The organism is Vibrio sp. SCSIO 43153 (genome assembly GCF_023716625.1).
In the GTDB taxonomy this organism is placed as follows: Bacteria; Pseudomonadota; Gammaproteobacteria; order Enterobacterales; family Vibrionaceae; genus Vibrio; species Vibrio rotiferianus.
On the sequence record NZ_CP071856.1, the window covers coordinates 749,728 to 980,413 of the forward strand.

194 protein-coding genes (2 of these 194 running past the window's edge) are annotated in these 230,686 nt (G+C 45.0%); 105 read left to right on the plus strand and 89 right to left on the minus strand.

The features are described from left to right. Positions 1 to 229 carry the start of a S8 family serine peptidase gene (locus tag J4N37_RS19565; protein ID WP_252043156.1) on the minus strand. Its footprint begins 2,147 nt before the window's first position, so 229 of the gene's 2,376 nt are visible here — the first part of the coding sequence; the start codon lies at positions 227 to 229; the stop codon falls past the left edge of the window. 434 nt (positions 230 to 663) lie between these two features. On the opposite strand from J4N37_RS19565, the gene J4N37_RS19570 reads away from it, so the two are divergent. After that, a complete protein-coding gene (locus J4N37_RS19570; RefSeq protein WP_252043284.1) occupies positions 664 to 1,920 on the plus strand; it encodes an SGNH/GDSL hydrolase family protein in 1,257 nt (418 codons plus the stop codon). A 127-nt stretch (positions 1,921 to 2,047) separates the two neighbouring features. Next, positions 2,048 to 2,887 (plus strand): DUF3626 domain-containing protein, encoded by an 840-nt coding sequence (locus J4N37_RS19575; RefSeq protein WP_252043157.1) that lies wholly within the window; start codon positions 2,048 to 2,050, stop codon positions 2,885 to 2,887. 8 nt (positions 2,888 to 2,895) lie between these two features. Here J4N37_RS19575 and J4N37_RS19580 read toward each other — a convergent pair whose 3' ends face one another. Then, positions 2,896 to 3,399 (minus strand): hypothetical protein, encoded by a 504-nt coding sequence (locus tag J4N37_RS19580; RefSeq protein ID WP_252043158.1) that lies wholly within the window; start codon positions 3,397 to 3,399, stop codon positions 2,896 to 2,898. A gap of 183 nt (positions 3,400 to 3,582) precedes the next feature. Between J4N37_RS19580 and J4N37_RS19585 the strand changes: the two genes are divergently transcribed. Then, positions 3,583 to 3,921 (plus strand): hypothetical protein, encoded by a 339-nt coding sequence (locus tag J4N37_RS19585; protein ID WP_252043159.1) that lies wholly within the window; start codon positions 3,583 to 3,585, stop codon positions 3,919 to 3,921. Positions 3,922 to 3,988: 67 nt separating this feature from the next. Here the strand turns inward: J4N37_RS19585 and J4N37_RS19590 are convergent, their stop codons facing one another. Then, positions 3,989 to 4,528: an NUDIX domain-containing protein gene (locus J4N37_RS19590; protein ID WP_041054182.1), complete on the minus strand. Its 540-nt coding sequence runs from the start codon at positions 4,526 to 4,528 to the stop codon at positions 3,989 to 3,991. A 259-nt stretch (positions 4,529 to 4,787) separates the two neighbouring features. Between J4N37_RS19590 and J4N37_RS19595 the strand changes: the two genes are divergently transcribed. Continuing rightward, positions 4,788 to 5,279 (plus strand): hypothetical protein, encoded by a 492-nt coding sequence (locus J4N37_RS19595; protein ID WP_252043160.1) that lies wholly within the window; start codon positions 4,788 to 4,790, stop codon positions 5,277 to 5,279. An 87-nt stretch (positions 5,280 to 5,366) separates the two neighbouring features. On the opposite strand, the gene yjjG is transcribed toward J4N37_RS19595, so the two are convergent. Then, positions 5,367 to 6,041 (minus strand): pyrimidine 5'-nucleotidase, encoded by a 675-nt coding sequence (gene yjjG, locus J4N37_RS19600; protein ID WP_020196620.1) that lies wholly within the window; start codon positions 6,039 to 6,041, stop codon positions 5,367 to 5,369. 149 nt (positions 6,042 to 6,190) lie between these two features. Between yjjG and J4N37_RS19605 the strand changes: the two genes are divergently transcribed. Next, the gene (locus J4N37_RS19605; RefSeq protein WP_252043162.1) at positions 6,191 to 7,099 is read left to right on the plus strand and encodes a LysR family transcriptional regulator; all 909 of its coding nucleotides are present in this window, start codon (positions 6,191 to 6,193) and stop codon (positions 7,097 to 7,099) included. Between the two features lie 131 nt (positions 7,100 to 7,230). Continuing rightward, positions 7,231 to 7,413, plus strand: coding sequence for a hypothetical protein (locus J4N37_RS19610; RefSeq protein WP_010450732.1), 183 nt, complete (start codon positions 7,231 to 7,233; stop codon positions 7,411 to 7,413). 86 nt (positions 7,414 to 7,499) lie between these two features. Here the strand turns inward: J4N37_RS19610 and J4N37_RS19615 are convergent, their stop codons facing one another. The 7 genes from J4N37_RS19615 to J4N37_RS19645 form a co-directional block, all read right to left on the minus strand. After that, the gene (locus tag J4N37_RS19615) at positions 7,500 to 7,823 is read right to left on the minus strand and encodes a hypothetical protein (RefSeq protein ID WP_252043163.1); all 324 of its coding nucleotides are present in this window, start codon (positions 7,821 to 7,823) and stop codon (positions 7,500 to 7,502) included. A gap of 182 nt (positions 7,824 to 8,005) precedes the next feature. Next, the gene (locus tag J4N37_RS19620) at positions 8,006 to 12,124 is read right to left on the minus strand and encodes a M66 family metalloprotease (RefSeq protein WP_252043164.1); all 4,119 of its coding nucleotides are present in this window, start codon (positions 12,122 to 12,124) and stop codon (positions 8,006 to 8,008) included. Between the two features lie 31 nt (positions 12,125 to 12,155). Continuing rightward, positions 12,156 to 13,022: a hypothetical protein gene (locus tag J4N37_RS19625; RefSeq protein WP_010645370.1), complete on the minus strand. Its 867-nt coding sequence runs from the start codon at positions 13,020 to 13,022 to the stop codon at positions 12,156 to 12,158. 1,031 nt (positions 13,023 to 14,053) lie between these two features. Further along, a complete protein-coding gene (locus tag J4N37_RS19630; RefSeq protein WP_010450729.1) occupies positions 14,054 to 14,287 on the minus strand; it encodes a hypothetical protein in 234 nt (77 codons plus the stop codon). A gap of 30 nt (positions 14,288 to 14,317) precedes the next feature. Continuing rightward, positions 14,318 to 15,163 carry a hypothetical protein gene (locus J4N37_RS19635; protein WP_252043165.1) on the minus strand — a complete coding sequence of 282 codons (846 nt, stop codon included), beginning with the start codon at positions 15,161 to 15,163 and terminating at the stop codon, positions 14,318 to 14,320. Between the two features lie 121 nt (positions 15,164 to 15,284). Further along, positions 15,285 to 15,839, minus strand: coding sequence for a sugar O-acetyltransferase (locus J4N37_RS19640; RefSeq protein ID WP_252043166.1), 555 nt, complete (start codon positions 15,837 to 15,839; stop codon positions 15,285 to 15,287). Positions 15,840 to 15,950: 111 nt separating this feature from the next. Further along, positions 15,951 to 16,349 (minus strand): OsmC family protein, encoded by a 399-nt coding sequence (locus tag J4N37_RS19645; RefSeq protein ID WP_252043167.1) that lies wholly within the window; start codon positions 16,347 to 16,349, stop codon positions 15,951 to 15,953. Positions 16,350 to 16,533: 184 nt separating this feature from the next. On the opposite strand from J4N37_RS19645, the gene msrB reads away from it, so the two are divergent. Beyond that, positions 16,534 to 17,676 carry a peptide-methionine (R)-S-oxide reductase MsrB gene (gene msrB / locus J4N37_RS19650; protein ID WP_252043169.1) on the plus strand — a complete coding sequence of 381 codons (1,143 nt, stop codon included), beginning with the start codon at positions 16,534 to 16,536 and terminating at the stop codon, positions 17,674 to 17,676. A 44-nt stretch (positions 17,677 to 17,720) separates the two neighbouring features. Then, a complete protein-coding gene (locus tag J4N37_RS19655) occupies positions 17,721 to 17,867 on the plus strand; it encodes a DUF2256 domain-containing protein (protein WP_005374142.1) in 147 nt (48 codons plus the stop codon). A gap of 61 nt (positions 17,868 to 17,928) precedes the next feature. Here J4N37_RS19655 and J4N37_RS19660 read toward each other — a convergent pair whose 3' ends face one another. The 3 genes from J4N37_RS19660 to J4N37_RS19670 are packed head-to-tail and all read right to left on the minus strand — an operon-like array spanning position 17,929 to position 21,526. Next, the gene (locus J4N37_RS19660) at positions 17,929 to 18,636 is read right to left on the minus strand and encodes an SDR family oxidoreductase (protein WP_252043170.1); all 708 of its coding nucleotides are present in this window, start codon (positions 18,634 to 18,636) and stop codon (positions 17,929 to 17,931) included. Beyond that, positions 18,636 to 20,180 (minus strand): cryptochrome/photolyase family protein, encoded by a 1,545-nt coding sequence (locus J4N37_RS19665; protein WP_252043171.1) that lies wholly within the window; start codon positions 20,178 to 20,180, stop codon positions 18,636 to 18,638. Before J4N37_RS19665 ends, J4N37_RS19660 begins: the two co-directional genes overlap by 1 nt. Then, positions 20,180 to 21,526, minus strand: a complete 1,347-nt coding sequence (locus J4N37_RS19670) for a DASH family cryptochrome (RefSeq protein WP_252043172.1) — start codon at positions 21,524 to 21,526, stop codon at positions 20,180 to 20,182. Before J4N37_RS19670 ends, J4N37_RS19665 begins: the two co-directional genes overlap by 1 nt. Positions 21,527 to 21,795: 269 nt before the next feature. Between J4N37_RS19670 and gefA the strand changes: the two genes are divergently transcribed. Next, positions 21,796 to 22,809 (plus strand): diguanylate cyclase GefA, encoded by a 1,014-nt coding sequence (gefA, locus tag J4N37_RS19675; protein ID WP_045390799.1) that lies wholly within the window; start codon positions 21,796 to 21,798, stop codon positions 22,807 to 22,809. A gap of 111 nt (positions 22,810 to 22,920) precedes the next feature. Here the strand turns inward: gefA and J4N37_RS19680 are convergent, their stop codons facing one another. Then, positions 22,921 to 23,499 carry an aldolase/citrate lyase/malate synthase family protein gene (locus J4N37_RS19680; RefSeq protein WP_010450715.1) on the minus strand — a complete coding sequence of 193 codons (579 nt, stop codon included), beginning with the start codon at positions 23,497 to 23,499 and terminating at the stop codon, positions 22,921 to 22,923. A 174-nt stretch (positions 23,500 to 23,673) separates the two neighbouring features. On the opposite strand from J4N37_RS19680, the gene J4N37_RS19685 reads away from it, so the two are divergent. Together J4N37_RS19685 and J4N37_RS19690 are read left to right on the plus strand one after the other, a co-directional pair. Further along, positions 23,674 to 25,230: a DUF3612 domain-containing protein gene (locus J4N37_RS19685; protein WP_082038775.1), complete on the plus strand. Its 1,557-nt coding sequence runs from the start codon at positions 23,674 to 23,676 to the stop codon at positions 25,228 to 25,230. Between the two features lie 394 nt (positions 25,231 to 25,624). Beyond that, positions 25,625 to 27,625: a methyl-accepting chemotaxis protein gene (locus J4N37_RS19690; RefSeq protein ID WP_252043286.1), complete on the plus strand. Its 2,001-nt coding sequence runs from the start codon at positions 25,625 to 25,627 to the stop codon at positions 27,623 to 27,625. Between the two features lie 37 nt (positions 27,626 to 27,662). On the opposite strand, the gene J4N37_RS19695 is transcribed toward J4N37_RS19690, so the two are convergent. Beyond that, entirely contained in the window at positions 27,663 to 29,021 is a 1,359-nt protein-coding gene (locus J4N37_RS19695; RefSeq protein WP_045390792.1) for a diguanylate cyclase, read from the minus strand. A gap of 138 nt (positions 29,022 to 29,159) precedes the next feature. Between J4N37_RS19695 and J4N37_RS19700 the strand changes: the two genes are divergently transcribed. Next, positions 29,160 to 29,753, plus strand: a complete 594-nt coding sequence (locus J4N37_RS19700) for an alpha-ketoglutarate-dependent dioxygenase AlkB family protein (protein WP_045390789.1) — start codon at positions 29,160 to 29,162, stop codon at positions 29,751 to 29,753. 108 nt (positions 29,754 to 29,861) lie between these two features. After that, entirely contained in the window at positions 29,862 to 30,956 is a 1,095-nt protein-coding gene (locus J4N37_RS19705; RefSeq protein WP_045390785.1) for a DUF3541 domain-containing protein, read from the plus strand. Here the strand turns inward: J4N37_RS19705 and J4N37_RS19710 are convergent. From J4N37_RS19710 to J4N37_RS19730, 5 genes are all read right to left on the minus strand, one after another. Continuing rightward, complete coding sequence (locus tag J4N37_RS19710) at positions 30,937 to 31,731, minus strand: helix-turn-helix domain-containing protein (RefSeq protein ID WP_010450707.1); 795 nt, start codon at positions 31,729 to 31,731, stop codon at positions 30,937 to 30,939. The two genes, J4N37_RS19705 and J4N37_RS19710, sit on opposite strands and share 20 nt — an antisense overlap. Positions 31,732 to 31,753: 22 nt before the next feature. Next, positions 31,754 to 32,710: a GlgC family sugar phosphate nucleotidyltransferase gene (locus tag J4N37_RS19715; RefSeq protein ID WP_045390782.1), complete on the minus strand. Its 957-nt coding sequence runs from the start codon at positions 32,708 to 32,710 to the stop codon at positions 31,754 to 31,756. 63 nt (positions 32,711 to 32,773) lie between these two features. Further along, positions 32,774 to 32,992, minus strand: coding sequence for a sugar phosphate nucleotidyltransferase (locus J4N37_RS19720; protein ID WP_045390779.1), 219 nt, complete (start codon positions 32,990 to 32,992; stop codon positions 32,774 to 32,776). A gap of 143 nt (positions 32,993 to 33,135) precedes the next feature. Then, a complete protein-coding gene (locus tag J4N37_RS19725; protein WP_252043174.1) occupies positions 33,136 to 33,972 on the minus strand; it encodes a hypothetical protein in 837 nt (278 codons plus the stop codon). A 163-nt stretch (positions 33,973 to 34,135) separates the two neighbouring features. Continuing rightward, complete coding sequence (locus J4N37_RS19730; protein ID WP_252043175.1) at positions 34,136 to 34,900, minus strand: ferredoxin--NADP reductase; 765 nt, start codon at positions 34,898 to 34,900, stop codon at positions 34,136 to 34,138. Positions 34,901 to 35,109: 209 nt separating this feature from the next. Here J4N37_RS19730 and J4N37_RS19735 point away from each other — a divergent pair, with 209 nt between their 5' ends. Next, the gene (locus tag J4N37_RS19735; RefSeq protein ID WP_045390771.1) at positions 35,110 to 35,562 is read left to right on the plus strand and encodes an acyl-CoA thioesterase; all 453 of its coding nucleotides are present in this window, start codon (positions 35,110 to 35,112) and stop codon (positions 35,560 to 35,562) included. Positions 35,563 to 35,743: 181 nt separating this feature from the next. On the opposite strand, the gene J4N37_RS19740 is transcribed toward J4N37_RS19735, so the two are convergent. Further along, complete coding sequence (locus J4N37_RS19740) at positions 35,744 to 35,962, minus strand: VF530 family protein (protein ID WP_005436214.1); 219 nt, start codon at positions 35,960 to 35,962, stop codon at positions 35,744 to 35,746. Positions 35,963 to 36,094: 132 nt separating this feature from the next. On the opposite strand from J4N37_RS19740, the gene J4N37_RS19745 reads away from it, so the two are divergent. Further along, entirely contained in the window at positions 36,095 to 37,024 is a 930-nt protein-coding gene (locus J4N37_RS19745; RefSeq protein WP_039840526.1) for a LysR family transcriptional regulator, read from the plus strand. Here the strand turns inward: J4N37_RS19745 and J4N37_RS19750 are convergent. Continuing rightward, positions 37,021 to 37,311: a putative quinol monooxygenase gene (locus J4N37_RS19750; RefSeq protein WP_252043176.1), complete on the minus strand. Its 291-nt coding sequence runs from the start codon at positions 37,309 to 37,311 to the stop codon at positions 37,021 to 37,023. The two genes, J4N37_RS19745 and J4N37_RS19750, sit on opposite strands and share 4 nt — an antisense overlap. Positions 37,312 to 37,316: 5 nt before the next feature. Further along, positions 37,317 to 37,970: an oxygen-insensitive NAD(P)H nitroreductase gene (gene nfsB / locus J4N37_RS19755; protein WP_038898248.1), complete on the minus strand. Its 654-nt coding sequence runs from the start codon at positions 37,968 to 37,970 to the stop codon at positions 37,317 to 37,319. 195 nt (positions 37,971 to 38,165) lie between these two features. On the opposite strand from nfsB, the gene J4N37_RS19760 reads away from it, so the two are divergent. Both J4N37_RS19760 and J4N37_RS19765 read left to right on the plus strand, forming a co-directional pair. Then, the gene (locus J4N37_RS19760) at positions 38,166 to 39,602 is read left to right on the plus strand and encodes a helix-turn-helix domain-containing protein (RefSeq protein ID WP_252043287.1); all 1,437 of its coding nucleotides are present in this window, start codon (positions 38,166 to 38,168) and stop codon (positions 39,600 to 39,602) included. A gap of 129 nt (positions 39,603 to 39,731) precedes the next feature. Continuing rightward, positions 39,732 to 42,389, plus strand: coding sequence for an alpha-amylase family glycosyl hydrolase (locus J4N37_RS19765; RefSeq protein WP_252043177.1), 2,658 nt, complete (start codon positions 39,732 to 39,734; stop codon positions 42,387 to 42,389). Between the two features lie 81 nt (positions 42,390 to 42,470). On the opposite strand, the gene J4N37_RS19770 is transcribed toward J4N37_RS19765, so the two are convergent. Beyond that, positions 42,471 to 43,637 carry a D-alanyl-D-alanine carboxypeptidase family protein gene (locus J4N37_RS19770; RefSeq protein ID WP_252043178.1) on the minus strand — a complete coding sequence of 389 codons (1,167 nt, stop codon included), beginning with the start codon at positions 43,635 to 43,637 and terminating at the stop codon, positions 42,471 to 42,473. Between the two features lie 245 nt (positions 43,638 to 43,882). On the opposite strand from J4N37_RS19770, the gene J4N37_RS19775 reads away from it, so the two are divergent. From J4N37_RS19775 to J4N37_RS19790, 4 genes are all read left to right on the plus strand, one after another. Beyond that, on the plus strand, positions 43,883 to 45,178 hold the full coding sequence (locus tag J4N37_RS19775; RefSeq protein WP_252043179.1) for an alpha/beta fold hydrolase: 1,296 nt from the start codon (positions 43,883 to 43,885) through the stop codon (positions 45,176 to 45,178). A 198-nt stretch (positions 45,179 to 45,376) separates the two neighbouring features. Then, on the plus strand, positions 45,377 to 45,592 hold the full coding sequence (locus J4N37_RS19780; protein WP_005447484.1) for a DUF4177 domain-containing protein: 216 nt from the start codon (positions 45,377 to 45,379) through the stop codon (positions 45,590 to 45,592). A gap of 68 nt (positions 45,593 to 45,660) precedes the next feature. Beyond that, positions 45,661 to 45,819, plus strand: coding sequence for a membrane protein insertion efficiency factor YidD (gene yidD, locus J4N37_RS19785; RefSeq protein WP_252043288.1), 159 nt, complete (start codon positions 45,661 to 45,663; stop codon positions 45,817 to 45,819). Continuing rightward, on the plus strand, positions 45,819 to 46,208 hold the full coding sequence (locus J4N37_RS19790; RefSeq protein WP_252043180.1) for a hypothetical protein: 390 nt from the start codon (positions 45,819 to 45,821) through the stop codon (positions 46,206 to 46,208). The genes yidD and J4N37_RS19790 overlap by 1 nt, the downstream gene beginning before the upstream one ends. 82 nt (positions 46,209 to 46,290) lie before the next feature. Here the strand turns inward: J4N37_RS19790 and J4N37_RS19795 are convergent, their stop codons facing one another. The 4 genes from J4N37_RS19795 to J4N37_RS19810 all read right to left on the minus strand — a co-directional run bounded on the left by J4N37_RS19795 (position 46,291) and on the right by J4N37_RS19810 (position 50,519). After that, positions 46,291 to 46,779, minus strand: a complete 489-nt coding sequence (locus J4N37_RS19795; protein ID WP_252043181.1) for a GNAT family N-acetyltransferase — start codon at positions 46,777 to 46,779, stop codon at positions 46,291 to 46,293. A gap of 231 nt (positions 46,780 to 47,010) precedes the next feature. Further along, positions 47,011 to 47,253, minus strand: a complete 243-nt coding sequence (locus J4N37_RS19800; protein WP_171052027.1) for a glutaredoxin family protein — start codon at positions 47,251 to 47,253, stop codon at positions 47,011 to 47,013. A gap of 25 nt (positions 47,254 to 47,278) precedes the next feature. Beyond that, the gene (locus tag J4N37_RS19805; protein WP_252043182.1) at positions 47,279 to 48,211 is read right to left on the minus strand and encodes a ribonucleotide-diphosphate reductase subunit beta; all 933 of its coding nucleotides are present in this window, start codon (positions 48,209 to 48,211) and stop codon (positions 47,279 to 47,281) included. Positions 48,212 to 48,260: 49 nt separating this feature from the next. Beyond that, on the minus strand, positions 48,261 to 50,519 hold the full coding sequence (locus tag J4N37_RS19810) for a ribonucleoside-diphosphate reductase subunit alpha (RefSeq protein WP_045390746.1): 2,259 nt from the start codon (positions 50,517 to 50,519) through the stop codon (positions 48,261 to 48,263). A 465-nt stretch (positions 50,520 to 50,984) separates the two neighbouring features. On the opposite strand from J4N37_RS19810, the gene trhO reads away from it, so the two are divergent. Next, a complete protein-coding gene (gene trhO, locus J4N37_RS19815; RefSeq protein WP_252043183.1) occupies positions 50,985 to 51,965 on the plus strand; it encodes an oxygen-dependent tRNA uridine(34) hydroxylase TrhO in 981 nt (326 codons plus the stop codon). A gap of 57 nt (positions 51,966 to 52,022) precedes the next feature. Here trhO and J4N37_RS19820 read toward each other — a convergent pair whose 3' ends face one another. Further along, positions 52,023 to 52,328, minus strand: coding sequence for a DUF6482 family protein (locus tag J4N37_RS19820; protein WP_010450684.1), 306 nt, complete (start codon positions 52,326 to 52,328; stop codon positions 52,023 to 52,025). 109 nt (positions 52,329 to 52,437) lie between these two features. Here J4N37_RS19820 and J4N37_RS19825 point away from each other — a divergent pair, with 109 nt between their 5' ends. Both J4N37_RS19825 and J4N37_RS19830 read left to right on the plus strand, forming a co-directional pair. After that, the gene (locus tag J4N37_RS19825) at positions 52,438 to 53,919 is read left to right on the plus strand and encodes an FAD-binding domain-containing protein (protein WP_252043184.1); all 1,482 of its coding nucleotides are present in this window, start codon (positions 52,438 to 52,440) and stop codon (positions 53,917 to 53,919) included. Between the two features lie 76 nt (positions 53,920 to 53,995). Continuing rightward, positions 53,996 to 54,685 (plus strand): flavin reductase family protein, encoded by a 690-nt coding sequence (locus J4N37_RS19830; RefSeq protein WP_045391340.1) that lies wholly within the window; start codon positions 53,996 to 53,998, stop codon positions 54,683 to 54,685. Between the two features lie 19 nt (positions 54,686 to 54,704). Here J4N37_RS19830 and J4N37_RS19835 read toward each other — a convergent pair whose 3' ends face one another. After that, positions 54,705 to 55,577 (minus strand): patatin-like phospholipase family protein, encoded by an 873-nt coding sequence (locus tag J4N37_RS19835; RefSeq protein ID WP_045390735.1) that lies wholly within the window; start codon positions 55,575 to 55,577, stop codon positions 54,705 to 54,707. A gap of 1,339 nt (positions 55,578 to 56,916) precedes the next feature. Here J4N37_RS19835 and J4N37_RS19840 point away from each other — a divergent pair. Further along, positions 56,917 to 58,800: a methyl-accepting chemotaxis protein gene (locus J4N37_RS19840; protein WP_252043185.1), complete on the plus strand. Its 1,884-nt coding sequence runs from the start codon at positions 56,917 to 56,919 to the stop codon at positions 58,798 to 58,800. A gap of 115 nt (positions 58,801 to 58,915) precedes the next feature. On the opposite strand, the gene J4N37_RS19845 is transcribed toward J4N37_RS19840, so the two are convergent. Then, on the minus strand, positions 58,916 to 59,557 hold the full coding sequence (locus J4N37_RS19845) for a MarC family protein (protein ID WP_045390729.1): 642 nt from the start codon (positions 59,555 to 59,557) through the stop codon (positions 58,916 to 58,918). Between the two features lie 211 nt (positions 59,558 to 59,768). On the opposite strand from J4N37_RS19845, the gene nfsA reads away from it, so the two are divergent. Both nfsA and J4N37_RS19855 read left to right on the plus strand, forming a co-directional pair. After that, entirely contained in the window at positions 59,769 to 60,491 is a 723-nt protein-coding gene (gene nfsA / locus J4N37_RS19850) for an oxygen-insensitive NADPH nitroreductase (protein ID WP_010450670.1), read from the plus strand. Positions 60,492 to 60,644: 153 nt separating this feature from the next. Continuing rightward, a complete protein-coding gene (locus tag J4N37_RS19855) occupies positions 60,645 to 64,715 on the plus strand; it encodes a hypothetical protein (RefSeq protein ID WP_252043186.1) in 4,071 nt (1,356 codons plus the stop codon). A gap of 48 nt (positions 64,716 to 64,763) precedes the next feature. Here the strand turns inward: J4N37_RS19855 and J4N37_RS19860 are convergent, their stop codons facing one another. Both J4N37_RS19860 and J4N37_RS19865 read right to left on the minus strand, forming a co-directional pair. Beyond that, entirely contained in the window at positions 64,764 to 65,138 is a 375-nt protein-coding gene (locus J4N37_RS19860; protein WP_025611318.1) for a hypothetical protein, read from the minus strand. A 4-nt stretch (positions 65,139 to 65,142) separates the two neighbouring features. Then, a complete protein-coding gene (locus tag J4N37_RS19865; RefSeq protein ID WP_078610014.1) occupies positions 65,143 to 65,451 on the minus strand; it encodes a monooxygenase in 309 nt (102 codons plus the stop codon). A gap of 109 nt (positions 65,452 to 65,560) precedes the next feature. Here J4N37_RS19865 and J4N37_RS19870 point away from each other — a divergent pair, with 109 nt between their 5' ends. Beyond that, a complete protein-coding gene (locus tag J4N37_RS19870; protein WP_252043187.1) occupies positions 65,561 to 66,454 on the plus strand; it encodes a LysR family transcriptional regulator in 894 nt (297 codons plus the stop codon). A 328-nt stretch (positions 66,455 to 66,782) separates the two neighbouring features. Further along, positions 66,783 to 68,051: a DUF1835 domain-containing protein gene (locus J4N37_RS19875; protein ID WP_252043188.1), complete on the plus strand. Its 1,269-nt coding sequence runs from the start codon at positions 66,783 to 66,785 to the stop codon at positions 68,049 to 68,051. Between the two features lie 13 nt (positions 68,052 to 68,064). Here J4N37_RS19875 and J4N37_RS19880 read toward each other — a convergent pair whose 3' ends face one another. Continuing rightward, the gene (locus J4N37_RS19880) at positions 68,065 to 68,661 is read right to left on the minus strand and encodes a TetR/AcrR family transcriptional regulator (protein WP_010450658.1); all 597 of its coding nucleotides are present in this window, start codon (positions 68,659 to 68,661) and stop codon (positions 68,065 to 68,067) included. A 282-nt stretch (positions 68,662 to 68,943) separates the two neighbouring features. Here J4N37_RS19880 and J4N37_RS19885 point away from each other — a divergent pair, with 282 nt between their 5' ends. The 4 genes from J4N37_RS19885 (at position 68,944) to J4N37_RS19900 (ending at position 73,619) form a co-directional block, all read left to right on the plus strand. After that, positions 68,944 to 69,783 (plus strand): TonB-dependent receptor, encoded by an 840-nt coding sequence (locus tag J4N37_RS19885; protein WP_045627190.1) that lies wholly within the window; start codon positions 68,944 to 68,946, stop codon positions 69,781 to 69,783. A 12-nt stretch (positions 69,784 to 69,795) separates the two neighbouring features. Continuing rightward, complete coding sequence (locus J4N37_RS19890) at positions 69,796 to 70,920, plus strand: BamA/TamA family outer membrane protein (protein WP_252043189.1); 1,125 nt, start codon at positions 69,796 to 69,798, stop codon at positions 70,918 to 70,920. Between the two features lie 9 nt (positions 70,921 to 70,929). Continuing rightward, positions 70,930 to 71,994 carry a DUF4056 domain-containing protein gene (locus J4N37_RS19895; RefSeq protein WP_252043190.1) on the plus strand — a complete coding sequence of 355 codons (1,065 nt, stop codon included), beginning with the start codon at positions 70,930 to 70,932 and terminating at the stop codon, positions 71,992 to 71,994. A gap of 320 nt (positions 71,995 to 72,314) precedes the next feature. Then, on the plus strand, positions 72,315 to 73,619 hold the full coding sequence (locus J4N37_RS19900) for a dicarboxylate/amino acid:cation symporter (RefSeq protein ID WP_038883284.1): 1,305 nt from the start codon (positions 72,315 to 72,317) through the stop codon (positions 73,617 to 73,619). Positions 73,620 to 73,725: 106 nt separating this feature from the next. Here J4N37_RS19900 and J4N37_RS19905 read toward each other — a convergent pair whose 3' ends face one another. The 5 genes from J4N37_RS19905 to J4N37_RS19925 all read right to left on the minus strand — a co-directional run bounded on the left by J4N37_RS19905 (position 73,726) and on the right by J4N37_RS19925 (position 77,268). Then, on the minus strand, positions 73,726 to 74,169 hold the full coding sequence (locus J4N37_RS19905; RefSeq protein WP_252043191.1) for a DUF6795 domain-containing protein: 444 nt from the start codon (positions 74,167 to 74,169) through the stop codon (positions 73,726 to 73,728). 176 nt (positions 74,170 to 74,345) lie between these two features. Next, positions 74,346 to 74,720 (minus strand): YkvA family protein, encoded by a 375-nt coding sequence (locus J4N37_RS19910; protein WP_252043192.1) that lies wholly within the window; start codon positions 74,718 to 74,720, stop codon positions 74,346 to 74,348. A 206-nt stretch (positions 74,721 to 74,926) separates the two neighbouring features. Then, complete coding sequence (locus J4N37_RS19915) at positions 74,927 to 76,051, minus strand: M20 family metallopeptidase (protein WP_252043193.1); 1,125 nt, start codon at positions 76,049 to 76,051, stop codon at positions 74,927 to 74,929. A 9-nt stretch (positions 76,052 to 76,060) separates the two neighbouring features. Further along, complete coding sequence (locus J4N37_RS19920; protein WP_005374849.1) at positions 76,061 to 76,528, minus strand: YjiG family protein; 468 nt, start codon at positions 76,526 to 76,528, stop codon at positions 76,061 to 76,063. After that, positions 76,528 to 77,268, minus strand: a complete 741-nt coding sequence (locus tag J4N37_RS19925; protein ID WP_005437881.1) for a nucleoside recognition domain-containing protein — start codon at positions 77,266 to 77,268, stop codon at positions 76,528 to 76,530. Before J4N37_RS19925 ends, J4N37_RS19920 begins: the two co-directional genes overlap by 1 nt. Positions 77,269 to 77,690: 422 nt before the next feature. On the opposite strand from J4N37_RS19925, the gene J4N37_RS19930 reads away from it, so the two are divergent. Then, positions 77,691 to 78,014: a hypothetical protein gene (locus J4N37_RS19930; protein WP_071234072.1), complete on the plus strand. Its 324-nt coding sequence runs from the start codon at positions 77,691 to 77,693 to the stop codon at positions 78,012 to 78,014. A 91-nt stretch (positions 78,015 to 78,105) separates the two neighbouring features. Further along, positions 78,106 to 78,822, plus strand: coding sequence for a DsbA family protein (locus tag J4N37_RS19935; RefSeq protein WP_252043194.1), 717 nt, complete (start codon positions 78,106 to 78,108; stop codon positions 78,820 to 78,822). Between the two features lie 97 nt (positions 78,823 to 78,919). Here J4N37_RS19935 and J4N37_RS19940 read toward each other — a convergent pair whose 3' ends face one another. The 5 genes from J4N37_RS19940 to J4N37_RS19960 form a co-directional block, all read right to left on the minus strand. Next, positions 78,920 to 80,980 (minus strand): alpha-amylase, encoded by a 2,061-nt coding sequence (locus tag J4N37_RS19940; RefSeq protein ID WP_252043196.1) that lies wholly within the window; start codon positions 80,978 to 80,980, stop codon positions 78,920 to 78,922. A 194-nt stretch (positions 80,981 to 81,174) separates the two neighbouring features. Further along, positions 81,175 to 81,852, minus strand: coding sequence for a monofunctional biosynthetic peptidoglycan transglycosylase (gene mtgA / locus J4N37_RS19945; protein ID WP_252043197.1), 678 nt, complete (start codon positions 81,850 to 81,852; stop codon positions 81,175 to 81,177). A 183-nt stretch (positions 81,853 to 82,035) separates the two neighbouring features. Further along, positions 82,036 to 84,249, minus strand: a complete 2,214-nt coding sequence (gene glgB, locus J4N37_RS19950) for a 1,4-alpha-glucan branching protein GlgB (protein WP_252043289.1) — start codon at positions 84,247 to 84,249, stop codon at positions 82,036 to 82,038. A 223-nt stretch (positions 84,250 to 84,472) separates the two neighbouring features. Continuing rightward, positions 84,473 to 86,653 (minus strand): 4-alpha-glucanotransferase, encoded by a 2,181-nt coding sequence (gene malQ, locus J4N37_RS19955; RefSeq protein ID WP_010450621.1) that lies wholly within the window; start codon positions 86,651 to 86,653, stop codon positions 84,473 to 84,475. Between the two features lie 116 nt (positions 86,654 to 86,769). Next, on the minus strand, positions 86,770 to 89,223 hold the full coding sequence (locus tag J4N37_RS19960) for a glycogen/starch/alpha-glucan phosphorylase (protein ID WP_045390686.1): 2,454 nt from the start codon (positions 89,221 to 89,223) through the stop codon (positions 86,770 to 86,772). A 670-nt stretch (positions 89,224 to 89,893) separates the two neighbouring features. On the opposite strand from J4N37_RS19960, the gene malT reads away from it, so the two are divergent. The 8 genes from malT to sstT all read left to right on the plus strand — a co-directional run bounded on the left by malT (position 89,894) and on the right by sstT (position 99,071). Further along, complete coding sequence (gene malT, locus J4N37_RS19965) at positions 89,894 to 92,602, plus strand: HTH-type transcriptional regulator MalT (protein WP_252043198.1); 2,709 nt, start codon at positions 89,894 to 89,896, stop codon at positions 92,600 to 92,602. A gap of 550 nt (positions 92,603 to 93,152) precedes the next feature. Continuing rightward, positions 93,153 to 94,070 carry a polyprenyl-phosphate transporter gene (locus J4N37_RS19970; protein ID WP_038883245.1) on the plus strand — a complete coding sequence of 306 codons (918 nt, stop codon included), beginning with the start codon at positions 93,153 to 93,155 and terminating at the stop codon, positions 94,068 to 94,070. Positions 94,071 to 94,269: 199 nt separating this feature from the next. After that, positions 94,270 to 94,695, plus strand: a complete 426-nt coding sequence (locus tag J4N37_RS19975) for a hypothetical protein (RefSeq protein ID WP_010450614.1) — start codon at positions 94,270 to 94,272, stop codon at positions 94,693 to 94,695. Between the two features lie 9 nt (positions 94,696 to 94,704). Next, positions 94,705 to 95,316 carry an SCO family protein gene (locus J4N37_RS19980; RefSeq protein WP_010450612.1) on the plus strand — a complete coding sequence of 204 codons (612 nt, stop codon included), beginning with the start codon at positions 94,705 to 94,707 and terminating at the stop codon, positions 95,314 to 95,316. Beyond that, the gene (locus J4N37_RS19985) at positions 95,306 to 95,773 is read left to right on the plus strand and encodes a copper chaperone PCu(A)C (protein ID WP_010450610.1); all 468 of its coding nucleotides are present in this window, start codon (positions 95,306 to 95,308) and stop codon (positions 95,771 to 95,773) included. The genes J4N37_RS19980 and J4N37_RS19985 overlap by 11 nt, the downstream gene beginning before the upstream one ends. A gap of 189 nt (positions 95,774 to 95,962) precedes the next feature. Next, positions 95,963 to 96,265 carry a PTS sugar transporter subunit IIB gene (locus J4N37_RS19990; RefSeq protein ID WP_138942529.1) on the plus strand — a complete coding sequence of 101 codons (303 nt, stop codon included), beginning with the start codon at positions 95,963 to 95,965 and terminating at the stop codon, positions 96,263 to 96,265. A 253-nt stretch (positions 96,266 to 96,518) separates the two neighbouring features. Beyond that, on the plus strand, positions 96,519 to 97,595 hold the full coding sequence (rsgA, locus tag J4N37_RS19995; RefSeq protein ID WP_252043199.1) for a ribosome small subunit-dependent GTPase A: 1,077 nt from the start codon (positions 96,519 to 96,521) through the stop codon (positions 97,593 to 97,595). Positions 97,596 to 97,853: 258 nt separating this feature from the next. After that, the gene (gene sstT, locus J4N37_RS20000; protein WP_252043200.1) at positions 97,854 to 99,071 is read left to right on the plus strand and encodes a serine/threonine transporter SstT; all 1,218 of its coding nucleotides are present in this window, start codon (positions 97,854 to 97,856) and stop codon (positions 99,069 to 99,071) included. A 62-nt stretch (positions 99,072 to 99,133) separates the two neighbouring features. On the opposite strand, the gene pdxY is transcribed toward sstT, so the two are convergent. The 6 genes from pdxY to J4N37_RS20030 form a co-directional block, all read right to left on the minus strand. Continuing rightward, positions 99,134 to 100,000, minus strand: a complete 867-nt coding sequence (gene pdxY, locus J4N37_RS20005) for a pyridoxal kinase PdxY (RefSeq protein WP_252043202.1) — start codon at positions 99,998 to 100,000, stop codon at positions 99,134 to 99,136. Positions 100,001 to 100,100: 100 nt separating this feature from the next. Beyond that, entirely contained in the window at positions 100,101 to 100,289 is a 189-nt protein-coding gene (locus tag J4N37_RS20010) for an AbrB/MazE/SpoVT family DNA-binding domain-containing protein (RefSeq protein WP_010450600.1), read from the minus strand. A gap of 124 nt (positions 100,290 to 100,413) precedes the next feature. Then, entirely contained in the window at positions 100,414 to 101,724 is a 1,311-nt protein-coding gene (potE, locus tag J4N37_RS20015; RefSeq protein ID WP_010450598.1) for a putrescine-ornithine antiporter, read from the minus strand. Positions 101,725 to 101,788: 64 nt separating this feature from the next. Further along, entirely contained in the window at positions 101,789 to 103,936 is a 2,148-nt protein-coding gene (gene speF, locus J4N37_RS20020; RefSeq protein ID WP_407834075.1) for an ornithine decarboxylase SpeF, read from the minus strand. Positions 103,937 to 104,380: 444 nt separating this feature from the next. Next, positions 104,381 to 104,827, minus strand: a complete 447-nt coding sequence (locus tag J4N37_RS20025) for a helix-turn-helix domain-containing protein (RefSeq protein ID WP_010450595.1) — start codon at positions 104,825 to 104,827, stop codon at positions 104,381 to 104,383. A gap of 886 nt (positions 104,828 to 105,713) precedes the next feature. Further along, complete coding sequence (locus J4N37_RS20030; RefSeq protein WP_252043203.1) at positions 105,714 to 106,910, minus strand: tetratricopeptide repeat protein; 1,197 nt, start codon at positions 106,908 to 106,910, stop codon at positions 105,714 to 105,716. 469 nt (positions 106,911 to 107,379) lie between these two features. Between J4N37_RS20030 and pulA the strand changes: the two genes are divergently transcribed. Continuing rightward, positions 107,380 to 111,378, plus strand: coding sequence for a pullulanase-type alpha-1,6-glucosidase (pulA, locus tag J4N37_RS20035; RefSeq protein WP_252043204.1), 3,999 nt, complete (start codon positions 107,380 to 107,382; stop codon positions 111,376 to 111,378). A gap of 123 nt (positions 111,379 to 111,501) precedes the next feature. Here pulA and J4N37_RS20040 read toward each other — a convergent pair whose 3' ends face one another. The 5 genes from J4N37_RS20040 to J4N37_RS20060 all read right to left on the minus strand — a co-directional run bounded on the left by J4N37_RS20040 (position 111,502) and on the right by J4N37_RS20060 (position 118,107). Next, positions 111,502 to 113,121 (minus strand): endonuclease, encoded by a 1,620-nt coding sequence (locus J4N37_RS20040; RefSeq protein ID WP_252043205.1) that lies wholly within the window; start codon positions 113,119 to 113,121, stop codon positions 111,502 to 111,504. Positions 113,122 to 113,383: 262 nt separating this feature from the next. Continuing rightward, on the minus strand, positions 113,384 to 115,006 hold the full coding sequence (locus J4N37_RS20045; RefSeq protein ID WP_252043207.1) for an alpha-amylase family glycosyl hydrolase: 1,623 nt from the start codon (positions 115,004 to 115,006) through the stop codon (positions 113,384 to 113,386). 91 nt (positions 115,007 to 115,097) lie between these two features. Continuing rightward, positions 115,098 to 115,604, minus strand: coding sequence for a hypothetical protein (locus tag J4N37_RS20050; RefSeq protein WP_010450585.1), 507 nt, complete (start codon positions 115,602 to 115,604; stop codon positions 115,098 to 115,100). Positions 115,605 to 115,919: 315 nt separating this feature from the next. Further along, a complete protein-coding gene (locus J4N37_RS20055; protein ID WP_171357399.1) occupies positions 115,920 to 116,729 on the minus strand; it encodes a MalM family protein in 810 nt (269 codons plus the stop codon). Between the two features lie 100 nt (positions 116,730 to 116,829). Beyond that, entirely contained in the window at positions 116,830 to 118,107 is a 1,278-nt protein-coding gene (locus tag J4N37_RS20060; RefSeq protein ID WP_071234056.1) for a maltoporin, read from the minus strand. A gap of 442 nt (positions 118,108 to 118,549) precedes the next feature. Between J4N37_RS20060 and glgX the strand changes: the two genes are divergently transcribed. From glgX to J4N37_RS20075, 3 genes are all read left to right on the plus strand, one after another. Then, positions 118,550 to 120,505, plus strand: coding sequence for a glycogen debranching protein GlgX (gene glgX / locus J4N37_RS20065; protein ID WP_010450578.1), 1,956 nt, complete (start codon positions 118,550 to 118,552; stop codon positions 120,503 to 120,505). A 238-nt stretch (positions 120,506 to 120,743) separates the two neighbouring features. Further along, complete coding sequence (locus tag J4N37_RS20070; RefSeq protein ID WP_252043209.1) at positions 120,744 to 122,465, plus strand: sensor domain-containing diguanylate cyclase; 1,722 nt, start codon at positions 120,744 to 120,746, stop codon at positions 122,463 to 122,465. 134 nt (positions 122,466 to 122,599) lie between these two features. Further along, positions 122,600 to 122,920, plus strand: a complete 321-nt coding sequence (locus J4N37_RS20075; RefSeq protein WP_045390641.1) for a hypothetical protein — start codon at positions 122,600 to 122,602, stop codon at positions 122,918 to 122,920. A gap of 160 nt (positions 122,921 to 123,080) precedes the next feature. On the opposite strand, the gene J4N37_RS20080 is transcribed toward J4N37_RS20075, so the two are convergent. Together J4N37_RS20080 and J4N37_RS20085 are read right to left on the minus strand one after the other, a co-directional pair. Then, on the minus strand, positions 123,081 to 124,451 hold the full coding sequence (locus J4N37_RS20080; RefSeq protein ID WP_252043211.1) for an L-serine ammonia-lyase: 1,371 nt from the start codon (positions 124,449 to 124,451) through the stop codon (positions 123,081 to 123,083). Between the two features lie 11 nt (positions 124,452 to 124,462). Beyond that, the gene (locus tag J4N37_RS20085; protein WP_039840591.1) at positions 124,463 to 126,004 is read right to left on the minus strand and encodes a sodium:solute symporter family protein; all 1,542 of its coding nucleotides are present in this window, start codon (positions 126,002 to 126,004) and stop codon (positions 124,463 to 124,465) included. Positions 126,005 to 126,342: 338 nt separating this feature from the next. On the opposite strand from J4N37_RS20085, the gene J4N37_RS20090 reads away from it, so the two are divergent. The 7 genes from J4N37_RS20090 (at position 126,343) to J4N37_RS20120 (ending at position 134,484) form a co-directional block, all read left to right on the plus strand. Then, on the plus strand, positions 126,343 to 127,638 hold the full coding sequence (locus J4N37_RS20090) for an MFS transporter (RefSeq protein ID WP_045390635.1): 1,296 nt from the start codon (positions 126,343 to 126,345) through the stop codon (positions 127,636 to 127,638). Between the two features lie 101 nt (positions 127,639 to 127,739). Continuing rightward, entirely contained in the window at positions 127,740 to 128,756 is a 1,017-nt protein-coding gene (locus J4N37_RS20095; protein ID WP_005374772.1) for a nuclear transport factor 2 family protein, read from the plus strand. A gap of 177 nt (positions 128,757 to 128,933) precedes the next feature. After that, positions 128,934 to 130,019, plus strand: a complete 1,086-nt coding sequence (locus tag J4N37_RS20100; protein WP_017634480.1) for a porin — start codon at positions 128,934 to 128,936, stop codon at positions 130,017 to 130,019. Between the two features lie 257 nt (positions 130,020 to 130,276). Continuing rightward, a complete protein-coding gene (locus J4N37_RS20105) occupies positions 130,277 to 131,284 on the plus strand; it encodes a LacI family DNA-binding transcriptional regulator (RefSeq protein ID WP_009701770.1) in 1,008 nt (335 codons plus the stop codon). 192 nt (positions 131,285 to 131,476) lie between these two features. After that, positions 131,477 to 132,106, plus strand: coding sequence for a recombinase family protein (locus tag J4N37_RS20110; protein ID WP_252043212.1), 630 nt, complete (start codon positions 131,477 to 131,479; stop codon positions 132,104 to 132,106). Beyond that, entirely contained in the window at positions 132,103 to 133,287 is a 1,185-nt protein-coding gene (locus J4N37_RS20115; RefSeq protein ID WP_252043213.1) for a multidrug effflux MFS transporter, read from the plus strand. Before J4N37_RS20110 ends, J4N37_RS20115 begins: the two co-directional genes overlap by 4 nt. Before the next feature lie 42 nt (positions 133,288 to 133,329). Further along, on the plus strand, positions 133,330 to 134,484 hold the full coding sequence (locus J4N37_RS20120) for a winged helix-turn-helix domain-containing protein (RefSeq protein WP_252043214.1): 1,155 nt from the start codon (positions 133,330 to 133,332) through the stop codon (positions 134,482 to 134,484). Between the two features lie 147 nt (positions 134,485 to 134,631). Here J4N37_RS20120 and J4N37_RS20125 read toward each other — a convergent pair whose 3' ends face one another. From J4N37_RS20125 to J4N37_RS20135, 3 genes are all read right to left on the minus strand, one after another. After that, positions 134,632 to 135,066, minus strand: coding sequence for an EamA family transporter (locus J4N37_RS20125; protein WP_033004842.1), 435 nt, complete (start codon positions 135,064 to 135,066; stop codon positions 134,632 to 134,634). 117 nt (positions 135,067 to 135,183) lie between these two features. Then, a complete protein-coding gene (locus J4N37_RS20130; RefSeq protein WP_252043215.1) occupies positions 135,184 to 137,202 on the minus strand; it encodes a TonB-dependent receptor domain-containing protein in 2,019 nt (672 codons plus the stop codon). 135 nt (positions 137,203 to 137,337) lie between these two features. Then, the gene (locus J4N37_RS20135) at positions 137,338 to 138,279 is read right to left on the minus strand and encodes a LysR family transcriptional regulator (protein WP_005434330.1); all 942 of its coding nucleotides are present in this window, start codon (positions 138,277 to 138,279) and stop codon (positions 137,338 to 137,340) included. A 221-nt stretch (positions 138,280 to 138,500) separates the two neighbouring features. Here J4N37_RS20135 and J4N37_RS20140 point away from each other — a divergent pair, with 221 nt between their 5' ends. From J4N37_RS20140 to J4N37_RS20160, 5 genes are all read left to right on the plus strand, one after another. Then, a complete protein-coding gene (locus tag J4N37_RS20140) occupies positions 138,501 to 139,421 on the plus strand; it encodes a siderophore ABC transporter substrate-binding protein (protein WP_252043217.1) in 921 nt (306 codons plus the stop codon). A 357-nt stretch (positions 139,422 to 139,778) separates the two neighbouring features. After that, complete coding sequence (locus J4N37_RS20145; protein WP_005429179.1) at positions 139,779 to 140,735, plus strand: ABC transporter permease; 957 nt, start codon at positions 139,779 to 139,781, stop codon at positions 140,733 to 140,735. Beyond that, the gene (locus J4N37_RS20150; RefSeq protein WP_252043218.1) at positions 140,728 to 141,678 is read left to right on the plus strand and encodes an iron chelate uptake ABC transporter family permease subunit; all 951 of its coding nucleotides are present in this window, start codon (positions 140,728 to 140,730) and stop codon (positions 141,676 to 141,678) included. Before J4N37_RS20145 ends, J4N37_RS20150 begins: the two co-directional genes overlap by 8 nt. Positions 141,679 to 141,689: 11 nt before the next feature. After that, positions 141,690 to 142,451: an iron ABC transporter ATP-binding protein gene (locus J4N37_RS20155; protein ID WP_252043219.1), complete on the plus strand. Its 762-nt coding sequence runs from the start codon at positions 141,690 to 141,692 to the stop codon at positions 142,449 to 142,451. A 143-nt stretch (positions 142,452 to 142,594) separates the two neighbouring features. Next, entirely contained in the window at positions 142,595 to 143,197 is a 603-nt protein-coding gene (locus J4N37_RS20160) for a TetR/AcrR family transcriptional regulator (RefSeq protein WP_252043220.1), read from the plus strand. 103 nt (positions 143,198 to 143,300) lie between these two features. Here the strand turns inward: J4N37_RS20160 and J4N37_RS20165 are convergent, their stop codons facing one another. The 3 genes from J4N37_RS20165 to J4N37_RS20175 all read right to left on the minus strand — a co-directional run bounded on the left by J4N37_RS20165 (position 143,301) and on the right by J4N37_RS20175 (position 147,832). After that, positions 143,301 to 144,833: an MFS transporter gene (locus J4N37_RS20165; RefSeq protein WP_252043221.1), complete on the minus strand. Its 1,533-nt coding sequence runs from the start codon at positions 144,831 to 144,833 to the stop codon at positions 143,301 to 143,303. Between the two features lie 5 nt (positions 144,834 to 144,838). Then, positions 144,839 to 145,852: an HlyD family secretion protein gene (locus J4N37_RS20170; RefSeq protein WP_252043223.1), complete on the minus strand. Its 1,014-nt coding sequence runs from the start codon at positions 145,850 to 145,852 to the stop codon at positions 144,839 to 144,841. A gap of 246 nt (positions 145,853 to 146,098) precedes the next feature. After that, the gene (locus tag J4N37_RS20175) at positions 146,099 to 147,832 is read right to left on the minus strand and encodes a hypothetical protein (RefSeq protein ID WP_252043224.1); all 1,734 of its coding nucleotides are present in this window, start codon (positions 147,830 to 147,832) and stop codon (positions 146,099 to 146,101) included. A 353-nt stretch (positions 147,833 to 148,185) separates the two neighbouring features. Here J4N37_RS20175 and J4N37_RS20180 point away from each other — a divergent pair, with 353 nt between their 5' ends. The 3 genes from J4N37_RS20180 (at position 148,186) to J4N37_RS20190 (ending at position 150,023) form a co-directional block, all read left to right on the plus strand. Next, positions 148,186 to 149,157: a peptidoglycan DD-metalloendopeptidase family protein gene (locus J4N37_RS20180; RefSeq protein ID WP_045390606.1), complete on the plus strand. Its 972-nt coding sequence runs from the start codon at positions 148,186 to 148,188 to the stop codon at positions 149,155 to 149,157. Beyond that, a complete protein-coding gene (locus J4N37_RS20185; protein WP_156145237.1) occupies positions 149,043 to 149,498 on the plus strand; it encodes a bactofilin family protein in 456 nt (151 codons plus the stop codon). Before J4N37_RS20180 ends, J4N37_RS20185 begins: the two co-directional genes overlap by 115 nt. A gap of 138 nt (positions 149,499 to 149,636) precedes the next feature. Next, complete coding sequence (locus J4N37_RS20190; RefSeq protein WP_171357382.1) at positions 149,637 to 150,023, plus strand: DUF2541 family protein; 387 nt, start codon at positions 149,637 to 149,639, stop codon at positions 150,021 to 150,023. A 41-nt stretch (positions 150,024 to 150,064) separates the two neighbouring features. On the opposite strand, the gene J4N37_RS20195 is transcribed toward J4N37_RS20190, so the two are convergent. Then, positions 150,065 to 152,815, minus strand: coding sequence for a M16 family metallopeptidase (locus J4N37_RS20195; protein WP_252043225.1), 2,751 nt, complete (start codon positions 152,813 to 152,815; stop codon positions 150,065 to 150,067). Between the two features lie 306 nt (positions 152,816 to 153,121). Between J4N37_RS20195 and J4N37_RS20200 the strand changes: the two genes are divergently transcribed. After that, positions 153,122 to 155,008: a methyl-accepting chemotaxis protein gene (locus tag J4N37_RS20200; RefSeq protein WP_045390600.1), complete on the plus strand. Its 1,887-nt coding sequence runs from the start codon at positions 153,122 to 153,124 to the stop codon at positions 155,006 to 155,008. A gap of 138 nt (positions 155,009 to 155,146) precedes the next feature. Here J4N37_RS20200 and fecE read toward each other — a convergent pair whose 3' ends face one another. The 6 genes from fecE to J4N37_RS20230 all read right to left on the minus strand — a co-directional run bounded on the left by fecE (position 155,147) and on the right by J4N37_RS20230 (position 163,215). Further along, on the minus strand, positions 155,147 to 155,911 hold the full coding sequence (gene fecE, locus J4N37_RS20205; RefSeq protein ID WP_045390597.1) for a Fe(3+) dicitrate ABC transporter ATP-binding protein FecE: 765 nt from the start codon (positions 155,909 to 155,911) through the stop codon (positions 155,147 to 155,149). 2 nt (positions 155,912 to 155,913) lie between these two features. Further along, positions 155,914 to 156,885: a FecCD family ABC transporter permease gene (locus J4N37_RS20210; protein WP_045390594.1), complete on the minus strand. Its 972-nt coding sequence runs from the start codon at positions 156,883 to 156,885 to the stop codon at positions 155,914 to 155,916. After that, entirely contained in the window at positions 156,885 to 157,850 is a 966-nt protein-coding gene (locus J4N37_RS20215) for a FecCD family ABC transporter permease (protein WP_231572017.1), read from the minus strand. Before J4N37_RS20215 ends, J4N37_RS20210 begins: the two co-directional genes overlap by 1 nt. Positions 157,851 to 157,915: 65 nt before the next feature. Then, the gene (locus J4N37_RS20220) at positions 157,916 to 158,839 is read right to left on the minus strand and encodes a Fe(3+) dicitrate ABC transporter substrate-binding protein (protein WP_252043227.1); all 924 of its coding nucleotides are present in this window, start codon (positions 158,837 to 158,839) and stop codon (positions 157,916 to 157,918) included. 100 nt (positions 158,840 to 158,939) lie between these two features. Continuing rightward, positions 158,940 to 161,057 (minus strand): TonB-dependent receptor family protein, encoded by a 2,118-nt coding sequence (locus J4N37_RS20225; RefSeq protein ID WP_252043229.1) that lies wholly within the window; start codon positions 161,055 to 161,057, stop codon positions 158,940 to 158,942. Between the two features lie 121 nt (positions 161,058 to 161,178). Then, on the minus strand, positions 161,179 to 163,215 hold the full coding sequence (locus tag J4N37_RS20230; protein WP_252043230.1) for a TonB-dependent receptor: 2,037 nt from the start codon (positions 163,213 to 163,215) through the stop codon (positions 161,179 to 161,181). 241 nt (positions 163,216 to 163,456) lie between these two features. On the opposite strand from J4N37_RS20230, the gene J4N37_RS20235 reads away from it, so the two are divergent. From J4N37_RS20235 to J4N37_RS20270, 8 genes are all read left to right on the plus strand, one after another. After that, positions 163,457 to 164,668 carry an ATP-grasp domain-containing protein gene (locus J4N37_RS20235; protein WP_252043231.1) on the plus strand — a complete coding sequence of 404 codons (1,212 nt, stop codon included), beginning with the start codon at positions 163,457 to 163,459 and terminating at the stop codon, positions 164,666 to 164,668. Further along, on the plus strand, positions 164,665 to 166,476 hold the full coding sequence (locus tag J4N37_RS20240; RefSeq protein WP_252043232.1) for an IucA/IucC family protein: 1,812 nt from the start codon (positions 164,665 to 164,667) through the stop codon (positions 166,474 to 166,476). Before J4N37_RS20235 ends, J4N37_RS20240 begins: the two co-directional genes overlap by 4 nt. 6 nt (positions 166,477 to 166,482) lie before the next feature. Beyond that, a complete protein-coding gene (locus J4N37_RS20245) occupies positions 166,483 to 167,682 on the plus strand; it encodes an MFS transporter (protein WP_252043233.1) in 1,200 nt (399 codons plus the stop codon). Continuing rightward, positions 167,654 to 169,486 (plus strand): IucA/IucC family protein, encoded by a 1,833-nt coding sequence (locus tag J4N37_RS20250; RefSeq protein WP_252043235.1) that lies wholly within the window; start codon positions 167,654 to 167,656, stop codon positions 169,484 to 169,486. The genes J4N37_RS20245 and J4N37_RS20250 overlap by 29 nt, the downstream gene beginning before the upstream one ends. After that, the gene (locus tag J4N37_RS20255; RefSeq protein WP_252043236.1) at positions 169,479 to 170,681 is read left to right on the plus strand and encodes a type III PLP-dependent enzyme; all 1,203 of its coding nucleotides are present in this window, start codon (positions 169,479 to 169,481) and stop codon (positions 170,679 to 170,681) included. The genes J4N37_RS20250 and J4N37_RS20255 overlap by 8 nt, the downstream gene beginning before the upstream one ends. A gap of 170 nt (positions 170,682 to 170,851) precedes the next feature. After that, positions 170,852 to 172,843 carry a peptidase U32 family protein gene (locus tag J4N37_RS20260; RefSeq protein WP_252043237.1) on the plus strand — a complete coding sequence of 664 codons (1,992 nt, stop codon included), beginning with the start codon at positions 170,852 to 170,854 and terminating at the stop codon, positions 172,841 to 172,843. A 42-nt stretch (positions 172,844 to 172,885) separates the two neighbouring features. After that, positions 172,886 to 173,272, plus strand: coding sequence for a hypothetical protein (locus J4N37_RS20265; protein WP_088879572.1), 387 nt, complete (start codon positions 172,886 to 172,888; stop codon positions 173,270 to 173,272). Positions 173,273 to 173,391: 119 nt separating this feature from the next. Then, a complete protein-coding gene (locus tag J4N37_RS20270) occupies positions 173,392 to 173,637 on the plus strand; it encodes a DUF3297 family protein (protein WP_010453814.1) in 246 nt (81 codons plus the stop codon). A gap of 68 nt (positions 173,638 to 173,705) precedes the next feature. On the opposite strand, the gene amrA is transcribed toward J4N37_RS20270, so the two are convergent. Together amrA and amrB are read right to left on the minus strand one after the other, a co-directional pair. Next, the gene (gene amrA, locus J4N37_RS20275) at positions 173,706 to 174,311 is read right to left on the minus strand and encodes an AmmeMemoRadiSam system protein A (protein ID WP_088879573.1); all 606 of its coding nucleotides are present in this window, start codon (positions 174,309 to 174,311) and stop codon (positions 173,706 to 173,708) included. After that, complete coding sequence (amrB, locus tag J4N37_RS20280; RefSeq protein ID WP_252043238.1) at positions 174,280 to 175,074, minus strand: AmmeMemoRadiSam system protein B; 795 nt, start codon at positions 175,072 to 175,074, stop codon at positions 174,280 to 174,282. Before amrB ends, amrA begins: the two co-directional genes overlap by 32 nt. Positions 175,075 to 175,160: 86 nt before the next feature. Between amrB and amrS the strand changes: the two genes are divergently transcribed. The 7 genes from amrS to J4N37_RS20315 all read left to right on the plus strand — a co-directional run bounded on the left by amrS (position 175,161) and on the right by J4N37_RS20315 (position 183,015). Next, a complete protein-coding gene (gene amrS, locus J4N37_RS20285; protein ID WP_252043240.1) occupies positions 175,161 to 176,252 on the plus strand; it encodes an AmmeMemoRadiSam system radical SAM enzyme in 1,092 nt (363 codons plus the stop codon). A 102-nt stretch (positions 176,253 to 176,354) separates the two neighbouring features. Further along, positions 176,355 to 177,077 carry an ABC transporter ATP-binding protein gene (locus J4N37_RS20290; protein WP_038887846.1) on the plus strand — a complete coding sequence of 241 codons (723 nt, stop codon included), beginning with the start codon at positions 176,355 to 176,357 and terminating at the stop codon, positions 177,075 to 177,077. After that, positions 177,064 to 179,574, plus strand: coding sequence for an ABC transporter permease (locus J4N37_RS20295; RefSeq protein WP_252043241.1), 2,511 nt, complete (start codon positions 177,064 to 177,066; stop codon positions 179,572 to 179,574). Before J4N37_RS20290 ends, J4N37_RS20295 begins: the two co-directional genes overlap by 14 nt. Next, positions 179,574 to 180,698: a lipocalin-like domain-containing protein gene (locus tag J4N37_RS20300; RefSeq protein WP_252043243.1), complete on the plus strand. Its 1,125-nt coding sequence runs from the start codon at positions 179,574 to 179,576 to the stop codon at positions 180,696 to 180,698. Before J4N37_RS20295 ends, J4N37_RS20300 begins: the two co-directional genes overlap by 1 nt. 73 nt (positions 180,699 to 180,771) lie before the next feature. Next, complete coding sequence (locus J4N37_RS20305; RefSeq protein ID WP_045393064.1) at positions 180,772 to 181,587, plus strand: DUF4037 domain-containing protein; 816 nt, start codon at positions 180,772 to 180,774, stop codon at positions 181,585 to 181,587. Between the two features lie 74 nt (positions 181,588 to 181,661). Further along, positions 181,662 to 181,928, plus strand: a complete 267-nt coding sequence (locus J4N37_RS20310; RefSeq protein ID WP_004746427.1) for a DUF2999 family protein — start codon at positions 181,662 to 181,664, stop codon at positions 181,926 to 181,928. A 187-nt stretch (positions 181,929 to 182,115) separates the two neighbouring features. Next, entirely contained in the window at positions 182,116 to 183,015 is a 900-nt protein-coding gene (locus J4N37_RS20315; protein WP_010453802.1) for an AraC family transcriptional regulator, read from the plus strand. Positions 183,016 to 183,071: 56 nt separating this feature from the next. On the opposite strand, the gene ohr is transcribed toward J4N37_RS20315, so the two are convergent. Beyond that, positions 183,072 to 183,494 carry an organic hydroperoxide reductase Ohr gene (gene ohr, locus J4N37_RS20320; protein ID WP_005374640.1) on the minus strand — a complete coding sequence of 141 codons (423 nt, stop codon included), beginning with the start codon at positions 183,492 to 183,494 and terminating at the stop codon, positions 183,072 to 183,074. 137 nt (positions 183,495 to 183,631) lie between these two features. On the opposite strand from ohr, the gene ohrR reads away from it, so the two are divergent. From ohrR to drt2, 4 genes are all read left to right on the plus strand, one after another. Beyond that, the gene (ohrR, locus tag J4N37_RS20325; RefSeq protein WP_252043244.1) at positions 183,632 to 184,090 is read left to right on the plus strand and encodes a transcriptional regulator OhrR; all 459 of its coding nucleotides are present in this window, start codon (positions 183,632 to 183,634) and stop codon (positions 184,088 to 184,090) included. 305 nt (positions 184,091 to 184,395) lie between these two features. Continuing rightward, entirely contained in the window at positions 184,396 to 184,953 is a 558-nt protein-coding gene (gene ahpC / locus J4N37_RS20330; RefSeq protein ID WP_005374632.1) for an alkyl hydroperoxide reductase subunit C, read from the plus strand. Between the two features lie 335 nt (positions 184,954 to 185,288). Next, complete coding sequence (gene ahpF / locus J4N37_RS20335; RefSeq protein ID WP_252043245.1) at positions 185,289 to 186,857, plus strand: alkyl hydroperoxide reductase subunit F; 1,569 nt, start codon at positions 185,289 to 185,291, stop codon at positions 186,855 to 186,857. Positions 186,858 to 187,447: 590 nt separating this feature from the next. Then, entirely contained in the window at positions 187,448 to 188,734 is a 1,287-nt protein-coding gene (gene drt2, locus J4N37_RS20340) for an antiviral reverse transcriptase Drt2 (protein ID WP_252043246.1), read from the plus strand. A gap of 1,066 nt (positions 188,735 to 189,800) precedes the next feature. Here the strand turns inward: drt2 and J4N37_RS20345 are convergent. Beyond that, the gene (locus J4N37_RS20345; protein ID WP_252043247.1) at positions 189,801 to 190,340 is read right to left on the minus strand and encodes a CAP domain-containing protein; all 540 of its coding nucleotides are present in this window, start codon (positions 190,338 to 190,340) and stop codon (positions 189,801 to 189,803) included. A gap of 476 nt (positions 190,341 to 190,816) precedes the next feature. On the opposite strand from J4N37_RS20345, the gene J4N37_RS20350 reads away from it, so the two are divergent. Further along, on the plus strand, positions 190,817 to 191,512 hold the full coding sequence (locus J4N37_RS20350) for a VC0807 family protein (protein ID WP_010453787.1): 696 nt from the start codon (positions 190,817 to 190,819) through the stop codon (positions 191,510 to 191,512). A 97-nt stretch (positions 191,513 to 191,609) separates the two neighbouring features. Here the strand turns inward: J4N37_RS20350 and J4N37_RS20355 are convergent, their stop codons facing one another. Continuing rightward, complete coding sequence (locus J4N37_RS20355) at positions 191,610 to 193,643, minus strand: TonB-dependent receptor plug domain-containing protein (RefSeq protein WP_252043249.1); 2,034 nt, start codon at positions 193,641 to 193,643, stop codon at positions 191,610 to 191,612. A gap of 201 nt (positions 193,644 to 193,844) precedes the next feature. Here J4N37_RS20355 and J4N37_RS20360 point away from each other — a divergent pair, with 201 nt between their 5' ends. Continuing rightward, positions 193,845 to 194,012: a hypothetical protein gene (locus J4N37_RS20360; RefSeq protein ID WP_252043250.1), complete on the plus strand. Its 168-nt coding sequence runs from the start codon at positions 193,845 to 193,847 to the stop codon at positions 194,010 to 194,012. A 50-nt stretch (positions 194,013 to 194,062) separates the two neighbouring features. Here the strand turns inward: J4N37_RS20360 and J4N37_RS20365 are convergent, their stop codons facing one another. Both J4N37_RS20365 and J4N37_RS20370 read right to left on the minus strand, forming a co-directional pair. Beyond that, complete coding sequence (locus J4N37_RS20365) at positions 194,063 to 194,926, minus strand: AraC family transcriptional regulator (protein ID WP_252043251.1); 864 nt, start codon at positions 194,924 to 194,926, stop codon at positions 194,063 to 194,065. 138 nt (positions 194,927 to 195,064) lie between these two features. Continuing rightward, complete coding sequence (locus J4N37_RS20370; RefSeq protein ID WP_005429054.1) at positions 195,065 to 195,664, minus strand: LysE family translocator; 600 nt, start codon at positions 195,662 to 195,664, stop codon at positions 195,065 to 195,067. A gap of 120 nt (positions 195,665 to 195,784) precedes the next feature. On the opposite strand from J4N37_RS20370, the gene J4N37_RS20375 reads away from it, so the two are divergent. Beyond that, positions 195,785 to 196,267, plus strand: coding sequence for an Lrp/AsnC family transcriptional regulator (locus tag J4N37_RS20375; RefSeq protein WP_005450000.1), 483 nt, complete (start codon positions 195,785 to 195,787; stop codon positions 196,265 to 196,267). 41 nt (positions 196,268 to 196,308) lie between these two features. Here the strand turns inward: J4N37_RS20375 and J4N37_RS20380 are convergent, their stop codons facing one another. Next, a complete protein-coding gene (locus tag J4N37_RS20380; RefSeq protein WP_252043252.1) occupies positions 196,309 to 197,124 on the minus strand; it encodes an AraC family transcriptional regulator in 816 nt (271 codons plus the stop codon). Between the two features lie 84 nt (positions 197,125 to 197,208). Here J4N37_RS20380 and J4N37_RS20385 point away from each other — a divergent pair, with 84 nt between their 5' ends. The 4 genes from J4N37_RS20385 to ompV all read left to right on the plus strand — a co-directional run bounded on the left by J4N37_RS20385 (position 197,209) and on the right by ompV (position 199,549). Then, positions 197,209 to 197,451, plus strand: coding sequence for a hypothetical protein (locus tag J4N37_RS20385; RefSeq protein ID WP_010453774.1), 243 nt, complete (start codon positions 197,209 to 197,211; stop codon positions 197,449 to 197,451). Positions 197,452 to 197,506: 55 nt separating this feature from the next. Beyond that, positions 197,507 to 198,199, plus strand: a complete 693-nt coding sequence (locus J4N37_RS20390) for an MOSC domain-containing protein (protein ID WP_071236366.1) — start codon at positions 197,507 to 197,509, stop codon at positions 198,197 to 198,199. A gap of 157 nt (positions 198,200 to 198,356) precedes the next feature. Further along, positions 198,357 to 198,569: a hypothetical protein gene (locus J4N37_RS20395; RefSeq protein ID WP_252043253.1), complete on the plus strand. Its 213-nt coding sequence runs from the start codon at positions 198,357 to 198,359 to the stop codon at positions 198,567 to 198,569. A 203-nt stretch (positions 198,570 to 198,772) separates the two neighbouring features. Then, positions 198,773 to 199,549 carry an outer membrane protein OmpV gene (gene ompV / locus J4N37_RS20400; RefSeq protein WP_252043254.1) on the plus strand — a complete coding sequence of 259 codons (777 nt, stop codon included), beginning with the start codon at positions 198,773 to 198,775 and terminating at the stop codon, positions 199,547 to 199,549. 80 nt (positions 199,550 to 199,629) lie between these two features. Here the strand turns inward: ompV and J4N37_RS20405 are convergent, their stop codons facing one another. The 7 genes from J4N37_RS20405 to J4N37_RS20435 form a co-directional block, all read right to left on the minus strand. After that, complete coding sequence (locus J4N37_RS20405) at positions 199,630 to 200,868, minus strand: DEAD/DEAH box helicase (protein ID WP_252043256.1); 1,239 nt, start codon at positions 200,866 to 200,868, stop codon at positions 199,630 to 199,632. 489 nt (positions 200,869 to 201,357) lie between these two features. Next, entirely contained in the window at positions 201,358 to 201,918 is a 561-nt protein-coding gene (sigZ, locus tag J4N37_RS20410; RefSeq protein ID WP_252043257.1) for an RNA polymerase sigma factor SigZ, read from the minus strand. 76 nt (positions 201,919 to 201,994) lie between these two features. After that, positions 201,995 to 202,393, minus strand: a complete 399-nt coding sequence (locus J4N37_RS20415) for a rhodanese-like domain-containing protein (protein WP_252043258.1) — start codon at positions 202,391 to 202,393, stop codon at positions 201,995 to 201,997. A gap of 24 nt (positions 202,394 to 202,417) precedes the next feature. Continuing rightward, complete coding sequence (locus tag J4N37_RS20420; RefSeq protein ID WP_252043259.1) at positions 202,418 to 203,593, minus strand: MalY/PatB family protein; 1,176 nt, start codon at positions 203,591 to 203,593, stop codon at positions 202,418 to 202,420. A 191-nt stretch (positions 203,594 to 203,784) separates the two neighbouring features. Beyond that, a complete protein-coding gene (uxuA, locus tag J4N37_RS20425) occupies positions 203,785 to 204,972 on the minus strand; it encodes a mannonate dehydratase (protein ID WP_005434165.1) in 1,188 nt (395 codons plus the stop codon). 129 nt (positions 204,973 to 205,101) lie between these two features. Next, positions 205,102 to 205,893 (minus strand): FCD domain-containing protein, encoded by a 792-nt coding sequence (locus tag J4N37_RS20430; RefSeq protein WP_009706637.1) that lies wholly within the window; start codon positions 205,891 to 205,893, stop codon positions 205,102 to 205,104. Positions 205,894 to 206,000: 107 nt separating this feature from the next. Then, positions 206,001 to 206,984, minus strand: a complete 984-nt coding sequence (locus tag J4N37_RS20435) for a TRAP transporter substrate-binding protein (RefSeq protein WP_045385795.1) — start codon at positions 206,982 to 206,984, stop codon at positions 206,001 to 206,003. A gap of 322 nt (positions 206,985 to 207,306) precedes the next feature. Between J4N37_RS20435 and J4N37_RS20440 the strand changes: the two genes are divergently transcribed. The 7 genes from J4N37_RS20440 (at position 207,307) to J4N37_RS20470 (ending at position 214,573) form a co-directional block, all read left to right on the plus strand. Then, complete coding sequence (locus J4N37_RS20440; protein WP_252043260.1) at positions 207,307 to 207,819, plus strand: TRAP transporter small permease; 513 nt, start codon at positions 207,307 to 207,309, stop codon at positions 207,817 to 207,819. A 14-nt stretch (positions 207,820 to 207,833) separates the two neighbouring features. Next, positions 207,834 to 209,135, plus strand: a complete 1,302-nt coding sequence (locus tag J4N37_RS20445) for a TRAP transporter large permease (RefSeq protein WP_252043261.1) — start codon at positions 207,834 to 207,836, stop codon at positions 209,133 to 209,135. 81 nt (positions 209,136 to 209,216) lie between these two features. After that, positions 209,217 to 210,680: a mannitol dehydrogenase family protein gene (locus J4N37_RS20450; RefSeq protein ID WP_252043263.1), complete on the plus strand. Its 1,464-nt coding sequence runs from the start codon at positions 209,217 to 209,219 to the stop codon at positions 210,678 to 210,680. Between the two features lie 12 nt (positions 210,681 to 210,692). Beyond that, on the plus strand, positions 210,693 to 212,105 hold the full coding sequence (gene uxaC / locus J4N37_RS20455) for a glucuronate isomerase (protein ID WP_252043264.1): 1,413 nt from the start codon (positions 210,693 to 210,695) through the stop codon (positions 212,103 to 212,105). A 3-nt stretch (positions 212,106 to 212,108) separates the two neighbouring features. Then, positions 212,109 to 213,086 (plus strand): sugar kinase, encoded by a 978-nt coding sequence (locus J4N37_RS20460; protein ID WP_252043265.1) that lies wholly within the window; start codon positions 212,109 to 212,111, stop codon positions 213,084 to 213,086. A 9-nt stretch (positions 213,087 to 213,095) separates the two neighbouring features. Then, a complete protein-coding gene (locus tag J4N37_RS20465; protein ID WP_005429019.1) occupies positions 213,096 to 213,725 on the plus strand; it encodes a bifunctional 4-hydroxy-2-oxoglutarate aldolase/2-dehydro-3-deoxy-phosphogluconate aldolase in 630 nt (209 codons plus the stop codon). Between the two features lie 323 nt (positions 213,726 to 214,048). Then, positions 214,049 to 214,573: a YgjV family protein gene (locus J4N37_RS20470; RefSeq protein ID WP_252043266.1), complete on the plus strand. Its 525-nt coding sequence runs from the start codon at positions 214,049 to 214,051 to the stop codon at positions 214,571 to 214,573. A 107-nt stretch (positions 214,574 to 214,680) separates the two neighbouring features. Here the strand turns inward: J4N37_RS20470 and J4N37_RS20475 are convergent, their stop codons facing one another. Together J4N37_RS20475 and J4N37_RS20480 are read right to left on the minus strand one after the other, a co-directional pair. After that, the gene (locus tag J4N37_RS20475) at positions 214,681 to 215,310 is read right to left on the minus strand and encodes a putative adhesin (RefSeq protein WP_005449940.1); all 630 of its coding nucleotides are present in this window, start codon (positions 215,308 to 215,310) and stop codon (positions 214,681 to 214,683) included. Between the two features lie 634 nt (positions 215,311 to 215,944). Beyond that, a complete protein-coding gene (locus J4N37_RS20480; protein ID WP_252043267.1) occupies positions 215,945 to 216,946 on the minus strand; it encodes an arginine deiminase-related protein in 1,002 nt (333 codons plus the stop codon). Between the two features lie 406 nt (positions 216,947 to 217,352). On the opposite strand from J4N37_RS20480, the gene J4N37_RS20485 reads away from it, so the two are divergent. Continuing rightward, on the plus strand, positions 217,353 to 219,200 hold the full coding sequence (locus tag J4N37_RS20485) for an ABC transporter ATP-binding protein (protein ID WP_138940832.1): 1,848 nt from the start codon (positions 217,353 to 217,355) through the stop codon (positions 219,198 to 219,200). A 63-nt stretch (positions 219,201 to 219,263) separates the two neighbouring features. Here J4N37_RS20485 and pdxH read toward each other — a convergent pair whose 3' ends face one another. After that, positions 219,264 to 219,899, minus strand: a complete 636-nt coding sequence (gene pdxH / locus J4N37_RS20490; RefSeq protein WP_010453734.1) for a pyridoxamine 5'-phosphate oxidase — start codon at positions 219,897 to 219,899, stop codon at positions 219,264 to 219,266. A 180-nt stretch (positions 219,900 to 220,079) separates the two neighbouring features. Here pdxH and J4N37_RS20495 point away from each other — a divergent pair, with 180 nt between their 5' ends. The 8 genes from J4N37_RS20495 to J4N37_RS20530 form a co-directional block, all read left to right on the plus strand. Next, positions 220,080 to 221,957 carry a sensor histidine kinase gene (locus tag J4N37_RS20495; protein WP_045385784.1) on the plus strand — a complete coding sequence of 626 codons (1,878 nt, stop codon included), beginning with the start codon at positions 220,080 to 220,082 and terminating at the stop codon, positions 221,955 to 221,957. After that, the gene (locus J4N37_RS20500) at positions 221,950 to 223,173 is read left to right on the plus strand and encodes a sigma-54-dependent transcriptional regulator (protein ID WP_252043269.1); all 1,224 of its coding nucleotides are present in this window, start codon (positions 221,950 to 221,952) and stop codon (positions 223,171 to 223,173) included. The genes J4N37_RS20495 and J4N37_RS20500 overlap by 8 nt, the downstream gene beginning before the upstream one ends. A gap of 99 nt (positions 223,174 to 223,272) precedes the next feature. After that, positions 223,273 to 224,664: an HlyD family type I secretion periplasmic adaptor subunit gene (locus J4N37_RS20505; RefSeq protein ID WP_045385780.1), complete on the plus strand. Its 1,392-nt coding sequence runs from the start codon at positions 223,273 to 223,275 to the stop codon at positions 224,662 to 224,664. 93 nt (positions 224,665 to 224,757) lie between these two features. Beyond that, positions 224,758 to 225,441: a transglutaminase-like cysteine peptidase gene (locus tag J4N37_RS20510; protein ID WP_010453726.1), complete on the plus strand. Its 684-nt coding sequence runs from the start codon at positions 224,758 to 224,760 to the stop codon at positions 225,439 to 225,441. 5 nt (positions 225,442 to 225,446) lie between these two features. Beyond that, complete coding sequence (locus J4N37_RS20515) at positions 225,447 to 227,360, plus strand: bifunctional diguanylate cyclase/phosphodiesterase (RefSeq protein ID WP_252043270.1); 1,914 nt, start codon at positions 225,447 to 225,449, stop codon at positions 227,358 to 227,360. Positions 227,361 to 227,371: 11 nt separating this feature from the next. Then, the gene (locus J4N37_RS20520) at positions 227,372 to 229,486 is read left to right on the plus strand and encodes a type I secretion system permease/ATPase (protein ID WP_010453721.1); all 2,115 of its coding nucleotides are present in this window, start codon (positions 227,372 to 227,374) and stop codon (positions 229,484 to 229,486) included. A gap of 393 nt (positions 229,487 to 229,879) precedes the next feature. Then, a complete protein-coding gene (locus J4N37_RS20525) occupies positions 229,880 to 230,467 on the plus strand; it encodes a mechanosensitive ion channel family protein (protein ID WP_010453717.1) in 588 nt (195 codons plus the stop codon). Between the two features lie 151 nt (positions 230,468 to 230,618). After that, positions 230,619 to 230,686, plus strand: partial view of a flavodoxin family protein gene (locus J4N37_RS20530; protein WP_045385776.1) — the start only. Its footprint extends 499 nt past the window's final position; 68 of the gene's 567 nt are visible here — the first part of the coding sequence; it begins with the start codon at positions 230,619 to 230,621; its stop codon lies beyond the right edge, outside the window.

The window sequence follows — 230,686 nt, forward strand, 5'->3', positions numbered from 1 at the left end:
GCTGATCTAAGACCGACTCTTGCGCGATGCGTGGCCCCCAGAATGAGTTCCCACCTAATGCTGAAGGACTGGACGTATCTTCTTTAAATTTGACGATGTATTTGGTCGGCAAGTTAGATTCGTCGAACCCCGTCAGAGGAGCCGCATGCGCTGACATCGAAAATGTCAGTGCCACTGCAACGGCAGACAATGAAAACAAGCCATTTAATTTAGTTGTTGTGTGATGCATTTGCTCTATTCCTTTTTGAGCTGATTTTTATTCACTTTATGCTCATGAAAAATCATTCACCTATCATTAACATGAGCTACTCAGCTATAGAATATCGCTTAAAAATGCCAAACAATTTGTTTCATGAATACACAACAATGAACAAAAGATCATCTAAACAACAGATTTAGTTAACATCAAAAATATCCTTAAAACCTTATAAAGCAATTACTTATTAACGCCAAAAGTGCATGTTAAGGTAATGTTAGTGAGTAATTATTCTAGATTTTATAAATTGCTACTATTTACCAAATATATTGAAATTCGATTACGGTACCAAAATTAACAAAATGAATAATTAGATGTTTGACTAATTAGTTCTTTTACTCAAAATGGGGGAGTAGATGAGATATATTCTCACTTAAATCATGACGATAATCATTACAGAAGAGTCAATCATGAAAAAAACAATCACCTTATTAAGTGCATTACTTCCTTTCGCTACTGCCTATGCTGCAGAACCTTCTTTGTCCCCAGAAATGGTCACCGCTGCGCAAGTGGCTAGTGCTCAAGGCCACCAAACGTATACTTATGTTCGTTGTTGGTACCGAACAAGTTATTCACTTGACGAGCCCGCGACCGATTGGGAGTGGGCAGAAAATCCAGACGGCAGCTACTTCACGCTTGATGGCTACTGGTGGAGTTCGGTTTCTTTCAAGAACATGTTCTACACAGACACACCGCAAAGTGTTATCAAGCAACGTTGTGAGCAAACTCTTGACCTAGCAAATGAAAATGCTGACATCACCTTCTTTGCAGCCGATAACCGTTTCTCCTACAATCATACCATCTGGAGCAACGACCCCGTCATGCAGCCTGACCAAATCAACAAGGTCGTAGCGTTGGGTGACAGCTTGTCTGATACGGGCAACATCTTTAACGCATCACAATGGCGATTCCCGAATCCAAATAGCTGGTTCTTGGGACACTTCTCAAACGGTTTCGTGTGGACTGAGTACATTGCTCAGGCGAAAAACTTACCGCTATACAACTGGGCGGTTGGTGGCGCGGCAGGCGAAAACCAATACATAGCTCTGACTGGTGTGGGTGAGCAAGTTTCCTCTTACTTGGCATATGCGAAACTGGCGAAAAACTACAAGCCTGCTAATACCCTGTTTACCCTCGAGTTTGGTCTAAATGACTTCATGAACTACAACCGTAGCGTGCCAGAAGTGAAATCAGACTACGCGGAAGCCTTGATTAAACTGACCGACGCAGGTGCGAAGAACTTGTTGTTGATGACACTACCAGATGCAACACGTGCACCACAGTTTACCTACTCGACTCAAGAAGAAATCAACAAGATCCGCGCGAAGATCGTGGAAATGAATGAGTTCATCAAAACACAAGCGGCGTATTACACTGCACAAGGCTACAACGTTACCTTGTACGATACGCATGCACTGTTTGAAAGCTTAACAGCAAATCCAGAGCAACACGGTTTTGTAAACGCGAGCCAAGCTTGCCAAGACATCAACCGCTCTTCATCGGTAGATTACCTATACCATCACTCATTGCGTTCTGAGTGTGCGTCTTCTGGCTCTGATAAGTTTGTATTCTGGGACGTAACACACCCGACCACAGCAACACACCACTACGTGGCAGAAAAAATGCTAGAAAGTACGAATCAATTGTCAAACCATCCTTTCTAAGCTAACGAAACTCATAGAACCTCTCTGTAGTCGAGAGGTTCTAATTGCCTTATTCCCATTCATAAGCCAGAGATTGTATTCGTCGTTCGAACTCGATAAGTTGAAAGAAAACTCTGAGGTCAACGTCATGCTCGAACATCCTTTAACTCAACGCGCTCTTGAAATCATTCGCTCGAAATCTGTTGGAGCACCTCAATCACATCCATTTTCGGTCACAATTAACTTCCATCCCGATCGTTTGACCTCTCAAGGCATACCTCTTCTCAAAGCAATTGCGCAAGACGGAAAGCTCAAATCTCAGTTTGAAACCGGTACAAGCAATGGCGGATTAACAGCTTATAAAGGCGGAGAGCGTTGGCGTTGGGAGCAACGCGTGTTTGATGGTGTGTACGACAATAGCCAACCAAATCAACGCCCAAAGTATGGCGCGTTAAACTTCTCAGGTTCAGAAGTTGGCGCTTCACCAAGATTTGGGTCGAGCTACTTCTTATTGAAACCAGAGATCACTAAGCGAGCGACATTTTGTTATCCAGATAGCTTCTTCGAGCCAGAGCACTTCGCCACCATTGAACGTGTTCAACCCTTGTTGGATGAGTTAAACGCACAAGCGCCAGACAGATTGGATGCCTATATCGAAACTCAAATCCACGGCGATTTGCGCTTGGAGGAAGATATTCGAGCCTTGGTGCTCGATCCTTCATTTAAAGGCACAGAGGTAGAAGATTACGCTCGCGAGTTACCAGTTGAAATTCGTTGGCACAGTGGCTTTTGTGTCTCAATAGAAGACATCAATCTTTATCCAGACTACAGAGGACAAACCATTTTAGACATCGCAAATCTGGTTGCAGAAAATGGCATGCTAACACCACGCATTATTGGTGAAGCGGTAAAAGCAAAAGCGTTTGACGAGCAAGATTTGAAGAAAGTGTGGCACTACTTAGCGCGATTTGGGTTTGATTATCGATAAGCTAACGATTAAAAGCCACCAGCCCAGCTATCGAATTCATCAATCACATCTAGCTCTTTTTGAGTTCGAGGGCGAGGATAATAAGGTAGAGCAAGTAGCTTTTCTGACGGCATTAGCAGCCAATCTGGTGACATCTTCATACGCACCAATTCTTGCTCCCCTTCACGACGCACAAACATATAATAACCATCTGCGTGGGTATTGGCGTAGCTGGCGATTTGTACAATCTCGCCGCTTGGCAGTTTGACTTTGCGTCCCAAAGGATACAAACGATGCAGCGCAAAGCTCACATGCGCATCCTCTAGATAACCCTTTTTGAATCGAGAGATACCAATCGCAGTCGACGTTGTTCGATGAGACCATCCCGCTAGCTTCAAGCCCTTGAGAGAATCTTTAAATGGTTGTCCTTTTGGCTCACCTTCATTGGAGATGAATTGCACCGTTAGCGCGTCACCTTGCTCATCTAAAATCTGCAAGAACTGCTCACCCGTTTTATCTGCCAATAATTTCACGTTACTGCTCCGCCAAAAGGTTTGTGAATGGAATACTATAAAGCCACCCTCGCAAAGTTCAAGCTCATCGTTTCGATCCACTTTCTGATGACTTGTGCCCTCTTAACTAGAATGTAAATCGACAGATTTTATAAATTATGTCAATGTATTGGTCTACTTAGACAATGCTAGCAAGGATTCAGTTTGTTTAGACTTTTGCAAATTGTGGCGCTGATTAACATCATCGCTGTTGCAGTTGTTTTTGGGCTATCTCACTACATACCTCAATTTCAATCCACCCATTTAAGTGATTTTCTATTCTTCGTGCTTGTAGTTATTTGGGCACTAGCGAAGTTTACTTGGGAAGGAGGCATGTACTCCCGCCATTCAGAATTCGATGATGAGTTCACTGATAAAGTACATTCAATGGTCGATAAACAGCATTTAACGACAGACTTAAACAAAAACTATCAGCTTGGATTTATCTTTCTTATCGCAGGTTTACCGTCCCTTTTCATTAACCTTGCAATGATGATTTGGTAGCTTTATCAAAGTAGAACCTAAATCAGCAGCATTTAAGATAACGGTGTATTCAGCAGACGGCTCCTTCTTACACTAAACCTTTTAGTTTAGCTAACCCATATGCTGCGATGGTGACGCAGTCTTTGATTTCACCATCTATCATCATTTGCTCGAACGCTTCAACTGAGAACGAGCGTGTGATCAAGTCTTCTTCTTCGCTGTCTAGCTGATTGCCCACTTCGGCTAACTCACTCGCGAAATACACATGGCAAGTTTGGTTTAAGAACCCATAAGCGATGAACTGCGCACCAACGTACTCCATCTTATTGGCCTGCATGCCTGTCTCTTCTCGAAGCTCACCTTTTGCTAGCTCAAGATGATCCGCATCTGGATTTGATTCCCACGCCCCTTGCGGGATTTCCCAACAACGTTGCCCTACGGTGTAACGAAACTGCTGTACTAAGTGAATCACGCCGTTATCGATCGCCAGAATCGCTGCACAGTCTGGCTTGTCGACCACACCGTAGATGCCCTCTGCTCCACTAGGACGTTGGATCTTATCTTCACGTACCGTCATCCATTTGTTTTGATACACCACTTTGCTATCGAGCTGCTTGATGTCTGCCATGAGAGTCCTTACTGCTTGATTCTTCGAAATTAGTGATTGGGTTAAAAGCCATTCTAACGCTGTTTGCGTGTCAGTTTGTAGACGGTTTTCAAATTCAACGCGCTTATTGGTATTCAATATATCCCATCAAAACAATCATTCATCGCAATGATTGCGATGGCGCGAAATGGCAAGTTTTCAGCTCGAGGAACTCATATAGTTAACCCATCGACGCAAGGCATGGCTTTGCAAACTTGTTCATTATTGATTGAGGGTTCTTATGAGCGCATCGGATAAAGTCTACGGTTTCAACACTCCACAACGTCTGTTTGTTGGTTATACCTTGGCGGTATTGGTAGACCTTACGGTACTGAACTTCTATGACGAATATTGGGATTTCGTAACCATTGATTCATTTACGATTTCTTTCGCCGCGGCATTACTGCTTCAGTTGCTCTTGAAGTTGTCTATTAAAGCGGAACACAAAATCGCAGAGCACTTTAAATCGAAGCCGGGTACGGCACCTAAGATTTACCGTGGTATCTCGACTTACGTTATCTTGGTCGGTTCGAAGTTCGTGATGCTAGAAGCCATTAACATTCTGTTCGGTGACAAGGTTGACTTTAGTGGTCCTTGGAACGGTGTCGTTGCCTTCTTTGCGGTGGTGTTTACTATCCTGATTTCAGAAGTCATCGTCGGTAAGATTTACTTCAAACTTGGTGAGAAAGAACAACAAGCACAACGTGAATTGGCGGAAAACAACGCTAGCTAATAAGCGAGATCGATGAACACAAAACAGCATCGATAGAAACAAAAAAGCGCTGAGAAATCAGCGCTTTTTTTGTTTGTTCACTTAAGCTTAAGCGACAAGGATGTTCTTAAGCTCGTTCAACGATTCCACCGTGTAGCTTGGTGCAATACGCTCATCTACACTTGCACCTGTGGTGTTCAGCCAACACGTTTCAATGCCAAAGTTGTTACCGCCCAAGATATCGGAATGCAGGTTGTCACCCACCATCAATACGCGCGTCTTACATGGGTTGCCCATTTGCGTCATCGCGTATTCAAAGATACCCAGATCCGGCTTAGCAATACCAACTTGCTCAGAAATCACCACGTGCTCGAAGTAATCGCTCATACCTGTGCGCTCTAGGCGAATCGCTTGCAGCTCGGTAAAACCATTGGTGATGATGCCCATTTTCGCTTTACCTTGCAGCGCTTCCATCAACTCTTTCGCACCCGGCAACAAAGTACAGATATCCGCCATCGCTTCTAAGAATGCAGTGTTGAGATCCGCTGTTGTGGTGTTGAGCTTTTCTGCCCATTCGGTAAAGCGTTTGTGCTTAAGCTCATCTGCCGTCACTTTACCATCTTGGTAATCTACCCAAAGTGGCTTGTTGACCGTTTGGTAGTGGGCAAAATCTTGCTCGGTGAAGTCTACGCCTTTGCGAGAAAACATCAGCTGCAAACCTTTGAAGGCATCAAAGTGAAACAAGGTTTCGTCAGCATCAAACAAGATCCAATCGTATTTCATTTTCTTCTTTCCAATATCCAGGTCGTTTTCTGCCACATAGTCTAATTGTTTTCTTCTTGAAGACAATCTCTATAATTGGAAAATGATTGTATCGTTTTTCTCAACAATATGACTAATAATAGATAACCCCAATAACCTAGGAGCACACCGTGAATGCCATTGCGTCACTGCCAGTATTTGTCGCTGTCGTAGAATGCGGCAGCTTTTCCCTTGCAGCCAAGCAGTTGAACCTCACCAAATCGGCGATCAGCAAACGCATTAATCAACTCGAAGATGACCTCGGTATTCGCTTGCTTAATCGCACTACAAGAAAGCTCAGCTTAACCGAAGCTGGACGTCGATACTTCGAGTACGCTTCACAAGCAGTGAACCTTGCTCAACAAGGTGTCGATGCCGTTTCCGAGTTGCAAGGCTCACCGCAAGGTAGGCTCAAAATCACAGCCCCGATGTCTTTTGGTGTTTTGCACGTTGCGCCACTTATCAGCGAATTTCTTGCACGTTACCCGAAAATTGAGGTGGATTTACAGCTCGAAGACGCCATGGTGGATTTGGTCGAACAAGGATTTGATTTGGGGATTCGCATTGGTGAACTTGCGACTTCTAACCTTGTCGCTAAGCGCCTTGCTCCGTGTAAAAGCGTACTGTGCGCCTCTCCCGGATACCTAAAAGAATTTGGCGTGCCAACCAAACCAAGCGATTTGGTCACACACAACTGTTTGCGTTATTCGTATTTCCGAGGCGGTGTCGAGTGGATGTTCATCAACAGCGGTAACGAATACAAAGTTCTGCCGAAGGGTAACTTTGTGGTCAACAACAGTGAAGCGATTCGCCAATTGCTATTAAGAGGCTCAGGTATTGCGCAGTTACCGACCTTTATTGCAGCCAAAGACTTTGCAGCAGGCAACTTAAAACCACTTATGGAAGAGTTCTCTCTTCCTGAGCATGCCATCTATGCGGTGTTTCCAGAGCGTAAGCACATGCCATTGAAAGTACGTGTGTTCATCGACTTCATCAGCGAAAAGCTTGGCACTGATACACCGTACTGGGATCGCTACTAATAGGTGCTGGTACTTGATCTCGTTTAACGCAATCATATTTAGTTAATCTAATGTTTCATTTTTAACAGGTGCATAACCATCACTAGAGCGCTAACTTAAGTAGCACGTTAACCACACCGGAGTGTGAAGCTATGAAAGTACTGATTCAATATACCCAAGCGGGTAAATATCGTGACCAAGCGTGGGAATCACTGACGCTAAAAGCAAAAGGCGATATGCAAGCCGTGACGCCTTCTTATGCCGCTCAGCTTATAGAGCAAAACAAAGCGACGCTTGTAATGAACGAAGAGGAACAAGTGATCTTCCATTCTTGAATAAAAAGAGCCCTTTCTCTAGGGCTCGCTGATAGATTGACTTACTCTCGGGGAAATGGGGTGAACATCGTGAAGTGAAGTTAGCGTTATTTTTTGACGACTAAGTATAGACTCCAGGCTAGCATCGCAATAATGCCTGTTGGGTACGTAATGAAAAGTAGCCAAGGTAAAGCTTCTGAGCCTCCCCTTACAAACGGCAAAACCTTTTTTACAACACCATCAATAAACAGAGGAACTAGAATTGGTGCTTGCATCAAGAAGTAAATTTGTAGGTAAACCAGATAGCTCTTGAACCAGTTAGTCTGATTAAAATGCCCATAACCGGCCATCACCAACAAACTTATCCAGACCAAAATGTTAACCCTCGGGCTAAGAAGCATCTCGAACATAATATCTAGCGGTGTTTTCATTCCCTTCTTCCAACGCGGTTAGGTCATCTTTAACTTATGCATGCATTTGAGTAGTGAAATTCTGACATTTCTGCAAGATATTATCTGCGCTTGGCGTTCAAGTTTTAAGCCTAAAAGCACCACATGGCAAATAGAAAGGCCTGCTATGACGCAGGCCTTCGATTTAGCTACATTTTTTCAAATTACTCAAAATCACTCGCAGATGGCAAACGATCTAATTTTTCGTAGTACTCACCTGCCACCGAGCCGATGTCGCCATTTAGGTAAGCTTGAATAAGGGTTAGGTCTTTAATCCATAACTCTTTATCTGAATCTGATGCGCTAGCGTAGCCTGCGTAAACATTATCTACCGCAAACATCATGCTACTTGTGTAGTCGTTGAAGATAAGGATCATCGCATCCGAATACGCGGCATAAACTTTAGCTTCATCGTGCGCTTTACCACCTTTAAAGCTCATCGTCGATGCGGCTTCATCGTACACCAAATCACCTGATGCCATATTCGTCGCTACAAAGTTGGCGAATGATTCGTTAATTTGACCAACATTAGCAGCAATATCCTTGTCAATGGTCGCTTTCATGGCATTGACCATAGGGGCGTCTAGAAGCAATACCGCATCATGATAAGCAGACTTAATATCGGTTCGGAACGTTCCCCAAGCAGTATCAATGCTTGTAGCAATACTACTCAACTGACTCGCATCGTAGTTATCAAGGTAAGTTTTTAGATCGTAACCTTCTGATGTTACTAACTGGTTCGCATAATCGTAAGCCAGTTTGTTTGCTTTGGTCGCAACAAACTTCTTCCCGTCAATTACAAATTCAACTTTATCACCAGCAATGATCCCGTAGCGATCTTGCTGCTTGGTAAAGGTGTCAAATTGAGCTTTACCACGAGACTTCACTTTGTAGTCATTAGATTGCATTTGACGCACACCCATATTTAGGAGCACGTCTCCAATACGCTCACGACTACGGCTATCAATGCCTAAGAAGCCTGCAATACCTCTCGGCATTGGCGGTAACGATTCCATCTGCTCGGTAAGATGAAGATTGACTTTAACACCATTCAGTTGAGTGTATGCGTTACCATTTTTGTCCACCAATTCAATTGGAGTATTCAACGCATCACCAGCTACAATGTTGTTCATGATGTCTTCGTACTCAGCTTGTACTCCTGGGATATCAAGCAATGATGCAAAGCTAACCTCATCGGTGTAACGGTTAGAGAAGCGACGAGCAAGGAAGTAACTCGCAAGTGCTTTGTCAGGCCAATTACCCAATACAGAGACAGCGTTTGACCATGGGTAATCAGGGTCAAAACTACCAATTGAGTTTAGGAAGCGACCATTTTTCGTTTCAGCTACTGCTGCATAACCAGCTTCTGCGTCTGCAATAAATCTTGCAGATAACTCATCAAAACAAGACGCGCTTTGCAGATCATAATCAGCCGGAATTAGGTGCGAATTGTTATCTAACAATTGACCAAACGAAATAACTTTTTGACTACCAGCTTCGTTCTCAATCACGCACTGGTGTTCAGGAGTGCGTAATACATCCAAGAAGAATGCCGCTGATTTTTTCGCGCCGTATGTATAGTCACAGAACCATGAATTGTCTGCTTTGCCTTCGCTACAGTATTGTGGGTTTGATGCTATACGTAGTAAGAAATCACCTGGTTTATCCGTGTTAGCGGCATAACCTAGGTTGGTGTACAGATTGTCAATACGCTCAAGATCTTCCATCTTGTCACGAATTGAGCTCATCTCCATATAGCGACGAACTAGGTAGCTCGGATAATCTGCAGAATAAAGGCCATTTGTTCCGTACAACGCTAGATTGCGACGGTCATAGCTATCGATGTAGTTCTGCCATTCATAAGAAACAATTTCTTCTAGATTCGTACCTTCATCAAAACGGTTACAGTCACTGTTTAATGACACGTTACCATCAGTACAGAAGTCGTAAGATTTACGTTCGATTTCGTTAACCTTATCTAGATAGTACAGTACGCCATAACGAGTTTTCTCACTCTGTACTGCATTATCTGAAAGCGCAGCAGTATCAAAGCGACTAAAATCACAGTTATATAGCGACTTGCCAGCCTGATCTCCTGACAGTTGTTTCACTTCCGAACAAACCATCAAAGATTCATTTGATGCATTGCTGCCAAACTTGTACGCAAAGCTATCTTCGTATGCTTGCTTGTCTGCTAGGTAGCGATTGTAGGCAGCTTTCTCTTCATCTGTTGCGTTGTCTGCAGGCTTCACAACTGGTGCAGGAGCCGCACCTGAAGAATCTTGAATAGTCTCAACCTTTCGACCGTACGCAAACTTAAACGCCGCGATATCATATAGACCCCATGTTGGTGTTTCATCCAACATGCTTGGCGCGTAGTCCATGGTTGAGCTATACGCCGGAATATTGTTTAAGCCCAGTTGATGCGCCTGCTCTAGCGTGTAGTAATTCGCCTTGTCATTTGACCCTTTGAAGTTATGACGCAAACCCATGTTGTGCCCAAGTTCATGCACTAGCGTGTTACTGTAGGTCGCTACGGTAATTGCATTGGCAGCTTCGACTTGCAAATCTTTTGGCAGGTACTTCCATCGTTTCAGATCACGAGAAACTTCGTTACCTGCATCGTCGCGTTTGATATCAAAGTAGCGTTCATCATCCAGCTTCAGGTTATCCAACATAGCCTTGTTGGTAGAAGAGACCCAAGACGCTTCAATTGGATAAACATTGTTTTCAGCCCAGAAAGATAAGCGATTCTCCTCAGCCTTAACAACATCTTCAAAATCCATGTTGTCATCAAAGCTTTCCAGAAGTTGTGTTGGGTTCTTAGTTGTTGCAGATGCCGCTACCACTTCGTCTTTAGATACCAAAGGCACATTGATATTTTCATTGGCTTTCAGCTTAGCCATCGCTGCCATGGTCGAAAGCGCTTCAATTCTTTTTGTTACTTCAGTTGTTACGCCTTGATCTTCAGTTGGCAGTGGAGCTAAGCCATCCAGATTAAGTTGGTTGCGGTTATAGAAGCGCGCTAAGTTATCCCAGTAGAAAGGTACACCAGTTCGAGCAACACCAGCGTATTGGTTTACGTGCGCCTTAATGATTTCACCCGTCATCGGATTAGAAACTGAAGGACCATAACCTAACAAACCATTTGCTAAAGGCTCATCAATCAGATTGATAACGTTGTAGCGTAAGTCACCAGGATGAACTCCTTCAGGTTTTGTTTTATTAACAATCTCTATTTCTGGTTTTCCTGCGTCAGCACCAAACACATTCAGCGCTTTGTTCATCTTGTCTATTGATTGAAGTGTCGCATCCAAAAATAGTTTGTTTTTCTCTTCGAAAAAGTTATCGGTCAAATAGTACTTGATCGAGTCTTGATCTGGGTTGAATCGATTTAGGTAAACGACATCACGATCATACTTGTTGGTTACTGGGTTTAACTGCTTAGTCGACGTAGTGAAAAAGCCAATATCATTCTCATCACCTACAGGGTACAAGATAGGTTGGTAACCCTCTGTAGCAACCTCACTCTCATGAACTAGCGAGTAATAGAAGCGAGATTTAAACGCTCCGTCAACCAGTGCTTCCTCTAGGCTCGCTTTAGTAGCAAAGTTGATGTACTGGGAGATTTTATCCAGGTCAATACGGAACGTACGCTCCAACTCAAAGTTGAGCACACCGTTTTTAGGATCAAAATCCCATGAGATTAGTCTTGGTGTACCTTGTTCAGAGATGCCATCGGTAACGCCGTATAGATCTTCCATGTTGAACTCTGAAATCTCTAGATCTTCAGGCTTTGGCGTAAAGTGGGTTTTCTGCTTGTAGTTTAAGCTAGCATCATCATTCGTTTCTTCTTTGTTAGTACAATCACCGTAAGAATCTTCCTGACAACGATAAGCAGCAAAGTCACCTGGAATGGTTAACACCTGCGCAAAGTTAACATCATCATCATCTGCGACGAATTTCTCTTCACCACAATAGTTATTCTCATCTTTTGTTAGATGAGCATCTGGGTAGTTTTTGTCATAGCTGCGAACTTCCAAGCCTTCTTTTGTGAAACACAGCTCAACATAGCGCGGTGAACCTTGAAGAAAAGGGAACTGATTTAACGCAAACCGAGGCGCTGCACCTGTAGTAGGCACATAGAACCATCGACCGTCCTTCAAGTCTTTAACCGCAACCTCTTTTGCATCTCTTTCAACATAATCATAAGCCTGATCGTCTGCACCACAGCCTGCAAGTGCTGCCGTAATTGCTGACACCAGTGTCAACTTCTTAAACATTATTCTGATATCCTTAATTTTATTTATTTTCCTAGAAGGAGTAATTCACTGTCGCGATGTACGAAGCTCTTTCTTGGTCGAGCAAGTCGATATTGCCAAGCGTCCCTCGTTCTGCATCTTGGTAGAAGCCAGTAGAAGACGCTGCTAACAGTAGTGACCAGTTTTCATCGAATTGGTAGGTTCCGTATAGAGCACCTTCATAGTGCCAACTGCTTCGTCGAGTTCCTTGATAACTGATGGTGTTCCCGCCTAAAGCTGTAATGCCTAGCGCAAACGAGTCCCAAGACTTTTCAGCGACCGAAAACAGTGAGTAAGTCCACTCTGTCAGCGAACGCCCGCCCATCGTTTTGTATTTATGAAAGTTCTTTTTAACTCGTGGTGAGATAGAGAAGTCGACGCTCCACAGAGAAAAAGAGACCGGAATCGCTATACGGAATGCGGTTTGAAGTTCATCCTTCCGCGAAGATTCTGAAGTTGGAATCGTAAATTGACCAGAAGCACCAATACTTCCCGTCTCACCAAATTCATATAGGTTTGAATATCTCATCCCTAAAACGGTATCAGTGGCGTAAGTACCAACTTCATCTTCAAGTGCACGATAGCCACCAGCGGATAAGTAAGCTTTGGTATCGTCAGATAAGGCATAGACCAAACTACCACCCCATGAGAAATTGCGGACAGAACGGTGATCGTCCTTGTCATAGATGTTTGTATCGTAAGAGAGGTAAACGGACCCACTCAGATTACAAACAACGCAGGATGACTCTCCTTCATTTTGTGTAGATTCAATCCCACTGCTATCGTCTACGCTGGCTTCCTCTGCAAGTGACGGCATTGAAAATAGCGTACTTAACAACATAGCAAGTGGGGTCATCGTCCACTTAGTTGTGTGCTGCATGTTATAAAACTTCCATGAAAATTAAGTTCATTAGAATAAACTTAAAGACAAACAGATTATTGGCATAGCATTCCAAATAAGAATTAGACCAATAAACCTATCAACCATAAGAGTTTTCTTATGGTTAAATCCTTATTCTATTTTTGATAGATTTGATTTTAGCGATTCGCGTTATTTACAGTTATATCGAGTAAAAAATCACTGCTATTACAATAAAACCATTATTCTTTTTAAATTGTATAGCTCATATAAAGCAATCGATACCGTCACCAGAAAGAAAAACAAAGAACCATAACAATCAACAGCTTGAATAATATTGAGTTATAAAAAACAGAGATGGTAAAATACACGAAACTTTAGAAATCTCAGTTATGAGAACATCATTCTGTTATAACAATCCTTGTTATGTCATTTAGGTAGGTTAGCTATTAAGCCTTATAACTGGAAAATACAAATTAAAGACATCATCAAAACCATCCGTTGCTAATAATGAATTTCGCATTTAAAACAAAAGATGGAAATAAGATCAAATTCGAACCTTCTAATATATTGAATTGATGCCAGAGTGGTTTGAATAGAAAGTCACACATAAATGTCGATAAAATTTAATCAAACATTCATACAATGAATAATTAAGGGCGTGACAATTTAATAGCAGCACAGATGGGCTGCATATTTGTGAATTTCTATTCAAAAAATATTTTTTTATAAATTTCAATTTTATGTGATACCAATCACATTCAATCATAATGAGACGCACTGCAGACTGTTGGTTAAGCGTTATCTATCTCATGAAATCTTAGAATTTGAAGGGATTTAACGTTACTTATCTTCCCTACTCTTGCCGACAAACTTGACTTATTTATCAATAATAGCAGCAACTTAGCAGTTGACTCTTATCCCTTCCAAACTAAGTTACAGACGATTGAAGACCTTGAGAGCAAAAACACTAACCCGATAAAGGTCTGGTTTGAATAGTCAGCGAATCAAAACGCACAGTTATGCTCACCGTCTTGCATCATGGTCATGAGTTAATCTTGTATGGTTTTATGACCGCAGTTCTCGCAAATCAAGTGACGAGAAAAATCATCCATGGAAGCGAGAAAAGCACCAAAAACGGTACTTTTTAGAAAGCCTGTGATGAACTCCTTTTTACTGCGATTCTTATCTCCCTCAAACGCGCTTTTCTTTCTGACTAACACCACGACATGATGCGTTTCCACACCACATGAAGGACACATTAGAACTTCTGTCTTACTAGACATCTTAATCTCCTTAAGTTATTGACACCCTCTTCACCAAGGTCTTGCATCAACCTTGTCTCGTAATACTCGAGCATACTCCGTTAACAACCTTGCATTATCTGCGCTTTTTCGATTGCCACATACCTCCCCTTGGTAGGTAATATTTGGACTGGAGTAGATAGGTAATACTTTTTCCTCGTAGCTCATAACGCTCCCGGCATCACCACAAAGCGCGCCATAGGCATAACTCTTAAGTTTGGGAAGATCCCACATGGCAATGCTTTCCCTAACTGGGAAGAGTTCTTCTTTCTCTTGTCTATCAAATGTTTTGATATCGTGTTGTGCCCAAGCTAAGTGGCCTAACTCGTGTTCCAAAACGTTATCCGAGAATCGAAGATCCATGACGACAAACTGGGGCTTGATATCTACCCAGGCACTACCAAGCGTAACCATTCCTTCTTCACCCGACTCATTGGCCACGAGTGGAGGGGTTACCAAAATATAAAACTGATCAGGAGATTCTTCGTAGGAAGCCATAATGTACTCACCCAGTACTTGTTCTAGCGCATAGTTGGCCGTTGAAAAGTCAAAGATGGTGTAGCCAGACAAATCTACAAACTCAATAGACGCTTTCTTTCGCTCCATTGGGATACAAGAGTTTTGTAGTGTTTTGTTAGAAAATTGGATGCTGCGATCTACGTACGCTTCTATTTCTTCTACGTAAAGGTAGTCAAGTGTTCGTTCGTCAAAATAGAAGTTCAACCAAGTTGTAACGGTTTCCTCTTCTGAACATTTTGGGGTGATGAGTTTTCCATCAATAAGAGGTTGGAGATAAAAAACAGTAGCAACTGAAACAACAGCCATCAGCAGGCAAGCCATTACAACATTCAATTTCATACATTCTTCTTATGAATTTCATAGACAGCAAAAATAAATACATGAAATTTATAAATTAATTTGAATGATATGTAAATAAGCGCTTATTGATTATGAGAATAAGCGCCTTGGGTATGTGGGCTTACTCGTCCTCGTTTAGGCGACGAATCAATTTAGCTGGCGTACCGCCATATAAACAATCCGGTGGTACATCGCTGTTTACCACTGAGTTAGCAGCAATCACAGAGCGAGCACCAATAGTTACCCCTTGGTTGATGACCGAATTGCCACCGATCCAGACACTATCTTCAACTGTGATTGGCTTACAAAATGTTTCCCACTTGAGTCGGCTACGGTAATCCATAGAGTGCGAAGCAGTGTAGAACTGAACGCTAGGGCCGATAAGAACGTGGTTACCAATGGTGATTTTAGCGCCATCCAACATCACGACATTCATATTGATGAAGGTCTCTTCGCCAATTTCAATCGTCTTACCAAATTCACAATGCAGCGGAGCTTGGATGATGCTTCGCCCAACTTTACCAAATAGATTCTTTTGCAACGCGTCGCGTTGAGATTCATCGGTATTGTTATTAAATGCCATCAACGCATGGGTTGCGTGAGTGCGGATCGCATCGATTTCTTTATCTGCACCATCAAACACTTGGCCAGACATCATTTTTTCTAGTTCGGTCACTGGTTCATTCCTACAACTTTTGACCAAGCCAGATTAGCGTAAAAGGGGAATAAAAAAAGAGAAAAGCACGGGCTTTTCTCTTTCCTATTTTGTTGTTGTGTCACGTCGGGGTTATACGATTTCCCAGCTGTGAGTCATCTCAACGCCTTCGCCCAACATTAGACATACTGAGCAGTATTTTTCTAATGAGTCCGCAGCCACTTTAGCTACGATTTCTGGGTCTAGCGCTTCACCAGAGACTTCAAAGTGAATGTTCACCTGAGTAAAGATACGTGGCGCGGTTTCACGTCGTTCTGTGGTGAGTTTTGCGTTGACAGAAGCCACTTTCTGGCCCGCTGATTTTAGACCATCAACAACGTCCACAGAGCTACAACCACCAGCAGCCATCAACACCATTTCCATTGGGCTTGGTGCCGTTGCACCGCCATTGCCATCCATCACGATTGAGTGACCAGATTGAGACTGACCGAGGAATTTAAAGTCTTCGACCCATTTTACTTCTGCTTGCATGGTTTCCCTCATTATTGCTTTTGCCTCATCGGAAACCTTCTACCAATGAGCGCTTGTTTCGTGCCGTTACTGTAGCCCTGTTGTGAGAAAGGGCAAAGAATTTTTCGTAATCACTGTAATTTTTTCGCTCTTACTTCTGTCTTCTTACGTAACATTCATTGAGAAAATGACGTTTGAGGAAGTTATGAAGAAAGTATCTAAGTTGTTGGTGGGATTCTCATTCACACTGCCTGTACTGTTCATCTTGCTAAGTAAAACAGGTACTGCCGATACCATGGATAAGATGAATGCATCAGAAAAAGCTGACATCGCAACATTAGCAGGTGGTTGTTTCTGGTGTACCGAATCGGATTTAGAGCAATTACCGGGTGTGTTAGACGTGGTTTCTGGTTATTCGGGTGGTGATTTAGAAAACCCAACTTACCGACAAGTCTCTTCTGGCAAGTCTGGCCATATTGAAGTGATTGAGGTGAAGTACGATCCTGCTGTTGTGAGCTACGAGCAAGTATTGGATTACTTCTTCCGCCATATCGACCCAACTGACGACAAAGGCTCATTCGTCGACCGTGGTCCCCAATACCGCCCAGCGATCTTCTATCATAACGCCGAGCAAAAACAGATTGCTAAGCAGTTTATGATGGAAATCGACAAGGCGATGATCTATCCAAAACCGTTGAAAACAGAACTGATCGAGTTTGAAAAGTTCTACCCTGCGGAGTCGTACCATCAGGATTACTACAAGAAGAGTAGCCTGAAGTACAAATACTACCGCTACGCATCAGGTCGCGATAAGTACCTCGACGAAGTGTTTGGTGAAGATCGTAAAGACAACCCAAAAACACTCCGTGAACTTATCAACGAAAAAGAGTTGGTAACGAAAGTGAAGGTATACGAGAAACCTTCAGACAAAGAAATCAAAGCTAAATTGACTGAGCTTCAATACTACGTGACACAAGAAGAAGGTACAGAGCGTCCTTTTAACAACAAGTATTGGGACAACAAAGAAGCGGGTATTTACGTTGATATCGTCACTGGTGAGCCTTTGTTCTCATCAACGGATAAGTACAAATCTGGCACAGGTTGGCCAAGCTTTACCAGACCAATTAACCCAGGCTACATCGTAGAGAAAACCGACTTCAAACTGGTTTATCCGCGCACAGAAATCCGCAGTAAGTTTGGTGATTCGCATATTGGTCATGTATTTAAAGATGGCCCTAAGCCAACGGGATTACGCTACTGCATGAACTCAGCCGCAATGGAGTTTGTACCAGTGAACAAGATGGCAAGTTTAGGCTACGGCGATTACCTGTACCTATTTGATAAGTAACTAGGTCACTGTTTTAACCAAATTAGGAGTGAACATTCAGCGCGATGAAAGGTTTTAAATCCAACCTTCCCATGAAAGTCTGTCCGGTCTGTCAGCGCCCATTTTCTTGGAGAAAGAAGTGGGCGCGAAATTGGGAGGAAATCGTTTATTGTTCTGAGCGTTGCCGAAGAAATAAATCAACGAAAACGTAGGTCACTCCGACCCTCTCTGAAGAGCGCTATTTCCTTTGTATTAACGTTTGTACGCGTTCTCTTACCAAGGCAATAACGTCCCATCATAAGCCCAAAACGCCCCGCTATCTTGCGGGGTCGCTTTTTCTATCAAGCCTAATAGATCCTTAGCAACTCGCTCTGGCGTGAACAACTTTCCTTCTGGCACATTGGTTTGAAAAGGTGCCGACAAAGCGGTGTCCGTAGTACCTGGGTGAAGTGACAGCACCGTGCCATGTTTGACCATTCTTTGCCATTCGATCGACATGGTTTTAAGGAACATGTTTAATGCGGCTTTCGATGCACGATAGCTGTACCAACCACCTAACTGATTATCGCTAATGCTGCCAACTTTGGCCGAAATGGTCGCAAACTTAGGTGCAGTACTGCGCTTTAACTTGGGCGTGAAGTATTTCGCCAACAGTAAACTTGGCAAAGTATTAACCGTAATGGTTTGCTGAAAAAAGTCAGCGTCTAGCGAGCTAAGGTTCTTCTCAGGGCATTTCTCTTGGGTGTGCAACATACCAACGCAGTTCACCAACCAATCGACGTGTTCAATCTGCTCACTGAACGCTTTTACCTCCCCTTCTTGCGATACATCCACTTGATGCCAAACGACATTTGGGTGTTGCCAATCTGGTTGCTGCTTACGATAAGTGGCATGCACGCGAGCTTGAGGGAACCGAACTGCGGCTTCTTGTACCATCGCCAAACCAATTCCACCGTTACCACCGACGATGAGTATTTCCATCACAAGTTCTCCACGTTTTCTATGTAATGCTCTGCGGTATCGAGTATCGCTTGGCGTTGCTGTTCTTCCATGTTGTCCCAAGAGCGGAAAATCATCCCGATTCGTGGGTTGGTTGCGAGACGCTTGTCGTGCTTGTTCATAAAGCGCCAATAAAGACTGTTAAACGGACACGATCCTTCTCCACTGCGCGATTTATTATCGTAATGGCAGCCCTTGCAGTAGTCGCTCATCTTGTTGATGTAAGAGCCACTCGCTGCGTAAGGTTTGGTGCCAACAATGCCGCCATCCGCAAACAATGCCATGCCACGAGTGTTTGGCATTTCTACCCACTCAATTGCATCAACATAGATACCGAGATACCACTCATCCACTTGGTCTGGATCTATCTCGGTTAGCAAACAAAAGTTACCTGTGACCATCAAACGTTGAATGTGGTGTGCGTAGGCATAATCGAGAGACTGCTCAATAGCATTGCGCATACAGGCCATTTTAGTTTCGCCATTCCAGAAGAAATCTGGCAGCTTTCTGTCTGCGCCCAACTCGTTCTTTTTCGGGTAATGAGGCATGTTCGCCCAGTAGACACCTCGGATGTATTCTCGCCATCCCAAGATTTGGCGAATAAACCCTTCGACTTGAGAAATGTCGATGTCCGCGTTGGAATGAAATGCCTTGAGTGAAGCATCAATGACTTCTCTCGGGTGCAGCAATTTGCTGTTGAGCGAGAATGAAATACGGCTGTGATACAAGCTCCACTTAGCATCGTGCTGGCCTGTCATGGCGTCTTGAAAACGGCCGAACAACGGCAAGCAGACTTGGCAGAAATGCGCGAGTAAAGACAGGCTTTGCGCGCGATTAATTGGCCACAACAAATCCCCTTCGAGATTTCCGATGGTTTTGATGCCATGTTTTGCCAACCGCTCAACAATGCCATGCACGTCGGTACTGAACATCAAAGGTTGTGGCAGTTGTTCAATGTCTTTGGCTTTGAGCTTGTTACGGTTGTTGGCATCGTAATTCCATTTCCCGCCTACAGGCTTTCCGTCTTGCATCAAGATGTCGAAGCGCTTTCGCATCCGGCGGTAGAAGTGCTCCATCATGATGTGTTTGCCTTGAGGACACTGCGATTCTATTTCCTCAAACGGCAACAAAAAGTGTTCCGAATCGACACAACGCGTCACGACCCCATCAAGCTTTAGTTTGGCTAACTGCTCTAGTAAACGGTATTCATCCGGGCGTTGATATTCAAACTTACTTGCACCAACTTCACTCAAGTAGTGTTGCAAGACTTGCTCAAGATCGTCGAAGGATTGTGTGTCATCCAACGTGAGGTGCAGAACTTGATGCCCTTCACTCTGACGCTCTTTCGCAAACTGTTCCATTGCAAAAAAGAACGCACACACTTTCTGAATATGGTGCGTGACGCATGTATTCTCTTGCTTGAGCTCTGCAATCAGGTAAAGCACTTTCTCATCCGGTTGCTGAAACCAAGAGTGCTCACTGTTAAGTTGATCGCCCAAGATCAATCGTACGGTTTCAAATTGCATTACGGTTTCTCCGGTGACGAAGCTTTGTCACTGCTGCCCATCACAATCGGCCAATCGACCATGTCTACACTATCCAAATGCGCACCAGCACAACGACCTTGCCACCTATCGATGAACTCCATGTGCGGATCGTACATTTCGGTTTGCTTTTCGAGGTTGAATTGTCGTGAACCACGCGGATCAGCACCAACGCCTGCTAAGTATTGCCAGTTTCCCCAGTTTGATGCCACATCGTAATCAACCAGTTGCGACTCAAAGTACGCCGCACCATAACGCCAATCGAGGCCAAGCTCATGCACTAAACAACTGGCGACCAACTGCCTGCCACGATTTGACATATAGCCGGTTTCATTAAGTTGGTGCATACACGCGTTCACGATAGGAAATGGCGTTTCACCTTTCTTCCATTGTTGGAAACGGTGCGCATAAAAGCTGGTGAGTGGTGCTTGATTTTGGATACCACCAAATCGGAAGAGCTGCCGCTTGTATCGACGGGCATACCAATAAAAGTATTCACGCCAAAGCAGTTCGAAGTAAATCCAATAGGTTGAATCATTTGCGCCATTCGCGGCTTCATAACGTTTCAACATGGCATAAATGGTTTTCGGAGAAAGACACCCATGAGCTAACCAAGGAGAGAACTTGGTGGAGTAATCCATGCCATCTAAACCGTTGCGCGTTTGTTTGTATTCACTTGCTAGTGTTGAAGCAAAATACTGACGACAATGTTCAAGCCCTGCTCGCTCACCGCCGGTAAACAGGCTTGGCTGGATCTCACGGGTCAAACTCAACGTCGGCAGTGCGAGTCCGTCTGGCAGCGGAGGCAATGTCGTTACTGCTTCTACAGATTCAGTTAGAGCAAGTTTCTCAACCTTTTTTCGAAACTTGGTGAAGGTGTCAGGAAGCGCTCCAAGCTCAAACGGTAAATCTTCAACAGAGAACAAGCTACGTACTTCGCTTTGAATAATCGCCAAATGGGGCGCTTCTGCCTGAATCTTATCGACCACATCTTGCTCGTCTGATCCAGCAATTGCATCCACATAGAGGTGCGTCACGCCAAGTTTGTCAGCAGCGTGCTTGATCGCTTGGTATGGATGTAAGTCAACAACTTGCAAACGCTGATTAAGTGCATTCAAAGACAAATTCAGGCAATGCAGCGACTCATCTAAAAATTGTTGTTTGGCAAACCCGAACCCCGGCTCTTGTGCGTATTGCTTTAGATAGGAGGACACCTTTGGATAGCAGTATATGCAGATCAGCAAATCAACTTCTGCAGAAGCTCTTAGTAGGAGCGGATTGTCGTGCAATCTTAAATCGTTGGTAAACCAATATAAGCCAATATTCATGTTTTTCTCTGATTTACTTGAACGCCTTCAAAAAGTTACGAGCTAAATGGAAGTTCGATCACTCTGTTACTCGTTTGTTGGCAAGAGGTGGTCATAAATGTAGATACAAATAGCAATGACAAATAGAACCAACCTGACCATTCAAGAGATAATTTTATTTTCGCACATTATTTTTTTAATTTTTGAACCAAAAATGACAAAAATTAAAGCGATGTTAAGCAAAATTCGATAACCTATGCGCAATACAGTTTGCTAGTGCTTTCGCGACAATGAGTGACGAATTTAAAAAATCGACTGCAAACTTAAAAAAAGCAGTCCCATTGATGATAAAAAACCACGTAGCTGCCACTCCAGCTAACTATGCGCTTTGGTATACCTACGTGGACAAAACCATTCCTGAGTTAAACCAGGAGTTGGATATGGTGCTTGAAAACTACGAAGTTTGCCCACCAGCAACCAACAAACAGTTATACAACAGTTATGTAGCCAGTAAGTCTGAAACCAGTTTAGAAGAGCTAAAAACAAATGTTGAGGTTCTGCTTGGTGAGGTTGCAAGCTCTATGACGGATACGTTGACCGACACTTCTTCTTTCTCCGATATGGTGGATAAAAGCTTTGGCCGCCTGGAAAAAGTGGAAGATGACGGTTTGAGCATTGAAGAAGTCATGGGTGTAATTCGTCAATTAGTTTCAGAATCAAGAGAAATTCGTCATTCCACCCGTTTTTTGAACAACCAGCTTAGCAATGCAAGCGAAGAAATCTCACGCTTGAAGCAACAACTGTCAGAGGTGCAAAAAGACGCACTGTTTGATGGACTGAGTCAGTTGTACAATCGCCGTGCGTTTGATAACGATTTAAGTATGCTTACTAGTAGCAATCAAGCACTGAGCTTGATTATGCTGGACATCGATCACTTCAAAACTTTCAACGATAACTATGGCCATTTATTTGGTGACACCGTTATCAAAGCCATTTCCAAAAAGCTCCAGCAAAGTTGCCGAGAAGGCATTAGTGCTTATCGATTTGGCGGTGAAGAGTTCGCATTGATCGTACCGAACAAGTCTTTACGAATTGCACGCCAATATGCCGATACATTGCGACGCGTCATAGAAAAACTTCGAGTTAAAGATAAGCGTTCAGGGCAGCAGATCGAAAGTATCACTGCATCTTTTGGTGTGGCAGAGTATCATGTAGGTGATAGTGCGGAAGCGTTAGTCGAACGTGCGGACAAGCAACTTTACGAAGCCAAGCAGTTAGGCAGAAACCGAGTGATGCCGTTGTAAAACTGAGCTTAAATAAAAACGCTTTGTTCAACAGAACTAAAAACCCCAAGCGCGTGCTTGGGGTTTTACTTTTCTTGGGCTGCTTAGTTAGTCGGCTAAGCTATCGATGATTTAATCAATGCTGTAGCAGTAGCTTAGGAAATAATCATCGCCGTTTTTCGCGGTGTACTCTTTGTCTTCACTGCATGCCATTGGTTTACCTTTCTTGTCGCCTTTGATTAGGCTGATCCAATGACGCATTGCAGTTGGAGCATTACCAGTAAGTTCAGGGCTAAAAGTTGTTCTCGTTTCCAGTTGGATATCATCAATATCCATCAACTCCACACAGCCAGTACCCTTGTGACAACCAAACATCACTTCAGCGTGACTGCCAGATTCGTCTTTAAATAGAATTGATTTTGGATCTTCTTTTTCACCTGTATATGCCACGAAATGTTTTGGGCTTTTCAAACCACTGTGCGTTCCGTCTTTGAAGTAAGCCATAACATGGCGGTAGTCGATAACGTAGCTTGATACATCTTGATGTGAGCCGCTCTCTAATGGGAACATGCGGTCTAGTAGCTGCTTCGCCTTAACTTGTTTCTCGCTCTGCTGCTCAGCACATACCGCCTCGACGGCAAATACTGCTTCAGCGATAAATGGGCGTTCTTGTTGTTGGATGTCATTTTTATCGAAATTTAGCATATTCATCGTCGTTTCCTCGCATTTAAACACTCTTCCTAGAGTAAAAACTTAAAACCTTTGTTTAAGTTTCAGACAATTCTGTGAAGTAGATGGTTAATTTCCTTGCCTGCTCATTATGTAGACTAGCGAATTATTGACTACAATTTCACAACAAAAATTTTACAATGTGAATTTTACAAAATGTCTGTGTCAAAAAGTCTTATACGCCAATCTCACTTCTTAGGGACGAAAATTCGCAACCTAAGAAAAAACAACCATTTAACGATGGAGGATTTGTCCGCGCGCTGCGTACGAATTAATCCAGAGTATGCTCCTTCTGTATCTTACTTATCTATGATTGAGCGGGGAAAACGCGTTCCAAGTATTGATATGTTGGAAGTCATTGCTGAAGTTTTCCAAAAACAACCTGCTTGGTTTCTGGATGATGAGCCTGAACTCGAAGCCATTACACCAAACAAGGGGAATCGAGGAGGCATCAGTGGCATGGCTTTAGAGCCAAGCTTCTTATTCTCTAATGAAATCCTACAAATCGCGATACCTGAAATGCTCTCACAGACTGGTATCACCGGGCGTCAGTTCGCGCATCTCTTAATTCGGGCGCACCAAGAAAATCACCAAAACCACTTCCCCGACCTAGAACGAGCTGCCGAAGAAGTTGGTTTGAAGCGTTTAAACCTGTCGGTAGAGGATTTAATCGATATTGCTAAATCGATGGGGCTAGACATTCGTTGGATAGATCGATCTCCACAAGATGTGATCGACGAACTCGGTGTGAGTGCGAAGCAGTTGATTACTTCCTTTATGGAAGCACCTGGAACCATCTATTTAAACAAACGTATGCGCGACTACCCTACTCGTTTGAAGTACGATTTAGCCGTGTATATCGGCCATCGAGTCCTGCACAGCAGTGATGGCATGAGTAACGTGTTGTCTATTGGTCACCAGAACAACTGGGAGCAAAGTGGCGCACAGGTCTCTAATTCTGAGCTCAACTCACAAGATATTCTACAAGCGTGGCGTGACTTTGAGTCGAGTTTCTTTGCCGGTGCCTTATTGTGTCCGAAAGTTCCGTTTCGCCAATTGCTAGACCGCTCTGGCTATGAAATCGATGTGCACAAAAAAGCAGGGGTTTCACCTTCGGTAGCCATGCGCCGTATGACGGTAGTGTCTCCTTATCCGCACTGGCATTACTTTGATGCCTATGGCCCAGGTAAACTCAAAGCCGTATATCGAGGTAATGGTATCCCACTCCCATGGGGCAACATGCGTAAAGTGAACGATCCTTGTCAGCACTGGGCGGTATTCCGCCGCTTATCACAACCACTAGATACGAGCTCAGCTCAAATTTCCATCCTAAACGTAGGAGATGAACCAAGAATCTACTGCTGTGAGTCTGTCAACGTCTTCGATCCTGCAGGTAACAACCGTGTACTCTGTGCTGGTATTGATCTTAACCCTGCCATCTCAGCGCAAGGCGGTGATGCCATTGCCATTGCAGACGAGTTGAAATCGCTGTGTGTCTCTTCAGGGGGGAGTACTGTCATACCTCAGCACATCAAGAAAGATCTCACAACGATAGCCAAGATTCTCAACATCAATTGGATAGAAAGGGGAATTCAAACCCAAGCAAGATTGATTTGTTCACGAGGTGCAGTGTGTCCACGACAGCCAAGTTGTTACAGCAAATGTGGAGAATCAGGTGAATCTGGAGAAGAAGCACAACTTATTGACCTGTAGAAAGAAAAAACGCCAATCACAATGGTGTGATTGGCGGTATATACTTGTGAACAATGTGTATTCACTAACAACGTCAGTTGGCTAGGTGACCCTCGGCTTAATAAGGGTCACTCTGTATAAAGCATGATGCGTGCCAACTTTATATTAGCGTATTTTCCTTGTTCTTAGTGCATATTGATGAGTATTTGAACAAGCCTTTCGCAAAATGCATTTGCATATTGCAAATAAAATTAGATTCTGCCACTCGAATTGTTGATATTTATCACTTCATCAACAAAAAGAACGGATGTCATCGCGAATAGTCAACAGTTCCCATAATGGCTCTCCTATACTTTGATTAATAGAGAAAAAGTAACTTCATATCAACATGATCAAAGACAAGCTGGAGGCAAAAATGACAAGTTTACTTCGTCGATTTCCACTATATATCGTCGTATGCATAGCAGCCGGAGTTCCTCTGGTTATTGCAATCATATTGTCTACGCAAAATGTCTTGGAATTAGAACAACGAGCCCAAATCGCGATAAGGGATACACAACTCGTTAATCTGGCCACAAATTACGATAATTTGGCGCATAATTTGGCAGTAGAAAGAGGGCTAACCGCAGGTGTGCTGGGCAGCAAAGGAAACCCAGAGATTATCAACAAACTGCGTCAGCAAAGAGTAAAGGTAGACAGTGCCATCTTAGCTCTGTCGCAGTCTGAAACAGACACGCTAAATAGCAATCTCACCACATCGCTTGCACAAGATGTGAAGCAACAACTCTCAAAACTGAATAAAGTAAGGGAGGGGGTTGACAAACTGGCCCCTCATATTTCGCCTTTTAATTACTATTCCAAACTCAATCAGCTCATCATCGACAACATCAAGATAGTGATCGCAGAAACACAGAGTAACGAACTCACCCAAATAGGAGACTCTCTTGTTGCGGTAGTCACAATGAAGGAGCGCGCTGGACAAGTACGCGGAGCACTTAATGGTGTCTTTGCGAGCAAAACTGCCACCCCAGTTCTGTTCTCAAGGGTCAAAAGTTACATCCAATCAGGGAACTACGCCCTGCGAATGGCTCATATTGCGATGTTACCGATATACCAAGAACAACTAAGGCAGATACAACAGGATTCGGCGTGGAAAAACGTAGAAGAAACTCAACTGCGCTTTTTAGCACAAGAAAACAATCTCGGACAAATAGAAGGGCCTTCGGCTACCGAATGGTTTCCTGCTGCAACGCAGAGAATTGGATTATTGAATCAGCTCCGGAATGACATGCAATCAGACATGTTAGCTCATGCTGAAGCTTTACTAAAAGACTCGGTATTCAACCGCAATGTCCTTATTGGCGTCACCCTAATCACCTCAATATTGCTGCTGGGTCTAGTATCGACGCTAGTACGTAGTTTGAGATATCGAGTTGGCTCCATGAAACAGAAACTCGGCCATATGACTGAACAACATGATCTTACTGTTGAGCTCACCCACAATGGACGTGATGAAATATCTGCTATTGCGAACAGTATCAACCAGTTAACCAATAATATTAAAGACTTATTGTTCAATGTAACGGATACAAATACTCACAACACCGAGCGTTTGAATAGTATTGTCGACTCAACTCAGGAGCTAGACAATAGTAGCCGTTCAACCATTGCTAAATGTGACAATATCGCCGCTGCAATGACAGAACTTGCTCAGTCAAGTATTGAGATCGCTCAATCCACAGAGAGAGCGTTGAGTGACACTAGTGAAATGAATAATAAAGTCCAAGAGTGTCAACAGCAGAGTGAGCGTTCATTCGTCTCCGTAAAAAGCTTACTTGAGCAAATCCAAGCGACTGAACAGTGTATGGCTGAGCTGGAATCCGACACACAAAGCATTGGCCAAATTGTTGAAGCGATTAATGGTATTTCAGAGCAGACAAATTTGTTAGCGCTCAATGCAGCAATTGAAGCCGCGAGGGCAGGAGATCATGGTAGAGGTTTTGCCGTTGTCTCTTCTGAGGTTCGAGACTTAGCTCAACGTAGCCAAGAAGCAACAGAAAATATCAGCAAGTTATTAGATCAGATCACTGAAAAAACGCGATTTTCTGTGGAAAACATGGCCAAAAGTAAGAATGCCAGTGATATTACTTTTGAGGCAGTTAAGCGCGTTGACGATAGCGTGTCATTGTTAGAAACCAGCATTGAAAATGTCAATAATCACATCAACACTATCGCCCACTCGACAGTAGAGCAGTCTAAAGCTTGCGAAGCCGTCGACAAAGATGTCGACATATTAGCAGAGATAGCCAAAACAACAGGCCAACAAGCTGACACACTCAGCGAAGTGGTTTTGGGGTATCAAAAAGATACTCAGGAGCTGAATACGCAGCTCAGCAAGTTTAAGTTAGTTCATTAGCAACTCTAAAAGCAAAAAGCCTTGATTATCAAGGCTTTTATAATCCAAAGTGTTTCTGCTTATACATCCGCTCATCAGCAATTTTCATCATTTGTTCCGCTGACATCAAAGAGGGTTGGAAAATTGCGTATCCCATACTCACTCGAATATAGATCAACTCATCTTCATAAATCACAGGCGTAGAAGAAAGAATATACCTGAGTTTTTGTAGCAAATTTTGAATATTGTCTTCTGATTTAGGGTTATGCATCATCACCAAGAATTCATCCCCTCCCATTCTTGCAACAATATCAGAACGTCGAAGACTGTTTTTGATTCTATCAGCACATGCAACGAGTACTTTGTCACCCGCATCATGACCATAGGTATCATTGATGTGTTTAAATCGGTCTAAATCAATATTGATAAGCGCAAAGTCGTAATGCTTGTCGTAACGCTTCGCAATTTCAAATTGCTGACGATAGGACTTCATGAAGTAACGTCGATTCGGTAATTTCGTCAGCTCATCGTGGAAAGCCCGACTTTCAGCAATCAAATACAATCGATAAATAGTAATAAGGAAAAAGCCCAGAAAAAACAGCACCGGATAACCGATTAACCTTGCTACATTCAACTCATACCAAGGAAGCTTATGATATAAATCACGGCTCTCATATACTTCTAATGCCCAGCTACCATATGGAAAACGAACGGTCTCAGCAGCAATCACCTCTTTTGAGTTGGATTTGTCACCAAAGAAGATATCTCCCTGAGATCCCATGCTGTTGTAACCCCGAATGACAAGATCACTCAACATAGAGTAATCAAGAACTCCAGAAGTTCTTAGCAAGCTTTCCATGTTAATCACCGTGCTAATAGAGCCCCAATACTCATTGTTTTTTGGAGGGTCGACAAACACAGGAACACGAACAATAAGGCCTCGTCCACCTTGAACTAAATTTACTGGCCCAGAAATGAAGATCTCTTCAATATCTCTTGCTTTTTGGATCTGAGTCCATTGTTCAGGCACTTTTCTATAATCTAACCCGATAATGCGCTCATTACCTTCCGTCGGATAAACATGTTGGATTACATCATTTTGAGCGATCCCAATGATTTCTATATGATTGCTTTTTAATAGGATTCGATTAGAAGCATCCTCCAACTCTGAAGCATCTGGACTAGATGAAAGTGTTACTAATGTGGCCAATGTGCTAGTGGCATAAATATCTGCCATCATTTCTGCTTCTAGGTTAGAGCGAATGACGGACAACTTTTCCCTCGCTTTTACTTGAAGTCGCTCTTGTAAGAGCAGATGCTGATTGTGCTGAAAAAGCTCAATTCCACCAATGCAACAAGCAATAAAAGTGAGGAAAAACAACGCAAAACCATAGCGTTTCTTCGACGAATATCGCATCGGGTCCTCACTGTCTCGTGACAGTCACGAAATTATTATTGTTAAAATAGTTATTAAATTAAAGAATAACCAAGGCAAATAGTAAAAGTAATACCTAGTTGGTAGTTTTATCACTTTCACAAAAAAAATGAGAGACAGATGCGGGAAAATTTATTTAAAAGCTCACTTTATCAACAGATTCCAAATGGGAAGCTCTACTTTCAACAGGACTTTCTCTCCACAAGAGAAGCGGACCTTTATTTTAATACCCTACGAACCACCTTACCTTGGCAACAGCAGTCAATTAAGTTGTTCGGCAAGTCTGTCTTACAGCCTAGGTTGCAATCTTGGCATGGCGATCGCTCTTACACCTATTCTGGTTTAACTATGGCCCCTCACCCTTGGACGCCTGAACTACAGAAACTGCGTGAGCGTACCTCCTGCCTATGTGGCTCTCCGTTCAATTCTGTTCTCGCAAATTTATATAGAAATGGTCAGGACTCGATGGGATGGCATCAAGACAATGAATCCGAGCTCGGTCCGAATCCAATCATAGCCTCTGTTAATCTTGGTGAATCAAGACGTTTTTTACTTAAGCATATACACGATAATTCCATCATTGAACTTGAGCTAACTCACGGCTCGCTGCTTGTTATGGCAGGTGAAATACAACACTATTGGAAACACAGTGTACCCAAAACAAAGTTAAACAAGGGAGAGCGCATCAACCTTACCTATAGAATGATTAAGTAAGCGATAGAAACCGTGATATAAAACAAAACATTCGCCTGACCAATAGCTTACATTTCACTAGATTATCAGTGGTACAGTGAACCACTCTTCTTGTTATGGAATGTTGTTATGCGTTGCAAGCATCTTGGCATCGTTATTTTTCTCTCTGGCTCTCTGGTGGCCAACGCTCTCGCTGTCGAGGAGACGCCCCCTCTTACTTACTCTCAATCAGCTCAGGTCATTAAGACCACTTACGAAAGCCAACTTTTTTCTCTTAGCGCGTTCAAAGAAGGGCACTTTGGTCTTCGCATGTACCGTCAAACACTCGATGAAAAGTATATTCCGGCAATCTGGACTGATATGGCACAAGTGGCAAGTCGCTTAAATCGCATTGCTGCCCGAGTACACTCTCCTGAACAGATCATTCTATATTCTGAAAAGCGCTTAGCTGGATACCATAAGAAGCAAGATGAGCGAAGCCAAAGACGATATACAGTGACAAAACACCACCCTGAGTACATTTTCCTTGGCGTTGATCTCCTAGGGGCTTTAGCAAGAGCAGATGAATATGGATTAAGACATATAGAAGATCAAAAACTGAGAGAAATCATCAAGCGCTATGACTTTTCAATCTATGCAAACGACCCTGAAATGATTGAGGCTTGGGCTGCACAACTAGCCAATCAAGTATATTGGTTACGTCAGTTAGGAGAGCAAGACGTAGTCGATGAGTTTACACGTACATTTCGCGCAACTTACCCAGATGAGAATGACAAAAAGCTTTCTCCACAGCAGTACATGAACAAGCTCTATGGCATGACCCACATTATCTTTGCCGACTCTCGTTACTACCAAAACCAAGTAGATGAAGCGAAACACCAATGGATTTACGACTATTTCCGTGAGAATGTAGACACAATCTTGCTGAGAGCAAAGGAAGACGTGATTGCTGAAGTTGGTATCACCTTTCTACTTGCAGGACTTGAGGACGATCGTGTCGTGGCAAAAACAAGAGAAGCAATCCAGAGTTCCATTAACTTAGATCAAGGGATGATCCCATCCGTTGATGGCGAGTTTGATCTTCAATATGGAGAACACAGAAATGTTCTCGCAATCATGTTGTTAGATTGGCAAAAAGTAAATCAAGCTCCCTACTTCAATCGCCATTCAGCTGCATTTAAAGATATTCCTTACGGATTGAAGCCTAAGTCTGTTGCTTTGTAACTTGCTCAAACCTAACTAACCGAAAGTCATACAAGCCTTTAAAGAGGTTTATAATCATAGGGTTTTCAAAAAAGCTTTCACTTGCACCAACATAAAAATCGACATTGTGTTTAAAGCAACACTTTTCCAAGAAGCAATCTGATATGAATTGACTCAAGCTCTGGTCTCGTATCGGAAGATAAAGCTTCATACCTTTACTTTTTTCTTCAATAAACTCTAGCTGCTCTTGACGGATCTCTTTGTTGAGAAATACCACACTCACTACAAAATACTCATTCTTGCGCTGTTGATAAACAACGTGGCCAACGAGCACATCATTGCAATAAAAGCACGCCACTTTGGGCTCAACTAAACCTAAAAAACTTAAGGTATCTAGGAGATGAACGGTGTTTTGCCGATAATGCGCATCTTTGATCATCTCAAGCTCTTCTGATATGCATTTTTCTAATAGGGTATCTTTGATAGACGTTACCTGATGGGAATATATCGTCTTTAAGTTTTGAAAGTTAACCGGATGCTGCAGTGCTTTTTTAACCGTCTTTAACTCCCTTTCATCATAAAGGTATTGTAAACCAAAGAAGTGAGCGATCCCTATGCGGCGCAGTAAAGTTGGTACGATCTTTCCCCGCTCCCACTGGCTCAGTGTCGCTTGGTTCAAACTCTCAAAGGCTCGGTGAGTAGAGGAGAGCATTGCCGCAAGTCGATCTTGTGATAGTTTATGTTTGTTTCTCTGATACTTAAGCGCATCAGAAAAGTCGACCCGTTTAAAGTCCATGCTCCCCTCCCTCTAGCCATAATCAAATTGAGTGTAGTTCTAATGTTTTATCTGGATAGAAGCCTATTCTACTTCCTTTTGGAATAATTATTATACCATTTGGGGTAATATTATATTTCATTTGATCTTGCTCATTATTTTCCCCAATCACAGTATATGGTGCAATATGAGCTCCCTCCTCAATTATTGCATTACTAATTCTGCATCCTTTGCCAATAATATTGTCCCCCATCAATACAGATTTATAAATTATGGCGTTATTTTCTAATATTGAATTAATCCCAACAACTGAACTTAATACTCTTGAACCATAAATTTTACTTCCTGAAGAAATAATACTATTTTTTAGTCGTACAGAATCACGACCTATATCTTTGAATTCGATATTATTTTTTGCTCTGACACCAAAACACTTCAACTGGTTATCTCTATCGGAACCTTCCGAGGGTTCTGACAACCTATGAATCTGTGTAAACCAGTACTCCTCAATCGACTTAATTGGACTCCAGTGAATAGGTTGATTCTTTTCACCACCCAGATTAAACAGTGACACTTTTGTTTTGGCTAAAAAAGGAACAATAATATCCATAACCAAGTCCCGCCCTGTACGTTGCTCTTTTACAGCCGAGAATACGGCTTTTACAAGCCTCTCCTTGTTGAGCAACATACTCCATGTTAACACTAAGGCCTTATTTGGCTTAGAGGGCAAAGAGGGCGCCTCTTCCGGATGACAATGAATCGCAACCACTTCACCACTATCGGACAGCTCAACAACATGATACAGACTAGCGTTGTCAATATCGACTTCACTCACTACAAGCTTCATATCTGCCCGAGTCAGTCTATGATATTGATGTAACTGTCTGAAGTAGTCTCCATGAATTTGTTCGCCGCTAAGTAGAAGAACTTGCTTAATTGAGGGCTGGTTGAATTGATCTATGTTCTGCAGGAAAACATCTAGCCACTCTTGATGTATCATTTTTCCTTGAGAGCTTTTAACATTATAGATAGAGTCTAGATATGCAACATCATCTTTATAATTTTACCAAGCATCATTAATATGCTCTTTTAAAGATTTGCAAAATACCCGGCTCATTATAATATTATTCTTTACATTCGCTCTCAATAAGCTATCTATAGTGAAATCTATTATTTTATAACCACCAAGAAAAGGTAATGCGGCTTTACTGCAATCATGTGTAAGCTCACCTAATTCAACTCGTTCCTTATCCACCAAAACTAATGACATTACTTTTGCCATTGTGCTCGTCCTTTATTTTAGTTATAGAACTAAAATAAAGGTGATGTGTAGCAAACCACTATTCAATTTTGTTAAAAAAATCTGAATATCAAATAAATATCGAAATAACTTGTCATTTTATATTGATACTCAATTAACTTCACTTAAAACGTGTATGCAATCGTGAGCATTGGACCATAAAACCGATAAGTCACATCCAGCGCCGAGCTATCACTCTCATAATCCACTCCTACTTCATAGTAATTGAACGCGCCGGTTACGCGGAACTGCTCAGTAAAGAAGTATTTCGCACCAAAATCCACTTCTAACAAGTAACCCTCTATATCGTCTACGGCTAAATAAAATACCTGCGCATGGCTTTTTAAAATCCAATCTTCAGTCAGAGCGTATTCTGCTCGAAGGCCTAAATCTGGTAATGGCGCGGTGACATCATTCAAAACCGCCTCATCCACAAACATCACTGGGATTTCATCCACCCCACTCACTTTAGCTCCAAGCTTACCGTCCAGGCCTAAAGACAACCACATAACGTGTAATCCGGCCAATACATCCACCGCCCACTTGTCACTGGTGTAAAACTGGTAGCCATAACCTAGGCGCGCAATATCGATATTGAGCTCTGTAGTCAGCTTTGAGCCCGCTTGAACCGCGTAAGTCGTTCCATCCACCGTGACTTCAAAAGGCTTAGTCACTGCAGTGCGGGTCGCTTCTCGGTGTAGGCTTCGCCAATCCACATAGATGCTGTGTTTTTTATTGAAGTAATACTCGACCTCAACATAAGGCAGCACAGTAAACTCTTTCAAATCGAGATCCGATTCGAAATCAATAGTGCGTATTTGATCGAGGTAAGGGTCGTAAGCGTTCAGTTTGGTGTCAGTGCGAGAGAAAAATCCGCCCGCTTCAATCTCCCACTCACCAGCGATAGTGGCAAAGGGAGTAAGCGTGGCAAGGCACACTGTCCAACCAGCTTTGTTCATCATCCTTGAATCCTAAGCTATTGAATTTATTTCTTAAGACAATTTTAGTCATAGGAACAGAAATATGGAAAGACGATTCGATCGCAAGTTTAGATGAAACGATAGGTTCAATACCAAACCTGCGAATGACTTAATTATTTGATTGGTTTGTAGCCGTACTCAGCAGCTACCAATATCTTTCATATATAATATTGCCACCCGTTCGGGCTCGATACTTTTCCAAACCGATATCTTGCAGTACTGGAGAGGTGTCTTTGATCATCTCCGGATTACCACACATCATCACAAAACTGCTTTCCTTAGAAAACGGTAAGTCAGCGCGATTAACAAGCTCTCCCGACGCAATCAGATCTGGAATACGGCCTTGAAGCTTACCCGGAATACTCTCACGGCTGACAATCGGCACATAACGAAGACGACCTTCATACCTCTGTTGAAGTTGCTCTATCAAGTATTTGTAAACTAAATCTCTTTCGTAACGCACACCATGTACCAGCACAATATGATCGCTGTGTGGGAGTAAATTAATGTCGTCTAACAAGGAGAGAAATGGACCAATGCCTGTGCCGGTGGAAAGCAGCCATAGATCGTTTGCGTGTTTGGGAATGGTATCGTGGATAAGATCGCCATGAGCCGTTTTACCAACATAAATGCTATCGCCGGTTTGAAGCTGCTGCAGCCTTGGCGTCAATTGCCCTTCTGGGTTCGCGACGACTAAGAATTCGAGCCACTCGAACTGCTCACTGGGCGCATTCACCACCGAGTATGCGCGGCTAATGGGATTGCCCTGTTCGTCGAGCAAGGCGAGTTTGGTAAATTGTCCGGCTTTGAAGGAGAGAGGCGCACCGGAAACTCGTAAACTGAACAGCTCACCTGTCCAGTCGATTCGTTTTTCTACTTTGGCAAGATTGAAACCTTTCAGTTCTGTCATTGGACATCTCCTTTTGGTTACGCTTACTTAAACCTACGCCTCACAACTGACTATGTAAAGTTTTTAGTTTACAAAAATAAGCATCTAATTCATTTCACATTTTACATACAATTTCATTACATTTTAATCAGTTCCATCTAGAATAAATACTCAAAGTGATAAGTCGCTTTGCAAATTGCGGCAACGTCGATGAAAAAGGAACATGAGTAATGGATACGTTATTAAAAGAATTCCCAGTGATTACGGAAATCAAAGTCGCTTGGGGAGAGATGGATGCCCTGCAACACGTCAACAATGCGGTGTATTTTCGTTACTTCGAAACTGCGCGTTTGGACTACTTCAACAAGATTAATCTGTTGGTAGATTTGCAGACGTCTCACATCGGTCCGGTTCTAAGTGAAACCCAATGCCGCTATAAGCTACCCATTACGTTTCCAGATACGCTTTTAATTGGCTCACGCGTAATCGACATGCAAGAAGATCGCATCACGATGGAATACCAAGTGCTGAGTAAGAAGTGGGGCAAGATTGCGACCATTGCGACCGCTACTGGTGTGATGTTTGATTTTAAGAACAATGTGAAAGCCGCGATTCCAGACCACGTCCGCCAGTCGATTTTAGACTTGGAAGGTACCGTGGGCAGTACGCATCATTTGGAGTAATAAAGAGGCGAGATGCGAGATGCGAGATGCGAGATGCGAGATGCGAGATGCGAGATGCGAGATGCGAGATGCGAGAGATTAAGGTCTAAATAACCGACAACGCAACAAGAAATCAGCGTCATTCCGGACGAGCCTCAGCGAGCCATCCGGAATCTCTCATTTAAACGTGCACCAAATCCAATTAGCAGAACGTCTCGATGTACAGCGCTTCTACTTTATCTCTTGCCCACTGCGTTTTGCGCAGGAACTTCAGCGACGATTTGATAGAAGGATCTTTCTTAAAGCAGTTCACACGAACGCGCTCATGCATTCCGTTCCACCCAAAATGCTCTACTAAACGGGTAAGGATTTTCTCTAAACTCAACCCGTGAAGTGGGTTATTCGGCTGCTGTTGGCTCATGCTATTGATCCGGTAAAGTGAAGTTGCGCGCTAATCTAACTCAAACTCGCCGTGCAACCTAATGTTTTAACCTTGAATTGCCCTGCGATCCTCCCCTATAGTAGCCCAAACTTCTTAAAAGCCCTTTTCATTATGAAAGCCCTCAACGATCTGAATATCTTTGTCGAAACCGCACGCCAAGGCAGTTTTTCGAAAGCCGCCAACAGCATGGACATGACACCAGCAGCCATCAGTGCATCGATCAAACGTCTTGAGGGACAAATTGGCTTTCCTCTGTTTGTACGCTCCACTCGCAGCCTTCGCTTAACCTCGGAAGGTGAGCTGTTCCTAGACAAAACCACTCAAGCGCTCGCAACACTGCAAGAGGGGTTAGATCAGATCTCAAGCGCGCGTGGCGAGTTATCAGGTCAGCTGCACATCACTGCGCCATCTGATTTTGGTCGCAACATGCTGCTTGATTGGGTTGATGAGTTTATTGATGTTTACCCAAACGTCTCTATCAAGTTAGAGCTGTCTGACAGCTTAACCGATATGTACACCAAACCCGTCGACATCGCGATTCGTTACGGTGAACCTGCTGACTCTAACCTCGTGGTATTGGCGTTGTGTGGTGCAAATGAACGAATCCTGTGTGCAGCTCCAGAATACGTCGCAAACAATCCTGTGCTGACCAAACCGGAAGACCTCAATCAACACAACTGTTTGTGTTACATGGTGGCGGATTCGGTTTACAACAAATGGACGCTGACTCGCGGAGACGAAACAGAACAGGTTGTCGTGAGTGGCAAGCTACTTAGCAACGACAGTGACTTATCTCATCGCTTAGCAATCAAAGGCAAAGGCATCGCCAACAAATCGCTAATGGACATCAGCCAAGATTTGATTGAAGGAAGATTAGTAAGAGTATTACCTGAATGGGATTGTGGTCCGGTACCGTTATACATGGTGTGCGCCGATCGTCGTTTGCTGACGCCAACCATTCGTACTTTCCGTGAATTCATTCATGAAAAATGCTGCCAGCAACGTAAGAAAGTGCTGGCAACATTTTGCTCGGAAGGCTAGCCGACAAACGTCATTGGGCGAATCTGAGAATATTCAACCCAATCGTTATCTTCTAGCGTCGAGATAAACTGCGCGATATGTGGGCTTTGTAAGTGCTTATCTAACGCTTCTTGCGATGCCCAAATTTCTTGGAACATAAACAAGCCTTCGATCTTTTGATCCAAATACAGTTCGTATTGGCAACAACCCTCTTCTTCACGTGAAGGTTCTAGTAGACCAGAAAGTAAGTCGGTTACGTTGTCGATACTATCTGGGTAGGCTTTAATTTCTGCAACTAAATGAATCATCTTGATCAGATCTCGGTAAATACAGTTTCTGCTTCCCAGCGTGACTTAGGCGTCTTGGCATTGAAGTCATCTTCCGCGTGGTAGCCAAGCGGTACAATCACAACGCCAGTGTAGCCTTTTTCACGTAGACCAAATTCTTCATCCAGCACTTTCGGATCAAAACCTTCGATTGGCACCGCATCAATTTCTAGCGTTGAAGCGCCTAACAACAACGTACCCACGTTGAGGTAAACCTGTTTCTCCATCCAATGATTAGCGTCTTTCAGGTCAAAACGGTGCATGTTCACAAAGTAACTACGACCGCCACGTACCGCTGCTTTTGCTTCTTCGGTTGGGAATCGACCGTCTTTTTCTTCCTGCGCCAATAGTGCTTCAATGTAGTCGTTATCGATGCCCGTTTTGGCACAGAACACCAACACGTGTGACGCATTCAAGATCTTGGCAGCATTAAACGCGTAGTTTTCTTGTGCTGCTTTTGCTATACGTTGCTTGCCCTCTTCTGTGCTTGCCAGAATGAAGTGCCACGGCTGAGAGTTCACACTCGATGGACTAAAACGGATCAGCTCTTTGACTGCGTCGATCTTCTCTTGTGGCAGCTTACGAGTTGGGTCAAAGACTTTGGTTGAGTAGCGGGATTTAGCAGCTTGAACGATATCCATCGGGGTCTCCAGTCGAGTAGTTTATGCTGGTTATCACTTTAACCTTATGAGTTACAGGGAAAAACCGATTTCAGTTAAAAACATCTTCAAAATAAATTTGAAAATCGCCGATGTAACAAGCTTTGAGCACTCTCACTGAAGCAACACTTGGTTTAAGCAATAATGTCGCCTTTGCTTTGTTACCGAACCACTTTCATGCTGCCTCAAGACAACATCATCACGCCCTTTCTCTGCAAAAAACTTGGGCATAATCACCTAAGAATTGCTGGCGAATATTGGCATATTGAGAAGCTGGTTGCCTTGCAATGTATGATGTTGCAAGAGGCACCGACGCTGCGTGAAGGTCTGCTGTGGTGGAGCAAAAGTGTTTCGCTGTTCGACCGTCGCTTGTACATTGTTTTCGACCACAGTGATAACCAGGTTCAGATGCGGCTAGAGTGCAGAGCTACTGAAATTCCAAGCTGGGCAGAATCGGTTTATGACTTGCTGCTGATGCAATTGGAACAGCTAGGTTTGAGTGAATCGGTGCACATTCAGCTTCACAACCATGACCTTTATTCTGCTCATTTCGAACTAGAAGAAGACAGCAGCGCGAAGCAGAACTCGGTTGTGTTCGACTTGGTGAAACATGTTTATTTGCTGCTGTCTCACCAACCAATTGAACAGCCAGAATTGTTGAGCGTGCTTAATGCTCTGTTCGTCAAAAACAGCAATTACGCACTGAAACTAGAACAAGCTGCGCTACAACTGGGCGTATCCAAGCGCACCCTGCAACGTCGCCTGCAAGAAAAACAAATGAGCTATTCGCAATGCGTCGACTTCGCCAAGAAAAAGCACGCATTAGCCCTACTTGCAGACACTCAACTCACAACGCAGCAAATCGCTTATCAGTTGGGTTATGAAGAGCCTTCCAACTTCCACCGAACCTTTCGCCGTTGGTATCCGTTTTCGCCAATGCAATATCGCCAGCAATGCTTGGATAATCGCACTCACCTCAATAACCAACCCATCCGCTTATACTACGCCAAAGCGAATACTTTAGCCGATAACGACATTGACCAACCCGTCGGTAAAATCTGGATGGAAGTGGATAACATTGCGTTTGAAAAAGTGGTCTCCGTTGAATGTCGAGACCGTGATGGCACGTGGCGTCGCTACCCCGCCTTCTTCGAGCGTTTTTTGAATAATGGCACTGAACTATGGGCAACAACAGAGCTTCCTGTTGCTCATCCACTGACATTTAGACTGTGTTATGAAGTCGAAGGTGAACGCTACATTGATAACAACCACCAGCGTGATTACGTGGTTTCTAAGGGGCTTTTAATTGGCGCAACGGAGTACATTGTCCCGACAAGACAACTTATCCAACTCGGCACTCAGTACACCTTGTTTGTTGAACTCGCGTGTCGATTGAAAGACGTGGCGAAGATCGATTGCTACGTGGGTGACGCGCCAGCTCCGCACACAATGACCCAAACTCAGAATGCAGAAGATTACACATGCTGGGCGCTACAACTTCCCCTCCCCCAAACGGTTAAACAGTGCCGATTCCGACTCTATGATCATTCTGGTAATGAGTTAGCCAAAGACCATTACCCGATTCAATACCCAATTGTGCAACCACTCAGTTAAATATGTAGCACAGTTCAAATTCAGCACTTCGTGACATCATTTCACGTCTTTTTTGGCGTGAAATGACACTCTCAATTTCAAACCTTTGTTTTATCGTTTCCGCATTGCTGCATAACGGAGACAAAAACCGTGTTTGAAAACTTACCTAACCCTATGAATAAAATAAAAATACTCCCTCTAGCGATCGCCCTAGCTCTTTCTGGCTGTGGTAGCGATGAAACTACGCCAACAGATACAGGAAGCCACGTGGCATCTCCTGATTGGCAAGACCAGATCATTTACTTCTTGATGATCGACCGTTTTAACGACGGCGACAACACGCTTAACGATCAAGGTCAGAATGAGTACGATCCTACCTCAGACAAAAAATTCAGTGGTGGTGACCTTGTTGGTGTCAGTGACAAGCTAGGCTACATCGAAGACCTAGGCGCCACCTCTATCTGGATTACACCGCCAGTGGCAAACCAATGGTGGGATGCCGAGCAAAACTACGGCGGCTACCACGGCTACTGGGCGCGTGACTTCCAAAAAGTGGATGAGCACTTTGGTGACATGGAAAGCTACCAAGCGTTAGCACGAGAAGTGCACGCTCGTAACATGTTCTTGATTCAAGACATCGTGACCAACCACGTTGGTAACTTCTTCACTTACGATGACCCATACAATTACGATCCTAGCCTACCTTGCCAAGGTTTCCGTTTGATTGAAAATGCGCTGCCAGCAGGGCAAGAACTGCCTTATCCGCTCAACATGAATGAGTGTAAAGAAGACGGTACTGGCATTTACCACTGGACGCCAAGCATCACCGACCACAACGATCCCGTCCAAGAAAAAACCTGGCAACTGTCGGATCTGGATGACCTAAATACGTCCGATCCTGAAGTACGCGCTTATCTAAAAGAGAGCTACCGTAAATGGATTCGCGAAGTGGGCGTTGACGGTTTCCGTATCGATACCGTGAAGTTTGTTGAGCACGATTTCTGGAACGACTTCCTGCACGCCGACGATGGTGTGATGACTCAAGCGGTTGATACTGGTCGCGATAACTTCCTTACCTTTGGTGAAGTCTTCGAAACATCTACGCCTTACAACACCGAAGGCGAAGAGAAGATGCTAAGTTACATCGGCGAAAGCGGCTCACCAGAACAGTTAACCTCGGTGCTGAACTTTCCATTGCAAGCTACCATGACGCGCGTGTTTGCAGCAGGACAACCGACCGATTACTTACGCTTCCGCCTTGAGAAAATGATGGAGATGTTCCCGAATCCATACATCATGCCGAACTTCATTGATAACCACGATATGCCGCGTTTTCTATCGCAAGGCAGTGTCAACGATATGAAGCAAGCGCTGATTACCATGATGGCGGTACCGGGCATTCCTGTGATTTACCAAGGTACAGAACAGGCGATGTCAGCAGCGCGCGATGCGATGTTTGCTGGCGGTTACCGTGAAGACGGCGACTACGTAGATTCATTCGACCAAAACAGCGAGATGTACTTGTTCATCCAAGAGCTTGCTAAGTTACGTACCGAAAACAAAGTCATGACACGCGGCGAAATGAAAGTGATTGGCAGCGATAAAGCTGGCGCCGGTGTGTTCGCCTTTACCCGCACTTTGGGTAACGACGAAGTCTTAGTGGTAATGAACACATCTAACTCCCCAATGTTGATGAATCAACTCGATGTAGAGCAAGCGGGCGGCACCGTTTTCCAACAACAAATCATGTCGAATTGGGCGGACGCTCCAGAGCAGTTAGTCGCCGATGAAAACGGTCACGTCACCCTTGAACTACCAGCCAAATCAGCAGTAATTTACTCAAAAACTAACGACACCCAATCGGTAGATACCCCAGACCTTAACATCCAGCTGGCACAGGATTGGGAAGGACAAACCATCACTGATGACATCGTGATTACTGGTACTGCTAACGCAAACGAGAAATTAAACCTTGTCGTGGACGGTAATCTAGAAACCGCACAAGCCATTACCGTAAATGCTGACGGTCAATTTAGCGTGACTTTATCTACCCGTCACTTTGCGATTGGCGAACAGCAACACCGCTTCGCGATTTACTCCACTGAGAAAAAAGCAGGCATTGAAGATGTGAACTTTGTGTCGGACTTAAGCTGGTCGAATACGCCAGACGACACTATTGATGACGCAGGTGATGCGCAAGATGGCATGGGCGGTCCTAACGGTAACTACTCGCTACCAACGGATCCAACGTTCGACAAAGACAACAGCCAACTCGCAATCAACAAAACGGAGGTTTTTACCGTCGGCAGTAACGTACGCTTGACCTTCACCATGGACAAGATCACTGATACTTGGTTGCCGCCAAACGGTTTTGACCACGTTGGTTTCACCATTTTCATTGACTTACCAGAAGAAGCATCAACGAACTTATCCGAACTACCAAAAATCAACGCAAGCATGCCAAGTGGAACTTGGAGTCGCAATGCCGTTGTGTTTGGCTGGCAGAGCTCTATCTACAACACTAAAGGTGCAGACGCGACAACATGGGGTGAGGCAGTCACACCAGCACCGACGGTAACCGTAGATAAAGCCAACAACACCATTTCGATGGACTTTGCAAGTGACGCGCTTGGTCGCCCTGACTCGCTTGATGGTATCCGATTCTATGTGACGACCTGGGATTTGGATGGCCTGTCTGCCACTTACCGTCCGTTAGAACAGGACAAAGGCCCATGGAACTTCTCTGGTGGTGCGTCGGATGAAAGCAAGATTTGGGATGATTTACCAATCATAAGCTTATCTGAATAGTCACTAAGACCCACTACTAAAACCAAAAGCAGCTCACCGTCGAGCTGCTTTTCTTTGCCTCTGAAATAGCTACCCGAATATCTAATTAAGCAACGACTTCACCCAAAGCACTAAACTGTCCCATAACTTACCAATCCAAGAGCCCTCTTCTACTGATTGGTTACTTACCAATGGGTAGCTCGCCACTGTTTTATCGTCACTCTTCCACACGACTTTACCAACCACATCCCCTTTCGCGATAGGGGCAATCAGCGGCTCATTTACGACTACGCTTTTGTCCAACCCTGCAGTCAACGAGCGAGGTAGCGTGAGGTATGCATCTTGTGCAAAACCCAACTCGATCTCACTTACGTCACCCTTCCATACTTTAACTGTCGATAATACTTCCCCTTGTTTCGCGACTTGTTTGGTGTCATAAAATCGAAAACCATAGTTGAGCAAACTCTTCGATTGGCTGATTCGCGACTGTTTACTCGGCGTTCCCATCACCACCGAAATCAAACGCATTTTTCCTTCTTTGGCGGAGCTAACCAAACTGTAACCCGCGTTGCTGGTATACCCCGTTTTTCCTCCATCGACATCAATCGAGTTATCCCATAGCAGCTTATTCCGGTTGTATTGCGTGATCTTGTTCCACTTGAACACCTTTTCGCTGTAGAGCGCGTAGACAGCTGGTACATCATTAATGATAGATTGCATCAGCTTTGCCATATCTGTTGGTGAGGTTTGAATGCCCTCGCTATCTAGTCCATGCGAGTTAACGAAGTAGGTATCGTTCAAGCTGAGCTTATCTGCCCAACCGTTCATCAACGCAACAAACGCCCCTTCACTACCGGCTACATGTTCGGCGAGCGCCACACAAGCATCATTACCAGATTGAACGATCACACCACGCATTAGGTTGGCGACGGTGATTTCATCTTTGGGTTGGATAAACATTTTTGAGGAGTCTGGAAATTTAGCTGACCACGCGTTTTCACTCACCGTCACAGTGTCGTCCCAATTGAGTCGCCCTGCTTTAATTTCTTGCCCCACCACATAAGCCGTCATTAGCTTGGTCAAACTAGCAGGCGCTAACCCGGCTCGCGCGTTTTGCTCAGCAATAATAGCGCCGGATTGAAAATCCATTAGTACGTAACCTTTCGCCTGCAATTGAGGTGGATTCGGCGTCACCACCGCCAAAGCGGACGAGCTAATGAGCTGTAGTAATAAATAAGCGAGCGTGATTCGGGTTAGTGACGTGTTCATCAAGCATCCTCCATGGTTAATGACCGCCAAATGTCTCGTTTCATAAAAACGCTAAGACTGTGATTTCCACTATCAGATCATAGTTCACTCATTGCATACCAACACAGAAAGATCAAAGAGTTTCTATTTTCAGCACCGTTCGATGTCCTTCCGACTCCAAAAATCGAGTTCTTACAACAAATCAGTTGTTTCTAATAAAGAATTCGATATCGTAAAGCAACTTTAAACAAGGAAAGATAATAACAATGAACGCTCAATCATTTATCGACGCAGGACTGCATTACACCCCCCACTCATTCACCGTGCCACTTGATTACCAAGATCATGACAAAGGCACGATCGACGTCTTCGCTCGCTCCGTTTGCTTAGTAGGCGATGAAGACTCAGGCAAACCGTGGTTAGTGTATTTTCAGGGTGGTCCGGGCTTCCCCTCTCCTCGTCCAAACGGAAACGCCGGCTGGATCAAACGTGCGCTGAATGAGTATCGCGTGTTGCTACTCGACCAACGCGGTACAGGCAACAGCAACCTCATCAATCACCAGACGCTAGCGCACCTCACGCCGGAGCAACAAGCAGACCACTTAAGCCACTTTCGCGCAGACAACATTGTGCGCGATGCGGAATTTATCCGCGAACAATTTGGTGTTGAGAAGTGGGCGATTTTGGGTCAGAGCTTTGGTGGCTTCTGTTCATTAACTTACCTATCGCTGTTCCCAGACAGTTTGCTACAAAGCTACATTACAGGCGGCGTGCCTTCGATTTCTCGCCATGTCGATGATGTGTATCACGCGACCTTCAAACGTACGATGGAAAAGAACCAAGCCTTCTTCCAACAATTCCCACAAGCGCAGCAGCTATGCCAAAACATTGCTAATCACCTATTGGAGAATGAAGAATTTCTACCAAATGGGCAGCATTTTACTGTCGAGCAGTTCCAGCAAATCGGGATTAACTTTGGCGTCAGTGATACCTTCTTACCAACTTACTACTGGCTAGAAAGTGCATTGATTGAAGTGAACGGTAAGCCTCAGCTTCGTTATGAGTTCCTCAACGACATGTTGGCGCAACAAAACTTCCAGACCAATCCAATCTACGCGATTCTGCACGAATCAATTTACTGCCAAGGGTTTGCTTCTCAATGGAGCGCTCACCGAGTGCGCCAAGAGCATGATGCGTTCAATTACGAACAAGGTAAGCCGTTCTACTTCACCGGAGAAATGGTCTTCCCTTGGATGTTCGATCAATACGTGAACTTAAAGCCACTGAAAGAAGCGGCGGAATTACTGGCAGAGAAAGTCGATTGGACGCCGTTATACGATGCGCAGCAACTGGCAAACAATAAGGTACCTGTGAGTTGCGCCGTCTATGCAGATGATATGTTTGTAGAAATGGACATTAGCCGTGAAACGCTCGCTACAATGCCAAACTCAAAAGCTTGGATCACCAACGAATACGAACACAACGGTCTCCGTGCCGACGGCGAACGTATTCTCGACAAGTTAATTGCGATGGGCAAACAAACTGCGGTAACTTTGAAATAAACCATCAATATTAAAATATACAAAGCTATTCTGTAATTTGCATAAATAGAAACGCCTCTTTATCACCAGATAGAGAGGCGTTTTTGACTCAGTATCAAATATTAATAAATACAATTACATAAACCAAGTGAATGCATCTTGATGCATTTTATTTCTTATTGTAACATCCCGCTTTTATTAAATTAGTTGGTTATAAAAATGACAAAGTTTACAGAATATAAAGTGGTTCACATTGTTGAAGGTGGCTGCGGCACAATTCTACTAGGTGCAAGTGGCTTGCCTGTGCAAAAGATGGAAGCAGAACTGAACAAGTACGCACAAGATGGTTGGCAAGTTGTATTCCAAGTAGTGGAACAAAAACGCTTTATGCTATTTTGGAAACGTGAGGCTGTAATTATCACTCTCGGCCGATAAGTTTGCTTAAATATATCTCATTGAAATTGATCCATCGCTACCAGGCTAGCGGTGGTTCAAAGCAGTTATTGAATATTGAATGTAATTTTGAGCCCTCTTGCTCAGAGTACACCAAACAATGTATTGCTAAGTATGGGGCAATAAAAGGTTGGAAACTTGGTTTGGCAAGAATTAAGCGGTGTAACCAACCTGACCTCATTGAAAAAATATATGACGAGGTACCGTAATGCGCTTATTTGAGCCAATTGAAAAGCTAGAGAAACAGGAAGAATTACTGAGAAGTCAGGTAAACTCATTACCTGAACATCAAAAAAAAGAATTCTATGAACGCCAGTCTAAACGTCTCAAGGACCCCGATACCTATGCAACATTAAACTGGTTCTTTCTTGGCGGTTTTCACCATTGCTACCTAGGTAAATATGCTTTATTTGCTTTAGAGCTAATATTGTTAATCGTAAGTATCGTTGGCTTTGTTCTTGGTCATCCTAGTGCGTTCCTTATCCTCGCGTTACTCGTTATCTATGAATTACCACAATTGTTTTTTTCACAGAAAATAGCAAGACAGCACAATTATCAGTTGTCTTGTGAAATCTTCAATGATGTACGAAGAAGCTAGATGATTAAACGATATAGCACTCCCCAACGTTTGGTATTTTCAGTTTAAGGTTGGGGAGCGTGTCTCGCAACATAATGTGGCGCTAGTCTTTGACTCGCTTATTCATCATTTTGGTGATCACGCGGTAGCCCATCTTATGGTAAAAATCTTCACCCTCGTGATTAAATGACGCCACGGTTAAGCCGATCTCTTCAATATCTTGGCTGCACAAATCGCTCTCTATTTTATCCATCAACGACAAACCAATCCCTAAGTTTCGGTGGCTTTCAGACACCACCAATTCATTGATATAACCGACGCGTCTTTCCGGAGAGAGAATCGAGTTGACCTCTCGCACGGTGCCAGAGATAAAACCAACCACCTGTCGGTTAGAACACGCGATAAAAGCCGTGATGCTGCCATCAAAATATTTATCGAAGATGTTGCGATCTTCCCTTAACTGCGCCATTTCTTCCGGAGAACGGTAGAAATCTGGCTCAGCATTATAATGAGAGGTGTCGAGTTCGACCAAGAGCGTTTTCAACAGTGGGACGTCTTCTTCTCTTAGTCTTCTGATATGAAACTGTTGCATGTTGAATTCCTTTGCCAACCGACCTGTATCAAGCACAGATCTTTGCTTCAACTGATTATCGGATAAGAAGTTTTAGGAATGTGAAGCGAATCAACAGTACAAATTTTGACCATTTATGTCGAGTACGTTTTCAACAGTTTTACGAGTTTTTACTGATAATTTGAACATCCACAAAATTTAAGTGGAAATAAAAATCCCCTTTTCTCAATAAAAGGGGATTAGAGACCTAATTTAGAAAGCGGCACTTTGCTCAAAAGCTAGTGCCGATTTTAAGCGACTAAAATCACCAATCGGTTCGCCATCGAGCATAAACTGCGGATAGCTTCTTGCGGTTGGGAATAACTCGAACAAGGTTTCCCTATCAAACTCCACATCCAACTTGAGCGTTGCCACCTTAAAGCCCTGATTTTGCAACCACATTGCTGCGGTTTCACATTGGGAGCACTGCTCCTTGCTGTACATTTCTATTTTCATCACTCTTCTCTGCTAATCCTTGCCGTTAGAAATCTGCATCAAAACTCAACTGGCGATCTTGAGGTCGTTTGTATTCAGTAACGCGTTTTTCGAAGAAATTGGTCTTTCCTTCCATATCCAATAAGCGCATGTAATCAAATGGGTTTTCAGCACCAAAGATCGGGTTGAAACCAAACAAACCAGCGATAACATCGGCAGTGTGCTCAATGTATTGGCACATCAGCTCGGCATTCATACCAATCAAATCCACTGGTAGGGCTTCAGTAACAAACTCTTTCTCAATTGAAACCGCCTCACGGCAAATTTCTTCAAACTCTTGTTGTGTCACCTTGCCTTGACCTAAGGTTTTGAATAGCAGCGCAGAAAAGCTAAAGTGCAGCCCTTCGTCACGAGCAATCAAGTCATTGCTTGCTGCCAAACCAGCCAGCAAACCACGTTTGCGAAAGTAATAAATGGCACAGAAGCTACCAGCGAAGAACAAGCCTTCTACAAGACCAAAGGCGATCAAACGCATTGCCAATGGTTTATCGCAGGAGATCCACTTCATTACCCACTCCGCCTTACGCTTCACGGTCGGGACGTTTTCAATCGCATTGAACAAGCGCTCACGCTCTTCAACATCGGGAATGTAAGTTTCGAGTTGCAGTGCGTAAGTCTCTGCGTGAATGACCTCATTAAATGCCTGCAAAGCAAGGAAGCAGCGCGCTTCTGCGATTTCAATTTCGCCATAGAATCGAGTCAATAAGTTCTCGTTGATCATCCCTTCGCTCTGAGCAAAGAACGCCAACACATGTCGAATGAAGTGCTTTTCGCCTTCGGTCAGCTTGGCAAGATCAGCAAGATCTTGAGCAAAATCGAGTTCTTCTGTCGTCCAGAAAGCCGCTTCGTGCGTTTTGTACGCTTGCCAAATCTCTTCGTATTGAATGGGGAACAAGCTAAATTTGTTTTTAACAATCATACCGTTTCCTTACTTTCGGTTGATGTGAATCTTTTTTTGACGAGATAGGTTATGCGCCGCAGTTTAGGCAATCTTCATCTTCGCTTTGCTGACCAACGGTGACTTTCACCGCATTCGTTGATGGCTTGGAACGCAAGTAGTACATGCCGGTTTTCAGACCACGTTTCCACGCGTAGAAGTGCATCGCATTGATTTGGGCGAACGTTGGTGACGCAAGCCATAAGTTGAGGCTTTGCGATTGACAAACAAACGGGGCGCGAGCTGCCGACATATCAATGATCACTTTCTGAGAGATTTCCCACACTGTGCGATACACGGATTGAAGATCGTCTGGAATGGCATCGATACCTTGTACTGAACCGTTATTGAGAATAATGGCGTCACGGATTTTGCTCGTCCAAAGACCACGTTCTTCCAGATCGCTGACCAAATGTTTGTTGATGATGATGAACTCACCCGACAATGTTTGGCGTTTATAGATATTGCTGGTTTGCGCTTCAAACGCTTCGTTGTTACCTAAAATTTGCGCTGTCGACGCCGTTGGCATTTGAGCAATCAGTAATGAGTTGCGCACACCATGCTCTGCGATTTGACGCTTGAGCTGTGACCAATCCCAGCGGCTGCTTGGTTGTTCATCCCACAGATCAAATTGGAACTGACCATGACTGATTGGTGAGCCGTCATAACTGGAGTACGCGCCTTTTTGCGCCGCGATTTCACAAGACGCTTCAAGGGAGGCGTGATACATGGTTTCCGCGATGTCACGGTTAAGCTGCAATGCTTCTTCGCTATCGAATGGAAGGTGCATTTTGAAGAACACATCCGCCAAACCTTGAATACCCAAACCAACAGGACGATGCGCATGGTTTGATTTTTCAATCTTATCGGTTGGGTGATAGTTCACATCGATAACGCGGTCGAGGTTCTTAATCGCGACTTTGGTGACTTGGTGAAGTTTGTCGAAATCAAACCCCGTGTCTGTAACGAACTTAGGCAGTGCCATAGACGCCAAGTTACAAGCCGCCGTTTCATCTGGCGTCGAGACTTCCATGATCTCTGCGCACAAGTTACTCGACTTAATGGTGCCGAGGTTTTTCTGATTCGACTTTTCATTACACGCGTCTTTGTAGAGCATGTACGGTGTTCCCGTCTCAGCTTGCGACTCAATGATTTGCGTCATCAATTGGCGGGCTTTGATGGTCTTCACGCCCAAGCCCATACGCTCGTATTCTTGGTACTTCTGAGTAAATTCAGCGCCGTATAAATCAGACAAACCTTTGGTATTGTGTGGGCTAAACAGAGTCCATTCCGCGTCGTTTTCGACACGTTCCATGAACAAGTCTGGCACCCATAGAGCGAGGAACAAATCACGTGCGCGGAACTCTTCTTTACCGTGGTTTTTACGTAAATCGAGGAAGGATTCGATATCCGCATGCCAAGGCTCCAGATAAACCGCGAACGAGCCCTTGCGCTTGCCGCCACCTTGATCCACATAGCGAGCAGTTTCATTGAAGACTTTCAGCATTGGCACGATGCCATTCGACACACCGTTAGTACCAATAATTGGCGCCCCAGTCGCTCGAATATTGTGGATGTGTAGCCCAATGCCACCCGCCGATTTAGAAATCAGCGCACAATCTTTGAGGGTGTCGTAAATGCCGTTGATGGAATCTTCTTGCATCGCTAATAGGAAACACGAAGACAGTTGCTGCATCTTACAGCCAGCATTAAACAGCGTTGGCGTAGCGTGGGTGTAGTAGCCAAGACTGAGCAAATCGTATAGCTCTCTAATTTCTTCAAGATCGTCACCCGCGACAGCGACCGCTACACGCATGAACATATCTTGCGGTCGTTCAACGACCACACCTTTTACTTTCAATAAGTAGGAACGCTCGAGAGTTTTGTAGCCGAAATAATCAAACTGATAGTCGCGTTTGTAGTCAATCATGTCTTCGAGCGCAAACTGATTCTTGGCAACAAAGTCGACGTAAGTATCGGAAAGAATACCGATTTCAGAGAGCTCACGTGTTGCAGTTGCGTATCCGCTGGTTTCTTTTTGCAGAGAACTCACCATCACGCGAGCCGCAAGCTTGGCATAATCAGGGTGTTCCGTCGCAAGGCTTGCTGCCGTTTCAGCGAGGAACACATCGATTTCCGTCACCTTAATGCCGTCGTACAAACCGCTTACCACGCGCTGTGCAACCGCAATAGGTTCGACTTTTAGTCCATCAGCCAGCGCTTCAGCTCTTCGAGTCACCTTATCTAGACTGGCTTTTTCTTTCCGTCCATCTCGTTTTATAACGTCCATAATCTATATCTTGTGTGTAGTTTAAATATTGAGCACCATATGTACGCAATAGATCTAGATGATAATGGTTATCATTACAAGAAGGTTTTTTAAAAGTTAGAACTGACCATGGAGAGGGTAAGGAAACATATTGACACTGACACCAAGCTCGATAGGAACAGCAATCAGAGGCAAGCACCGCAAACGTGATAAAGTGATGAAGTTTTCCACAAAGCTTTAATTTTCATTAACTTAGTTCATTTCTAGAAAAGAATAACAAATGTGATCTGGTTCAAGTTTTCATGCCCTTTAATTTCCAATGTTACGCGCTGAAATTTGTTGAAAAAATCGCCTGGGCAACATGACTAAAAATATCCGCATAGTTTGTCCGTATTTCCGACTAAATTACTCAGGTATACTCCGAGCCGCTAAAATTGTTAGGTATCGAGTCGTCGAACCATCGACCTTTTAAAGTAAGGAATAATCATGAGTCAGTATGTTGTCTGCGCCCTGTATAAATTTGTGGAACTGGAAAACTACCAAGAGTTACGCGAGCCATTGCTTGCCCTAATGGAAGCCCACGGTGTACATGGAACGTTGCTACTGGCGAGTGAAGGTATTAACGGTACGGTTGCAGCGAAACGCGAAGGTATTGATACACTGCTTGCATGGCTAAATGCCGAGCCTCGCCTTACTGGTATTGTTTACAAAGAGTCGTTCTCAGATACTCAGCCGTTTAACCGCACCAAAGTAAAGCTAAAGAGAGAGATCGTGACATTGGGCGTTGAAGGCATCGATCCTCGCCATGTCGTTGGCACCTACGTGAAGCCGCGAGATTGGAACGATCTAATTGCTGATCCAGAAGTTTTTGTGGTTGATACTCGTAATGACTATGAAATCGAGATCGGAACATTTAAAGGTGCAGTTAACCCAAATACTGACACGTTCCGTGAATTTCCTGACTATGTAAAACAAAACATGGATCCTGAGAAACACAAAAAAGTCGCGATGTTCTGTACTGGTGGTATTCGCTGTGAAAAGTCGACCGCTTACATGAAAGAGCAGGGCTTTGATGAGGTGTACCACTTAGAAGGCGGCATTTTGAAATACCTAGAAGAAGTACCAGAAGAAGAAAGCTTGTGGGAAGGCGACTGCTACGTATTCGACGGTCGCGTTGCGGTTAACCACCAGCTAGAAAAAGCAGACTACGACTTGTGTAATGCTTGCCGACTGCCAATCACAGAAGAAGACAAACAATCAGAACAGTTTGAGCAAGGCGTAAGCTGCCCGAAATGTTTTGGTAAACACAGTGACGAGCAAGTAGCGCGCTTCCGCGAGCGTGAAAAGCAAGTATCGTTAGCAGCGGTTCGTGGCGAACAACACGTCGGTGGTGAGAGCGCCAAACAACGTGAGCAGCGACGCGCAGAAAAACTGGCAAAGAAAGACGCGCAACGTAAACAAGCGTAATCAATCTGATGCGAGCTAACAAACCTAGCTCGCACTCCCTCCCCTTTTTATCTAATTTCAATAAAGCTCGTTATCTTTCAGCAACACTTCTAGCTCATTAGTACCAATGCTGCTTGGCTGCCCAACCATTTCATCATAGGCACTTTGCTGGCGAAGCATCTGTTTGTTCGCTTTCAAGTTACGACATTGCTTTTGCAACTCTAGTATCGAATGCGCCCTTAAAAACTTCCCTTTATCGTCGGTAACAAAATGCTCCTCTCCGTCGACTAGAACCGAGACTTGATACAATGCGAGATCGAGAGAGTGGATGACAAGCTTGTCGATATAGAAGAATTTTTCCAGTTTACTGAGTGGCATAGACATAAAGCACCTCCTTGCTCCGCGCCTTTACGTCAACCGTAATAAAATCGATCACCGAGTGAGAAATTTGCCTCTCTCATGCGTAGAAATCGGAAAACCAGTGAGGGCTCCGATGCAAACAATCAACTTAGTGTGGCTAAAACGCGACTTACGTCTGACCGATCATGCACCTTTGCAACACGCTCTATCTTCTGAGAATCCAACAGTGCTGCTCTATATTTTTGAGCCCATGCTGTTGGATGACCCACATTACTCCGAACGTCATTGGCGCTTTGTTTGGCAATCACTCCAAGACATGGACGCCCAGCTTACTCAACATGATCAAAAGGTCTCAGTAATGTTTGGCAATGCTCGGGATTGTTTGAGTGCGATTCAAAAGCAATTCAACATCAATGCCGTTTTCTCCCATCAAGAAATTGGATTGAATTGTACGTTTGAGAGAGATAAACAAGTATCAGCATGGCTTCAAGCACAAGGCATTCCATGGCATGAGTTTGAACATGGCGCAGTTGTGCGAGGCGCAAAAGACCGATTCGGCTGGGACAAACATTGGGATACCGTTATGCGAGCTCCGATAGAAGAGGTTGAGCTTGAAAACGATTCTCTTATCACCCTCGATATCGACGCGCTCGGTTTCACCTTTACTCCTCCCTCTTCTTGGTTAGAAAAAGTAAAAGGCATGCAAACTGGCGGGAGCTCACTCGCTTGGCAAACATTGGAAGACTTTTTTCAACGCCGAGGACGAGATTATTACCGCAGTATTTCTAGCCCGACTGCATCTCGGACAGCCTGTACTCGCCTCTCTCCCTATCTTGCATGGGGTAATATTTCACTTCGAGAAGTGTATCAGTACCTCTTGCAACATTGGCAAGTGACGGGGTTTCGTCGCAGCCTAATTGCGTTGTCTTCAAGGCTTCATTGGCATTGTCATTTTATGCAGAAATTTGAATCTGAATGTGAGATGGAATTTCGCTGTGTGAACCAAGCCTATGAACCTTTGCTTCGCCAAGCGAGCAACAACGACCCAATCCGACTAGATGCTTGGAAGGCGGGAACCACTGGCATACCTCTCGTCGATGCTTGTATGCGCAGCCTTCATCACACGGGATACATCAACTTTCGAATGCGCGCGATGCTAGTAAGCTTTCTAACACATCATATGAACATGGACTGGCGCAATGGCGTAACTCATCTAGCGCAGCTCTTTCTCGACTTTGAGCCAGGTATCCATTATCCACAATTTCAAATGCAGGCTGGCGTGACGGGCACCAATACCATCCGTATCTACAATCCGACGAAACAAGCACAAGAACACGATGCCGATGGTGAATTCATTCATAAATGGGTTCCGGAGCTCGCCAAGGTACCTTCCCCACTGTTGTTTGAGCCTTGGAAAATGACCGCAATGGAAGTCGTGATGTACCAGTTAGAACCGGACTCAAAATACCTCGCCCCAATAGTCGACGTAGAAGCGAGTGCGAAAACAGCCAGAGAGCGATTGTGGGCTTGGCGAAAACGTACCGACGTAAAAATGGAAGGTACACGCATTTTAGCTCAGCACGTCCGCCCTTCTAATAAAAAGAAAGCCAGTTGATCGCCTAGAAAAGGGCATGCGTAAAAACTGTCACTACATACTCGATAGACACAACGACTGGCGTCAATATTTAGATATGAATAACGTAACTCTTTCAAAACATGACATTAAGGCAATGGAACAACGTAAGCGAACTCGCCTCGTCAATTCATTAGCAGGCTATAAAAGCGCAAATCTGGTCGGGACAAGAGACAGGCAAGGACAAGAGAACCTTGCTATCGTAAGCTCTGTGATCCATTTAGGTTCACATCCGCCACTGTTCGGCTTTATTGTCCGTCCACGCAAGAGTCGCCGCCATACGCTAGAAAACATCCTCGATACCAAGCACTTTACCATCAATGCCATCGGCGTCGATTTCGTCCAGAAAGCGCATCAGACCTCCGCCCGCTATCCAAAGCAAATATCCGAGTTCGAGGCAGTTGGACTCACACCGTATTACGACGATGCGTTTCCTGCGCCATTTGTTCTGGAGAGCAATCTAAAAATGGGGTTAGTGTTGAGAGAACACATCAAAATTGAAAGCAATCAAACAGAGATGTTGATTGGTGAGGTGTTGATGGTACACGCACCTGAAAGAGCCATCATGCCCGATGGCTACCTAGATCTAGAGCTACTCGACTTAGTGACCATTTCCGGGCTGGATAGCTACCACGTCACGCAACGCCTGCATAGGTTAAGTTATGCCAAACCAGACTCTCGCTTATTCCCTCTAACGAGAGAGGGAGAGCCTTCATCTTGGGGAGCGCTTGAAGTTGATATGGACTAAATTATTTAGGCCTCAAAAGCTAAATACAAAAATGGCAGTTTTCTCTGTCCAATCCGTGCTCACCAGCGCGGTTAGTCAAATGGTTGCGTCCAGCTTCAAGCCCCATTTCATAGCCTTCTAGCAATACCGATTGTCGCATTGATAAGCGTTGCACACTGAATTCATCCGGTGGCGCGATGACTCGAATACTGGTGCCTCTCGGCGGATTACGAATGAACTCTAAAGACTCATTATAGTTTTGCGAACGATGCATCATCGCTTCTGCCATTTGGGGATGTTCAGCAAACAGCTTTTTCATCAACCACGTTGTTTTGACTGGCTTCTTTTCATATGCCAATGGATGAGAAAGGATAACCGTGATATCCCGAGCACCACGACGATGGGCTTCACGCACAGGAATAGAATCCGCCACGCCACCATCTGTGTAACAACCACCGGAAAAACATGGCGTGTGTTTGTAAGCAATAGGCAGTGCAGTCGTCGCTTCCATCGCATTGTGGAAGTTATGACGATTAACACGATAATAGTCTGCCTTGCCTGTATTAACGTTAGTTGTCGTTGCTAGAAAAGGGATTCCGTCAAACAGCTTTGCTTCATCAACTGGGTACAAACGATTTGACTCTTCAAACAGCCATTTTACGTCAATCAAGTCCCCTCCTTTCAAAAAACGAGTGGGATCAAAAAAGCGTTTGCTGGTTGCTAACTTGGTGATCACATTGATACTACGGTGCGGATAGTCCGTGAGATATCCGATTAAGTTTGATGCCCCTGCAGAGACGCCAATCGCAAAATCAAATGGTTTGTAGTCCTGTTCTAAGAATGCGTCTAGTACACCACTAGCAAAAACTCCACGCATTGCTCCGCCTTCAACGACTATTGCTTTTGTTGCCATGTTTCCCCCAATAAATACCCGAAAAAGACTACTGAAATTCGTGCTACAACAACAATTGGTTATTCTTATTATTGAAATAGAGGAAGTCTATGTATATCTGATACTGATTATGAAAACTAAATGTGCAAAACCTTCTGGGAGCTTTGATTACGATGGGCAAAGTAACAGATAACTCCAGCTTCCTACGGGCGTAATGACGCGATCTATCTAAGCTGTTTGACGATGCTATTTCTTTACCAAAGGACACACCAGTGACAAGCCCTAAGCATCTCGAGGTAGCCTAGGTACAACTCAATGCCCTCAACTATAAAAATGGTCCAACTTCAAGCAAGCGAATTAAGGTTAATAACATAAGTCAACCTCGTTAAAATCCAGTTAATATTCAAGACCAAGACTCTTACATTCTCTAAATGTCCAATTCAGATCATAATTACGGGATAAAGTTCTAATATTTGACATTTCATTTTATACCGCAATAAACAGCCGTATGCCGATCACTCTTTCCCAATAATCCGTGTGTATCATTCCGAATCAATCACTATTAGTAATGCCGACAAGGTACATATAACGATTATCACTATCAGTCTTGGTACAAATAGAGCTGAAACCAGTGTAAAAGCATTAGAGTTAAATCTAATATAACTGAAAGTAATATATAAAGATAATTTAGCCAACAAAGCATTTATAAATATTATTGAATATATCTATTCACGAGAATACCACACCAGTAAATCTAATCGTGGATAATTCAATTCTAACACCATATGAATACTTTTCTGGCACTAGGAAAGCCTAACAAAGGCCGCTAATGAGTTACTTATTATGGAAACTAACTGCAAAAGTCATTACTTGGCGTCCAGACTAAAATCGGGAACACATATTGAGTTTAGCGTTTTTAATGTTTTACCTAACGTCCTCATGCTTCGGGGAGAAAACGTTTGTGTCCAATGGTCACTAAACCGCGTTGGAGTTGAGATTTCCGATTACGACAAGATGATCAAAATTGGCTTTCATTATATGCATGATGAACTTGGAGATTGTCAGTACTTCTTCTTTGACAAGGGAGAGAAGAGCGCACTGTTTAACTTTTTCAAAAGTCTGGGATTAGTCCGTATAGAGGAAAACCAAGTCGATTAGGTTCTTCGAATCTCTATCACCCAGATCTTACAACTCAACTTTTATTTATAACTATTCCCATCGCCAAAAATTACTGGGAATGGTCAATAGTTTGTTCTTGTCATTAAAAGGAACTTAAGGGCTGTTAGAAACTAAAAATAACTAAAAAAATTCATGTATTAAACATCAGAAAAATTAAACATTAATAATTACGAGACTTAAAATGAATCTATCACTCAGAGGGAAAATAGCACTTGCCTCTATTGCTATATCCGCGACACTATCGGCATCAATAATTGGATTAAGCACATCCAAAATGACATCTCTAACCGAGAAGGAAATCAAGACAAAAATAGTATCTGTAGCTGAAGTTACTGATAAGTTAGTGGCAAAGTGGGTCGATTCAAAAATCTCCGTACTTAATGGTGTCGATATTAAAGGTGACTTTAAACAAGCCGGAGATCAGGCAATAAAGTCCGCAGACTTAAAAGATGTTTTTTATGGTGAGAGTAACGGTCATTATCGTGGGGCCGCACTAAACGAAGATGAGATGCCAGAAGATGGGTTCGATCCGAGAACAAGGCCTTGGTATAAAGGGGCGATGACAAGTGGTAAAACCATCATAACGAGCCCTTATCTTGATGATGACACCAACAAAATGGCCATTGCTATCGCTAAACCGATTACTGGCCCAACAGGGCTTGATGCCGTAATAAGTGTCGAGCTATTCGTTGACGAGTTCTCTAAAGAAATTTCGGAAATAACGGTTGGTGATGAAGCAAACATTTACTTAGTAGATAAAAGCAACGCCACGTTTATCGCGCACTCTAAAGGTGAGTTCTTATACAAACCAACCACCGAATACACCAAAGAATTCACCACCAGCAAACTGACTGACTTCGAGTCTGATCGAAAAATCCATCATGTGAACGTTGGCGGGGAAACAAAATTGGTGTACTTCATGCCAATACAGTCGACAAACTGGATCATTGCTGTTGAATTAGATGAGGCCACCGAAATGGCGTCGCTTCACGCCATTATTTTACAAAATGTTCTGTTATCTATCGTGCTGATTTTCGTTTCAGCCCTATTTATCATTTGGTTATCGAAAGTCTTACTAAAAGATTTACATACTGTCTCAGATGCTCTTGGGGAAATTGCTGATGGTGATGGCGATCTGACGCAACGTATCGATATCAAAAATCACGACGAGATCGGTGCCCTAGCGGAAAACTTCAATAAGTTCGTAGGAAACATGCACGGCATAGTCACTCGATTGAGTTCGGTATCCACGAACCTGAACATCCAGGCTCATGACATGAATACTCAATCCGGTGAGAGAAGGATTCTAATTCAAAACCAACAGGGTGAAGTGAATATGGTCGCAACCGCGATTCATGAAATGGCTAGCGCAACACAGGAAATCGCGAAGAACGCCGAAGGCACAGCCAACGCATCCGATAATGCCGTTGCCAAGTGTAAAGATGGCGAGTCTCAAGTGGTACGAACCCAAGAATCCATCAACGAATTGGCGAACGAAGTTCAATCCGCAACAGAGATCATTCTCAAGCTAGAAGATCACGGAAATGCGATTAACGCCGTACTCGCAACCATTCAAGATATTGCTGAGCAAACCAATTTACTGGCGTTAAACGCAGCAATTGAGGCTGCTCGAGCGGGCGACGCTGGTCGAGGATTCGCTGTAGTGGCAGATGAAGTAAGAATATTGAGCCAGAATACGCACAAGTCGACCAAAGAAATTCAAGAAACCATCGAGACGCTAAGAACAACGACAGCGGATGCGGTTGGTATTATGGAGACAAGTAGAGAGCTTGCGTCGAAAAGCGTGAGTGAAGCAGAGTCTGCAGCTTACAACCTAAGTAAAATAAACCAAGTCGTTGTCGAGATTAGTGATATGGCATCTCAGATTGCTACAGCCGCTGAAGAGCAAGCATCTGTGACCGATGAAATTACCAAAAACACGGAGATGATCCGAGATGCGGCAGATGATTTATCGGAAAAAGCCGTGATTGCGGAAGAGCAGTCTGTCGCACTATCTGGGTTATCAGGTGACCTGAACAAAGAAATAGGAAGCTTTAAGCTATAAGCACTAACCCACCGCTCCCTTTTCAGTTTGATTTCAATCACTCAGATAAAACTGAACATCCCTCATAAAAATGCCCGGCTTAACTCACCAGCCGGGCATACTTGAAGAAAAGGCTCTATGCAAAAACCGTTTTATAAGCGGCTGCAGCGCCATCAATAAACATCTGAGTTCCGATGACCGCCAAAATCAACCCCATCATTTTAGTGATAACGTTAAGTGCACTTGGACCAACGGCTTTCACTAACTTGTCACCAAATAAGAACAGCACATAAGTGATCACACAAAGGACGGCAAACGAAGCAATGGTAATGATGGTTTCCGTCATGCCACCAGCGGTAGCAAAGTTCATAGCCGTAGCGAGCGTACCTGGGCCCGCTAAGATTGGCATCGCCAATGGGGAAACGGCAATACTCAGAGCCGCTTGTTCTTGCTCAGGTGAATAAGCTTTTTCTTTTGTCTTTTTGTGTGTCGATTCACCTTGCAGCATGTGAAAACCGATTAGAAATACTAAGATGCCGCCAGTAATGCGCAGGGCGTATAGCGTAATCCCAAACAAATCGAATATAACTTTGCCAGCAACAGCAAACACAGCGACGATAACAAAGGCGATAAAGACAGATCGAAACGCGATTGAACGAACCGTTTGTTTATCTTCATCTGCCGTTAGGCTCAGAAAGATAGGAATATTGGCGATCGGGTTCATGATGGCAAAGAAGCCCATAAACACTGTGACCGTATGAAGTATCAGCTCTTTCATGTTCTCCACACTTGGTAAGCTATTGATTATTAAAAATCAGTATATACCTTACTTTATAAATAACGTCACTTTATGTTCAGTTTGCTCGATAGAACTTTGTCAATTTTGCTCTTTGGCACAGTTTGTAGCACGTACAGGTTTACGCTCTCCACAAATACCATTATGGTGAAGTTTCAACCAACTAAAGGCAGCCCAAGGAAGTTAGCACATCATGAACAGCACGATTGAAACCATACTCGGTCATCGCTCCATTCGAAAGTTCACCTCAGATCCGATTACGAATGAACAACGACAAACCATTCTTCAAGCGGGCTTAGCCGCATCTTCTTCAAGTATGTTGCAGGTTGTATCCGTCATCCGAGTTACAGATATCGAAAAACGTAAACTGCTGGCCCAGTACGCCGGCAACCAACCTTATGTAGAAAGCGCCGCTGAGTTCTTGGTATTTTGTATTGACTACCAACGCCATATGACAATCAACCCAGAGGTTCAAGCGGACTTTGCCGAGCTCACTCTGATAGGTGCTGTAGATGCTGGCATCATGGCACAAAACTGCTTGTTGGCGGCAGAATCAATGGGGTTAGGTGGTGTGTATATTGGCGGCCTAAGAAACAGCGCAGCCCAAGTTGATGAATTGCTTGGTTTACCACAAAACACGGCCATTTTATTTGGTATGTGTTTAGGTCATCCAGATCAAAACCCAGAAGTAAAACCTCGCTTACCAGCTGATGTCATCGTACATGAAAACCAGTACCAGCCGCTAAATCTTGAAGATATCCAAACGTATGATCAAACCATGCAAGACTATTATACGAGCCGCTCAAGCAATCAAAAACAAAGCACCTGGTCACAAGAAGTCACTAGTAAGCTCGCGGGAGAATCTCGCCCTCATATTCTGCCTTACTTGAACCACAAAGGCTTAGCAAAGCGTTAAATTATTCCCTATTTCTGTACCAGGTGATTTTGACTCCAACTTAAGGTGTAGCTTAGCGTCACACCTTTATAAATAGCTCAATCTTTTCAGTGACATCGGCAACACACGTCTTTATCCTCAACTAAATATGTAATTAGTTGTAGTGCAAGTATTATGTCAGTTGCTTTAGATACCCAATCTCTGGTCGTGGAATACGACCCTCAATCTCTTGAATCTTTACGCCAAGCCCTAAAACATTATCGAGAAGCCCTCCTGCAAGAAAATGCCTTTGATAACTATCATTGTCATGTTCGCTTCCAAGTAAATAACGGGTGTGACGATCAAATTGGTTCATTGGTTGAAGATAAAATTGCTCAAGAAGTGTTTGCTTACGTTGGCTACTCGTACAAAAGCGATATTCAACCAACTCAGTTGTTAAACAGCACCTATTTAACCAGTGAAGGCGCGTTTTTTCTTCGAGCATGTCAACATCAAGCACTAGAGTCTGAATTAGAGGAAACGGCTAAATTGATTTGCCACCTCGCGAGACAATTTAATGACTCTAGTGAGATGTGGGTATCTGAAGAACAAGTATTTGGGCTGTTACCACTTTTGATTGTAGGGCTCACCTTCCCTCGCTTGGCTTTTTATCTTGGCGGTTACACCATCCCATATTGGGACAGTGAGCACGCTCCCCACGGTGAGTTTGCATTGGGGGTTCTGACAAACCATTTGGGTTATACCCACGATACACTGAAAGCATTTTGCTACTGTGATAACAGTGCTGCTCGAGGATACATGTTTGATGATTCTAAACATGAGAGTGCAAGCGACCTAACGACTCGTAGCCAGGTCACTGGATTACTTAAGATCTTCCGCGAAAAGCCACACGAGTTCGAAGTATTTCGATCTTTAATGAAGCAACGCTTTGCTGATCAAGACTACCTACAATATACAGATGACTCTCGCTACTATGTTGAACGCCCAGTAGACCGATTCATCTATTCCATCATGTCGCCCATTCATGGCATTGATATCGATGATCATGAAGTAGATTACCATGCGGTGATGATGAGCAACTTTATTGACTCATCAGCAGAACAAGCATCGGTGGCACTTACCAGTGAGATCGAAGCATATCTGGGTCGTCCAATTGTTCCACCCAAAGTCATCGAAAATGAAGACGACTACTACCGTGATCACTACTATTATCGAGGCACTGGTATTGCGCAATGGAAGTCATTCATTACCGAAGGTTTTAATGAAGGGAAAACCATTTGGCATTACATCGAGAGTGGGGAAGATGCACGAGTCCTAGATGTGATTGAACCGTGTAACATTCAAATCGCCGCGAGAAAAGGTAACTTCGATATCTCCGAGAAATTCGAATATTACCTCGGCCGCTATGACTCTTACCACGAAGAGATGATGACCATTGCCGGTGACATCCTACACGATTGGCACAATGAAGACTTGGATGATGCAGCAATAGCGGAAAACAATCAAAAGATCTTGCGCTTGTTTGACGTATTACATTGTTGGAACAACAAAGCGTCTTTTCATGCCAATGTGGCTCATGGGCTTGTTCATGACTTTGAGCTCATAAGTGATGAGGATTTCACCCAACGTTATAACGGTGATTGGAAAGCGCAATTTCTAAACTATGTCAAAGAATGTGGTGCATACCGAGACAATATTCGCCAGAAAGAGACCCAGCTTGCCCATGAGTTATTGAACAAACATCGTGAAGAGGCAACTGTTCTTCTCGAACAATTGGCTGACGCGTTTGATGAAGAGTTTAGTTTAGCCAGTCAACTGGCTTTCTGTGCTGGCATGCTTTACCACGATAAAAAGCACGGTATCAACGACAGGGCAACAGAAGCATTTGAGGATAAACTTGCCTCAAACCTAAAGTCAGAGCTTCTTCTCGCTTTGAGTGAAAACAGTCGATTCCATTGTATTGAGACTGCCGAGAAACGTTGGCGATACGTTCCTCTCACAGAGGAAGAGGAATCCCAAGCAAAACAAGATTGGAAAATCGTCGATGCATTTCTAAGCAATGAAAGCGATGATTTCGATGTCACGCTAAAATCTTTTAAAGACAATATCGAACAGCTCAGTGACAGCAGACAAATTAACAAAAATCAGCCTTACTATGAGTTTCTGCGTGACTTTGACGACAAAGCCCAAAAGCTATTAGTCGCTGCTCATGTTTGGGGCTCACTACAAAATACTCCTGAGCAAATCTATTGCCATCGCTTACTTTTACTCTGGTTGACATCAGCTCCGGCCAAAGTCACTCGCATGCTGTCTTATTTTTATTGCGATCGTTATGGAGAGTTAAGCGATCAATCACACTCATTTGTCGATGACTTAGAATACCATTCAGAGATCGATAAATTGACTGGGCGCTTGGAATTACTATTGTCTCAAATCGATCGCAGAGACGATGATGAAATCAGTTTGATGGACATGTATTTCGATCAGTTCGAAGCGCAGCAACAAACAGAACAAAACAAACAGTTCGTTCGATCAGCACTAAAAAAACTCCGCCCGGATACTGAGCTGCGCTTCTTCGAGCTGCTGGAGCAACGAAGACCAAATATCAAAACCAGTTACTACGATGAAGCGCTCTTAGACTCTATTCACTACACTGTAAGTGAACAAATGGGACGTCGTAACCCTAATGGTTACGCCATCACCAAAGAGCAATCCAAAACAGTAGAGTGGATCACTGCTCAGATCGCCCAAACGACATTGCTCAACTCAGAGCAATTACAAACGTTACTGGATACACTAACAACTAGCTTCATCAGTGATTTTGATACCAGTTACGGAATTCCTGGTATTGATGAACTGTATTGGAAAGCCTCACCACATATACAAGATAATCTGTTGAACCTACTTGCAATCAAACCAAGTCTTGGGTTGAAGCAGCTTGAGAATGAACGAGAGCTTTCTCTACCTGAATTATTTCAACAACTGTATGAACGTGATGCGCAACTGATCGTCTTACTCAAGTATGCAATTAAGCAGCATTGGGTCAGTGCGATGCCTTGGTTTATCAAGCAAACCGATCTAAAGCGCTATACAGACCAGTTGGAGATAAGCCAACTACTTAAGCTGATTGAGTTGGTCGCTAACCTCCCAGAGTTCACTACACTCATCAGTGAATATGCGCAGCACCCATCGTTGAAAGTCCAACAGCTTGTTGCCGATATACAAGCTGGAAAATATCGTCATGCTGCGCTTTCTCCTTTTGAGTTGCTCGATTGGGGCATTTACCATATTCCAGAAGATGATGACCCAAGCGAATTAATAAAACAAACCACCCTAGTTCGTGCGGAAGATCAACGTTGTTTTGGACTTCGTATCGGCTATTTCCCTGAAGATGACGACGACGAGGACGGTTATGAACCTGAAGTCGCCCTAACAGTTCGCATCGATCATCCATACAGAGCTTCAATTGGAGGTTACTCACATGAATATGAGTCTTCGATTCAGCTAAATCACTCCAACTGTTTGACTTGGAACCTAGGCGAAAAAAGTTCTAACTCAACCGGCGTCTATCGATATCGCATTTATCATCCAAATGGCGACTTGCTTGCGGACAAAGTGTTCCATGTCGTCGATGATAGCCCTAGGCAAATGGCGCTAGTGGAAGAAGCTCAACAAAAAGCACCATTTGAAAGCTCTCATATTGGTTCGATCTGCCTTAATCAGGGGCTTCTCGATTTTGTGGATGCGAAAACGAAGCCGTACGGAATGATCTTTGGTTGTAAGTTACCAGAAAAGCCCATGCCCGTTCACTGTCATACAAAAGACAACCAATTGGAAATCGCTGAAATACACGTCACTCCCGCCGAGCCGACACAGTGGTTCTATGCTTCAAACCCAACCTACGCTTTTATGGAACAGCGCGTGAAAAGCCGAGTGCTTCTCGTTGGCAGTACAAACACCATAACGGAGACTCAATCAAAAAAATCGCTATGGAAAAATGCGGTCAAACCGAGCTCCCCCGTAGCACTCATTCAACCAGATGAAACAAAAGCCAACAATGTTGCTGCAATTTATCTCGATAAGTGTGGAGCGAAGGTGTTTTATGGTTTTGATGAGAAAGACAACTTATGTCGTATCACGGTAACGAACGTTAAATATGGTTTGGCTCGGCGCTTCTTCATCCGTGTCATGAACCGTATTGCGAAAAAGATAATGAAAGATGGTGGCGAGTTTATGCCTCATTAAAAAAGCAAGCCCCGCGCGCATCGCGGGGCTTTCTTGATATGGTTTGTTCTACGATTGTTTCTTCCATTGAATAAAAGTGAGCGCACTCAGTAATAAGAAGAAAGCAGGGTCACTCCAACCAAAGCCAACAAACACACCTGTAATGCCAGCGTAAGCGGTGATCACCACGCCTAAGAGATTCGTGATCAACAGCGCTTTGAACAGTTGCTTGGCTGTAGTGCTAGGTTCCACATCACGTAGCATCAAACTGACCGCAGCAATTCCACCTAAAAAGATCGACGTATGCTGCGATAAAAACAGCGCGTATTGGTCGTTAATTTGTACGCCATACATCGGCCACATCATGGTTGGCACAAAAAATAGCGCAAAAGCGAATACCGTATATATGACACCATGAACGGTTAGAAAAGTGCGGTTAGTCATAATGTTACTCTCCGATTGGACCTTGGTTGATAGTGCTCAGTGGTGCGTTGATATCAAATATCTGCCCTCTTACTTCTTCTACACCCATCTGTTTCAACCGAGCAGTATGCATTTCAAGATAAGCTTGCGCCGTGGCTTCATCTTCAAAAAGATAGATGCCGCCACCAAGTTTGTCTTTCTCGCTTTCCGTCCAGATTTTCCAAATCATGCCTGGCTCCTGATTAATTGACTGAGCTAGGTCTACCAGTGCGTTCGACATCTCTTCACCAAATGGGCCATGAAATTCAAAATCAACTTGCAGTAATTTCGCCATCTTGAGTCTCCTCTTATTATTAACTCGCTTTCGATGGGAAGATTATTACCTTTATAAAACTGACAAAAAAGTTCATAATTTTGCCATTACCTGTCGAAAAAACTGACCAATGAGACTAAAAACAACCCTAGAGCAGTGGCAAACATTACAAGCGATTGAACAAGCTGGAAGTATTCAGTCAGCCGCAGTGAGGCTCAATAAAAGCCATACCACGCTGATCTATTCAGTGAAAAAGCTCGAGGATCAACTGGGCATCAAACTGATAGAAGTGAAAGGTCGAAAGGCTGGATTAACCGAGCACGGGAAGACCATGTTACGACGCGCGCAGTCTATGCTCGAACAAGCCCATGAACTGGAAATGATCAGTGAACAGCTAAGTAATGGCGTGGAATCGCAAATTACAGTGGCGATCGATCATTTGTGCGATCCAAGCTGGCTCTATGCACCACTCAGTGAATTTTTGGCACAAAACAGCACTACCTCCGTTCAAATCGTGGAAACTTCGCTAAGTAAAACCACCGATATGGTGGTCAATGAGTTAGCAGACATCGCCATTATCAATCTTCCGATCACCAACCACCCAGCCGAAGCATTTGGCACAACAACCATGGTGCCCGTTATTGCAGTGGAACACCCATTGGCAAAGAATGAGCACGTTTCATTGGCAGATTTTGCGACCACCAGCCAAATTGTGGTTCGAGATCTAGGTGAATCAGACAAAGCAAAACGAGACGTGGGCTGGTTGCGCGCACGTCAAAGAATCACGGTGGATAATTTCGACCACGCTTTTAGAGCGGTAGAGCAAGGCGTTGGCTTCTGCCGACTCCCTAAACATCTTGTAGAGTACCGCTGCAGTGCAGGCATTAAGGTATTAGACCTTGAACACTCCAACCAATATCAAGTCGCACTGCACCTCACGCTACCAAAAGGCGCGAAAAGCGGACCAGCCGCTCTTGCCCTCTATCAAACACTACTTGATAGTGCCAAAGTGCGAGTGGAATAGAGCAAAACAAAGCACACTCAACACCCGGCGAATCTTGAGTTTTCATCATCGATGCTCTCTCCGCTCCAACTTGCTCCTAGACTTAAGTTCTGGAACTGTTTTATGTGAAGTTAAGTGCAGTTTTGCTTCTTTATATTATTCAAAGTTGCGATACCTGTTTCGATTACATACCATGTAAAAAGCTCAAGCCTAAAGCACCCAACACTCGCGGAAAGAACTCGGTTCACGGCAACTCAACCTCCCTGCTCTTGTTAGCAGGAACAATCTGTTTTTACCTTCTTTTAAACTTCTAATAAGGCGAGTGTGGAAGAGATAAGAAAGGTGAAAAATGCAATCTCATAATAGCTTCTCTATTAACCTCAACCAGCAAAAGTCTCTGGCCAAAAAACGCTTAAAAGCGATCCGCCAAAATGATGAGCGTGCCTTACAGCAAGTTAAGCAGTTTCATACTCAGCCAGAAAAGCTTACGACAGAGTCCATTCAACTAGCGGATGTTCAACATGCCTTAGCAAGAGAACTCGGCTTATCTAGTTGGAGTAAGTTAAAGGCGCATATAGAAGAGTTGGAATTTCACAAGCTCGCCATCCATAACCGAGAACGGCCTCTAGATGCGGAACTAAAGACTCTGCACGTTCGATGTGGGCATGACATTCAGCAGCAATTGAAAACTTGTGGCTTTGAAGGTGAATTCTTGCCCATGATTGATCCTTTGTGCATCGGCCCCATTCCAAATGATGAAACGGCTTTTGTCGCAATCCGAGCACAATATGTCGTTGATACGTTGTTACCCGTAATGGGGCGTGAAGGCTCGGTGCAAGACATCGCCCTATCTGAGCAGAACAATATCAATACTCTGCTTGATGAGCAGTTTGAGCGAATTGTGTTTTGGGTAGAACATGATACCTATGATCAGTTCATGTTACTTCGAGGGTTAACACTTTTAGAAGAAACCGAAGGAAAAGTCATCGAGATCATCGAGTTCAATCAGTTTCCGGGAACCGAGCGTTTTATTGGCTTTGGGCAACTCCCTGCAGAGGCGGTTCGCTCATGCTGGCAGCATCGAAAGCCCGTCACATCAAAGCTTAGAAGCCAAACTAAGCGTTGTTGGCAGACTTTGACATCACCCGCTCCTCAATCCCTTATCGAACTGCTTTCGCAGCATGAGTTAGATTGTTTGCCAAATATTAAAGCCGCGATGAAACGACACCTTCAAGAGTTACCTCACTCGGAGTCAGGGTTGAGCTTCACCCAACAATTGGCGCTAGAAGCATTGGCCGAACACAGCACACCAATCACCGTTAAAGATTGGTTTCAGGAATACCAAGAAAAAGAGCCTCTTCCGACGTTGGGTGATGTGATGTTTTATGCATTACTCCTCCCGCTGACACGCAGCGACAAGCCGCTATTTAGCATCGACTCATTGCAAAAGAATTGGTGGGAGCAACAAGTCTGTATTACTGAGCACGCTCAAGCATGTCTGGAGGGAAGCCAACCCATAACTCAAAACTACTGGGTCGGAGGCATGCAAGTCCGAGAATCAAACCTATGGGTTTGGGATCACAATCAGCTATCCAGTTTGAGCCATAAAGAGTGGTAACAGAACGCTCTATTTAACAACGATACCCATCTAGGAACAGCGTAAGTATATCTTCAATCGATTTCTTGCGCTGTTCAAGGTTTGGCACCTTGTGGTTAGCAATCAACTGAGGCCATAAAAAGTTACCTTTCAATAGACACATCAACATATTACTCATCATAGCCGGATTTAGGTTTTTGATTTTCTGATCGTCAATTGCCTCAGAAAACCACTTCTCTAATTGTTCATCCTGGCTTTGAAGTTGATGCAGATAGTTTTCCACAAGTTCTGGTGTGCGCATAAACTCGCTAATAACCATCTTAGCTAACGGCAAACCAAAATCCTCATACATCGAATCGAGCTTAGCGAGTAAATAAGTGCGAAGTTGAGCCTCTATACTCTCTTCTGGTGAATACTGAAATTGTAGACGTGCCCTTTGAATTTCCATCACAGCTTGAATGGACTCAATAAACAACACATCTTTGCTTTCAAAATGGCGATATAGAGTTCGTTTGGAAGTGCCGGCTCGCTCGCAGACTCTGTCCATATTGGCACCTGAAAAGCCATGCTCGATAAATTCTTGTTGTGCGGCTTCAATCAGCGCAATCCGTTTTTTTTCTGAAAGCTTCATCGTTCTAAATTCACCAACCTCATGTAAGTGGCTGCAGAGTATAGCGCACAACAATATAAAGTACACTTTAAAGTTTACTTTTATAATTTTAGGAGTAAGATGCGCTCGCCGAAGTTAAGAAGCTGCTCTAAATCCCTTAAAAAACAGCGGTCCTTATCTCTCGCTAAAGTGCTTTTTCTCCATGATAAAGCTGTGATTTACCCGTGACGCTCATTAGATATTCATATCCCGTTCAAAACGGCTCTGGCTATATAATGATCGCCATGCTTAATGAAGTGACTTATGAAATTACCTTCTTTGCTTGTTGCTGCTTCTTGCCTCGTTACCGGAGTCGCGAATGCGGATTCAATTTCTCTGCCGATATGGAAAGAGAAAGCAGAAGCACTTGGCTACGAGTTACCAAAACCTTTTGGTTTAAACCTCAGCTATATGAGTATGGAACAAGGCATCAATGTCGACTCTATCGCACTAAAAGGTTTAGGCGGGATTGAAAAGTTAGTCGATATGCAAGCAGAACCAGGTAAGCAAGCCACTGACGTTATGACATTACGCGCCGATGTCTGGCTGTTCCCTTTCCTAAACGTTTATGGCTTGATCGGTACGCTTGATGGCTACTCAGAAACCGATGTAAACGTAAAGGTTAAGTTGCCGTTTGTGAAACCACAACGTATTGAAAATTTCCGCCTAGATCTCGATGGCTACACTAAAGGCCTTGGTTTTGTGCTTGCTGGCGGTTATGACCAATGGTTCGCATTGGTCGATGCAAGTTACACTCAAACCAATTTAACCGTTATTGATGGTTCAATTGATGCAGTTGTAGTTTCTCCTCGTATCGGTTACGACTTCCATCAAAATGGCGTACCGATTCGTTTTTGGGTTGGCGCTATGTATCAAGATGTTGAGCAAGAACTCTCTGGCTCACTCAAAGACCTTGGCTTACCGCCATCTTTAAGCGGATTAATGTCATCAGATGCCCGTTTTGAAGTAAAGCAGCGCTTAGAGTCTGAATGGAACACCATCGCTGGCATGCAATACCAAATCAATGAAGATTGGTACCTTTTGGGCGAAGCCGGTTTTGGTGATCGTCAAAGCATCTTCTTCTCTTTAGACCGTCGTTTCTAAGGTAGCGAGAAGATGAAAGCCTCTTATACCCTTGCGCTGACAGCGCTGCTTAGTTCGTCATACGCTTTTGCTATGGAAAAAGACGAAAGTAGCTTAATGGATGACATCCTGACCAAGCTTGGTTCAAGTGAAACCGTGGATGAATCTAAATTAATCGACTGGGGCGTATTACCTGGTCCTTTTGTTAACCCAGAACAAGGGTTTGGTATTGGCGTTGCCGCAGTAGGTTTGTACACGCCTTACGACTGGCAAAAAGGCGATCCTTACTCGACCGTCACCGTTACTTCTTATGGTTCAACCTCGGGTTCTTACGGCTTGGGGTTAAACAATCGCACCTATTTAAAAAATGACAAAGTCCGTCTTTTAGGTGAGGCATGGATAAGCCATACCCCCGGTTACTATTGGGGTATTGGCAGCCAAGCCGCTGAAAACGAGAACAACAAAGTGCAGTATGAAGGGCAACGTTTACAGTTGAGCCCAAAAATCGCCGTTGAAGTCGCGCCAAATACTTACGCCAAACTTGGCTGGCAATGGCAGTCATTCAGTAAGGTCGACGGTGTCGATGGCGATATTCTCCCTTCAGAAGTTGCCGATGCCACTAGCAGTGGCGTCTTAGTTGGAATGGAATACGACACTCGTGATTTCGAACCGAACCCAATGCGGGGGCAGTTTCTCGATGTTGAATGGATTGCTAACCGAGATTCACTCGGCAGTGATGAAGACTACGACAACCTCGTTGCTAACTATCGTGTTTACCAACAATGGTCTGACACGACGATTATTGCAATGGAGGTATATTCACAATCGATTTTCGGTGACGCACCTTGGTTTGATTACGCCCAGCTAGGTGATGACCAGCGTATGCGTGGCTACTACCAAGGGCAATATCGCGATAAGCACCAGCTTTCTACACAAGTAGAAATTCGCCATACCATTGCAGGTCGCCATGGTGTGGTTGGGTGGCTAGGTGCTGGTAATATCGCACCAACTTATCACGAGCTCTTTGAAAATAGCTGGCTACCGACTGTCGGGGTTGGTTATAGATTTGCCTTTAAGGCACGTATTAACGTGCGCGTCGATTTGGGTGTGGGCAAAGACAGCACCGGTTTTTATTTCCAGATTAATGAAGCATTCTAGGAGTATGGTTTGAAGAAAGCAGCACTATTACTACTAAGCCTTTGTAGTGGATTCGTTCACGCGCAACAACTAAAAGCACCGGTCGGCGTTAGACCGTGTTGTGCATTTGGTGTCGATCTCAAAGCGCAATTAGGAAGCGTGCCTGTTCCTTTCTTTTCTCTTGAGAATGTCTTATCCAGCAACGAAGTGGGTACTCACCACTATAACGACGGCAGCGAGTCAGTCTCTGGCAGCTTGCTAGGGCTGAATGAAGAAGCCAACGGCATTATCTTTACCGAACTAGGCGGCTTTATTGATACTGCCCACGTCCGTGATACCGCAGACTACACCTATTATTTGTTCACTCTCAACCAACATTATTTAGGTCGCGCTGCGCACCTAGATTTACCAGAAGAGCTACGTGTTCGTCGTATTCGTTGGTATGAACAAAAAGAGCAACTGAGTGAAGAAGAAAAGCTAGATCGCAGTGCTCAAGCAGCAGCGTTAACGGCATTTCGCCTAGCTCAATGGCATGAAATTGCTCAGTGGTTCGGTATGGTATCCGTCAGTGGCTTTAAAGAACTGGCATCAGCATTCTCATCGGAAGATCTCTATTCCAACATGCTTGGGGCAAAGTTAGCCAAGCAAGTACTCCTGAACAACCCCGAACTCGATCAAGCAGGCTTTTCGAAAGCAATGGACAGCGCTTTTAAACAAGCATTAAAGGACTTAAAAGCTCAGTCGAAAGCCGTCACTAAAGAGAAAATTCAACAACTCGATGGGGATTGGTGGGACAGCTCAAGACGCCTACCGGATAAGTGGGTGGTTCGCTTCCGTGATTACCATATGGCGCTGAAATTAACGCCGAACTATTCTGGCGCGAACCATGAGCTTTCACTATCGGCGGCCTTTGCGGATAAGCAGCCGATCGACAAATGGATGAGCGTTGAGTTTAGAGCAAGCGACGATGAAAAAGTGTTCTCCGCACTGCCTAAATCATTATCATCAAAACCCATTTGGACGCCCGCTGATTATCAACAGATTTCAGATTTTGCTCGCACTATCGATAACCAAACCCGCCCGCCATTGAACTGAGGTCGAAAACAACGAGTGAATAAAACATGCCTAGTTATTCACTAGGCAGTGTATTACCCCATTCTATGCAAGTCGTTTTCTACCACTCAAGAATGTAAGAAATCATTTCTATCGGTTGTATATTCGATAAAAATGTTAATTTACAAACTTTTCAACCATGAATTTCGTTACCATTCGGTTAAAAGTCTATTTTTTATAGTGATATAGTTCACATCTATTAACCATTCAGACGATTATTCTTTCGTGTTTCCACACTCCGCTGCTAATCTGCACGCCGCCTTGAAGTGAACTTAAGGTGCATAACTATAAGGAGTGTTCTCATGAATACCAAGAAGCCGATGTCGCTTACCAGCCGAGTAATCTTAGGTATGGTAGCGGGTATCTTGACAGGATTTGCAATTCGCACACTTTTTGCCGACAACGGATTTGTCGACGCATACATTGTTAATGGATTATTCGAAGTTGGTGGACAGATCTTCGTTGCCAGCTTAAAAATGCTTGTCGTACCGCTAGTGTTTGTTTCATTAGTTTGTGGTACTAGCTCTCTAAAAGACCTATCGACATTAGGTCGCATGGGTGGCAAAACCCTAGCTTTCTACGTAGCAACTACTGCTATCGCAATCACACTTGCTCTAACCATGGGTACCCTATTCCAGCCTGGCGCTGGTGCAGACCTAACCGCAGCAAGTTCATTCAAATCAGCAGAAGCGCCATCTTTGGGTCAGGTGATCATTGATATGTTCCCGACTAACCCAATCAGCGCAATGGCAGAAGGTAAAACTCTGCAAGTTATCGTATTTGCCGTCCTATTCGGTATCGCGATCAGTGCAGCAGGTAAGCCTGGCGAACGTATCGCAGCATTCTTCTCTGATCTGAATGAAGTGATCATGAAGCTAGTTGCGATTCTGATGAACCTAGCGCCTTATGGTGTCTTCTTCCTAATGGCGAAGCTGTTTACCGGTCTTGGTCTTGGTGCAATCTTGAACCTTGCTGAGTACTTCGTAGTACTAGCTGGTACGCTATTGCTGCACGGCCTTGTGACTTACAGCTTGATGCTAAAAGGCTTTACTGGCCTAAACCCAATTACGTTCCTACGTAAGATGGAAGACGCAATCATGTTTGCTTTCTCTACAGCATCATCGAACGCAACCATTCCAGTAACAATGGAAACGGCGAAGCACCGTATGGGTGTTGAGAACCGCGTATCATCGTTCACAGTACCGCTAGGTGCAACCGTGAACATGGACGGCACGGCGATCATGCAAGGTGTGGCGACAGCGTTCATCGCGCAGGCATTCAACATCGACCTAACTATGGGTGACTACCTAATGGTTATCATGACGGCAACATTGGCGTCTATCGGTACCGCAGGTGTTCCTGGTGTAGGTCTAGTTATGCTTGCAATGGTATTGAACCAAGTAGGCCTGCCGCTAGAAGGCATCGCACTTATCATGGGTGTTGACCGTCTACTTGATATGATTCGTACCGCAGTTAACATCACCGGTGACAGCGCAGTGACTATCATTGTTGCTAAATCGGAAGGCGCATTGGATGAAGCTCGTTTCAATGATCCAATGGCCGGCGTAGCCGAAGAAGAAGTGCATCTGAAACGTGCTGACGCCTAAATCGTTCTACGATTAAACTATCCTGTCTAAATGAAAGCCCCGATGGAAACATCGGGGCTTTTGTTTTATCTGTCGAAGCTCAACGAAATGATAAATAAGTTCATTTTTATTCTTCGTATATTCCAGAGTCTACATAACCAGTTAACTTGCACTGACTATATACATAAGTATCATCTTCACCATTTCCAGAATAAGAAAAAGCGAAGTAGTAAACTTCATTGGTTACTTCGCAATTCAAATCTCCCATATTTTCTCTAGCAAACTCATAAGTCTCATAACCATCAATTGAAGATTCCCATATCGTCACCTCTTCTCCATTTGCTAGATGAGTTTTCAGGAAAACGAGCACGTATTTCTGATTTAGGCTCAATGTGCCTTGAGGCTTACGCTCTTCAAATGCAGGGAAAGCAAACGCTCCGCTGGCATCAGTAAGAGTTTGAAACTCATGTATGGTTCCACGCACACCAACTCGAAGGACCACTAATTGAGATGACAACGGTTTTCCGTTCAAAGTTAACATACCCCGGATATCTGGCGCATACCTGTACATGGACGGCTTCTCTTAGCTAAAAACTTGAATCCGAAAGTACACTTTCCAATAGACCAAATCTACCACGGTAAACCGTATTACGACGAGCTCGTGTACTTCGAGTAAATGTTAAAAATAACAATTTCTTATTTGAACTAAACCAAACATTGAACATGTTTGATGGCCAGTTTCCTCACCTACTTCACCATCGAACTCAGCTTTTCTCTCGCTTGTTCTTCATGCTCGTCGGTGATGGCATTGCCGACCGAGTTCGCCGCTAGGGTAAGTGCTGCCATGTCATCGGTAAAGCCGACGCCTGCTAGTACGTCTGGCACCATATCAGTGGGGAGAACAAAGTAAGCTAACGCGCCACCAAGGAGCGCTTTGTGGCGAACAGAGGTATTGGAATCTGCCATCGCAAGCCATGATTTGATGCCCATAACCGCAATCTCTTCGCCTGCTTTCTTGACGGAGTTTTTCATTTTACGCCAGAAGGTTTTCTCATCTGGTGCTTGCATCGTTTGGTCTAAGACGTCATCGGACGCCGAATTTACAGACATGCTTGTGGTCATCGTGCCTCCTAAATTTATGACTGTGTCATAGATATTAAGACGATGAACCTGAACGTAGGATTAATAGCGAGTAATGATAATGAAGAAAGGAAGCCAATTGGCTAGATAAAAAAATCCCCAAACCGAAGTCCGGGGATTATTGCTTTGGAAACAAAAAGTTTTGGAAACCAAAAGGTTTTGAAACCAGGTTTTGGAAGCAGAATGCCTTATAGAGCAATCTTCTCCAGTACACGCATCAACATTTTGATACGTGGTTCGATAGACTCAAGCAACAAGTACTCTTGATCACTGTGGAAGCCTGCACCGATAGGTCCTAGACCGTCCAAAGTTGGAACGCCAAGAATTGCCGTGTTATTTGCATCAGACCCGCCACCCACTTCTTTCCAGTTGATGTCGATAGCCAGTTCACTTGCGGCTTCTTCAACTAATGCCATCAGGCTTTCCGTTTGCGCACTTGGCACCATAGAAGGTTTGTAAGCTTCACGAACCAATTCGATACTCACACCATCAACGAATGGTGTTTCCAGCATGCCGTTTAGCTTGCTGTCGACATCATCGTATTCTTCATTACTCCAGAAGCGCACATCCACGATCGCTTCAGCGTGCTCAGGGACGATGTTCGCACCGTTACCGCCAGAAACAATACCGACGTTCAACGTGGTACCAGATTCAAAGTTGGTCATTGCATTGACAGCCAGAATCCAGTTCGCCATCTCTGTGATTGCGCTGCGACCATTCTCTGGTTCGTTACCTGCGTGAGCAGCAACGCCGTTGAAGGTCATTTTGTAGCGAGCCATACCTTTCCGCGCTTTGACTAAACCACCATCTGCACGTGCGGCTTCTGCAACCAGTACATTCTTAGCGTTTTTCGCAACTGATTGAATCCAATCCACAGAGTCCAGAGAGCCCGTCTCTTCATCTGGGTTCATGCAGATAGCGATAGACAACTTATCCAACACCGCTTGGTCTAGACTGCGCATCGCGTATACGATGTTCAGCAAACCAGATTTCATGTCCGAGACGCCCGGACCGTAGGCTTTCTCTGCATCTTGAGACATTGGACGAAGCTCAGCGGTACCCACAGGGAACACGGTATCCATGTGACCAATCAGCATCACATCAATGTGAGCAGCTTCCGGCTTATTTCGAACTTCAAGACCAACACCCGCTCTGCCACAGTCGATGCGTTTTACGCTCCAACCTGACATCGCTTGGTATTTCTCTTCAAATTGAGAAGCGATAAACTCGATACCATCAGTGGTGTAAGTGCCACAATCCACATTGATTAGCGGACGTAGCTCTTCTAGATATTCATTTAGAGAGAATTGCATGACTCACTCCTAGACAAACAGATTCATCACCAGCATTGCGCCAAACGCGTTCAATACTGAGATTGCAATCATAACTGGGATGTAACGACCTTCAGTACCGATAGGCCCCATGATACGACCCATGTACTGAACTTGAGAGCCCATTAAGTAGATAGCAGGCGCAAGAATCGCAATATGCGTGCCGTTCAGGATGCCTTGGTCAAACAGCGTGATCACTACGCCAACCGCACCGCCCATCGACATCCACGCACCGATCAATACCGCTGCCGCTTCACCCGGAAGACCAAACACCGCCATAATTGGAGAGAACACCGTACCCATCAGATCCAGCGCGCCAGTGATTTGCAGTGCTTTGATGATAACGAACGCCATCAATACGTTAGGAACCGTAGAGGTAGTCGCAATCACCCAACCTTTCTTAGCACCTTCGACGAAGATATCCGTCACCATTGGTTTTTTCGCTTTAACGTCACCCATTATGCCGTCTCCTCTTTTAGGTTCTCTGATTTGTTTTGGTCTTGCTTGTCTTCTTTACCTTCCGTCATGTTTAGGTAGATACGGAATAGGTTCGCGCCAATGATCTTAAACGCGAACATCACCACAACCGCCAAACCAATAGAAGAAGTTACTGCTAGAGAGCCGTCAGCCATCGTCAACGTGAACAATACCGCACCCGATGAGAAGAAGTTCACGATGGTTGCACCCGCAGTGAACTGGAACATGGTAAATACGTCTGTTTCACGCTTAGTTAGGTGGCCTTCATCTTTTAGCTGACGCGTCATCGCTGCACCTGCATCGGTACTTTGTAGAGAAGCAATCAGAGCCAAACCTGAGTTACCAGGGATGCCCATTAGAGGACGTAGAAGTGGAGTAAGAAGCTTACGAGCTGCTTCAAGTGCACCGTAGTGTTCAAGTACGTTGATCATACCTAATGCGAACATAACGGTTGGGATCAAAGTAAGCGCAAAAATGAAACCGTCACGAGCACCGCTACCGCCAGTACCGCGGAAAGAAGTGGTCGCAGCTTGTACCGCGCCATCCGCACCTTCCGTTACGCCGTAGGCCACTTTACCAAAAGAGCCATTAAGCGTTGTAAAGTCGAATACACCGTACCATTCGTTGGATTGCATCAGACCAGAAAAGAACACAACCGCAAACGCGAGTGCAATGTAACACCCAATCGTCACCTTGCGTTCAGCATGAACAGGGCTTGTCATAAATTCACCTATGTATGTGGAACAGAACACATAGATAATCCCTTGAACGACGTGCTAGAGAGATGATCAAAATCAATCCATTTACCGAACAGCCATGCAGCTTAATTATGAAGTTTTATTTTATGATTTTAATCACATTTAAAAGATAATAAATATTTATGACCAAGATAAGGTATATTTATCTGAAAACTTACCCATCCAATCCATTAACAAAGCAAGCTAAAGTTTGGAACAAGTTTGTGATTAGCCACATTCTCGACGTGCTTCATGGTTTGTTGCTTATTTGAGATTTCTTGACCAAAAACTAACAAATTTTCTGTGCAATTTAATTTAGGGTGGTTCGGTCATAATTATGAGAATTATTCAGGGTTTGCCTTTTGCTTCGATCACAATCCAACATCGCTCGATGGACACTCGCCCTTGTGGCTTGGGTTATCGTGATCTGTCTAAGTAAAAATGCGGGCCTCTATCAATCTTGCCCTCTCATTAGCGATCAAGTCGCGCCTGAGCACGCCACTGCGCAGCAAGAAAAGAGCACAAAAGGACTAAATAAGCAGTGTGAACTGTCTGAAAAGCTGATTCAGGTGTCACAAAACCATCTCGACAGCTTTATTGTGCCCTTATTTCTATTTGCGTTTGTCTTGCTTTCCATCAGTGGCGGTGAACGTAACGCTTTCCGTCATCATACCGAGCCGATACCCGAAAAAGTTCGGGTGCACCTCAAACTGTGTGTGTTTAGAGAATAAAACTCGATGGCTAGGATCTATTGACCTTAAATCGTTTATTTTTAATCACTTCGCGGCAAAACCGCAAAGAAAAAGAGTTTTAGGAAAAATCATGAAATTCACTCGCACACTATTAACTGTGGCTATCGCACTCACTCCACTGTTTTCACACGCAGCAGAAAAGACATCGCAAGAGAAGCTCGACGAGATCAATCAACTGCTTAAAGAGAATCCACAGCTCCTAGATGCGCTGCATCAGAACTTGCAAGACTACGTCGCTTACCAAAAGACGTTTAGCACGACGCTGGATGAAGTGCGCACTTACTTAAACGATGGCAAGCACTCGTCATTCGGATCAGAGAATCCAGAACTGACCATCATCAACGTGACCGATTACAGCTGTCCTTTCTGTAAGCGTCTTGAAGGTGAGTTAGTTAAAGTCGAGAAAGAATACCCGCAGGTAAAAGTGCTGAACATGACGGTATCGTTCAAAGAACAGTACGAAAAGAACGGTTACAACTCGGCAAGTTACGCATTAAATGTTTGGCAGAACCAACATGACAAGTACAAAGAAGTACACGACTTGTTGGTGAAGAAGCCGGGGCCACATGATGCAAGTTCACTACAAAAAATCGCTAAGAAAACAGGCACCGAAGCACAGCTTGTTGACGACAAAGAGACCAAAGCGTTGTTGGATAAAAACTACGAGTACTTCACTCGCTTAGGTCTACGAGGCACACCAGCTATCATTATCAATGACCAAGTCATTCCGGGTTATGTGCCTTTCGAAGAGCTTGAGAAAGTTATCGACCAAGAGCTAATGAAATAACTATTGAAATAGATAAGTAACAATCAAAAACAACAAAGCCCTTCCTTGAGTGTTCAAGGAAGGGCTTTTTCTATCTAGGCTTAGAACGCAGTTCTAACTACTTATCGCGCCCTACAAACGCCACAACGACTTTGTCATTGCCAAGCGAACGAGAGAACACGTACGCGCCTTCTTGTTCAATCACGTGATGCTCACCCGCACCAATCGCTGGGTGCGCTTTACGGAACTGACCAAGTGTCTGCCAATGCTTGAGTAACGCTTGTTTCTCATCCGATAGTTTCCAAACCATGTCAGAACGAGTACCTTGGTGAAAATCATCCGCGTAAGGACCAATGTTGCGACCCACTTCGTCACCGTAGTAAACCTGAACAGCACCAGGGCTTAGAAGCAGTGCATTCGCGGCGTTACGCTGCATGCCGTAATCTTTGAAGCGAGAGAAGAACAGCTCGGTATCGTGAGAAGACATGTAGCTCACTGGGTTGAAGTCTTTCTCATTCGCGATGGTATCCGCGTAACTTTGGTAGGTGTCTGCCATTTGGCTGAAACACGCCGCGCCTTTATCTAATTTCTTCTGCATGTCGAAGTTAATCAACGCATCAAAGCCATCGTCAAAATATGGGCTGCGATATGCTGTATGTCCCCATACTTCGCCCATCATCCAGAATGGCTGACCTGATTTGCCGTTCTCTTTACGCCACTGCTCAAGGCTGCTCGAAGCTTCTTCTTTCAAGCGTTTCCACACATCACCTTCTACGTGCTTCACCGTATCGACACGGTAGCCATCAATGCCAAAGCGTTTCACCCAGTCAGTTTGCCACTCAATCAAATAATCCGAGACGGTGTAATTGTCACGCGCTTCTACACGTGTGCCCGGATTATCTAATAGCCATTGCGCTGGCTTCACGGCTTTGTCTGATTCAGTGATAAAGTCAGGTAAACCCGCCAATGACATGGTGATATCGCTGCTGCCCGGTGCAGGGTAGCCCGGTAAACCCGTTCTTACCCAGTCGCCGCCCCACCATTTCGCCCAGTTTGGACTCTGGTAATCAATATTCTGGTGGTAGCTATGCCAATTTTCACCCGCTTTTGGTTGCCAATCACCCCACTTCTTAGGTAGGTCAGCGTTTGGTTTTAACACCTCAATACCGTCAAATTGCAAATCGGCTAACGTTGAGTAGCCAGTGTGGTTGATTACTGCGTCCATCAAGACTTTGAGGCCACGTTTATGCGCCTCTTCCACCAGCACTTTAAGGTCATCTTCGTTACCAAAGTTCTCATCAATCTTGGTGAAATCACGCGTCCAGTAACCGTGATAAGCGTAGAATGGGAATGAACCGCTATCGCCACCACCAACAAAGCCATGCACTTGCTCGACGATTGGCGATAGCCAAATAGCATCGGTACCTAGACTCTTGATGTAATCCAGTTTCTCGATCACACCTTTTAGATCACCACCGTGGAAAGTGCCGATTTCCTCTTTGCCGTCTTTCTTGCGTCCATAGCTGTTGTCATTGCTCGTATCGGCGTTGTTAAAACGGTCGACCATCACGAAGTAAATGTTGGCATTACGGTAGTCGAACGGCACTGCTTCTTTGGTTTTCTTCACTGGCTCTAGTAGCACCAAACCGCCAGAACCTTTACTTGGCGTCAGCGATACTTGTTGATCTTTCACTTCCACCATCTGACCCGAATAGGCATCACGTAACTTCGTACCGTCAGGGAAGCTATTGCCCAGAGCGATCGTGACTTCCCCACCTTGGTACACTTCACATTGCACTTGTGGAATTGGACGTTTGAATTCAGTCTTTGCGGCTTTCTTGGGTTCACGCTTAAAACGCAGTGTTTTCGCTTCTGCATCAAAAGCGAAAGAGTAATCACCCGTAAAGCGGATTTTTAATGGCAGTTCCGTAGGCTTACCGCAGTTCAACGCGATAGGCTTGTTGAATTTGACCTTCTGACCGTCAGGCGCGACACAGTCGCCTTCAACACCCGTGATTTTGAGCGTGTAGCCGTCTTTGGTTAAGGGCACAACCAAAGGCTGCTCTGCACTTAAAGGAAAGTCACGGCTGTTGGTCGTGGTAGAAATGGTGATGTTTGGCTCGGCGATGGCACTTGCCGATGCAAGCAATAAGGTAGTCGTAATCAGATTCAGTTTCATCGTTCAGTCCATTGGTTGCGCATAGGCGCAGTATTCGTGTTGTAGTTTTATTCACACTAATAGTAAATGGATGAAAAACTGAGCACATCATTCTGAAAGGCTACGCCCTAAAGCTTGTGACGCTTCACATTTTGCTTTTATCGGGGCGTAGTTCTATTTATCCGAGTTTTGCCAAGACATTAAGCCCCAAATATCTACAGCTGCACATTGCCCAGATTGCGCATTTGGGTCAGGGCCCAATTGGTGCGGTGTTGGGTGTAGTTAGTATGCGGGTACACTTTAATCTTGTAAGGATTAGGCAGGACCACTGCCAATCTTGCGGCTTGCCATTGGGTTAGTTGGCTAGCCCGAATGCCGTAATAGTTTTGTGCTGCCGCTTCGATACCGTAAATACCGGGACCAAACTCCACCACATTTAAATACACTTCGAGAATGCGCTCTTTACTCCACATCGCTTCCATCAACAAAGCAAAGTAAAGCTCGTACGCCTTGCGCACATAAGAGTGAGAAGGGAATAGAAATACGTTCTTCGCTGTTTGTTGAGTAATTGTGCTAGCACCACGAGAAGGTCCATTCTCACCGGCTTGTGAAATAACTTTGAACAACGAATCAAAGTCCACCCCATAATGATGAGGAAACTTCTGATCTTCCGTTGCCATGACTGCCAGTTGGATGTTTTTTGAAATCTCAGACAGTGGCACCCACTCTTGTTGGCTACTTTCTGGGTACCCTTCTGGTGGCGAGATCATGCGGCTGACCTTCCATCCCCACACTGGTGGATTCACGTATTTGACGAAGCCCACCAGCAAAACGGGAGTCAGTAACAAAACCAATGAAATTTTGAATAGAAACAACTTCAGTCTTTTCAGCATGCTTTATTTGCCTAACCAGAGTAAGGGGTACGCCACTGATGAATCTCTATTTGTGGCTGTTTAATTAAATGGGAGCGAAGATTGCCTGATTCAAGGTAGAACAACAAGTTTGCAAGGTCAAAAATTGGTTAAAAAAAGCCCGATTTACAATGTAAACCGGGCTTACTGTTTGATTAATGATAGCTATTTAATCAGTTTGTAGAATATCGTCGATAGCGGTGGCAAACGTAACTCAAGAGACTGAGGTAGCGACTCGCTTTCTACTTCTTCTGTTTCTACTCGGCTTACCACTTCAAAACCGCTGCCGTTATATTTCGCATCGTCTGTGTTTAGAAGAAGCTCGTATGTACCTTCCATTGGCACACCCAAACGGAAACGCTCATGCGGCACTGGCGTGAAGTTGCTGATCACTAATACGCGTTCGCCATCTTGGCTGATACGCTCGTGCGCAAGAATGCTTGCTTCCGCCTCATCCTGTAGACGCCATTCAAAGCCAGCTGGCACACAATCTTGATCGTGCATCGCCGCTTCGTTGCGGTACAAGTGGTTCAAGTCTCGAATCAGTGCTTGCACGCCTTGGTGGCGACCAAACTCCAGCAAGAACCATTGTAGCTGGTCATCGTGGTTCCATTCTGCGGTTTGACCAAGCTCTGCACCCATGAAGTTTAGCTTCTTACCCGGTTGACCATACATGTAGCCGTAGTAAGCACGTAGGTTCGCGGTTTGTTGCCACTCATCACCTGGCATCTTGTTGTGGATCGAGCCCTTGCCGTACACAACCTCATCATGAGACAGCGACAGTACGTAGTTCTCGCTGTGTGCGTAAACAAGCGGGAACGTGATGGTATTGTGGTGGTATTTACGATGAATAGGATCTTCTTGGATGTAAGAAAGACTGTCGTGCATCCAACCCATGTTCCACTTAAAGCCGAAGCCTAAACCGCCCATAAAGGTCGGCGCGGATACACCTGGGAATGCGGTCGATTCTTCTGCAATGGTCATTGCGTTCGGGAAGTGTTTGTAGACCTCTTCGTTCATCCACTTCAGAGTTGCGATCGCATCATAGTTCTCATTGCCGCCATCCGCATTCGGGATCCATTGATCATGGCTGCGTGAGTAATCAAGGTAAAGCATCGAAGCCACTGCATCTACGCGAATGCCATCAATGTGGAATTGCTCGAACCAGTACAGCGCGTTAGACACAAGGAAACGACGCACATGTTCACGACCTAAATCGTAAATGTATGAGTTCCAATCTTGATGCCAACCACGACGCGGATCTGGATCGTGGAACAGTGGTGTGCCATCAAAGTTCGCTAAGCCATGATCATCCGATGGGAAGTGTGCAGGAACCCAATCCAGTACTACACCAAGACCCGCTTGGTGACACGCATCAACAAAGAATTTGAAATCATCAGGTGAGCCGTAACGACTCGTTGGCGCAAACAGACCTACTGGTTGGTAACCCCAAGAGCCAAAGAACGGGTGTTCAGAAACTGGCATTAGCTCAACGTGGGTGTAGCCCATGTCTACAAGGTAAGGTACTAATTCAGCGGCCAGTTCACGATAGTTTAAGAAATCACCATCTTCATTACGCTTCCAAGAACCTGCGTGCAGCTCGTAGAAAGACAGTGCTTCATCACGCTTTTGCGTCACTGCACGGTTCTGCCATTTCGCGTCTTGCCATTGGTAACGGTTGTGATCGTAAGTGATCGATGCGAAAGATGGGTATTGCTCTGAGTAGAAGCCCCAAGGATCTTGTTTGTGAGGCAGCCCTTCCCCATTCGGACCTTTGAGTTCAAATTTGTATTGTACGCCCTCTTCCAAACCAGGAATAAACAAGCCCCAGATACCGTAGTCTAGGCGTTGCATTGGATGACGACGGCCATCCCATTGGTTGAAGCTGCCCACTAAGCTAATTGCCGATGCGTGAGGTGCGTAAACCAAGAAGCGAACACCAGAGATGTTTTCACCACCACGCTCTAGGGTCACAAATTGCGAGCCCATATAGCGGTACATGTCTTTTGGTGTATGCAGGTGTTCATATTCTTGGTAAATGTTGTGGTACTGGTAAGGGTCGTCGATCAACTGTTCAACGCCATTCCAATCCACGGCAAGTTGGTAATGAGTCAGGTTTAAGTCGTGCTTTTCTTTTAAAATAAAACCACTTTCGCCTTCGCGCTCAAGTGCAACGCGGGGTTCACCAGTGACGACTAGCTCGACGTTATCCGCACCCGGCATCCACACACGTAATGACCCTTCGCCGTCATCAATGAATGGACCAAGCGACGCAAATGGATCTGAGTAAGCCGCCTGAGATAATAGTTCGTAAGCACGTTCGTGGTTTTTCTTTACCTTAGTTTTCAAATCTTTCTCCCTAGCCCCGATATTCTCCATATATTTTCGAACATCGGTTTCCACAGCCAAACGTTGTGAATTCACATAAGAGACTCTGTTATCGAATTTAACAGCGTCAAAAAGCAAAAATGCCCGCTATTTTTGCGGGCATAATAACGGTACTTCATCCTAACGGATTGTGCCGGTTCAATGAGTGACCTAGGCTTTACTTTCGTACCTCGGTACAATTAATTTAAGTAATTGCTACATCACTCATTTCACCTTATTTGCTCGCTTTCGCGCGCACTTCAGTTAGGCGCTTAGAAATACGATTTACGTCTTCACGGCTGAAGATTTCATCTAGGTTCATCGACAGTTTACGACGCCAGTTCGGGTACTCATTTACCGTACCAGGAATGTTGACCGGTTGATCCATTTCTAGCCAGTCTTCAAGTTGAACACTCAACAGTGCAGAATCACCCGCAGCCACGTGCAACTGCAACGCTTCACTTAGGTAAGTATCCATCGGCACATATTGTGCGTCATGACCAATACCTTCTGGTAGGTAACCATGCCAACGAACGCTGTCTAGGATACCTTGTTTGCACTTCAGACGGTCATCAAACAAGCCTTCTAGTTGCTCTTCGTCAGGGTATAGACCGATCTCACGACCCATCTTCAAGTCATCACAATGCCAGAAGCCACGTAGGGTTGGCATATCGTGCGTACACAGTGCTGACATAGACTGTTCAGCGTAATGCTTCGGAGAAATAAAGCCGCCGTCATCTTTTGATGTTTCGAAGAAGAACACTTTGTACGAGTGAACACCTGCGTCACGAAGGATATCCACGATTTCATCAGGCACTGTACCCAAATCTTCACCGATAACTGAACACTGATGACGATGTGACTCAAGTGCTAGGATTGCTAGCATGTCTTCAACTGGGTAGTACAGGTAAGCACCTTCAGTTGCCTTCTCACCTTTTGGAATCCACCACAGACGAAGTAGACCAAGTACGTGGTCAATACGAAGTGCACCACAGTGTTTCATGTTCGCACGTAGTAACTTGATGTACGCGTCGTAACCGGTCGCTTCCAACACTTGTGGGTTAAGCGGTGGTAGACCCCAGTTTTGACCAAGAGGGCCAAGGATATCGGGTGGAGCACCAATACTAGCGTCCAGAACTAGGTTGCCATCATCAGCCCAAGTTTCGCTGCCTGAATCCGCAACACCAACAGCCAGGTCACGGTACAGACCAACCGTCATGCCTTTTTCTTCAGCTAGCGCTTGTGCTTCTTTAATTTGATCGTCAGCGATCCACTGCAAGTACATGTACAGGTGAACACGTTCTGCGTTGTCTTTGATGTACTTCTGAGTGGCTGCAGAATCAAATGTGCGGAACTTCTCAGGGAATACCGGCCAGCCCCACACGCTTGAATCTTCAGCATGCAGTTCACCGTGTAGCGCATCGAATGCTGCTTGGTGAAGTAGGCTTTCGCCGCCAAGTTCTACAAACTCCAGGAATGCGCGCGCGCGATCAGTGTTCTTGTCTAGATGACGTGCTTTGAACTCGCTAAACAGCAGCGGTAAAACACTCATCTTGAGTTCAGACACTTCGGTGTAGTTCACCCAGTGTGAGTCACGAGCTTTTTGCAGACGTTGCTGGAACTCTGCGCTGCCAACGCGTTGCTGAGCTTCTGCACTTAACGCAAATTCAGGCACTGAACTTACGTCGATGTACATGATGTTCAACCAACGACGAGAAGACGGGCTATATGGGCTCGCACCTTCTGGGTTCGCTGGGAACAATGAATGAATTGGGTTCAAACCAATGAAGTCACCGCCACGCGATGCGATGTCGCTTACCAACTGCTTAAGGTCGCCAAAGTCACCGATACCCCAGTTGTGCTGAGTGCGCAGTGTGTAAAGCTGAATGCTTGGACCCCATAGCTTTTTGTGTTGGTTTAAATCTTCTTGTTTGAAACACGCTTTCGGTGTGATGATCAGCGACATTTCGTAAGGAGTCTTACGACGTTTACGACTGATGATCAGTTTGTGGTAACCCCATGCCAAGTTCTTTGGCAATGCAAACACTAGAGGGCCACCCTCAGCTCGTTCATCACGAACAATTTGCGACTGAAGATAGCCTTCAAGTACCTCTCCTTGTTCTGTTTCTAAACGCCAGCTAAATTCACTCTCACGAGCACTCGTGCCTAGGTTTAGTTCCACTTCGACAGGATCGCCGTCGCGTAAAACAAGAACAGGGGCTAGTACGTCTTTTTTATGTTTTCGTTCAGCAGAAGCCAATAGCTTCTCATCGCTGCTAGTATCGTAGCCAAGTGAAGTGAGCAAGCGGCGCAGAGTCTCTTCAGAAACTTTTGCTTCGTCTCCCCACGCGCTGACGTAGCTGTCAGCCAATCGCGCCATGTCTGCGACTTTCTTTAATGCTGTTTGTTCTTTCATCGCTTTCTCCGAAGGTAATACCAACACCTTCCATGTAGGGTTTTATTGTTATCAATAATTTATCTTTGAAATGACCAAAGGTAGCGCTCGGCTACCTTGGTCTTAACTGGGTTCTATTAACGTTTTACCGCTTCAAGTTTCCAGATGTTGTTCACATAGTCTCGAATCGAGCGGTCTGATGTGAACTTACCAACTAGGGCAGTGTTAAGAATTGCTTTCTTAGCCCAGCCTGCTTGGTCTTTGTATTGTTTGCCCATTTCTTCATGCGCTTTCACATAAGATGCGAAGTCAGCAAGACATAGGTATGGGTCACCGCCATCTAGTAGGCTATCGAATGTAGCGCGTAGCAGGCCTGGTTGACCTGGCGTGAACTCGTCACCTGTCAGTAGGTCTAGAGACGCTTTCAGTAGGTGGTCAGCATTGTAGTAGTCGTATGGATTGTAGCCAGCAGCTTTCGCTGCTTTTACGCCTTCAACGTCTAGACCGAAGATGTAGATGTTCTCGTCGCCCACTTCTTCACGGATTTCAACGTTCGCACCATCCATCGTACCGATAGTTAGCGCACCGTTTAGAGCCATCTTCATGTTACCAGTACCAGATGCTTCTTTACCCGCTAGCGAGATTTGTTGAGAAACGTCCGCTGCTGGGATTAGCATTTCAGCCATGCTTACACGGTAGTCAGGGATGAATACCACTTTCAGCTTGTTGCCAATGCGTGGGTCGTTGTTGATCTTATCTGCAATCTTGTTAATCGCGAAGATGATCTCTTTCGCTAGGTGGTAACCTGGCGCCGCTTTAGAGCCGAAGAAACATACGCGTGGAGTACACTCGAAGTTTGGATCGTTGATAATGCGGTGGTATAGAGACAAGATGTGTAGCAAATCAAGTTGCTGACGCTTGTACTCGTGCAGACGCTTGATCATCACATCAAAGATAGCGTTAGTATCTAGCTCGATACCCATGTTCTCTTTAACCCAATCCGCTAGGCGCTGTTTGTTTTCTTTCTTAACAGCCATGAATTCTTTTTGGAATTTCGCATCTGTTGCGTACTTGGCAATACCTTCTAGTTGCTCAAGTTTCGCTGGCCACTCAGAACCAATCTTACCAGTGATAAGGTTAGATAGACCTGGGTTACAGAACTTCAACCAACGACGAGGTGTAATACCGTTTGTCACGTTATGTAGACGAGTTGGGTACATCTCGTGGAACTCTGGGAATAGGTCTTTCTTAACTAGCTCAGAGTGAAGTGCTGCTACGCCGTTAACTGCGTAAGAACCGATTACACATAGGTTAGCCATGCGAACCATGCGGTGGAAACCTTCTTGGATGATAGAAAGCTTCGCTTGCTTCTCACCGTCACCAGGCCACATCTTACGAACTTCTTGTAGGAAGCGGTGGTTGATTTCAAAAATGATTTCCATGTGACGTGGAAGTAGACGCTGAATTAGCGACTCAGACCAAGTCTCTAAAGCTTCTGGAAGTAGTGTGTGGTTCGTGTAAGCGAACGTGTTTGCACTGATTTCCCATGCCGCTTCCCAAGTTAGACCTTTCTCGTCTACTAGGATGCGCATTAGCTCAGGGATAGCGATAGTTGGGTGCGTATCGTTAAGCTGGATAGTCTCTTGCTTAGGTAGATCCGCTAGCGAGTAACCTGCTGCTTCGTGGCGACGTAGAATATCGCGTACAGACGCTGCTGAGTGGAAGTACTGTTGCATTAGACGTAGTGTTTTACCTTTCTCGTGGTTATCGTTCGGGTAAAGCACTTTAGTGATGTTACCAGCGTCGATCAGCGCGTGCTGAGCTTCGAAGTAGTCACCATTGTTAAAGCTTTCTAGTGAGAATGGTGCGATAGCCTGACATTCCCAAAGACGTAGAGGGTAAACCGTGTCTGATTCGTAACCTACGATAGGCAGATCCCAAGGCATTGCTTTTACAGACATGCCAGGAACCCATTTACGAACTTCTTTACCGTTCTCGTTTACCACTTCAACGTGACCGTAGAAGCCGATTTCTTGCGCAAGTTCTGGACGAGCCACTTCCCATGGGTAGCCTTCTACACCACGCCATGCGTCTGGAGCTTCTTGTTGACGACCATCTTTGAACGACTGCTTAAACAGACCGTACTCGTAATGCAGGCCGTAGCCTACTGTTGGGAATTCTTGAGCGGCACATGAATCCATGAAACATGCTGCTAGACGACCAAGACCGCCGTTACCCAATGATGGGTCGCGTTCTTCTTCTAAAAGGTCCGTTAGGTTGTGACCTAGTTCAGCCATTGCTTCAGTGATCTCTTCGTAAAGACCCATGCTGATTAGGTTGTTACCAGTCAAACGACCGATAAGGAATTCTAGTGAAAGGTAGTTAACGCTTTTCGCTTTTTGGATGCGAGGGTCAGCTTCAGTAGCAAGCAAATCACAAGTAGTGAATTCAGCCAATGCACGACCCATTGCTAGGTACCATGCGCGGCTGTCTGCGTTTTCAATAGTGTGTGCGTAAGTCACTGATAGGTGTTTCTTTACGCTTTCTTGGAACGACTTCTTGTCAAATTTTTTCTGTTGAGTAGGTTTCATTAAGAAATTCTCACGTCTTGTATTAATTCATCTGCCATACATCCTGCATTTCCCCCTGTGAATAAACATCCTCCTATTTCTCCTCCTTAACGGGAGTAGGAAGTAGGGCGTAGAGAGGGGACCATTGCGAAGTTAGTGATCCAACTCTCAACACAAGGCTCATTTAACGAGTTCTTAGTGATTAGGATCACATCACATCGTTATTTAGATTACTTTTTCAAAGTGACGATATTTATTACGCCATTTTTGCTTGTTGTAAAAACTGTCTATTCGATCACACAAAAACAGCGAATAAAACCAAACTTCCTTTAATATGTGCGCAACTGTGCCTATACACGTTCACTACATTCGATTTTAAAGTGAGCCAAATCACAAATTAAGGGCGTAGTTGGTGGCAATTGCATCAACTCTTGAGAATTAGGAAGTGGATCAAAGTAAGAGACATTTCGGATGTCGTAACATCCACAACACATAGGAAAGTAGTATAAATATTAACCAACGCTGCCCGTTTACGTTCGTTTAAGAATTATTTTTCGCTAGCTCATGTACCTAAGTGATCTCTAGCCACATTTTTAGTCGTGCTGCATCCACGAGATGAATAGGCACCTTGTGGCAATAAAAAGTAAAAACGGATTGATTGCTAGATACGCATAAACAAAGGACATATAAAATGTGGATCCCTTCTAAACTTACTCGCCCAGGACGATTGCATAATGCCATTGTTCGCCCAAGAGTATTGGACCTACTACAACAAGCGCCCTTTTATAAGCTGGTTTTATTTCGTTCACCAGCAGGTTACGGAAAAACCACTATGGCTGCTCAGTGGCTATCAGATAAGCCAAATGTTGGCTGGTACAGCATAGATGACAGTGATAATGATGGTTTTCGTTTCGTCAATTACCTTTTGCAAGCGCTGAACAAAGCAACTAATCACAACTGCTCGAACTCTCAGAAACTGGCGGAGAAGCGCCAGTTTTCGTCATTGCGCTCTTTATACAGTGAAGTTTTCGCCGAAATGGCCGATTTCCAACAAGAATGCTACATCGTTTTGGATGACTATCACCTAATCACTAATGATGAAGTCCACGAGTCCATGCGATTCTTCCTCAAGCACATGCCAGATAACCTTACTGTCGTCGTAACCAGCCGCGCAAACCCTCCTTTGGGTACCGCAAACTTACGTGTTCGCGACCTGATGATCGAAATTGGCAATGAAATGCTGGCGTTCGATATCGAAGAGACCACTCGCTTCTTCAATCAACGAATCGAGGACGGGATTGATGAGGACACCGCAAATAACCTACGTACCTATGTAGAGGGGTGGCCTTCAGCACTTCAATTGATTGCCCTCCAAGCCCAGCACCAAAATCGCACGCTGGCGCAAACAGTCGAATCAGTGTCTCAGTTTAACCATGCCCACTTATGGGATTACCTCGTTGAAGAAGTATTCGACTTGCTAGATTCAGAAACGCGTCATTTCTTAATGCAAGTATCTGTCCTTGATCACTTCAACGACGGACTAGTGTTTGCCCTAACACAACGTGAAGATGCGCTGGGGATGATCGAGTCATTAAACCGTTACGGCTTATTTATCTACCCACTCGAAGGCGAGCATAATTGGTTCCGTTTCCATAACTTGTTTGCAGAATTCTTATCTCACGAACGTTTAGCTCGCATTCCTCAACAAGAAAAAGATCTTCACCGCAATGCTGCCGTCGCGTGGCTGCAACAGAAAGCGCCTCATCAAGCGATTCATCATGCTCAAAAATCGAACGACAAAGATCTCGTTGTCGAAATTCTTAACGAGTTTGGCTGGAAGATGTTTAACCAAGGTGAGCTAAGCACGCTAGAGTCAGCCATTAATCAACTAGATTGCGACCTGCTATTCAGTCACCCTAAACTCACCATGCTAAGAGCGTGGTTGGCACAAAGTCAGCACCGTTACAATCAAGTCGGTCAGCTACTAGCGGAAGCAGAAGAAGAGCACAGTAAACGCGACATTGAACTGGATATTCATTATCAAGGACAAGCCAACGCGCTACTTGCTCAAGTTGCCATTAACAGCAACCAACCAGAACATGCGCTTGAACTCGCAGAATTGGCATTAAGTCAGTTAGACCACACAGTCTATCGTAGCCGCATTGTTGCAACTTCAGTCGTGGGTGAAGTAAACCACGTGCTCGGTAAACTCGACCGTGCTTTACCTATGATGCAGCAAACAGAAAAGCTGGCGCGTCAATATCAAGTTTACCATCAAGCACTTTGGGCTATTCTGCAACAAAGCGAAATCTTAATTGCTCAAGGCTATGTTCAAGCTGCATTTGAATTGCAAGACTCAGGTTTCCGCTTGATTGAAGATCAACAACTGCAACATGTTCCTTTGCATGAGTTCTTACTTCGTATCCGAGCACAAGTGCTGTGGTGCTGGAACCGCCTAGATGAAGCCGAAGAGTGCGCTTACAAAGGCCTACAAATTCTAGAAAGCCATTCACCGAGTAAGCACTTACACAGTTACTCAATGCTGGCACGAATCGCTATTGGCCGTGGTGAACTGGATAAGGCAGGCAAGTTCATCGAGCACATGCAGCATTTGATGAAACAATCGACTTATCACGTAGATTGGATGGCAAACGCCTCGTTATCTCTGATTTTGTTCTGGCAAGCACGTGGGAACACTGAAGCAATTCAAGAATGGTTAAACTCGGCAGTGAAACCAGAGTCCGCATGCAACCATTTCTCTCAACTCCAGTGGCGAAACATCGTTCGTGCCCATATCAATTTAGGCCAGTATGATGACGCTCGACAAGCGCTTGATTTCCTACAAAGCGAAGCATCTCGAGCAAACTTGATCACAGACACTAATCGCAACTTAGTGGTTGACGCAGTTTTGGCGGCTAAGCAAAAAGATGAAGAGAAAGCAAAAACGCTACTTAAAGAAGCGTTAGTCATGACCAATCAAACAGGCATGGTGGGTAATTTCCTCATTGATGGCGCAACCATTGGTGGTCTACTTGAAAAGCTCAGCCTACGTCATGAACTAGGCGATCTAGAACGCCATCGCGCTCAGCAATTGATGAAAGACATTTCTTCAAACCAGCGCAGTCGCTCGATTCACTTTGATGAAGACTTTATTGAGAAACTGGTGAACCACCCGAACGTACCAGAGTTGGTCCGTACGAGCCCACTGACTCAACGTGAATGGCAGGTACTTGGCCTGATTTACTCAGGGTTTAGTAATGAGCAAATCGCACAAGAACTTGATGTCGCTGGCACGACTATCAAGACTCACATTCGCAACTTGTACCAAAAGCTAAATATTGCCAACCGTAAGGAAGCAATCGTGACAGCTGAGAACTTGTTGCAACTAATGGGTTACTGATTTAGCGGATTAAATAAAGCGTAAACATAAGGGTTGGCGTAATGCGTCAGCCCTTTTTTATTACTCAATAATCTTTGAAAAGTGCAAATTGCAAAGCACGTAAGAAACGTTGTACATATATACCCAAGTAACCTCAAGATAACTAGGGATACAACAGGCAAAAAAATAGCCAACCGCAATTAGTGCGATTGGCTTATATATATTGTGAACAAATTTTATTCACTAACAACGTCAGTTGGCTAGGTGACCCTCGGCTTAAGAAGGGTCGAAAAGCATTATGCATTAAGCGTGCCAACTTTTGAAGTGCTATTTTTGGGTATAAGGTCGCATATCAAATCATTTCCCCTCTCCAACAATTGCATTATGCAAAAAAAAGTTGCGAAATGAAATTGCAACATGCAACAACGCTAAAGTGATGATAATTAACTCATCAGAATTAGGCCATCTTATCTAGTTACACATCCCTACAAGAAATTGAATATGAATTCATACTTTTTTGACATCAATGTTTGTATACTCACTGCCACTTACATGACTTAGTATTTGAGAAATGAACTATTTAACTACCTTCTTTAAAGGGATAGCCATGGGTGCTGCTGATGTGGTACCAGGCGTATCAGGCGGCACCATCGCATTTATAACTGGTATTTATGACACCTTGCTCGAGAGTATCCGTCGCATTAACCCTTCTCTTTTTTCAATTTGGAGAAAAGAAGGCTTCAAAGCCGCATTTAATCACATTAATGGCTTCTTCCTAATCTCATTGTTTGCGGGCATCCTTACCAGTATTGCAACGTTGGCAAAGCTGATCACGTGGCTGCTGGAAACACACCCAATCCCAATTTGGTCATTCTTCTTCGGCCTAATCTTGGTCTCTGTATATCACATCATCCGCCAAGTAGAACAACGTGATGCGATTCGCTTTGTTGCGCTGTTGGTTGGAATTGGCTTCGCTTACTGTATCACTGTACTTAAACCACTCCACATGGAACCAACGGCGATCAACACCATTCTTGCTGGCGCTATCGCGATCTGTGCAATGATTCTACCGGGTATCTCTGGAAGCTTTATTCTGCTGTTGATCGGCATGTACACTCCCGTTTTAGGTGCGGTTAAAGGTTTCCAAATTGATATCCTTGCGCTGTTCCTTGCAGGCTGTGTTGTTGGTCTTCTGTCCTTCTCTCACCTGCTATCTTGGTTACTACGCAAGTTCCGCGATTTAACCTTGATGTTCCTAACGGGCTTGATGATCGGCACGCTACCAAAGATCTGGCCTTGGAAAGAGACGCTAACTTGGCGCACCAACTCGAAAGGCGAGCAAGTACCACTACTGCAAAATAACCTGTCACCATTTGAGTTTGAGCACATCACTTCTCAACCTTCACAACTTGTGTTGGCTGTCGTGATGATGCTGGCAGCAATCGCGCTGGTACTTGGTTTAGAGAAGTTTGCAGACTCAGACAAATAACCATAATTGCACGTCAGTAATTTTAGAAGCGGAGCCAATGGCTCCGCTTTTTTATTGGTGTGGGTTCAAGTACATATCCCCGATTCAATTCAAAACTAGGTTACTGGGTATAGTGCACAGTTTGTCGAAGTTACGAGTTTTCATATATGCCATCTGTGCTAGGATGCACTCAATGTTAAGTGATAAGTACTGAATCTTAATGAAAGTGTTACAAATCGCAGGGATAGCCGTGGCGCTGGTCGCCGGCTTTTACGCGCCTACCCTCATCAAAAATTTTTCCTCAGCACCCGAGCCTAAATCGCTCGATGAATACTGTTTCCTTTCTACCGACCCTTGCATCCAAAATGATGTTGCGATGACGCTCAGCGTCGATACTGCTCAACCTTTGATCCCAGCGAAGCTCGAAGTCGAATGGCAAGACAGCGACGCCGATCAGCTTGTATTAAGCTTGGTTGGGCGAGAAATGGAAATGGGCGAGCCAAAATTCATGCTGAAGAAAGTGGCGCCAGGTAAATTCGTGGGTGATGTGATATTGCCCGTTTGTACACACGATGCAATGACGTGGGTTGGTGAGCTTTCAGATGGCAAAGACACCATCTATCCAGCCCTAAAAATGCAAAGATAAGGAATTGATATGAGCCGTAATTGGTCTCTCTTTCTCGTGGTGGCTTTTGTCCTCGGCTTTGGCGCTAAAACTTACCTAGACGGACAAAAAGACGTCGAGAAAAAACAGCAAGTCTCGACGGAGCAAAGCGTGTTGTTTGGTGAAGGCGAGAAACCCGTCGATATCTTCGATACCAGCGATGATCGTATTCGCATCGTTTATTTTGGCTTTACACGCTGCCCGGACGTTTGCCCAACATCTTTAGCTATGCTGGCAGGCGCACTCAATCAAATTGACGATACACAAAAATCCCAGCTACGTCCGATGTTCATCTCGCTTGATCCAGAACGCGACGAAGCAGATGCGTCAGCGAAATATGCTCACTACTTCCACCCTATGATTGAAGGTTTGTCAGCGCCACTCGAGGTGACAACTCCGCTTGCCCACAAGTACGGTGTTATTTTCCGTAAAACGGAACTCGAAGGCTCAGAGCTGAAATACACGCTCGACCATAGTTCTTACTTCTATTTCTTAAAGCCTGACGGCACACTCATCACCAAAGTGCCGCATACCTTAACGCCTGCACCAATTGTCGAGGCGATAACCAAACTGACTGCAGAAGGAAAAACCAATGAAAGCTAAGCATGCAATCAAAACGTTGGCACTCTCCGCCCTACTTCTAAGCCCTTTGGCACAAGCGAATCTCAACGTGATGCCACATGAGCCGTATGCGCGAGCAATGGCGCCAGGCGCTGTCACTAGTGCGGTCTTTGTCACTTTTGCTAACCGTAGCCAAGAAGACATCAATATCGTCGCGGCAGAAACACCAGCAGCGGGTAAAGTCGAACTGCACGATGTGATTAAAGAAGGTGACGTAATGAAGATGCGTCAGGTAGACCACATCACATTAACGGCAAAAGAAACCACAGAGCTAAAACCGGGCAGCCTGCATATCATGCTATTTGACCTTAAAAAGCCACTTAACGAAGGCGACGAAATCGAAGTCACAGTGACTTACGGCAACGGTCAAAAGCAAAGCTTTACCGCTCCAGTGAAGAAAGTCATGGCAGGAATGAAAAAGCACGAACATCACCACTGATTCTTGCTCGGAACATCAAGCCAAAGCTCCTCTGCATGAGGAGCTTTTTTATTCCCCCAACATTTTCTCCTATCAATAAACATAAGCTGCCCTCCCATTTCCCAATGCTAACTTTTGTGTTCTAAATCAGAGTCAATAGACCGCAGCTGAGATATAAACAAGGCTTTGCTGCCAAACGAGTTTCTCACCATGTTAAAAGCCCTTTCTCGCGTATTTAAAATGCTGACGCAAGTGAATCCAAATCTGGAACAGGACGTTGATACCATCATTGACGCTATTGGTGGCATGGATAATTTGGTGGAAACTGGTGCTTGCGCGACAAGGTTACGCCTAACTCTAAAAGACACTGCTATCGTGAATCAAAAAGCATTGAAAGCACACGGGGCACATGGTGTGGTGATCATTGATGAGCGACATATCCAAATTATCTATGGCGTAAAAGCCAATACTTATTCGCAAGAGATGGAAGAACGTCGAATAAAACACATATAAAACGCAATGGAGTTGTAAGAATCGAATCACAGCCGCTATACTCCGGCCGTTAACTCACCAACCAAGAGGAAATATGATGATTGTAATGACAAACACTAACTGGGCAGCGAAAGGGTAAACGTCCACTTTTTCTCGTGGCTAAGCCACAACACCTCCCTTCTTTGCCCGGTCTTCACCGGGGTCAGCTCTATGCGAATTAGACCCTAATGCGATTTGTATTAAGGCGCTTTGTTGCGCCCGGGATAATTCAACAATGAATAAAACACATTCTTTTTGTGAATCACTACTTACTCAACCTAACCCACTAAAGCTATTAGGTTGGAAACCATTTTTTCAACAACAACTGACGTTAGACGATTACGAATACACACTCTTTGCACGAGTGATTGCTCACCATCGTAGTGGCTATGTCGTGGTTAGCGAACAAGGTGAAACCCACTTACCAATCCAAGCCTCGCTACCCAGCATGACCGTCGGCGACTGGGTAATATTAAACCACCAGCAACAGTTTTCTCGTTTGCTTGAACGCCGTAGTTTATTTAGTCGCAAAGCCGCGGGCAGTAAAGTAGCCGAGCAGCTTATCGCCGCCAACGTGGATACGGTATTTATCGTGTGTTCACTCAACCACGATTTTAACCTTAGCCGAATTGAGCGTTACTTAGCACTCATCAATGAATCCGACGTCGAGCCCGTCATTGTGCTGACAAAAGCCGACTTATGTGACGATGCTGATGAGCTTAAAGCTCAGGTACAAAAGCTTGATCCTCTGCTTATGGTAGAAAGCGTTAATGGTCTGGATGAATCGAGCGTCACCAAATTGATGAGTTGGTGTGGCGAAGGCCAGACCGTTGCGTTCATCGGCTCTTCTGGGGTAGGAAAGTCCACCTTAGTGAACACCCTACTTGGCAAGCAAGAACAAGCAACTGGTGGTATTCGCGAAGATGACAGCAAAGGTCGACACACTACAACCTCTCGTTCAATCCATTTACTGCCCTCAGGTGCAATCCTAATGGACACACCAGGAATGCGTGAGATCCAGTTGGCAGACAGTGAAGCAGGGGTCAGCGAAACTTTTGCTGATATTGAAGCGCTAGCAGAAAGCTGCCGATTCAATGATTGCCAACATCAAACCGAACCTGGATGTGCAGTTCAAGCCGCAATTGAAGGTGGTTCATTGGAGTTACGCCGCTTTACCAACTACCAGAAGTTATTGCGAGAACAAGCCCATAATGGAGCGACTCTCGCTAAGCAGCGAGCGCAGAACAAACAGTTCGGAAAAATGGTGCGCAATGTTGTGGGTGAAAAGCGTAAACGACAACAAGGTTACTAGATTGTTACATCCAGAAAAACTATAGAACATAGGAGGCTAACGCCTCCTTTTTTTATAACTTTATAAAATCACACCTTTCATAACAGACAATACTTTACAACATTTAACATCAATTAAATCAACATTGAGCAAACATTTAAACTAAAAACAAACTAAAACTAGACACAAAATATTACCAAGCTAAGATATGTGATATTCAGCAAGAAAATGGCTGGATTTATAAAAACAGGATAAGTAATCAAATTGCAGGAATGATGTATGCAACACAACAGTCTCGTTGCCCGATACGCTCGCGGTAACCTCGTTCTCCAAATCCTCGTCGGTATTGTTCTCGGTACGTTGCTCGCAACGATTGCCCCTGAGCACGCTGAAAGCGCAGGATTACTCGGTAGCCTATTCGTAGGCGCTTTAAAAGCAATCGCTCCAGTTTTGGTGTTTATTTTGGTTGCCGCTTCAATTGCGAACCAAAAGAAAAACCAGCACACTTACATGCGCCCAATTGTGGTTCTATACCTGATGGGGACGTTCTTCGCAGCACTGACCGCCGTGGTTCTGAGCTTCCTTTTCCCTACCAATCTAACTCTGGTAACCGGTGCTGAAGGTGCAATGCCACCTCAAGGCATTGCTGAAGTATTGCGAACGTTACTCTTCAAACTGGTTGATAACCCAGTAAATGCACTAGTAGAAGCAAACTACATTGGTATCCTTGCATGGGGTGCCGGTCTTGGTCTTGCACTACACCACGCGTCTGCGACAACTAAAGCAGTATTCGAAGATCTAAGCCACAGCGTTTCTCACATTGTTCGCTTCATTATTCGTCTTGCTCCATTTGGTATCTTTGGCCTAGTGGCTTCTACCTTTGCTACGACAGGCTTTGGTGCACTTGCAGGTTATGCTCACCTTCTTGCTGTATTACTCGGCGCAATGATGGTCATCGCTCTAGTTGTTAACCCAGCGATTGTTTTTGTAAAGACAAAGCAGAATCCTTACCCGCTAGTGTTCCAATGTCTACGTGAAAGTGGTGTAACCGCATTCTTTACTCGCTCAAGTGCTGCAAACATCCCAGTTAACATGGCGCTTTGTGAGAAGCTGAAACTAGACGAAGACACATACTCTGTCTCAATTCCTCTTGGCGCAACCATCAATATGGCTGGTGCTGCAATTACCATCACTACTTTAACCCTAGCTGCCGTTCACACTATGGGCATTGAAGTAGACCTAATGACTGCAGTACTACTAAGCATCGTGGCTGCTGTATCAGCTTGTGGTGCATCTGGTGTTGCCGGTGGTTCTCTACTTCTTATTCCTCTTGCGTGTGGTCTGTTTGGTATCTCAAACGACGTAGCAATGCAGGTTGTAGCAGTTGGCTTCATCATCGGTGTGATTCAAGACTCGGCTGAGACTGCACTAAACAGCTCAACGGACGTTATTTTCACAGCAGCAGTTTGCAAAGCAGAACAGCAAAAAGCGCAATAGTACTCGCATACAAAATGTAAAAAGGGAGCCAATTGGCTCCCTTTTTTTATTTAAACTCAAAGCTACTTACTTGATGCAACTTCTTCTAATGGGAAATGCTCGCTAGGCTCAACAAACTCTTGTTGTGCCGCGATGGTTTGCAGCTCCCACTCACCGGCTTGGTGAGTCGCATTCAATACGCCATAGCAAGCATCATGACAATGCTGGAACGCTTGTTTTGGTGTCCAGCCTTTTAACAAGCCTGCGGTAAAGATCGCTGAAATCAAATCACCAACACCTACTGGTGCTTTTTCAAATTCAAATTGAGGACGCTTAGCAAGGAAAGCACCTTCCTGCGTAGCCAATAACATATTGAAGCTCGTATCGGACAGACAGTACAGGTGTTTCACCAATACCACTTTGGGACCTTTTGCTAATGCGCGCTGACAAGCTTCAATCGCATCATCCAAGGTATGGATTTCCATCTCTGCAAATTGAGACAGTTCAAACTGGTTAGGGACTATCACATCAGCCATTGGCATTAGACGAGTCAATAAATGATCTGCGATACCCGGAGCAACAATACAGCCTTTGTCAGGAGCACCCATTACCGGATCACACACATACAGAGCTTCTGGGTTAGCTTGTTTCACTTTTGCGACCGTTTCAGCAACGGCAAGACACTGCTCTGCGCTGCCTTGATAGCCCGTAAGCACTGCCTGGCATTTGTCCAGGGCGCCTATATTGCTAAGGCCACGAACCAACTCGTTGATGTCATCAGCAGAAAACGCACGACCCGTCCAACCTTCTTGATATTGAGTGTGGTTAGAAAATTGAACAGTGTGAATAGGCCACACTTCGAAACCCATGCGTTGCATTGGGAAAACAGCACTGCTGTTACCAGCATGGCCAAAAGAAACATGCGATTGTATAGAGAGGATACCTTGCATAGTACCAGACCTCTTCTTGTAATTATCAATAGTTCAAAGACAGCGGCAAGCGCCAATTTACGAAACCAGTAGTGTATCCGACAAACCTCAATTCTCTCACTCAATTCTCACCGTCTTGGTTTGAATCGGTTGGAGAGTTGGTTTTCAGTACCATTTTCTTAATTTCCATTTTGTCTTTATTGAGCGCAATTTCGAGGGTGTCCCCTTCCCTTATCCCGAGTTCACTCAGGATCACGCTTGGAATGACTACGACGGTATCGTCACCGATTTTAACAGGTTGGCTAATCATCTTTCGTCCTCCAAATGTCAAAAATGAGTTTTCACGTTATGAATGGCGAGTAATCAGGTGGTCTCCCTAAAAATAAAACAAAAGAGCCTTCCACACCGCGTATGGGAAGGCTCGATTGAAAAGCTTAGTTAGCTAGAGGTTCGTGTTTCGATGCAATCAAACCGTAAGCGCTCCAACCTAGGAAGGTTACAATAGAGCCCCACATCATTGCGTCATAGCCAGAACCGTACAGTGCGTAGAAGCTGTATACTGAACCGATCAAAGCGATAATGTTTGTCGTCTTCATTTCACGCTCAGGCACATGAGCCACTTGCTGCATAATGAAGATTGCGCCCATACATAGGATGTAAGGAACAACATTAGTTACCACCGCTAGGTTAACCAGCGCTTCAAATTGCTCGTTCAATGTTGGTGAGATGGTCATCAAAGACAATGCAGATTGAATCACAGTGATCGCTACCATACCTTTGATAGGCGTACCGCGTTTATCAACTTCTGAGAACAGTTTAGGGAAGAAGCCTGCATCTGAAGAAGATTTGAATACTGAAGCGATAGTGAACTGCCAACCTAGTAGTGAACCAGCACAAGCAAGTACTGCCATGCCCGCAACCACTTTACCAGCAGTAGAACCTAGCATCACTGTCCATACCGTTGAGAATGGCGCTGTTGATGCTGCTAGTTCAGAGTTCGCTACAATACCAGAACAGATGTTAGTCGAAACAATGTAAACCACAGCCGCAATTAATGTACCGCCCAATACTGCAATCGGTACGTTCTTTTCTGGGTTATCTACTGCTTCTGAGTTAGCACACGCTGATTCTAGACCTAGGAACGCCCAAAGAGTCATCGCGATAGATGCACTTACCGCTTCACCAAATGGTAGGTGATGTGGGTTCCATGCTTCAACGTACATTGTTGGGCTAAAGTAGAACCAACCAACAATACCCAAAGAACAAACCGGAAGGATAACGCCCCACACAGTGAACGAACCAATTTGACCCGTGATCTTTGCACCACCAAAGTTAGCAAAGGTACAAATCCAAAGGATAGCGATGGTATACAAACACGTTTCAACTGGTGATAACGTCACTTCAAAGAAAGCAGAGCCATAACCGACACAGGTAATCGCGATCGCAATATTGGCAATCAGTAGTGACAAACCATAGGTCCAGCCGGTCATAAATGCACCCGATTTACCAAACGCGTAAGAGGCATAACCGTTCATACCACCTTCACGCTTACTAAAGCGACCACATTTTGCAAATACATACGCCAAAGCTAGTGAGCCTGCCGCAGTGATCAGCCAAGATAGAATCGAGATCGTGCCCACTTGCGCCAACTTACTTGGCAACATGATGATGCCCGAACCCGCCATGTTAATGAATGTCAAAATGGTTAACTGCACCACCGACATTTTTTTAGTTTCAGTACTCATAAATTATTCTCCACGAATAAACGGTTCGCACCAGAGCCTGATGGCTCGGTGCGAACGGGGTAGATTAATCTTTTAGGACGTAACAATGTGCAGTAGTGCGACCATTGACATCTTCTAGGTAAACACCTTGAATTTCAGGAGCGAAGCCTGGGAAGCGGTTGATGCCCTCTTCAAGTGATAGGAAGTAATCCACAACTTGTTGAGTCCAAACCTCACCTGGGATAACACATAGGATGCCTGGAGGGTAAGGAAGCGCACCTTCTGATGCGACGCGACCGCTTGCTTCTTTCAGTGATACATAGTCACACTCACCACGGAAGTATTTACGGGTTGCAACATCTGGTTTGTGAACCATTGTTGGGAAGTATTCGCTACGGAACATCGCTTTTTGTAGCTCTTTAACGTTCAGCTCTTTGTACATGTCGTGCATTTCTTGACATAGCTGACGGATGGTGTAGCCGCGGTAACGTTCTTTGTTCGCTTCGAACACGCGTGGCAGTACAATGCTTAATGGCGCGTCATCACGGATGAATTTTTCGAAGCGGTTGATCTGTGCCACTAGGTGACGGATCTTACCCATATCCTCTGCTGGAGTTAGAAGGAACAAGATAGAGTTCAAGTCACACTTCTCAGGGATGATGCCGTTTTCACGTAGGAAGTTAGCCAACAACGTTGCAGGAATACCGAAGTCTGCATAACCACCATCTTCAGCAATACCTTCTGTCGTTAACAGCAGTTTACATGGGTCAACGAAGTACTGACCTTCACCGTAGCCTTCAAATTTGTGCCATTTTGCGTTTGGTTCAAACATGAAGAACTCTTTGTTAGATGCGATTTCTTCAGTGTCGTAGCTGCCCCATGGCTTACCATTAATTTCAGCTGGTACGAATGGGCGGATCAGTTCACAACTCTTAAGGATTTCTTTACGCGCTTCGATACCTGTCTTCACAGCATCACGCCATAAACGTAAACCTGCTTCACCGTCGTGGATCTTCGCGTTCACATCCAGTGCAGAGAACAGTGCATAGAATGGTGATGTTGATGCATGCATCATAAACGCGTTGTTGAAGCGTTTGTGGTTACAGTAACGAGCCTGTCCTTTGATGTGCGCATCTTTTTTATGGATTTGCGAAGTTTGAGAGAAGCCAGCTTGTTGTTTGTGAACAGACTGAGTTACAAGTACACCTGCGTCTTCTGGTTTCAGATCCAGTAACAGTGGTGAACAGTCTTTCATCATTGGAATAAATTGCTCGTAACCAACCCAAGCAGAGTCAAACAAGATGTAGTCACAAAGATGACCGATCTTATCCATCACGTAGCGTGCGTTGTAGATAGTACCGTCGTAAGTACCAAGCTGGATGATAGCTAGACGGAATGGACGTTCATCACGAGCACGCTCTGGTGATACTTTCGCGATTTGAGCTCGGATGTATTCTTCATCAAAACAATGCTCGTCCATACCACCGATAAAGCCCCAAGGGTTACGCGCTGTTTCTAGGTAAACTGGCGTACCACCTGCTTGGATTAACGCACCATGGTGGTTTGATTTATGGTTGTTACGGTCAAACATCACCAAGTCGCCCTCGGTCACCAACGCGTTACATACCACTTTGTTTGACGCTGAAGTACCGTTTAGTACGAAGTAGGTTTTATCTGAGTTGAAGACTTTCGCTGCGTGTGCTTGAGCTTGGTGCGCAGAGCCTTCGTGGATAAGCAAGTCACCTAAATCAACGTCGGCGTTACATAAGTCACTACGGAACAGGTTTTCACCGAAGAAATCATAGAACTGTTTACCAGCTGGGTGTTTCTTGAAGAACTGGCCGCCTTGGTGTCCAGGACAGTCAAACGCAGAGTTACCCATATCTACGTAGTGAGTCAATTGTTTGAAGAATGGAGGAAGCAAACGACTTTCATATTTAGTCACCGCTTCATTGATTTGACGGCAGTAGTACTCGATTGATTGTCTTTCTAAATCAATCACACCTGTCAACCAAACATAATCTTCTGCTGAAACTGGAGTTTCATCAATAACTAGGAATACAGGAATGCCATAGCCAGTTTCAGAAATTGCTTTATGTAGACCAGCTTTAATATCTGTAGAGGTAATAATAGCTGCGCCAACATCTGTTAATTCAACATGATCTAATGGTTGTAGGGATCTATTGTAGGTTTCATCCAGAGATTCAGACAATAAACTAAAATCTTCTGGCATGTAATTACTAACACCAATTACTAAACGATTCATTTGGAATATCTCTTATTTGTTCTTTAAAAACGACAGGTACAGATATTACAAAGGAAATTAATATTTAAAATTCAAAAAACAAATTTCGTGACTATATGTTCATTATTAAAAGACTTATTTTATCGAAATTAAATTTCGAGACTTTAATCACTTTTAAACCACGAGGCTGATGATATTAGATTTGGTTATTATTGAAACTAATCATTAAAATTGTGTGATTTAGACTGCTATTATTGAAAAACAAATATTAGGAAAATAAAATTTTGCGATTTCAATCACTATATATGGCTTGGCGTTGTAATATTAGTGATTATCAACAGATGTAATTTAACTAAATTTAAACACATAACAAAAAAGCCATCAACACAAATGCTAATGGCTTTTTACTTTGAATGGTAGGTTAATACAAAATCAATTAAATAAATGGCTATCGAGTTTTACTCCACCATTTGACCATTGCTGGTAGCGCTTAACGGCAATGCCCGATGAATACATCGTATGTTTACAGTCCATACACTCAACAAAGTAAAGCCCACTCATACCTGCCATCACATGTAGCCTTCGACTATCGCAACGCTTACAGGACAAACGTTGCACCTTAGAGTTCACATCAACTCTACGTGCAAAGTTAAGCGTTTCATGCGTGCACAGTGCCTCTACGGCGCTGTCTTTGAAGGGGTGTTCACTCAGCAAATGGTTAATCGCATAATCGTAAACAGGGGGAATCGAAGATTTGCCACTCTCTATATTGGTTATCTTAGCAACGGAAACACCCAACAAAGACGCAAACTCCACTTTGCTGTATTCCAAGATAAACCTTGATGAGATGAACTTATCTGCACTAATGATTCTCAACATACACAAATCTCTACTAAAGTATATCTAGGAGGCTAAAGCAACCTCCGACTCTATACTAAAAATGTTAAATAAAATCACTTCCTAAATCTTTTAGAACTGTGTTCTATATTATAATTCGCTAGAGACCATACTAAAGGCATGAGCTTTCAATATAAGTCAGAATATAAAGTTTGCTTTTACTAATACAAAAATTAATAGCTACTATTAGTTAAACTAATTTGTATCCATTAAAGTTATTAATTTGTCATTTATTGAGCAAACTTACTTTTTATTTTTAGCGAACCTGATTTGAGCTATATTAGGTTAAAGAAACAAGGGGGGAATTCCCTCTATACAAGAAAAACATTTACAAAGCAGATCATGTTTCCATTTTATGTTGAAATAAGAACAGAAAGTGTACGCTATTAAATATCCACTCATTAACAAAAAATAATATTTCTACATTTTTAGGATAAAAATTTTAAAGACAAAAGTAGCTATAAATTAACACTAGTGTAAGAAATACTTTAATATGCAACTACTCTAACCGTGTATCACTATCGTGACTTCAAGATGCAGAGTTCAGCGTGTTTTCATTGATTCGAATTTAAGGACAACAACACAGTGTAGTAGCGGGCACTCTCCAAGCTGTTTAACACTGCGATTCTTTAAAAAAGAACGCGGGTCTATAACCCGCTCCCGAAGGACGAGCTGTCTTGGCTCGTATACTCGGATTCTTTACATAGACTCACTAGACCTTCAATCACCGCTCGTCTACAAACCAAATCATTCTCACTGAACCTAGCATTTCGACGTAACTTGGGTATAGCAACAGATATAAAAAAGCCCAAGCAACGGCTGTTACTTGGGCTATCACTAAGAAACTCAAAAATTAAGGGTTATTGACCTAGTGCGGCTTCTGAGGAGACAAGAAGTTCTGAGTGAAATCTAATGCCTCTTTTGACAGTGTCGTTTCAGGAGAACTGCCACTCACATTCGTACCATCAAGTTGCTCTACGCTCTGTGGTTCAAAAGTAGCATCACTCTGGATGACACCTTCCATTTCTTCATCATTTCCGGGCACTAACAAGTCTTCTTCATTTGGAAAATATGGTTCACGGCTATATACCTTATTCAGCGCACGTATAATCGAGTGCTTCTTAACAGCTCCAGAACTAAGCTTCCGTTGCAGCGGCTTTGCGATGGCTTGCAGTCCAACAACAACATCAACACCAATGTTAGCCGCAACCTTGTCTCGCAGAACTTTAGCAGGCTCATAACCAAAGCTAGCCGATAAGAATAGCCAAACATAGGCTATCGCATTCCCCGTTTTTCCGTTGTCTTTCCAAGCCTCACCTGCATGATACATAGCTTCTGCACTACCGCTTTCTGCAGCCCTTTCTAACCAGTAGCACGCTTTTTGATGATTTTGCTCTACTCCCGTGCCATATAAATAGCACAATCCAACTTGCACTTTACCTTCAGGACTTTCTTCTTCTGCTGCTCGCATGTACCAATAGAGAGCATCAGCTTCATTTCGAGCAAGGTTATCAGGAGACTTTTGCCAATCCCCCATATAAAGTATCGCCGGAATGCACTTCTCCTCGGCGGCTTCTTGTATTAGCTGCAATCCTTTAGGAATGTTTTTTTCCGTACCACGCCCAAAGATCAACGCTTTCCCTGTCGCAAACTTAGCGTCAACATCACCCTCAACACCAGCAATTGCGACGCGCCAAAAGTTAGCTTGCTCTTTAAGAATGACATCTTCACGCATTCGTTCACTTAAGCGAACTACGCCGTACATCCCAGTAACATTGTCTAGCTTTGCCGCTTTGTCATACCAGTAATAAGCCTTCCTGACGTTTCCTCTCTCTGCCTCTTTCGCCAAATACAGGATTGTCGGAATATGACCCGTTTCTGCTTTAAATTCCCGTTCTTTGATTTCTTGTTCGCGTGCCTTTTGCATCGCTCGGCGATAAGCAGCTTCGCGAGCTTTCTTTTCAAGCTCTATGCGCTTTTTCCGCATCGACAGCGATACCATCCAGACAAAAATCAGAATAAGAGAAAGGCCAGTTGCACCAATAGCAATCCCCATGCTACTCATAGTTAGCCTCTTTTATATATCGGCTTAAACATACCCCAACAGGGCGCTTAAAATATCTCTTTATTATATAACGACCGTTTGATCAAAATCTGAAGTTTGAGACAGTAAGGGGACTGCTATCACTACGTAATTTGTAAATCTTTTTTCTAATTACAAATTAACCACTAAGAATTTATTGATCTCAATCACACTAATGGGGCTGAGTGATTCTCCTCCCTTATCATCCCCCTGCTCTACTCCTCACTTAATTTATGTATAGGCTTTGAGTCGCATCTCTCATTATGTGTTGAGTTTAGTACTTAATTTGTGACCCAAAGTCATACTGCGACTAAATTTTAACTTGCAAATAACTTAGCTGCCTGCATTCACATTTTGCTGATGCATCAGTGTATTAGCATTTACGTGCACATTTCCTCTAGAGCATCTCGCTCTGCCTACTTTCAGATTTTATAACAATGGATATGTAAACGTGGACAACAAAACATTCAAACTATCTACCGTTGCCAAAACCGTTCTACCGCTTCTGTCAATTGCGGTACTTAGCGGCTGTGGTAGCGACAGTTCTAGCGAAGAAAACAACAATTCCGGCCTGTACCCAGCTGGAGAAAATGAAGTCGTAATTTACTATAAACGCGACACTGCAGCAGCGGCTAGTGCAAGTGACTACGAAGGCTGGGGATTACACCTATGGAATGGCGAAGGCTGTACCAGTACCGATCTCGATGCGATGGGCATTGGCTCAGGCGGTACAGATTGGAGCGCTCCTCGCCCGTTTGATGGTATCAGCGATACCTATGGTGCTTACTATGTACTAAAAGTAAACCCAGATGCATCTGATCCCCATGAGTGTATGAACTTTATTCTTCACAAAGATAATGACAAAGCATTCGGTAGTGCCAACTCTAAAGTGGAGTTAACGAAAATTGGCGAGTCAAAAGGACTATTTGGCTTCCATGGTAGTAGCGAGCTTTATTACGAACCAATTGAAGAGCGTCCTGTCGATATCGATGGCCAAAAAGCACATTGGTTAGACGCTGAAACCATCGCTTGGGAAGCAGCCAAAGATGCTGATTCAATCAAGCTGTTCTACAGCTTGAGCAACGATATAAAGATGGGTGAAGACAAAACGATTACTGGCGGCACTGCAGTTGAACTCACTAAGGTTGGTGAATTATCGGATGAGCTTAAATCGCGTTTCCGTCACCTTGCTGATTTAAAAGCCGCGGGTATCAGTGTGGATGCAGATATCCTCCACAAAATCCTAAAATCACAAATCGTGATGGTTGCTTACAATGCAAATGGCGATGTCACTGCGGCAACCGAAGTACAAAAACCAGGGGTTCTGGATGCGGTATTTGCAGACGCTGAAGCCGGTAACGCAATCGGGCAAGAGCTAGGGGCAATTGTTGAAGGAACGGCTGTGACATTCAAACTTTGGGCACCAACAGCTCAAGAAGTAGAACTGGTCCTTTATGATGAAAACCTAAACGAACAAGCGACAGTCGCTATGACAGAAGACCCTGCAACGGGTATCTGGGCTTCTGAGGCACAAAGCAATGTAGTAAATCAGTACTACCGCTACCAAGTGAAGGTCTACCACCCAACAACAGGTAAAATTGAAACTCGCCTAGTAACAGACCCTTACTCTTTGAGCTTATCTGAAAACTCTTTGTACTCTCAAGTTGTTGATCTCGATGACTCTAGCTTAAAACCTGCAGGTTGGGATAACTATGATCGCCCAACTGTGAAGAAAGACGAAGACCACGTACTGTACGAATCACACCTGCGCGATTTCAGCTTCAATGATAGTAAAGGTACAGCAAGCCTGAACGGCAAATACCTAGCCTTAACAGAAGCAGATCGTGAATCAGTATCTCACCTTCAAGCACTAAAAGACGCAGGTCTAACTACGCTGCATATCCTTCCTGCTTTTGACATCGCAACCGTAGATGAAAATGCAGAAAACCGTGTTGATATTACAGATACGGTAGGAAAACTCTGTGGTGTGAAACCGGAAGCGGCTGTTTGTGGTACAGAAGACAACGGCAAAGTGATCGAAGATCTGCTTAACAGCTATGATCCTTCGACAGGCGCAGCACAAGCTCTGATGAACGATCTACGCATGTTAGATAGCTTCAACTGGGGCTACGACCCATTCCACTACACTGTGCCTGAAGGCAGTTACGCAACCGATCCAAACGGTTCTAAGCGTATTCTTGAGTTCCGTGAAATGGTTCAAGCTACACACAAAATGGATCTAAAACTTATCATGGACGTGGTTTACAACCACACTAATGCATCTGGCGTAAATGATAAGTCTGTACTCGATAAGATCGTCCCTGGATACTACCACCGCCTAAACGTAAACACTGGTGGTGTTGAAAACTCTACTTGTTGTGACAACACAGCAACTGAGAACTTGATGATGGGTAAACTGATGGTTGACTCATTATTGATTTGGGCAGACGACTACAAAGTTGACGGTTTCCGATTCGACTTAATGGGCCACCAGCCAAAAGATGTGATGGTTTATGCACTGAAGAAAGTTCGTGAAATTGATCCTAACACCCTATTCTACGGTGAAGGTTGGGACTTTGGTGAAGTAGCAAACAACGCACGCTTCGACCAAGCAACCCAAATCAACATGGCAGGCACTGAGATTGGTACATTCTCTGACCGTCTACGTGACGCGGTTCGCGGTGGCAGCCCATTCGATGGTGGTGTAGATTCGGAAGGCAAACATCCTCTTCGTTTCAACCAAGGCTTTGGTAACGCAGCTTATCCAAACGAAGAAACTAAGACTGATGCAGATGCTGTTAATGGACGTCTACATAACCAAGATCTCGTTCGTCTCGGCATGGCTGGTAACCTAGCAGAATACGTACTTCTAGATTACAAAGGCGAAACAAAACTTGGTAAAAACGTAGACTACAATGGTGCTCCTGCGGGCTACACTAAGATGCCTTCTGAGAATATCTCATACGTTTCTAAGCATGATAACCAAACCCTATGGGACAACAACGCTTATAAAATCGCGACAGGTACAAGCTCTGCTGAGCGAGCTCGTATGCAGTCTGTATCGCTATCTACAGTGATGTTAGGACAAGGTATTCCATTCATCCACATGGGTTCTGAGTTACTTCGTTCTAAATCAATGCAGCGTGACTCTTACGACTCTGGTGATTGGTTCAACCGTGTTTTCTTCGACGGAAGCGATAACAACTGGAACGTTGGTCTACCTCGTGAAGACAAAGACGGTGCGAACTGGGAACTGATCAAGAAGATCATCGACGATGCAAGTGCAATGCCTGATAAAGATGATATCGAGCTAACTAAGCAACAATTCCTAGAACTACTGAAAATCCGTAGTACAAGCGAACTGTTCCGCTTAGATACCGCTCAAGACGTGATGAACCGTGTAGACTTCCGCAATGTTGGTGACAACCAAGTTGAAGGTCTAATCGTTATGTCGATTGATGACGGCACATCTGCTGGTGCAGATTTAGATCCTAACTACGATGCAATCGTAGCGGTAGTTAACTCGACATCTACAGCTCAATCCTTCACTGTGAAAGGCGCTGCGGGCTTCGAACTGCATGAAGTTCAGAAAAACTCGACAGATGACATCGTGAAAAGCGCGAGCTTCTCTGGTGAGACATTCACAGTACCAGCACTAACTACAGCGGTATTTGTTCAACCACAAGCTGGTGCGCAAGGTGCTGGCCTACCTGTAAATACTGACAACAAAGATGTATCAAGCATTCCTCCTTATGGAGAAACCAAAGTTTATGTTCGTGGTGATATGAACGGCTGGCAACCAGTAGCAGATTGGGAAATGTCATTTATCGGTAACGGTATTTACTCGTTAACTGGTGTACTTGAAGCTGGGGACTACGGTTTTAAATTCGCAGATGATAATTGGGGTACACCTAACTTTGGCTGCCACAACTCGGACCAATCATCTAGTTCTGTAGATCTAGGCAAAGAGGAAAACTGTAAACTGAAGGTCACTGAAACAGGTAAATACACGTTTATTTTAAACGCTGTACACGAGCAAAATAACTCTGCAGACAAGCCAGTTGTGTCAGTGACTAAAGCTGCTGACGCACCAACATTTGGTGAAACTGCGCTTTATCTACGTGGCACTATTACGACTTGGGATACTCCAGCAACGGACTCTCCGGCGAAATTTAGCTATGAGGCAGCCGATGTCTACTCATTAGATATGGACTTCAAAGCAGGTAGCTACCAAATGAAAATCGCTTCTGCAGACTGGAATGCAAACGAAGGAAACACTAACTTTGGTGGCACTTCAGGTAGTTCGATTGAGCTCGGTTCAGGCTTTAAAATGGCCGCAGGTGGTGGAAGCTCAGATATTGCTATCACGCTACCTGAAGATGGAAGCTACAACTTCCACTTCAATGCAGCAGACAAAGCAGCTCCAATCGTAACTGTAACGAAGAACTAATACAGTAGGCGCAATCATGTGCTAGTTTGGGGAGGTTAATACCTCCCCTTTTTTGTTCTCTAAAAAAGCCGCCAAGCTAATCTGTTTAACTTAAGCGGCTTTCGTGTTCTTAATGGTTGAGGGTTAATTGCCCCAAATCATCTCAACAAACTCAGGGTGATCGATAAACGGATTGCGGTTTCCTTGAAACTCAAATACTTGTTGGTTACGACTCACTTCTTTTGCGCTAACAGGATCATTCTTATGCCAACGCTTAAGCATGCTTAGCATCCACGGTTCAAATACTGTCGTGCTGTTACCATTGAGAACCGCATCAGAGCTACTGGAGTTCGCCTCCCAGTTACCAATAACGTTTTCATAGCGTGTTGCCATGTAGAAATACGCACGCGCAAAGTCTCCTTTAAATTCGTCTATCGGCTCAAATACTGTACCTGAGTAGCCCAAAGACGCGCTCGCCGAACCTAATTTTGAGCCATTACTAGAAATGTAAGTGCTGCTACCAACCTCACCAAATGGCCAATTACTACGCTTCGCATTAACATAGCCATCCGTTGCAAACAGGTGGTGGCCATCAGAGTTCATCGGCTCTACCTTGCCACCAAACCAGCTTTTCGGGAATGAGTGTTCTCGGTTGTAGCAATCTCCCTCTTTACTGTATTGACCACATTGGTCTGTGACTTTAGTGAAACTAACCGTATCATTGCCTAGCGGCTTTTCCGAATACATATCAAGAATCGAACCATCTTTTTCATAATAGTTATCCAGATCCGCATCTTTCACCAAGGTCCAAATCGCCGAGTAACCTCGCCCCGTGTGGTTATTGATGATATTGAACAGTGCTGTTTTCAATGCAAAGCCAGTTTTGCCCTCTGCCGCTTTGTAATATTCCCCAACCACGGGTGGCGTGGTTGTCTCACCAAGGGTGAAATTGGTGGTTTGCGATTGAGTAAACTCACCACCTGATGCTAGCGTTTCTTGACCTAACATCAAGACGTATGAGCCGTTACCGCTACTACAGCAAATACCATCACCATAGCTATCATTGATGGTAAATTGATAATCGCCATCCGCTAGGCACATGGTTTTTTCATAGGTTTTAGAGGAATCGAAACCTTGACCAAAGAACAGTACTTTTGATTGGTTGTCCTTCAGTTCCCAGCTAGTCTCTGAGCCATAGCTGTCAGTCGTTAAAGTCAATAGGATTTCATTGTCGTTGCAACTTTCAACTGGAGGCTGAGTACCACCACTATCTTGGTTCGGTAGAAAGTTATCAATGAACACCACTTCTGAGCCATCAAAGCCCGATTCATCATAGAACCTTAGACCGACATTAATGGTTTTATTTGATGATGCGGTATAACTGTGTGTTAACTGCTGCCATTGATTAGTTTGGTTGGGGTTCGTGTAACCATGGTATCCATCGACGATCAGACGCGCTTTAACATTACCTTCAGTGTGATAAACAGAAACTGAAAATGGGTAAGTTTTTCCTTGCTCCACATTAATGGTTTGCAAAAAATCGGTGTTACTTTGTGTCCCCGTATTCACGACCACTTGTGCGGCTAAACCACCAGACTGAACTTGATTACTGGTAGGAGATACTGCAATACCAGAATCAATCACCGTCCACTGGGTTGGCGTATTGCCACTCCACTGTTCGAAGTCACCGTTAATGACATCACTGTAGGCAAATGGAGAGCAAAGCAAAGGTAGAATAAAGAGGGGTTTCGCTATGGATTTCATTATAATTTTCCATTAGTTATATAAATCCACGAAAAGATAAACATAATGGTTACGTATAAATAAGCGTCAAATCACAATTTTACGTTGCATGAATGTGAATATTCTCATTCTCGTGCAGAACATCTCACAAACTGCGTACTGTTTATGACGAAAGATAACAACAATTGTTCGATATAAAACAGAAGGATAACGGAGTAAAAAAGCCAAGTGAGTGCCTATGGGGGTCAGCAGCTGCACTTGGCTTTAGATCGAGAAGTTGATTTTATTTAGCGCTTGGCGTCACCTTAAAGAAGCGTCCCTGTAAAGAAGACATTGGGATCAGGTATTGCCCATTGCTTGGTGTGATTTGTTGGTTTGTCATTAAATCTATCAGCGCTTGATTGCTGCCGACTTGTGATTCTGTTAGCACAATATTGCGCGCGCTCTCAAGCGTATTGAGTGCAAACAATACTTGGTCATCACCAGACTTTTTCAAATCCACATAACTGCCATTGCTCGCGACCAAGTTAGTACGAGAGCCTCGGTATAAAGCAGGGTGAGCAGCACGCTTATTCATCAATGACTTCACGTAGTTTTTCAAATCAACTTGATTAGCGTCTAAGGTTGCCGTTATTCCTTCAATCTTTGCGCTGCTGCGAGCAACATGGTCATCACACACACCTCTAATAGCACAGGTGTTGTTGTCTTCTTTTGCGGCAAAGCCATCAACTTGGTCACCAATTTCATCACCGTAGTAAAGAGTGATTGGCCCGGTATAAGCGGCTTGGAAAGCAAAAGCTGCTTTATGGCGTAGCCAGTATTCCGCATCATTCACATCAGCCAAGCCGCCTCGTTGCAACAAATCACCAAAGCGAACTAAATCGTGATTACCAATCATCAAGTTTGGCTGAGCATGAGCTGGGTACTGATTGTGGGTTTGATAGCCATTGTCTAGCCAATCAACACCTCGCCCACCAACACCACTCTCGTTCACTGCAAGTGTTTCCAAGATACGATAGCGCATTGGGAAGTCAAACGCTGAGCATAATGCGGGGTCATCGGCAGAACCGTACGCCTCACTCGCAATATCAGACTCGCCCTTCCAGACTTCTGCCACCATGTAGCCTAATGGGTTCACTTGTTTGCCATCAGCATTGGTATAAGTGACATTTTGTGAGGCTTCATCCACTGCTTTACGAATTTTCGTCCAAGCATCTGTTGGTACTTGATACGCTTGATCCAAACGCCAACCATCAATTTTCAGCTCTTTCACCCAATAGGTAGCAACTTCTTTATAAAAATCTAAGCTTGCAGGGTAATCGACTGGGTTGCTCGCACCTGAAGGTAGTAAACCCGATGGCGATGGTTTGATTAACCCATTTTTATGGTGACCAAACACACCATCAAAGAAGACATACAAGCCACGCTTGTGAGCTTCATTAACTAACGTTCGCGCGGTTTCCAAATCGCCAAAACGGGGATCAATTTTGAAATAGTCTGTCGCGAAATATCCTGTAGCATCCAAACGATCCGCCCAATGATCTTGGCCATCAATGGCTTCAGACTCAAAAATTGGTGTTAGCCAAATCGCGTTTATGCCTAAGTCTTGTATATAGTCGAGTGAATCAATAATACCTTGTAAGTCGCCATTGTGATGGCTGGTCCCATAACCCGTGCCGTGGCCAATACTCGAGTCTCCATCAACAAAGCTTTCAACCATGATCTGATACATGCGAAGTTGATTACTTTGTTCCTTGATGGTCGTTTGACAGGCATAGCTCGTATCAGGCAATGGAGTATTATTGTTATCATCTCCACCGGAAGAATTACAAGCTGATAGCGCTCCAACCACACTTAATGCCAACAACGTTTTATATAACGATACCTTATAGCGGATATTATTCATAAAACTCTCCCAAAACAAAAATAAACCCCTGCACGTATTCCATGCAGGGGTTAATAAATAAAGAATAACTTTTAAATAACTAAATGGAATATTATTGGCACTTATTTACCATCACATGAAGAGGCTTGCCTTTACCTTCAAACTGAAGGCTCCATACATATTTACCATCTTCTTTTATTTCAACAACAGTATCTGTTCCGTAGCCACCAAATGTTAGTGGCGTTAACTCGCCTACATTCATGCGATTGCCTTTTGCAGTAAACTGAGGGAACCACAACTCTGTCGCATACTGCATTTTGTAAGAACCTACTTTTTCTTCGGTTACTACCTGATAAAAGTTGTTTCCTTTATAAGAGTACTGGCGCTGAGGTACATGTTTCCAATCTGAATCAGCAAATGTGCCTACTACAAATAATGGTTTTGAGATCGGTCCTTTTACTGCACTATCAGGGTTATCACAAGCCGCCATGAAAGCCACAACTTCGTCTTGTGACATATTTACAATAGACTCAGCAGCAGCTTCTGGTTCAGAGGTTGATTGGCAACCCACAAGGGCAACAAGTAAAGCAGCAGCAAGCGAAGACTTCATCATGTTCATTTTCACGTTAATTCCTTTTTAATAATAGAAAGTAAATAACCGCCAAATAAGATTGTGATACATATTGAATATCCCACTTAAATATAAATATCGATATTCTGCAAGTTACTTAGGCAATTTACTTCGATGGATTTAATTATTTCCTAATCAACGTAAGTTAAGGTTAGGAATATCATTTAATTATTGATCTATAAAATATAAAACACAAAGTAAAACAAATCATTTTGTGAATAAGTTAACTATATGTAGGGGTGCATTTTCATTGAATAAAATACTATAAAAAAGGCCAGCACAATGCTGACCTTTTTTATTCAATTATTTGGTATTCACCGCTTTAACAAACACTTCTTGTGCACCTTCAATACCTAGCTCTTTTGCTTCATCAAGTAGTGTGAGAGCTTTCGGAATATCGTTTGCTGCTACTGCCGCTTTGATTGACTTATGGTAGTAACTTGTTAAATCCGTACCTTGAGGAATATTGTTGTTTTTCGCAACAATCTTAGTATTTACGATGTCATTCGCAGATACTGAAAAGCGGAATTGGCCAAGTGGGCTGTGTTTCGCTTGCGGATCAGCAATGTCAGGCGGCTGAGTATGTCGCGCCATAGCGAAAGCTTTTGCAGGATGCAGAACTTGAGTACTGCCTTTCAGGTCAGATGAGGTAGTGTAGATCAATACATGCAGCTCATCACCTGTCATGTCTGGAATTACATTAAGATCAAGTACAAACTTATCATCATCGAGTAGTTTTGCTGGTTCATACTTAAACTGTGAGAAATCTGCTTGGTAGATAGTTTCGCCACGGGAGTTTATTACTGCAACGTTTGGCGCGTAAAACTGCAATTCTTTGCTTACGAACGTCTCAAGTTTAATATCAAGACTACCGCGGTTACCAGGAAGTGCAAATGCTGCGATTGCGCCAGCACTTTCTCCATTTAGAAGCATCTGGCTTTTATCAGTCAAAGCAAACTCAGTAACTAAAGGTACTTCAACGGGAATCCATTGAATATCACTCGATTGAGTAATCACCTGTTGTTGACCGCTTGGGCTCATTTCTACTTGCTCGATAGTAGAACAGCCTGTAGCCAACATTCCCAGTATTACGGGAGCAAGCCATTTTTTCATTACCGTTAACCTCAACTCTTCTTGTTTTTAAAATAAATACAGCCAGAGAAATTCTGGCTGTATTATTCTAGGACAATTTAGGACTTAAATGGTCAGATGATTACCACCAAGCTTCAGCTTGTACACCGAATTGGAAAGTATCGTCTGCGTTACCGTTGTCAAACTTCTTAGTGTTGTTATCATCATCTGCAGTGATGTAAGAAGCGTACAGACGGATTTCAGGACGAGCCCAGAAGCTAGAGCCAGCAGACCAAGCTTGCGCTACAGTGAATTTGCCGTAAGTGCTTTCGAAACCATCGTTATCATCCATAGCGTAACCCGCTTCGAAGATAGTTTTGTGGTTGTCGTCCCACTTGTACATTGGGCGAACTACAGCAGAAGCAGTCTTCCACTTGTCTTGGCCAGTCCACATTTCTTCACCAACACCGTATACTAGTTGGTGGCCCATTTCCCAGCTTTCGCCCATGCTGATCACACCCCAGTTAATGAAGCGGTAACCAGATGCACCATCTTTTGCTTCAGCACCGTACCAGTTGCCGTCGCCGTAGAACGCCATTGTCTTAGAGTAGCCTTCTGTACCGTATTGGAATACAGTTTTGTTAAAGCCAGAATCTAGACCTTGAGTCAACTCAGCAGTGAACATTACACCGTCTTTAGCATCTTTAGTGCTGTTTGGAGCAGCATCAGTCTCGTTAACTAGAGCGTAGTTTAGACCTAGTTCTAGAGAAGCGTTATCCCATACTTGTAGACCAGCGTAACGTGCATCAAGAGTGTTCACGTTTGCCGCTTTACCGTCGTTGCCTGGGTCTACGATATCGCCACGGTCGTTACGAACCCATGCTAGAGATAGTTTACCTGGGCCTGCTTCGATGTTCTCGATACCAGCACCTGCACCAGAGATGTTCCAGTAGTAGAAGTCAGAGATATGGATGTCATGACGTTGGTAGTAACGCTTACCAGCCCAAAGTGTTGCTTCTGGAGCGAAGTTTAGAACGCCTTTTGCTTGAACGTTAAACTGACGAAGAGCAAATTGTGCGTCATCTGTACAGCTTACAGCATCGCCTGCGTCGTTTAGACCACAGTTAGAAGATGTGCTTTCCCAGTCGTTCGAACCGTTCGAAGTCATTGCGAACATAGAGTCTACGTAGAACGTTTTACCGTTGTTGTTGTAAACTTCTTTACCTAGTTGAACTTCACCGTAAACATCGCCTTCGTTACCTAGACGACCAATTTTACTTTTTTCAAATGTAACCTGTTGGCCACCGTCAGCACTTACACCAACGCCAGCACGCATGTAACCATGGAAATCCACCGCGAAAGCAGAACCAGCAGCTAAAGTTGCAGCTACAGCAGCAGCAATTGCACTTACTTTTTTCATTCTTAACTCCATTAAGGGTATTTATAATTCTGTCTTCCCTGCTCTCTCTCTTGGTGCTATAGGCAGTAAAAACCACCAAAAGAAAAAGAGGTAAGATGGGAACAAGTCCCCGTTTGTTTCAACAGTCTTAAGGTTACCCAAGGCGTACAAGGATGACTTCCTCCACCCCAAACTAATTTAGGGGGGATGAGAAGGGATGAGAGAAATTACCGAATGGTGTTTTTTCGAGTCAGATCACCAATATAGGGAGGAATTAGTAAGTTTATTCTGTTTTAGGTCACTACAAAGTGATATCCATTTCATATTTTTGCAAAATATGGGTAGTAGAAAGTAATTAAATTACATTTATATTTTTGTCGTTGAGGTGGTTGACCTTAGTAAGACAAAGTTTTTTACTTATAGTTTCTTAAAGGTAGCAATAAAATTAAAAAAAGATTCCCTAATGACAAAATTTCACTCTCGCCCGTACCCACTTGGCGCAACTTTGAATACTGCAGGTTGTAACTTTTCAATTCACGCGCCAAACAGCAAAGACATCAAGCTCGCTTTGTTTTCTAGTGAGAGCGAATACACTTTGCACGATCTACCCAATGAATACGCTGGTATTCGCCATACCTTTATCCCAGGCATCAAGCTCGGGCAAAAATATGGGTACGTCGTAACGCATAAAGACCAACCTTTGTTAATTTCCGACCCTTACGCAAAATCCATTGATAAAGCTCTCCACTATCAACCTCCCTTCTCTCCAGCCAAAAGCTTTGATATGCCTAAGTGTGTGGTTATTGAAGATGAGTTTGACTGGCAAGACACGGAACACCCACGCATTCCCAGAGAAGAGATGACGCTATTCGAAACACACGTAAAGGGATTAACGAAGCAACATCCTGAAGTAAAAAGCGAAGATCGAGGTCGTTATTTAGGCTTAGTGTCTCCAGAAATGCTAGCCTTCTACAAGCAGCAGAATATCAACACTCTGCAATTGTTGCCGATTGCGGCCTGTATGCATGAGCCACATCTGTTAAAGATGGATAAGGTGAACTACTGGGGTTATAACCCATACTTGTTTATGGTGCCGGATCCACGCTATGCAGAAAAAGATGCCGTAACGGAACTGAAAACCACCATACGAGAACTGCATAGGCACGGCATTGAAGTAATTTTAGACGTGGTTTACAACCACACCGCTGAAGGAGGCGAGGGCTCCACTGTCTTCAACCTAAAAGCGCTCGATCCTCGCTTTTATATTAAACATGGCCAGCACTTCGCAAACTATACAGGCTGTGGCAACACGGTAGATCTAACATACCAGCCGGCACTAAATCTTGTCATGGATACTCTGCGCTACTGGGTGAGCGAGTTTAAAGTCGACGGTTTCCGCTTTGACTTGGCAGCAACACTTGGTCGCCAAGGTGATGACTACAACCCTGAAGCCGCTTTCTTTAAATCCGTAGCGCAGGATCCAATATTGCGTGAAACCAAGCTGATTGCAGAGCCTTGGGATATCGGCCCTAACGGATACCAAGTCGGTAATTTTCCATTTGGTTGGAACGAATGTAACGACAAACTGCGCGACATCTCACGCAGCTTTTGGCGAGGAGATCAGGGCTACCTGAAGGAATTCGCAACGCGCTTAATGGGCTCTCGTGACATCTACAGTGCAGCAAACTGGCCTTATAAACTCACAGTCAACTACATCACGTATCATGACGGCTTCACCTTGCAAGATCTTGTGTCTTACAAACAGAAGCACAACGAAGCCAATGGCGAAGAGAACCGAGACGGTCACGGTGACAACCGCTCAGAGAATTACGGTGTCGAAGGCGAAACTGACAGCCTAATGGTCATTGCTACGCGTGAAAAACAAAAGCGCAATTTAATGGCAAGTTTACTCTTTGCATTTGGAATTCCGCATATCCTGACTGCAGACGTACTCTCACATACACAAGGTGGTAATAACAACGCCTATTGCCAAGATAATGAAACCAGTTGGCTAGATTGGACGTCATCGGAACGTAAACAACACTTCAAGACGTGGATGTCACAAATGGTCGCCAACCGAAACCAATATATGGTGCCTTTCATTCGTGCGTTCAGTGGTGAGAATCGCAATAACAACCGCATCTTTTGGCGCCGCATTGATGGCACCTTGATGGAGCATGACGATTGGAACCGATTGAGTTCAGTTGCTTTACATTTGGGAATTGGCAAAGATGGAGAAGAGCTTGTTTACCTAATCAACCAAACCAATGTCCCTGCTCGCTTTAAACTTCCAAATGACCGAGATCAGGAATGGGTAACGATTTGTGATACTAACGTTCGTAACCTAAATCCTGGACATGCTGAAGGTGAAGTACTCTTGTCTCCAACCTCTATGGCTATTCTTCATTTTCAGCCATAATACTCAACATCATGATACTACTTACGCGCCCAGACTCAGATCTGGGCGCTTTTCTAACGCATTCTCAGATATAGAGTTTTCTTTCTGTTATTAAACACACCATACGCATTGTTATGAGCATGAAATAAGTCTACTATTGGCAGCCAAATCACATTATAAAACAACGTTATTTGGCATGGCTTTTCCTAAACTATTAATACGCATACTACGGCCCTACTTGGTCATTCTCGCGGGCTTAATGATCTATTTAGCTCATTCGCAGTTTGTTGACTCTGAAACAATGGTTTATCGTCAGTCTCAGACAAACCTGATTACTGCTGATAGGCTTATCCGCTCGCAAATTGAAGCTACCTTCAGTAAATTCTATCTATTAGAAAGAGCATTGCGGGCTAACAATAACAACTTACAGAGCGACGATTTTCTAGCATTAAGCGATGGCATCCTCGATTACTCTCCTCAATACTCAAACATCTTATTCATTAAAAGTGACGGAGAGGTAGCTTACGACTTATCCAACCAAGTAGCCCTAGCAGATACCTCTCATATCAATTGGCACAAACTCGATACCATCAGTGACAATTTCTATATTTCTTCTTTATATCCCAATCTAAAACAGGAATGGGTATTTGCAGTTAAACATGTTCTGCCAAATTCTAACGCCCAGTTATGGATAGAATTCAATCTCCTGCACTCTACCCAACAGTTAAGAGGTTTGAAGACATTAAGCAAGGGCTATGTCTTTGTGGTAGATAGAGACACAGGGCGCCTTGTATTTCACCCAAACCCTAGCCGTATTGGCGATAAATCCATTAGCTTTCACGGCGGTATACATGAGAAAGTTGCTAGCGGGCTTCTATTTGGCAAGCATGAGTATTACTACCAAGATCACTTCAAGGTTTCAGTTTTTGATGCTGACAATTCGTTAAACTGGGTGTTTGTTGCTGGCACAGATCGAGCCGATATCTTAAGCAGTAGTTACCAGTTTACTCTCACTGCCGCCGTGATAGCGTCCCTCTTAGCACTTGCTATCATTATTAATTACCTCACATACCAACTGCATTTATCACTAGCTAAACTAAACAGTGCTAAGAATATTGGTGAGTTCAAGACCCGACTTAAAAGCGTTCTTCACCGCTTCTGTTTTGATCGAGGCATACAGTTCTGCGTTTACGATAGTATTAATCACGGCTTTTATACCCTTGATTACCATGGCAATAAGAAACTCACCCTATCTGATGCCAAACTAGCGGCAAGCTTTTCTCAGTCATCAATATCCTATCGAAGTAAAAAGTACTCGGATGTACTGGCTCAGAAACTCAAAGTTCATGGAAACCACTATTGCATTCCATTGTTTGATGGTCAGGAGTTACTGGCTGTCACTTATGTCTGCTGTCGCTTTCCGACTTACAAATGTATTCTCAACTTAATCCAAAACTATGCACAAATCGCGTTAGCAAACCTAAAGTTACATGACCGTTTACGTCATCAAGATCCAATGACACAGCTAGAGAACAAAGCGTGTCTGGCAAAAAAAGTTGCTCGAGAACTTGGCAATGAGAACCGCTTCATTGCGATGATTGATATTGATAACTTCAAGTACATCAATGATAAGTATGGTCATCCCGTTGGTGACTTAGTGATTCAAAAAACAGCCGAAGTAATGCGGGACAATTTCCCTAAGCCAAAGGGAATTTGCTTAGCGCGCTATGGCGGTGAAGAGTTTGCAGTTGTATTCCAAGCCAATGATGAGTTTGATGCTAAGCACCAGCTTGATGGTTTCCTGACGACATTGCAACGGAGCCATTTATCCCTTGGCTGCGGTGATGTCCGATTTACGGCAAGTGTCGGATTTACACCATTAGAAACTAGCTACCATCATGTGGTGGAGCAAGCTGACAAAGCACTTTATCAAGCAAAAAGATTGGGCAAGAATCGCGTCTGCCACCTAAAAGCAGCATAATGCTTTTCTTCTCCAAGGACACTCAGCCAGAACAGACATCGTTCTGGCTTTTTTCTGTTTTCTATTCCCTTCCTAAGCGATAAACAACTCATCTAGGGAGCCTTTATAGCGCCCTTCCTAGCAAAACCTCCTATTTGGTAACGCTTAGCGTTACTTTTAGTCTTGTGCGCTATGACTTGTTGCGCATTGATGGTGACGTTCGTTTGACTCAGGCAATCTTCCTCTCAACCAAGGCTCATCCCAACAACCAAAACCAGAGCCAAGATACCATTTTTGAGAGTCACGACTATGAAAGCCATCAAATCAATCATCACCGCACTACTGTTTACATCGACACTTTCTGGGTGCGTTTCAACGCCCGGTCACTATCGTTTGGCACCCAACGTTCGTCCTACCTTGATGAATGCCAATATCAACGTTCAGCCACTGGTCAACACGGCGCTCTCCGTTGGTAAGGTCGTATTACCTTATGCGATATCAGCGGGACACGCTTACGTTAATAGGCCCTATGTCCTGTTGCGATAGCCACACCAAATTCATACTGTTCACACCAACAAAAAAGCCGATGCTTATCAGTGCATCGGCTTTCTATGTTGATTAAACTTGTTTAACTTATTATTCGCAAGGCGGCGCTAGGTGGATCAAAGCCAATCCACCCAGTGACGTCTCGCGGTATTTCTTGTTCATGTCTTTGCCCGTTTGATACATGGTTTCAATCACCTTATCCAACGAGATCAAACATTTACTGTTGCGCTTTAATGCCATGCGAGATGCATTGATCGCTTTCATTGCCCCCATTGCATTACGCTCAATACACGGTACTTGCACTAAACCACCAATTGGGTCACAAGTCATGCCTAGTGAGTGCTCCATGGCGATCTCGGCCGCAATACAAATTTGCTCATTGCTGCCACCACGTAGCGCGGTCAAGCCAGCTGCCGCCATGGAAGAAGACACGCCAACTTCGCCCTGACAACCCACTTCGGCACCCGAGATAGACGCATTGGTTTTGTACAAGATGCCAATCGCACCGGATACAGCAAGGAAGTCTTTAAGCTGTTTAGTATCAAGCTCTTTGATGAAGCGATGGTAGTACATCAATACCGCAGGAATCACACCCGCCGCCCCATTAGTTGGCGACGTTACGACTTGTCCACCAGCCGCGTTTTCTTCACTCACAGCAAAAGCAAACAGGTTAATCCAATCCATGATTTCCATTGGATCGTTTTCAATCGCTGCATTTGCTTCAAGCTTCTTCAGCAAGTTAGGCGCACGGCGGGTCACGTTCAAGCCACCATCCAATATACCTTCTGTCTCGAAACCACGCTCCATGCAACGCGTCATCACACGCCAGATCTGTTCTGCACGTTGATTGATGGCTTCCATATCCTGAAACGCTTGTTCGTTTTTCAGAATCATGCCGCCAAGACTCATGCCGTTCTTCTCTGCCTGTGCCAACATTTCGTCCGCACTGGAGAATGGAAACTCAACTTCTACGGGTGAAGTCGCGCTGCCATTTTGCAGTTCATTCGCAGTTGCGATGAAACCACCACCGATAGAGTAGTAAGTTTCAAACCCAACCTGATTGCCGTGTGCATCTAAAGCAGTAATCGTCATGCCATTCTCATGTAGAGGAAGGTTCTCTTCATGGAACAACATGTCCGTTTTGTAGTTGAATTCGATTTCATGACGGCCATCGACAGACATCATGCCCTCTTCAATCGCCTTGCGCATCGCTTTGTTCGCAGAAGCGATTTTGATGGTATCTGGTTTGTTGCCCAACAGACCCAAAATGGTTGCACGGTCAGTATGGTGACCAATCCCCGTTAACGAGAGTGAGCCGTATAAATCGACTTGAATACGAACCACTTTTGCCAAGTTCGATTCAATCAAACGAGTGAAATGGTAGCCCGCGATCATTGGACCATTGGTGTGAGAGCTAGAAGGGCCCACACCAATCTTGTAAATATCAAAGATGGACAGCATAAACTTACCTATTACGACAATGCAGCATAAAGCCAATCAGGGAGAACCATACAAGCAGCGATGGTCGCCACAGCGAACACCAACAGCCCGTAATGGCTTGCGGTTGGCTTTGCAAAAAGATGTTTTTGATTATTGATAAAGATTTGTTGCTCGGCAGTCACAGCGCCCCAACGACGGCTCACTAACACACCAAACAACAGGAAGACGAACGTACCAATTGGCGCGAACCACGGCCAAGCCACGTCGAGATACATCGCAGTAAACACCGCAATCACACTCATGATACTGCCAACGATCACGCCTTTCTCATTGGCTTTCGCCCAGAATAAACCAAGCACGAATGAACCCAAACGAATACCAACGAAGATAGAAGTCAGACTAGCGATGGTTTTGAGTACCGATTCATTCGATACCGCCAGTAGAGCTGGCACTACCACCATGGCCGCAGCAAGCAAACTCATCTTTCTTGCGACTTTTTCGTAGTGCTCATCATCAGCACTCTTGCGAACGAAACGCTTGTAGATATCGAACGTCGCGACGGTCGCCATCGAGTTGTAGGTCGAGTCCAGCGTCGACATTGCGGCCGCCGCCAATGCGGAAATGATCAAACCAACCACAATAGGGTTAGTGTGGTTGAATACAAAATCCAAAATCACTTCGTTACTGTTTTCAAACGATTGATCTTGATAGAAAACACTCAAAAGAACACCGAGTACCGCGAAGAACAAGTACACGAAAAACGCACCGTAACCACACAACAGCATCGACTTCTGCGCCGTCTTTTCACATCTCGTCGCTAACGTGCGTTGGATGATCAATTGGTTGGTGCCGTACACACTCAAATGCAGAAAGCTCACGGCAACCACGCCAGCCCAGAGTGTGGTATCTACGCCTAAATCAAAGTCTAAATTGATGATATTCAGGTGATCACGAGAAAGGTAATCTGCCGCATTAATCTCTGTCATTAGAATGGCAAAGATAGCGATGCTGCCTGCTACCAATACTGCAGATTGCAACATATCGGTCCAGATCACCGTGGAAATCCCGCCCGCATAGGTATAGCAAGCGGTGAAAATACTAATGTAGATAATGGCTTCAGAAATACTGATAGGCAGAACTTGCACTAAGATCAGCGCTACGGCATACAAAATCACACCCGCTGAGATACATTGAACCACAATGAACACAATCGAGTTGATGGTTCTTGCATACACCCCAAAGCGGTGCTCAAGGTATTCATAAATCGAAGTCAGACCCAGCTTATAAAAGACTGGTACGAAGAAAATAACAGTGAAAAAGATAACGATGGGATAGTTAAGGTGAATACTCATCGCTTCCATGCCAGAGCTATAAACCCAACCAGGCATCCCTACAAACGTCATCGCACTAATGTAAGTCGCAAGTATCGAAACACCCGCCGTAAACCAGCCAAATTGCTTTCCACCCGTGGAAAAGTCGCCACCATTGCTGTAGCGCTTATTCACTAAATAGCTGATTAGTATGGTAATTGCTACATATAATGCAATCACCACAAAACTTGAGTACGTAACCATTTTAAGGTTTTCCTAATTCTGGGTAGCTAATTATTATGCCCAGATATTACTGTAAAAAGGCATTTTTAAACGACAATCCCACTGTAAGTGTGATTATTATCACCAATATAGGCGAAAATGTATTCAAAATCGCCAAAAACGCCGATTAGTGAGATCCTTGTCACTAAAACCCACAAAATGGGTACGCATTCATTTTAAAATTGATTTTGATCACGGATCTAATAACCTTAAAAAAACTATGATTCACCCCGACACGAAATCGAAGATGATCCAAATAAGATCGTGTTCATTAAGTTTGAATAGCAACAAATCCTAAGTGAAATAGAGGTTTATCGGTCATGAATGCCAAAAGACACATGAGCGAAGTTCCTATGATTCAAAGGGTAGCTGCCTATCTAGCGATACTGGTTGGTTACTTTTTCTATTGTTATAACTTTGTAATTATTGACTACGTACGCCCATACATCGTTGAAGCGTATGATGGTATTAGCCTGTCAGACACTGCCCAGTTCTATACATGGCAGTCGGTTGGTGCACTTATCGGTGCATTGAGCTGTGCTTGGTTCGCAACAAAATTTGGTAAGAAATCCACTCTTATTACCATCACAGCCCTAAACGGTGGCGCAACGATCATCAATATGATGTTCACCGACTACGCAACATGGGCAGCAATGCGTTTCATCATTGGTTTGTCACTGGGTGGTTACTTCACCGTGGCAGTAAGCCTAATGATCGGCCTATTTACGCCAACGGTACGTGGTAAGTTGACGGCATTCGCGTCTTCTATGTTCTCTGTAGCACTGATGGTAATGGGTGCGTATGCAGCATTTATTGCAAGCATTGATGCACCATGGGAAAGCCTAATGCTTGTAGGTGGTATCCCACCATTGGCAGCCGCTGTGGTCATGATCTTTGTACTACCTAGCGACAGCAAAGTGATCGCTTACGGTGAAGAAGAGCAAGCAAAAGTAGAAGAATCAAATGCACCAGCGAAAAAAGGCTCTTGGGGCGAAATGCTAAGCAAGCCTTACCGTAAGATCACACTAACGTGTCTATTACTGGCTGGCCTTAACTTCTACGGTTTCCAATTCTTTGGTGGCTTCGTAACCACATACCTACGTGATGTACGTATGTTCGACGGTGCAACCATCGGTCTCATCTTCTCTATCTCAGCATTTGGTTCACTGTTTGGTGCATGGTTCTGGGGTTGGGTAGCTGACAAATTCGGTCGTAAGGTGAACGCGTTTGGCTTCATCCTAGCGGGCATCATGGTTTCAATCTTCTTTGTTGCACCTGGCGACATGGTGATTGGCGGCCTAAACATGCTGGCTCTACTTGGTCTGATTTACAACTTCGGCCTGTCTTCTTCAGCGGTATGGGGTGGTTACTTCTCAGAACTGTTCCCAGCACACCTACGTAGCTACGGCGCGGCGCTATTCCACGGTGGTCGTATCCTCGGTATGTGGGCACCAATGGTACTTATCTTCATCCAAGAGCGTACCGACCTACAAACCGCAATGTGGGGTTCACCAATCGTATGGATCCTTGCTGGTCTTCTATGGCTATCACTGCCAGAGACACTAAAAGGCGGCGTGTTCGATAAGAGCAAAAAAGCCGAAGCAGCAAAAGCGTAACTGAATTTCAAAAACTCCGGCTGGCTCCCCGGCCGGATGAAAAAACTTAATTTCGAGTCCTGTTCCCAAAGCCGACTCGACAGCAAATAAGAGAGTTTATTATGTCTAAATATCAAGAAGCGAAACGCGTTGTACGTGAATACTTCAGCGCAATGGAAAACGCAACTCACGAGAACGTGGCAGAAGTACTAAAAGCACACACTTCAGAAGATTACCTATGGCGTGGTGTTTACCCATTCCGTGAGCAACAAGGCGCTCAAGCAGCGGCTGACGTTTTCTGGGCTCCTTTGATGAAATCAATGACTCGCATGCAGCGTCGTCAAGACATCTTCATCGGTGGTGAGAACGAAGTAACATCAGGTGAAATCTGGGTAATGAGCATGGGTCACTTCATGGGTCTATTCGACGCTGAATACCTAGGCATGCGCCCAACTGGCAAAATCATGAACATCCGTTACGCAGAATTTAACTGTGTTGAAAACGGCAAGATCACTAAGACTGGCCTATTCCTAGACCTTCTAGGCGCGATGGACCAAGCGGGTTGTTACCCACTACCACCATCAACAGGTAAGCACTTCGTATACCCTGGTCCTCGTAACCACGACGGTCTACTGTTCGAAGACGCAGCACCAGAAGAAGGCGTAGCAACACTAGCACTAGTGAACAAGATGGTTGATGACCTATCTGCACTAAACGACAGTGGCGCTATGGGTTGCCCACCAGAAGTTCTTGAGAAGAGCTGGTCTAAAGACATGATCTGGTACGGTCCATGTGGTATCGGTGCGTCTTACACAATTCCTCGTTACCAACAGCAGCACCAATTGCCGTTCCGTAACAATCTGAAAGACAAGAAGTTTAACGGCCACGTATGTCGTTTCGCAGAAGGTAACTTCTCTTGTTTCTTCGGCTGGCCAAACCTATCTAACACGCCTATCGGTGGTTTCCTAGGTATGACAGGTGGTGAAGTACGTGCAGACATGCAAGTGGTTGACGTTTACTACCGTGACGGCGACAAGCTATCTGAGAACTGGGTACTGATCGACCTTCCTTACTGGCTAAAACAGCAAGGTCTAGACGTGTTCGAGCGTACTCAACAGATCCTAAACCCTTCTCTATAAGAAGTCCTAGGGGCGGATTGTCAACCCGCCTTTATGTTGCCTGAATCCCCTCTCGGTTCAGGTGACATGCTCCCAACTCGTGCCTCAAGGATGGGGCACAACCTCAAGATAGAACCCTTATTCACAACGGGCATGAACGCACGGTGGCTTTCTGCGCCCTGAATAATGAGATTGATGATGAAAAAGTCGACCCTTTCTGCAGTGATTTTAGCAGCGCTTACTTCTAGCTCAGCCTTTGCTGCACACACTTTTGTTAATGACGCTGGCGACAGCCTAACCATCGATGGCCGTTTCGATCTTCGCTACCAAGACCGTGGCGGTGATGACAACGGCGAATGGAACAGCGGCAGCTCACGTTTCGGTTTGAAAGGCCAAATGGGTCTGGATAACGGCTGGACTGGTTTCGGTCACGCGGAATGGGGCTACAACTCTGGCGCGAACGGCGACAACATTTACGACCGCTTGCTATACGCAGGTGTTGATCACGAAAAATACGGCAAGATTGCTGCGGGTACTAAGCAGTGGTCTACCTTCTACGACGTAGCATGGTACACCGATTTAGGTCGTGTATTCGGTACTCGTGGCTCAGGTGTTTACAACCTAGCTGACTGGGGTATCGCATCCGGTGCAGGTCGTGCAGAAAACTCAATCACGTACCGTAATTCAATTAATGAAAAAGTGAGCTACGGCTTTACTTACCAAACCACGCGTGAAGATGTTGCTCTAGCAAGCAATGCGACAGCCTCACTGAAAAACGGCATGGGTGCGTCGATCACTTACAAACCCGTTGATGGCGTAACACTTGGTGCGGCTTACCATCAAAATGAAGTTGCGGATCTAGACGCAAGCGTGGTTGGCGTAGAAAACGGCGACAACATGCGCATCATGCTATTGGGCGCGAACTACAGCAACGGTGGCTTCTACGCGGGTGCGACTTTCCACGTTGGCGAAAACTGGGAAGCAGTGAGCCAAGGCGGTACGGACGTAATGTTCGATACCCTAGGTGGCGAAATCTACACTTACTACCACTTCGACAACGGCTTACGCCCAACGTTGAACTACAACTACATGGAAGATCGTGGTGACGAGACACAAGGTTACGAGCGTAACTTGCTGATCCCTGGTCTTGAATACCACTTCCAGAAGAACAAATTCCTAGTTTGGACTGAATACCAGTTCGACCTAGGTAAAGATCAGTACGATGGCAGCAAATTCGAAAACCGTGATGATCAATTCGCGGCAGGTATTCGCTACTACTTCTGATAACCACGAGATAAGTTATTCCGGTTACGTAACTTATTCGATTTAGTGGAAATGGGAAATAAGAGCAAGCCTTACCTTTTTTGGGTAAGGCTTTTTTCGTATGCAAAACATGAAATGTGACTTGGGTACTACCCAAATTGCGCCACCAAAGACAATCTAACCCTTTATTTACTTAAATCTTGCTTATTTCTCTTTATGACTACGTACCTATTTGTGTTAACCTAGTCACAGTTAAACTGACTTATGAATCAACTCACATGAATCCTGCAAAACAAACCGTAACATCGAAGGACGTAGCCAAATTGGCTGGCGTTTCTCAATCTACTGTATCGCGTGTGTTTGTTCCGGGCAGCTCAGTATCTGAAAAGACCAAGCAAAAGGTCTTCGAAGCCGCGAAAGCCCTAAACTACCGTCCAAATGCTTTTGCACGTAGCTTGACCACCAACGAATCTAAGTTGATCGGTTTGGTATTCCCAGATGCGGACTACCCTATCCACATGAAAACACTTCAATTGATTTCAAGTGAATTGCAGAAGCAAGGCTACTCAGCGGTGTTGATTCCATGGCAAGTGGATGATGAAGACAACCACTCAATCCCGAACATCTTCCAATACCGTGTAGATGGTGTCATTGCCGCTTCCGCTACCTTCAACAAATCACTGTATGAAGAGTGTGAAGAGTTCAATATCCCTATCGTTCAGTACGCGCGCGTCGTAGAAGGCACTAAGAGCAGTTACGTTATCAGTGACAACTACGAAGCTGGGCAACAAGCGGCACAACTGCTGCACGAAAGTGGGGTGAAAAACGCGGTTTACCTGACGGGTGAAGTGCCAACTTTTACCAACGACGAGCGTCAAAGTGGCTTCAGCGCTGAGTTTGAAGACTTAACGGGTAAAACACCACGCATCATTGAAGCAAGCTACGACTACGCAAGTTCACTGGATAAAGTACGTGCGATGCTGGCCGATAAGAATCGTCCAGAAGCCGTGTTCTGTGCGACCGACAACCTCGCAATGGCGGTAATGGACATTGCACGTATTGAGTGTGGTATTCGTATCCCTCAAGATCTGAAAGTCATCGGCTTCGACAACATTCCACAAACAGAATGGTTGAGCTACCAACTGACCACTTTCCGCCAAGACTTCCGTCGTTTAGCGCGTGAGTGTGTGAAAATTATCGTTGATCAAATCAACAATAAAAACAGTAGTTTGGTGAAGATGATGGTGCCAGTCAAATTGATAGAGCGCAGCACAACCAAAGCCTAATCCCAGAGAAGCCAACCCAAGCGGTTGGCTTTTTTATTTCCGCATTTCTTCTTTCTCTTGCCCCTCATCTTTTACTTCTACTTCTAAGATTTCGAGCCAATGGCTCATTTGGTGTTGTGGTTACTAATGAACCTCTGTATATTTATGGACCATTACAGTATATGAACCAATCTCAAGAGACGCATTGTACCCATGGCTACCTTTCTCTATACGCGGCACTCGCCAAACAACCGAGCTTACCCTGAGCAGCTCAACGCTTTGAAAGCCTTTGCTCCTGAAGCAATTCATCTTGAAGACAAGGTACGCGGCTGCACGCCACCAGCCGAGCGACAAGCCTTTCAACAACTCTTAACTACCGTGCAAACCGGTGACACCGTTGTACTTTGGTGGCTAACCGCCTTTGGCCGAGACTTCAGCCAAGCCCTAAGCACGATTCAAACTCTGCTTAATAAAGGCGTCACCCTAAAAACCGTTTGTGAGCCACTGATTTTTGAACCTGGTTCCGTACAAACGCAAACCTTGCTTTCGCTGCTTTCTGGCTACGGGCAAGTACAAACGCAACATCGCTTGTTCGCCGCAGAACAAGGCCGAAAAGCGCTAAAAGACGACCCACAGATGTGGAAGCAAAAATTCCGAGGTCGCCCTGCAGACAAAGCGAAGCATCAGCACATTGCGACTTTGCTTCTGGAAGGCAATACGCTACAAAGCGTCGCAGAACAATGCGAAGTCAGCTTATCAACCGTCAAACGTGTGAAAGCCAAATTGAATGAATTTGATGAGGAAGGAAGTCTGCGCCGCCGTGGCGATGGTGAAAAATCATGAGTCGACCGATTGAATTTAAAACCATCTTGCTGGCGTGTCTCATCATCAGTGTTGGTCAGCTCAGCATGGGCTTGGTTTTTCCATCTCTTCCTTGGATAGCCAAAGATTTCGACATTTCCCTCGACCAAGCTCAGCTGTTGGTCAGTGTTTACTTACTTGGTTTTGGACCATCTCAGTTTATCTATGGCCCGGTATCCGATGCGTTAGGCCGTAAAAAGGTGCTGTTAGCCGGCTTGTTGATTGCCATGCTCGGCCTATTGATGATCATCTTCCTAAGCCACACTTTCACTGGCATGGTCGCAGGCCGTTTTCTGCAAGGTTTAGGCACTGGCTGTTGCGCAGTGTTAGCCCGAGCGTCTACTCGTGATCGCTTTAATGGTCCTGAGCTGCCTGTCGCTTTGTCCTACATTGCGATGGCTGCTTCTATCACACCGTTAGTTGCTCCTGTTATTGGTGGTTTCATTAACGCCCACTTCGGCTGGACTATGGTGTTTATCTCGTTGTTGGGTTACGTATTGTTGGCTTGGACTGTGATCGTATTTCGCTTCCAAGAAACCATCACACAAACCTCAGCCTTGCCATCACCGAAAAAGATGCTGCTGCAATATCGTGACCTACTGACTTCTCGTTACTTTATGAGCTTTGCCAGTATCGGTTGGCTTAACTTCAGCTTGATGATCACAACCGTTTCGGTAATGCCTTTTATCATGCAAAACCAAATCGGCATGACATCCGATCAATACGCGATGTGGGCGCTGATTCCGGCGTTCGGCATGATTTGCGGCACCAGTATCTGTAACCGTGTGCGACCAATCATCGGCACAAAGAAGATGCTATTAGTCACGCCAATCCTGCATGTCAGTTCCGCAGCGTGGTTGTTCTTCTGCCCTGTTGAGCCGCTGTACTTAATGCTAGGCCAACTGTTGATGATTTTAGGCAATGCTATCGCTCTACCTTGTGCTCAAGCCATGGTAATGCAACCCTATAAGAAGCAAGCGGGGGCTGCTGCTGCGATGTCGGGTGGTGGCCAAATGGTGGTGTCATCAGTAGTGAGTATGGCACTCGTACAGTTGGGTTTAAGCCAAGCGTGGCACCTATCATTAGTGATTGTGGTCTTCGCGACTATTACGCTGACTAACATCTTGCGTGGCTTTGCCACTGAGCAACCTTCAGAACAATAGATCCCTGACAATAAACACGTAACAAGGAAGACAGATAACGACATGAAATCACTCACTCTCGCCCAAGCACAGAAACTGGCATTAATCTCTCAAGGATTGCCATTAGCATGCAACAAAGGCAGCGCCAAAGCAAAGACCTTAGCCGTTTTTGAACAACTGGGCTATGTGCAGATTGATACGATTTCTGTCGTTCAGCGCGCTCACCATCATACTTTGTGGAGCCGAAACCCAAGCTACCAACTTGAGCACTTAGACCAACTGGTAGCAGAGAAGAAAGTCTTCGAATATTGGTCTCATGCGGCGGCGTATTTGCCGATGTCGCAATACCGTCATAGCTTGCCTCGAAAAGCGGCGATCAAATCTGATCAGCAAAAGCATTGGTACAAAAAAGACCACGACTTGATGGCGTCTATCTTGAAGAGAATTGAGCAAGAAGGCCCATTGATGGCAAAGGACTTCGAATCCGCCAATCATAAGACCGATGGCTGGAATACTAAGCCAACCAAACGCGCCCTAGAGAACTTATACATGCAGGGCGATTTGATGATAAGCGAACGTCGTGGTTTCCAGAAAGTGTACGACCTAACCTCACATGTTCTGCCTCAAGACGTTGATACATCTATGCCAACCGAGCAAGAACACGCGCGATTCTTAGTCCTCAATTATCTTAAATCTCATGGGTTCGGTACTTTGCCTGAAATGGTTTACCTACTGAAAGGAGTTAAGAAGCCAGTACAACAAGCTCTATCCGAATTGGTCGATTTGGGTGAGATTGAAGCCATTAGCATCAACAATTCAGCTTATTATGCCTGTAGCGATGCGCTGAACATGCTCGACAAACGGCTCAACCGCAAACGCGCTAAAATCCTTTCCCCATTTGATAACCTGCTTATCCAACGAAAACGCGCCAGTGCAATTTTCAACTTTGATTACTTGCTAGAGTGTTATGTTCCAGAGCCAAAACGCCAGTTCGGTTACTTTTGTCTGCCAATATTGTGGGATGGGAAACTGATCGCGCGCGCCGACTGCAAAGTGGATAAAACCAGTTCAACGCTGAACGTTCTTAACCTAATTACCGAGCCTTCACTCAAAGACAGAGAAGCGTTTTTCGTCGCCTTAGAAGAGGAACTACAAGCTTTCGCGCAGTTTAATCAATGCCAAGCGTTTGTGATTCAGAAAGTCGCGCAAAGGGCGTAATGAAAAGAACAGTGCTCGAAGAATCAAAGAGCAAAGTGCTGAGAAACCAAACTGTTCTCTTCAAGCCCATGCACTCTGCATATCGATTCTGAATTACATCCGTCTCTCGCTATTCCAAGAGACGAGATACTTAGGTGATAGTGACCTTTAAGAACTTTGTAGGCTCACCAGAATCACGCCAACCGTGATCAAGCCAATCCCCATCCAGTTGACCATGCTGAGTTTTTCTCCCAGTAAAACCACACTGAATATAGCCACCAGCACCACGCTTAATTTGTCGATCGGTGCAACTTGAGAGGCTTGCCCCAATGACATGGCGCGGAAGTAACACAACCACGATGCACCTGTCGCTAAACCCGATAAGACCAGGAACACCATGCCTTTGGTCGAGATCTCTCCAATGGCACTGAACTGCTTGGTCGCGTAGGCAATCAAACCAACCAAAACAAGAATCACGCAAGTACGAATAAAGGTCGCCAAGTCAGAGTTGATGTTCGCCACACCAAGTTTGGTCAACACTGCGGTCATCGCCGCAAATACCGCCGACATAAGCGCCCAAAATAACCAAGAAGTTTGAAGCATTGTCTTTTCCTATTCATCCCTAAAAGCAAAAAAGGCGTTACAGAGTGTACTGCAACGCCATGTCTCGCTTCGATTAAATTCGACTTAAATCCAATCTAATCAGTCTGTAACTAGAGCTTAAAAGTCTGCTGTCATACCAACGTAGTAAGTACGCGGTGCTTCAACATAACCGATGTTTTCTAGCTCTCTTGATACGCTTTCATCGGTTAGGTTGGTGATACCCGCACGAATACGTAGTGCATCATTCACATGGTAAACCGTACCTAAATCCATCGTGGTGTAAGCGTCTTGCGTTAGCTGAGAATCAATCTTACGGTCGCCACGGTAGCGTGCGCTCGCAAACAGGTTCAAATCTTGAGTTGGGTACCAGTTTAGGCGAGCAAATGCAGAGTGCTTGTAACGCTCGTTCAACTCTTCACCTGTCGACTTATCTTCGGTGTCTAAGTAAGTGTAGTTACCAGACATCGCCCATTGCTCATTGAACTGAATGCTACCGGTTAGCTCCACACCTTGAATAACGGCTTTCGATACGTTTTGGTAAGACTTGTACGGGTTAGACAGTTCACGATCGATTGGGTCGCCATTGTCATCAATACAGCTCATCACTGCACTCGACCACGTACCGACTTCACAGAAGATGTCTGTCTGTTCGATTAGGTTTTCGATTTCGTTACGGAATACCGCGCCTTCAAGGTTCCAGTTACGACCGCTGTATAGCGCCGAGAACTCGTAGTTCACGCTGGTTTCTGCTTCCAGATCTTCGTTACCTACGATATTACAGTTACCTTTACAGCTGCTCATCGAGAAGTCTGGGTGGTTTTGCGTCATGGTTGGTGCTTTAAACGCTTTACCCACACCACCTTTCAGTACCAAGTCTTCCGTTGTTTGGTGTACTAGGTACACACGCGGGCTGAACTCTTCGCCGTAGTGCTCGTGCTTATCCAAACGACCACCAATGGTTGCCATCAGCGTATCGGTCATTTCCCATTGGTCTTGGATAAATACCGCACCTTGGTAAGCTTCTGCTTTGTTACCCACGATGTGCTCTGGGTTGGTCAGCTCGCTAGTTTGGTAGTCCACACCAAACGTCACAGTGTGGCTTTCACCTAGGTAAGTCGTTGCTGATGCTTCAAAAATTTGTGTCAGTTCTTCAATTGAATCAGCACCATCGTTTGCCGCTTCAATGTTCTCTACGTTTTCACGTGAGTAACGAACTTGCGTATCACCCCAAGACCAAAAACCGGTATGCGATAGCGCTTGGCTGTTACGTTTGACGCGAGACTCCGAGAACAGAACCGTAGTGCCACTTTCTGCTGCGGTATCACGCTCATCGTCACTGTAACCAAGGTCAAGATCGATAAATTGATTGTCCGCCAAATGCCATGAAAGCGTACCGAACATCGCTAAACTATCGCGATCTTCAAGTGCAGTAACCTCTTCACGATCGATGCCCCCTTTCTCGCCAGAGTATGGCTGCCATGCGTTGCGGCTCGTTTGAGAAACAGAGAAACGAGCAAAGAGTGTATCTTCAACCAGAGCGCCAGACGTGGTTAGACCCACTGTGTACTCTTGACCACCATTACCATCGTTTGGCGTGGTGTTGTCTAGGCTGAGTTGCGAGCTCCAATCGTTGCTTGGTGACTTAGTGATGATGTTGATCGTACCGCCCATACCGTCAGAGCCGTAAAGCGCCGACATAGGACCACGGATGATCTCCACACGCTCAATTGAATCCATTGGGATCGCAGAAAGATCGAAGTCGTTACCACGTACGATCGCACTTGCCGAACTCATGCGACGGCCATTTACCATGATCAGTGTGTATTTCGAATCCATACCACGAATCGAGATTTGCTGACGACCTGCACGAGTGCTGTCGAAATCTGACTCCACGCTGGTTGCGTTAGATACGATGTCCGCCAGCGTGATGCCTGGATCGTTTTCGATGTCTTCAGCGGTGATCACCGACATAGAAGCTGGAGCGTCTTTCAGCTCCATCTGGGTACGAGTTGCTGTTACAACAAGCTGCTCATCGGTTTCGATTGGCGTTGTATCAGCAAAGACGGAAAAAGAGGTACATAGCGCACCGATCACCACTGCTAATGGTTTTGGCGCAAACGGAGTCGTCTTCGACATGGTAAAAACCTATAAATTTTAATGGAACTTATAATGATAATGGTTCGCATTAAATAGCCTTTATTTGACGAAGACAAGCAACCGAGCATTTGTAGGATTAATTACCACTATGTCAAAAATGAATAATAATATTCTTTACCATTCAGCCTCAGTTGAGCCATATATTTCCTTGAACAATGATTTAACCCAATTACACATCGGGTCATTATGATAGCGCTTATGCCAGTACAAATAGACCGATTCACTGTCCATTCGAATCGCTTTTGGTACGGTTTTGGTGATCAATTTTCTTCCCTGACAAGCGTCTTGTGCAAACGGCGTTGGTAAGTGAAAAATCACGTCCGTTTGTTCAGCAATCGCTGGCGCAGCATTAAAGTTTGAAAGCTGAACAGGAATCGATAATTGGCGTTTTTTATCCACCACGCCAAGCTCAACAAAACGGTGATAAATCGACAGCGTTTTGCCACCTTGAAGTGAGATTTGACCGAAGTTGCAATCGAGCAGCATCTCCACCGTCAGTTCCTCAACATGGGCAAGTGGATGAGTTTCGCTCATCAAGAACCGGTAGTCGCGATTGGCAATTTTCATGCGATACAAATTCTGCTCAGAGCTAGGTGGCTCGGCGGTTGAAAGCACAAAATGCACATCCCCTGCGATCAGTGCATCGAAATGGCGCTTCGGGATAGAATCTATATCGACAATCATGTTCGGCGCTTCTTCACGGATGCGCGAAACAATCGGTGGCAGTAAGAAAATCACCTGCGGAACCAAGCCGTAAAAACGGATCGTACCGTTGCTCTTTTCTGGCACAAATGACTGGCCGTACATCAGCTTTTCTAGCCCGGTTAGAACGGTGTTCAAATCTTGCTTGATCACTTCCGCTTTTGGGGTCAATTCGTAGCCGTGTGCAGTACGTACTAACAACTCATCGTTGAACAAGTTTCTGAGTTTCTGTAAAGAGCGGCTCACCGATGGTTGACTCATATTGAGCGATACCGCGGTGTTGGAAACATGCTTCTCTTCAAGTAGGTGTTTGAGAATAAACAATAAGTTCAAGTCGACTTGAGCTAAATTCATTTTTTGAATACTCACTATTCCGCTAATTCTGTTGCTGCATATAGACTATCTGCTAATGTGTCTGCAATCAATAATCATTCTTATTTGATTTTAATCAAATAAGTTATACCGCTTTACGACTAATCTCGCGCTCTATTTTTTTAAAGCACTCTTTGTTTTTAAGGCACTATTTGTTTTTAAAGCACTAATGCGAGATTGCACCGCACCTTTTGGAAATCATTATGTTTGGTAAAACTTCTCTTCGCGTAGCAACGGGAGCTTTGCTGCTTGCATTGGCTCCTATGGGGGCAATGGCTAAAACCTACCAACACAGTTTGGGCACAGTAGACATTGATGGCGTACCACAACGCGTCGTTGTATTGGGCTACGGCAGTTTAGACTACATTGATGCTTTGGGCGTAACGCCCGTCGGCATGCCAAAGACGCTACTGCCAAAGTCGCTAGAAAAATTCCAAATCGACTCGTTCGCAAACACGGGCAGCGTGAAAGAAGTGAACTTCGAGACGCTGTTCATGCTTAAACCAGACTTAATCATCGCAGAAGGTCGCATGGCAGATATCTACAAAGATCTGAGCGACATCGCGCCAACTTACATGTTCCGCATCGACACCACCGACTACTGGAAAACAACCCAAGAACACTGGCGCACGCTGGGTGACATCTTCGACAAAGAAGAGCAAGCAGAGCAGTTGATTGAAGGCGTTCAAGAACAAATTAATCACCTTCATGCAAAAGTAGAGGCTAAGCCACCACGCACACTGACCGTCACAAACAGCGGTAACAGCTTGGCGATGTTTGGCACCAACAGCCGCTTCTCATTTGTGTATGAAGAAGCAGGTTTTGCAACGTCGACTTCTGAGAACGTGAAATCTGTACCACGTACTCACGGTAACTTGATTTCATTCGAATACATTGCTGATGCGCAACCTGAGGTACTGCTTATCCTTGACCGCGAACAAGCGATCGGTCAGAGCAGTGGTAAAGCAAAACAGCTGTTCGACAACGATCTTGTGAAGTCGACACCGGCGGCGAAAAACAACCGCGTGCTGTTTATGGACCCAGCGGCTTGGTACTTAACCGCAGGTGGCTACCAATCGACGCAAACCATGATTAAAGAGCTGAACCAAGTCATTGCTGACTAGGGTCTGTTTATCTTTCGTGGTTAAATTTTGTTCGAGATAAAAGCGTTTTAATCGCGGCGAGTCGATTGAAGCCTAGTGGTTCTAAGTAAAATTGACTCAACAAAGAGTAAAACGCTTTTAGCCGAACCCTTTGGGCAGCGTTTGTAGGTGCTTTCTACTGCGTTATCGGCTTATCAGGTAGGATAGCTACATATCAAAGCCTCTGCCTTGTATAAAACACCTACAAATTGCTGCAAAAACCATCACGAAAGGTCAACAGACCCTTATAGATTAGGTTCAATCTCACTCTAATCGATGACCTTTCCCGCTTCACGGTGCGAAAGGTCATTGTTGTTTTTATCACCCTATAAATACACCATGAAATTACATCATATCTTGGCTTTTTTATTGCTCGTCGTACTCGCCTGCGCCTCTTTGCTGGTTGGGGTGGCGAACGTTTCTCTCTCGCAGATTTTGGCCGGTGACAGCCACAGTTTGAACATCTTGCTGGTTAGTCGCTTACCCCGCTTGCTTGCCATCGTCTTAGCTGGCGCAGGTTTAAGTATTGCTGGTTTGATCATGCAGCAGATCGTACAAAACCGCTTTGCTGCCCCATCCACCACGGGTACGGTCGATTGGGCAATGTTCGGCTACATCGTCGCGCTGATTCTGTTTGCAGACATGAGCAGTTGGGTACACCTGATCACCATCTTCGCTTTCTCTGTGATTGGTACGGTGATCTTCGTGCGCTTCTTACAACGTTTGAAGTTTAAGAACACCGTGCTCGTCCCGCTGATAGGCATCATGTACGGCAACGTGGTTTCGTCCATGACCACTTTTATTGCCTACAAATACGACCTAGTACAGACCCTTGGTTCATGGACGGTGGCTAACTTCGCATCGGTATTGCGCGGTAACTACGAGTTCTTGTATCTCGCTCTGCCAGTCTCGGTTCTGGCTTACGCTTACGCTAACCGCTTTAGTGCGGCGAGTGTGGGCGAGAGCTTCGCAAAAAACATTGGTTTGAACTACCAACGCATTGTTTTAGTCGGTGTCATCCTTGTGGCTGTGCTGTCGTCATCGGTAGTGATGATCGTCGGTATGATTCCGTTTCTTGGGCTTATCGTGCCAAACCTTGTTTCACTGTTCATTGGTGACAACATGCGTCGCAACTTACCTTGGACCGCATATGCAGGTGTGATTTTGGTGCTTACTTGCGACATCCTCGGTCGTCTTATCATCTTCCCTTACGAGATTCCAATTTCGATGATCATCAGCATCTTGGGTGGCTCAATCTTCATTTACCTAGTTCTGAGAGACAAATCAAATGCGTGATTCTATGAAAGTAACCCTGCTGGCAATCGCGGCGGTTTTGATTTGTGCGGTGTTCATCGGTAAAGGCTTAACGCCAGATAACTACCAGTTCTTCTTGTCACGTCGCATCCCGAAAGTACTGGCGATTGTCTTGGCAGCGATGGCAATTGCGTCGTCGTCACTGATTTTCCAGACCATCACCAACAACCGAATCCTCACCCCTTCGATTCTGGGTTTCGATTCCATGTACGTGATGATTCAAGTGCTGCTCGTAGTAATGTTTGGCGGCTTGAGTGCTTTGGTCATCAACAGCAAGCTCAACTTCGTGTTGTCGACTGGCATCATGATTGTGTGTGCGATGACTTTGTTCAGCTTCTACTTCCGTGGTCGTCAGCGCAACATCTTCACCATGTTGTTGATTGGTATCGTACTGAGCAGCTTGTTCAATAGCGTCACCGGCTTCTTCACCATGATTACTGACCCAGATGAGTTCACCTTCATCCAAAGTTCGATGTTCGCCAGCTTTAACAACATCAACAGCGAATTGGTGTACTGGTGTGTGGTTCCGATGCTGCTGTGTGGAGCATACCTTATGCGTATTGCCCACAAATTGGACGTAATGTGGCTTGGCGTCGACAACGCGAAAAGCCTAGGTGTGGATACCCACAAACTGACCATGCAAGTCATGTTCATCATCACTTTGATGGTGTCTATCTCGACCGCATTGATTGGTCCAATTCTGTTCTTTGGTTTGATTGTTGTGGCTCTGACTCGCCAAATCTTCACTGGCTACCAGCATCGCTTATTGATTGTGGCGAGCTCAGTACTGTCGGTTGTGCTGCTGTCAGGCGGTCAATGGGTGGTTGAAAACCTGTTCGATTTTGACACCACCATCAGCGTTATCATCAACTTTATCGGCGGCGGCTACTTCTTGCTTCTGCTTATGAAAAACAAATTCGATTAAGGGTTTATCACATGATCCGTATTCAAGGTCTTAGCAAAAAATACAACGAAAAATACGTAGTAAAAAACGCCGATGCCCTTTTTCCACTTGGTAAAGTAACCAGCATTATTGGTCCGAACGGCGCGGGTAAAAGTACCCTGCTATCTATGGCGAGTCGCCTAACAGAAAGCGATGCTGGTAGCGTCGTGATTGGTGATAAGCCGCTTGACCAATGGAACACCGAAGACTTGGCAAAGCGCCTATCAGTCCTGCGCCAGTTAAACAACATCAACATGCGCTTTACGGTGCGTGATTTGGTGGCGTTTGGCCGCTTCCCGTACTCGCAAGGTCGTCTGACAGAAGAAGATCACCGCATCATTGATGAATCGATGCAGCATCTGGAAATCGACCATTTGAAAGATCGCTTTATCGACCAACTGTCTGGCGGTCAGCGTCAAATGGCGTTTATTGCTATGGTGGTGGCGCAAGATACCGACTACATCTTCTTGGATGAGCCGCTGAATAACCTCGACATTAAGCACTCCGTCGACATCATGAGTACGCTACGTAAGCTTGCGGAAATGAAGAACAAAGCCGTAGTGATCGTAATTCACGACATCAACTTTGCGTCTTGTTATTCCGACCACATCGTGGCGATGAAACTTGGTGAAGTCATCAAAGCGGGCTTGGTTGAAGAAGTGATTGATGCCGACGTGCTGAGCGATATTTACGAGATTCCATTTATCGTGCAAGAGATTAACGGCAACCGTATTTCGTTATACTACCGACGTTAACGTAACTAATCTGATTCCAAAGGCGGCCTCGTGTCGCCTTTTTTAATTTTGGTCAATGAAGAAGCGGTAAATATGGAAAAGCGGTGTGTCTCGGCGGCAATAATGATACTGTACTGAACAGTTTTATTTAGGTTGATTTAGTTATGCGCGCATCTACTGAAAAGAAAAGAACTCGAATCATCGAAGTGGCAACCGGGCTGTTTATTGAACAGGGTTACAAGGACACATCACTCGATCAAATCGTTGCTATTTGTGGTGGTTCAAAACAGACCCTTTATCGTTACTTTTCCAACAAAGAAGGGTTGTTTGTTGAAGTGCTCGCGCACAACACCAAAGTCAGCCTAGAGTCCGTTTTCCAACTTGCCGATAAACAGAACGAACCTCTAAGAGAAACCTTAGAAGACTTTGCGAAGAAGTATCTACGAGGCATTTGCTCTAACCCCATCCTATCGCTTTATCGCATCATCTCTGCCGACTTCAACAAACATGACTCGGTTCCAAATCAGTTTTGGCAAACCGGACCGCAGCGCATTCATCAATACTTAATTGAGTTTCTAAAAACCGACACCATCAGCCAGCAACTTAACATCGATGATGCCGATTTAGCTTGTGGTCAGCTACTCGCGCTGATCAAAATGGATTACCAGAACATGGCTCTGATGGGCTTTGATTTCTTAAGCGATGAAGAATTGGATTCGCACACACAAAAAGCCGTGGCGGCGTTCCTTAAACTTTATCAGCGCTAAGAACCTCAAAACTAAAAAACAAAGGGAGCACATTGGCTCCCTTTGTTTTTTGCGGCTTAGTTACCGAGTTGCTTGGCCGACTATTTGTTCTGTTTACCTAACCTCAGTGCGCTTCTTGTTTTGCGGCTAGCTTCTTACCAATCAACAAGATTGGCGCAAGCGCAAAAATAGAGACAATAAACATCACCAACGAATTACTCAGTGCTAATGTCGTAGCTTGCTCTTTCACAACCGCACTAATTTGGCTCATCCCAAGTGCCGGATTAGGTAAGCGACCATGAGTCAGAATCGCACTGCTCAATGCCTGTTCATACGCCGCAAACACATGGTTTGAACCGTCCAGAGTGCGACCGATTTCGCCCGATGCTTGCGCGCTGTGGCTTTGAATCACACGAGAGAAAAACGCCCCGCCAATCACTCCGCCCATGGTTCGGAACAAATAGAAGTTAGCAATACCTTCTAATCGCTGTCCTACTTGGAAGTACATCAACACCGCTATCGTCACCGACACATTCAACAAGCCAACACCAAAACCACGCAGCAGCATTGGGATGGGTAGTGACTCTGTGCCAACAAAGCTTGGCAGTTGGCTGAACTCGTGCACCGACAGCAGAATCATCAGCACGCCAAAAGGTACCACTGCATCTGCCAGTGGACGGCGGAAGTAATACACCAACACACTCACCAGCATGCCGACCAACATGGCGTAAAACGATGGCAGCTGCGCATAACCTGCATTGAGGCTGTTGTAGTGCATCGCCATTTTTAGGAAGTTGGCAAACAGCACCGTACTTGCCATCACGGCAAAGCCTGCAAGAAAGGCGTTATACATAAACACGTTGGTCTTTAACTTACCGTGCAATTGCATCGACGCAGTATCCAATTGGCGCGTTTTCACCAACTGATACACCGCCAACAAAGCCAGTGCCGCAGCCACAGAAGAAGCCTGTACAAACCAGTCTGAATCCAACCAGTTGTAGTAGCTGCCACGCATGAGTAGGAACACCACCAAACTCATCGTTAACGCGAGTACAAGGTACACCGAACCTGAAGACTTTGGCTTAGTTTCAATCTCAATCGCCTGAGGTTTATACACGCCGATCATCACTAGAGCTGAAAAGTACAACCAAGCCGAGGCAACGTTCAAAAACGACCAATCAAACACTTCGACAATCTCAGCCACCAACCACGGATAAGCGCCCATTGGTAACAGTGTTGAGAAGATCAGTGTCAGCGCAATAATCGCAGGCAACCAACGCTGCTCAAAGGTATTGAGTAGATAAAGATTCACCACCACCAATAACATGCTCATGAAAAAGCCGCTTACTAGCCAAGTTAGCGTAAACAACAAAGCATGCTGACCAGTCCAATAGAGCGCAAGGTTTGTTCCCAAGCCCACCAGCAATGCAGAGTGTAATGGCAGTGACGTTCCAAGCTTACGCACCAAGATAGGGGTGAACATAAACCCCAACACTTGAGTGATCATAAAGCCGATTTTCACTAGCTCGACTTCATCTACGGATAAACCGGATGTTGCGGCCATCTCGTGGGACAACTCGGTAAACATCACCGAATTGATTCCAAAAGCCGCAATGGCGAACAGCGCAAAAATCAGCAATGGAGAACGTGTTTTCATGGCGATTAACCTTGCGTTGCGGTCTCAATCGACACTTCAGCCGATAAGCCAGGGTAGATGCGCTGTTTCAGCTCTTGTGGGATATCCAACTCAATACGCACTGGCACACGCTGTACTACTTTCACAAAATTACCGGTCGCATTTTGCGGCGGCAACAAACTAAACTGCGCACCTGTTGCAGGCGTAATAGAAGATACACGACCATGCAACGGATGATCAGGGAACATGTCTAACACCACTTCTACGTCTTGGCCTTGTGCGACATTCTCTAGTTGAGTCTCTTTGAAGTTTGCCTCAATCCAAACGTAATCCGGCACCATCACAATCAAACCCATGCCCGGTTGAACAAACTTACCGACTTGCACTTGTCTGTCTGCCACATAACCATCAAATGGCGCTCGAACGATGGTTCGCTCAAGGGCGATATTCACCAACCTCAAGTTTGCTTCGGCTTGCTTACGTTGCGCGGTTAGCTGCATCTTTTCTGTTACTAGCGCATCGAGCTGCTTCTGTTCAGCGGCTAGCGCTAGCTTGGCAGTTTCAAGATTGCTGCTCGCTTCAATAGAACGCGTTCTTTGCGCTTCAAATTGGTTCTTGCTCACCGACTGCTTTTGTACCAAGCGTGAAAGACGTTTGAACTCCGCCGCTTGATGTTCTGCGTTCGCACTTGCGCTGTGGATGCCCTGCTTCGCCTGCTCAATCTTTACCAACTGCATTTCGGTTTTGGTTTGGTTTGCGGTCAGTGCAGCCTTTGCGACATCTAACGCTGACTTCGCAATTTCTTGGTTGGCAATGAAATCTTCATCATCAATCGAAAACAATGGCGCACCTTTGCTGACCCACTGGTTATCTTCGACAAAAAGTTGGCCTACCTGCCCACCGACTTCCGGAGAAATCGCCGTCACATCCGAGTGAACATAAGCGTTATCAGTGGTCACCGTATTAGGTTGATATAACGCACAACCTGCAGCGACTAACGAACCAATAACAAGCGACAACGCAATGACTTTCTTCTTCATTTTTGAAACCCAACTTAATGATTTTCACAAACTGTACTGTACCGTACAGTTTTAGTAAAGATACATTTGATCATTGATGAGAAGAAAAGATCCATCCCACTGATTTTTATCGATCTTATTTGGTGGTCACTTTTGAATGAAAGAGAAGAAATTTAAGGGCTGTCGCGAGAAAAACAAAAAAGGCAACACCGAGGTCGCCTTTTGATTATGAAGAAATGCTTCTAGATTGAAGCTGGTGAATCACGCTTATTGCTGCGCTACCGTCACTTGAGGCTTGGTTGAGCTTGTGTAATCGAAGTCAAACACAATGCCATCTTTGGTTACGTCCAAAGCCATACCACCGATAAGCTCACCTTGCAGGCTCATCTTCACGTCCTCCGGCACTGGCTCGCCAGACACTTCCGATGCTGTTTCAATCACTTCTAGTACGCGGTCTGAGTCCATAGTGAAGCTCAATAGACCATTCGCCGTTAGCGGTTGAGCCATGACTTTCTCACTTGCTGCCGCTGCTGCCTCACCACTGTAAAGCGTTAGGTGGCTGCCGTTTAGACGAGCAAATACATCCATTGGTTTACCTGCGTATGGTTCAAGCAGACCACCGATGTTCACTGGTTGGTTATCCGGTTGGATTTGAATCTGTGCCAACTCTGGCATGAACATTTGCGCCGTTTGCAGCAGCATGTTTGGATCGTCTGCTGAGATAGAGAAGATCGCATCCAGCTGACCTAGCTCAGGTCCGTATTGGCCATTCATGTTCACATCAAGACCGAACATTTCCATGCTCAAACCTTTCAGGCCATTTGCCATACCTGCGCCCATGCTGATCGCCGGAGCTGGGTTTTGGCCACGCATGTCATTTTGCGCTTGCGCTAGGATTGAACACTGGTACTCAGGGGTCGTTAAATCTGTCCAGATCTTACCAATCGCTGGAGCCAACGTTGCAACGTCTAGGCCTAATGCCACGCTAAACATGCTCTGCTCACCATTTGATTCCGCCAAGACACCGCGCACTGATTGCAATGCTTCAAGAATCACTTGGTTTTTCGATTCAACAACAAAGCCGCCGTTGATACGAGCCTTATCATCACCCGCGCTGTACTCGGCAAACGCGACCATTTGCGGCCAGTTTTCAGCGATTTGAGTGAACTCAGTGTGACACGCAGGAGAACGCAATTGATCTAACACTGGATCAGATTCAATTATTTTCAGCTGGCGAGCCATTCTGTTGCCATCCACTGTCGTCAGACCTTTGATGATTTCACGAATGTCAACAATACCGAATGAATTATTGCTCGCGCCGTATTTGTTTTGTAACGCTTCAAGACGACCAGAGTCGACAATACTGTTCTTCGGAGATTCAAGACCAAATGCCAGTTTAAGGGGGCTCTCAACACCGAGTTCAGGGATATCAAAAGTCACGGTCAGAACGTTATCCACAACAGCAACTACTAGGCCAATTCCCATTAATTTGTCTTGAGATTCGGTCAGCTCGTAACGGCGGTACTCCACTTTATCCAACTTCACAAGCTCATGTTGAAAACCTGAAAGCTGCTCTTGCTCGTCCAACGTTTTCCACAGTGCCGCTGGGTTCTCAAGCTGCACTTTGTATACCGGAATAAAACCTAAGGTGTAGATAACTGGACTCACAGAATCCCCTGTACCCATAAAGGCTTTTAAGCTCTCAGGAGAAGATGACGCCGCAATGTACGCATCCAAGAAGTTCACAGCAAACTCTAAACCAGGAGTTAACTCTTCTTCAGCAAATAGATCCGACATTTGCGGTTGCTGCGCTGTACCGAACGCATTCATGTATTCGTAGTAATTGATCGGTTTTGTTTGATAAGTGATCAGCAAGGTATCTGCAGGAACTTGACTAAGCAATGCATCTGAACCACTGCTGTTGGCAACTTCATTTTGATACAGGTAACCAGCCCCACCCGCTGCTGCAACGACGGCAGCCGCCAATAATAATTTTTTCACTTTCTACTCCATTTTGTGGCGGCATGAAGGAGCACTTCAGAGACCTAGCCAATTTTACATATAAAACCAACATCATAAACAGACCAAGCCCTGATTCAATTAACAATCAACCTTATTAATGAATATCTCAGAATTTATAAGATAAAACGTGATCTCATGTGAAAATTGCAGGTGCAGCATTCCCCCTCGACCGATAAATCTCATTCGTTAAATCAAATTTTCGCCTTTTGTTGAAGCTTTGACGTAACATCACGATCTCACAAACCAACTTCGTGTTGTACTGGAGAATTCGACTGTGTTTTCGTAGAGTCTAGACTCGCTCGATATATGAACAATCTTTGCAGATTAAATCTATGAAAGACCAGTTAACCATATCCGTGTCTACCATCAACGGCTCGAAGCATTGGTGCGTGACAAAAGCAATGCAAACTCGCCTAAAAAGTTTGCTGGCTGCTATGTCTATTGGGATATGTGCAACGACAGGATTGGTGTTTTATCTATATTCAGCCGTCGATAGTGCGGAGCTAAAACAAGCTGAGTTAGCTCAGCACTCTGTCGGTCTATCTGAAGAGGTAGCACAGTTAAAACAACTAAAATCTGAGCTAGAAAACGATCTTTCAGAAAGAGAAGAACAAATCACAACAGTCTCAGAACGTTTATCAGATTTAGAGTCTTCACTTGGGATGGCGACAGGGGTAGATTTGGCGAACCTAGAATCTCGCCTAGACACTGCTGCTATTGCATCTAATGTACGTATCGCAATGCTAACTCAGATCCCAAGTGGGTCACCGGTGGGAAAGGAAAGAATATCCTCTGGTTTTGGTAAGCGTATCCACCCGATAACCAAAACAACAAAAATGCATCGCGGCTTAGACTTTGCCGTCAACATTGGAACACCAATCTATGCTCCAGCAGATGGTGTTGCTGAGGTCACGCGGCGAAGCAACAAAGGGTCAGGTAACTTTCTTCGTTTACAACATTCCTTCGGTTTTTCTAGCTCTTATTCACACTTAAAAAGCTTTAAGGTAAAAAGTGGCGAGTTTGTCAAAAAAGGACAACTTATCGGAGTGTCAGGTAATAGCGGGTTATCTTCTGGCCCACACCTACACTATGAAATTCGATTTGTAGGGCGGGCTCTAAATCCGAGACCATTTGTAGATTGGAACGTTAACGAATTCGAAGCAATATTCAGTAAAGAACGAGGTATAAGATGGGAATCTTTAGTCAACACCGTGGAACAGAGAGTAGCCAAGCAACTTCAACTCTCATCGCCAAAGGATGTTCTGTTAGCGGAGAACTCAAACTTGAAAATGACATCCAAGTAGATGGCATCGTAAATGGTCAAGTAAATGTCGATAGTACGCTAATCGTTTCTGAAAGTGGCCGTGTAAAAGGCGACGTATACGCAAATAAACTCATTATTAATGGTATCGTCGAAGGTAACTGTTACGCCGAACAGATTCAGGTCCTTGAGAAAGGACGTATTACGGGTAAAGTTTGGAGTAATAACCTGAGCATTGAGCCAGGTGGCAAATTCTTTGGTGAAGCTGCAGAGTTACCAGAGAAAGAGGTCATTTCACTAAAGAGCAAGACAGAAGAACACCAAAAAAACCAGCCAAAAACACAAAGCTCAGATAACAAGCCAACATCTCGTAAGCAAGCATAGCAATAGTGAATATAGATTTTCATCCACAAACACAAAGTCAGCGGACTGTGAAATTTCATTCACAATGAGAAATAGTGCTAGCTGATTTTCATTAAGCTCGACTATGATTCGCGCTTCTGTGTTTTGATGATTATTTGAATGAAAATCTATACCGCTATTATCACGGCAGTCGTAGCCGCAACAACATTTATTGCACCAACTCATGCGGACGATAAATTCACTTTGGGTCGTACTATTTTGTTAGAACACGGTAACCTTGCAGCAAAGATCCCGATGGTCATTTGCCGCAACACTAACGCGATTAAAGTGAAAGCAGAGAAAGACTTAGAATTAAGAAAAGTCGTTGTGAGATTCCAAAATGGTGATGAAAAAACCATTCGATTCCATCGTGACCTGAAGAAAGACAAAATGACCGATTGGCGCTACTTTGGCTACCGCCGATGTGTGAAAAACATCGAGGTGTATGGTAACTCAGAAGGCTCAAAAGCTGGCGTTCGTGTTTACGGTAAAGAGAAGAACGACTAGATATTAACTAAAAAGGACGACCAAATGGTCGTCCTTTTTCATTAGGATTTAGGATTTAGGATAATCGTACTTCGTTTCGCACCCTTACCAAAAGAGTGCCGCGCCTGATTCATCACTTCTTCTAAGGTGAGCGATGTTGCCATGTGCTCCACATCAGACAGTACATCAATATCGTAACCTTGGATAAGGTACCTAGTGTAAGCCCAACCTCTATCCCCTGGGAGGTCAGCCAATTCACTCATATCTAAAACAAGTTGCTTCACCGCCGTATCCAATTCATCTTGAGTAATATTGACCAACAATTCATCAATTGTTTCATCAAACACTTGCTCTACTTTCGACACTTCTTTCGGATCAACCTGTGCTTCAAAGAACCAGTCAGTTACCTTTTCTCGGTCTTGTACGATCGAATAAACCGCCGGGTTGTAATCTAAACTCGCTTCTTCACGTAGACGGTCAAGAACTCTAGTAGAACTGATGCGTTGCAACACATCTTCGATAAAAATCGTTCTTGTCGAAGTCGGTTGCTCACTACTGTTAGTCAGCCTTAACAAAAAGAATGCGGACGGTTCATGCCCATCAGTAAACTCTATGTGTGACGTCGCATCTGGATTGTATTTCACACTGTAATCAACAGGTGAGGCTAACTCGAGTGGTATTGACGCAACATACTTGCGTAACAGAGGGGCAATAGATTGAGCGTCTAAATCCGCTACAATCACCATTTTGAAGCCTCTATCCTTTAAGAATAAGGTGTCGTGAACCGCCAGAATTTGCTCAGCAGTCACACCCTCTACATCATCAGGTAACACCATTCGATGGCGACTATTCGGAATATAAGCATTTTGGTTGACTGCTCTTAGCCATTTACCAATAGGAGAGTTCAGAAAGGTGTTGCTCTCTTGGCTATATTCTCTCTTCACCGCTGACAACTGACGAGCATCTACCTTAATTTCTGTAGCAACGTTATACACACCATTGAGTGCATTCGCTAATTGCTGTTTCGGTGCGACCATCTCAACACCATGATGGGTATCGCCAAGTAGAGGATACATACTCATCTCGTGTGTGCGTAAAAAGTTGTCCAATTCTGGTCCAGAGAAGTCACCTAAACCACTTCTAGCACCAACTAGACTTGCCACCTCATATGCGGCGTAAAGTGAAGGATCCAGTGCTGCTTTTCCGCCCTGACTTGCAAAGAAGATGTGAGCACGTTCGCCTGCTTTTTTATCTTGTTGGAACCAAACTTCAATACCATTCGACAGTGTAAATATTTCGAAGCCACCTTGATGCGGCTGCACTGAAACGATGTCACCCTCATTGCTTGGCTGAACAAAGCCTTCATTCTTGGCATACATTGCCAACGGTTTTTCACCAAGTTTTGCGTAGCTCGAATCAAGATCTACAAAGACATTGGTAAACTGTTGCTTCGCTTCCCCTTGAGCCAAACCAATAATAAAGGCTGGATCGTTGTCTAATAGTTGCGCTAAGTGCTTGTTGGCCTCTTTAACATCAAAGTGGTCAACGAAGTCACTTAAACTCATTTTATAGTCTTGTTTTGATTGGCTGACCAAATTCTGCTCAAGCTCATACACACGCTCATCAACGTAACTATGTGGCTTACGCTTATCCCAATCACTGTCAATATTGGTCAGTTCATTGCGATACCCCGCAATGACGGCCTCCAACTCCTCAGAAGAGACCCCATGATCTCGAAGGGAAGCCAAAGTACCAATGAATAGCGGGTGCATCTCATCTCTTTGTTCACGTGAGAATGATATTCCACCAGTAGACAGGCGACTGTAATTGTTAAAATAAGTCTGTGCATAAACGTATTGGTACGGCTGAGCAGCGTCATTTAGCACGGAGTACATTCTTTGTTGAATCAATTGTGATAGAACATCATCTGCCCATACTTGATGTTGCTCCTCACGAGTTTGGTATCCGATAGGCCCTCTATAAATCGAATAGTGGAGACTCGGAGACTCCATTGAGCTGCTTTCTAATAGCAAATCATCAGGCTTAAGTTGATTATCACGTCTCTTCACGATGTTTTCATCAGCAGTGCTTTTCCAATCAGAGAAATGCTTTTGAATGGTCTCACTCAGCTGCGCAACATCCACATCACCAGCGATTATCAGTTCAGCATATTGAGGCTGATACCACTGTTGGTAAAAGTTTTTCAGTCCTTCGGCTGTAGCCTGCTCTATCGATACCTTGGTACCTATGGGATCATTGCCTTCAAAAGGAGTGCCTTTTATTGCAGCATCGTACGCGTTGTAAGCTAATGATTTATCATCAGGAGTCGCTCTTCGCCATTCACCTAAGATAACGCCTTTCTCTTGTTCAACCTGCTCTGGCTCAAATGCGATGCCATCACTAATATCTCGCATCCATGTCAATGCCTCTTTGAGCATTTCATCATTGGCAAGGTCGAGCTTATAGGTGGTTTCTTCGTAGGAGGTAAATGCATTGATATCAGCACCAAAACTCCCTCCTGACTGCTCAAAGAACTTGATGACGTCATTGCCAGAGAAATGCTGGCTGCCATTAAACGCCATATGCTCAATAAAATGCGCATAACCTTTCTGGTGTGCGCTTTCCTGCAATGAGCCAATATTCATCTTTAAACGAATAGACACTTCTTTGTCTTGAGTCGGATAGATGTGGTATTTCATCCCATTCGCCAGTTGATCAACATGCCAATTAGCATCTGGTTGTATGGGGGTTGAAGGAGGAGTCAGCGCACAGCCTGACAAAAAAAGTGCGGGGAATAACAACATATTACGCATAAATATCGCCCTAGATATTGATAACTAAGCAAAATATATCGTTCGTGATGTATGCGTGATATTTAATATGACATTTCAGCATAATTTGTTTGATCTAGATCGCATTTTATAAAATGATAATCATTTAAGAAAGCAAGCTTACTACGCTCATACTGCTCGATTCATAGGATCTATGCCTCAATTTGCTTTATAAATTTAACTAAACCTCAATAATAAGACTCAGATCTGCATTTATTTCGACCAGTAAAATATAATGCAAAGACAATACATTTAATAAATCTATAATAATTACTTAGCGATATCTTTATGCTTAAAAATCTATCTTTAAAAAACAAGCTGGCCATCTCAGCCAGCGCTGCCATTATCCTCGGGGGAGTTTTGGTAGAGGGGTTGTCTTTTCGAGATGCACTGCAACGACTAGATGTCGAAGTTGAGCAGCGCCTTGAAAGTACAAGTGCTTCCTATAACCAATACGTAAGCGACTGGTTACTATCCAAAGAGAGAGCGTTAAAGTCACTGTCTCAGGATGCCGAAAAGTCAGCAATCGTCACCCACCTAAAACAGGTAAAGGACTCCGCCGCTTTTGACAACGTCTTCCTTGCTTACCCTGACGGTACTCAAGACAACGCAAACGGTGTTGTACTTCCACCGGGCAATGACGACCCTCGAAAATGGGGTTGGTACACCAACGCCATTGCAAATCCATCACAAGTCTTCATTGATAACCCAACGGTAGCTGCAGCGACCGGAGCAAATGTTGTTTCATTGGGTAAAGCCATTAACCTTCACGGTCAGACATCAGTGCTTGGTGCAGATGTAGAGATTGGCGATATGATCAATAGCCTTGATAAAGTCATTCTTCCAGGTGAGGGCTACATGTTCATTGCCAACGAGCAGGGCAATGTATTCATTCATAAAGACAGCAAATTCCTTAATCAGCCAATCAGTAAGTTAGGGTTAAGTTTTCAGGACATTGCCGCTATTTCTCAATCAGGTAATGACCGTCAAGTCAGTGTAGATGGAAACACCTTCGTTGTTTTTGCGAAGAAGATTGAAGGCACTGAGTTAACGACTGTGACTGTCATCGACCACAACTCTTTGATCGAACCACTTTATGACGCTGTTTGGGGACAAATCATCGCAACCAGTGTCGTGGTTATTCTTTGTGTCGCTCTATTTAACTTGTTGTGTAACATCCTTTTCCGTCCACTTTACAACGTTTCTAATGCGCTATCGCAAATCGCCAATGGTAGCGGTGATTTGACTCAACGTATCGAGGTAGAAAATCGCGATGAAGTTGGTGAGCTAGCGGAAAACTTCAACCTATTTGTTGCTAGCTTGCAGGAGTTGATTGGCCATATCCGTCATCAAGCGGTCGATCTAAACCAACGCTCTGAGGCAAGTACTCAAAGAGCAATTCAATCTGTTGACGAACTAAACCACCAACAACAAGAAATCACCATGGTGGCGACTGCTGTAACCGAGATGGCATCTGCGACACAAGAAATCGCTTCACACGCAGAACAGACGGCAAAAGCGGCGATTGACTCTTCGACCAGCACTCAAAATGGCCACGGCTTGGTAGTAAATACCAAAGAATCGATCAACAACTTGTCGTCTGAAGTTAATCAAGCAAGTATTGTCATTGGTGAATTGAATCAACACGCACAAGACATCAACACTGTGCTGTCAACGATCCGTGATATTGCTGAGCAGACTAACTTACTAGCACTCAACGCAGCGATTGAGGCGGCGCGAGCAGGTGAGCAAGGTCGTGGTTTTGCTGTAGTTGCTGATGAAGTTCGCGTACTGTCGCAACGCACACATACTTCAACGGAAGAGATAAAATCGACCATCGAAACCTTGCAGCAAACCACTCAACGTGCAGTGGCGATAATGGAAAGAAGCTCAGAGCTTGCAATTGGCTCAGTAGCCGATGCAGATCAAGCAGCAATGGCTCTCGACGAAATTAACGCCGCCGTTGCCCTCATCAGTGATATGGCAACACAAATTGCAACCGCAGCTGAAGAGCAAACCCACGTAACTAACGAAATCACACAAAATGTCACCACGATTAAAGACGTTACTGATCAGTTAGTTGTTGGGGCAGAAGAGTCAAAACACGAATCTTCGCAGCTAAAATCGCAAGCAGAAGATCTCAACTCAAAAGTGGCGACGTTTAAACTGGCGTAAACACTAATTCAACTCTAGGAACTCTAAACTCCAAGCCCCGCCACATTGCGGGGTTTGTTTTAAGCTACTAGCGTCTGTTGACCTCTCAAGCTGATTTTTTCAGCGAAGATGAACAGTCCCTAGAGTCAGTCCATCTTTTTAAATCGCTACGCACATCGGCGTGTTTGAGATAGGGTCACGGAAAACACGAGCTTTGAGGTCAAAAACATCACTTAATAACGTCTCGGTAAACACCTCATCCGGAGTACCTTGCGCCACTAGTTGCCCTTGTTCAAGTACCACCAAATGGTCGCAATATCGACAAGCTTGATTGAGGTCATGCAGTACTACGACTACCGTTTTTCCTTTGCTGTTCATCTGTTGCATTAGGTTCATCAACTCCACTTGATGCGACATATCGAGATAAGTTGTCGGCTCATCCAACATGACTACTTCCGTATCTTGTGCCATCACCATCGCAATCCATGCTCGCTGGCGTTGACCGCCAGATAACGACTCAACGGGCTGTTCGGCAAATTCAAAGACCCCTGTGTCGTGCATCGCTTGTTCGACAATAACTTGATCCTCTTTCCCTAGCTTTCCCCAATGTGATACATAGGGTGAACGGCCATATTCAACCAACTTTCTCACTGTTATCCCCTCGGGGCTGACCAAAATTTGTGGTAGCAGCGACAACGAGCGAGCTAGTGCTTTATCAGCATAATTCGATAAAGGTTTACCTTCGAACATCACTTCACCTGATGTTGGCTTATTGATTCTTACCAAGGTTTTTAACAAGGTCGATTTTCCGCAACCATTCGGGCCGATCAACGCGGTAATCTTGCCCTTTGGAATGGAGACCGACAAGTTAGGAATGATGATGCGTTTGCCGTACGCGACGGAAAGGTGCTGCGTTTCAAGCATAGTTACCAACCTCGATAACGATAAAGAAGAAAAATGAAATACGGTGCGCCAATTACAGAGGTAAGTACGCCTGCTGGTAGCTCAATCGGAGGTTGCAACCCTCTGGCTAATCCATCAGCGCAAGTCACTAGTGACGCTCCTAAAAGCGCAGAAGCAGGGATGAGTAACTTATGGTTATGACCGAACAACAAGCGAGCCAAATGAGGAGCCAATAGTCCAACAAAACTTATGGTGCCCGCAACAGAAACACTCATGCTTGCTAGCAAGACCGCCGCAACCAGAGCCATTACTTGAACTTGCTTCGGCTGAATACCAAGCGTGGTCGCACTCTCCTCACCTAGCCCCATGACATCCAGCCGCCAAGCCAACAAAAATGCCAAGGGTAATAGTAAGATTAACGCGCTCCATATAAATGGCACTTGCTGCCAGTTTCGTCCCCATAAGCTGCCCGTTAGCCAGACCATTGCGGTATTAATTTCAAGAGGGTGAGTAATCAATAAAAAGTCGATGCCACTCGCCAGAAAGGCACTGACAGCAATACCAATTAACGCCAACCTTGCTGGAGTTGGCTTTGATCGCCATGCCAAAACTGCGATCAAACCAGCTGCAAACAACCCGCCCATCATTGCAACTAACGGCAGCCAGCTAACAGGTGCATTCGGGAACCAAACCAGACTTGCCGTTGCTGCAAGCCCTGCTCCGGCACTGATCCCCATGAGATCCGGTGAGGCGAGTGGATTGCGAATGACGCCTTGCACCAGCATGCCAGAAAGCCCTAACCCCGCCCCGACTCCAATAGCGAGCAACATACGTGGTAGACGATATTGGTTAATCACAAAATCATCACTCGAAAACGCTATGAGTTGCTCCATCACCTGAGAAACAGAGAGAGAAGCGGCACCAACCAACAAACCTGCAATAGCCACAGTGATGAGAAACCCTGTCAAAAGCAAAAGCTTCATATGATCAAACATTATGCTCTCCTCATCGCGATCAGAATAAAACAAGGCGTACCAAGCAAGGCCGTAATAACACCAACTGGAGTTTCTGTCGGGAACGCAATTGCTCGAGATAGTGCATCAGACCACATAACTAGTGCCGCACCAGCCAAGGCACAAATGGGGATCAATAGGTGATAGTTATGGCCGACTATAGGCCTGACTAAATGAGGAATAAGCAAACCGACAAAACCGATTGGCCCTGCGACCGCCACGCTGGCACCAGCAAGCAAAACAATGGTCATTCCGCTCAACAAACGTGTAAGCTTAATATTACTTCCAAGCCCAATCGCCACATCTTCTCCCAACGCTAACAGGTTGAGGTTGCGCGCCAAACTCATGGCCAACAGCAAACCCAACAAAGCTGGCGGCCAGAGTTGCTGCCACTGTTTTGAGTCGGCACTAGAGAGTGAGCCCGTAAGCCAATGCAGCACGCTGTAAGCCATATCGTCAGCGAGGATCAGTGCTGCTCGGGTAAGGCCAATAAGTAGCGCACTAACAGCGATTCCCGCTAAAACCAAGCGCAATGGATGAGAACGAGCTGAGAAAAAACCACCGAGTAACATAACGACCAAGCCACTAAGTAAGGCGCCAAAAACTGAATTGAGGATGGGAGGAATCCCGCTCAACACCGGTACACCAATAGCAGCTAAGGCCATAAAACAGGCCGCACCTGCATTGATGCCAAGAATCGATGGTGAAGCCAAAGGGTTACGCGTTAAACCTTGCATCAACAATCCAGAAACGGCAAGGCACGCTCCAACCATCAAGCTGACGTAAGCTCTTGGCGCTCTTAATGTGGCGAGGATTTGATGGGACATATTACTCTCATCAAAGGCCAACCAAACTTCTGTTAAATCATGCAGAGTGAGCGAAAAATTCGACCACCCCAGCATGGACACGAGATAACCGGAGAACACCAAGCCCAGTAGCACCAGCATAAATAGAACCGCTTGCCATGGAAACACAGATAGACGAGAGCGGCCGCTAGGCATCGTTATATCACTCATGGCGCGTCCACAATCCGTTCTAGATTTATCGCCATCTGCTCCGCAGCGAGCATGCCTCGATTGAGTGACCACAACTCAGGGGACACCTCTATAATACGTTGCTTTTTCGCTGACGTGAGTAGCTTGAATAACGGGTTGCTCTGCCAATCATCCACCACGTTAGGGTGCGAATACGCTCCAATAAGCAACCAATCAGGATTGGTTTTAAGCAGTAATTCAAAACTGGTCGGAAGATAGGCTTGCTCACTTGGTTGAGTGATTGGACTGGCTATGCCTAATGCCGTTAGCACCCCTCCGGCATAAGATACAGGGCTGTGCAGCCACATACCTTTGTCCGAGACCACTGCAAATTGGATGGTTTGTTTCAGAGAGAGCTGCTGCTTGTACGCAGCCATACTTTGACGATGCAATTGCAGGCGAAGCTCCATCTCTGCTTGTTTATTAAGAGCGACGCCCACCTTACGAGCGGATTCCAAATTCTCGTGATACGTCTCACCTCGGCTTTTAAGCAATAATGTTGGTGCAATTTGCTGCAAATCTTGATAGATGGTGCGATGCCGCTCGGCATCTGCAATAATCAAATCCGGCTTGAGTATAGCAATCGCTTCTAAGCTTGGCTGCGAGCGCATTCCGACCGATTGCCATGGTTCAACTAAATCGCGTACTGCGGGGATCACGCGAGAAGCGTCGTTATCATCTGCCACCCCAATAGGTGAAACACCCACAGCCGCGAGCGCATCCACAAAAGAAAACTCCAAAACCACTACTCGTTGCGGCGTAGTAGCTATCTCAAACTGCCCCTGCTCATCCTCTACGACTCGTGTCATTGCTATACTTGAGAAAGAGAACAAGTTCAGTAGCGACAAAGCAAGGGCCATTGCCCACCGCTGTGAAGACGGGAGTCGAGTTACATTTATCATATTTATTTTCTCCAACGCCAAGATCGTCAAAGTCGCCAACGTCAATTGGCGACTTTTATGCCCAAAGATTTAAGGCAATTAATCTTCAAAGTTCGATGTCTTAAAACTGGTAATTTAGGTCCAATGTGTAAGAACGGCCCGGCGCTGGATAACGGCCAACTGGGCTGGTATCAATGCCACGGAAGTAATAGTCCTCATCAAACAGGTTGTTCACCGCAACATTCAGACGCAACTTGCCTTTGTCATCCTTGTACAAATCGGTACCAAGATTGAAGTTCCAAACCATATAAGCGGGCACTTTGCCCTTAGCACCCGTTACATCTTCATCACTGGTGTTCGCATTGTCTGCGTATGCATCGCTGAAGTAGTAGCCTGACAAGGTTGTATCAATGCCAGTAAAGGTGTAGGTCGCATCCCAGCTAAGCTGATGCTTAGAGGTGTAAGCCAGCTGGTTACCCTTGTTTGGACCGTTTTCTTCTAGGGTTGCATCCAAGTAGTTGTAACTCGCACCTAAACTCAGAGCTTGTAGCGCTTTCGGAACATAACGGCCAGAAAGTTCGATACCTTGGTGAAGGGTTTTACCGATATTATCGAAGGTTTGAGTTGCACTTTGCCATTGCAGTTGGTCTTTAAAATCAATGCGGTAAAGTGCGGCATTAAAGCTAGTAGTCTCTTGATTGTAGCGCACTCCCAACTCATAGTTCCATGCAAGTTCACTGCCTTCTTCACCAAGACCACGAATGTAAGCAATTTGCGGAGCACGCAGTGATTTCTGAGCATTGGCATACCCTACCCACTGCTCCTTCAAGTGGTAAGCCACCGTTAAGCCAGGAAGCCATTCCGTTACCTTGTTGTCTGCGCTCTGAGATTTGCCTAAATCATCAAACGTCATGTCGACAGATTCATAACGGACACCTGGCGTAACTTTTAACGCATCATTAAACAGACCTATTTCATTGCTGATGTAGCCCGCAAATGCATCCGTCTCTAAATGCCAATCGCGCGGTACTTTGGTTTCTCCGCCTTCAATTGGAGTTTGAGTCAGCTTGTAGTCGATGTCTTCATTGACGTAACGAGCACCCACAATCCAGTTTTGCGTAACAGATTTGCCTTCGAAGTACATCGCCAACTTTGGCTCAACCCCATAAACTCGGAACTCACGCGGAGAGGTACGAATATCGGTTGATGGCAGAGATGGGTCGGCCCAATGCCCACCAGCACTGTTAAAGCCCCATTGGAAGAAACGCTCAGAATTGTGTCCAAATGTCAGCACCTCTAACTCTGCACTATCAGCAATATTGAGATCGTGCAGATACTTCACGCTCCAACGCGTTGATTTTCCTTGATACTCATCGTACGGACGTTTCGATTGAGTGCGGTCTTTCTTATAGTCTTCCGGAGACAACGCGCCCGGCATTTGCGTATCCGCATCGTAACGTTGAATGAAGGCTTGTAGCTCTTGCGTATCGCTTAGTAGCCATTGCGCCTTGGCTTGGAAGTTCTTTACGTCAGTATCAGAATGCTCTCGGAAGCTCTCGCCTTTTAAAAAGTTACCTTCGAGTTGAATAGCGAAAGTGTCCGTCAGCCAACCTCCCGTTCGTAGATAGAAATCGTTGAGCGGAGTGTCACCTGCTTCAAACACTGTCAGGCGGTTACTGATTTCAGTTTGCCAAGTGTTTGGAATCGGTTTTGTCACCAAGTTAATTACACCACCTACGTTGTTCGGGCCATATTGCACTGCGGCACCACCGCGAACAATATCGATTCGATCCAACATAGATAACGTTGCAGGGAAGATAGATTGCCCAGTGTGACCATAGGGAGCAAGAGTCAGTGGCACGCCATCCATCAAGAATTGAGCATGGCCACTACGGCTCGCTTTTAAGCCACGAACAGAGATATTTGGCAGTACACCCGTACCAGTTTCATCTTGTACTTTGATCCCAGGCACGCTCTGCAGTGCGGCATCAATGGAATGCGCAGCTGTCTTTTCGATTTGTTTGCTAGTCAGAACAGTGCGGGCACCTGGGTATTCTTTCACATCTTCCAACTCTGAATTACCAATAACACTCCCTGTTACAACAACGGTTTCCATGATTTTTGTTTGAGGCTCTGAAGCGGCAAATGCACTCATGGATGTGATAGATGCAATGGCCGTTGCAAGGACGCTAAGACGCAACTGCGCTTGAGGTTTACCATCCAAATTCTGGTAAAGCATGGGAATCTCCTTTGAGATAGGTGCGGGTCAAAGTAATAATCTTGTTTTGACCCGATGGGCTAAATAACCTCGAAATGAGGGGAAACGTCGACGATTGAGTCGTCAAAAAACCAATGAGGCCTTAGAACTGGTATCCATAAGTGAGCATAAATTCTGCAGGAGCACCGTAACCAATCTGATTTAAGCCAGATTTGCCATTGGTCGCACCAAGGATGTATTTCTCGTCAAAAATGTTGTAAGCGTTGGCTTGAATTTTATGACGACCAGTTGTGTACGCAGCCATCAAATCAACCGTGGTGTAATCACCCAAAGCGACAGCTTCGTCATTGCCCGCATAACGGTCCCCAACGTATTTCACACCACCACCCAAACGCCAGTTACCGTCGAGCTGATAAGTACTCCAAAGTGAGAACAAGTGGTCAGATACATCATTTGGTTTTTTACCCGTATCTTTATCTTCAGCATCAAGGTAGCTATACCCTACCGAGATATCCCATTGCTCATTGATCTGACCGCGAGCTTCCAACTCAATACCTTGGTGACGAGCTTCAATCTTATCGATCACATCACCATCAACGTTGGTTTGTGGTTGCTCTTGGTCAATTTGGAAGATCGCCGCATTCAGCATTAAAGCGTTGTCCAACAAGTAAGCTTTTGCGCCGACTTCTTTCAGATCAGTATGGAAAAATTCCGCCAGTTTAGGATTGATGTAAATGCCCGAGTAAGGCAATTGCCATGAGCGAGCTAAGCTTGCATAGACCGACATGTCGTAGTTAATACGGTAGACCAGACCAGCACGGTAGCTAACCTTGTTGTCATCCAAATCTTCTTTTGTAGCGCCCGCTTTTTGCTGCTCAAGATCCATCGAGTCGTAACGTACATTACCGATCACTGACAAGTCACCAAAGGTGTATACATCCTGAATGTAAATGCCTGTCGTGGTTGTTGTGTTGTCTCGGAAAGGCTTGAAACCTGGATCTGGCGTTGGCCCTACGATAGGGTCATAGATATTTTGGGGTGGCAATGTTTTGTTGCTCGCCAAGGTGAGATCGATATTGATCTGGTTAAAGTCGGCACCGATCATCAATTGGTTTGATTCTGTCTCCCAAACCAATTCTGACTGTAGCGTTGTCGTGGTGCGAGGGTCATAACCAAAGTTATTCACAGTTTGAGAAACTTCGTTATCAGTTACGGTTCCCTGTCGCGTACCCTTTTGCTTAAGTTCAATATGGTTGTAAGACGCACGGTTAGTCCATGCCCATTCATCATTCAAACGCCATTCATAATTAACCGCAATGCGAATGCTGTCAGACTTTTGGTAGTCATTGGTGCCACCAAAGAAGGTGCTTTCGGAAACATCTACTGGCTTACCATTTTTCGATGGTACCCCACGGTAAGGGACAAGCTCTTGGTGTGCGTACTCGACATCAAAATCAACCGTATGCCCCTGCGCAGGTAAAACTCGGATAGTCGGAGCGATGAAGAAATCATTCGAATCAACATGGTCAACGTAAGAATCCGCTTGTCGATATTCTAAGTTGATTCGTGCATTGACCTTGTCGCTAAAGGCCATTGAGCTATCGATCTGCCCAACAAATTGGCTATTACTGCCAACACTACCATTAACACTAGTGAACTTGTCACCATTTGCTCGTTTCGTCACCAAGTTGATGACACCACCAGCAGATCCTCGACCATACAACGCGCCAGCTGGGCCTTTCACCACTTCGACACGTTCGATATTTGCTAGGCTACGATATGATTGCAGTGTGCCATCATCACGCATACCATCACGGTACATATCATTAAGCGCATCAAATCCGCGGATAACAAACTGGTCTCGGCTACCTTCGCCTAACGTGTTGTTCACACCAGCAACACCATCCAAAGCATCTACCAAACGAACTGCACCGCGATCTTGCATTTCCGTCTTAGTAACCACCGAAACGGCTTGCGGCACATCTAACCACTCCACGTCAGTTTTAGTGCCCGATTGCGGCATGTGTTCTGCGTAGCCTTCGTATTGATGACCGATCACTTGTTGTGTTTCATCTGCCACAACACCTTCTTCCGCCTGCACATTCGAAGCCACTGCTGCTGCGGTCAATGCTCCTCCAATCGCTAATGCGAGAGGGGACAAGGTCAATCTCATGTTCATTTTCTAATTCCGTTTTTGTTTATAAAACTGCCAACGGTTGCGAATGAAAACAAATATCATTTAGCTTTGCAATATAAATTTAATGATCTATATTTGTTTGCCCTATGTGATCAGGGTAATAAAAAATAATTAATACAAACAAAATTATAACTAGTGCTTCTGTCCCAAAATCTCAAAAGAGACTGATTGGAAGCCGGCTGTGAGCAGACAGCAAACAACGTTAGAAAATTAGGAAAGCCCCATGAAATCTACGATGATCATCGTGAGTCATGTCGTCAATGATGCAGTTACTAACGGCTTCGTACCTGCAGCAAAAGCGATGGGTCTCCACGTCGTATTGATCACTGACCATAAGCTCAACCACCTAAAACTGGCCAGTGACGATGACCTTTTCAATCCAGATAGCATTCTGGAATGTGATGTATTCAACCCTCTTGAGCTTATCGAGACCATAACGGAGCAAGGCCTTAAACCCGATGCTGTTTTCAGTAACAGTGATCACCTACAAACCTCGACGGCAATCTGTGCTCAGTTTTTTGGTGTTGCGGCAAAAGACTGGACAGTCACGCTTAAAGCCAAAAACAAACATTTAACCCGTCAGATGCTTAACGAAAAATCGTTACCCAACATTCAAAATGTGTTGCTTCATCGCGATATGGTTTCCGAGTTTGATTTTACCTTCCCTGTGGTGGCAAAACCCAAAGAAGGAGTGGCAAGTTTGGATGTACAGCGCTGCGATTCACAAGCGGAGCTAGATAGTTATTGCGATACATTTTGGCAAAAACACCCAGCGGCCCCTATTTTGGTGGAGGCGTTTTTGCAAGGCCCACTCATCACTGTTGAAACCCTTGGTGACGGAGAAGAACTGATTCCAGTTGGCGGGTTCGATGTTGAACTTTCTCCTCCTCCGTACTTTATTGAAACTGCTGCCAGTTGGAATGGTGCAAACAGCCTCCATTACCGCGACGAGTGTTTACGTCAGCTGAAAGCGTTCGGTGTTGGTTTTGGTGTTTGTCACAGCGAATTTATCGTGACGGAATCTGGTCCGGTATTAGTCGAAATTAACTACCGAAGCATTGGTGACGGACGAGAGTTCTTACTCGACAACCTCAGCCGAGGCTGCTGGTTCACCACCATCCTGAATCTTCACCTTGGTAGCAAACTCGACCATCATTTTCGCATTGATGGCAGTGCTCAGGTACGTTACCTAGTCGCCCCACACAGTGGCAACATTGAGGGCACATCTACGTCGTTCATCCATCAAGACGGTGATATCGTCACTCAACAGCAGGTGCTAAAGAAAGCAGGTGACTACTTCCAACAGAGTTTTTCCAACAAAGACTACTTGGCAAGGATTTCGATTGCATCCCCTTCCGGTCAACCGCTAGAAGCAACACTGCAGCGCGCCCTATCTCGCTTTAATCTCACACCTGTCAACGAGGTAACCGCATGAACGACAACGCTTTATACCTGACTCAACGTCTGATCGATACCTGCTTACGCGAAGACCTATTTGGCTTATTATCTCGCGGCAGATTCATCACTAAACTTCCAAAGAATCTGGGGCTCACATCTTATCCACGTGAGCAAATCTGGCTGAAATTTGTAGGTGCAGATTTCACTCTCTACCTTCCGGTTAAACCGAGCTATTACATGCAACGCTGGATTTACGGAAAGCAAGATGACTCAACATGCGATGGCTGGATAATTGAAAGAAATGACCTTGTAGAACGACAGCAGCACTACCAAAATTGGATTGAATTTCTCAAGGCAAGCGCTCATGAAAGCTCACATTCCCTATTGGATGGCTACTTACAGGAGCTAGAATGCGCAGAGAAGCACAAAGGCTTGTGTGATAACGCATTCGAACAACATTCTGACTCACTGATGCAGCCTATTTCTCAGCTCGACAGTTGGGAGAAAAAACTGTTGCGCGCCGATCAGATCGCCTCTTACCTCGATCACCCATACTACCCAACCGCTCGCGCCAAATTTGGCTTGAGTGATAAAGACCTTGCTCAATACGCACCAGAGTTTGCGCAAAGCTTTACCTTGCGTTGGCTAGCTATTGAGAAATCACTGGTAACCCTTACCAGCTCACAGCCCAAATGCTGGCCAACGATGGAGCAAGTCGGGTTACCGGCAGACTTCGCGCAGAGCCATGTGTTATTCCCTGCTCATCCGTTAACGCTGCAAAGCTTGACCTCCTTACCTGAAGGCGTGTTGGCAGCACCCACTGCCTACTTAGATGTCACACCAACCTTATCTGTACGTACGGTGGTCGTAAACCAAGCGCCGCATATTCACATTAAAGTTCCATTAATCATGCGCTCATTAGGCACTAAGAATATACGCCTAATCAAACCTTCCACTCTCTATGACGGCCACTGGTTTGAACGCCTGCTTACTCATTTAGAGCAAACCGATCAAACACTAAGCGGCACGCTTTTCCACTGCAATGAAAAGCACGGCGGTCATGTTGGTGAGGACAAAACCTTCGCTTACATCGTACGTGAGTATCCAATTACCCTTAGCCAAGATAAAGCGCTGGTTCCAGTTGCAGCACTGGCGAGTCCTATGCCAGATGGCCGATTGTTCCTAGAACACCTTGCTGAGCAGTACTACCAGCAGGACACTCTGGCTTGGTTTAAAGACTACGTTGATCTGTTGTGCAAAGTGCACCTCACCTTATGGCTTCGCTACGGAATTGCGTTGGAATCTAATCAGCAAAACGCCATCATCGCGTTTAATGAACAGGGAAAAATGATGTTGGCGATGAAGGACAACGATGCCGCACGAATTTGGCCTGAGCGATTTAACTCCTTTGAGCAGCACTCTCCGGTTAAATGTGATCAATTACTGGACCAACGCATTAAAGTAGATGACGAACTGGCGCTTGGGCAGATGTTTACCACCATCACTTTACAATTGGATATTGCAGCAATAGTGGAAGCAATGGCCACAAGTGGGATCACCTCTTCAGCTTCTCTGTATGCCATTGTCGCACACAGCCTGTCTCAGCAGCTTTGCTCTCTGCGTAAATCTGGCCACGATACCAAACTGGCACACGAACTGCTGTTCGATTCTCCAGATTTGTATGCCAAATATTTATTGAGTTCAGGCAGTCTGCTATCAAAAGAGGCGTCTGGCGCAAGCGATATTAATAAGTTCTATGGCTTGTCCGCACCCAACTTCTTGCTGCTTACCAGCGAGGAAGCACAAAAGGCTTATCTTGCTGCTATCAAACAGAGCGCGAGCTAACTCATTATGACCAAACTCATCTACAGCGTCTTGCTTTGCCATTTCATCGCCGCGTTTGCTGCTCTCGGTATGCCTTTGTTCTTACCTGTGGTTTTACCAACACTCGGCACGCAGATTGATACCGATTGGGCTGGGGTATTGTTTATTTTGCCCACCTTTTGTACTGCGATAGCAGCACGATTTTGGGGACAGTTTGCAGATAAATATGGCCGACGCCGTTCACTGCAGCGTGCTCAACTTGGTCTTGCAGTAGGCTTCGCTATATGTGGTCTGGCGAACAACCTGACAATGTTTGTGTTTGGTCTTATCGTTCAAGGAACCTTTGGCGGCACGATGGCCGCCTCTAATAGCTATTTATCTAGCCAGATTGAAGATGCTAAAACACTTGGCAAGTCGCTCAATAAAACTCAACTTTCGGCTCGCTTAGCCCTGATCATTGCCCCAATTGGCTTGGGCTGGGGTCTATCGGAAACCAATCCGCTCAATGCTTATCTTTGGTTATCCATTATGCCCTTGCTAGCACTAGCCATCACGCTGACACTGCCTGCTGATCAAACGATAAAACCAGTGGCTGAACGTAACCAAGCCTTTGAAGAAACTCGGCGCAATAAAAACCAATCGCTGCGTACTCTGTATTGGGTATTCGGTGCACAGTTCAGCTTCGCTTTTGCCATGGTTGTGACCTTCCCGTATTTCTCGCCATATGTGCAGCAATACGGCATCACAAACCAAGCGTGGATTGGTTTTTTGTACGCACTACCACATGGCGTTTATCTCTTGTTGGCAGGGAAAGCTCATCTTTGGTCGGAGTGCATCAATCGCCACCAGCCGCAGCGTACCTTGTGGTTGGGCTTTGGCTTGCTTTCACTCAGCACCGCCATGCACCTGATTCACCATGAAGCGATACTGATCAGCGCTCGCCTCACCTTTGGCCTTGGCATGGTTTGCTGCTATCAAGGTTTACACCAAGCATTGGCCAAACAACTCGACCGGCAACAGTGCGGCAAAGTGTTTTCACGCTTTGATGCAATGTCGAAATGGGGTGGTGTCGCCGCAGGGTTATCTGCATCTTTCATCTCTAGCTTGGGCTGGCTTGAGGTTCCTTTCCTACTTTCTGCGTTAGTCAGCATCGCAACACTCATTACGCTGATTATCCATTCAAAATTTGGACATCAACATGTTACACACTCCATCCTCTCCGACTGAACACTTGGCTAAAAATCGAGCCAAGCTCAACCATGAGAAAGCCCAACTCAACACCGTTATGGGCGTTTTAAACTGTTACTTACGTGAATACGCGATACCTAATCAACAAGTTGAATGGCAATGTAACTCAACCACACTGCCGCAAACACTTAAAAGAAACTATACCTCGCAACAACTTGTGACCATTCACCTCTCCGAGCAAGACAGTTTACTTGTCCTGCCCGTTGAGTATGCCAGCAGGTTGGGTAAAGTGAAGCTTGCTGATATGCCTTGGGCGAAAATGCCCGGCGCAAGTTGGTGTAAACTCAATACCAGTCAACAAACACTAACGCTGCTGCTCAATTACCTTAAACAAGTGCTGGCGATCCCTTTCAACCATGAGTTAGTTGAACAGATGGAAAACAGCTTATTGATCACTGAGCAGTTTCTAAATTCGAACAACCAAACTCAACAACACAATGCCTTTATCGCATCTGAACAGTCTTTAATTTGGGGACACACTTTCCACCCCACCCCGAAAAGCCGTTCAGGTGTAAGTATGGATGATTTGCTCGCATGTTCACCCGAAGTGGGAGCGAGGGTGCCTTTGTATTGGTTTGAAGTAGACAGCGATTTACTGGATGTTTTGAGTTCAGATAACCGCGCAGCGCCACAAGCAATGCTGGAACAATTAGCTCCAGAAAAACTGAGTACAAAAGCCACCATGCTTTACCCATGTCACCCATGGGAAAGCTACACCATCTTGCAAAACCCATTGGTCAAACTGGCGATTGAACAAGGCAAAATTACCCCTCTTGGTTTAGGCGGCGAACATATGTTGCCAACATCCTCAGTGCGTACGCTTTACCATCCGGATATGGATTGGTTCGCGAAATTCTCCATCAACGTTCGTTTAACCAACTGTGTTCGTAAGAATGCTTGGTATGAACTGGATAGCGCGGTGCAACTAACCTCGATTTTGCACCCAATCAAAGAAAGCGAACAATTGCATAACCCCGTATTCAAGGTAATGACCGAGCCTTACGCGACCACGCTCAATCTAGTAAGTCTCGCAAAACAGCAAGAACAAGAGGTGACCAAAGCTCGCGAATCGTTTGGCATTTTATATCGAGAAAACTTCACTCTGAGTGAAACTGACATCTTGCAACCAACCTTAGCTGGAGCGCTGTTTGCCTACGATAAGAACGGCAACAGCTGTATTGCCAAGCAATTAAAAAGCAAAGCAAAAGTGACTCAAAGCCAATACACCGACATCGCTATCTTATGGTTCGAACGCTACCTTCATTGCCTCATCCCTGGCGTATTTAACTATTACTTCAAACATGGTGTAGCATTTGAGCCCCACTTGCAAAACACCCTGATTGGCTTTGAAAAGGATATGCCGTGCTGTGTCTGGATTCGAGACTTAGAGGGCACTAAATTACTGCCAGAGTTTTGGCCACAAGAAACATTGAGTCAACTATCAGAACGAGCGCGCCAATCGGTTTACTACAGCCGAGAGCAAGGTTGGAACCGCATCGGATACTGCACCTTTATCAACAACATCAGTGAAGCCATTTTCTTCATTGCAGAGGGAAACCAAGGACTGGAACAAACGCTGTGGAACGCGGTCGCTAATGCCATAACACGTTGGCAATCGGTCAATGGTAAACAACCAGAACTCAGCTCTCTGCTCGATGGCGGACACTTCCCAAGTAAGAACAACTTCACCACGCGCTTAATGCAAAAAGCAGACAAAGAATCCAGCTACACACGAGTGAAAGCACCATGGATAACTCAACGTCAAGGAGCAGAACATGCTTAACTCTACTGCGCTTCCTGAACAGATTAAGTCCGAAGTCCTACTCTTAGCTAAACAGCAAACCGAACCCTTGTGTGCATACCTTTATGACCTCAATGCACTAGAGCAGCACATCAAACAAATGCGTCATGTGCTACCACAAAACGTTGAGCTGTTTTATGCCGCAAAAGCCAACCCCTCCGCTCCCGTTTTAAAGACACTGGCACCATACGTAGATGGCTTTGAAGCGGCCTCAGGCGGAGAGCTCTCCCACCTCAACCAGCAGCAACTCAACAAGCCCCTAATCTTCGGCGGACCGGGAAAAATGCCGAGTGAGTTAGCACAGGCGATTGAGCTCGATGTTGAGGCGATTCACGTTGAAAGCCTAACCGAGTTACAACGCATTGGCTCGCTGACGGAAACACTCAAGCGCCCAGCTTCAATTTTCCTCCGGATGAACATCGATATTGGTGACATCACCTTAAGCAAACTGGCAATGGGCGGAAAGCCGACCCCATTTGGATTGGATGAAACAGAACTGAACAATGCCCTGACTTTGTTACGTGACTACCCCCAAGTAAAGTTAAAAGGCTTCCACTTCCACCTTATGTCGCATCAGCTTGATGTCGATCGTCACCTTGCATTGATGCAACGCTATTTCCAAGTAGTCAAAGCCTGGCAAGCGAAGTTTGAGCTAGGAGAATTGATGATCAACCTTGGTGGTGGCATGGGAATCAACTACCGAAATCCTCAGCAACATTTTCCGTGGATGGAGTTTTGCGACAAGTTAGAGTTCCTTATCGCCAAAGAGCAAATTCAAGGCTGGAAACTGCGCTTTGAATGTGGGCGTTACATCTCTGCACCTTGTGGCTATTACGTAATGGAAGTGTTGGATATTAAACAGAACCTTGGGGAGAAATTCATCATCGCCCGGGGAGGCACACATCACTTCCGCACACCTGCAGCACAAAGTCATGATCATCCGTTTACCATTGTGGAAAACAAACTGCCACCTGCTATCTCGCAGCCAATACACCATGAAAAAGCGACTCTCGTTGGCCAACTATGCACACCAAAAGACGTACTGGCACGCAATCAACATATTGAACAGATCGACATTGGCGATTATGTGGTTTTCACCCTAGCCGGCGCTTATGCATGGAACATCTCCCATCAGAACTTTTTGATGCATGAACCACCGGTGTTCCACTATTTCTGATTAGAAACGGCAAATCAGCCCCCACACGATTGGGGGCTTTTTGTTATCAACTTCTGACAATCTAGTAATAATAAATTGATTCAGATTAATAAAGCGTTAACTAGCGCTAGATCACACTTTTGAACCCCGTAGAATACGTGCTGAATTTCTAGCTGAATAAGAGTGAAAGAGTGACACGCGATCAATTTGAGTTATTAGCGCCGGGTGGCGACCTGGATTCCATCAAAGCGGCTATTGCTGCGGGTGCCGATGCCATTTACTGTGGACTAGACCGCTTTAATGCGCGCAACCGAGCAACCAACCTCACCTTAGATAACTTGAATGGCGTGTTGCAGCTTGCGCATCAGCACAACTGTAAGATCTTCCTGACTCTCAACGTGTTAATTCTGGAGAGTGAAATCCCTGCTATCGTGCGTTTGCTCAGCCAGTTAAACACCACAGCGATTGATGGCGTGATCGTGCAAGATCTGGGTTTGGCTTACATTCTCAAGAACCATTTCCCAGATTTAGACGTACACGCTTCAACTCAGCTCAACACGCACAACGAAGGGCAAATCCTGTTCCTGAATCAGTTAACGGCAAGCCGTGTAAACCTCTCTCGTGAACTGAATATTCATGAGATCAAGCATCTTGCTCAGTTTGGTCGTGAACATGACGTGATGATGGAAGTGTTTGTGCACGGCTCTTACTGCATTGGTTTCTCTGGCATTTGCTACATCAGCTCTGCGCGTAACGGCGCTTCGGGCAACCGTGGGCGTTGCAGCCAGCCTTGCCGTGAGCAATACGAAACCACCAAAACAGGCAACAGCTACCCACTCAACATGAAGGACAACTCGGCATTTGGCGATTTAGAAGCACTCGCTGATGCAGGCGTGTATTCGTTGAAAGTGGAAGGCCGCATTAAGAAATCCCACTACGTGTACACCGTGGTCGATAACTGGCGTAAACAGATTGATCGTCTGTGTGATGGCGTCGAGCTGTCGAACGACACCACAGAGTTGTACACCGTCTTCAACCGCGATTTCTCCAACGCGTTTTTACAAGGTGATTTCGGTAAAGCGATGTACATCGACAACCCTCGCGATCACGCCGTAAAACACTTCTCGAAGATCTACAAGTGCGAATCTGCCGATGATGTGCAAGGCGTGAAGAAGAAGCTCTACGACGCCAAAACCGCAATCATTGAGAAGGTTACAGAGAAGACACAAGATTTCGATGTGACCTCTACACAAGCCTCTGGCAGCAGCCTAAAAGGTGCGATTGATGTACCGACTTTGCCGACACTGCCTCAACCACAATTGCGCGAAAGCGCACCTAAGCTATCTGTATTGATTTCATCAGTAGAAGACGCAGCACTATGCGAATACAGTGATGTGGACGTGTACTTCCAGCTACCAATGGGATTGGCCAGTGAACTGAATACAATGATCGAGTTGTTCCAAACAAATCCGACGTTGAAGCCTTGGTTCCCTGCAATTTTGATTGGTGACGATTACCAAGCCGCACGTGCATTCTTAGAAGCCGTGAAGCCAGAATTGTCGATCACCAATAACTCTGGCGTGGGCATTTTGGCTCAAGCGCTAGGATTAGGTTGGGTCGCTGGTCCGCAGATGAATACCGTGAACTCCTACTCGTTCAAATGCTTGCAAGAAGAATTCGCCGCAAGCGGTGCGTTTATCTCCAACGAGCTGAACATGAAGCAGATGCGCCACATTAAGCGACCACACAGCATGCGCAGCTACTACAGCATTTACCACCCGAACACACTGCTGACCAGTCGCCAGTGTTTGTTCCAACAAACCGAAGGTTGCCGCAAAATTAAGGTTAACAAAGGCTGTTTGAAACGTTGTGACAAGCGAACATCGATCATCAACCTAAAAGACAACCCGTACGTGGTGCAAAAGCAAAAAGGCAGTCACAACTCTATCTACAGCGAACATAACGTGTTGAACCTACAATTGCTGCAAGATTTGCCGCAGCTGTTAACTGACGTGTTAATCGACCTGCGCGATATCCAGACAGAAACCAAAGTCACGATGACCAAGCCTGAGTTGATTAATACCTTTACGGCTTTTCTTAATGAACACAATCAGCAGAATACTGAAGCACTTAATGCTGCGGTTCACCCGACGGCAAACGCTCAATACTTAAAAGGCTTGTAAACGAATCTCATCAGGTTCAACTGCAAAATTTATGGAAGACTTATGCACCCTATGAAGCAAGAAACACTGAGCTACTTTGATGATTTGAACTACAGCGTAGTGACACAATCAGAAGCAGTTTACGAGCTCAAACAAAACCGTACGGGTTTAACCGTTGAGCTTAACTTTTCAGTGCTTGGTAAAGGCGAATTACCCACAGAAAGCGAGCAAAAAACCGATAAGAAGCTGTATTTCATCGATATTGACGACATTGAAAACATCGGCTTTGAAGCACTCGAACCTTTCGTGGTTGGGCTTGGTGAACATTGCTCCATGGTGGTGTATGAGGAAGAGTTCTTTGAACAAAGCATGAAAGAGATATGGATGTTCCTCTCGAACGACCCGCGTGATCGTGACGTGTTCAACGACAGTAAATTTTATCGGGCTTAAGACCGCATCTTGGGTTGGTAAATGTTAATCGCCTCAAACTACGACTTAGACATCTTGAACACTCGCCTTGCACTGACTACAATGGCGCACTTTTTTTACGGACTTCAAGGTCACACAAAATGACAGATACAGCTAAACCAGCTCTACCAGATCACCTATCTGGCAACCCACGCAGCCCATTCTTTGTAAAAGAGTGCTTCGATCACCAAATCGGTATTCGCTTCAAGGGCCAAGAGCGCACTGACGTTGAAGAGTACTGTGTTAGCGAAGGTTGGGTAAAAATTGCTTCTCCTAAAGCAAAAGACCGCTTCGGTAACCCAATGCTTATCAAGCTTAAAGGCGAAGTTGAAGCGTACTACGTTTAAGCTAGCCAATGATTACAAAGCCTGAGAAATACTCTCAGGCTTTTTTATTTGTTCCCAATAAAACTGCTTTAGGAGAGTGTACTCTCCACATTGAACTGCCCTTCAATACTATCCACCACAAACGTTTTCACTTCCATCTCGTCATCCCAAAACGACTCTGACCAACCAGCTTTGTGTTTTAAGTGACGAACAAAATCAATCGGGTTTGGCAACTGCTCCCATACTTGAGGTAGAAACAGAGCTCGACGCTGCCGACACGATAAAATAAGCCCAACCTTATGTGTCGCTAAATAGCCAAGCAATGCTTGCTCTGATGCAACAACCAATACCTCAGGTAATGACAACACCGACACCTCCACAGAAAGTGACGATAATTGTTTTTTACTTAGAGGGGTAAATCTTGGGTCTTGAAACGCACTCGCTAATGCTTTGTCATGCACATCGAGCGCAAGAGGCTGATGAGCGACAATAGTGCCAATGCAACCTTGCAGCTCTCCATGTACTTTTAAGGTCACAAAACTCGCCCCAACTTCCCTTAATCTTGGTAGGCACTCACCAAGGCTTGGTGGCGTGGCTGGTTGACCAGCGAATCGGCAACGAATAGCATCACAAGCAATGTTGAACAACTGCGTGAGTTCTGGTTCATTCAGGATCTGAGACGATATAACTGGCATAACCCACCACGCGTTGTTGATCCCCGTATTCGGTATCACCGGAGTTGATTAACATTGCCCTAGAGAGTTGATAGCCTCTCCCTTTAGCCAACAGCAATAGCGCGTTAATCGCCGTTGAACCACAAGCCTGATCTGGTTTCAGTGTCGCTTGGTAAGCTTCAATTTGCTCACACGTCTGCTGATCGAGCCTCTGGGCTTGCCGGTAAGAGTGGTAATGGCTTAAATCACTGCTCACAACCAGCAAACTTTCTTCATCGAGCCAAACTGGAGCAAGTAACTCCGCCATACGAGCTGGCGAAATTCGACTGGTTAATATAGGCAAGATACGAAATGCCCCGAGGTAGGTTTGCAACAACGGTAACTGTACTTCAAGACAGTGCTCTGGGGCATGCGCATCATCAGACACCACCACATCCTGCTGCTGAGCCAATATTGCACGCCATTCACGGTCGACTTCGATATTACCTAAAGGGGTCGAAAACCAATCCACACTGGGCAACGCACAGCCCAAAAAAGAGAAGTGATGGCTTGGGCCAAGCAAAATCACCCGATGAATTCTATCGGCTTGCGACTTTAAAAACTGGCACACACCTGCTGCTACTTCACCAGAGTAGATATAACCAGCATGAGGCACCACCATAGCTCTAATCACTGGCTGGAAACGACACGCACTCGGCCTCTCCCAACTTTCGATCATTGAGCTTAATTGTTGCGGCGAATGTGGATAAAAGCGACCCGCCACCGCTGGAGGACGAACATGCATACCGAGCCCCTTATAGTGCTCACAAAAGTCGGTGAAGTGCCATACTTAACATTAAGTATAGAAGCAGATTTCGTTGGGAGTTCACCATGCTATCCGTTCCTGCATCCCCTCCTGAATTTTATCCAACCTTATATTGGCATCGATTAGATGACGGTCGCGTCATTTGTGATTTGTGCCCAAGGCAATGTCGCTTAAGAGAGGGGAAACGAGGGGCATGCTTTGTGCGCCAAGCTCACAACGGTGAAATATCCCTGACCAGCTATGGGCGTTCGAGCGGGTTTTGCATTGACCCTATAGAAAAGAAACCACTTAACCACTTTTTTCCGGGTAGCTCCGTGCTCTCATTTGGTACCGCTGGGTGCAACCTAGGTTGTAAGTTTTGCCAAAATTGGCATATCAGTAAGTCGCGACAAATCGATACACTTGGTGCGCCTGCCATGCCCGAGCAGATAGCTCAAGCAGCCAAGCAACATGGCTGTAAAAGCATCGCATTTACCTACAACGACCCTGTCATTTTTATGGAATACGCTGTAGACACTGCCCAAGCTTGCCATGAACTCGACATATCAAGTGTTGCAGTCACCGCAGGCTATATTTGCGATAGGCCTAGAGTTGAGTTTTTCCGCCATATGGATGCCACCAATGTAGATTTAAAAGCATTTACAGAGCGTTTTTACCATAAGCTCTGTAGCGGCCACCTCGCTCCAGTATTGGACACGCTGCTCTACTTACACCACGAAACCGATGTATGGTTTGAGATCACCACCTTGCTAATCCCCGGAGAGAATGACAGCACTGCTGAGCTAGAAGCGATGACTCGGTGGGTTTATGACAATTTAGGCAGCGACATTCCGATTCATTTCAGTGCTTTTCATCCAGATTTTAAAATGCTGAGTACAGAGAAAACGCCGCTCAGCACAATCCAAAGAGCCCGACAAATCGCACTCAGCAACGGCCTTAACTACGTATATGTGGGTAACGTAAGTGACGAAGATGGCGATAGCACGTATTGCCCCAAATGCCATCAGAAAGTCTTAGCTCGGAACTGGTATCAACTCGGAGAGTGCCATCTAACAAATGATGGTCAGTGTGAATACTGTGGTTTTCAGCTTGCGGGTCGATTTGGAGCACTCAGCCACCCATTTGGCAGAAAGCGGATTCCCGTCGTGATCCGCTAGTCATAAGTCATACTTTGCGTGGTAAATGAGCTTTATCAACGCTAAGTTAAACCGCAACGAATGAAAACTCGTAAGCATTTAAAAATGGCATAAGGATATGGCATGAATGGGCCGCTAATAAAACTCCGTCACGCTTCAAAAGACTTCATCGATGGCAAACAAACACATTGCGTTCTCCAAAGTGTCGACTTCACGCTAGCCACAGGTGAAAGCGTAGCTTTGACGGGGGCAAGTGGCAGTGGCAAAAGCACCTTACTCAATGTTATTGCTGGCTTTGAGCCACTTTCCGATGGTGAGTTGTGGTTAGATGGTGATAACACAGCGGCTTGGAAAGACCCACAATGGAGCCGATTTCGACACCAAAAACTCGGTGTTATCTTCCAGCAATTCAACCTATTAACACCGCTCAACGTGCAGCAGAACATCGCCTTCCCTCTGCATTTGAATCAACAGAAATGGAATGACTGGTGCGATTACTTGGTCGAGACTCTGGGCATCAGCCAACTGCTCGATAGACATGTTTCTGCCCTTTCTGGCGGCCAACAACAACGGGTCGCCATCGCCAGAGCATTAGCTCACAAACCTAAACTTCTACTTGCTGATGAACCCACAGGTAACCTTGACCAAAAAGCCGGTTTAGAAGTGATGAAACTGTTAAGTGAAATCACCACCCAAGGCAACACTGCAGTGCTCTTAGTGACTCACAGCCCCGAATGTGCTGAGTTTATGCAGACTCGCTTGCGTCTAAAAAACGGTGCTTTGCAAAACGGTACCTCCACTGTTCCAGAGCAGAATACACGCGAGCGTCGCCATGAAGCAGGTTAAACGCTCGAACGCAGGGCTCACACACACCAAACTCGCACTGAACCTGTTTGCGGCGCATTACCGACAAGCTCCTCTTCAGGCCGCAGCCATTCTAATTGGCATTGTACTGGCGGTGACCCTTTTCGTTGCAGTGCAAGCCATCAACCTCAATGCTAAACGCAGCTACGCCGAATCCACCGAGCAACTCAGTGCTCAAGCGCAGAACCTTATTATTCCACCAGCTGGGCAAAACTATCTGCCCGAATCACTCTACTTCACTCTCAGACAAAACGGTCTCAGTGCAACCTTGCCTGTAATCGAAGGACGAGTGAGAGACGAACAAGGTCGTCGCTGGTCAGTACAAGGTAGCGAGTTGATTGCCGCCATTTCGTCACGCTATCGCTATTCATCAGACAGACAACAAAACGTGTCTTTGTTCGACAGCGCACTACCGCTGCCTGAGCTTTTAGTTGGGAAGCCGATTGTAATGATGAGCCAATCGCAACATCAGAACTTAGGCGAAGTAGAAACACTGACTCTGGACGACATCCCAACTCAAATGGTGGTATTGCCTGACGAATGGCAATTAGGCAGCCGAATGTTGATGGACATTGGCTTTGCCCAGCAGCTGCTCAATAAGCAAGGCCAGCTCAGTTACATTGCTGTGTTCCATACTCGCGATAAACTGGGTAGGGACAAGCAAGCTAAATGGCAGAACCTCATCGGCGAGCAAGGGCAATGGGTCACCAATAATCAAAGCACTGATCTTGGTTCTCTGACCGACAGCTTCCATCTCAACCTAACTGCGATGAGCTTGTTGGCATTTTTAGTTGGATTGTTTATCGCCTACAACGGCGTGAAATACAGCTTGCTCAAACGTAATAGGTTGCTAGTACAAATCCAACAAGCAGGTATTGCACCGAGGATCGTGTTTACTGCACTGCTCATTGAGCTGACTATATTGGTCACCATTGGCGCTTCCGTTGGTTTTGTATTGGGCATGCAGCTTAGTCATTGGCTGCATCCCACCGTTGCACTGACTTTAGAGCAGCTTTATGGTGCGACCCTCCTTCCCGGGACTTGGCAGTGGCAATGGTGGATGCAAGCTCTGCTGTTAACCTTAGCTGCAACACTACTTGCGTGTTGGCAGCACTTTAAGCAACGAGTACGCCAGCCGCTTTCATCTCATGGCGGATTTTATCAAGCGCCGGAAACCTCTAATGAAAATCAATTGTTCCTAATTGGTACTGCGTTGACGGCTATTGCTCTCGCAGGGTTGTGGCTGAGTGAGCATCACCGCTTCACTATGGTGTGGCTCGGCGTGCTTGTGGTGTCGATTCCTTTATATCTACCCAAAACACTCAGCGTCTTAGCCAATTGGTGTGAGAAGCGCACCACTTCCGGTTTGATGCAGTATCTGTTTGCTGAGCTGCGTGAGCTGATTTCTCCGCTGTCTCTCGCCATGATGGCACTGCTGCTCGCCGTTACGGCCAATATGGGAATGAATACCTTGGTTGGTAGCTTCGAGTCGACGTTGAAACAGTGGCTAGAACAGAGGCTACATGCCGACATTTACGTTAGCCCCGCACAGGGTGAAATCGCTAATGTGGAGCGTGCTTTGCAACAGTTCGACAAGGTCGAAACCGTCTACAAGCAATACTACGTCAACGATAACCTGCAAGGCTTACCCATTTTACTCGGCACCAAAGACAAACATACTTTAGAACAAACCATGGTGTTCAAATCGCATTTGGAGAACTTCTGGCAGCGCTTTTACCAAGGTGAATTGGTCGCCATCAGTGAACCTACTGCGGTCAAACTGGGTTTATCACTAGGTAGCGAACTCAATCTTGATGCAATTCCAAGCAAGACTCTACTTGTTGGGGCAATTTTCCATGATTATGGCTCGCCCAATGGCGAAGTATTGCTAGCTCCAAAGTTGTGGCGAGAAAGCGGTTTTACCGACCTGCCGACAAGCCTTGGCATTAAAGTATCTGGTGACCCACAAATCGTATACGACCAACTGCGCGAGCAACTGAATCTGCATCCAAGTCAGCTCTACGATCAGGCGCAAATCAAATCCATCGCGTTGGATATTTTCTCGCAGACCTTCGCCATTACACGCGCACTCAACGGCGTGACGTTGATGGTCGCGGTGATTGGTTTGTTCAGTGCTTGTTTCATGTTGCTCGACGCGCGCAAAGCCGCCATCGCAAGGCTATATGCACTTGGCGTCAGCCGTCGCAAATTAATGACCATGGTGGTCGGACAGATCGTCGCTTTGGTCAGTTTTACTCTGGTTATCGCCCTACCCCTCGGAGCCATGGTGGGTTATGTGCTGACAGACATCGTCACCTTGCGCGCTTTTGGTTGGAGCCTAAATTATCTGTGGAATTGGAGTGATGCTCTCAGCATTGCGGCGATCACCATCTTAGTGGCAGTGATTGCGACCTTGATTCCGCTGTGGCGATTAGTCAGCAAGCCTGTCGTGTCCAGTTTGCAAAGCGAGGTGTTGTGATGGTTCGATTAGCAAGCAAACTTACTCTGTTCATAAGTAGTCTGTTCCTATTTGGATGTGAAGATCCCCAACAAAAAAAAATGAGCACACAAAATATGGGCGCATTGCTGGGCAGTGGAGACACGCAAAGCGAGAGCAACCCATTCACACCTGTTCTGAAGGGCGTTGAACTCACCTTTCCTACCGACCATCAGGCGCACCCAAACTTTCGCCATGAGTGGTGGTATTTGACTGCAAACTTATCTGATGAAGAAGGTAATCCTCTCGGAATACAGTGGACTCAATTTCGCTTCGCTGCTGCGCCGCCAACAGGCGAAAATGAAGTGAAGAAAACTGAGTGGCAAACTCAGCAAATCTACATGGCGCACAGCGCAGTCACGACAACGGACAAACACTACGCCGATGAAAAATGGTCACGCGATCAAGTATCTCTAGCCGGCGTCGACACTTCACCGTTTCGTGTTTACCTCGATGATTGGCAGTGGACTTCTTCAACCAACGACCTATTCCCTGCCACGTTGAAGGCGAGCTCCGAACAGTTTGGCTATTCGCTGACGCTTACCAGCACTGCACCGTATCAAAAGCAAGGCGAGCAAGGTTACAGCACCAAAAGTGCCGATGGACAGGTGGCTTCGTATTACTACAGCCAACCGTTTATTGATGTCTCCGGTGAGGTCACTATCGACGGCAAAAACCATCAAGTATCCGGCAAAGGTTGGATAGACCGAGAGTGGAGCTCGCAATTCTTACTCGACTCACAACAAGGCTGGGACTGGTTTGCCCTAAGGTTGAGTGACGACACCAGCTTGGTGGTGTTCCAATTGCGGGATTCCAAAACCGGAGCAGCCAGTTACTCCAGTGCAAGGCTGATGCAGCAAGATGGTTCTGGCATCGCCATTTCTCAAAAAGACATTCAGTTAAAGGCGACTAAGCAAACAGAAATCCAAGGGCGAAAGTATCCAACCCAGTGGCAAGTGTCGATTCCTGACCAGCAAATTGAGCTTACCGTTTCTGCTCTCAACCCGAACGCGAAAATGCCGCTTTCTGTGCCCTATTGGGAAGGCCCAGTACGCATAGAAGGCACGCATTCTGGAACGGGATATATTGAGCTGACGGGGTATTGAGAATTGTGACATCTCACCCATTAGGGGGAATTGATAGCGATTATGTTGTTGCATATTACATGGAGAACCAAACATGAAAGATGCACTGCTAAGCGCTTTAATTACTGAGTTTGCCAAGCTAGAACAGGTAGAAGCCATTGCCCTAGCCGGATCCAATAGTACTCAAACCAACGACTCACTCTCTGATTATGATGTTTATATCTACACAACAAGCGATATTCCGGTTGCCACCAGAAAGGCCATCACATTCCAATACTGCAGCCATATGGAGTTAAACAACCAATTCTGGGAAGCGGAAGATAATGGACAGTTAAACAACGGAACAGAAATAGAGCTGATATATCGAAATATTGACTGGCTTGCACAAGAACTCCAGCGCGTGGTGATTGATCATCAAGTGAATGTTGGCTATAGCACCTGTTTTTGGGCAAATTTAATCCACTCAAAAATCCTATTTGACCGACATGAGAAGCTTTCGTCTCTTCAAGAAAGATATCGTATTGATTACAGCAAAGCGCTTTCAGCAGCCGTGATCGCCAAAAACTTACCGCTTCTTCACCACGCCGCGCCTGCCTATCCCAAACAAATTGCCAAAGCCATTAAACGGGATGATTACATCAGTGTCCAACACCGCTTAAGTGCCTATTTAGCCAGCTACTTTGATGTGTTGTTTGCTATCAACTTTATTCCTCACCCTGGCGAAAAGCGTTTAGTTCAGCTCGCTAAGAAATGGTGCAAAGTTCTACCTATTGGTTTTGAGGACTCAATGAAAAGCTTAACTTGTTTAGACGGGATGAAATATGACCAGCTCTCATCTGAGCTCGATTTAGCGACTCGAAACTTAATCACGGCGATTAAAGAATCGGGTTTCACGGAAAATATTGGTTGAGAGTAGAGTTCAACCAAGCTCAGCCAAATGATAAACTCCGTCTCTATTTCATTCTGTGATTAAAAGGAAATGCGATGAACCCGATTATTGCGCTGCTGAAAGAGAACAATATCAGCGACGAACAAATCAACGAGATTTTTCAGACTCTGACGCAAAACCCTCTAGCGGCAATGGCAACAATCAGCCAACTAGGTTTGCCACAAGACAAGCTACAAATGCTGATGGCGCAAGTGATGCAAAACCCTGCGCTAATCAAAGAAGCCGTAGACGAGTTGGGATTGGATTTCTCAAAGGTTGAAGAAGCAAAAGAGAAGCTTCAAAGCCAAAATCAAGGCAACTAAGTCTTAGCCATTTAGCGCTGAATATAGAAAAGGCCGTTAACCCGAGCATTTGGGTCAACGGCCTTTTTGTTTGTTGTTATTTGCCCTTGCCAGCACGCATTTATCCTACCTCAGTCTTGCAAGACTATTTGGTTGCGGTAGGCTTTGAGCAGAGAAAACAAGCTGAACAGAACAAGGAAAGAGCACGATGCGCGTCGACTACCACCAACGACTGGTTCCTGTGATTCGTTATTTAGAACAACACTTTAATGAACCGCTCAACCTGCCAGAAGTGGCCGCGCTGGCGAACCTTTCCCCTTATCACTTTCATCGTACCTTCAAAGCCGTGCAAGGCGAGACACTAGCGGATTTCATTCGACGCTTGCGCTTAGAAGCGGCTGCGGACGAATTATTCAAATCCAAGCAACCGGTATTAAACATTGCCCTAGAGTACGGATTTTCTAGCTCGCAGAGCTTAGCCAAAGCCTTCAAGCAACATTATGGCGTTACACCTACGGCCTTTCGCGACTGCGAAAACTACCAGCAATTTTCTGAGCTAGCGCGAAACAGCAAGATTGGACACGCACTGCGCAAGAATGGAAACGAACGAACCCGAAGCGATTCATATACTGGCTCTGAACTCACAACATGGAGCAACAATATGGAAACGCAAAACTTTGATAAAGCAAAATTGGCTTACGTTCGCGTAAATGGCCCTTATGGCCAAGGTTATGAAGAACCATCAGGTCGTTTGTATCAATGGGCTGGAATGAAAGGTTTGGCGGGCAATACCTGTATCTTCATTTATCACGACAACCCAGAAATCACGCCAGACGAGAAGTGTCGTACTGATATCTGCTTGATGGTGCCAGAAGATACCGAAGTACCAAAAGGCATTGAGCTACAAGACTTCCCTGGCGGTCAATACGCGGTGATACGTCAGCAAATTACCGAATTCAGCCAATACCCTAAAGCATGGGATGATTTGATGAGCAAAGTGGTTGAATCTGGTATTGAAAACGACTGTCGACCTTGCTTCGAACTTTATCATAGCTACGATCCACAAACGCATCATGCAGACGTCAGCTTCTGTACAGCCATCAAATAAACCAAAAGCCTGCGTCAATGCAGGCTTTCTTGTCTTTGTGCAGTGGTTATAACCGCTTAAATTGCTTCGCCGTTTACCGTTACTGCCACATCAATGTTGCCACGAACCGCGTTTGAGTATGGGCAAACTTGGTGTGCGATGCGCGTTAGCTCTAGCGCTTGCTCTTGTGGCATGTCTAGCTCTACCGCTAGGCTCACTGTTAATGCAAAGCCGCCGTTATCGTTCGGACCAATGCCCACTTCTGCCGTTACAGGTGCACTTTTCAGGTTTACTTTACCTTCACGTGCTACGTGAAGAATCGCGTTAGAAAAACATGCTGAATAGCCCGCTGCGAACAGCTGTTCTGGGTTAGTTGCTGCGCCTGTGCCGCCCATTTCCTTCGGGTATGACAGCTCTAGATCGAGAAGACCATCATCTGTTTTTACTTGACCATTACGACCAGCCAAAGCGGTAGCTTGAGTTTTGTATAGAGTAGTCATGCGAGTTTCCTTTTCAATTTAAGTTGCGCACAATTTAATTGCTCGCAATCTTATATCGAAGTAAAGATCGTTTGCAACTATATTGTGCACAATTTATTTTAATACTCTCTTTCTCTGTGAGCAGGTAGGCAACGCCAATGAGCCAGTGTTACACCGACAACACCATGACCGACGACGATAAACTCTTACTCGAAAACCAAGTTTGCTTCCCGCTCTACAGCGCAGCAAATGCAGTGATCCGAGCTTACCGCCCGTTGCTGGACAAGCTTGATCTGACTTATTCACAATACTTAGTGATGATGGTGCTGTGGGAGAAAGACGGTGCCAGCGTAAAAGAATTGGGGTCACAACTGCATTTGGACTCAGGCACACTCACACCACTGCTTAAACGTTTAGAAGCAAAAGGCTATGTAGAGCGTGGTCGCAGTGAAACCGATGAGCGCGTTCGCGTACTCAACCTAACCGAGCAAGGTCGTGACCTTAAAGAACAAGCCAAGTCGGTGCCAAACGCCATGATGTGTAAAATCACATTAGAGCTGGATGAAATGATCATGCTGAAGAAGTTGTGCGGCAAAGTACTCGACAAGCTGGGCTAACCAAATAGAAGCATCAGCTTCCCCACTTCCTATTAGAAAGAGCCTGCCGAGATGCAGGCTCTTTCGATCTTATTCAGACGATCCACTTAAGGTCATCATCAGTATTCTCTATTACCACTCTGCATTCATCTTCAATAAAACCTATCAAAGCAAACCCTCTTACATCGGATTTCCCTATCAAGTGAAATAGGAAATGGCTATCAATAGGATAGTTACAAGCGATTTTCCTTAAACACACTCCGATGAGAATATACTTTCCGAAAGCAACAACAGCTCAGCTTAAAACATTCAAAGGAAAGTAAATTATGATTAATACTCAAATCAAACCATTTGCAGCTACAGCGTACAAAAACGGCGAATTCGTAGAAGTTACAGAGCAAGACGTTCTAGGTAAATGGGCAGTATTCTTCTTCTACCCAGCAGACTTTACGTTTGTATGTCCAACAGAACTGGGCGACCTAGCAGACCACTACGAAGAGCTACAAAAACGTGGCGTAGAAGTTTACTCAGTATCAACTGACACACACTTCACTCACAAAGCATGGCACGACAGCTCAGACACAATCGGTAAGATTCAGTACTACATGCTTGGCGACCAAACAGGCAACATCACAAACAACTTCGGTGTGATGCGTGAAGGTCAAGGTCTTGCAGACCGTGCAACGTTCCTAATCGACCCAGAAGGTACTATCCAAGCAATGGAAATCACTGCTGAAGGTATCGGTCGTGACGCAGAAGACCTACTACGCAAAGTGAAAGCAGCTCAATACGTAGCAGCGCACCCAGGCGAAGTTTGCCCAGCTAAATGGAAAGAAGGTGAAGAGACACTAGCTCCATCACTAGACCTAGTTGGCAAAATCTAAACCACTGAAATTTAAGTTCTAATCAGTTCCCGATTTCCTTTTTCTGATTAGAACTGAATTAGAGAGCACTTCAGGTTAGATACCTTGACGACCTTCTGCCTGATTTGCTCTCTCCCCCTCAGGTTTTATCTACAGTAACCACTTTTTATTACCTATCTGAATAAGTAGGTGTGCAGTAATTGCGTAGAAAAAATCGTTTAGAACCAGGCATAGATTTTCGATAGCTAGTTCCCCTAACTACAAAATCTATAACGCAGTTATCAACGATTTTAGCTAGCAAGAATGAACAAATACTTGTTTTGATTGGTAACTATTTAATTAAGGTAGTAACAACTATGTTAGACCAAGCGATCCAACAACAACTCAAACAATATCTGGCTAATGTAAAAGAAGAAGTTCGTTTAGTGGTTAGTCTAGATGAAAGCAAAGCATCGAATGACATTTTCTCTCTAGCGAACCAAATCGCAGAGATGAGCGACCTAATCACCGTTGAACGTGACGACAACGCAAGCGCACGTAAACCAGTGATGGCGGTAACTAACCCAGCAAAAGGCACAGCACTACGCTTTGCAGGCTTGCCAATGGGTCACGAATTTACCTCTCTAGTATTGGCACTGCTTCACTCTGGCGGCCACCCAATCAAACTAGAACCAGAAGTGATTGAGCAAATCGCAGCACTAGACAAAGATCTAGACGTAGAAATCTTCATTTCACTGTCGTGTCAAAACTGTCCGGACGTAGTTCAAGCGTTCAACATGATGGCGGCGATCAACCCGAAAGTAAAAGCAACCATGATCGACGGTGGGTTGTTCCAAGATGAAGTGAAACAACGCGACATCATGGCTGTACCAAGCGTATTTGTGAACGGTGAGCTATTCGGTCAAGGTCGTATGTCTCTGACTGAAATCCTAAACAAAGTGGATGACGGCGCAAGCGAGAAAGCGGCGAAAGCACTGAGCGAAAAAGACCCATACGACGTGCTTGTTGTCGGCGGTGGTCCTGGTGGTAGCGCAGCTGCTCTTTATGCTGCTCGTAAAGGTATTCGCACTGGTGTGGTTGCTAAACGCTTTGGTGGTCAGGTTATGGACACCATGGCAATCGAGAACTTCATTTCGGTAAAACGCACTGAAGGTCCAAAACTGGCAACAGACCTAGCAGAACACCTAAAAGAATACGACGTAGACGTCGTGACTGAGCAACAAGCTGAGAAGCTAATGGGCGCAGCACACACAGAAGATGGTTTGATTCACATCCAACTTGAAAGCGGCGCAACGCTGAAGAGTAAGAGTGTCATCCTAAGCCCTGGTGCACGCTGGCGTGAAATGAACGTTCCGGGTGAGCAAGAGTACCGCAACAAAGGCGTCGCGTACTGCCCACACTGTGACGGTCCACTGTTCAAAGGCAAGAAAACTGCGGTTATCGGTGGTGGTAACTCAGGCATCGAAGCAGCTATCGACCTTGCTGGTATCGTAGAACACGTAACGGTTCTTGAATTTGCAGACGTACTTCGCGCAGACCAAGTGCTTATCGACAAAGCGAACTCACTACCAAACGTAGACATCATCACGATGGCGCAAACTACTGAAGTTGTGGGCGACGGTACTCGCGTAACAAGCTTGAAGTACAAAGACCGCAACACAGATGAAATCAAAGAGATTGAACTGTCAGGTATCTTTGTTCAAATCGGTCTGGTACCAAACACAGAATGGCTAAAAGATTCAGAAGTAGCCCTATCTGAGCGCGGCGAAATTGAAGTCGGCAGCCGTGGCGATACTAGTCTAGAAGGTGTGTTCGCAGCCGGTGACGCAACAACCGTTCCTTACAAACAGATCATCATTGCGATGGGTGAAGGTGCAAAAGCAAGCTTAGGCGCATTTGACTACCTAATCCGTAAGCAAGGTTAATCTCCAATTTCTTGAACACAAAGCGCACGGTGCTGTGTTTTCTTCCCCGGAAAACCAATCAGGGCACCGTGACAGCGATGAGTAACAAGAAATAAAATCAAAAAACCTAGAAGCCCAAAGACTTTGCCAGCAGGTATTAACTGCTGGCTTTTTTGTGAATAGATTAATCAATACCTCACTAATCTCCCCACCATATAACTCAACCATCTTTATAATATTGAATGGTTTAAATTTAATATTATAAAAAATAAAGTTCAAAATATAACCAAGATTACTATTAAACAATGTTTATATAATAAATATTGACTTTATTTACCCTAAAAGTAATATCTTCTTGCTCTGGGTAGTTAGCCTTTAATTGATCTAGAGGTGCTGAACAAGCTGTCAAGTCCACTCACTAAGCTTATTGAGTAGATTGACAGCAATACATGGATAAGCGTCTTCATAGATGTCTCCACAGTTAATGTTACAGTAATAGCATAATTGGTATTGTACATAACGCGGCTTTGACGGCTGTAATGGCCAGTTAATCCGAGAGTGTGTAAGGAATTGCCGCAGTTCTACGCTCTCGGTTTTGCTTTGGAAAAAACATGGAAAGACCATCAAACAATTGGTATCGACTACGTTCATACTTACACTTTGACCCTCCAATTAGTTTAAAAAAAGCCACATCAATAGTAACAAACCCAGAATTAGTATCCCGCCACGCATTTTACCCTCTAATAAACTATGAAATCGAAATACAAAAAGTATCAAAAGATAAGTTAACCAAAAGAGTAATAAAACGCCCTATTAAATTAAGACCAATTGCATACCCTGCGCATTTAGACTCTCAAATATACTCATACTATTCGTACATTATTTCTAAAGAGTATGAAAATCTACTTAATGAAAGTAATTTAAGTGATTCTATATTAGCCTTCAGAAAATTGGGAAAGAGCAATATAGACTTTGCATTTGATGCCTTTTGTAAAATAAAAGACTTTGGTGAGTGTAGTGTTGTAGCTCTCGATATTACTGGTTTTTTTGACAACCTTAATCATGAAAAATTAAAGAAAATGTGGTCAAAAACTATAGGCGAAGAGAGGCTTCCTCAAGACCATTTCAATGTATATAAGTCTTTAACAAAATACTCTAAAGTCGATAGGAACACGCTATACAAGCTTTTAGGAATTTCTCTGAATTATAGAAACCATACAAAAGTGAAACTATGTGAGCCTAAAGAGTTCCGCGAGAGCGTCAGAAAAAGTAAGTTAATAAAAGTCAACAAGGACTGCTTTGGTATTCCTCAAGGTACACCAATCAGTGCAATGCTGTCCAACTTATACATGCTTGATTTTGACAAAAACATAAAAGCTTTTGTTGATGGCTTCAGCGGTAAGTATTTCAGGTACTGTGATGATATTTTAATCATATCTCCTCAAGACAAGAAGGATGCAGTAATTCAACATGTTAAAAAAGAGATAGAGTTAATTAAATTATCTATCAATGAAGCTAAAACTGAAGTAAGAGATTTCGTTTTGGTTGATGGAAATCTGTATACACCTCACCATCTACAGTACTTAGGATTTATGTTTGATGGAAAAAACATATATCTTCGTTCATCATCTTTGGCTCGCTATTCTGAAAGGATGAGAAGAGGAGTCAGACTTGCCAAGAAGACAATGCAGAAATACAACAAGCAGCGTATTGAAGAAGGTAAGAGTGAAAGAGGCTTATATAAAAAGAAACTCTATAGTCGATATACCCACCTAGGTAAAAGAAACTTTATTACTTATGGTATGCGAGCTTCCAAAAAAATGGATAGTTTAGAGATAAAAAAACAACTAAAACCGCTGTACTCTCGCTTACAAGAAGAAATAAATAAAAAATTATAACCAAACACACCACAGCAAAGGACAGCTCTCCCCCTTGATAACCACATCCAAATGCATAGCAAATCATGTCGAGAAAAGGGGGAGTTGGAGGGGGTTGCAAGCACATACCCCCAACGTTGAACCTCAAACCACCAACTCCACCTAACCTCCCCTTGTATCAAACTCCGAAGCTCTCAACACAACGAGCTCAAAGGGGAGGAACGGGTTCTGCACTCACGGATAATTCAATTCACAACGCCAGCATCACCACGCGCAGAAATTAGATTGTGAATACTCGCTTAGGCTCCTTCAGAATGACGATGGGAAAGCACTGTTCTCACAGCAGAAAAGAGCACTCTCCCCCTTGAACACCACATCCAAATGCTTGGCAGACCATGTCGAGAAAAGGGGGAGTTGGAGGGGGTTGCAAGCACATAACCCAGCATTCAACCTCAAACCACCAACCCCACCTAACCTCCCCTTGTATCAAACTCCGAAGCTCTCAATACTCCGACCTCAAAGGGGAGGGACTGGTTCTGCATTCATGGATAATTCAATTCACAATGCCAGCATCACAACGCGCTGAAAATAGATTCTGAATACTCGCTTAGGCTCCTTCAGAATGACGATGGGAAAGCACTGAGCCCACAGCAGCAAAGAATAACCCTCCCCCTTGATAACCACATCCAAATGCTTGGCAAACCATGTCGAGAAAAGGGGGAGTTGGAGGGGTTGCAAGCACCTTACCTAGCATTCAGCATCAAACCAGCAACCCCACCTAACCTCCTCTTGTATCAAACTCCGAAGCTCTCAACACATCGAGCTCAATAGGGAGGAACGGGTCCTGTATTCGCGGATTATTCAATTCACACGGTAAGCATAGCAACGCGCTGGAAGTAGATTCTGAATACTCAATTAGGTTCTTTCAGAATGACTCTGTTCGTTTCACGCTCTCTCTCCGTCATTCCCGCGAACCTAGGTGAGACAGGGAATCTACTCACAATAAATTCGATCGAAAATGATTCGCAAGAACACGAACAAACAAAAGGTGGAAGAAGGTTGCAAGCACCTAACCTAGCGTTAAGCCTCAACGCTGCTTAGCAAACACTTGAGTCCAATAGTAGCGATAGCTTGCTGACTGGTTTTCAACCATGGATGCACCCATTTTGTCGAAGTTGGCATTCATGATATTGAGACAGTGGCCTTCACTTGATAGCCAAGAGTTCATCACGGCATTAATTGAGCTTTGCCCAGCAGCCACGTTCTCACCAAGTCGACTCCAAGCGTAACCCGTCGCGTTGACTCGGCTTGAAAGCGTGCTGCCATCCGACCCTGTGTGGCTCATAAAATCACTGTTTGCCATATCACTGGAGTGCCCATAAGCGGCGCTTTCTAGATCGTAACTCCAAGTCAGTGCGCCAACCGGTGGCATTGTTTTAAAGCCACATTGCTGAGTTTTAGAACGAGCATCGTTTACGGCGGCCAGCATCTGCTCGGAAAAAGTGGTTTCTGTCGGTGGTGTATCTGGGGATTGTGAGCCGCTGTCTGCAGGTGATGACGAGTCTCCATCGCCGCCACATGCGCTGAGAAGTAGCGCCAATGCTGGCACTAAGAACTTTGTTGGCATTGTCTGTCCTTATATTCATAACGAAAGGCAAAATACGCTTTCGATAACCAAGAGCGATAACCTAACAAAAATTCATTTGAGCGCCATATGGTGCAGAGTGTTTTGACCAAATACTCACGTGGCGTTTTCAATAGCCGAATTTGCGCACAGCTCAAACCTATTTCACTTGCACTGAAAAGGAAAAACTTACCTGCTCAAAGAGGTACTTCTTTCCTACCAATAGTTAATTGCAACCTTGTTTACCTAAACTTTGAATATTTATATTTTTCAATTATTTATATTATTTAATCATCACATTTATAATTGTGTATGTTCCCTATCAATCCTTTAACACGATACACTTAAATGAATTAGATTTACGTTCATTTCATAAGTCGTTACACAACTCGGGGCTTTAGGGCTTTACATCTGGCGCTAGGAGTAGAACACTTCCCCCAAAGTAAAATCGAAGCCGACATAGTAGAGTCAGTAAAATTATGAGTAACACCACGGCGAAAAAGTCGAATCCATTAGTCGAGATCCTGTTTAACGTCATCATCCCTTCATTCATTTTGATGAAGTTCAGTGGTGAAGAGCACCTAGGAACAGCCATGGCATTAGTTGTCGCCTTGCTATTCCCGGTGGTTTACGGCGGTATGGATCTAATCCGTAATAAAAAATTCAACTTCATTTCTGCGCTTGGTTTTATCAGCGTGCTTTTGACTGGCGGTATTGGTCTATTAGAACTAGACACTCGTTGGTTGGCGTTGAAAGAGGCCTTGATCCCGGGCTTAATTGGTATTGCAGTATTGGGGTCCACCTTTACGCGCTACCCGTTAATGCAGAAGATGCTATTGAACGACACGGTTTTAAACCTACCGCTGATTAACGAGCGCTTGGAGCAAAATGGCAAAACTCAAGCATTTGAGCGCTGCTTAATGTCTTCTAACTACCTGTTCGCTAGCACATTCGCGTTCTCATCAGCGATGAACTACTTCCTAGCAACTTGGATTGTGACTAGCCCAGCAGGCACAGCGGCATTCAATGAAGAGTTGGGCAAGCTAACCCTTTACAGCTACCCAATGATTGCGATCCCGAGTATGTTGATGATGTTTGGTATTTTCTACTACATCTGGCGCCAAGTTCGCGCAATGACGTCGCTAGAGACCGAGCAGATTTTTCATACAAAGTAATCCTTGCTCAGCAGCCTTCATCAGCAAAAGTCAGATAAAAAGAACCCCGATAATTGAGAGCCAATTATCGGGGTTTTGTTTTGTGGGGGGTTATTGATTAGAAGCTGTAAGCCACTGATGCTTTGAAGTTACGACCTGCTTCGTAGCTGGTGTACTTATCTGAACCCCAAGAAATACCAAAGCCTGTGTGCTCTGCGTATTGCTTGTTGAATAGGTTGTCTACCGCTAGGTTAAGCGACAAGTCTTTTGCAAAATCTGGTACGTAAGCGGCCCACAAGTTGTGCGTTGCGAAACCTGCACGTTCAATCTTGTCACCATCTTCGTCTTTATAGTCGTTACCCGGAACGAAACGTGAATCCCAACCGAACACAAATTCATTGGTTAGATCGTACTTGAATCCAGCCTTGATGTTATGGATACGCGTTTTGTTCATTTGGCTCTTCTTGCCATTCTTCAGGTTTGTTTGGTCACCATCAGAGTATGAGTGGTTTGCGTAAAGCGCGAAATCTTCAATGCTGTAAGTAAACACGGTCTCTACACCCCAAACTTCAACATCGTATTGGTTTGCCAAGGTTGTGTTGTTCTTGGTTGGGTGCATTTGGTTGTCTAGGTCATACTGGTAAGCAGTGAAGCCAAGAATCGCATCATCCGCCATCAGCAAACCAGACATATCGTAGTCAAAGCCTGCTTCGTAGTTGTTACCCGTCATCGCTTTGGTATCAGACTGTTTAACATCGCTCGCCGCTTTCATGGTTAGCGTTTCTGGCAGTGAAGCGCCTTTGAATAGACGACCGTAACCAATACGCAGTCTTAGATTCTCAGTCGTTTGGTATTCACCTTGGAACTTAGGCGATAGTTGATCGTATTTACCCGTAAACACACCACCTAGCTTATGCACATCGTAGCGAAGACCAGTGACAAAACGGAAGTCATTAATCTCGAATGCGTCTTGAGCGTAAACACCGTAAGCCGTTACAGTGCCGCCATCCATATCGTAGTTCTTCGTCTCACCTAGTTTCGAACCAGACGTGTAATGACCGAGGCCAGAATCAATCCACTGCTCTGCTTTGTAGCCCTCGAAACCGTAAGTCAGCTCGTGATCACCAACCCAAGAGATGTTGCGGATGTCACCACCGATGGTCGTCACATTGTACTCGCGATCAGGAATAGATAGGTCACCATCTTTGGTGAATTCCCAAGCGCCGCTCACTTTATTCCATTCACCGTACTCTTCAGTTAATGCGTCACGCTCCATGTATTGACGGTTGTAGTACAGGTTGGTTTTTAGGTTCACTAAGTCGCTACCGTTATCGAAACGGTGTACAAACGTCACGGTATCACGGTTAAGTGAGTTATAGTTGTGTTCATCATCAGCGTAAAGCGCACCTGCTTTTTCACCCGATAGCTGACGTTTTCCGCCATCTTGGTAAGTGTCGAAAGTCAGTTTGAACTCGTTAGCATCGTTTGGAACGAAGACGAGCTTCACTAAACCAGATTTCAGTTCACCCTGCTTTGAAGTCACGTCATCTTTACCAGGAACGTAAAGGTCGCCGTCTTCTGAGTAGTTAAGAATACCCATCAACTGAAGTTCATCATTCAGCTTCGCGTAAACCGCAACGTTCGTCGTGAAGCGTTCATAAGCCGTTTGATACCCCGCTTTAACACGAGCACCGATGCTTTCGTCTTCCGCGAGAAGGTCGCTGGGATCTTTTGTTTCGTAGCTGAATGAGCCGTTAATTGCACCAGCACCAGACAATACAGAGTTACCGCCTAGCGTGATTTCAGCTGACTTAAGCATCGCTGGATCGAACGTTTGGTCACCCGAGTGGTGGAATAACTGGCCTTCTTGGCGCGCACCATCAATGGTCACGACAGAGTATTTATCTTCCATACCACGAATGTAAACTTTACGAGAGTAACGTGCATTACCGTCAACCGTAACACTCGGCATGGTATTCAATACGTCTTTAATATCCGACGCTTGTTTGAGTTCTAACGTTTCAGCGTTAATCTCAGTTTGAACAAGTTGATCAAGGGCAGAACCGACAACAACGATATTTTCATCGGAAGCGTGAGCAGCAAAAGAGGCAATGGCAACGGTGATGGCTGCTGATAGTGACTTCAGTTTCATAATACTACTTATATTTTATAAACAACAACGTGGTGCGAAGCATAATACAAAACATTAATGATAATTAATCTCATTTACATTCTTTACGTTAATGAGTGATTTATTTTTATTCAGGATGAGGATTGTGTCGCCAGCAAATCTGGACCGGTTGCTCTCAATATCGCACTATTCTCGAGCAATACGCTGCATATAATCCAATTCATGAAAGATTTTGAATCGTTAACGGTAGAAACGGCTATCACAGGCGGCCGCAATACGGAGTACCGAGCCTTGATTCTAAGCCCACTTCTGACAACAGGGACTGTTCTAGAGATAGCATTAGAAGAGACAATTGCGGTAAACCTCAACCATATACCGCAGTTTCGTTAATCCTTACTAAAACGCAAGAGGGATGGTTAATGCTATCCCTCTCTGCATGCCTAATTAATCGGTAGATACACTTCCGTCAATAAATCACACTCATCCACCTCGTGAACAAAGTTTAAGTACTTGAAGAAGCATGGGTATTCTCGCAGCGTTTCACCGCTTTCCGGTAACCATGTTTGGTAAAGGTAACGAATAGAATCCCCTATCGAGTGATGGCTGCCTTTATGTATCACGACAGCGCAACGCCCACTTTGAATTGTTCCTGATTGCACACCATAGGTGTTTTCTGGCACTACACCTTGATGCGAGCCAGCAATATCAAATCGAAACTCCTCTTCCGGCGTGTCGTTCGGATCAGAATAAGGAATACCAAATGTCTCACTCGATTTAATTGGCGAGAGTCCGCTGCTTTTTCTCCAAGAAATAAACTTGGCCGAGCTTTCGTAAACTAGTTCAGGGCTACCTTTATGCGTGATAAAAGCAATGTCTCTCTTCGCAAAGTCAATGATTCTTACGTTCATAGGATGTTCTCCAATCGTTGGCGACTTAAACTCAAATTGTTTGTGCCAAACCTTCCATTCTGGCTGCTTTCTAAACTGAGTCGGTGTCTGCTTAAACAACCGAGAAAACGCTCTAGAAAAAGCTTCGAGACTTTCAAAACTTGCCTCGAAAGCAATATTGGTAACACTCACTTGAGGCTCAAATGCCAAACGAAACGAAGCGCGTTTCATGCGTGATAGCAACACATATTGCATGACGCTAATACCTGTGAAGGATTTGAAGATACGGTGAAAGTGATATTTGGAACATGCCGCTACCTCACTCAACGATTCTAGCGTTAAAGTTTCATCTAAATGTTCATCGATGAAATCACAAACGGCTTTAATCCGTTTTTGTTGAAGAGTTGCGGCTGTCATTTTTCTTGGTTTCTCAGTTAGGAAGTGGGAAGAATCATACCGACCATCAAATCACTCCGCCTGATTGAAATTGCGCAGTTACGAGATGATTAACCCAATCATAGTGAGTCTTCCCATCACACCACAAGACGCATTGCCCTAAACGGGTTGGCTCAGCATAAACACCACTACTAACGCTAGGCTACTGCCCATGCATCGGTTTACCCACACTACCTTTTGTGGTGACTGAATAAAGCGGTTTAATACGGTGCCAAAGTACGCCCACGCAAACATCCCCAGCACACCAGTTCCCACCATCACGCTGATAATGATCACCACTTGAGTTAGGTAATCATTGTTTGGTGAGATGAATTGAGAGAACACCGTCAGCGACGCAACCCAACTTTTCGGATTAAGAATTTGCACCCAAACGCCAGATAAAAAGCCGGACTTTTTCGCATTCGAATCATTGTCGAGTTCCATTGTGGCAATCGACCATGCGAGATACAGCAGGTACGCCGCACCAATCCACTTTAACGCCGTGTACAAATCAGGGTAAAGGGTAAACAAACTGACAAGCCCCACACTTGCACCAACCAACATGATGATCACCCCGACTGCGTTGCCCAATACGAACGGTACGGTCGCAGAAAACCCATATCGGCTTGAAATACCTAACAGCGCGACGTTACCAGCTCCCGGCGTTAAAGAAATAGAAACGGCAAACAACAAAAATGCCGCCAACAATTGAGCACTCATGCACTCTCTCCCAAAAAGTAATCAACGAATATGGGAACAGTCTAACGATTTGGGTAGAAAGAAAATTGCTATCTGAGCTACGATAAAAGCAAATTTGAGCAGACTATTTCCAGAATGACCATGAAAAAGAAAGAGTCCACCAACTTTGAATTAGATAGTACTGATTTCGCCATCCTTGACCATATTCAGAAAGATGGTCGCATGAGCAATTCTAAGCTTGCCGAGACCGTTAACCTGAGTGAAACGCCCTGCTGGCGACGCTGGAAGAAGATGGAAGAGGAAGGTTACATTGAGGGTTACGCTGCAAAGCTAAACCGCAAAAAACTCGGTTTCCAAGTTTCTGGTTTTACTCTGGTTACCCTCGGCAGCCATGAGGTAGAAAACACCACGCCTTTTGAAGACTTTGTTGCAGAAACCGATTGGATCTTAATGTGTCACTGCATTGCTGGCAGCGCAGATTATATGGTGCAAGTGGTGGCTCGAGACTTAGACGAATACTTTGACCGCATCAGTGCGATTCGCCGCGTGAAAGGCATCAGTGCCATTCAATCCAACGTATCCGTAAAGGAAATTAAGAGTACTTTCCAGTTGCCGCTAGAGTAGTGTGATGGACGAGATTGATGCTGTAGACAAGATTGCACTCGCTATCCCCGTCGACCATTAACGCGAAACTGCTGTGGGGTGACATCAAAATAGGCTTTAAACGCTTTGATGTAAGACGAGTCGTTTTGATACCCCACGTGATCGGCAATGTTTTGGATAGAGAGCTCCTCGTCTAGCAAAGACAGCGAATAAATCAGCCGAATTTGCTGCCGCCAAAGTTGAAACGAGGTGTTGAACTCTTTGGAGAACAGGCGCGACAATGTTCGCTCAGATGCGCCTACTGTCTCTCCCCACTGTTTGAGTGACCAATCCAATGCTGGCGTGTCGGTCAGCGCTTCGAATATCAGCTTTAATCGCCTGTCTTCTGGTAGCAGTAACTGAAAGGTCTGCACGTTGTCTCTCATGATTTGATCGTGGAGTACACCAAGCAAGCGCGATACTTCCTCATCACTCACGTCCCCTTTACATTGGCGGCGTATTTCCTGTAGCAGCTCGTTCAAGAACGGCGTGAGAGTGATGGTTCTAACTTGATGCTCATACTCAGTACCGAACTTAGGGTTCAGATAGATACCTACAAATGTCGTATGGCTTAGCGCGATGGATTCATGTTGAATACCCGCAGGCACAAACAGCGCAGAAGTATGGGGGACAAGGTGCTGGTAATGATCAGTTTTGGTTTGCAATAGCCCTTTGAGCGGGAAGATGACTTGATGCCACGTGTGTTGGTGCATCGCGTCAATGTAACCTTTGGGCATGTCGATGGTCTTAACCAGTGCTGGTGAGTGAGGATTGGCAGCCATCATCTCATTGGAGGTCATAACACCGGAGTGAGAATCGATTTGGCGGGTTGGCATCATTAACTGTCCTTACATCCCTACTCTGACACAAGTTCACTAGGCTATCATGCTCGGCAAAGTGAATGAAGCCGTGAGGTGCGACGTATGCGATATCAAGTTGAAATATCCAAAGAAAACCAACTCTTATTCAAAGTCGATATTGATAACATCAACCAAGACAAGTGCGAAGCATCGCTCGAAACCGTGTTGACCAAGTTCCCTAAAACAGATGGTTATCAACGCCATGTGTTGGTTTCAGATAGCGAAACACGCTACTTAAAAAGCACAGAAAAGCGCATTGAACTACTGGCAGCGATCCCGGTATTCAAATCATTGGGCGAACGATAACGTGGTTTTGTCTCACACCGTTTGGCAAATCAGTTTCAGGCGATAAGGAAAGAATATGAAGAAGTTAGGCGTAGTTAACAGCGTATTAGCAGGTAAAACCGTTGCTTTTGCATATGGTGCGAAAAGTGCGATTAACAAACAGGTTCTGCCACAGCGTCAGCATGCAACAGAACTGGGTTTTACCAATGATGAACAAGGCGATCCACGCTTTCATGGTGGGATTCAAAAAGCCCTTCATATTTACCCAAGCGAGCACTATCCGGTTTGGCAACAAGAGTTGGGCGACAAAGCGATTTTCCAATCAGCTGGCGCGTTCGGTGAGAACTTAAGCTCAAGCGGCGTAACAGAAGCATCCATTTGCTTGAAAGATAAAATCCGCATCGGCTCAACCTTATTGGAAGTGTCACAAGGGCGCATGCCTTGCTGGAAACTCAACGTCCGCTTCGAGCAAAACGACATGGCGAGAAGACTGCAAGACACGCTTCGAACAGGCTGGTACTTTCGAGTGTTACAAGAAGGCGATATCGGTGCAGGTGACGAGATCATTCTGTGCGAAAGACCTTACCCAGACTGGTCTCTGGCTCGCATCATGGGCGCAGTATTTACTGGTTGCCTAGATAAAACAGAGCTAAGCCAACTGGCGGAACTTCCATTAGTTGAATCTTGGGGCAAGCTGATCGAACGCCGCTTAGAAACAGGCGAAGTAGAAGATTGGGAAATGCGTTTGGTTGGTCCAACGACTAAGTAGTTTTAAGCACTCCCCTAAAGTCATCAACAAGAGAATAATTAACCATTCATCACTATATACGTTCATTTATGCCGCTATGAGGAGCTTTATCTCATAGCCAAAACCTTCGTTACTTTGCTCTGTATCGTGTATTAAAACAAAGCAAAGGAGAAAGGCAATGAGCGGGCAGTTAGTAAGATTGGTTTTAAGATGGACACATATTTTCTGTGCTCTGTTGGTAGGCGTTGCACTTTATTCACCGCTGAAGGCAAACGAGTTGTTCATGACCTTAACGTTATTTGTGCTTGTTCCTGTTGTTGCTGTCACAGGCGTTATGATGTGGAAGCAAGGGAAAGTTATGACGTTTCTTTGCCGTAAAAAAACTATTTAATCAATACAATAGCCAAACCTGTCACCATGCCCTCAATTATTGTGGGTATGGTTTTTCTTATTTTGAAGCTCCATTCATTCCTATTATCTTCACCATTGCATTCTTCAGTCATACACCATCATGACACTTCCATACGCTCTGCTGATAGAGGGTTACATACTCGTTTTGTACACTGTTCAAAATTAAATGATTAGGACAGAATAATGAACAAAACACTTATCGCATTATTAACGCTAACTGCAGCAGGCACTGCGACTGCAGGTGACACTTACATTCGTAACGGTAACATCTACAACAACGAAGGCGGCTGGATGGTTGAAGCTGGCGTGGTACACGCGAGCGATCTTTTCAAAGACCAAAAACACAACACTGCACCAGCCCTAAACGGTGGCTACCACGGTGAAGACTTCAACGCAGATTTAGGCGGTATCAACTACCGTTTCCTTGGTGACAACGATGAACTACTGAACATGAGTGCTTACGTGGTAGGTAACGGTGTACCTCGTGATAGCGATGTAGCGAAAAGCCTAAAAGGTACTAAACGACGTGATATCGCGATCGATCTAGGTTTGAACGCAGATTTCAGACTTGATCCAAACAACGTGGTTTCAACTTACCTACAACATGATGTATCAGGCGCTTACAAAGGCTTCCAAGGTGGGGCTACTTACTTCCATATCATGAATATCGGTAATGTTGATTTCGTACCATTTGCGAGTGTGTCCTACCAAAGCAAAGATTACGTTGATTACTACTTCGGCGTAACAGACAAAGAAGCACGTGCAAACCGCAAAGCATACAAAGGCGACGCAACCGTAAACTACGGTTTAGGTTACAAACTGGTAGTGCCAATCACTGAGCACTGGCAAATCAGCCAAGTGTCACAATACACTCGTCTAGGTAGTGGCATCAGCGATTCTTCTATCGTAGACAGTGCAAACCAATGGGCAGTAGGCGCGACAGTTTCTTACAACTTCTAAGCACTACCCCCTATTTAGACACTCACTCCATTTAATTAAAAAGCCATCATTACGATGGCTTTCTGTTTATTTGGTTTTGTTCATTTCGCTTTAGGCGCTTGGCGTTTCGGCTTACCTTGAAACTGCTTAATGCTCTTTTTGGCATTGGTTCGGCGATTGGCTTTTTTATCACGTGGAGCACGCTTGCTTTCGCCTGTTGATGGCTTATCGGTAACCGGGAAACCTTCAAGGTCTTGCGTTGGCAATTCACGTTGAGTCAGGTTACGGATCGCCGTAAGTGCTTCGGTTTCTCCATGACAAACCAGCGACATTGCAACACCTTGTTCGCCTGCACGGGCTGTACGCCCTACTCGGTGAACGTAAGTCTCTGCGTGCATTGGCAACTCAAAGTTAATCACTACTGGTAGTTGCTCGATGTGAATACCGCGCGCCAATAGATCAGTAGCGATCAACACCTGTGTTTGCCCAGATTTAAACTGCGCCAGCGCTTCTTCTCGCTCTGCTTGGCTCTTATTGCCGTGCAACGCATTGGTTGCGATACCCGCTTTGTTCAACTTCTTAGCCAAACCATCAGCGTTCTCTTTCGCGCCAATAAATACCAATACCTGTGCCCATGCATTTTGCTTGATCAGTTCAGTCAACGCTTTGGTTTTGCTTCCTTTGTTGACGAGATATAGCGTCTCAGAAATATCTTGATTGGTGCTGTTTTCTTGATGCGCTGCTACCTGCTTTGGTGCGTGCATCAGCTGCTTGGCTTTGCCCTTCAACTCATCTGAAAACGTTGCTGAAAACATTGCGGTTTGACGCTGGTTTGAAACCTGCCCTGCAATATTTTGCACGTCTGGCCAAAAGCCCATATCCAACAAGCGATCCGCTTCATCCAACACTAGGTAATGGATATTACTCAGGTCCAAACCGTTGTTCGCCAGATCAACTAAACGACCTGTTGTCGCCACAAGAATGTGAGGATTTGACGCAAGTGCTTGTAGTTGAGTCTCTTTATCCACACCACCACACAAACACACTGCGTTGAAACCAATAGCTTGACCAACTTGGTTAATCGCCTCGCTCACTTGTGTCGCCAACTCGCGTGTAGGTACTAGAATCAGCGCTTTTTGCTCTGGATTTACACTTAGCTTTTCCAACAAAGGCAAACCATACGCTAGGGTTTTGCCGCTGCCCGTGTTTGCTAATGCCAATACGTCTTTACCACTGAGTAGCTCAGGAATTGCCAAAGCCTGAATATCAGTTGGCTTCTTGAAGTCTTTTGGCAGTGCGTGAATCAGCTCAGAACTCAAAGAGAGAGTAGAAAATAGCATTAGCTTAACCTTGTGTTTTTGGTTGAAGAGGCAGTAAAACAATATAGATACAGTAAATCGCAGGCGCGGACTTTACCACAATCCAGTAGACGAACAATCCCATTTTAGAAGAGGAAATCTGCAAACGTCGTTGGTTTTTAATGCCTCAAACAAAAACAGTGATTAGATTGCCGCTTGGTAGGTACCACGAATAGGGTAATCATTTTCTGGGGTGCGAATGAACGTCAACCGACATTCTCTCAAGGCGTACGCAGTTCGATAGTATCACCACTTCACGTCGCTTGAGATAAAACGGGCGCGACACAGGTTGGAGTGGAGAGCATTGCTGCCCTCACATGCCGCGCCCTAATCAAGAGACCGGACTTATCATCGAATGTATTCGTTACATTTGTCCGAATTAATACGTTCAGTAACCACAACTTTTAAAAATGTGAACGCAGAACCAAAACTCTGCTCTTTTACATTGTAAATCGAACGGATATCCCGGCTTTATGCCACTTCAGCACTGTACATTTGAGCCATGTGAAGGCACTGCGGTTCTGGTGAGAAATCAACGATACCTCCTCGACCTGCTTCAACATTGCAGTACTCAACTAACAAGGCTTTGAGCTTAACTCGACCGCGCTGAATTCGGCTTTTCGTCGCAGAAAGCGAAAGCCCCAACTGCTCCGCTACCGTTTGTTGAGGCAAACCGTCGAGTTCAGACAGAATCATGGCTTGGCGATATTTCTCTGGCAGGCACTCAAACATTGGGCGCAAACAATGCCCCATGGTTTGGAGATTCTCCAGCTCAATCGGCATTTCCTCTTCAACCTGATTGTCTATCAGCTCTTCATAACTTTGGTGCGTACGATAGTGATCCATGATCGCGTTGTGCGTGATGCGATATAACCAACTTTTGATTTTGCTTCGCGCTTCTAACTGATCGATCTTTTGACTCGCCTTGATGTACACCTCTTGCAAAATGTCATCGGCTAAATCTGGATCACTGGTCTGTTTGACAATGTAGTTTTTAAGCTGCTCTTTGTGTGCCAACCACTCTGCTAACATGCGACGGTCTCTATACATAAAACAATAATTCGATATTAATCGAAATATAAGCCGTATGGCAAGTATGACCTATACATTATGACTCAGACTCAACCGCGCCATCTGCTTTCATCCATTCAGCAAAACCACCAGCAAGGTTGAGCACAGGCCTAAGCCCCATGTCAGATGCTTGTTTCGCTGCATAGAGGGAACGAAGTCCATGTGCGCAGTAAAAGACGTACGTTTTATCTTGAGCAAAGACTGAGTTGTGCACTGGGCATTGTGGATCAATCAAAAACTCCAACATGCCTCTTGGACAGGTAAATGCCCCCGGGATAACGCCAAGTTTGCGCCTTTCATCGACTTCTCGTACATCCACGAATACGTAACCTTCGTCTGCAAACAGCGCTTTGGCATCCTCAATAGAGAGATCTGCGACACTCAAGCGCGCTTCTTCTGCTAGGGCTTTGATGCCTTTAGTGATGGTTTGTGTCATCGTTTTATTCTCCTACCACTTCACTTATTTGCGTTTATCGACAGCGGCTTTAAGCAACTCAAACGAGGTTTGAATTTGCTCTAAAGAACAAGCGAAGTTCATGCGGTAGTAGTTTTCATTGGGTTCACCAAACCAAGTACCTGGCGTCAGCGCCATTTTGGCTTCTTCTGTCAGCAAGGTTTTTAGCTGAGAAGATTCCAATTCTAAACCAGAAAAATCCAACCAAATTTGATTGGTTCCTTGTGGCAGGAATGCTTTCACCTGTGGCAAGTTGTGCTCAATAAACTCAATAATCCAGTTACGATTGTTTTGCGTGTAAGCATGAAAACCTTCAAACCACTCTTTGCCCTGTTGGTAAGCCGCAATCGTCGCGTAGGTAGTAAACGCATTGCCATGATCGATAGAAAGTGAAGCGGATGTCGCTTTTATCTTCTCGAAAAGAGCTTGGTTATCGCTATAAATGTAGCCGTTAGAGATGCTGTTCAAACCAAAATTTTTCGCCGGAGAACCAATGATCGTCAGGCTGTTTTCATAACCTAATGAAGTCATACTGGTAAAGGTGGAACCTTCAAACACAATGTCGGCATGCACTTCATCGCTGATGATCATCACATTGTACTTCTCAGCTAACGCCACCATGCGCTCTAGTTCTGCTTTCGTCCAAACACGCCCCACTGGGTTATGAGGATTGCATAGCAAAATCATTTGCACTTCACCACTTTTCAACTGGTTTTCAAGCAGTTCAAAGTCCATCACGTAGTGGTTATTTTCAATTTTCATTGTGTTGCCAACAACGGTTCGGCCAGCTGACTCAATCAAACGTCGGAACTGATGATAAACCGGAGTTTGAATCAATACGCCCTCACCTTCTTTGGTGAACTCGCGAATCAGTAGCGCAATCGCACTCAGTACGCCCGGCACTTGAACAAAGTTATCAGTGCTAAGTTCAAGACCATGCAAATCCTTATTCCAATCAGCAATGGACTGAAAAACCGTCTTGCTATCAAACTCGTATGAGAAGGTTTCGCGGCTAACAAGTTGCTGCATCGCTTGCGAAATTGGCGATGCAATAGGAAAGTCCATATCGGCAATCCAATACGGTACGACTTGGTCTGTTCCGTACACTTGGTTGAGCATTTGGCTATCATGCTTGATGAATTTGTCTTTAATATCTGAGCGCGTTGGCTGTGGCTTGAACATGGAATTCTCCGGTCGAAAACGTTTTTATACAGATAAGACGACGGCGGTCAGAAAAAGATGCAAAATATTTTTGGGTATTCATCTGACAAAACATTGCAGATACTTTTTATGGATAAGATTCAGAGAATTAAGAACGAAAAAACGCAGAGCCTAGACTCTGCGTTTTGTTAGATGGGTTTGCGGTTTTTTACTTATTTGGTGTAGAAAGCGCGTTTTAGTGCCATCTCTAGACCACGCACTTCCGCAAGGCCTTTCAAGCGACCGATGGCTGAGTAGCCTGGGTTGGTCTTCTTCTTCAAATCATCCAGCATTTGGTGACCATGGTCAGGACGCATTGGGATCAAACGGTGATCGCCGACTTCTGCGCGGCGTTGTTCTTCATCCAAAATCGCCATCACCACGTTGTACATATCCACATCGCCATCTAGGTGCGCGGCTTCATGGAATGTCATCGGGTTGCTTTCTTCACGCTTGGTTGAACGCAAGTGAGTGAAGTAAACACGATCGCCATGCTTTTTGATCATCTTCACTAGGTCGTTGTCACCACGCACACCGTAAGAGCCGGTACACATGGTTAAGCCGTTCATCTTGCTTGGTACTTTTTCGGTTAACCAGTCGATGTCTTCGATAGTTGAAACGATGCGCGGCAAACCAAGAATTGGACGCGGTGGATCATCTGGGTGCACCGCCAATTTTAAGCCATGCGCTTCACACACTGGCATTAACTCCGCTAAGAAATACGCCATGTGCTCACGCAGTTTGTCTTTACTGATACCAGCGTAGCGGTCCAATTGAGCTTGGAACTCTTCTAACGTGTAACCTTCTTCAGCCCCCGGCAAACCAGCAATGATGTTGCTTGTCAGTTGTTGGATTTGCTCTGCCGTCATGTTGTTGAAGTACTCAAGCGCTTGAGCTTGCTCAGCTTCGGTGTAATCCGCTTCTGCGCCCGGACGTTTAAGAATGTGCAGCTCAAATGCCGCAAATGCGATTTGGTCAAAGCGTAGCGCTCGAGAACCATCTGGCATTTCAAATTCAAGGTCAGTACGTGTCCAATCGAGTACCGGCATAAAGTTGTAGCAGACCGTATCTACGCCGCACTCTGCTAGATTCCGCAGCGTTTGTTTGTAGTTGTCGATCCATTGTTGGAAGTTGCCCGTCTGAGTTTTGATTTCTTCGTGAACAGGAACACTTTCAACCACCGACCACGTTAAGCCTTTCTCTTCGATGATGGCTTTACGTTTTAAAATCTCTTCTTTCGACCACACTTCACCATTTGGAATGTGGTGTAAGGCATTCACGATGCCTGTTGCGCCAGCTTGACGAATATCGTCTAGCGACACTGGGTCATTCGGACCGTACCAACGCCAAGTTTGTTCCATGACACTCACCTTTTTTAAGACGCACTCAGCCCGCTCGAATTATTCAAGCTAAGTGCACAACGACTTCTTAATATGCAGCCACGATAATGCAGCTGCGCTGACTAGAGCCGACCGAAGCCGGCAATGTGGTTAACCGTTTTCAGCGCCCTGCAGAACAACAGGGTTGGAACTGAATAAGTAACCATCAAAATTTGGGTCATCGATGTCAGACAGCTCCAACAGGCGCTGTTTAACGTTTTCAAGGTGTTGCCACATGGCATTTTTTGCAGCGATAGGATCTTTACGCTGCAATGCGGCGAGGATTTTGGCGTGATCGTCTAACCACTCTTCACGGTAGTCTTGACCAGCAATGTGAGAATGAAGTTTCTTCCACATTGGGCTGCTCTCGCGTCGCTCCCAAGATTGCTTCAGCATGTCCACCAGCACAGAGTTTTGAGTTGCCTCTGCAATGCACATGTGAAACTTCTCATCACCGTTGCAATCTGCGGTGCCACTGGCGAGTTCTTCTCGTTCTAACTCAAGGGCTGCGCGCATTTTCACGATGTCGCCTGGCGTTACTTGCATCGCTGCAAATTCAGCGATGTTACTTTCAAGCAACTGGCGAGCTTGGAGCATTTCAAACGGACCGGCATCATCGCTGATCACGTTTTCACGGGAGTTCGGTTGAGATGGAATATTGATGACATACACCCCAGAACCTTTCTTCACTTCGACAAGGTTTTCCAGCTCAAGCATGATGATCGCTTCACGCACTACTGTGCGGCTAACGTCGAGACGTTCTGCGATATCGCGCTCAGGCGGCAACCTATCACCAACCTTGTACAGGCCGTTGATTAACTCTTGTCTTAGGACTAGACCGGTTTCTTGATACGGTCTTTTCGGTTCAAAAGGCATCATGATGATATTATCACTATATTCCATCTAACTTCTCACGCCATCATAACGACCAATAACAATTGGTCAACCTCTATGTACCAGAATGTGGTAACACCTTGTTTTCGATTGTTTCGTACTAATTAAATTGTGAATTATTGAACGGCTTTAATTTTCTCAACCAATTCATTTAATTCAGGATTTGTCTTTTCTAGGTCCGCGTACATTGGTTGAACCGCTTCAACAAATGCCGCTTTATTTGGCTCTACAAAAGTCACGCCCATCTTCTCTGCTTTCGCACGCTCTTTCGCTTCTGACTCAGCCCATAGCTTCTTCATGTATTCCGAAGAGTCTGCCGCTGCTTTCATCAGTGCTTTTTGCTGCTCTGGCGTTAGCTTGTCGTAAGTCTTCGTTGAGATAACCAAAACGTCCGGAACCATAGTGTGCTCATCTAAGCTGAAGTACTTTGATACCTCACTGTGACGGCTCAAGCTGAACGATGGGATGTTGTTTTCCGCAGCATCTACAACACCTTGTTGCAATGCTGTGTAGAGCTCACCGTATGCCAATGGTGTTGGGTTACCACCTAACGCTTTTACCATCGCAATCGCTGATGGGCTTGGCTGTACGCGCACTTTCAGACCTTTTAGATCTTCCGGCGTATTGATTGGTTTATTGGTGTAGAAGCTACGCGCACCGGCATCGTAGTAAGTCACACCAATAAAGCCGCTGTCCGCTGAAGAATTCAGGATTTCACGGCCTACTTCACCGTCTGTCACTTTGTAGTAGTGGTCTTTATCGCGGAACAAGTAAGGCATGTTGAATGCTGCGTAAGCTGGGGAGAAAGCTTCCAATTCTGCCGCGTTGCTCTTCACCATATCTAGAGCGCCGTTTTGCATTAGCTCCATCGATTCACGCTGTGTACCTAGCTGTGCATCAGGGTAAATGCGGATACGAACTTCACCGTCTGTCATTTCACGAACTTCTTTTGCCATAAAGTCCATTGCTTTATGCACGGCATGGTCACGAGGGTGGTTGTGACTCAGCTTCAAAGTGGTCGCAGCATAAGCAGAAGCGGTGGCGCCGAAGGTCATTGCAGCACCGACTACAGCGCTTAAAAGAGTCTTACGCGTCATCATTGTTCTATTCTCCTTGGATTGGTTGTCCAATATGTAGGGTAGTTTTAATTTTTTAACGGTATTTCTTGTTTCGAGGCCATTATTGGCGATCAAAAAACCTATCGTCAAAACAAAAATGCAAATTGATTGACCAAAATCACAATCACAATCCTTAAATTGGTCAACCAATCCAATTGTGAACCTGCTCACGTGACAACCAAATTGGCTAACTTATAATCCGACCAGAAAGATTAGCGTATGTTACTGCCCTACACAGAAACAACTTCTCACATTGGTTAACCAGTTGTTATGAGGTGCGCGTATTTACTTAAAGGAAATAAAAATGAATAAATTGGTCAAATATATAAACAGGGGGCTGGCTGCCTTTACGGTCTCTCTCTCGACCTTCCTCGTCATTTGCGTAGTCTGGCAAGTGTTATCACGCTATGTGATTGGCAGACCAAGCACCGTTACTGACGAACTTGCTCGCTATCTCTTTATGTGGGTTGCGTTAATTGGCGCGGCATACACCACTGGTCTTAAACGCCACCTTGCTATCGACTTGCTAACAATGAAGCTACAAGGCAAGCGCAAACTCATCAATGAAATCGTCATCCAAATTGCCATCGCGCTGTTCTCTTGCGTGGTGTTGGTTCACGGCGGTACACAACTGGCACTGAAAACACTGGCAACTGGCCAGTTAACACCAGCGCTTGGCTTGGAAATGGGCTACATCTACTTCTGCCTACCAATCAGTGGCGCACTGATGATCTTCTACTCTGCGGTATTTGCTTTCGACCGTGTAAAACAATTGACGTCTGGTGAAGCCCTACTCACCGACACCCAGCTTGATTAATAGAGGGTTCCACAATGGAATGGCAATTAATTCTCACCCTGTTCGGTAGCTTCGCGGTCTTATTGACGATTGGCGTACCGGTTTCTTTCGCTATCGGTTTGTCATCGCTAGCCACTATTTTAATGAGCTTACCGCTAGAACCTGCTATCGCCGTTGTGGCGCAGCGTATGGCGGCAGGCCTTGATAACTTTGCTCTACTGGCAATCCCGTTCTTTATCTTGGCGGGTAACATCATGAACCAAGGTGGCATCGCACTGCGCCTTATCAACTTTGCAAAAGTACTCGGTGGCCGCCTTCCTGGTTCACTTGCACACGTGAACGTAATGGCGAACATGATGTTTGGTTCGATTTCTGGCTCTGCGGTAGCGTCTGCAGCTGCGGTTGGCGGCACCATGTCTCCTCTGCAAAAGAAAGATGGCTACGATAAGAACTTCTCTGCGGCAGTGAACATCACTTCTTGCCCATCTGGTTTGCTAATTCCGCCAAGTAACACACTGATCGTGTTCTCATTAGTGTCTGGTGGTACGTCTATCGCGGCATTGTTCCTAGCGGGTTACATTCCTGGCATCTTGATGGGTCTAAGCATCATGGTGGTGGCAGGTATCATTGCAAAACGCCGTGGCTACCCAGTGGCAGCACGCCCTTCTCTGGCAATGGTTTGGAATACCTTCTTGAAAGCAGCTCCATCTTTGGCACTGATTGTGATCATCATGGGTGGCATCATTGGCGGTATCTTTACGGCAACAGAAGCATCAGCTATCGCGGTGGTTTATACCTTTGTGTTAGCGGTGTTGATTTACCGCGAAGTGAAATGGCGTGACATTCCAAAGATCATCCTAGAGTCTGCGGTGACCACTTCTATCGTATTACTACTGGTTGGCGCATCAATGGGCATGTCTTGGGCGATGGCAAACGCCGACATTCCTTACATGATTGCAGATGCCCTACTTGCTATCTCTGACAACCCAATGATGATTCTACTTATCATCAACGTCATTCTGCTGATTGTCGGTATCTTCATGGACATGACACCAGCGGTACTGATCTTTACGCCTATCTTCCTGCCAATCGCACTGGATATGGGTATTGACCCTGTACACTTCGGCATCATGATGACCTTCAACTTGGCTATCGGTATCTGTACCCCACCAGTAGGTAGCGCGTTGTTCATCGGTTGTTCTGTGGCGAACGTTGCCATCGACAAAGTGATTAAGCCTCTACTTCCATTCTACGTTGCACTGATTGCAGCTCTAATGGCCGTAACCTTTATTCCTCAGCTAAGCCTGTTCTTGCCTAACCTTGTTCTTGGTTACTAAGCGCTTGGTTATAAGTTTTAGATTACGAATTATTAAAATACACCATCCCGCAGGTTCGCCTGCGGGAAAAGGGATACCAAAATGAAGACTATTTCGAACTCCACTCTGAATGACCACGTTCTGCTTCCGGACTACGACCGCTCAACGCTTAAAAGCCGTATTGTTCACCTTGGTTTCGGTGCTTTCCACCGCGCACACCAAGCTCTATTCACCAATGAAATGCTGAGCAAAACGGGCTCTGACTGGGGCATTTGCGAGATCAACCTATTTGGTGGTGAAGATTTAATTCAATCGCTGCGCGCGCAAGACCACCTCTACACGGTGGCAGAAAAAGGCGCAGAATCGACTGAGGTAAAAGTGATTGGCTCAGTGACCGAATCACTCCACCCAAGCCTCGACAGCATTCAAGCGGTGCTAGAAAAAATGGCCGAGTCACAAGTGGCTATCGTTTCAATGACGATTACCGAGAAAGGCTACTGCGCCGACCCAGCGACAGGCACACTTGATAAAAACAACCCGCTAGTCATTGCTGACCTTGCCAACCCAACGGAGCCAAAATCAGCATTGGGCTACATCGTGCAAGCACTGAAGATGCGCCGTGAACGCGGTCTGACGCCATTTACAGTGATGTCTTGCGATAACGTGCAAGAGAACGGTCACGTAGCAAAAGCAGCGGTACTTGAGTTCGCTCAACTGCTCGACCCAGAATTGCGCGACTGGATTGAAACCAACGTTACCTTCCCTTGCACCATGGTTGACCGCATTGTGCCAGCAGCAACCGAAGAGACACTGACCGAAATCGCTGAGCTACTTGGCTGTGAAGATCCATGTGGCATCGCTTGTGAACCTTTCCGCCAATGGGTTATCGAGGATAACTTCGTGGCAGGTCGTCCAGATTGGAACGTGGCTGGCGCAGAATTTGTTGCCGACGTTGTGCCTTACGAAGAAATGAAGCTGCGCATGCTAAATGGTAGCCACTCGTTCTTGGCCTACCTAGGTTACCTTGGTGGTTACGCGCACATCTCTGACACCATGATAGATGAAGGCTACCGCAAAGCGGCATTCGATATGATGATGCAAGCGCAAGCTCCTTCGCTGACCATGCCAGAAGGCACCGATTTAGAAGGCTACGCGAAGCTGCTTATCGAGCGCTTCACTAACCCAAGCTTAAAACACAAAACATGGCAAATCGCGATGGATGGCAGCCAGAAGATCCCACAACGCATGGGTGGCAGCTTACGATTCCATCTTGCTCAAGGTTCTAATTTCTCATGGTTGGCAACAGCGATTGCAGGTTGGATGCGCTACGTATCCGGCGTGGACGAGCAAGGCAACGACATTGATGTCCGAGATCCAATGGCAGAGACACTACGTCAGATCTGCGACCAACACGGCTTGAACGTTTCTGTTGTGCCTGCGTTGCTCGCGGTTGAAGCCATCTTCCCTGCAGAGCTTGGTCAAAACCCACAAGTGATTGATGCGGTGAGCAGTGCTTACCAATCGCTAATCGATAACGGTGCTCGTGCCACTGTCGCTGCGTTGTAATAGGAGTTAACGATGAAGAATTTCCTGTGTGAAGACTTTTTACTCTCAAACGAAACTGCACGTCGCTTGTACCATGAGCATGCGTTCCACCAGCCAATTTATGATTACCACTGCCACTTAAACCCAGCGGAAGTGGCGCAAAATCGTCAGTTCGATAACTTGGGTCAAATCTGGCTTGAAGGCGATCACTACAAATGGCGTGGCATGCGCTCGGCAGGCATTGAAGAGCGTTTGATTACGGGTGATGCTAGCGATTACGACAAATACATGGCGTGGGCGAAGACGGTTCCTCAAACCTTGGGCAACCCACTTTACCACTGGACGCACCTAGAACTGCGTCGACCATTCGGCATTACCAATACGCTGTTTAGCCCAGACACAGCAGACCAAATTTGGCATCAATGTAATGAGCTACTGGCGACTCCTGAGTTCACGGCTCGCGGCATCATGCAGCAAATGAACGTCGTAATGGCGGGCACGACCGATGATCCTATCGATTCACTAGAACACCACAAAGCGATCGCAGAAGACGACACCTTTAACGTTAAAGTGCTGCCGAGTTGGCGTCCGGATAAAGCGTTCAAGATTGAATTGGACGTGTTTGCGGATTACATGCACAAACTGGGCGAAGTAGCAGACATTGAAATTCGCCGCTTTGATGATTTATTGAGTGCGCTTGATAAACGTTTGGCACACTTCGATGCACATGGCTGTCGTGCGGCAGACCACGGCATTGAGATCGTCCGTTACGCACCAATTCCAAGCGCAGCTGATTTAGATGCGTTGCTGACTCGTCGTTTGAATGGCGAGATATTGTCAGAGCTTGAATGCGCGCAGTTCTCTACCGCGGTTCAAGTGTGGCTCGGCAAACGCTACGCACAATTGGGCTGGGTCATGCAGCTTCATATTGGCGCACAACGCAACAACAGCACACGCATGTTCCAACTACTAGGTGCTGATGCTGGCTTTGACTCGATTGGCGATCGCCCATTTGCTTTTGAACTGGCACACCTGTTGGATGAGATGGACCAAACCAACGAGCTGCCTCGCACTATTCTTTACTGTTTGAACCCTCGTGATAACGAAATGATGGCGACCATGATTGGTAACTTCCAAGGTGGCGGTATCGCTGGCAAAGTGCAGTTTGGGTCAGGTTGGTGGTTCAACGACCAGAAAGACGGCATGCAACGCCAAATGGAACAGCTTTCTCAACTTGGTTTGCTCAGCCAATTCGTCGGCATGTTAACGGACTCGCGTAGCTTCTTGTCTTACACTCGTCACGAATACTTCCGCCGCATCTTGTGTGACATGGTCGGCCGTTGGGCAGAGAACGGCGAAGTTCCAAGTAACCTATCGTTGCTTGGTCCTATGGTTGAAGACATCTGTTTTGGTAACGCAAAACGCTACTTTGAAGAGAGGTCGTAACCAATGAAGCACATCGCCATTATTGGTGAATGTATGATTGAGCTGAATGGCAAACCGTTCGGCTCAATGCATCAAACATTTGGTGGGGACACGCTCAACGCTGCGGTTTATTTGAGCCGTGGCTGCGAAGCCAATAACAAACCTGATGAAGTCAAAGTCTCTTACGTTACGGCGCTTGGCAATGACCCAATCAGTACAGGCATGCTGACTCGCTGGGAAGACGAAGGTATCTCAACAGACTTAGTGCTGCGCGATGAGACTCGTACGCCGGGTTTATACCTGATTCAGCTTGATGACCAAGGCGAGCGTACGTTCCTATATTGGCGTAACCAATCAGCTGCGCGTTACTTACTTCAACATCCTAACTTTGGGCTGGTTAAGCAAGCATTAACTAAAGTGGATGCGGTGTTTCTCAGTGGTATCTCTTTGGCCATCTTGCCAGAAGAAGACCGAATTTCACTGCTCAACTTATTGGTCGAGCTTAAAGCCCAAGGCGTTGAAATCGCGTTTGATAGTAACTTCCGCCCAGCACTATGGCCTCGAGACAATAATCAAACCGTCAAAAATGTTTACCAAGCCATGTATCAACTGACGGACGTTGCCTTGGTGACTTTTGATGATGAGCAATTGATCTGGGGTGACTATACACCAGAGCAAACCATTAAACGCCTTACCTCTCTTGGCGTAGGCAAATGCATCGTCAAGCTCGGCGCAGATGGCTGCTTAGTTCAAGACTCAACAAATCAGGGTTCGAGCGCGGCTCTGGCTCCACAAGCCGTGCCAACCCAACCTGTCGCTCAAGTGGTGGACACCACATCGGCGGGCGACTCATTCAATGGTGGCTTTTTATCGGCTTACCTTGCTGGCGCCGATCTCGCGACCTCATGTCAAAGAGGCAACGCACTGGCAGGTGCTGTGATTCAACATCGCGGCGCCATCATTCCCAAAGCATTCACACAACCGGCGCTTGGCGTCGTTTAAGGAACACTCATGTCTAGCATTAAAGAACAATTGAAAGCTCTGAAAGTCATCCCAGTTATCGCCATTGATAAAGCAGAAGACATTATCCCACTGGGTAAAGTACTGGCAGAAAACGGATTACCAGCGGCTGAAATCACCTTCCGTTCAGCAGCGGCTGCAGAAGCGATTCGTCTACTGCGTGAAACCCAGCCAGACATGCTGATTGGCGCAGGTACGGTACTGAACCGAGAGCAAGCAATTGCTGCAAAAGAAGCAGGCGCAACCTTTATCGTATCGCCTGGCTTTAACCCAAATACCGTTAAAGCGTGCCAAGAAATCGGGATTGATATCGTACCGGGTGTGAACAATCCAAGCACAGTTGAAGCCGCACTGGAAATGGGATTAACCACCTTGAAGTTCTTCCCTGCCGAAGCTTCTGGCGGCATCAACATGGTGAAATCACTGCTCGCGCCATACACCGACATTGAACTGATGCCTACTGGTGGCATTAACCCTGCGAACATCAAAGATTACTTAGCTATCCCGCGCGTATTGGCATGTGGTGGTACGTGGATGGTAGACAAGAAACTGATCGAAGCGGGCAACTGGGAAGAGCTTGCACGCCTGACTCGCGAAGCAGTAGCGCTTGTAAATGAGTAATGATTGGTAAGTAGCCTTGGGTAACCCCTTAGCAATTTAGATAAAGTGCCCAGCCCTCCCTTTGTGGAGGGCTGATTCGTTCAAAGCACGGCTAAATTGATTGGGTTATCGCGGTAAGTAGATTCCTGATCTCGCCTAGGCTCGTCGGAATGACGATATGATAAATATCTCCCTATTCGTCATCCTGAAAAGCGAGTCACGAGCGTGATTAAGGATCTACTCACAGACTGAATCAAACTCTAAAAGATTGGCAACTTTGAAGGATGACCATTGCTTACTCACTTAATGGAAATAACTCAAAGAACAACACTCTAGGGAAACAAATGGAAAACTGGTTAGCACAAGGCATTGGTGGCATTGCGTTTATGGTTGGCGTGATAGCATTCTGGCAGAAAGACGACATGCGCTTTCGCTATCAGATGATGGCGTTTTGTTTCATCATGGGTATTCACTTTTCCCTGATGGGCGCAACCGTCGCCGCCATTGGTGTGATCATTAATGGCATTCGCAGTTTCGCCTCAATCAAAACCCAATCACGCAAAGTGATGTGGTTCTTCATTGCTCTTATGTGGCTGATGACCCTTCCAAACATCACTCACTTTTTTGAGCTACTCACGGTGATAGGATCATCCGTCGCCACTTGGGCACTCTTTTCCAAACAAGGCATCACTCTACGTAGCTTAATTTTGTTTAATTCCTTTTGCTGGGTCAGCCACAATATTTGGCTTGGCTCTATCGGTGGTTCATTAGTCGAAAGTACATTTATCATCACCAACTTACTGACCATATATCGCTTGTATCTATCGAGTAAAAATAATAACCAGACACAAACTTTAAATCAGGGCTAATGTATTTAGCCCTTTTTCTCACCCGGTAATAATTTTGGAGTAAACGATAACAACCAAAAAGGTCAGCTCTACAGCTGACCTTACATTTATCAAAACCTTGTTTGGCTCTAATCAAAGATCGACTTACCCAAAGGAACAGGGTTTTGCTGCCCAAAATTGGTTCCGTTTTGTAATCCACGACAAAACGAGCAATGGATGGTGCTGTATTTGATGTCGTTGTCTTGGAGCAATTTGAGAGCTTCAAATAAGGTTGGTGGAGTGCCGCAGCTACGGTTACGAATGGTCAATACATCCATTTGAACGGTGCCTTTGTGCTGCATCAGAAATTGTTCAACGACCTCATCGTTCAGCTTTAACACGTCACGATAATACGATTCAAGGTCATGCATGCCTTGCGCAATGTAAGCGTAAGTTTCCGCCTCGTCCGCACTTTGATACTTGGTCAGGTCATAATCTTTATCCAGATCAGTGCTGGTAATAATTTGCCTTGGCTTCACATAACCCGAAGCGAGCCTGCGAATATCCATGCTGCCGCCTTGCGTGTATCCATGTTCACAGTAGAACTGGAGATTCTCATTGGCGGCTAATTTGATTGGGCTCTTACTAGAGGTGCGTCCATGGGCACTAATGATCAAATGTTCCGAGGTTGGCTTTCCCTTCTCTTTTGACCATAAGTAAAGGTGATTACCAATACCGTGTTTCTTAAATGTCGCGTTTTTAGGTACCTTCATTGGCATATTATTATCTCCATATTCACTAGTTCAACCAACGGATTGATGCTTAAGTATAAGCAGCGAAAATAACCCAACTGGTTGGTTCAGAACGAGGATAATTATGTTTGTGATATGGCTTCTAAAAGTCACTGCAAAAATAGAGCGGCATACAGCCAAGCATCAAGTATATAAGCATAGTTCAAATTGCCTTTTCTCTTTTTAAATCAGAATCCTGGTCAAAAAATGAAAATTTACCTTACGCAGCACTCTGTCAGAGTGCTGTTATGGCAGCGAATACTCTCTTATCCGCACACAAAACCTTCACATCACGGTCATAATCTAGGGTCTAAAATTACTCTTGTGCTCGTGTCTACGGACGAAATTTTCAATCGTTAGTTGTGGGAGGTGACTATGGAAAAGTACTGTCCAATATGTCAAACAGAGCTCATTGGTCGAAGCCAATATTCTGTGTGTCCGAGAAACAGTATTGGTGAATGCGCTTATGATGGCTATGAGGATCTGCACGCTCGTTGTTGTCATGAAAAAACAGATAGCGCGCGGGAAAGTGAAGCTCCTTCTTTAGACTAGATACGACGAGAATGACACAAAAGCACCACATCTTTCAGCATGGTGCTTTTGAAGGAAATTTGCGGGTGTGTTAGAGCACAGCTTTGCGACTTGGTAGGAACACTTCGCCGAGCATGCAACGTACAGAACCACCGCCAATCGATTCGATGGTAGAAACATCGAATGGCAACAATTTTCCATGTGTCGCTAGTTGATTTCTTTGTGCAGGTGAGAATGCATCATAAGCCGATTGAGACATAGCAATCACCTTATCGCCGCGTACCGTTTCCAGTTGAAGGATATTGCCGCAGAACTGATTCATCTGCTCAAGAGAAATCGAGATAACTTGCTTGTCTTTTGCCAATGACTTAAGCACAAAGCGACGCTCAAACTCTGGAATCACTTCATCACAAATCACACAGAACTGCTCACCTACCGCCATCATCACGTTAGTGTGGTAAATCGGCGCACCAGAAGGTAAACGGGTTTGGAAAGAGATCACACGATCGTAACCGATGCGTTTGGCGTAGTCTTCTAGCACTAGGCGATCACAACGTTGTGAAAGGGCCGCATAAACGGTTTTGTTGAAGTGGTCAAACACCATCACACCAGTGCTTTCTAGGTAGGCTTCTTCATCAAGGTATTCGGTTAATGAATCTTGTTGATGCACTTCTCGACCCGCTTGCGCTAATGCTGCGACCAGCACATCTGGGCGAACTTCATGCTGACGGTTTTCACACGCCATCGGGAAGGTATACAAAGTGCCTTCTGGAGTGGTGCTAAACCAGTTGTTCGGGAACACCGCATCTGGCGTGGCAATGTCTGATTGAGGGTAATCAAACTCGACGACTTGCACGCCTTCTTTACGCAATGTTTCAACCATCGCGGAAAATTCAGCCATGGTGTTACGTGAGACCTCTTCCTGAGTCAGAGGCACTTGGTGTTGAAACTCGTTGTCTTGCGCGGTTTCTTCATTAAAGCGAAACTCTTTCGGCGGAACCATCACAACACAATTAGCGGTATGACGCTGAGCACTTTGCGTACTTTCTTCTGGTTCACGTGCATTCTGAGGCACTGATTCGTGTAATAGCATCCAATACATTCCTTTTCACTAGAATGATGAGATTGTAAATTTATTGTTAAGCGCGGTTTTGCTGTTTTTAATAATAAATCCATCAACCAAAAGTAAATATTTTGGTATAAAACCGGATTAACCCGACTTTTTATTGTCACTTTGTCGATTTACTGTTTTGTGACGCGTGAATGGTCATCTCAAGAATAATGCACTAGCGAATTCTTTATAACCAACTAGTTACATTTAAAAGGCAATCGGTTAGACTATTTTTTCGCCTCTCACATATACGCAAAAGAGTCTGCTTTTCTGGCTAGCAGACCACAATATGTCTTGTCTCATACTCGGTATTAACTGCTTCGTCCAAAGCAGGAAGAATTGATGGATTCAATTACTGAGATGGCAACTATTAACTTTAGGAAGAGTTATGTTTAAACGATTTGAAGGCTTTACCGAGCCGTTCCCCAAATCAACCCCTGATCAGCCACCTACCGGGATCTTTGCTTTTTTACGCCACTATACTCGTGGATATGAAAAGCCGCTGATCATCATGTCCTTAATGTCGACGATTGTGGCGATCGTCGAAGTGTCTCTGTTTGGTGCCATGGGCCAGTTGGTTGATTGGCTATCCACCAGCAATCCAGAAACCTTCTTGCAAGACAATAAAGCCGACCTTATTTTCTATGGCTCTTTATTGCTGATTGTCATGCCTATTTTGGTCGTAGTTTACTCGCTACTCATTCACCAGACTCTGCTGGGTAACTATCCAATGTCAGTACGCTGGCTTGCACACCGTTACTTGCTCAATCAAAGCTTGAACTTCTATCAAGATGATTTTGCTGGCCGTGTTGCTACTAAGGTAATGCAAACCTCTTTAGCGGTGCGAGAGACCGTCATGAAGACAATGGACGTGTTTGTCTACGTCTCGGTTTACTTCACCAGCATCATCGTCATGTTAGCGGCTGCCGACTGGCGCTTGATGATCCCGATGCTGGTATGGCTAGCCGCTTATATTGCTATTCAGATTTACTTTGTCCCTAAACTAAAAAAGGTAGCAACCGAGCAAGCCGATGCTCGTTCAACCATGACTGGACGTATTGTCGATAGCTACACCAATATTCAAACCGTGAAACTGTTCTCTCATAGCAAACGAGAAACGCAGTATGCCGAAGAAGGTATGAAAGGCTTCCTGAATACCGTTTATCGTCAAATGCGCTTGGTGACAGGCTTTGATGTAGCAGTCGAAATCTCCAACTACCTATTAGTGTTCTCGGTAGCTGCACTGTCGATTTACTTGTGGTTGGACAGTGCCATCAGTGTCGGGGCAATTGCGATTGCCGTCAGCTTGGCACTGCGAATTAACGGTATGTCGATGTGGATCATGTGGGAAGTCGGAGCCCTGTTCGAAAACTTGGGTACTGTTGTCGATGGTATGAAAACACTATCTAAGCCTATTGATATCCAAGACAAACCGGATGCGAAAGCTCTACAAGTGTCTGAAGGTGGTATCCACTTTGACAACGTCAGTTTCCATTACGGTGAGAAAAAAGGCGTGATCAGCAACCTCGACCTTAATATCAAACCCGGTGAAAAAGTGGGTTTAGTTGGCCGCTCTGGAGCAGGTAAATCAACCTTAGTGAACCTATTGCTTCGTTTCCATGATGTTGAAGAAGGCAGTATTAAGATTGATGGCCAAGAAATTTCAAGTGTGACTCAGGACTCACTACGCTCAAAGATTGGTATGGTAACGCAGGATACCTCTCTGCTACACCGCTCTATCCGCGACAATATCTTGTATGGCAACCCTGATGCTACAGAAGAAGAGCTGCTAAAAGCAACCAAGCAGGCGCATGCACATGAGTTTATCGATACCCTAACCGACCCATTCGGCAACGTAGGTTACGACGCACAAGTAGGCGAGCGCGGTGTGAAATTGTCTGGTGGTCAGCGTCAACGTATCGCGATTTCTCGCGTATTACTAAAAGATGCACCGTTGCTAGTACTTGATGAAGCAACCTCTGCGTTGGATTCAGAAGTTGAAGCCGCTATTCAAGAAAGCTTGAACGAGCTGATGCAAGGAAAAACGGTTATCGCCATTGCACACCGCTTGTCGACTATTGCGCAAATGGACCGTTTGATTGTGCTTGATAAAGGCAACATCGTCGAGCAAGGTTCGCACAAAGAGCTTATCGCTAACAACGGTATTTATGCTCAACTTTGGGCTCACCAAACTGGGGGGTTCCTTGGTGAGGAGATAGAAGATAAGCGAGCTTAAGCAATAAATGCCTCAAAACAAAACACCGCCTTTCGGCGGTGTTTTATTATCTGATGTTCAAAGCTATGGCGCTAAGCGATCAATATCCCACTCGCCATCATGCTGAGAGAACAAGAAGCGGTCATGCAGACGATGTTCACCACCTTGCCAAAACTCAATACTCTTAGGCTTAACTCTAAACCCTCCCCAAAAGGTAGGTACAGGGATCTCGCCTTTAGCAAACTTCTGTTTCAGCTCTAGAAATTTTCCTTCTAGCACACCACGAGCAGAGATGCGGCTACTTTGTTTACTCGCAATGGCCGCTAGCTGACTCTCTTTCGGGCGCGAAGTGAAGTACTTCATGTTTTCCATTGGTGACAACTTCTCTGCGACACCAGTAATATGAATTTGTCGCTCAAGCGGGTGCCATGGGAAATGGAGGCTTATATTGCTGTTGTGCTCAAGATGCTGGGCTTTACGGCTGCCTAAGTTGGTATAAAAAACGAAGCCGTCTTTATCGACGTTCTTAAGCAAAACAATACGTTGAAATGGCATACCGTTTTCATCAACCGTTGCAACTGTCATTGCTGTTGGGTCAGTCAAACCAGCTTGGATTGCTTGCTCCAACCATAAGTTAAATTGGTCGATTGGATCCGCTTTTAGGTCTTTACGGCGTAAGCCACCTTTTGTGTATTCACGGCGGATGTCGGAAAGTTCCATCTTCACTCCTTCACTATTTTTTCTCGATTGTGCGCTTGATGGTGGGGAATTACAAGGTCAGCCTTGTTAGCGCAAAGGTAATGGGCCTCACCCTACTCTTTGATACGCCGATATTCCTTGTTCAAACCCACAAAATTCAGATCTAATTCTCGTTGTGGTTGTGGCTCAATGTACCTTTAAATGCCTTTTGCTAACATGGCGTTAAAAACCAGTGAGCTCGCCGTGAACATACTCAACCCTAAAGCCATTCGGCATTTTGTTTTATTGATTAGCGCAGTTGGACTCGTCGGGTTACTGCTTACCCACTACTATGCGACTCAATATCAGCAACGCCAATGGCAATCACTTCTTGCAACATTAGCAAATCAAGTGTCACAAAAAATCGACGCTGAACTGGCGAAGTTTGAACAAATCCCCAACGTACTAAGCCATGATCCTCGCCTGTTGTCTGCACTTAAAAATCAAGAACCTTCATCATCGCTTAATCAACTATTATCGGACTGGCTTAAACAAAGTCTTGCCGACACGATCTATGTTCATGACCGAACAGGAACCGTAATCGCATCAAGCAACTTTGAACAAGCAGACAGTTTCGTTGGTGCAGATTTTAGCTTTAGACCCTATTTCCAAAACGCAATGAAAGGGGAGAAAGCTCAATATGTTGCGCTTGGGGCTCGCTCAAATAAAAGAGGGTATTTTTTTGCTTCCCCGCTAATCGCCGATGGAAACGTGCTTGGTGTTATCACGGTAAAAGTAAACCTCGAACAACTCGAACAAAGCCTTGCTCAAGAATCGACGGATATACTCGTGGTAGATGAACACAATATTGTGTTTATGAGCAATTTGCCCAACTGGCGATACAAAGCGCTGTTCCCCTTAACAGTGTCACAAACAAGCTACCTCACACGCACACAACAATATGGTGACCAACTCCCTCAATACCGTGGCGATATAACCCAAGAAGGTGACTTCACGGATTTTGAGCACTCTTCTTTGCTGCCATCAGAGCATTACCTTGCCTTTGCCGAGCCTTTGCATGCAAAAGGTTATCGAGTCATTGCTATCGTCACGAAAAATCAAATTCTGATGGCAGCATTACAAGCAGACATCATCTTTCTGATTTTCTACAGCTTAATGAGCTTAATCGCACTTGCTTGGTTTCAGATGATGGTCAACAAAGCTCGTCTAGCTGAAATGAATGTCAGTTTGGAAGAAAAAGTAACACAACGAACCGTAGTACTAAGTCAGGCAAACCAACAGTTACAACAAACAATTAGTCAATATCAGCTGAGCCAAAAAGAGCTTAAACAAACTCAGCAAGAGCTCACGCAAGCCGCAAAGCTCGCTCTTTTAGGAGAGCTTTCAGCCAGCATTAACCATGAAATTAACCAACCTCTAGCCGCACTGAGAACATACACAGAAAACTCTCAGCGTTTGATGGCAATGGAACAATACCCTGTGGTCACAGCTAATCTTGCCAAGATGCTGAGCTTGAATGATACAATTTCAGAGGTGATTGCTCGCTTAAAAGTGTTTACTCGTAAATCAGATCAAAACACACATAATGAAATCGCCAATTTGCATGACTCTGTTCACAACGCCACCAGCATACTGAGCAACAAACTGATCAAACAAGGCGTCACGCTGAAAGTCCCAACCATTCACCGCAACATAAGCTTAGCCATTCACAGTGTCGAGCTTGAGCAGGTGTTGATTAATCTTTTTCACAATGCGGCTCAAGCCATGGATGGACAACGTATTGATCCTCAGATATCGCTGGCTGTTCAATGTCACGATAATTTATGTGACATTTTAATCTCTGATAATGGTCCGGGGATGTCTGACTCTTCATTAGAAAAAGTGTTTGATCCATTCTTTACGACCAAACCAGAAGGTTTAGGGCTTGGCCTTACGATTTCTAAAAGGATTCTTGAGAGCTACGGCGGCAGTTTGACTGCATTTAATCACGCCAACAAAAGTACCCATGAGTTAGCTGGCATGACCTTCGTGATTACCGTCCCTCTTGTAACAGAACCTACGGAGCAACCTCATGAATGATCTAATCTATTTTGTCGATGATGAGCCCCACATTCGTGATGCTGTTTCCCAAGCATTAATGATTGAAGGACTAACCGTTACTTGCTTTCCAAATGCCATAGAAGCACTCCGGGAAATTGACGTGCAAACGCCAGCAGTAGTTATCACGGACATTCATATGCCCGTCATGGATGGGCTCGAATTCATAAAAACCCTACTAAGCAAAAATGCACACTTTCAAGTCATTGTCCTCACTGGCCATGGTGACGTTAAAACGGCTGTGGAAGCGATGAAAGCAGGCGCTTATGATTTCTTGGAAAAGCCATTCTCGACTGAGCAACTAATGAAGTCACTGAACAATGCCAAAGACAAGCTGCTGCTCCTGCAAGAAAACGTATGGCTTAAAAAAGAGCTCGACATGCAAACTCATGTTGGTCCCAAAATGATCGGTCACAGCCAAGCAATGGTAACAATACGTCGAACCATCATTAGCAGCACACCAAATAAACCGATGATATTCTTAGGCAAAGAAGGAACTGGCCGCCGCTTAGCTGCCCAGTTTGCTCACGATATTCACGCGACGCCAGACAGCGAACTACTTATCGCTTCAGGGTACGATCTATCTGAACTTTCTGATGAAGCATTTACTAAAAGCATTGATTATCTTACGCAAGGCAAATCATCATCCAGTTTATACGTCCACAGTCTCGAATATCTCCCTGCCGATCGTTGGGATAAACTGGTGCAGCACCCTGGGTTGAAACGCGTTTTAGGTGCTGGCATCAGTGCGTGCTTTGATATTCAAAACACCGCTCTCGTTATTCACTTACCCACACTGGACGAACGCAAAGAAGATATCGCTCCATTGTATAAGCACTTTGTCCGCTACTCCGCGAGCCGATATCAGTTGCAGCCGCCACAAATTACATTGGAAGAAATAAACCAAGTAACCCAAATGTCGTGGCCTGAGAACATCAAACAACTACGACAGTTCGCCGAGCTACGAGCATTAAAACCAGCAGCATTTCCTATGAGTGAATGGAGTAACGAACGCAGTATTGAACTCCAAAGTATGACTCAGCGCACAGAACACTTTGAATACTGTCTGTTATTTGATGCTTTACAACGCCATAAAGGCAGGCTGAAAGAGGTTCAACTAGAATTGAACGTGTCACGCAAGACATTGTATGACAAGCTAAAAAAGCATCAGTTGGACAAAACACAGTTCAAGGCCTAGATAGAATTAATTTATTGATCCTGTTGCTATTACTTAACATGGTCAATAAATGAGAATAAAATCAAAAAGATATTTATTCTTTATAAAACAAGGAATGTAATGAGCCGAGATAACTACAACAAACTCAGCAACGAAGAGTTGGATTTTGTTGACGACAAGACCGCAGCATTGCTTCTCAACACACCAAGTAGTGCCCGTTTAATGCTTTGGGTCATGGTGCTTTTTTTCGCTGCCGCGATTGGCTGGGCATCTTGGGCAGAGATTGACAAAGTCACGGTTGGTCAGGGAAAAGTCATTCCTTCATCGCAAATACAAGTCGTGCAAAACTTAGAAGGTGGCTTAGTTAAAGAGATCCTTGTCAAAGAAGGCCAACAAGTCGAAAAAGGTCAGCAATTGCTTTTGATTGATGACACGCGTTTTCGCTCTGACTTTCGTGAACGAGAGCAGCAAGTGGCGAACTTAACCGCGTCAGTTTTGCAGCTCTCCGCCTCTATTAGCAGTGTCGAAGTGAATCGAGAGTTTGATGAAAAGGATTGGGAGAAAAGCGTTCTGCTTGATTACGGAAAACTGACCTTCCCACCGACATTAGAAGAAAACCAGCCAAAACTGACTCAACGCCAAAAAGCGGAGTACCGTGAAGATCTAGACAACCTGCGCAACCAATTATCGGTCATTGATCAACAGGTAAAACAGAAACAGCAAGATCTCGTTGAGATCGAAGCTCGTGTGCGCAACTTGCGTCAGAGTTACTCATTTGCCAAGAAAGAGCTGGATATCACGAAACCTCTTGCTGATGAAGGCGTCGTTCCACGTATTGAGCTATTGAAACTACAGCGTCAAGTCAACGAATCTCGCCGTGAAATGACATCGAGCGAACTTAAAATCCCGGTGATCAAATCTTCGATCAAAGAGGCAATGTTGAACCGGATAGATGTGGCACTTAAGTTTCGTTCGGAGCAACAAGAGAAACTCAATAAAACTCAAGATCAGTTGTCTGCGTTGGTTGAATCTGCGGTTGGGTTAGAAGACCGTGTTAACCGGACTATCGTCGTATCCCCTGTAACAGGCACGATCAAAACGTTAAACGTCAATACGGTTGGCGGGGTTATTCAGCCCGGTATGGACATTGTAGAAATCGTTCCAACCGAAGATACTTTGTTGGTGGAAGCGAAAATCGCCCCTCAAGATATTGCATTCTTACGTCCAGATTTGCACGCCATCGTGAAGTTCACCGCTTATGACTTCACTAAATATGGGGGCTTAGAAGGGGTACTCGAACACATCAGTGCAGACACTACTCAGGACGAAGAAGGTAATAGCTTTTATATCGTCCGCGTACGTACTGATAAAACCAATTTTGGTAAGGGTGCCGATCTGCCGATTATTCCAGGTATGACCGCGTCTGTTGATATCATCACAGGCAAGCGAACAGTATTGGAGTACCTATTGAAGCCAATTTTGAGTGCAAAAAATAACGCATTAAAGGAGTAAGCATCGAAGCAAAGATCCGATCAACGAGCTCAAATTAAGTAAGTTCTCAATGACGAACATTGATCGTGATAACAGTTGTGATGTATATCGATTATGCCACTGAATTTAAAGCGTAAAGTTAGCGTTCTGTTGAGTTTAAGTTTGCTCGCTCTTCCCGGAGGAGCTCAGAGCCCACTTGAGCAGAAATGGATAAACGCGGTCACCAACACCTACGGTGAAAGAGCGGGCTTACGTGTTAAAACATGGCGGGAAAACATTGAGTTATACCAACACCTTACTACTCAAGAAAAACTGACGGGAGTCAATGACTTTTTCAACCAAATGTATTTTGTCGATGATATAAAGCTTTGGGGGAAAAAGGACTACTGGGCAACACCTTTAGAGTTCTTAGGTAGTAGCGCCGGAGATTGTGAAGATTTTACTATCGCCAAGTATTTCTCATTGCTTGAATTGGGTGTTCCTGATTCAAAAATGCGCTTGGTGTACGTTAAAGCCATTGAACTGAATCAGTTCCATATGGTTCTCGCGTATTACCCAACACAAAGCTCAGAGCCTTTGATTTTGGACAATATAAATCCAGAAGTAGTCAAAGCCTCCAAACGTAGCGACTTGCTACCGATTTACAGTTTTAACGGTTCAAACCTTTGGTTGATGAAATCTGCAGGCAGTAACGGTGAACTCGCCGGGAAATCATCACGTTTGAGCCTTTGGAATGACTTACGTTCGCGCGAGCGTAAGTTGCACTTAAACAAACCTATTATTAACTATGACGAGTAAGAAACATGACCCTTTATAAGAAACTTGTAGTGGGAATGGTTACGGTCTTTATACTCTTGATGACATCAGTATTCGTAATCGAATTCAACACTACTCGTAACAGCTTAGAGCAACAGCAACGTTCAGAGGTCAACAATACCATTAATACGGTAGGTCTCGCTCTTGCGCCTTATCTAAAGAACAAAGATAAGGTTGCCGTAGAGTCAGTAATCAACGCTTTGTTCGACGGCAGTACCTATTCGGTAGTGCGTTTAACAGCGCTAGATTCAGACTATCAAATCGTACGCTCGTACCCAGTAAAGCCAACCTCAGTACCACAATGGTTTATCGATCTAAACCTCTTTAAAGCTATCCATGATAAGCGTGTGGTAACCAGTGGCTGGATGCAGTTAGCCGAAGTTGAAATCATCAGCCACCCAGGTGCGGCTTACGAGCAGCTGTGGCAAGGGTTTATTCGTCTACTAAGCGCCTTTGGTTTGATTTTCCTAGCGGGTCTAATCTCTATCTCTTACATCTTACGCCGCTCATTAAAGCCGCTCGATGCGATTGTGAAGAAGATGCATGAAATCGCTAACAACCAGTTTGGTGACCCGCTAAAACGTCCTAAGACAAAAGATCTGATCGCCGTTGTTGATGGCATTAATACCATGTCTGCGCAAATCGAGCTTTCTTTTAAAGAGCAAGCCAAAGAAGCCCAACGTCTGCGTGCTCAAGCCTACCTAGATCCAATTTCAAAACTGGGTAACCGTTCGTTCTACATTAACCAAGTAGACCAATGGCTCGCAGAACAAACTCAAGGTGGTATCGCCTTGCTACATGCAGAGTACATTGGTGATATCTACGAAACGAAGGACTACCAACGTGCAGATGCGCATGTAAAAGAACTTTCTCAGCGTTTGAAGAACACCATTGATGTCCCAGGAGCGACAATCGCACGTTTATCTAGTGATGAGTTTGGTTTGCTATTCCCACACATGGATGAAAGCGAACTACGCCTAATGGCTGATAGCATCATGAACTGTGTGAATGGCCTAAATACTGACCCTACAGGCATGGCTAAGCCAAAAGCCTCTCTGGGTGTAGCACACAGTAAAGAAGAGAAAACCAGAACAGAAGTTATGTCTATGGTGGACAATGCGCTGTCAAAAGCGAAGTCAGAACCAGACAAGGCTTACGGCTTCATCGCTAGTGATAGCGCTTCAAGCTTGATGGGTAAACAGCAATGGAAAGCTCTGGTAGAAGAAGCGATTCATAGCGGTTGGATCAAATTCCGTTTTCAAGAAGCGAAAAACTCTTGGGGTAAAGTCTTCCATAAAGAGGTGTTCTCTAGCATTGAAAAAGATGGTGAGACTTACCGTGCGAACCAATATCTGTTTGCATTAGAGCAGCTTGAAGCAACCAATATCTTCGACCAGTACGTCATAGAATCCATGATTACGATGCTAGAAAGCGGAGAACTCACAGATCCTGTTGCTATCAACATTGCACAAAGCAGCTTGGCTCAACCGTCCTTTATTCGTTGGACAACCAGTATTCTGGAGAAGCATACCAAAGCAGCGTCAATGCTACACTTTGAGATACCTGAAGACTGTTTTGTTGAACACCCACACCACACCGCACTGCTATGTAATGCCATTCGCCAAGCGGGCGCTGAGTTTGGTGTTGATAACTATGGACGTAACTTCCAATCACTGGATTACATTCAAGAGTTCCGCCCTGGGTATGTGAAGCTAGATTACTTATTCACTCATAACTTACATGATGAGAAACAGAAATTCACTTTGACTTCAATTTCTCGCACCGCACATAACTTGGGCATCACAACGATTGCATCACGTGTGGAAACACAAATTCAGCTAGATTTCCTAACTGAACATTTTGTTGAAGTATTCCAAGGCTTCATCGTTGATAAAGATTAAAAAGGTTAAGGATGAAAGACCCTTTATTAAACTCGCTCATCTACGTTAGCCGATACTATGGGTTAGCAAACTCGCCAGAGGCCTTGATCAACGGCTTACCGTTATCCGATGGCAAGCTAACCCCATTTTTGCTTCCTAGAGCGGCTGAAAGGGCTGGCCTTGTCGCAAAAGAGAACCGTGCAGGGCTGGAGAATATCTCCAGCCTTATCTTACCGGCCATCTTACTTTTAAAAGGCGGCGATTCCTGCGTCTTAAACAGTATTAACTTAGAAAAAAAAGAAGCCGAAGTCACAACATTAGAAAGTGGCTTGGTGCCTATCGCAATCCCACTAGAAGAGCTATTAGAACAGTACACTGGTCGTTACTTTCTGGTAAAAAAGCAGTTTAGGTATGACGAGCGCTCTCCAGAGGTACTAAAAACCAAAGAAGGTCACTGGTTTTGGTCGACACTGTGGCAATCTAAACGCATCTATCGCGATGTTCTCATCGCTTCTTTGCTCATCAATATCTTTGCTATTGCGGCCCCAATGTTTACCCGTTTGGTATATGACAAAGTGGTCCCTAACCTTGCATTTGAAACCCTATGGGTTCTTGCTAGTGGTATTTTTGTTGTCTTCCTGTTCGACTTCCTCTTAAAAACGCTTCGAAACTACTTTATCGATGTAGCAGGTAAAAAGTCCGATATCCTTATCTCCTCTAAGCTGTTTAGCAAAGTAATGGGAATCCGAATGGAATCGCGTCCTCCGTCTGTGGGTGCTTTTGCTCGTCACTTACAAGAGTTCGAATCTATTCGAGAGTTTTTTACCTCTGCAACAGTAAGCGCGTTGATTGACCTACCATTCGCGATTCTATTCTTGGTAATAATTTGGCTTATGGCTGGTGATTTGGTCTACGTACCAATTGTCGGTGTCGTGATTCTCATCATCCACTCTCTATTGATTCAAGGCCCTTTACGTCGCTCAATAGAAGAAGGCTCTCGTCTTGCTTCACAAAAATATGCCAACTTGATTGAAAGTCTATCTGGGTTAGAAACCGTTAAGTTGCTAAGCGCCCAAGGTCAGTTTCAATACCGCTGGGAAGAAGCGGTCGCGCACATGGCAAACTGGAATATCAAGAGTCGCCGCATCACAGACAGCATCCAAAATGCGGCTGGTTTTGTTCAGCAAAGTAGTAACGTGGGGATGATCATCTTAGGCGTATATCTCATCGCCAATGGAGATTTGACGATGGGCGGTCTGATTGCTGCAACCATGTTAAGTAGCCGAGCGATTGGCCCACTAGTGCAACTTTCATTACTCTCGACTCGTTATAACCAAGCAAAATCTTCGATGACCATCATCAATCAGGTGATGGAAATGCCCGATGAGCAAGAAGAAGGTAAACGTTATATTCACCGACCAATTATTCAAGGTAAGGTAGAACTCGATCGTGTCACGTTCCATTACCCAGATGCGCCTGTCGCTTCAATCCGTGATCTTAGCTTGACGATCAACCCAGGTGAAAAGGTCGCAATCATAGGCCGTATTGGTTCAGGTAAAACGACTCTCGAACGCTTGATCATGGGGCTTTATAAGCCAACTGAAGGGCATGTTCGTATTGATGATACGGACATGGAGCAACTCCACCACGTCGATGTACGTCGCAACATAGGTTGTGTTCCACAAGACAGCAATCTGTTCTATGGCTCAATTCGTGACAACATTACACTGGGGCGCCCGCTAGCAGATGACCGAGATGTTATGGATGCGGCTAACCGTGCAGGAGTGACGGTATTTACTCAAGCCGATCCAGCGGGTCTTGAACGCCAAGTTGGCGAAGGTGGGGCGATGCTATCTGGTGGTCAGCGTCAAGCAGTCACTATTGCACGAGCATTTCTGGGTCGCCCACCAGTGCTACTTATGGATGAGCCAACGAGTGCTATGGATAACCGCTCCGAAATGCAAATCAAACACCAATTGGCGCAATTAAAACCTGCAGAAACCTTAATCCTGATAACTCACAAAACTTCGATGCTCGATGTGGTTGATCGAATTATCGTGATGGAGAAAGGCAGCATTATTGCTGACGGTCCAAAAGCACAAGTACTGAATGACTTAAAACAAGGCAAAGTAAAAGCCGTTAGTTAACAGGACAGGCTTTTTATGCAAGCCCCGTTTGATACCCATCAGACGGGGCTTATTTATTTGCCATAGTTAAACCAAAATAAGCGAACTCTTCTAAAAACACCCACAAGAGAACAAAACCAACAATGGCGACTAATCCCATGATTGCCCTTTCGTCTTCTTCCATCGCATCCCTTCCACTTTACACCACACACGTGAGCTACATAGTTAGCTTAGCAGCAGCCAGCAGTACGATGATCAGGCTTAATTCCATCGACGTTTGGAACTGAGATGCAGGTCAAAATTTGTCCAACAGAATTATCTCTCTGCTTTCAAAATAGTTAATTACTTGCGAGCGAAAATCGGCTATAACACGCGCCTTCTTAATATTCTCGAGTTGAAGAAATGAATCATTGGATGCACTTAGAGCAAATTGGCCAGTATTTCACTGCCGGCTCTATCGGTTATAAAGTGTTGATGGGCGTCATCATTCTGATCGCTTATCGCTTGCTAAAGAAAATTGCCAACCGCGCGATTCTGAATTTGGCAGAAGCCAAAGGCGTAAACAAAGCACGCTTGAGCTTTATTCAACGCTGTTTCAACGTCGCATTTTTATTTCTGTTTGCCTCACTCTTCGCTATCGTAACCGGAATTGGGTATGGCGATGTCTCTCTATTTCTATCATCGATCTTTGCGGTCTTAGGTGTTGCCTTTATCGCACAGTGGTCGATTCTCAGTAACATCACAGCAAGTTTTCTTATTTTCTTTGTCTTCCCATACCGCGTTGGTGATCGCATCAAAGTCGTAGACAAAGATGAAGACATCAGCGGTGAGATTCAAGAGATCCGCATGTTCCATGTGTTGATCAAGCACGACAACGGCAACCTGATCACTTACCCAAACAACCTGATGCTACAAAAAGCGGTGTTAAAGCTGGCAAAAGAAAAAGCTAAACCTGAAGAGCCAAAAGCTACTGCTCGTATTTATACCCGTAGACAGAAATAACCTTTACCAAAGCCGATGTGATACATCGGCTTTTTGTTTCCTCGCATTTTTTAAAGCCCCTCTTGACCTCAATCTAGCTTGAGGTTTTATCATCCTTTTCAAGCAACACACTCGGGTCTTGCCCCTAACGACAAAACATGAGAAGGATTGTATGCCAAAAATCGCCATTGTTTACTTCACCAATACCAATATTACTGGCCAACTTGCACAAGCAGTCGC

What these genes read in the sequence shown, in the direction of transcription:
- J4N37_RS19700 (WP_045390789.1), top strand. Translation starts at nt 29,160, where the DNA reads ATGCGGGAAAATTTATTTAAAAGCTCACTTTATCAACAGATTCCAAAT.
- J4N37_RS19905 (WP_252043191.1), bottom strand. Translation starts at nt 74,169, where the DNA reads ATGTACAGGTATGCGCCAGATATCCGGGGTATGTTAACTTTGAACGGA.
- J4N37_RS19915 (WP_252043193.1), bottom strand. Translation starts at nt 76,051, where the DNA reads ATGCAATTCTCTCTAAATGAATATCTAGAAGAGCTACGTCCGCTAATC.
- J4N37_RS20270 (WP_010453814.1), top strand. Translation starts at nt 173,392, where the DNA reads ATGACAGATACAGCTAAACCAGCTCTACCAGATCACCTATCTGGCAAC.
- J4N37_RS20500 (WP_252043269.1), top strand. Translation starts at nt 221,950, where the DNA reads ATGAATGATCTAATCTATTTTGTCGATGATGAGCCCCACATTCGTGAT.
- J4N37_RS19825 (WP_252043184.1), top strand. Translation starts at nt 52,438, where the DNA reads ATGCAAACAATCAACTTAGTGTGGCTAAAACGCGACTTACGTCTGACC.
- amrS (WP_252043240.1), top strand. Translation starts at nt 175,161, where the DNA reads ATGCTATCCGTTCCTGCATCCCCTCCTGAATTTTATCCAACCTTATAT.
- J4N37_RS20195 (WP_252043225.1), bottom strand. Translation starts at nt 152,815, where the DNA reads ATGCGTAATATGTTGTTATTCCCCGCACTTTTTTTGTCAGGCTGTGCG.
- J4N37_RS20470 (WP_252043266.1), top strand. Translation starts at nt 214,049, where the DNA reads ATGGAAAACTGGTTAGCACAAGGCATTGGTGGCATTGCGTTTATGGTT.
- J4N37_RS20095 (WP_005374772.1), top strand. Translation starts at nt 127,740, where the DNA reads ATGTCTAAATATCAAGAAGCGAAACGCGTTGTACGTGAATACTTCAGC.
- J4N37_RS19670 (WP_252043172.1), bottom strand. Translation starts at nt 21,526, where the DNA reads ATGAATATTGGCTTATATTGGTTTACCAACGATTTAAGATTGCACGAC.
- J4N37_RS19990 (WP_138942529.1), top strand. Translation starts at nt 95,963, where the DNA reads ATGTTAAAAGCCCTTTCTCGCGTATTTAAAATGCTGACGCAAGTGAAT.
- J4N37_RS20370 (WP_005429054.1), bottom strand. Translation starts at nt 195,664, where the DNA reads ATGAGTGCTCAATTGTTGGCGGCATTTTTGTTGTTTGCCGTTTCTATT.
- J4N37_RS19975 (WP_010450614.1), top strand. Translation starts at nt 94,270, where the DNA reads ATGAAAGTGTTACAAATCGCAGGGATAGCCGTGGCGCTGGTCGCCGGC.
- nfsA (WP_010450670.1), top strand. Translation starts at nt 59,769, where the DNA reads ATGAACAGCACGATTGAAACCATACTCGGTCATCGCTCCATTCGAAAG.
- J4N37_RS20125 (WP_033004842.1), bottom strand. Translation starts at nt 135,066, where the DNA reads ATGCTTCAAACTTCTTGGTTATTTTGGGCGCTTATGTCGGCGGTATTT.
- J4N37_RS20010 (WP_010450600.1), bottom strand. Translation starts at nt 100,289, where the DNA reads ATGATTAGCCAACCTGTTAAAATCGGTGACGATACCGTCGTAGTCATT.
- J4N37_RS19790 (WP_252043180.1), top strand. Translation starts at nt 45,819, where the DNA reads ATGCGCTTATTTGAGCCAATTGAAAAGCTAGAGAAACAGGAAGAATTA.
- fecE (WP_045390597.1), bottom strand. Translation starts at nt 155,911, where the DNA reads ATGCTTGAAACGCAGCACCTTTCCGTCGCGTACGGCAAACGCATCATC.
- J4N37_RS19980 (WP_010450612.1), top strand. Translation starts at nt 94,705, where the DNA reads ATGAGCCGTAATTGGTCTCTCTTTCTCGTGGTGGCTTTTGTCCTCGGC.
- glgX (WP_010450578.1), top strand. Translation starts at nt 118,550, where the DNA reads ATGACAAAATTTCACTCTCGCCCGTACCCACTTGGCGCAACTTTGAAT.
- J4N37_RS20155 (WP_252043219.1), top strand. Translation starts at nt 141,690, where the DNA reads ATGATCCGTATTCAAGGTCTTAGCAAAAAATACAACGAAAAATACGTA.
- J4N37_RS20265 (WP_088879572.1), top strand. Translation starts at nt 172,886, where the DNA reads ATGCACCCTATGAAGCAAGAAACACTGAGCTACTTTGATGATTTGAAC.
- J4N37_RS20480 (WP_252043267.1), bottom strand. Translation starts at nt 216,946, where the DNA reads ATGCTATTACACGAATCAGTGCCTCAGAATGCACGTGAACCAGAAGAA.
- J4N37_RS19810 (WP_045390746.1), bottom strand. Translation starts at nt 50,519, where the DNA reads ATGGACGTTATAAAACGAGATGGACGGAAAGAAAAAGCCAGTCTAGAT.
- J4N37_RS20435 (WP_045385795.1), bottom strand. Translation starts at nt 206,984, where the DNA reads ATGATGACGCGTAAGACTCTTTTAAGCGCTGTAGTCGGTGCTGCAATG.
- J4N37_RS20355 (WP_252043249.1), bottom strand. Translation starts at nt 193,643, where the DNA reads ATGAAACTGAAGTCACTATCAGCAGCCATCACCGTTGCCATTGCCTCT.
- J4N37_RS20460 (WP_252043265.1), top strand. Translation starts at nt 212,109, where the DNA reads ATGAAGCACATCGCCATTATTGGTGAATGTATGATTGAGCTGAATGGC.
- J4N37_RS20050 (WP_010450585.1), bottom strand. Translation starts at nt 115,604, where the DNA reads ATGAACATGATGAAGTCTTCGCTTGCTGCTGCTTTACTTGTTGCCCTT.
- J4N37_RS19875 (WP_252043188.1), top strand. Translation starts at nt 66,783, where the DNA reads ATGCAATCTCATAATAGCTTCTCTATTAACCTCAACCAGCAAAAGTCT.
- J4N37_RS19690 (WP_252043286.1), top strand. Translation starts at nt 25,625, where the DNA reads ATGACAAGTTTACTTCGTCGATTTCCACTATATATCGTCGTATGCATA.
- J4N37_RS19885 (WP_045627190.1), top strand. Translation starts at nt 68,944, where the DNA reads ATGAAATTACCTTCTTTGCTTGTTGCTGCTTCTTGCCTCGTTACCGGA.
- J4N37_RS20345 (WP_252043247.1), bottom strand. Translation starts at nt 190,340, where the DNA reads ATGCCAACAAAGTTCTTAGTGCCAGCATTGGCGCTACTTCTCAGCGCA.
- J4N37_RS20025 (WP_010450595.1), bottom strand. Translation starts at nt 104,827, where the DNA reads ATGTTGAGAATCATTAGTGCAGATAAGTTCATCTCATCAAGGTTTATC.
- J4N37_RS19795 (WP_252043181.1), bottom strand. Translation starts at nt 46,779, where the DNA reads ATGCAACAGTTTCATATCAGAAGACTAAGAGAAGAAGACGTCCCACTG.
- J4N37_RS20180 (WP_045390606.1), top strand. Translation starts at nt 148,186, where the DNA reads ATGAAAGACCAGTTAACCATATCCGTGTCTACCATCAACGGCTCGAAG.
- amrA (WP_088879573.1), bottom strand. Translation starts at nt 174,311, where the DNA reads ATGCCAGTTATATCGTCTCAGATCCTGAATGAACCAGAACTCACGCAG.
- J4N37_RS20200 (WP_045390600.1), top strand. Translation starts at nt 153,122, where the DNA reads ATGCTTAAAAATCTATCTTTAAAAAACAAGCTGGCCATCTCAGCCAGC.
- J4N37_RS20030 (WP_252043203.1), bottom strand. Translation starts at nt 106,910, where the DNA reads ATGAGTAGCATGGGGATTGCTATTGGTGCAACTGGCCTTTCTCTTATT.
- J4N37_RS20510 (WP_010453726.1), top strand. Translation starts at nt 224,758, where the DNA reads ATGCCACTGAATTTAAAGCGTAAAGTTAGCGTTCTGTTGAGTTTAAGT.
- J4N37_RS19780 (WP_005447484.1), top strand. Translation starts at nt 45,377, where the DNA reads ATGACAAAGTTTACAGAATATAAAGTGGTTCACATTGTTGAAGGTGGC.
- J4N37_RS19645 (WP_252043167.1), bottom strand. Translation starts at nt 16,349, where the DNA reads ATGCAAGCAGAAGTAAAATGGGTCGAAGACTTTAAATTCCTCGGTCAG.
- J4N37_RS20145 (WP_005429179.1), top strand. Translation starts at nt 139,779, where the DNA reads ATGAAATTACATCATATCTTGGCTTTTTTATTGCTCGTCGTACTCGCC.
- J4N37_RS19935 (WP_252043194.1), top strand. Translation starts at nt 78,106, where the DNA reads ATGAAATTCACTCGCACACTATTAACTGTGGCTATCGCACTCACTCCA.
- J4N37_RS20485 (WP_138940832.1), top strand. Translation starts at nt 217,353, where the DNA reads ATGTTTAAACGATTTGAAGGCTTTACCGAGCCGTTCCCCAAATCAACC.
- J4N37_RS19595 (WP_252043160.1), top strand. Translation starts at nt 4,788, where the DNA reads ATGAGCGCATCGGATAAAGTCTACGGTTTCAACACTCCACAACGTCTG.
- J4N37_RS20430 (WP_009706637.1), bottom strand. Translation starts at nt 205,893, where the DNA reads ATGGAATATAGTGATAATATCATCATGATGCCTTTTGAACCGAAAAGA.
- J4N37_RS19745 (WP_039840526.1), top strand. Translation starts at nt 36,095, where the DNA reads ATGAAAGCCCTCAACGATCTGAATATCTTTGTCGAAACCGCACGCCAA.
- glgB (WP_252043289.1), bottom strand. Translation starts at nt 84,249, where the DNA reads ATGGAGAATATCGGGGCTAGGGAGAAAGATTTGAAAACTAAGGTAAAG.
- pdxH (WP_010453734.1), bottom strand. Translation starts at nt 219,899, where the DNA reads ATGGAACTTTCCGACATCCGCCGTGAATACACAAAAGGTGGCTTACGC.
- J4N37_RS19830 (WP_045391340.1), top strand. Translation starts at nt 53,996, where the DNA reads ATGAATAACGTAACTCTTTCAAAACATGACATTAAGGCAATGGAACAA.
- yjjG (WP_020196620.1), bottom strand. Translation starts at nt 6,041, where the DNA reads ATGAAATACGATTGGATCTTGTTTGATGCTGACGAAACCTTGTTTCAC.
- J4N37_RS20210 (WP_045390594.1), bottom strand. Translation starts at nt 156,885, where the DNA reads ATGTTTGATCATATGAAGCTTTTGCTTTTGACAGGGTTTCTCATCACT.
- J4N37_RS19665 (WP_252043171.1), bottom strand. Translation starts at nt 20,180, where the DNA reads ATGCAATTTGAAACCGTACGATTGATCTTGGGCGATCAACTTAACAGT.
- J4N37_RS19845 (WP_045390729.1), bottom strand. Translation starts at nt 59,557, where the DNA reads ATGAAAGAGCTGATACTTCATACGGTCACAGTGTTTATGGGCTTCTTT.
- J4N37_RS19725 (WP_252043174.1), bottom strand. Translation starts at nt 33,972, where the DNA reads ATGATGAACAAAGCTGGTTGGACAGTGTGCCTTGCCACGCTTACTCCC.
- J4N37_RS19575 (WP_252043157.1), top strand. Translation starts at nt 2,048, where the DNA reads ATGCTCGAACATCCTTTAACTCAACGCGCTCTTGAAATCATTCGCTCG.
- J4N37_RS20045 (WP_252043207.1), bottom strand. Translation starts at nt 115,006, where the DNA reads ATGAATAATATCCGCTATAAGGTATCGTTATATAAAACGTTGTTGGCA.
- J4N37_RS20185 (WP_156145237.1), top strand. Translation starts at nt 149,043, where the DNA reads ATGGGAATCTTTAGTCAACACCGTGGAACAGAGAGTAGCCAAGCAACT.
- J4N37_RS20465 (WP_005429019.1), top strand. Translation starts at nt 213,096, where the DNA reads ATGTCTAGCATTAAAGAACAATTGAAAGCTCTGAAAGTCATCCCAGTT.
- msrB (WP_252043169.1), top strand. Translation starts at nt 16,534, where the DNA reads ATGAAGAAAGTATCTAAGTTGTTGGTGGGATTCTCATTCACACTGCCT.
- J4N37_RS20405 (WP_252043256.1), bottom strand. Translation starts at nt 200,868, where the DNA reads ATGCTATTTTCTACTCTCTCTTTGAGTTCTGAGCTGATTCACGCACTG.
- J4N37_RS20300 (WP_252043243.1), top strand. Translation starts at nt 179,574, where the DNA reads ATGGTTCGATTAGCAAGCAAACTTACTCTGTTCATAAGTAGTCTGTTC.
- J4N37_RS20140 (WP_252043217.1), top strand. Translation starts at nt 138,501, where the DNA reads ATGTTTGGTAAAACTTCTCTTCGCGTAGCAACGGGAGCTTTGCTGCTT.
- J4N37_RS20165 (WP_252043221.1), bottom strand. Translation starts at nt 144,833, where the DNA reads ATGAAAACACGTTCTCCATTGCTGATTTTTGCGCTGTTCGCCATTGCG.
- J4N37_RS20520 (WP_010453721.1), top strand. Translation starts at nt 227,372, where the DNA reads ATGAAAGACCCTTTATTAAACTCGCTCATCTACGTTAGCCGATACTAT.
- J4N37_RS19770 (WP_252043178.1), bottom strand. Translation starts at nt 43,637, where the DNA reads ATGAACACGTCACTAACCCGAATCACGCTCGCTTATTTATTACTACAG.
- J4N37_RS20115 (WP_252043213.1), top strand. Translation starts at nt 132,103, where the DNA reads ATGAGTCGACCGATTGAATTTAAAACCATCTTGCTGGCGTGTCTCATC.
- J4N37_RS20385 (WP_010453774.1), top strand. Translation starts at nt 197,209, where the DNA reads ATGCGATATCAAGTTGAAATATCCAAAGAAAACCAACTCTTATTCAAA.
- pdxY (WP_252043202.1), bottom strand. Translation starts at nt 100,000, where the DNA reads ATGCAAGGTATCCTCTCTATACAATCGCATGTTTCTTTTGGCCATGCT.
- J4N37_RS20120 (WP_252043214.1), top strand. Translation starts at nt 133,330, where the DNA reads ATGAAATCACTCACTCTCGCCCAAGCACAGAAACTGGCATTAATCTCT.
- J4N37_RS19715 (WP_045390782.1), bottom strand. Translation starts at nt 32,710, where the DNA reads ATGATACATCAAGAGTGGCTAGATGTTTTCCTGCAGAACATAGATCAA.
- J4N37_RS19985 (WP_010450610.1), top strand. Translation starts at nt 95,306, where the DNA reads ATGAAAGCTAAGCATGCAATCAAAACGTTGGCACTCTCCGCCCTACTT.
- J4N37_RS20160 (WP_252043220.1), top strand. Translation starts at nt 142,595, where the DNA reads ATGCGCGCATCTACTGAAAAGAAAAGAACTCGAATCATCGAAGTGGCA.
- J4N37_RS19940 (WP_252043196.1), bottom strand. Translation starts at nt 80,980, where the DNA reads ATGAAACTGAATCTGATTACGACTACCTTATTGCTTGCATCGGCAAGT.
- J4N37_RS20380 (WP_252043252.1), bottom strand. Translation starts at nt 197,124, where the DNA reads ATGATGCCAACCCGCCAAATCGATTCTCACTCCGGTGTTATGACCTCC.
- J4N37_RS20295 (WP_252043241.1), top strand. Translation starts at nt 177,064, where the DNA reads ATGAAGCAGGTTAAACGCTCGAACGCAGGGCTCACACACACCAAACTC.
- J4N37_RS19865 (WP_078610014.1), bottom strand. Translation starts at nt 65,451, where the DNA reads ATGGCGAAATTACTGCAAGTTGATTTTGAATTTCATGGCCCATTTGGT.
- malT (WP_252043198.1), top strand. Translation starts at nt 89,894, where the DNA reads ATGTGGATCCCTTCTAAACTTACTCGCCCAGGACGATTGCATAATGCC.
- J4N37_RS20135 (WP_005434330.1), bottom strand. Translation starts at nt 138,279, where the DNA reads ATGAATTTAGCTCAAGTCGACTTGAACTTATTGTTTATTCTCAAACAC.
- J4N37_RS20130 (WP_252043215.1), bottom strand. Translation starts at nt 137,202, where the DNA reads ATGTCGAAGACGACTCCGTTTGCGCCAAAACCATTAGCAGTGGTGATC.
- J4N37_RS19860 (WP_025611318.1), bottom strand. Translation starts at nt 65,138, where the DNA reads ATGACTAACCGCACTTTTCTAACCGTTCATGGTGTCATATATACGGTA.
- J4N37_RS19635 (WP_252043165.1), bottom strand. Translation starts at nt 15,163, where the DNA reads ATGAAATTGAATGTTGTAATGGCTTGCCTGCTGATGGCTGTTGTTTCA.
- J4N37_RS20080 (WP_252043211.1), bottom strand. Translation starts at nt 124,451, where the DNA reads ATGCTGTCCATCTTTGATATTTACAAGATTGGTGTGGGCCCTTCTAGC.
- J4N37_RS20150 (WP_252043218.1), top strand. Translation starts at nt 140,728, where the DNA reads ATGCGTGATTCTATGAAAGTAACCCTGCTGGCAATCGCGGCGGTTTTG.
- J4N37_RS19890 (WP_252043189.1), top strand. Translation starts at nt 69,796, where the DNA reads ATGAAAGCCTCTTATACCCTTGCGCTGACAGCGCTGCTTAGTTCGTCA.
- J4N37_RS20090 (WP_045390635.1), top strand. Translation starts at nt 126,343, where the DNA reads ATGAATGCCAAAAGACACATGAGCGAAGTTCCTATGATTCAAAGGGTA.
- J4N37_RS19750 (WP_252043176.1), bottom strand. Translation starts at nt 37,311, where the DNA reads ATGATTCATTTAGTTGCAGAAATTAAAGCCTACCCAGATAGTATCGAC.
- J4N37_RS19740 (WP_005436214.1), bottom strand. Translation starts at nt 35,962, where the DNA reads ATGAGCCAACAGCAGCCGAATAACCCACTTCACGGGTTGAGTTTAGAG.
- J4N37_RS20110 (WP_252043212.1), top strand. Translation starts at nt 131,477, where the DNA reads ATGGCTACCTTTCTCTATACGCGGCACTCGCCAAACAACCGAGCTTAC.
- J4N37_RS20060 (WP_071234056.1), bottom strand. Translation starts at nt 118,107, where the DNA reads ATGAAAAAAGTAAGTGCAATTGCTGCTGCTGTAGCTGCAACTTTAGCT.
- J4N37_RS20525 (WP_010453717.1), top strand. Translation starts at nt 229,880, where the DNA reads ATGCACTTAGAGCAAATTGGCCAGTATTTCACTGCCGGCTCTATCGGT.
- rsgA (WP_252043199.1), top strand. Translation starts at nt 96,519, where the DNA reads ATGAATAAAACACATTCTTTTTGTGAATCACTACTTACTCAACCTAAC.
- J4N37_RS19590 (WP_041054182.1), bottom strand. Translation starts at nt 4,528, where the DNA reads ATGGCAGACATCAAGCAGCTCGATAGCAAAGTGGTGTATCAAAACAAA.
- J4N37_RS19840 (WP_252043185.1), top strand. Translation starts at nt 56,917, where the DNA reads ATGAATCTATCACTCAGAGGGAAAATAGCACTTGCCTCTATTGCTATA.
- amrB (WP_252043238.1), bottom strand. Translation starts at nt 175,074, where the DNA reads ATGCATGTTCGTCCTCCAGCGGTGGCGGGTCGCTTTTATCCACATTCG.
- uxuA (WP_005434165.1), bottom strand. Translation starts at nt 204,972, where the DNA reads ATGGAACAAACTTGGCGTTGGTACGGTCCGAATGACCCAGTGTCGCTA.
- J4N37_RS20315 (WP_010453802.1), top strand. Translation starts at nt 182,116, where the DNA reads ATGCGCGTCGACTACCACCAACGACTGGTTCCTGTGATTCGTTATTTA.
- J4N37_RS19835 (WP_045390735.1), bottom strand. Translation starts at nt 55,577, where the DNA reads ATGGCAACAAAAGCAATAGTCGTTGAAGGCGGAGCAATGCGTGGAGTT.
- J4N37_RS20100 (WP_017634480.1), top strand. Translation starts at nt 128,934, where the DNA reads ATGAAAAAGTCGACCCTTTCTGCAGTGATTTTAGCAGCGCTTACTTCT.
- potE (WP_010450598.1), bottom strand. Translation starts at nt 101,724, where the DNA reads ATGAGTACTGAAACTAAAAAAATGTCGGTGGTGCAGTTAACCATTTTG.
- trhO (WP_252043183.1), top strand. Translation starts at nt 50,985, where the DNA reads ATGAGTCAGTATGTTGTCTGCGCCCTGTATAAATTTGTGGAACTGGAA.
- J4N37_RS19855 (WP_252043186.1), top strand. Translation starts at nt 60,645, where the DNA reads ATGTCAGTTGCTTTAGATACCCAATCTCTGGTCGTGGAATACGACCCT.
- J4N37_RS20170 (WP_252043223.1), bottom strand. Translation starts at nt 145,852, where the DNA reads ATGAAGAAGAAAGTCATTGCGTTGTCGCTTGTTATTGGTTCGTTAGTC.
- J4N37_RS19685 (WP_082038775.1), top strand. Translation starts at nt 23,674, where the DNA reads ATGTCTGTGTCAAAAAGTCTTATACGCCAATCTCACTTCTTAGGGACG.
- mtgA (WP_252043197.1), bottom strand. Translation starts at nt 81,852, where the DNA reads ATGCTGAAAAGACTGAAGTTGTTTCTATTCAAAATTTCATTGGTTTTG.
- J4N37_RS20250 (WP_252043235.1), top strand. Translation starts at nt 167,654, where the DNA reads ATGTTACACACTCCATCCTCTCCGACTGAACACTTGGCTAAAAATCGA.
- J4N37_RS19805 (WP_252043182.1), bottom strand. Translation starts at nt 48,211, where the DNA reads ATGATTGTTAAAAACAAATTTAGCTTGTTCCCCATTCAATACGAAGAG.
- J4N37_RS19820 (WP_010450684.1), bottom strand. Translation starts at nt 52,328, where the DNA reads ATGTCTATGCCACTCAGTAAACTGGAAAAATTCTTCTATATCGACAAG.
- J4N37_RS20445 (WP_252043261.1), top strand. Translation starts at nt 207,834, where the DNA reads ATGGAATGGCAATTAATTCTCACCCTGTTCGGTAGCTTCGCGGTCTTA.
- ompV (WP_252043254.1), top strand. Translation starts at nt 198,773, where the DNA reads ATGAACAAAACACTTATCGCATTATTAACGCTAACTGCAGCAGGCACT.
- J4N37_RS20040 (WP_252043205.1), bottom strand. Translation starts at nt 113,121, where the DNA reads ATGAAATCCATAGCGAAACCCCTCTTTATTCTACCTTTGCTTTGCTCT.
- J4N37_RS20225 (WP_252043229.1), bottom strand. Translation starts at nt 161,057, where the DNA reads ATGCTTTACCAGAATTTGGATGGTAAACCTCAAGCGCAGTTGCGTCTT.
- uxaC (WP_252043264.1), top strand. Translation starts at nt 210,693, where the DNA reads ATGAAGAATTTCCTGTGTGAAGACTTTTTACTCTCAAACGAAACTGCA.
- J4N37_RS19680 (WP_010450715.1), bottom strand. Translation starts at nt 23,499, where the DNA reads ATGAATATGCTAAATTTCGATAAAAATGACATCCAACAACAAGAACGC.
- J4N37_RS19880 (WP_010450658.1), bottom strand. Translation starts at nt 68,661, where the DNA reads ATGAAGCTTTCAGAAAAAAAACGGATTGCGCTGATTGAAGCCGCACAA.
- J4N37_RS19735 (WP_045390771.1), top strand. Translation starts at nt 35,110, where the DNA reads ATGGATACGTTATTAAAAGAATTCCCAGTGATTACGGAAATCAAAGTC.
- J4N37_RS20415 (WP_252043258.1), bottom strand. Translation starts at nt 202,393, where the DNA reads ATGACACAAACCATCACTAAAGGCATCAAAGCCCTAGCAGAAGAAGCG.
- drt2 (WP_252043246.1), top strand. Translation starts at nt 187,448, where the DNA reads ATGGAAAGACCATCAAACAATTGGTATCGACTACGTTCATACTTACAC.
- J4N37_RS20070 (WP_252043209.1), top strand. Translation starts at nt 120,744, where the DNA reads ATGATCTATTTAGCTCATTCGCAGTTTGTTGACTCTGAAACAATGGTT.
- J4N37_RS20375 (WP_005450000.1), top strand. Translation starts at nt 195,785, where the DNA reads ATGAAAAAGAAAGAGTCCACCAACTTTGAATTAGATAGTACTGATTTC.
- J4N37_RS20055 (WP_171357399.1), bottom strand. Translation starts at nt 116,729, where the DNA reads ATGAAAAAATGGCTTGCTCCCGTAATACTGGGAATGTTGGCTACAGGC.
- J4N37_RS20475 (WP_005449940.1), bottom strand. Translation starts at nt 215,310, where the DNA reads ATGCCAATGAAGGTACCTAAAAACGCGACATTTAAGAAACACGGTATT.
- J4N37_RS20310 (WP_004746427.1), top strand. Translation starts at nt 181,662, where the DNA reads ATGAACCCGATTATTGCGCTGCTGAAAGAGAACAATATCAGCGACGAA.
- J4N37_RS20450 (WP_252043263.1), top strand. Translation starts at nt 209,217, where the DNA reads ATGAAGACTATTTCGAACTCCACTCTGAATGACCACGTTCTGCTTCCG.
- J4N37_RS19920 (WP_005374849.1), bottom strand. Translation starts at nt 76,528, where the DNA reads ATGGGTGACGTTAAAGCGAAAAAACCAATGGTGACGGATATCTTCGTC.
- ohr (WP_005374640.1), bottom strand. Translation starts at nt 183,494, where the DNA reads ATGACTACTCTATACAAAACTCAAGCTACCGCTTTGGCTGGTCGTAAT.
- J4N37_RS20105 (WP_009701770.1), top strand. Translation starts at nt 130,277, where the DNA reads ATGAATCCTGCAAAACAAACCGTAACATCGAAGGACGTAGCCAAATTG.
- J4N37_RS19800 (WP_171052027.1), bottom strand. Translation starts at nt 47,253, where the DNA reads ATGAAAATAGAAATGTACAGCAAGGAGCAGTGCTCCCAATGTGAAACC.
- J4N37_RS20235 (WP_252043231.1), top strand. Translation starts at nt 163,457, where the DNA reads ATGAAATCTACGATGATCATCGTGAGTCATGTCGTCAATGATGCAGTT.
- J4N37_RS20440 (WP_252043260.1), top strand. Translation starts at nt 207,307, where the DNA reads ATGAATAAATTGGTCAAATATATAAACAGGGGGCTGGCTGCCTTTACG.
- J4N37_RS20215 (WP_231572017.1), bottom strand. Translation starts at nt 157,850, where the DNA reads ATGCTGGTGCTACTGGGCTTGGTGTTCTCCGGTTATCTCGTGTCCATG.
- J4N37_RS19730 (WP_252043175.1), bottom strand. Translation starts at nt 34,900, where the DNA reads ATGACAGAACTGAAAGGTTTCAATCTTGCCAAAGTAGAAAAACGAATC.
- J4N37_RS19900 (WP_038883284.1), top strand. Translation starts at nt 72,315, where the DNA reads ATGAATACCAAGAAGCCGATGTCGCTTACCAGCCGAGTAATCTTAGGT.
- J4N37_RS20290 (WP_038887846.1), top strand. Translation starts at nt 176,355, where the DNA reads ATGAATGGGCCGCTAATAAAACTCCGTCACGCTTCAAAAGACTTCATC.
- J4N37_RS19960 (WP_045390686.1), bottom strand. Translation starts at nt 89,223, where the DNA reads ATGAAACCTACTCAACAGAAAAAATTTGACAAGAAGTCGTTCCAAGAA.
- J4N37_RS19610 (WP_010450732.1), top strand. Translation starts at nt 7,231, where the DNA reads ATGAAAGTACTGATTCAATATACCCAAGCGGGTAAATATCGTGACCAA.
- J4N37_RS19925 (WP_005437881.1), bottom strand. Translation starts at nt 77,268, where the DNA reads ATGACAAGCCCTGTTCATGCTGAACGCAAGGTGACGATTGGGTGTTAC.
- J4N37_RS20505 (WP_045385780.1), top strand. Translation starts at nt 223,273, where the DNA reads ATGAGCCGAGATAACTACAACAAACTCAGCAACGAAGAGTTGGATTTT.
- J4N37_RS20365 (WP_252043251.1), bottom strand. Translation starts at nt 194,926, where the DNA reads ATGACAGCCGCAACTCTTCAACAAAAACGGATTAAAGCCGTTTGTGAT.
- J4N37_RS20360 (WP_252043250.1), top strand. Translation starts at nt 193,845, where the DNA reads ATGAAAGATTTTGAATCGTTAACGGTAGAAACGGCTATCACAGGCGGC.
- J4N37_RS19655 (WP_005374142.1), top strand. Translation starts at nt 17,721, where the DNA reads ATGAAAGGTTTTAAATCCAACCTTCCCATGAAAGTCTGTCCGGTCTGT.
- J4N37_RS19630 (WP_010450729.1), bottom strand. Translation starts at nt 14,287, where the DNA reads ATGTCTAGTAAGACAGAAGTTCTAATGTGTCCTTCATGTGGTGTGGAA.
- J4N37_RS20230 (WP_252043230.1), bottom strand. Translation starts at nt 163,215, where the DNA reads ATGAACATGAGATTGACCTTGTCCCCTCTCGCATTAGCGATTGGAGGA.
- ahpC (WP_005374632.1), top strand. Translation starts at nt 184,396, where the DNA reads ATGATTAATACTCAAATCAAACCATTTGCAGCTACAGCGTACAAAAAC.
- J4N37_RS20495 (WP_045385784.1), top strand. Translation starts at nt 220,080, where the DNA reads ATGCCTTTTGCTAACATGGCGTTAAAAACCAGTGAGCTCGCCGTGAAC.
- J4N37_RS20220 (WP_252043227.1), bottom strand. Translation starts at nt 158,839, where the DNA reads ATGATAAATGTAACTCGACTCCCGTCTTCACAGCGGTGGGCAATGGCC.
- J4N37_RS19760 (WP_252043287.1), top strand. Translation starts at nt 38,166, where the DNA reads ATGCTGCCTCAAGACAACATCATCACGCCCTTTCTCTGCAAAAAACTT.
- J4N37_RS19625 (WP_010645370.1), bottom strand. Translation starts at nt 13,022, where the DNA reads ATGCAGCACACAACTAAGTGGACGATGACCCCACTTGCTATGTTGTTA.
- J4N37_RS19620 (WP_252043164.1), bottom strand. Translation starts at nt 12,124, where the DNA reads ATGTTTAAGAAGTTGACACTGGTGTCAGCAATTACGGCAGCACTTGCA.
- J4N37_RS19710 (WP_010450707.1), bottom strand. Translation starts at nt 31,731, where the DNA reads ATGGACTTTAAACGGGTCGACTTTTCTGATGCGCTTAAGTATCAGAGA.
- J4N37_RS19615 (WP_252043163.1), bottom strand. Translation starts at nt 7,823, where the DNA reads ATGAAAACACCGCTAGATATTATGTTCGAGATGCTTCTTAGCCCGAGG.
- ahpF (WP_252043245.1), top strand. Translation starts at nt 185,289, where the DNA reads ATGTTAGACCAAGCGATCCAACAACAACTCAAACAATATCTGGCTAAT.
- ohrR (WP_252043244.1), top strand. Translation starts at nt 183,632, where the DNA reads ATGAGCCAGTGTTACACCGACAACACCATGACCGACGACGATAAACTC.
- J4N37_RS20240 (WP_252043232.1), top strand. Translation starts at nt 164,665, where the DNA reads ATGAACGACAACGCTTTATACCTGACTCAACGTCTGATCGATACCTGC.
- J4N37_RS19970 (WP_038883245.1), top strand. Translation starts at nt 93,153, where the DNA reads ATGAACTATTTAACTACCTTCTTTAAAGGGATAGCCATGGGTGCTGCT.
- J4N37_RS19775 (WP_252043179.1), top strand. Translation starts at nt 43,883, where the DNA reads ATGAACGCTCAATCATTTATCGACGCAGGACTGCATTACACCCCCCAC.
- J4N37_RS19870 (WP_252043187.1), top strand. Translation starts at nt 65,561, where the DNA reads ATGAGACTAAAAACAACCCTAGAGCAGTGGCAAACATTACAAGCGATT.
- J4N37_RS19720 (WP_045390779.1), bottom strand. Translation starts at nt 32,992, where the DNA reads ATGGCAAAAGTAATGTCATTAGTTTTGGTGGATAAGGAACGAGTTGAA.
- speF (WP_407834075.1), bottom strand. Translation starts at nt 103,936, where the DNA reads ATGCCAGAAGATTTTAGTTTATTGTCTGAATCTCTGGATGAAACCTAC.
- sigZ (WP_252043257.1), bottom strand. Translation starts at nt 201,918, where the DNA reads ATGTTAGCAGAGTGGTTGGCACACAAAGAGCAGCTTAAAAACTACATT.
- J4N37_RS20395 (WP_252043253.1), top strand. Translation starts at nt 198,357, where the DNA reads ATGAGCGGGCAGTTAGTAAGATTGGTTTTAAGATGGACACATATTTTC.
- J4N37_RS20350 (WP_010453787.1), top strand. Translation starts at nt 190,817, where the DNA reads ATGAGTAACACCACGGCGAAAAAGTCGAATCCATTAGTCGAGATCCTG.
- J4N37_RS20255 (WP_252043236.1), top strand. Translation starts at nt 169,479, where the DNA reads ATGCTTAACTCTACTGCGCTTCCTGAACAGATTAAGTCCGAAGTCCTA.
- malQ (WP_010450621.1), bottom strand. Translation starts at nt 86,653, where the DNA reads ATGAAAGAACAAACAGCATTAAAGAAAGTCGCAGACATGGCGCGATTG.
- J4N37_RS20305 (WP_045393064.1), top strand. Translation starts at nt 180,772, where the DNA reads ATGAAAGATGCACTGCTAAGCGCTTTAATTACTGAGTTTGCCAAGCTA.
- J4N37_RS20515 (WP_252043270.1), top strand. Translation starts at nt 225,447, where the DNA reads ATGACCCTTTATAAGAAACTTGTAGTGGGAATGGTTACGGTCTTTATA.
- J4N37_RS20245 (WP_252043233.1), top strand. Translation starts at nt 166,483, where the DNA reads ATGACCAAACTCATCTACAGCGTCTTGCTTTGCCATTTCATCGCCGCG.
- gefA (WP_045390799.1), top strand. Translation starts at nt 21,796, where the DNA reads ATGAGTGACGAATTTAAAAAATCGACTGCAAACTTAAAAAAAGCAGTC.
- sstT (WP_252043200.1), top strand. Translation starts at nt 97,854, where the DNA reads ATGCAACACAACAGTCTCGTTGCCCGATACGCTCGCGGTAACCTCGTT.
- J4N37_RS20085 (WP_039840591.1), bottom strand. Translation starts at nt 126,004, where the DNA reads ATGGTTACGTACTCAAGTTTTGTGGTGATTGCATTATATGTAGCAATT.
- J4N37_RS19910 (WP_252043192.1), bottom strand. Translation starts at nt 74,720, where the DNA reads ATGACCACAAGCATGTCTGTAAATTCGGCGTCCGATGACGTCTTAGAC.
- J4N37_RS20390 (WP_071236366.1), top strand. Translation starts at nt 197,507, where the DNA reads ATGAAGAAGTTAGGCGTAGTTAACAGCGTATTAGCAGGTAAAACCGTT.
- J4N37_RS19695 (WP_045390792.1), bottom strand. Translation starts at nt 29,021, where the DNA reads ATGCGATATTCGTCGAAGAAACGCTATGGTTTTGCGTTGTTTTTCCTC.
- J4N37_RS20420 (WP_252043259.1), bottom strand. Translation starts at nt 203,593, where the DNA reads ATGTTCAAGCCACAGCCAACGCGCTCAGATATTAAAGACAAATTCATC.
- J4N37_RS19705 (WP_045390785.1), top strand. Translation starts at nt 29,862, where the DNA reads ATGCGTTGCAAGCATCTTGGCATCGTTATTTTTCTCTCTGGCTCTCTG.
- J4N37_RS20190 (WP_171357382.1), top strand. Translation starts at nt 149,637, where the DNA reads ATGAAAATCTATACCGCTATTATCACGGCAGTCGTAGCCGCAACAACA.
- J4N37_RS19660 (WP_252043170.1), bottom strand. Translation starts at nt 18,636, where the DNA reads ATGGAAATACTCATCGTCGGTGGTAACGGTGGAATTGGTTTGGCGATG.
- nfsB (WP_038898248.1), bottom strand. Translation starts at nt 37,970, where the DNA reads ATGGATATCGTTCAAGCTGCTAAATCCCGCTACTCAACCAAAGTCTTT.